This window comes from Natronobacterium texcoconense, from assembly GCF_900104065.1.
GTDB lineage: Archaea > Halobacteriota > Halobacteria > Halobacteriales > Natrialbaceae > Natronobacterium > Natronobacterium texcoconense.
On sequence record NZ_FNLC01000001.1, the window covers coordinates 835,659 to 1,061,793 of the forward strand.

Annotated in this window: 229 protein-coding genes, 1 tRNA gene and 2 pseudogenes (1 of these 232 running past the window's edge); 123 read left to right on the plus strand and 109 right to left on the minus strand. The window is 63.1% G+C overall.

Going from position 1 to position 226,135, the window contains the following annotated elements; translation table 11 throughout:
- Positions 1-437, plus strand: the 3' portion of a protein-coding gene (locus BLR35_RS04260; protein WP_090377841.1) for a vitamin K epoxide reductase family protein. It extends 199 nt beyond the left edge of the window; 437 of the gene's 636 nt are visible here — the last part of the coding sequence; its start codon lies beyond the left edge, outside the window; it ends in the stop codon at positions 435-437.
- A 35-nt stretch (positions 438-472) separates the two neighbouring features.
- Here the strand turns inward: BLR35_RS04260 and BLR35_RS04265 are convergent, their stop codons facing one another.
- The 7 genes from BLR35_RS04265 to BLR35_RS04295 all read right to left on the minus strand — a co-directional run bounded on the left by BLR35_RS04265 (position 473) and on the right by BLR35_RS04295 (position 6,754).
- A complete protein-coding gene (locus BLR35_RS04265) occupies positions 473-1,243 on the minus strand; it encodes a methyltransferase domain-containing protein (RefSeq protein ID WP_090377844.1) in 771 nt (256 codons plus the stop codon).
- Complete coding sequence (locus BLR35_RS04270; protein ID WP_090377847.1) at positions 1,243-1,791, minus strand: OsmC family protein; 549 nt, start codon at positions 1,789-1,791, stop codon at positions 1,243-1,245. Before BLR35_RS04270 ends, BLR35_RS04265 begins: the two co-directional genes overlap by 1 nt.
- 290 nt (positions 1,792-2,081) lie before the next feature.
- Positions 2,082-3,338, minus strand: coding sequence for an RNA-guided endonuclease InsQ/TnpB family protein (locus BLR35_RS04275; protein ID WP_090377850.1), 1,257 nt, complete (start codon positions 3,336-3,338; stop codon positions 2,082-2,084).
- Between the two features lie 251 nt (positions 3,339-3,589).
- On the minus strand, positions 3,590-4,624 hold the full coding sequence (locus BLR35_RS04280; RefSeq protein WP_090377853.1) for an NAD(P)/FAD-dependent oxidoreductase: 1,035 nt from the start codon (positions 4,622-4,624) through the stop codon (positions 3,590-3,592).
- Complete coding sequence (gene trxA, locus BLR35_RS04285; RefSeq protein WP_090377856.1) at positions 4,621-4,974, minus strand: thioredoxin; 354 nt, start codon at positions 4,972-4,974, stop codon at positions 4,621-4,623. The genes BLR35_RS04280 and trxA overlap by 4 nt, the downstream gene beginning before the upstream one ends.
- Positions 4,975-5,093: 119 nt before the next feature.
- On the minus strand, positions 5,094-5,441 hold the full coding sequence (locus tag BLR35_RS04290; protein ID WP_090377859.1) for a hypothetical protein: 348 nt from the start codon (positions 5,439-5,441) through the stop codon (positions 5,094-5,096).
- Positions 5,442-5,629: 188 nt separating this feature from the next.
- The gene (locus BLR35_RS04295; protein ID WP_090377862.1) at positions 5,630-6,754 is read right to left on the minus strand and encodes a polymer-forming cytoskeletal protein; all 1,125 of its coding nucleotides are present in this window, start codon (positions 6,752-6,754) and stop codon (positions 5,630-5,632) included.
- Between the two features lie 290 nt (positions 6,755-7,044).
- On the opposite strand from BLR35_RS04295, the gene BLR35_RS04300 reads away from it, so the two are divergent.
- The 3 genes from BLR35_RS04300 to BLR35_RS04310 all read left to right on the plus strand — a co-directional run bounded on the left by BLR35_RS04300 (position 7,045) and on the right by BLR35_RS04310 (position 9,117).
- Positions 7,045-7,848, plus strand: a complete 804-nt coding sequence (locus BLR35_RS04300; RefSeq protein ID WP_244510184.1) for a helix-turn-helix domain-containing protein — start codon at positions 7,045-7,047, stop codon at positions 7,846-7,848.
- Between the two features lie 298 nt (positions 7,849-8,146).
- Positions 8,147-8,587, plus strand: coding sequence for a calcium-binding protein (locus BLR35_RS04305; RefSeq protein ID WP_090377868.1), 441 nt, complete (start codon positions 8,147-8,149; stop codon positions 8,585-8,587).
- A gap of 2 nt (positions 8,588-8,589) precedes the next feature.
- Positions 8,590-9,117, plus strand: coding sequence for a calcium-binding protein (locus tag BLR35_RS04310; RefSeq protein WP_090377870.1), 528 nt, complete (start codon positions 8,590-8,592; stop codon positions 9,115-9,117).
- A gap of 67 nt (positions 9,118-9,184) precedes the next feature.
- On the opposite strand, the gene BLR35_RS04315 is transcribed toward BLR35_RS04310, so the two are convergent.
- The 5 genes from BLR35_RS04315 to BLR35_RS20535 all read right to left on the minus strand — a co-directional run bounded on the left by BLR35_RS04315 (position 9,185) and on the right by BLR35_RS20535 (position 13,326).
- The gene (locus tag BLR35_RS04315) at positions 9,185-9,607 is read right to left on the minus strand and encodes a CBS domain-containing protein (RefSeq protein ID WP_090377873.1); all 423 of its coding nucleotides are present in this window, start codon (positions 9,605-9,607) and stop codon (positions 9,185-9,187) included.
- A gap of 120 nt (positions 9,608-9,727) precedes the next feature.
- Complete coding sequence (locus BLR35_RS04320) at positions 9,728-10,132, minus strand: helix-turn-helix domain-containing protein (RefSeq protein WP_090377876.1); 405 nt, start codon at positions 10,130-10,132, stop codon at positions 9,728-9,730.
- Between the two features lie 93 nt (positions 10,133-10,225).
- Positions 10,226-12,076, minus strand: coding sequence for a cation:proton antiporter domain-containing protein (locus tag BLR35_RS04325; RefSeq protein WP_090379665.1), 1,851 nt, complete (start codon positions 12,074-12,076; stop codon positions 10,226-10,228).
- 76 nt (positions 12,077-12,152) lie between these two features.
- Positions 12,153-13,178, minus strand: coding sequence for a sulfite exporter TauE/SafE family protein (locus tag BLR35_RS04330; protein WP_090377879.1), 1,026 nt, complete (start codon positions 13,176-13,178; stop codon positions 12,153-12,155).
- Position 13,179: 1 nt separating this feature from the next.
- On the minus strand, positions 13,180-13,326 hold the full coding sequence (locus tag BLR35_RS20535) for a DUF7512 family protein (protein WP_170830960.1): 147 nt from the start codon (positions 13,324-13,326) through the stop codon (positions 13,180-13,182).
- A gap of 360 nt (positions 13,327-13,686) precedes the next feature.
- Between BLR35_RS20535 and BLR35_RS04335 the strand changes: the two genes are divergently transcribed.
- Positions 13,687-14,532 (plus strand): universal stress protein, encoded by an 846-nt coding sequence (locus BLR35_RS04335; protein ID WP_090377882.1) that lies wholly within the window; start codon positions 13,687-13,689, stop codon positions 14,530-14,532.
- Between the two features lie 21 nt (positions 14,533-14,553).
- On the opposite strand, the gene BLR35_RS04340 is transcribed toward BLR35_RS04335, so the two are convergent.
- Positions 14,554-14,907: a DsrE family protein gene (locus BLR35_RS04340; protein ID WP_170830961.1), complete on the minus strand. Its 354-nt coding sequence runs from the start codon at positions 14,905-14,907 to the stop codon at positions 14,554-14,556.
- 371 nt (positions 14,908-15,278) lie between these two features.
- Complete coding sequence (locus BLR35_RS04345) at positions 15,279-15,833, minus strand: class I SAM-dependent methyltransferase (protein WP_090377884.1); 555 nt, start codon at positions 15,831-15,833, stop codon at positions 15,279-15,281.
- A gap of 156 nt (positions 15,834-15,989) precedes the next feature.
- On the opposite strand from BLR35_RS04345, the gene BLR35_RS04350 reads away from it, so the two are divergent.
- The gene (locus BLR35_RS04350) at positions 15,990-16,427 is read left to right on the plus strand and encodes a thioredoxin family protein (RefSeq protein ID WP_090377887.1); all 438 of its coding nucleotides are present in this window, start codon (positions 15,990-15,992) and stop codon (positions 16,425-16,427) included.
- Positions 16,428-16,513: 86 nt separating this feature from the next.
- Here BLR35_RS04350 and BLR35_RS04355 read toward each other — a convergent pair whose 3' ends face one another.
- Genes BLR35_RS04355 through BLR35_RS04365 form a run of 3 tightly spaced genes read right to left on the minus strand, consistent with a single transcriptional unit; the run spans position 16,514 to position 18,745 of the window.
- A complete protein-coding gene (locus BLR35_RS04355; protein WP_090377890.1) occupies positions 16,514-16,975 on the minus strand; it encodes a YeeE/YedE family protein in 462 nt (153 codons plus the stop codon).
- A 1-nt stretch (position 16,976) separates the two neighbouring features.
- Positions 16,977-17,534, minus strand: a complete 558-nt coding sequence (locus tag BLR35_RS04360; RefSeq protein WP_090377893.1) for a YeeE/YedE family protein — start codon at positions 17,532-17,534, stop codon at positions 16,977-16,979.
- Positions 17,535-17,551: 17 nt separating this feature from the next.
- A complete protein-coding gene (locus BLR35_RS04365; RefSeq protein WP_090377896.1) occupies positions 17,552-18,745 on the minus strand; it encodes an MBL fold metallo-hydrolase in 1,194 nt (397 codons plus the stop codon).
- A 250-nt stretch (positions 18,746-18,995) separates the two neighbouring features.
- Here BLR35_RS04365 and BLR35_RS04370 point away from each other — a divergent pair, with 250 nt between their 5' ends.
- Both BLR35_RS04370 and BLR35_RS04375 read left to right on the plus strand, forming a co-directional pair.
- Positions 18,996-19,241 (plus strand): sulfurtransferase TusA family protein, encoded by a 246-nt coding sequence (locus BLR35_RS04370; protein ID WP_090377898.1) that lies wholly within the window; start codon positions 18,996-18,998, stop codon positions 19,239-19,241.
- A gap of 1 nt (position 19,242) precedes the next feature.
- Positions 19,243-19,818: a DsrE/DsrF/DrsH-like family protein gene (locus BLR35_RS04375; RefSeq protein ID WP_090377902.1), complete on the plus strand. Its 576-nt coding sequence runs from the start codon at positions 19,243-19,245 to the stop codon at positions 19,816-19,818.
- Positions 19,819-20,066: 248 nt separating this feature from the next.
- Here the strand turns inward: BLR35_RS04375 and BLR35_RS04380 are convergent, their stop codons facing one another.
- Positions 20,067-20,732 (minus strand): MBL fold metallo-hydrolase, encoded by a 666-nt coding sequence (locus tag BLR35_RS04380; RefSeq protein WP_090377904.1) that lies wholly within the window; start codon positions 20,730-20,732, stop codon positions 20,067-20,069.
- A 127-nt stretch (positions 20,733-20,859) separates the two neighbouring features.
- Here BLR35_RS04380 and BLR35_RS04385 point away from each other — a divergent pair, with 127 nt between their 5' ends.
- Positions 20,860-21,516, plus strand: coding sequence for a DUF2391 family protein (locus BLR35_RS04385; RefSeq protein WP_139169239.1), 657 nt, complete (start codon positions 20,860-20,862; stop codon positions 21,514-21,516).
- Positions 21,517-21,552: 36 nt separating this feature from the next.
- Here BLR35_RS04385 and BLR35_RS04390 read toward each other — a convergent pair whose 3' ends face one another.
- From BLR35_RS04390 to BLR35_RS20540, 4 genes are all read right to left on the minus strand, one after another.
- A complete protein-coding gene (locus BLR35_RS04390) occupies positions 21,553-22,230 on the minus strand; it encodes a MaoC family dehydratase (RefSeq protein WP_090377906.1) in 678 nt (225 codons plus the stop codon).
- A 140-nt stretch (positions 22,231-22,370) separates the two neighbouring features.
- Positions 22,371-23,204: an alpha/beta fold hydrolase gene (locus BLR35_RS04395; RefSeq protein ID WP_090377908.1), complete on the minus strand. Its 834-nt coding sequence runs from the start codon at positions 23,202-23,204 to the stop codon at positions 22,371-22,373.
- Between the two features lie 83 nt (positions 23,205-23,287).
- On the minus strand, positions 23,288-24,940 hold the full coding sequence (locus BLR35_RS04400) for a uracil-xanthine permease family protein (RefSeq protein ID WP_090377911.1): 1,653 nt from the start codon (positions 24,938-24,940) through the stop codon (positions 23,288-23,290).
- A 123-nt stretch (positions 24,941-25,063) separates the two neighbouring features.
- On the minus strand, positions 25,064-25,216 hold the full coding sequence (locus BLR35_RS20540; protein WP_170830962.1) for a hypothetical protein: 153 nt from the start codon (positions 25,214-25,216) through the stop codon (positions 25,064-25,066).
- A 123-nt stretch (positions 25,217-25,339) separates the two neighbouring features.
- Between BLR35_RS20540 and BLR35_RS04405 the strand changes: the two genes are divergently transcribed.
- From BLR35_RS04405 to BLR35_RS04450, 10 genes are all read left to right on the plus strand, one after another.
- Complete coding sequence (locus BLR35_RS04405) at positions 25,340-26,644, plus strand: cobyrinic acid a,c-diamide synthase (RefSeq protein ID WP_090377913.1); 1,305 nt, start codon at positions 25,340-25,342, stop codon at positions 26,642-26,644.
- A 56-nt stretch (positions 26,645-26,700) separates the two neighbouring features.
- Complete coding sequence (locus BLR35_RS04410) at positions 26,701-27,621, plus strand: glycosyltransferase family 2 protein (RefSeq protein ID WP_090377916.1); 921 nt, start codon at positions 26,701-26,703, stop codon at positions 27,619-27,621.
- A 79-nt stretch (positions 27,622-27,700) separates the two neighbouring features.
- The gene (locus BLR35_RS04415; RefSeq protein WP_090377918.1) at positions 27,701-28,750 is read left to right on the plus strand and encodes a hypothetical protein; all 1,050 of its coding nucleotides are present in this window, start codon (positions 27,701-27,703) and stop codon (positions 28,748-28,750) included.
- Positions 28,751-28,752: 2 nt separating this feature from the next.
- Positions 28,753-29,289 carry a hypothetical protein gene (locus BLR35_RS04420; protein ID WP_090377921.1) on the plus strand — a complete coding sequence of 179 codons (537 nt, stop codon included), beginning with the start codon at positions 28,753-28,755 and terminating at the stop codon, positions 29,287-29,289.
- Positions 29,282-30,070 (plus strand): hypothetical protein, encoded by a 789-nt coding sequence (locus BLR35_RS04425; protein ID WP_090377924.1) that lies wholly within the window; start codon positions 29,282-29,284, stop codon positions 30,068-30,070. Before BLR35_RS04420 ends, BLR35_RS04425 begins: the two co-directional genes overlap by 8 nt.
- A gap of 57 nt (positions 30,071-30,127) precedes the next feature.
- The gene (locus BLR35_RS04430; RefSeq protein WP_090377927.1) at positions 30,128-30,946 is read left to right on the plus strand and encodes a hypothetical protein; all 819 of its coding nucleotides are present in this window, start codon (positions 30,128-30,130) and stop codon (positions 30,944-30,946) included.
- A gap of 42 nt (positions 30,947-30,988) precedes the next feature.
- Positions 30,989-31,444 (plus strand): universal stress protein, encoded by a 456-nt coding sequence (locus BLR35_RS04435; protein WP_090377930.1) that lies wholly within the window; start codon positions 30,989-30,991, stop codon positions 31,442-31,444.
- 54 nt (positions 31,445-31,498) lie between these two features.
- The gene (locus tag BLR35_RS04440) at positions 31,499-31,990 is read left to right on the plus strand and encodes a universal stress protein (RefSeq protein ID WP_090377933.1); all 492 of its coding nucleotides are present in this window, start codon (positions 31,499-31,501) and stop codon (positions 31,988-31,990) included.
- 119 nt (positions 31,991-32,109) lie between these two features.
- Positions 32,110-34,089, plus strand: coding sequence for an acetate--CoA ligase (gene acs, locus BLR35_RS04445; RefSeq protein WP_090377936.1), 1,980 nt, complete (start codon positions 32,110-32,112; stop codon positions 34,087-34,089).
- Between the two features lie 127 nt (positions 34,090-34,216).
- The gene (locus BLR35_RS04450) at positions 34,217-36,388 is read left to right on the plus strand and encodes a bacterio-opsin activator domain-containing protein (protein WP_090377939.1); all 2,172 of its coding nucleotides are present in this window, start codon (positions 34,217-34,219) and stop codon (positions 36,386-36,388) included.
- A gap of 15 nt (positions 36,389-36,403) precedes the next feature.
- Here the strand turns inward: BLR35_RS04450 and BLR35_RS04455 are convergent, their stop codons facing one another.
- Complete coding sequence (locus BLR35_RS04455) at positions 36,404-37,243, minus strand: DUF6498-containing protein (RefSeq protein ID WP_090377942.1); 840 nt, start codon at positions 37,241-37,243, stop codon at positions 36,404-36,406.
- 94 nt (positions 37,244-37,337) lie between these two features.
- Positions 37,338-38,186, minus strand: coding sequence for a hypothetical protein (locus tag BLR35_RS04460; protein WP_090377945.1), 849 nt, complete (start codon positions 38,184-38,186; stop codon positions 37,338-37,340).
- A gap of 377 nt (positions 38,187-38,563) precedes the next feature.
- Here BLR35_RS04460 and acs (BLR35_RS04465) point away from each other — a divergent pair, with 377 nt between their 5' ends.
- The 5 genes from acs (BLR35_RS04465) to BLR35_RS04485 all read left to right on the plus strand — a co-directional run bounded on the left by acs (BLR35_RS04465) (position 38,564) and on the right by BLR35_RS04485 (position 43,614).
- Positions 38,564-40,537: an acetate--CoA ligase gene (gene acs / locus BLR35_RS04465; protein ID WP_090377948.1), complete on the plus strand. Its 1,974-nt coding sequence runs from the start codon at positions 38,564-38,566 to the stop codon at positions 40,535-40,537.
- Between the two features lie 57 nt (positions 40,538-40,594).
- A complete protein-coding gene (locus tag BLR35_RS04470) occupies positions 40,595-41,047 on the plus strand; it encodes a DUF4212 domain-containing protein (RefSeq protein WP_090377951.1) in 453 nt (150 codons plus the stop codon).
- Complete coding sequence (locus BLR35_RS04475) at positions 41,044-42,765, plus strand: VC_2705 family sodium/solute symporter (protein WP_090377954.1); 1,722 nt, start codon at positions 41,044-41,046, stop codon at positions 42,763-42,765. The genes BLR35_RS04470 and BLR35_RS04475 overlap by 4 nt, the downstream gene beginning before the upstream one ends.
- Positions 42,766-42,767: 2 nt before the next feature.
- On the plus strand, positions 42,768-43,229 hold the full coding sequence (locus tag BLR35_RS04480) for a universal stress protein (RefSeq protein WP_090377956.1): 462 nt from the start codon (positions 42,768-42,770) through the stop codon (positions 43,227-43,229).
- Positions 43,230-43,386: 157 nt separating this feature from the next.
- Positions 43,387-43,614, plus strand: a complete 228-nt coding sequence (locus tag BLR35_RS04485; protein ID WP_090377962.1) for a DUF8119 family protein — start codon at positions 43,387-43,389, stop codon at positions 43,612-43,614.
- A 57-nt stretch (positions 43,615-43,671) separates the two neighbouring features.
- Here the strand turns inward: BLR35_RS04485 and BLR35_RS04490 are convergent, their stop codons facing one another.
- Entirely contained in the window at positions 43,672-43,887 is a 216-nt protein-coding gene (locus tag BLR35_RS04490; RefSeq protein WP_090377965.1) for a hypothetical protein, read from the minus strand.
- A 249-nt stretch (positions 43,888-44,136) separates the two neighbouring features.
- Between BLR35_RS04490 and BLR35_RS04495 the strand changes: the two genes are divergently transcribed.
- Positions 44,137-44,691: a tRNA (cytidine(56)-2'-O)-methyltransferase gene (locus tag BLR35_RS04495; RefSeq protein ID WP_090377969.1), complete on the plus strand. Its 555-nt coding sequence runs from the start codon at positions 44,137-44,139 to the stop codon at positions 44,689-44,691.
- Positions 44,692-44,751: 60 nt separating this feature from the next.
- Here BLR35_RS04495 and BLR35_RS04500 read toward each other — a convergent pair whose 3' ends face one another.
- Positions 44,752-45,450, minus strand: a complete 699-nt coding sequence (locus BLR35_RS04500; RefSeq protein ID WP_090377971.1) for a hypothetical protein — start codon at positions 45,448-45,450, stop codon at positions 44,752-44,754.
- A 244-nt stretch (positions 45,451-45,694) separates the two neighbouring features.
- Between BLR35_RS04500 and BLR35_RS04505 the strand changes: the two genes are divergently transcribed.
- The 13 genes from BLR35_RS04505 to BLR35_RS04565 all read left to right on the plus strand — a co-directional run bounded on the left by BLR35_RS04505 (position 45,695) and on the right by BLR35_RS04565 (position 58,476).
- A complete protein-coding gene (locus BLR35_RS04505; RefSeq protein WP_090377974.1) occupies positions 45,695-45,949 on the plus strand; it encodes an amphi-Trp domain-containing protein in 255 nt (84 codons plus the stop codon).
- A gap of 101 nt (positions 45,950-46,050) precedes the next feature.
- Complete coding sequence (gene tfe, locus BLR35_RS04510; RefSeq protein WP_090377977.1) at positions 46,051-46,575, plus strand: transcription factor E; 525 nt, start codon at positions 46,051-46,053, stop codon at positions 46,573-46,575.
- Positions 46,576-47,247: a DUF2110 family protein gene (locus BLR35_RS04515; RefSeq protein WP_090377980.1), complete on the plus strand. Its 672-nt coding sequence runs from the start codon at positions 46,576-46,578 to the stop codon at positions 47,245-47,247.
- Between the two features lies 1 nt (position 47,248).
- Positions 47,249-48,022, plus strand: a complete 774-nt coding sequence (locus BLR35_RS04520; RefSeq protein WP_090377983.1) for a DUF5803 family protein — start codon at positions 47,249-47,251, stop codon at positions 48,020-48,022.
- A gap of 74 nt (positions 48,023-48,096) precedes the next feature.
- On the plus strand, positions 48,097-48,861 hold the full coding sequence (locus BLR35_RS04525) for a chemotaxis protein CheW (protein WP_090377986.1): 765 nt from the start codon (positions 48,097-48,099) through the stop codon (positions 48,859-48,861).
- Between the two features lie 122 nt (positions 48,862-48,983).
- Positions 48,984-49,346, plus strand: a complete 363-nt coding sequence (gene cheY, locus BLR35_RS04530; protein WP_090377989.1) for a chemotaxis protein CheY — start codon at positions 48,984-48,986, stop codon at positions 49,344-49,346.
- Entirely contained in the window at positions 49,343-50,485 is a 1,143-nt protein-coding gene (locus BLR35_RS04535) for a chemotaxis protein CheB (protein WP_090377993.1), read from the plus strand. Before cheY ends, BLR35_RS04535 begins: the two co-directional genes overlap by 4 nt.
- Positions 50,478-54,104: a chemotaxis protein CheA gene (locus BLR35_RS04540; RefSeq protein ID WP_090377997.1), complete on the plus strand. Its 3,627-nt coding sequence runs from the start codon at positions 50,478-50,480 to the stop codon at positions 54,102-54,104. The genes BLR35_RS04535 and BLR35_RS04540 overlap by 8 nt, the downstream gene beginning before the upstream one ends.
- Before the next feature lie 28 nt (positions 54,105-54,132).
- Positions 54,133-54,738, plus strand: coding sequence for a chemotaxis protein CheC (locus BLR35_RS04545; protein WP_090378000.1), 606 nt, complete (start codon positions 54,133-54,135; stop codon positions 54,736-54,738).
- Positions 54,735-55,997: a chemotaxis protein CheC gene (locus tag BLR35_RS04550; RefSeq protein ID WP_090378003.1), complete on the plus strand. Its 1,263-nt coding sequence runs from the start codon at positions 54,735-54,737 to the stop codon at positions 55,995-55,997. The genes BLR35_RS04545 and BLR35_RS04550 overlap by 4 nt, the downstream gene beginning before the upstream one ends.
- Positions 55,994-56,515 (plus strand): chemotaxis protein CheD, encoded by a 522-nt coding sequence (locus BLR35_RS04555; protein WP_090378006.1) that lies wholly within the window; start codon positions 55,994-55,996, stop codon positions 56,513-56,515. The genes BLR35_RS04550 and BLR35_RS04555 overlap by 4 nt, the downstream gene beginning before the upstream one ends.
- Positions 56,512-57,324: a CheR family methyltransferase gene (locus BLR35_RS04560; RefSeq protein WP_090378008.1), complete on the plus strand. Its 813-nt coding sequence runs from the start codon at positions 56,512-56,514 to the stop codon at positions 57,322-57,324. The genes BLR35_RS04555 and BLR35_RS04560 overlap by 4 nt, the downstream gene beginning before the upstream one ends.
- A 15-nt stretch (positions 57,325-57,339) precedes the next feature.
- Positions 57,340-58,476: a hypothetical protein gene (locus tag BLR35_RS04565; protein ID WP_090378012.1), complete on the plus strand. Its 1,137-nt coding sequence runs from the start codon at positions 57,340-57,342 to the stop codon at positions 58,474-58,476.
- A gap of 21 nt (positions 58,477-58,497) precedes the next feature.
- Here the strand turns inward: BLR35_RS04565 and BLR35_RS04570 are convergent, their stop codons facing one another.
- From BLR35_RS04570 to BLR35_RS04600, 7 genes are read right to left on the minus strand one after another with little or no spacing between them, the layout of a single operon-like run.
- Positions 58,498-59,307, minus strand: coding sequence for a DUF7289 family protein (locus tag BLR35_RS04570; RefSeq protein ID WP_090378015.1), 810 nt, complete (start codon positions 59,305-59,307; stop codon positions 58,498-58,500).
- The gene (locus tag BLR35_RS04575; protein ID WP_090378018.1) at positions 59,304-59,789 is read right to left on the minus strand and encodes a DUF7266 family protein; all 486 of its coding nucleotides are present in this window, start codon (positions 59,787-59,789) and stop codon (positions 59,304-59,306) included. The genes BLR35_RS04570 and BLR35_RS04575 overlap by 4 nt, the downstream gene beginning before the upstream one ends.
- Positions 59,786-60,226: a hypothetical protein gene (locus tag BLR35_RS04580; RefSeq protein WP_090378021.1), complete on the minus strand. Its 441-nt coding sequence runs from the start codon at positions 60,224-60,226 to the stop codon at positions 59,786-59,788. Before BLR35_RS04580 ends, BLR35_RS04575 begins: the two co-directional genes overlap by 4 nt.
- Positions 60,220-60,867 carry a DUF7288 family protein gene (locus BLR35_RS04585; protein WP_090378024.1) on the minus strand — a complete coding sequence of 216 codons (648 nt, stop codon included), beginning with the start codon at positions 60,865-60,867 and terminating at the stop codon, positions 60,220-60,222. Before BLR35_RS04585 ends, BLR35_RS04580 begins: the two co-directional genes overlap by 7 nt.
- Positions 60,868-60,871: 4 nt before the next feature.
- A complete protein-coding gene (locus BLR35_RS04590) occupies positions 60,872-61,423 on the minus strand; it encodes a DUF7287 family protein (RefSeq protein WP_090378027.1) in 552 nt (183 codons plus the stop codon).
- Between the two features lies 1 nt (position 61,424).
- Positions 61,425-63,491, minus strand: coding sequence for a type II secretion system F family protein (locus BLR35_RS04595; protein WP_090378030.1), 2,067 nt, complete (start codon positions 63,489-63,491; stop codon positions 61,425-61,427).
- Complete coding sequence (locus tag BLR35_RS04600) at positions 63,488-67,270, minus strand: type II/IV secretion system ATPase subunit (protein WP_090378033.1); 3,783 nt, start codon at positions 67,268-67,270, stop codon at positions 63,488-63,490. Before BLR35_RS04600 ends, BLR35_RS04595 begins: the two co-directional genes overlap by 4 nt.
- 387 nt (positions 67,271-67,657) lie before the next feature.
- Here BLR35_RS04600 and BLR35_RS04605 point away from each other — a divergent pair, with 387 nt between their 5' ends.
- Complete coding sequence (locus tag BLR35_RS04605) at positions 67,658-68,890, plus strand: acyl-CoA dehydrogenase family protein (RefSeq protein WP_090378036.1); 1,233 nt, start codon at positions 67,658-67,660, stop codon at positions 68,888-68,890.
- Between the two features lie 188 nt (positions 68,891-69,078).
- Here the strand turns inward: BLR35_RS04605 and BLR35_RS04610 are convergent.
- Both BLR35_RS04610 and tatA read right to left on the minus strand, forming a co-directional pair.
- Positions 69,079-69,151: transfer RNA gene (locus BLR35_RS04610), tRNA-Arg, on the minus strand.
- Between the two features lie 13 nt (positions 69,152-69,164).
- Entirely contained in the window at positions 69,165-69,458 is a 294-nt protein-coding gene (gene tatA, locus BLR35_RS04615) for a twin-arginine translocase TatA/TatE family subunit (protein WP_090378039.1), read from the minus strand.
- Positions 69,459-69,766: 308 nt separating this feature from the next.
- Between tatA and BLR35_RS04620 the strand changes: the two genes are divergently transcribed.
- Together BLR35_RS04620 and BLR35_RS04625 are read left to right on the plus strand one after the other, a co-directional pair.
- The gene (locus tag BLR35_RS04620; RefSeq protein ID WP_090378041.1) at positions 69,767-70,246 is read left to right on the plus strand and encodes a redoxin domain-containing protein; all 480 of its coding nucleotides are present in this window, start codon (positions 69,767-69,769) and stop codon (positions 70,244-70,246) included.
- A gap of 65 nt (positions 70,247-70,311) precedes the next feature.
- Entirely contained in the window at positions 70,312-71,124 is an 813-nt protein-coding gene (locus tag BLR35_RS04625; RefSeq protein WP_090378043.1) for an HD domain-containing protein, read from the plus strand.
- Between the two features lie 101 nt (positions 71,125-71,225).
- Here the strand turns inward: BLR35_RS04625 and tnpA are convergent.
- Positions 71,226-71,683 (minus strand): annotated as a pseudogene (gene tnpA, locus BLR35_RS04630) (IS200/IS605 family transposase).
- 44 nt (positions 71,684-71,727) lie between these two features.
- Here tnpA and BLR35_RS04635 point away from each other — a divergent pair.
- On the plus strand, positions 71,728-73,032 hold the full coding sequence (locus BLR35_RS04635; RefSeq protein WP_090378045.1) for an RNA-guided endonuclease TnpB family protein: 1,305 nt from the start codon (positions 71,728-71,730) through the stop codon (positions 73,030-73,032).
- Positions 73,033-73,080: 48 nt separating this feature from the next.
- On the opposite strand, the gene BLR35_RS04640 is transcribed toward BLR35_RS04635, so the two are convergent.
- Positions 73,081-73,311, minus strand: coding sequence for a helix-turn-helix domain-containing protein (locus tag BLR35_RS04640; protein WP_090378048.1), 231 nt, complete (start codon positions 73,309-73,311; stop codon positions 73,081-73,083).
- A 161-nt stretch (positions 73,312-73,472) separates the two neighbouring features.
- On the opposite strand from BLR35_RS04640, the gene BLR35_RS04645 reads away from it, so the two are divergent.
- Complete coding sequence (locus tag BLR35_RS04645; RefSeq protein WP_090379672.1) at positions 73,473-73,667, plus strand: XapX domain-containing protein; 195 nt, start codon at positions 73,473-73,475, stop codon at positions 73,665-73,667.
- Between the two features lie 31 nt (positions 73,668-73,698).
- On the opposite strand, the gene BLR35_RS04650 is transcribed toward BLR35_RS04645, so the two are convergent.
- The 7 genes from BLR35_RS04650 to BLR35_RS04680 all read right to left on the minus strand — a co-directional run bounded on the left by BLR35_RS04650 (position 73,699) and on the right by BLR35_RS04680 (position 80,154).
- The gene (locus BLR35_RS04650) at positions 73,699-75,003 is read right to left on the minus strand and encodes a 5'-deoxyadenosine deaminase (protein ID WP_090378051.1); all 1,305 of its coding nucleotides are present in this window, start codon (positions 75,001-75,003) and stop codon (positions 73,699-73,701) included.
- Between the two features lie 87 nt (positions 75,004-75,090).
- On the minus strand, positions 75,091-75,297 hold the full coding sequence (locus BLR35_RS04655) for a hypothetical protein (protein WP_090378055.1): 207 nt from the start codon (positions 75,295-75,297) through the stop codon (positions 75,091-75,093).
- A gap of 99 nt (positions 75,298-75,396) precedes the next feature.
- Entirely contained in the window at positions 75,397-77,232 is a 1,836-nt protein-coding gene (locus BLR35_RS04660; RefSeq protein WP_090378058.1) for an FAD-binding protein, read from the minus strand.
- Positions 77,233-77,235: 3 nt separating this feature from the next.
- Positions 77,236-78,111, minus strand: a complete 876-nt coding sequence (locus BLR35_RS04665; RefSeq protein ID WP_090378061.1) for a succinate dehydrogenase/fumarate reductase iron-sulfur subunit — start codon at positions 78,109-78,111, stop codon at positions 77,236-77,238.
- A 1-nt stretch (position 78,112) separates the two neighbouring features.
- A complete protein-coding gene (locus tag BLR35_RS04670; RefSeq protein ID WP_090378064.1) occupies positions 78,113-78,478 on the minus strand; it encodes a succinate dehydrogenase hydrophobic membrane anchor subunit in 366 nt (121 codons plus the stop codon).
- Positions 78,478-78,942, minus strand: coding sequence for a succinate dehydrogenase, cytochrome b556 subunit (sdhC, locus tag BLR35_RS04675; protein WP_090378067.1), 465 nt, complete (start codon positions 78,940-78,942; stop codon positions 78,478-78,480). The genes BLR35_RS04670 and sdhC overlap by 1 nt, the downstream gene beginning before the upstream one ends.
- Before the next feature lie 135 nt (positions 78,943-79,077).
- Entirely contained in the window at positions 79,078-80,154 is a 1,077-nt protein-coding gene (locus tag BLR35_RS04680) for a succinylglutamate desuccinylase/aspartoacylase family protein (RefSeq protein ID WP_090378070.1), read from the minus strand.
- 159 nt (positions 80,155-80,313) lie between these two features.
- Here BLR35_RS04680 and BLR35_RS04685 point away from each other — a divergent pair, with 159 nt between their 5' ends.
- The 6 genes from BLR35_RS04685 to katG all read left to right on the plus strand — a co-directional run bounded on the left by BLR35_RS04685 (position 80,314) and on the right by katG (position 87,551).
- Complete coding sequence (locus BLR35_RS04685) at positions 80,314-81,063, plus strand: GNAT family N-acetyltransferase (RefSeq protein WP_090378073.1); 750 nt, start codon at positions 80,314-80,316, stop codon at positions 81,061-81,063.
- A gap of 35 nt (positions 81,064-81,098) precedes the next feature.
- A complete protein-coding gene (locus BLR35_RS04690) occupies positions 81,099-81,527 on the plus strand; it encodes a VOC family protein (RefSeq protein WP_090378076.1) in 429 nt (142 codons plus the stop codon).
- Positions 81,528-81,758: 231 nt separating this feature from the next.
- Positions 81,759-83,222, plus strand: coding sequence for an oligosaccharide flippase family protein (locus BLR35_RS04695; RefSeq protein WP_090378079.1), 1,464 nt, complete (start codon positions 81,759-81,761; stop codon positions 83,220-83,222).
- Positions 83,223-83,282: 60 nt separating this feature from the next.
- Positions 83,283-84,626: a RimK family alpha-L-glutamate ligase gene (locus BLR35_RS04700; RefSeq protein ID WP_090378082.1), complete on the plus strand. Its 1,344-nt coding sequence runs from the start codon at positions 83,283-83,285 to the stop codon at positions 84,624-84,626.
- Positions 84,627-84,694: 68 nt separating this feature from the next.
- Positions 84,695-84,934, plus strand: a complete 240-nt coding sequence (locus BLR35_RS04705; RefSeq protein ID WP_090378085.1) for a PRC-barrel domain-containing protein — start codon at positions 84,695-84,697, stop codon at positions 84,932-84,934.
- Positions 84,935-85,409: 475 nt separating this feature from the next.
- Positions 85,410-87,551, plus strand: a complete 2,142-nt coding sequence (gene katG, locus BLR35_RS04710; protein WP_090378088.1) for a catalase/peroxidase HPI — start codon at positions 85,410-85,412, stop codon at positions 87,549-87,551.
- A 40-nt stretch (positions 87,552-87,591) separates the two neighbouring features.
- On the opposite strand, the gene BLR35_RS04715 is transcribed toward katG, so the two are convergent.
- The 4 genes from BLR35_RS04715 to BLR35_RS04735 form a co-directional block, all read right to left on the minus strand.
- Entirely contained in the window at positions 87,592-88,887 is a 1,296-nt protein-coding gene (locus BLR35_RS04715) for a hypothetical protein (protein WP_090378091.1), read from the minus strand.
- A 213-nt stretch (positions 88,888-89,100) separates the two neighbouring features.
- On the minus strand, positions 89,101-89,754 hold the full coding sequence (locus BLR35_RS04725; protein WP_211704963.1) for a calcium-binding protein: 654 nt from the start codon (positions 89,752-89,754) through the stop codon (positions 89,101-89,103).
- A 645-nt stretch (positions 89,755-90,399) separates the two neighbouring features.
- Complete coding sequence (locus tag BLR35_RS04730; RefSeq protein ID WP_090378093.1) at positions 90,400-90,993, minus strand: DNA-3-methyladenine glycosylase family protein; 594 nt, start codon at positions 90,991-90,993, stop codon at positions 90,400-90,402.
- 61 nt (positions 90,994-91,054) lie between these two features.
- Positions 91,055-92,911, minus strand: coding sequence for an L-aspartate oxidase (locus BLR35_RS04735; RefSeq protein ID WP_090379676.1), 1,857 nt, complete (start codon positions 92,909-92,911; stop codon positions 91,055-91,057).
- A gap of 136 nt (positions 92,912-93,047) precedes the next feature.
- On the opposite strand from BLR35_RS04735, the gene BLR35_RS21225 reads away from it, so the two are divergent.
- Complete coding sequence (locus tag BLR35_RS21225) at positions 93,048-94,031, plus strand: metal-dependent hydrolase (RefSeq protein ID WP_090378096.1); 984 nt, start codon at positions 93,048-93,050, stop codon at positions 94,029-94,031.
- 133 nt (positions 94,032-94,164) lie between these two features.
- Here the strand turns inward: BLR35_RS21225 and BLR35_RS20545 are convergent, their stop codons facing one another.
- Positions 94,165-94,320, minus strand: coding sequence for a hypothetical protein (locus tag BLR35_RS20545; protein WP_170830963.1), 156 nt, complete (start codon positions 94,318-94,320; stop codon positions 94,165-94,167).
- A gap of 79 nt (positions 94,321-94,399) precedes the next feature.
- On the minus strand, positions 94,400-95,554 hold the full coding sequence (locus BLR35_RS04745; protein ID WP_139169240.1) for a hypothetical protein: 1,155 nt from the start codon (positions 95,552-95,554) through the stop codon (positions 94,400-94,402).
- Between the two features lie 315 nt (positions 95,555-95,869).
- Between BLR35_RS04745 and BLR35_RS04750 the strand changes: the two genes are divergently transcribed.
- Positions 95,870-96,616 (plus strand): 3-oxoacyl-ACP reductase family protein, encoded by a 747-nt coding sequence (locus BLR35_RS04750; protein WP_090378102.1) that lies wholly within the window; start codon positions 95,870-95,872, stop codon positions 96,614-96,616.
- On the opposite strand, the gene BLR35_RS04755 is transcribed toward BLR35_RS04750, so the two are convergent.
- Both BLR35_RS04755 and BLR35_RS04760 read right to left on the minus strand, forming a co-directional pair.
- Positions 96,617-99,148: a heavy metal translocating P-type ATPase gene (locus BLR35_RS04755; RefSeq protein ID WP_090378105.1), complete on the minus strand. Its 2,532-nt coding sequence runs from the start codon at positions 99,146-99,148 to the stop codon at positions 96,617-96,619.
- A gap of 69 nt (positions 99,149-99,217) precedes the next feature.
- Entirely contained in the window at positions 99,218-99,961 is a 744-nt protein-coding gene (locus BLR35_RS04760; RefSeq protein ID WP_090378108.1) for a helix-turn-helix domain-containing protein, read from the minus strand.
- Positions 99,962-100,100: 139 nt separating this feature from the next.
- Between BLR35_RS04760 and BLR35_RS04765 the strand changes: the two genes are divergently transcribed.
- From BLR35_RS04765 to BLR35_RS04775, 3 genes are all read left to right on the plus strand, one after another.
- Positions 100,101-100,481, plus strand: a complete 381-nt coding sequence (locus tag BLR35_RS04765; protein WP_139169241.1) for a hypothetical protein — start codon at positions 100,101-100,103, stop codon at positions 100,479-100,481.
- Positions 100,478-101,452: a hypothetical protein gene (locus BLR35_RS04770; protein ID WP_090378114.1), complete on the plus strand. Its 975-nt coding sequence runs from the start codon at positions 100,478-100,480 to the stop codon at positions 101,450-101,452. The genes BLR35_RS04765 and BLR35_RS04770 overlap by 4 nt, the downstream gene beginning before the upstream one ends.
- 176 nt (positions 101,453-101,628) lie before the next feature.
- Positions 101,629-102,087, plus strand: a complete 459-nt coding sequence (locus tag BLR35_RS04775) for a hypothetical protein (RefSeq protein ID WP_090378117.1) — start codon at positions 101,629-101,631, stop codon at positions 102,085-102,087.
- A gap of 295 nt (positions 102,088-102,382) precedes the next feature.
- Here the strand turns inward: BLR35_RS04775 and BLR35_RS04780 are convergent, their stop codons facing one another.
- A complete protein-coding gene (locus BLR35_RS04780) occupies positions 102,383-103,534 on the minus strand; it encodes an acyl-CoA dehydrogenase family protein (RefSeq protein WP_090378119.1) in 1,152 nt (383 codons plus the stop codon).
- Positions 103,535-103,649: 115 nt separating this feature from the next.
- Between BLR35_RS04780 and BLR35_RS04785 the strand changes: the two genes are divergently transcribed.
- A complete protein-coding gene (locus tag BLR35_RS04785; RefSeq protein WP_090378122.1) occupies positions 103,650-105,623 on the plus strand; it encodes a 3-hydroxyacyl-CoA dehydrogenase/enoyl-CoA hydratase family protein in 1,974 nt (657 codons plus the stop codon).
- A 116-nt stretch (positions 105,624-105,739) separates the two neighbouring features.
- Here BLR35_RS04785 and BLR35_RS04790 read toward each other — a convergent pair whose 3' ends face one another.
- The 7 genes from BLR35_RS04790 to nikR form a co-directional block, all read right to left on the minus strand.
- A complete protein-coding gene (locus tag BLR35_RS04790) occupies positions 105,740-106,513 on the minus strand; it encodes a methyltransferase domain-containing protein (protein ID WP_090378125.1) in 774 nt (257 codons plus the stop codon).
- Positions 106,514-106,525: 12 nt separating this feature from the next.
- Positions 106,526-107,131 (minus strand): OsmC family protein, encoded by a 606-nt coding sequence (locus BLR35_RS04795; protein WP_090378128.1) that lies wholly within the window; start codon positions 107,129-107,131, stop codon positions 106,526-106,528.
- Between the two features lie 229 nt (positions 107,132-107,360).
- Positions 107,361-108,185 carry a helix-turn-helix transcriptional regulator gene (locus BLR35_RS04800; RefSeq protein ID WP_170830964.1) on the minus strand — a complete coding sequence of 275 codons (825 nt, stop codon included), beginning with the start codon at positions 108,183-108,185 and terminating at the stop codon, positions 107,361-107,363.
- Between the two features lie 204 nt (positions 108,186-108,389).
- Positions 108,390-109,541: an acyl-CoA dehydrogenase family protein gene (locus BLR35_RS04805; RefSeq protein WP_090378131.1), complete on the minus strand. Its 1,152-nt coding sequence runs from the start codon at positions 109,539-109,541 to the stop codon at positions 108,390-108,392.
- A 98-nt stretch (positions 109,542-109,639) separates the two neighbouring features.
- Positions 109,640-110,020 carry a hypothetical protein gene (locus BLR35_RS04810; protein ID WP_244510185.1) on the minus strand — a complete coding sequence of 127 codons (381 nt, stop codon included), beginning with the start codon at positions 110,018-110,020 and terminating at the stop codon, positions 109,640-109,642.
- A 161-nt stretch (positions 110,021-110,181) separates the two neighbouring features.
- Positions 110,182-110,556: a cupin domain-containing protein gene (locus BLR35_RS04815; RefSeq protein ID WP_090378137.1), complete on the minus strand. Its 375-nt coding sequence runs from the start codon at positions 110,554-110,556 to the stop codon at positions 110,182-110,184.
- A 72-nt stretch (positions 110,557-110,628) separates the two neighbouring features.
- Entirely contained in the window at positions 110,629-111,057 is a 429-nt protein-coding gene (gene nikR / locus BLR35_RS04820) for a nickel-responsive transcriptional regulator NikR (protein WP_090378140.1), read from the minus strand.
- A 144-nt stretch (positions 111,058-111,201) separates the two neighbouring features.
- Here nikR and BLR35_RS04825 point away from each other — a divergent pair, with 144 nt between their 5' ends.
- The 3 genes from BLR35_RS04825 (at position 111,202) to BLR35_RS04835 (ending at position 115,323) form a co-directional block, all read left to right on the plus strand.
- A complete protein-coding gene (locus tag BLR35_RS04825) occupies positions 111,202-111,987 on the plus strand; it encodes a creatininase family protein (RefSeq protein ID WP_090378144.1) in 786 nt (261 codons plus the stop codon).
- A gap of 99 nt (positions 111,988-112,086) precedes the next feature.
- Positions 112,087-114,786 (plus strand): PAS domain-containing protein, encoded by a 2,700-nt coding sequence (locus BLR35_RS04830; RefSeq protein ID WP_090378147.1) that lies wholly within the window; start codon positions 112,087-112,089, stop codon positions 114,784-114,786.
- A gap of 75 nt (positions 114,787-114,861) precedes the next feature.
- Entirely contained in the window at positions 114,862-115,323 is a 462-nt protein-coding gene (locus BLR35_RS04835) for a hypothetical protein (RefSeq protein ID WP_090378150.1), read from the plus strand.
- Here the strand turns inward: BLR35_RS04835 and BLR35_RS04840 are convergent.
- A complete protein-coding gene (locus BLR35_RS04840) occupies positions 115,308-115,985 on the minus strand; it encodes an O-methyltransferase (protein ID WP_090378153.1) in 678 nt (225 codons plus the stop codon). The genes BLR35_RS04835 and BLR35_RS04840 overlap by 16 nt on opposite strands.
- Positions 115,986-116,129: 144 nt before the next feature.
- Here BLR35_RS04840 and BLR35_RS04845 point away from each other — a divergent pair, with 144 nt between their 5' ends.
- Both BLR35_RS04845 and BLR35_RS04850 read left to right on the plus strand, forming a co-directional pair.
- Positions 116,130-116,585 (plus strand): ArsR/SmtB family transcription factor, encoded by a 456-nt coding sequence (locus BLR35_RS04845; protein ID WP_090379685.1) that lies wholly within the window; start codon positions 116,130-116,132, stop codon positions 116,583-116,585.
- Positions 116,586-116,663: 78 nt separating this feature from the next.
- Positions 116,664-117,539, plus strand: coding sequence for a hypothetical protein (locus tag BLR35_RS04850; RefSeq protein ID WP_090378155.1), 876 nt, complete (start codon positions 116,664-116,666; stop codon positions 117,537-117,539).
- A 27-nt stretch (positions 117,540-117,566) separates the two neighbouring features.
- Here BLR35_RS04850 and BLR35_RS04855 read toward each other — a convergent pair whose 3' ends face one another.
- The 4 genes from BLR35_RS04855 to BLR35_RS04870 form a co-directional block, all read right to left on the minus strand.
- Positions 117,567-118,454, minus strand: a complete 888-nt coding sequence (locus tag BLR35_RS04855; protein WP_090378158.1) for an ABC transporter ATP-binding protein — start codon at positions 118,452-118,454, stop codon at positions 117,567-117,569.
- A gap of 1 nt (position 118,455) precedes the next feature.
- Positions 118,456-119,298 (minus strand): ABC transporter permease, encoded by an 843-nt coding sequence (locus tag BLR35_RS04860; RefSeq protein WP_090378161.1) that lies wholly within the window; start codon positions 119,296-119,298, stop codon positions 118,456-118,458.
- Between the two features lie 91 nt (positions 119,299-119,389).
- Positions 119,390-120,163, minus strand: a complete 774-nt coding sequence (locus BLR35_RS04865; RefSeq protein ID WP_090378164.1) for a CPBP family intramembrane glutamic endopeptidase — start codon at positions 120,161-120,163, stop codon at positions 119,390-119,392.
- Between the two features lie 123 nt (positions 120,164-120,286).
- The gene (locus tag BLR35_RS04870) at positions 120,287-121,576 is read right to left on the minus strand and encodes a M20 family metallo-hydrolase (RefSeq protein WP_090378166.1); all 1,290 of its coding nucleotides are present in this window, start codon (positions 121,574-121,576) and stop codon (positions 120,287-120,289) included.
- Positions 121,577-121,673: 97 nt separating this feature from the next.
- Between BLR35_RS04870 and BLR35_RS04875 the strand changes: the two genes are divergently transcribed.
- From BLR35_RS04875 to BLR35_RS04915, 9 genes are all read left to right on the plus strand, one after another.
- On the plus strand, positions 121,674-122,135 hold the full coding sequence (locus BLR35_RS04875; protein WP_090378169.1) for a dCTP deaminase/dUTPase family protein: 462 nt from the start codon (positions 121,674-121,676) through the stop codon (positions 122,133-122,135).
- A 71-nt stretch (positions 122,136-122,206) separates the two neighbouring features.
- A complete protein-coding gene (locus BLR35_RS04880; protein ID WP_090378173.1) occupies positions 122,207-122,671 on the plus strand; it encodes a universal stress protein in 465 nt (154 codons plus the stop codon).
- 161 nt (positions 122,672-122,832) lie between these two features.
- Positions 122,833-123,810 carry an ROK family protein gene (locus BLR35_RS04885; RefSeq protein ID WP_090378176.1) on the plus strand — a complete coding sequence of 326 codons (978 nt, stop codon included), beginning with the start codon at positions 122,833-122,835 and terminating at the stop codon, positions 123,808-123,810.
- 117 nt (positions 123,811-123,927) lie between these two features.
- A complete protein-coding gene (locus tag BLR35_RS04890) occupies positions 123,928-125,409 on the plus strand; it encodes an LVIVD repeat-containing protein (RefSeq protein WP_090378179.1) in 1,482 nt (493 codons plus the stop codon).
- Between the two features lie 41 nt (positions 125,410-125,450).
- On the plus strand, positions 125,451-128,147 hold the full coding sequence (gene leuS / locus BLR35_RS04895; RefSeq protein WP_394328354.1) for a leucine--tRNA ligase: 2,697 nt from the start codon (positions 125,451-125,453) through the stop codon (positions 128,145-128,147).
- Between the two features lie 84 nt (positions 128,148-128,231).
- Entirely contained in the window at positions 128,232-128,447 is a 216-nt protein-coding gene (locus BLR35_RS04900; RefSeq protein WP_090379692.1) for a hypothetical protein, read from the plus strand.
- 99 nt (positions 128,448-128,546) lie between these two features.
- Complete coding sequence (locus tag BLR35_RS04905; RefSeq protein ID WP_090378182.1) at positions 128,547-129,149, plus strand: DUF420 domain-containing protein; 603 nt, start codon at positions 128,547-128,549, stop codon at positions 129,147-129,149.
- 301 nt (positions 129,150-129,450) lie between these two features.
- Positions 129,451-130,482 carry a Gfo/Idh/MocA family protein gene (locus BLR35_RS04910; RefSeq protein WP_090378185.1) on the plus strand — a complete coding sequence of 344 codons (1,032 nt, stop codon included), beginning with the start codon at positions 129,451-129,453 and terminating at the stop codon, positions 130,480-130,482.
- Between the two features lie 91 nt (positions 130,483-130,573).
- Positions 130,574-131,044, plus strand: a complete 471-nt coding sequence (locus BLR35_RS04915) for a pyridoxamine 5'-phosphate oxidase family protein (RefSeq protein ID WP_090378188.1) — start codon at positions 130,574-130,576, stop codon at positions 131,042-131,044.
- A gap of 52 nt (positions 131,045-131,096) precedes the next feature.
- Here BLR35_RS04915 and BLR35_RS04920 read toward each other — a convergent pair whose 3' ends face one another.
- A complete protein-coding gene (locus tag BLR35_RS04920; protein WP_090378191.1) occupies positions 131,097-131,549 on the minus strand; it encodes a response regulator in 453 nt (150 codons plus the stop codon).
- Between the two features lie 201 nt (positions 131,550-131,750).
- Here BLR35_RS04920 and BLR35_RS04925 point away from each other — a divergent pair, with 201 nt between their 5' ends.
- Complete coding sequence (locus tag BLR35_RS04925; protein WP_090378194.1) at positions 131,751-135,278, plus strand: PAS domain S-box protein; 3,528 nt, start codon at positions 131,751-131,753, stop codon at positions 135,276-135,278.
- An 84-nt stretch (positions 135,279-135,362) separates the two neighbouring features.
- On the opposite strand, the gene BLR35_RS04930 is transcribed toward BLR35_RS04925, so the two are convergent.
- The gene (locus tag BLR35_RS04930; protein ID WP_090378198.1) at positions 135,363-136,136 is read right to left on the minus strand and encodes an ABC transporter permease; all 774 of its coding nucleotides are present in this window, start codon (positions 136,134-136,136) and stop codon (positions 135,363-135,365) included.
- Positions 136,133-137,110 (minus strand): ABC transporter ATP-binding protein, encoded by a 978-nt coding sequence (locus BLR35_RS04935; protein ID WP_090378201.1) that lies wholly within the window; start codon positions 137,108-137,110, stop codon positions 136,133-136,135. Before BLR35_RS04935 ends, BLR35_RS04930 begins: the two co-directional genes overlap by 4 nt.
- Before the next feature lie 103 nt (positions 137,111-137,213).
- Here BLR35_RS04935 and BLR35_RS04940 point away from each other — a divergent pair, with 103 nt between their 5' ends.
- The 7 genes from BLR35_RS04940 to BLR35_RS04970 all read left to right on the plus strand — a co-directional run bounded on the left by BLR35_RS04940 (position 137,214) and on the right by BLR35_RS04970 (position 144,207).
- Entirely contained in the window at positions 137,214-138,170 is a 957-nt protein-coding gene (locus BLR35_RS04940) for a TIGR03557 family F420-dependent LLM class oxidoreductase (RefSeq protein WP_090378205.1), read from the plus strand.
- A 76-nt stretch (positions 138,171-138,246) separates the two neighbouring features.
- Positions 138,247-138,816 carry a GrpB family protein gene (locus tag BLR35_RS04945; protein ID WP_090378207.1) on the plus strand — a complete coding sequence of 190 codons (570 nt, stop codon included), beginning with the start codon at positions 138,247-138,249 and terminating at the stop codon, positions 138,814-138,816.
- An 80-nt stretch (positions 138,817-138,896) separates the two neighbouring features.
- Positions 138,897-139,790, plus strand: a complete 894-nt coding sequence (locus BLR35_RS04950; protein WP_090378210.1) for an ABC transporter ATP-binding protein — start codon at positions 138,897-138,899, stop codon at positions 139,788-139,790.
- Positions 139,787-140,569 (plus strand): ABC transporter permease, encoded by a 783-nt coding sequence (locus BLR35_RS04955; RefSeq protein ID WP_090378213.1) that lies wholly within the window; start codon positions 139,787-139,789, stop codon positions 140,567-140,569. The genes BLR35_RS04950 and BLR35_RS04955 overlap by 4 nt, the downstream gene beginning before the upstream one ends.
- The gene (locus BLR35_RS04960) at positions 140,566-141,348 is read left to right on the plus strand and encodes an ABC transporter permease (protein ID WP_090378216.1); all 783 of its coding nucleotides are present in this window, start codon (positions 140,566-140,568) and stop codon (positions 141,346-141,348) included. Before BLR35_RS04955 ends, BLR35_RS04960 begins: the two co-directional genes overlap by 4 nt.
- Before the next feature lie 70 nt (positions 141,349-141,418).
- On the plus strand, positions 141,419-142,393 hold the full coding sequence (locus BLR35_RS04965; RefSeq protein ID WP_170830965.1) for a hypothetical protein: 975 nt from the start codon (positions 141,419-141,421) through the stop codon (positions 142,391-142,393).
- An 815-nt stretch (positions 142,394-143,208) separates the two neighbouring features.
- Positions 143,209-144,207 carry an aldo/keto reductase gene (locus tag BLR35_RS04970; protein WP_090378220.1) on the plus strand — a complete coding sequence of 333 codons (999 nt, stop codon included), beginning with the start codon at positions 143,209-143,211 and terminating at the stop codon, positions 144,205-144,207.
- An 82-nt stretch (positions 144,208-144,289) separates the two neighbouring features.
- Here BLR35_RS04970 and BLR35_RS04975 read toward each other — a convergent pair whose 3' ends face one another.
- The 4 genes from BLR35_RS04975 to BLR35_RS04990 all read right to left on the minus strand — a co-directional run bounded on the left by BLR35_RS04975 (position 144,290) and on the right by BLR35_RS04990 (position 147,193).
- Positions 144,290-144,484, minus strand: coding sequence for a cold-shock protein (locus tag BLR35_RS04975; protein WP_090378222.1), 195 nt, complete (start codon positions 144,482-144,484; stop codon positions 144,290-144,292).
- Positions 144,485-144,689: 205 nt separating this feature from the next.
- The gene (locus BLR35_RS04980) at positions 144,690-145,337 is read right to left on the minus strand and encodes a thioredoxin domain-containing protein (RefSeq protein WP_090378225.1); all 648 of its coding nucleotides are present in this window, start codon (positions 145,335-145,337) and stop codon (positions 144,690-144,692) included.
- A 46-nt stretch (positions 145,338-145,383) separates the two neighbouring features.
- The gene (locus BLR35_RS04985) at positions 145,384-146,820 is read right to left on the minus strand and encodes a heme o synthase (protein WP_090378227.1); all 1,437 of its coding nucleotides are present in this window, start codon (positions 146,818-146,820) and stop codon (positions 145,384-145,386) included.
- Positions 146,821-146,899: 79 nt separating this feature from the next.
- Entirely contained in the window at positions 146,900-147,193 is a 294-nt protein-coding gene (locus BLR35_RS04990; protein ID WP_090378230.1) for a DUF7111 family protein, read from the minus strand.
- Positions 147,194-147,293: 100 nt separating this feature from the next.
- Here BLR35_RS04990 and BLR35_RS04995 point away from each other — a divergent pair, with 100 nt between their 5' ends.
- Positions 147,294-148,199: a DUF3267 domain-containing protein gene (locus tag BLR35_RS04995; RefSeq protein ID WP_244510186.1), complete on the plus strand. Its 906-nt coding sequence runs from the start codon at positions 147,294-147,296 to the stop codon at positions 148,197-148,199.
- A 32-nt stretch (positions 148,200-148,231) separates the two neighbouring features.
- Positions 148,232-148,534, plus strand: a complete 303-nt coding sequence (locus tag BLR35_RS05000) for a PadR family transcriptional regulator (RefSeq protein WP_090378236.1) — start codon at positions 148,232-148,234, stop codon at positions 148,532-148,534.
- 14 nt (positions 148,535-148,548) lie between these two features.
- Here BLR35_RS05000 and BLR35_RS05005 read toward each other — a convergent pair whose 3' ends face one another.
- Entirely contained in the window at positions 148,549-149,838 is a 1,290-nt protein-coding gene (locus BLR35_RS05005; protein WP_244510187.1) for a methyl-accepting chemotaxis protein, read from the minus strand.
- 349 nt (positions 149,839-150,187) lie between these two features.
- Here BLR35_RS05005 and BLR35_RS05010 point away from each other — a divergent pair, with 349 nt between their 5' ends.
- Positions 150,188-151,234, plus strand: coding sequence for a phytoene/squalene synthase family protein (locus BLR35_RS05010; RefSeq protein ID WP_090378241.1), 1,047 nt, complete (start codon positions 150,188-150,190; stop codon positions 151,232-151,234).
- A 14-nt stretch (positions 151,235-151,248) separates the two neighbouring features.
- Here the strand turns inward: BLR35_RS05010 and BLR35_RS05015 are convergent, their stop codons facing one another.
- On the minus strand, positions 151,249-152,436 hold the full coding sequence (locus BLR35_RS05015) for a sensor histidine kinase (protein ID WP_090378244.1): 1,188 nt from the start codon (positions 152,434-152,436) through the stop codon (positions 151,249-151,251).
- Between the two features lie 39 nt (positions 152,437-152,475).
- A complete protein-coding gene (locus BLR35_RS05020) occupies positions 152,476-153,687 on the minus strand; it encodes a cation:proton antiporter (protein WP_139169242.1) in 1,212 nt (403 codons plus the stop codon).
- A gap of 186 nt (positions 153,688-153,873) precedes the next feature.
- On the opposite strand from BLR35_RS05020, the gene BLR35_RS05025 reads away from it, so the two are divergent.
- From BLR35_RS05025 to BLR35_RS05040, 4 genes are all read left to right on the plus strand, one after another.
- The gene (locus tag BLR35_RS05025; RefSeq protein ID WP_244510188.1) at positions 153,874-154,425 is read left to right on the plus strand and encodes a hypothetical protein; all 552 of its coding nucleotides are present in this window, start codon (positions 153,874-153,876) and stop codon (positions 154,423-154,425) included.
- A 95-nt stretch (positions 154,426-154,520) separates the two neighbouring features.
- The gene (locus tag BLR35_RS05030) at positions 154,521-155,315 is read left to right on the plus strand and encodes a class I fructose-bisphosphate aldolase (protein WP_090378251.1); all 795 of its coding nucleotides are present in this window, start codon (positions 154,521-154,523) and stop codon (positions 155,313-155,315) included.
- Positions 155,316-156,173, plus strand: a complete 858-nt coding sequence (locus BLR35_RS05035) for a class 1 fructose-bisphosphatase (protein WP_090378254.1) — start codon at positions 155,316-155,318, stop codon at positions 156,171-156,173. It abuts the gene before it with no gap.
- Positions 156,174-156,470: 297 nt separating this feature from the next.
- The gene (locus BLR35_RS05040; RefSeq protein ID WP_090378257.1) at positions 156,471-157,844 is read left to right on the plus strand and encodes an ADP-dependent glucokinase/phosphofructokinase; all 1,374 of its coding nucleotides are present in this window, start codon (positions 156,471-156,473) and stop codon (positions 157,842-157,844) included.
- A 27-nt stretch (positions 157,845-157,871) separates the two neighbouring features.
- On the opposite strand, the gene BLR35_RS05045 is transcribed toward BLR35_RS05040, so the two are convergent.
- Both BLR35_RS05045 and BLR35_RS05050 read right to left on the minus strand, forming a co-directional pair.
- The gene (locus BLR35_RS05045) at positions 157,872-158,765 is read right to left on the minus strand and encodes a universal stress protein (protein ID WP_090378259.1); all 894 of its coding nucleotides are present in this window, start codon (positions 158,763-158,765) and stop codon (positions 157,872-157,874) included.
- A 65-nt stretch (positions 158,766-158,830) separates the two neighbouring features.
- Positions 158,831-160,071: pseudogene (locus BLR35_RS05050) on the minus strand (glycosyltransferase).
- Positions 160,072-160,209: 138 nt separating this feature from the next.
- Between BLR35_RS05050 and gap the strand changes: the two are divergent.
- The 3 genes from gap to BLR35_RS05065 are packed head-to-tail and all read left to right on the plus strand — an operon-like array spanning position 160,210 to position 163,497.
- A complete protein-coding gene (gene gap, locus BLR35_RS05055; protein WP_090378262.1) occupies positions 160,210-161,280 on the plus strand; it encodes a type I glyceraldehyde-3-phosphate dehydrogenase in 1,071 nt (356 codons plus the stop codon).
- 16 nt (positions 161,281-161,296) lie between these two features.
- On the plus strand, positions 161,297-162,514 hold the full coding sequence (locus BLR35_RS05060; protein WP_090378265.1) for a phosphoglycerate kinase: 1,218 nt from the start codon (positions 161,297-161,299) through the stop codon (positions 162,512-162,514).
- The gene (locus tag BLR35_RS05065) at positions 162,511-163,497 is read left to right on the plus strand and encodes a nucleotidyltransferase family protein (RefSeq protein WP_139169243.1); all 987 of its coding nucleotides are present in this window, start codon (positions 162,511-162,513) and stop codon (positions 163,495-163,497) included. Before BLR35_RS05060 ends, BLR35_RS05065 begins: the two co-directional genes overlap by 4 nt.
- Here the strand turns inward: BLR35_RS05065 and BLR35_RS05070 are convergent.
- Positions 163,494-163,775 (minus strand): DUF8119 family protein, encoded by a 282-nt coding sequence (locus BLR35_RS05070; protein ID WP_090378269.1) that lies wholly within the window; start codon positions 163,773-163,775, stop codon positions 163,494-163,496. The genes BLR35_RS05065 and BLR35_RS05070 overlap by 4 nt on opposite strands.
- Positions 163,775-164,947 carry a hypothetical protein gene (locus BLR35_RS05075; RefSeq protein WP_090379702.1) on the minus strand — a complete coding sequence of 391 codons (1,173 nt, stop codon included), beginning with the start codon at positions 164,945-164,947 and terminating at the stop codon, positions 163,775-163,777. Before BLR35_RS05075 ends, BLR35_RS05070 begins: the two co-directional genes overlap by 1 nt.
- A gap of 493 nt (positions 164,948-165,440) precedes the next feature.
- On the opposite strand from BLR35_RS05075, the gene BLR35_RS05080 reads away from it, so the two are divergent.
- Complete coding sequence (locus BLR35_RS05080; protein WP_090378272.1) at positions 165,441-167,222, plus strand: acyl-CoA carboxylase subunit beta; 1,782 nt, start codon at positions 165,441-165,443, stop codon at positions 167,220-167,222.
- 355 nt (positions 167,223-167,577) lie between these two features.
- Entirely contained in the window at positions 167,578-167,928 is a 351-nt protein-coding gene (locus tag BLR35_RS05085; RefSeq protein WP_090378275.1) for a DUF5658 family protein, read from the plus strand.
- A 90-nt stretch (positions 167,929-168,018) separates the two neighbouring features.
- Here BLR35_RS05085 and BLR35_RS05090 read toward each other — a convergent pair whose 3' ends face one another.
- On the minus strand, positions 168,019-168,327 hold the full coding sequence (locus tag BLR35_RS05090; RefSeq protein WP_244510189.1) for a DdfA family disk-determining factor: 309 nt from the start codon (positions 168,325-168,327) through the stop codon (positions 168,019-168,021).
- Between the two features lie 170 nt (positions 168,328-168,497).
- The gene (locus BLR35_RS05095; protein WP_090378279.1) at positions 168,498-168,953 is read right to left on the minus strand and encodes a MaoC family dehydratase; all 456 of its coding nucleotides are present in this window, start codon (positions 168,951-168,953) and stop codon (positions 168,498-168,500) included.
- Between the two features lie 222 nt (positions 168,954-169,175).
- Here BLR35_RS05095 and gdhB point away from each other — a divergent pair, with 222 nt between their 5' ends.
- The 5 genes from gdhB to BLR35_RS05120 all read left to right on the plus strand — a co-directional run bounded on the left by gdhB (position 169,176) and on the right by BLR35_RS05120 (position 174,082).
- Positions 169,176-170,453: a glutamate dehydrogenase GdhB gene (gdhB, locus tag BLR35_RS05100; protein WP_090378282.1), complete on the plus strand. Its 1,278-nt coding sequence runs from the start codon at positions 169,176-169,178 to the stop codon at positions 170,451-170,453.
- A 91-nt stretch (positions 170,454-170,544) separates the two neighbouring features.
- Positions 170,545-171,393 carry an HpcH/HpaI aldolase/citrate lyase family protein gene (locus BLR35_RS05105; RefSeq protein ID WP_090378284.1) on the plus strand — a complete coding sequence of 283 codons (849 nt, stop codon included), beginning with the start codon at positions 170,545-170,547 and terminating at the stop codon, positions 171,391-171,393.
- A 126-nt stretch (positions 171,394-171,519) separates the two neighbouring features.
- Positions 171,520-172,776: a Glu/Leu/Phe/Val family dehydrogenase gene (locus tag BLR35_RS05110; RefSeq protein ID WP_090378287.1), complete on the plus strand. Its 1,257-nt coding sequence runs from the start codon at positions 171,520-171,522 to the stop codon at positions 172,774-172,776.
- A 90-nt stretch (positions 172,777-172,866) separates the two neighbouring features.
- Entirely contained in the window at positions 172,867-173,361 is a 495-nt protein-coding gene (locus BLR35_RS05115) for a DUF2062 domain-containing protein (protein ID WP_090378290.1), read from the plus strand.
- A 121-nt stretch (positions 173,362-173,482) separates the two neighbouring features.
- Complete coding sequence (locus BLR35_RS05120; protein WP_139169244.1) at positions 173,483-174,082, plus strand: DUF6517 family protein; 600 nt, start codon at positions 173,483-173,485, stop codon at positions 174,080-174,082.
- Between the two features lie 29 nt (positions 174,083-174,111).
- On the opposite strand, the gene BLR35_RS05125 is transcribed toward BLR35_RS05120, so the two are convergent.
- The 3 genes from BLR35_RS05125 to BLR35_RS05135 form a co-directional block, all read right to left on the minus strand.
- Positions 174,112-174,327 carry a hypothetical protein gene (locus BLR35_RS05125; protein WP_090378296.1) on the minus strand — a complete coding sequence of 72 codons (216 nt, stop codon included), beginning with the start codon at positions 174,325-174,327 and terminating at the stop codon, positions 174,112-174,114.
- Positions 174,328-174,330: 3 nt separating this feature from the next.
- The gene (locus BLR35_RS05130) at positions 174,331-175,473 is read right to left on the minus strand and encodes an acyl-CoA dehydrogenase family protein (protein ID WP_090378299.1); all 1,143 of its coding nucleotides are present in this window, start codon (positions 175,471-175,473) and stop codon (positions 174,331-174,333) included.
- An 80-nt stretch (positions 175,474-175,553) separates the two neighbouring features.
- Positions 175,554-176,726: a DUF7544 domain-containing protein gene (locus BLR35_RS05135; protein ID WP_090378303.1), complete on the minus strand. Its 1,173-nt coding sequence runs from the start codon at positions 176,724-176,726 to the stop codon at positions 175,554-175,556.
- Positions 176,727-176,888: 162 nt separating this feature from the next.
- Here BLR35_RS05135 and BLR35_RS05140 point away from each other — a divergent pair, with 162 nt between their 5' ends.
- Positions 176,889-177,698 (plus strand): RIO1 family regulatory kinase/ATPase domain-containing protein, encoded by an 810-nt coding sequence (locus tag BLR35_RS05140; protein ID WP_090378307.1) that lies wholly within the window; start codon positions 176,889-176,891, stop codon positions 177,696-177,698.
- A 39-nt stretch (positions 177,699-177,737) separates the two neighbouring features.
- On the opposite strand, the gene BLR35_RS05145 is transcribed toward BLR35_RS05140, so the two are convergent.
- A complete protein-coding gene (locus BLR35_RS05145; protein WP_090378310.1) occupies positions 177,738-179,147 on the minus strand; it encodes a sodium:solute symporter family protein in 1,410 nt (469 codons plus the stop codon).
- Between the two features lie 143 nt (positions 179,148-179,290).
- Here BLR35_RS05145 and BLR35_RS05150 point away from each other — a divergent pair, with 143 nt between their 5' ends.
- From BLR35_RS05150 to BLR35_RS05165, 4 genes are all read left to right on the plus strand, one after another.
- Positions 179,291-180,463, plus strand: coding sequence for a M24 family metallopeptidase (locus BLR35_RS05150; RefSeq protein WP_090378312.1), 1,173 nt, complete (start codon positions 179,291-179,293; stop codon positions 180,461-180,463).
- Between the two features lie 134 nt (positions 180,464-180,597).
- On the plus strand, positions 180,598-181,317 hold the full coding sequence (locus tag BLR35_RS05155; protein WP_090378315.1) for a helix-turn-helix domain-containing protein: 720 nt from the start codon (positions 180,598-180,600) through the stop codon (positions 181,315-181,317).
- A 497-nt stretch (positions 181,318-181,814) separates the two neighbouring features.
- Entirely contained in the window at positions 181,815-182,117 is a 303-nt protein-coding gene (locus tag BLR35_RS05160; protein ID WP_090378318.1) for a hypothetical protein, read from the plus strand.
- A complete protein-coding gene (locus BLR35_RS05165; protein WP_090378321.1) occupies positions 182,118-182,630 on the plus strand; it encodes a PIN domain-containing protein in 513 nt (170 codons plus the stop codon). It abuts the gene before it with no gap.
- 111 nt (positions 182,631-182,741) lie between these two features.
- Here BLR35_RS05165 and BLR35_RS05170 read toward each other — a convergent pair whose 3' ends face one another.
- Positions 182,742-183,578 (minus strand): proline dehydrogenase family protein, encoded by an 837-nt coding sequence (locus BLR35_RS05170; RefSeq protein ID WP_090378324.1) that lies wholly within the window; start codon positions 183,576-183,578, stop codon positions 182,742-182,744.
- A 135-nt stretch (positions 183,579-183,713) separates the two neighbouring features.
- Between BLR35_RS05170 and BLR35_RS05175 the strand changes: the two genes are divergently transcribed.
- Entirely contained in the window at positions 183,714-185,249 is a 1,536-nt protein-coding gene (locus tag BLR35_RS05175) for an aldehyde dehydrogenase family protein (protein ID WP_090378328.1), read from the plus strand.
- A gap of 473 nt (positions 185,250-185,722) precedes the next feature.
- Here BLR35_RS05175 and BLR35_RS05180 read toward each other — a convergent pair whose 3' ends face one another.
- From BLR35_RS05180 to BLR35_RS05205, 6 genes are all read right to left on the minus strand, one after another.
- Positions 185,723-186,571, minus strand: coding sequence for a carbon-nitrogen family hydrolase (locus BLR35_RS05180; RefSeq protein ID WP_090378332.1), 849 nt, complete (start codon positions 186,569-186,571; stop codon positions 185,723-185,725).
- 5 nt (positions 186,572-186,576) lie between these two features.
- Entirely contained in the window at positions 186,577-187,011 is a 435-nt protein-coding gene (locus BLR35_RS05185) for an SRPBCC family protein (RefSeq protein WP_090378335.1), read from the minus strand.
- 191 nt (positions 187,012-187,202) lie between these two features.
- Positions 187,203-187,427, minus strand: coding sequence for a DUF7123 family protein (locus tag BLR35_RS05190; protein WP_090378338.1), 225 nt, complete (start codon positions 187,425-187,427; stop codon positions 187,203-187,205).
- A gap of 91 nt (positions 187,428-187,518) precedes the next feature.
- Positions 187,519-187,704, minus strand: coding sequence for a DUF7525 family protein (locus tag BLR35_RS05195; protein ID WP_090378341.1), 186 nt, complete (start codon positions 187,702-187,704; stop codon positions 187,519-187,521).
- A gap of 121 nt (positions 187,705-187,825) precedes the next feature.
- Positions 187,826-188,857: a phosphate signaling complex PhoU family protein gene (locus tag BLR35_RS05200; RefSeq protein WP_090378344.1), complete on the minus strand. Its 1,032-nt coding sequence runs from the start codon at positions 188,855-188,857 to the stop codon at positions 187,826-187,828.
- A 103-nt stretch (positions 188,858-188,960) separates the two neighbouring features.
- On the minus strand, positions 188,961-190,112 hold the full coding sequence (locus BLR35_RS05205; protein WP_090378347.1) for an ATP-NAD kinase family protein: 1,152 nt from the start codon (positions 190,110-190,112) through the stop codon (positions 188,961-188,963).
- Positions 190,113-190,208: 96 nt separating this feature from the next.
- Here BLR35_RS05205 and BLR35_RS21085 point away from each other — a divergent pair, with 96 nt between their 5' ends.
- Positions 190,209-190,334, plus strand: a complete 126-nt coding sequence (locus BLR35_RS21085) for a hypothetical protein (protein WP_280139352.1) — start codon at positions 190,209-190,211, stop codon at positions 190,332-190,334.
- Here BLR35_RS21085 and BLR35_RS05210 read toward each other — a convergent pair whose 3' ends face one another.
- Complete coding sequence (locus BLR35_RS05210; protein WP_090378350.1) at positions 190,335-191,024, minus strand: competence/damage-inducible protein A; 690 nt, start codon at positions 191,022-191,024, stop codon at positions 190,335-190,337.
- A 118-nt stretch (positions 191,025-191,142) separates the two neighbouring features.
- Here BLR35_RS05210 and BLR35_RS05215 point away from each other — a divergent pair, with 118 nt between their 5' ends.
- The 13 genes from BLR35_RS05215 (at position 191,143) to BLR35_RS05275 (ending at position 202,809) form a co-directional block, all read left to right on the plus strand.
- Complete coding sequence (locus tag BLR35_RS05215) at positions 191,143-191,499, plus strand: winged helix-turn-helix domain-containing protein (protein WP_090378353.1); 357 nt, start codon at positions 191,143-191,145, stop codon at positions 191,497-191,499.
- Between the two features lie 183 nt (positions 191,500-191,682).
- On the plus strand, positions 191,683-192,156 hold the full coding sequence (locus BLR35_RS05220; RefSeq protein WP_090378356.1) for a 6-pyruvoyl trahydropterin synthase family protein: 474 nt from the start codon (positions 191,683-191,685) through the stop codon (positions 192,154-192,156).
- A gap of 1 nt (position 192,157) precedes the next feature.
- Complete coding sequence (locus BLR35_RS05225) at positions 192,158-192,991, plus strand: 7-carboxy-7-deazaguanine synthase QueE (protein WP_090378359.1); 834 nt, start codon at positions 192,158-192,160, stop codon at positions 192,989-192,991.
- Between the two features lie 3 nt (positions 192,992-192,994).
- Complete coding sequence (queC, locus tag BLR35_RS05230; RefSeq protein WP_090378361.1) at positions 192,995-193,744, plus strand: 7-cyano-7-deazaguanine synthase QueC; 750 nt, start codon at positions 192,995-192,997, stop codon at positions 193,742-193,744.
- 47 nt (positions 193,745-193,791) lie between these two features.
- Positions 193,792-194,253 carry a hypothetical protein gene (locus tag BLR35_RS05235; RefSeq protein WP_090378364.1) on the plus strand — a complete coding sequence of 154 codons (462 nt, stop codon included), beginning with the start codon at positions 193,792-193,794 and terminating at the stop codon, positions 194,251-194,253.
- 95 nt (positions 194,254-194,348) lie between these two features.
- Positions 194,349-194,732, plus strand: a complete 384-nt coding sequence (locus tag BLR35_RS05240) for a VOC family protein (RefSeq protein ID WP_090378369.1) — start codon at positions 194,349-194,351, stop codon at positions 194,730-194,732.
- Positions 194,733-194,818: 86 nt separating this feature from the next.
- Positions 194,819-196,129 (plus strand): Single-stranded DNA binding protein, encoded by a 1,311-nt coding sequence (locus BLR35_RS05245; RefSeq protein WP_090378372.1) that lies wholly within the window; start codon positions 194,819-194,821, stop codon positions 196,127-196,129.
- The gene (locus tag BLR35_RS05250) at positions 196,126-197,805 is read left to right on the plus strand and encodes a hypothetical protein (protein ID WP_090378375.1); all 1,680 of its coding nucleotides are present in this window, start codon (positions 196,126-196,128) and stop codon (positions 197,803-197,805) included. Before BLR35_RS05245 ends, BLR35_RS05250 begins: the two co-directional genes overlap by 4 nt.
- Positions 197,806-197,814: 9 nt before the next feature.
- Entirely contained in the window at positions 197,815-198,648 is an 834-nt protein-coding gene (locus tag BLR35_RS05255; RefSeq protein ID WP_090378378.1) for a metallophosphoesterase, read from the plus strand.
- Between the two features lie 199 nt (positions 198,649-198,847).
- The gene (locus BLR35_RS05260; protein ID WP_090378381.1) at positions 198,848-199,951 is read left to right on the plus strand and encodes a branched-chain amino acid ABC transporter permease; all 1,104 of its coding nucleotides are present in this window, start codon (positions 198,848-198,850) and stop codon (positions 199,949-199,951) included.
- Positions 199,948-201,279 (plus strand): branched-chain amino acid ABC transporter permease, encoded by a 1,332-nt coding sequence (locus tag BLR35_RS05265; protein WP_090378384.1) that lies wholly within the window; start codon positions 199,948-199,950, stop codon positions 201,277-201,279. The genes BLR35_RS05260 and BLR35_RS05265 overlap by 4 nt, the downstream gene beginning before the upstream one ends.
- Complete coding sequence (locus BLR35_RS05270) at positions 201,272-202,105, plus strand: ABC transporter ATP-binding protein (RefSeq protein ID WP_090378387.1); 834 nt, start codon at positions 201,272-201,274, stop codon at positions 202,103-202,105. The genes BLR35_RS05265 and BLR35_RS05270 overlap by 8 nt, the downstream gene beginning before the upstream one ends.
- A complete protein-coding gene (locus BLR35_RS05275) occupies positions 202,105-202,809 on the plus strand; it encodes an ABC transporter ATP-binding protein (protein ID WP_090378390.1) in 705 nt (234 codons plus the stop codon). The genes BLR35_RS05270 and BLR35_RS05275 overlap by 1 nt, the downstream gene beginning before the upstream one ends.
- 129 nt (positions 202,810-202,938) lie before the next feature.
- Here the strand turns inward: BLR35_RS05275 and BLR35_RS05280 are convergent, their stop codons facing one another.
- The gene (locus BLR35_RS05280; protein ID WP_090378393.1) at positions 202,939-204,180 is read right to left on the minus strand and encodes an ABC transporter substrate-binding protein; all 1,242 of its coding nucleotides are present in this window, start codon (positions 204,178-204,180) and stop codon (positions 202,939-202,941) included.
- A 215-nt stretch (positions 204,181-204,395) separates the two neighbouring features.
- On the opposite strand from BLR35_RS05280, the gene BLR35_RS05285 reads away from it, so the two are divergent.
- The 3 genes from BLR35_RS05285 (at position 204,396) to BLR35_RS05295 (ending at position 208,309) form a co-directional block, all read left to right on the plus strand.
- Positions 204,396-205,940: an acyl-CoA carboxylase subunit beta gene (locus BLR35_RS05285; RefSeq protein WP_090378396.1), complete on the plus strand. Its 1,545-nt coding sequence runs from the start codon at positions 204,396-204,398 to the stop codon at positions 205,938-205,940.
- Position 205,941: 1 nt separating this feature from the next.
- Positions 205,942-206,253 carry a DUF8022 family protein gene (locus tag BLR35_RS05290; RefSeq protein ID WP_090378399.1) on the plus strand — a complete coding sequence of 104 codons (312 nt, stop codon included), beginning with the start codon at positions 205,942-205,944 and terminating at the stop codon, positions 206,251-206,253.
- Positions 206,254-206,473: 220 nt separating this feature from the next.
- Positions 206,474-208,309 (plus strand): acetyl-CoA carboxylase biotin carboxylase subunit, encoded by a 1,836-nt coding sequence (locus BLR35_RS05295; RefSeq protein ID WP_090378401.1) that lies wholly within the window; start codon positions 206,474-206,476, stop codon positions 208,307-208,309.
- A 327-nt stretch (positions 208,310-208,636) separates the two neighbouring features.
- Here the strand turns inward: BLR35_RS05295 and BLR35_RS05300 are convergent, their stop codons facing one another.
- From BLR35_RS05300 to BLR35_RS05315, 3 genes are all read right to left on the minus strand, one after another.
- Positions 208,637-209,785 (minus strand): TIGR04053 family radical SAM/SPASM domain-containing protein, encoded by a 1,149-nt coding sequence (locus BLR35_RS05300; protein ID WP_090378404.1) that lies wholly within the window; start codon positions 209,783-209,785, stop codon positions 208,637-208,639.
- 633 nt (positions 209,786-210,418) lie between these two features.
- Entirely contained in the window at positions 210,419-210,724 is a 306-nt protein-coding gene (locus BLR35_RS05310) for a CGCGG family putative rSAM-modified RiPP protein (RefSeq protein WP_090378410.1), read from the minus strand.
- Between the two features lie 51 nt (positions 210,725-210,775).
- Positions 210,776-211,177, minus strand: a complete 402-nt coding sequence (locus BLR35_RS05315) for a ubiquitin family protein (RefSeq protein ID WP_090378414.1) — start codon at positions 211,175-211,177, stop codon at positions 210,776-210,778.
- An 88-nt stretch (positions 211,178-211,265) separates the two neighbouring features.
- Between BLR35_RS05315 and BLR35_RS05320 the strand changes: the two genes are divergently transcribed.
- Complete coding sequence (locus tag BLR35_RS05320) at positions 211,266-212,636, plus strand: hypothetical protein (RefSeq protein ID WP_090378416.1); 1,371 nt, start codon at positions 211,266-211,268, stop codon at positions 212,634-212,636.
- Positions 212,637-212,643: 7 nt separating this feature from the next.
- Here the strand turns inward: BLR35_RS05320 and BLR35_RS21230 are convergent, their stop codons facing one another.
- Genes BLR35_RS21230 through BLR35_RS05340 form a run of 5 tightly spaced genes read right to left on the minus strand, consistent with a single transcriptional unit; the run spans position 212,644 to position 215,796 of the window.
- Positions 212,644-213,003, minus strand: coding sequence for an NAD(P)H-binding protein (locus BLR35_RS21230; RefSeq protein WP_211704967.1), 360 nt, complete (start codon positions 213,001-213,003; stop codon positions 212,644-212,646).
- Positions 212,907-213,287 carry an NAD(P)H-binding protein gene (locus BLR35_RS20870; protein ID WP_211704964.1) on the minus strand — a complete coding sequence of 127 codons (381 nt, stop codon included), beginning with the start codon at positions 213,285-213,287 and terminating at the stop codon, positions 212,907-212,909. Before BLR35_RS20870 ends, BLR35_RS21230 begins: the two co-directional genes overlap by 97 nt.
- Before the next feature lie 51 nt (positions 213,288-213,338).
- Positions 213,339-214,553, minus strand: a complete 1,215-nt coding sequence (locus tag BLR35_RS05330; RefSeq protein WP_090378419.1) for a hypothetical protein — start codon at positions 214,551-214,553, stop codon at positions 213,339-213,341.
- Positions 214,554-214,556: 3 nt separating this feature from the next.
- Positions 214,557-215,162, minus strand: coding sequence for a DUF7998 family protein (locus BLR35_RS05335; protein WP_090378422.1), 606 nt, complete (start codon positions 215,160-215,162; stop codon positions 214,557-214,559).
- A gap of 16 nt (positions 215,163-215,178) precedes the next feature.
- Complete coding sequence (locus BLR35_RS05340; protein WP_090378425.1) at positions 215,179-215,796, minus strand: universal stress protein; 618 nt, start codon at positions 215,794-215,796, stop codon at positions 215,179-215,181.
- Positions 215,797-215,952: 156 nt separating this feature from the next.
- On the opposite strand from BLR35_RS05340, the gene BLR35_RS05345 reads away from it, so the two are divergent.
- Positions 215,953-217,524, plus strand: coding sequence for a long-chain-fatty-acid--CoA ligase (locus BLR35_RS05345; protein WP_090378428.1), 1,572 nt, complete (start codon positions 215,953-215,955; stop codon positions 217,522-217,524).
- 89 nt (positions 217,525-217,613) lie between these two features.
- Here the strand turns inward: BLR35_RS05345 and BLR35_RS05350 are convergent, their stop codons facing one another.
- Positions 217,614-218,075: a universal stress protein gene (locus BLR35_RS05350; protein WP_090378431.1), complete on the minus strand. Its 462-nt coding sequence runs from the start codon at positions 218,073-218,075 to the stop codon at positions 217,614-217,616.
- Between the two features lie 89 nt (positions 218,076-218,164).
- Here BLR35_RS05350 and BLR35_RS05355 point away from each other — a divergent pair, with 89 nt between their 5' ends.
- Complete coding sequence (locus tag BLR35_RS05355; protein WP_090378434.1) at positions 218,165-218,905, plus strand: SDR family NAD(P)-dependent oxidoreductase; 741 nt, start codon at positions 218,165-218,167, stop codon at positions 218,903-218,905.
- A 122-nt stretch (positions 218,906-219,027) separates the two neighbouring features.
- On the opposite strand, the gene BLR35_RS05360 is transcribed toward BLR35_RS05355, so the two are convergent.
- Together BLR35_RS05360 and BLR35_RS05365 are read right to left on the minus strand one after the other, a co-directional pair.
- Complete coding sequence (locus BLR35_RS05360; protein ID WP_090378436.1) at positions 219,028-219,285, minus strand: DUF7123 family protein; 258 nt, start codon at positions 219,283-219,285, stop codon at positions 219,028-219,030.
- Between the two features lie 2 nt (positions 219,286-219,287).
- On the minus strand, positions 219,288-219,533 hold the full coding sequence (locus BLR35_RS05365; protein ID WP_090378439.1) for a DUF8028 family protein: 246 nt from the start codon (positions 219,531-219,533) through the stop codon (positions 219,288-219,290).
- Between the two features lie 400 nt (positions 219,534-219,933).
- On the opposite strand from BLR35_RS05365, the gene BLR35_RS05370 reads away from it, so the two are divergent.
- Positions 219,934-220,698, plus strand: coding sequence for a geranylgeranylglyceryl/heptaprenylglyceryl phosphate synthase (locus tag BLR35_RS05370; RefSeq protein WP_090378442.1), 765 nt, complete (start codon positions 219,934-219,936; stop codon positions 220,696-220,698).
- A 130-nt stretch (positions 220,699-220,828) separates the two neighbouring features.
- Here the strand turns inward: BLR35_RS05370 and BLR35_RS05375 are convergent, their stop codons facing one another.
- Positions 220,829-221,239 (minus strand): TRAM domain-containing protein, encoded by a 411-nt coding sequence (locus BLR35_RS05375; protein WP_090378446.1) that lies wholly within the window; start codon positions 221,237-221,239, stop codon positions 220,829-220,831.
- Between the two features lie 140 nt (positions 221,240-221,379).
- The gene (locus BLR35_RS05380) at positions 221,380-223,131 is read right to left on the minus strand and encodes a radical SAM protein (RefSeq protein WP_090378449.1); all 1,752 of its coding nucleotides are present in this window, start codon (positions 223,129-223,131) and stop codon (positions 221,380-221,382) included.
- Between the two features lie 101 nt (positions 223,132-223,232).
- On the opposite strand from BLR35_RS05380, the gene BLR35_RS20550 reads away from it, so the two are divergent.
- Positions 223,233-223,391, plus strand: a complete 159-nt coding sequence (locus tag BLR35_RS20550; protein ID WP_170830966.1) for a DUF7559 family protein — start codon at positions 223,233-223,235, stop codon at positions 223,389-223,391.
- Positions 223,392-223,611: 220 nt separating this feature from the next.
- Positions 223,612-224,064: an Hsp20/alpha crystallin family protein gene (locus BLR35_RS05385; RefSeq protein WP_090378452.1), complete on the plus strand. Its 453-nt coding sequence runs from the start codon at positions 223,612-223,614 to the stop codon at positions 224,062-224,064.
- 110 nt (positions 224,065-224,174) lie between these two features.
- Here the strand turns inward: BLR35_RS05385 and BLR35_RS05390 are convergent, their stop codons facing one another.
- Positions 224,175-225,359, minus strand: coding sequence for an NAD(P)/FAD-dependent oxidoreductase (locus tag BLR35_RS05390; RefSeq protein WP_090378455.1), 1,185 nt, complete (start codon positions 225,357-225,359; stop codon positions 224,175-224,177).
- Positions 225,356-226,126, minus strand: a complete 771-nt coding sequence (locus BLR35_RS05395) for a creatininase family protein (protein ID WP_090378458.1) — start codon at positions 226,124-226,126, stop codon at positions 225,356-225,358. The genes BLR35_RS05390 and BLR35_RS05395 overlap by 4 nt, the downstream gene beginning before the upstream one ends.
- Positions 226,127-226,135: the final 9 nt, after the last annotated feature.

Genomic DNA, 226,135 nt, shown 5'->3' on the forward strand with positions numbered 1-226,135 from the left:
CGAGCCAGTGGGCCTACGTCTTCGGCGTTCCGCTCGCGACGTTCGGGGCGTTCTACTATCTGACCACGCTCGGGCTCACGCTCTGGTGGTTCGACACGCGCCACCCGCTGATCGTCAAGATCCTCACGCCGATCACGGCGTCGGGCGTCGTCTTCTCGGCGTTTTTCGTCTGGCTCCAGCTCGTCCCGATCGGCGCGATTTGCCCGTTCTGTATGATGTCCGCAGCCGCGACCGTGATCCTGTTCGGGCTCGAGCTAGCGATCCTCCGACAGAGTAACGCGCCGCCGCTCTCCGAGATGGTCGGCGACTTCGGCCGTCTGCTCGGCCAGACCAACGTCGCCGTCGTCGTCGTCCCGATGCTGATCGGCCTGGTGAGCGTCGGCGGGATGTTCCTGATCCCGCTGCTGCCGCTCCCGGACCCGGTTCCGTTCGCGTAAGCGGTTTCGGTCTCTTTTCGACGCGGACGAATTCCTCACTCCTTCCGAGCGACGAGCGAGATGCTCTTCACGCCGTACCGCTGGCACGCACCCTGTGCTCGTTCCGAGGTGAACTCGTACTGTGGGTTGTCCCTCGAGGCCGTCATCTCGAACCCTGGTAGCTCGAGCAGCGACGCGTAGTCGTCGATCTGTTCGGCGCCGCCGATACACGCCGCCCACAGGTCTGCGTTCTCCTTGATGCTCGCGGGCATCCGCGACTCGCTGATGATGTCCGAAACTGCGAGCCGTCCGCCGGGCCTGAGTACGCGATGGATCTCCTCGAAGACGCGGTCTTTCTCCGCCGAGAGGTTGATCACGCCGTTGGAGACGACGACGTCGAACGACTCGTCCGCGAAGGGGAGTCGCTCGACGTATCCCTGTTCGAAACGGACGTTCTCGAGTCCAGCATCGTCCCGCAACGCTCGAGCCTTCGCCAGTTGTTCGTCGGTCATGTCGAGTCCGATCACGCTCCCGCTATCGCCGACGTGCATCGCGGCGACGAAGGCGTCCATCCCGGAGCCGCTGCCGAGATCGAGCAGGTCCTCACCCACCTGGAGATCGGCGAGATCGAAGTGGTATCCCACTCCTGCGAACGAGTCGACGGCGGCTTCGGGAATCTCGTCGAGTTCGTCGGGTGGATACCCCAGCCGTTCCGCCAGCGGACGCCCCATCTCGAAGTGAAACTCCTCGTCGGGCGTCCGGGCGACGTCGCTGTAGACGGCTTTGACCTCCTGCTCGAGTTTCCGGGTGTCGAGCGAGTGGGACATTAGCTCACCTCGAGGTCGGTCTCGAGCGTGACGCCGTTCGCGACGTTGTCTACCAGTGGCGAGGTGCGTTCCACCCGCTCCTGAAGTTCTGCGACCGCTTCCTCCGTGGCGTCCGTGTCGACGTGGACGGTACACGTCACGGTGTCGTAGCCCGGACGAACCTCCTCCGAGATTCCGAGGAACCCCCGGAGGTCTACGTCGCCTTCCAGTTCGAACCGAAGCTCCTCGAGTTCGATGTCCATGGCCGCGGCGTTCGCTGCGTAGCCGACGGTCAGACACGAACCGATCGCGGCGAGGAGCAGTTCCACCGCGTTCGGTGCCGTTCGTTCGCCGAGGATCTGTTCCGGTTCGTCGCCGCCGATTTCGAACGTCTCGGTGTGAATCCGTTCGCCGCCCTGGTCGAAGTCGTCGATTCTGGTTACGCCCCTGAGTGCTCCGTCCCACTCGGTCTCCGCTCGGAACGTGAACCGGCCGACGTCGGGTTCTTCGGTGATCGCCTCGACCGCCTGGCCGAGTGCTGTTACGTCTACGCCATTTGTTACTGACATCTTCTCTCGTCTCCTTCTGGGTGCTGTTCGGACGTACAATGAACTGTCCGGGCTGTGCAGCTGTCGTCTCCGACGGACGGGCAATGCGCCCAGTATTCAGTTACGACTCCGTATACGATGTGGGTATGTTGTGGTAGTCGACCACCTCGTGACCGCGTTGCAGACGGTGACCGACGGTCACGTGGTGACAGAGGCGCGGTAAACCACGAAAATACGGTTCTCCGATGGATTCCATCACAAATTGACATCCTCCTCCGCCTGAAGGCGGAGGAATCCCAAGCGTTGGGATATTAGGGTTTGCAGTCTCCCCGTTCTCTCGGTGTGAACCGTCCGCTCTCGCGGTCGAACAGGAAGACTCCAGGCTGTGCCAACCAGCCGTTACTCATATCCCCGGTCGGGGGACTCTGAGTTATCTTTCGCCGGATGTTCACCGCACCGTTTACGTCTGCATTCATCGTCGTTTCGCACGACTCACAGACGTACAGACCACGCTCCACGCGGTTGCTGTCTCGAATCTGCCCGCAACACGAACACGTTTTGCTCGTATTCTCCTCGTCTACGCGGTCAACGAGGATCCCGTGTTCCTCAGCCTTGTATTCGAGCAGGTTCGTGAAGCGGTCGAACTCCCATCCGTGGAGTTGCTTGTTCCCCGACGCACCCCAGTTCCGCGAGTCGCCGTTCTCGTCTTCGCGGATGTCGCTGAGGTCGCCAACTGCTATCTTCTCCACGCCTTCTTCGACACACCGTTGTACGATGTGTTTCGAGAGGGTGTGGAGGAAATGGTCTTTGCGCCGAGAGAGTTTCCTGCGGGCTTTCCGCGCACGCTTTGACGGTCCGTTCTCCCCTTCGGTCTGGTACTCGTCGCGGGTGAAGTAGTGCTTGTCCTCTTTCAGTACGTTCCCCGGATACAACTCCGAAGAGCCGTCTTCGTAGTCAATAGCGAGGTAGTTGCTGATACCGAGGTCGATACCCGCCGTGTTGTCACCGGGAGTATCCTCGACTGGAATCTCTTTCTTGCAGACGAGGTGCAGTTCCCACTCGTCGCCGTTCCAGACGGCACGCACTTGCTGGATGTTCTCCACTTCTACGTCGGGCCGAGTTTCGTACTCGGCGAGGATGAAGTCTGACCGTCCGTCTTTCAGATTCCAGCCTTTCGAGAGGCGAAGCTGGCCGTGCTTGTCGTCATGTTTGATGCCTTTCTGTTTCCACGTCACAGTGGAGCGTGGGTGTCGGTCGCCATGTTTCCGATAGCCGGGTGGGTTATTGCCGTCGTCGGAGTTGTACCAGCCGGTGAACGCCTCAGCAAGTTCTTCGAGAACTCGCTGGCTTGACTGAGAATGCAGGTCACTGTAGCGTTCGTGGTCTTTCAACTCCGATTTGAGTTCGGCTTCGTCAGGGATTTCGCCGTTTTCGTCCCACCGTTCTTGGATGTAGTAGCGTCCGACATTCCACAGTTTGGATGCTGCGAACCCGCACTGGTCGAGGTCGTCACGAACCTGACTATGGTTCGTGATGCGTGCGACGTAGGTGCGGGTCGTCTCCAGCATCGGACTGTGTTCATAACCAGTTATGAAATAGAAGATATTAAAGTATGTGTTTGACGTGAAATATCCGGGTCTGTCGGAGTCGGTGGAATGGGGCACTGAGTGACGGCGCGTATCCACGGCCTGAAGGCCGTGGTATTGCGCCTGTTCAGCCTATAAGGGCGTTCTGCCAGTTCGATCGACGGTAAACGGCGGTGATGTACCAAAAAGACAGGCTGCCGAATTTCGTCGTCCCCGACGTCCGCACTCGAGTCCTAGTCGCTCGCTTCCGCGAGCAACTCCTGCGTTCCTTCGTCGACCTGCTTCTCGAGCCACTCCTCGGCGTCGAGTGCGGCCATACTCCCCGTGCCGGCAGAGGTGATCGCCTGCCGGTAGTCGGGGTCCATCACGTCGCCTGCGCCGAAGACGCCCGCGACGGACGTCTCGGTCGTCATGCCCTCGAGCGTCTCGAGGTGGCCGCTGTCGGCCAGTTCGACGGGCGTTCCCTCGAGGAAGTCGGTGTTCGGGACGTGACCGACGCCGTAGAAGATGCCGCCGACGTCGACTCGTTCACGCTCGACGTCCTCGCCGTCGTCTAGTTTCTTCTTCGGAAGGCCGTCGGGATGCGAGATCAGCGTCGCGCCGGTGACGCCGGTCTCCTGACTGCCGTGAATCTCGAGCAGTTCGGTGTTCCACTGGAACTCGACGTCGTCGTGTTCGAGCGCGCGGTTGGCCATCACCTCCGAGGCTCGTAGCTCGTCGCGGCGGTGGACGACGGTGACGCTGTCGGCGAACTTCGTGAGGAAGAGTGCTTCCTCCATCGCGGAGTCGCCGCCACCGATCACGAGCACGTCGTCGCCACGGTGGAAGGCACCGTCACAGGTCGCACACGTCGAGAGGCCGTAGCCCATCAGTTCGTCCTCGTTCTCGGCGCCGACCCAGCGGGCGCTGGCGCCGGTCGCGACGATCAGTGCCCGCGTTCGGAGGACGTCTCCGTTCGCGAGTTCGAGTTCGAACGGCCGACCATCGAGCGTCGCGTCCTCGATAGTTCCGTGGGTGAACTCGGCGCCGAACGACTCGGCTTGCTCTTTCCCGCGCTGGATCAGTTCCATCCCGCCGACGCCCTCGTGGAAGCCGAGGAAGTTCTCGACGTCGGTCGTCAGCGTGAGCTGGCCGCCGGGTTCGGGGCCCTCGAGCACGAGCGGCTCGAGGTCGGCTCGTGCGGCATAGACCGCCGCCGAGAGGCCGGCGACGCCGGATCCAGCGATCACTACGTCTCGAATCTCGGTCACGTCTTTCGCCTCGTTCATTCGGTGTACTCGCTGATCAGGTTCCGCAGTCGTTCTTCGGGCAGTACGCCGACGTGCTGTTCGACCTGTTCCCCGTCGGCGAACAGCAGGATCGTCGGAACGCCACGGACGCCGTACTCTCCTGCCAGTAGCTGGTGTTCGTCGACATCGACCTTCGCGATCGTAGCTTCGGTCTCGTCGGCCAGCGTCTCGAGAACGGGCTCGAGCATCTGGCAGGGGCCACACCAGTCGGCGTAGAAGTCCACGAGCACGACGTCGTGTTCGGCGACGACGTCGTCGAGGTGGTCTTCGCCGTCGACGTGGAGGGGTTCGTTCCGCGAACTCGATCCGCTGTGTGCATCAGTTGCCATCACGCTACAGTAGGAGCCGAGAGTGTTTAAGAGTTTTGTACTCATTGCACAATACAAACACATGGTCTGCTGGAGCGAGTTACCGGTGCCGTCCGCGAGAAAGACGTGATAGAACGCGCTCACTCCTCGTCGACATCCGCAATCGCGACCGGGTCCGGGTACGACTCGAGGTCCCGCACCTCGATCGTCGTCCGTCCGTCGTCCGACTCGCGGTAGTGATGAAGCTGAATCCACTCCCTGTGGCGATTGTACCGGACCGCCACTCGCTCCGTGATCTCCCCGACGTCGGCGTCGATCCGGATCGAGATCGTCTCGTAGGCCCTGATCTCGTAATCGCCGTCCGCATAGCCCGTCACTTCGAGCGTCGTCCGTTCGGGTTCGAGTTCCTCGGCGGCGTGCTCGAGGATGCGATCGGCGAGGTCGTCGAGAACCTCGAGCGAGGGAATGTCGGCGTCGCTGATCGTCATCGCTCGAGTGTGACAAGAAGCGATGGTGGTCCGCTCCGGACAGCGACGGGTTCGAGCACGGTTTTCGCGAGAGCGATCGGGTCGGTCACGCCGTCAGGCTACCACCGCACTCGAGTTAACCGTTCGCCACGATTTCGACGGCTGAGGGCTCGAGGTTCGACACACACGTTGTAACCGATGGCCAGCGGTCACGACGACTCCTCGCCGGAGCCAGCGGTCGCGTCGCCGGGGACTTCGTCGAGCGTGGTCTGTCGTCCTCTCCGACCGGGGCGAGTGTAGCGATCGTAGAGTCCGAGCGTGAGCGCACCCAATCCGAGCAGGAAGGCGATCAACTCGAGTAACCCACCCAAAAACGGGATCAGGCCCAGAAGCGCGAAGCCGACGAGTCCGACCACGAGCGCGAGCCAGCGGTTCTGGACGTCGGCGAGTCCGAGCACCCACGAGCCGACGGCGTACTGCCCGTAGACGACGCCGATCCAGATCGCGAGGGCGAAGACGAACGCGAGGGCGATGGCGAGCGGAATCCCGATGATCGTGACGGCGACGAGCGCGATCACGATCGGCACGCCGATCATCGTCAGGAAGCCAACCCCGCCCGAAACGAGTGGACTGTCGGCCACGCGAGCAGCGACGCCTCGCGAAAACGACGGGAAGACGGCAAGCAAGACGATGCCGAGCAGGAGGTTGGCGAGGAGGCCGTACATCACTGACAGCCAGGTGGGGATGGTAAACGCATCGACGAAGTCGTCGACAGTGTTGCCGATGGTCGAATCCTGGACGACGCCACCCGCGACGGTCGCGTCCGGATCCTCCTCGAAGTTCTCGGCGTCGTATCGGAACTCGCCGCCGACGTCAGCGTTCGGGCCCAGGACGATCGTTTCGGCTCCGACACGAACGTCGCCGTCGACCGCGCCGTCGACGGCGAGAGCGCCCGCACCCGCGTCGAGACCGCCGCCAATACGGGCCGTCTCACTCACTTCGACCTGTCCGGCACCGACGGCGACGCCACCCTCGACGGTGCCGTCGATACGGACGTTTCCGGCAGCACCCTCGAGTGATCCCTCGACGGTGCCACCCTCGGCGACGTGGATGTTTCCGGCGACACCGGCGACGTCACCCGTGACAGTGCCGTAGACGACGACGGAGCCCGCGACTCCTTCGACGCTGTCGTAGGTCTCGTCTTCCTCGACGACCACCGCACCGAAGGTCCCTTCGGCGGACTGGCCAGCGACGATCCCCGTTCCGAGCGAGAGAACGAGGATCCCGACGAGAACGAGGACAGTTAGTCTGGGACTGTCGTGTGAAATAGCCATGGAAGAGCTTCGTCACGATGATGTAAATCTGTTTACTATAGATACTGTAAATTGAGGGTGGGTGATGGTAGGAGCGTGATCGATTCTCGTCGCTCGTAATTTCGAGACTGCATCGTACAGAGACCGAGCGACTCCGTCTTCGGTAGCGTTCGCTTCGACGGCCCCGATTCGATGTGTCACTTGCCGTTTCTGTTAGTGGCGTGTTCGATGCCAACAGTTAACGATTCGTGGGGTGAACGGACCATCAGTATCGCTGTCTCACCACGCTGTGGCGGTCAGGCTGCGACGCTGTGGCGGACTCGGCAGCGAAGTCGCCAGGAGAGACGACGGCGCTTCGAGTTGCTGGCCGCAATACGACGGCCCACGTGAGTCGGCTCCTGACGGACCCACAGACGACTGCTATCATGGTGTTGACTGCCGAAATCACGATCCCTGCCGACACGTTCGCTCTCGGCAGCCTATTCCAGGCGTATCCCGACGCAGTTATCGAATTCGAGCCCGTGGTGCCGCTCCAGAGCGATCGGGGACCGAATCTCCCGCTCGTCTGGATCGGCGGCGTCGAACCCGATGCAGTTCTCACGGTCTTGAGCGAAACCGACGGTATCGAAGTCGTCGAACGGCTCGCGAGCGCCGATGGAGAGACGCTGTTCGAACTCGAGTGGTCGGACGAACTCGACGGGATGGTACAGCCGCTTCTCGACACCGGTGGACGGATTCTCACCTCCAGAGGGACGGTCGAGCACTGGGAGTTTCACCTGCTTTTCGACTCGCACGTGTCGCTCTCGGAGTTCAACATGGCCGTCACGGGAAACGGGATCCCCGTTACCTTGCGCCGACTCTCGAGTTCGATGGTGCAGCGGGAAGTCGGCGACGAGGAGAGTAACCGTTCCCTTCCGCCGAACCATCGAGAGACGCTGTTGCTGGCCTATCGCAGCGGCTACTACGATACGCCTCGGGAGTGCCAGCTCGCCGATCTCGCGGCGAAAGAAGAGGTAAGCGACAGTGCGCTGTCGAAGCGGATTCGTCGGGCTACCGCGAGCCTGATCGAACGCACCCTCATCGTGGACGAGGATTCCGGTACTCCGAGACGGTGAGGCTACAGCCCGCTGTGAGTCAGGAGGGGTCGTGACTGACGACAGTCATTGCGACGCTTTCGGTGTCGAACCCCTGCGCGATTGGGTTTATTATTAGCCGTTCATTTGTGAGCGGTTCCAGTGACCTCACCCGTTCGGGACTGTCTGTGGGGGTTTACGTCCACAGATAGGGTCCGTTCATCTCGTGACACGAATGTTCACAACGATACGTGTGAGGTCGTGACCACTGCAGGTGGGACGCGACGAGAGGGTACGAACGGATGAGCCGAACGAACGACCAGGACGTTATTCGATAGACATGACAGACGAAACTAGCGGACCAGGGAGCGACTCGAGGCGAACGTTCATCAAAAAAGGGGCGCTCGTGGCCGTCGGTCTCACGGCCGGTACTGGAGCGACTGCCACCACTGCAACGGCCAACGACGAAACCGCGGTTCTACAGGGACACGATTACTATCCGGACGTCGATTTCGACGTCCTGACGCAGTTCGGAACGGGGACGCGAAACAACTTCTTCGAACGCTTCGACGAAGAAGAGGTGCTGGGCGACCCGGGCGACTGGGAGGTGTACGTGATACGGATCGATATCGGCGAGAGTGAAGGCGAACTGGGACACCTGCTGATCGATACTGACGACGACGATCTGGACGTCGAACCCGGTGACTCGGGCACGATGGACGAAATCGGTTCGTTCCGCAACCGCGAGCGGAACCTGATCGAAACGGAGGTCGACATCTAACCATGACACCGAACGACCAGGAGTACACGGAGGAGTCGAGGGGGCTCGAGAAGCGAGGAGTTGCTGGGGCTACCGCACTCGCGGCCGGTGCCGGCATCGCGGCCGCCACGGGCAGCGTGACGGCTCAGGAAACCCAGGAGATCGTGATTAAGGCGAACGATTACTACCCGAACGAGGAGTTCGTCGTCCTGACCGATTACGAGGAACGGAACCGGACCGAGTTCTTCGAGGAGTACGACAGTGGCGAAGACGTGTTCGAGGACTCCGACGACTGGGACGTCTACTCGATTCTCGTCGAGGTCGGCGAACCGTCAGGCAGGCTAGCGGTCATGATGATCGACAACGACGTGGATCCGAACCCCGGCGACAGAGGGACGATGGGCGATTCGGCGTCGTTCAAGGACGCCGAGTGGGATCTGATCGAACTCGACGTCGAGTTCGACGACGACGTCGATGACGAAGATGACGATAACGAAGCCGACGACGAAGCTGACGAGGACGAGGCCGACAGCGAGGGGAGCCTCGGCTGACGACACCGTTTTCCAATAGCGTCGTAGTCGGCCCGGACTGACGCGAAAGCGAACTGACGCTGCGGGTTCAGTACGGCGGACGCTGCGCCTGTACGACCGTCGCGAGTTGCTGGTGTTCGTCCGCCAGCAGTTCGTTCAGATCGTCGATCGTGATGATTCCGGTCAACTCGCCGCTCGAGTCGACGACTGGGAGCCGACGAACGGCGTGCTCGCTCATCAGTTCGGTCGCCTGGTAGAATCCGCTATCGTGCTCGACCGTACACAGATCCGTCGACATGACGTCGTCTGCGGTCATCCCATCGGGACTCTCGCCCTGGCCGATCACCTGAAGTGTGAGGTCGCGATCGGTGACGATACCGACCGGCTCGTCGTCGTCGGTGATTACGACGCTGCCGACGCTCTCTTCGTCCATCGTCGTTGCGATATCTTCGATCGGGTCGTCGGTCGTTGCGGTGACGACGTCACTGCGTGCGAGGTTTTCGACTGGCATACGGGTTTCCCTCCCCACGCTCGAGGGTATAATACTGCACCCCGTTTGTTGGCAGTAGAGACAACCACTGCATCGAGAACACTCGTCTTCAGCCGAATGAAAACGAATTCGACAGAGCCGTCAGCTTTCGGCGGGGACCGTGGTCTCTTCGACGCCCTCGTACTTGTCCTCGAACTCCTGGATGAGCTGGCCCATCTTCGCGTACCAGTCGTTGAGCATCCGCTGCATGTCGTCGGCGATCTGATCGGGGTCGGTCGGGTAGTAGACGTGGTAGTAGCCGCCCTGATCGTAGTTGATCTGTTCTTTCTGGATGAAGCCACTCTGGAGGAGGCGCTGGATCGAGCGGTAGGCCGTCGAGCGTTCGCGGTCGACACGCTCGGCGACTTCGTCGATCGTCAGCGGTTCGTCGCTTTCGACCATCGCCCGGAAACACTCCTTGTCGAGTTGCTTGAGACCGTGGATACACTCCAGCAAGCCTTCACACTCCATATCCTGCTGGAGTTGTTCTGCCATCGAGTTAGCCATATCTTATCTCGAGGTAGGCGGTACGGCCGTATAAGTATTGTGTGAATATTGTGCAATGCTGATACTGGCGATTTGAGGGCCGAACGAATCCGTTCAGTCGTGTGGGTGGAATCGCTTGATGGCTCGATCGACCGCGTTCGTCTGCCCGAGGAAGGTGACCCGATCTCCGTCACGGAGTTCGTGGTCACCGGTCGGGACCTCCGTCCGCCCGTCGTCGTGGGTGAGCAGGCCGACGATACAGCCGTCCGGAATCTCAGCGTTGACCTCGGCGATCCGCTTCCCGACGAGATCCGCCGCCGTGACCTCGATTTCCTGGACGTCTCCCGTTCGCCCGAGTTCGTTCATCCACGCCGACAGCGACGGTCGCTCGAGCACGTTCTCGAGCGACCAGGCGGTCGCCATCGAGAGATCGATCGCGCGGACGTCCAGCGATTCGAAGGCGTCGACGTTGTCGGGCTGATTGACTCGCGAGGCGACGTTCTCGACGTCGAACGTCGTCTTCGCGAGCTGACAGACCAGCAGATTGACGTCGTCGTCCGGCGTGGTCGCGATGACCGTCTTCGCGTCGGAGACGCCGGCTTCCGCGAGGGCGTCGGCGTCGGTGCCGTCGCCCTCGAGCGCCCGGAGTCCGCGTTTCCGGGCCTTCTCGACTGCGTCAGGGTCCTCGTCGACGACGAGGACGTTCTCTCCGTCCTGTTCGAGCCGTTCTGCCAGCGAGAGGCCGACTCGACCTCCGCCGACGATGATTGTGCGCATTGGTGAAACCTCGAGGTAGTTCGCGATCTGTCGTGCGAGGCCGGCCTGGAGGACGACCGTCGCGAAGATGATCAGGAAGACGGTACCAGCGAGTAGCTGAGCCTCTTGTGGTCGGCCCAGTGACTGTAGTTCGACGGCGAACAGCGTCGCCACGCTTGCGGGGATGATCCCGCGCGGGCCGACGGCACTGAGGAACAGCCGTTCTCTGCGGGTGTATCGCGCGCCCGTCGTCGCCAGATAGATGACGGCCGGCCGGAGCACGAGCGTGACTGCGACGACGACCGCGAGACCGGCCAGGCCGAGCGTGAGGATGTCCTGGAAGTCGATCAGCGCCGCCAGCACGACGAAGACAAACGAGAGGACGACGACCGAGAGGTCGTCCAGGAAGTCGATGACTTCCTCGTGGTGTGGGAGATCGACGTTGCCGAGGACGAGGCCGGCCATCGCTGCGGCGGCGATGCCGGTCTCGTGGGCGACTAGCTCGGCACCGCCGTAGGCCGCGACGATTCCCGCGAGGACGATCAGTCTGGCGTGAAGCGGCCCGGTGCTCGGGGTGAGGTTCCCATGGCTGAGGGCGTACCACACGATCCCGGCGACGAGTGCCCCCACCGCCAGTCCGACGAACAGCCGAGCGACGAAGTCGACGACCAGCCGTGACAGACCGCCGTTACCGGCGACGAGCACTTCGAAGACGACGACGACCAGTATCGCAGCGGTCACGTCGTTGATTACGCCCTCGCCCTCGAGGAGGGCCGCGACGTGGTCGCGGACGGTGACGACCTGCAGGATGGGACCGATCACCGTCGGACCGGTCGCGATCAACAGCGCCCCGACGAGCAGGCCGACCTCGAGGCTCGTCTCGAGGAAGACGACGACAGCGGCGGCCGTCCCGAGCCAGGTGATCGCTGCGCCGACCGTGACGAGTCTGGTCAGTGCCCGCGGACTCTCCCGGAGTTTCCCGAGGTGGAGGTGGTAGCCGCCCTCGAAGAGGATGATCGCGACGCTGACGCCGACCATCGCCGAGAGGCCGCCGCCGAAGGTGTCTTTCGAGACCAGCCCGAGCACTTCGGGACCGATTGCGATGCCGGCGCCGATCAGAAACAGGACGCTGGGGATCCGGAACCGGTCCGCGAGGACGCGGGAGGCGACGCCGAGCGTCAGGATGAGGGCGACGACGGCGACGAGTATCACGACCGATCACCGACGTCGCGTCCGGATCGAGAGTCTGGTTCGTCGCCCGACACAGTTTCCCCCATTCCCACGATTAATCGTTCCCTCCCGCCGTCGCGGTCGGTCCGACGTCTTTCGTTCGGACGGCCTGTGCACCGTAGTAGAAGATGACGCCCGTGACGAACGCCGACGAGCCGACGAGCAAGATGAAACTCGCCGTATCGAGGATCGGTATCGCGAGCCAGGTAGCGAGTTCGCCGAGAGCGACGGCGAGGCTCGCCAGCAACAGCATGATACCGAAGTAGATGGTGACGTCGTCCTCGTCGACGTAGGCCGTCGCTGCCGAACCGATGCGAGCGCCGAGTGCGCTTCCAGCCAGCAGTCCGGTTACGATCCCGAGGTCGACGACGCCGTCTAATCCGTACGTGAAAGCACCGACTGCCCCGGACATGAGTGCGCCGAAGAGACTCGTCCCGACGGCGGCAGCGAGGGGGACTCCGATGAGGTAGTAGATCGCAGGCATACGGATGAATCCGCCACCGACGCCGAGGAACCCTGAGACGACACCGACGCCACCACCGACGCCCGAGATCGTCCACATCGACGCCTTGCTCCCGTCGGTCAGCGTGACCATCGGTGGGATGTTGTAGGATTTGATCTTCTTCGCGATCTCCGGGATGTCGTCGTCGGCAACGTCGTTTTCACCGTCGGTGTCGGCGGCCTTCTCGAGCGCGCTCCGAACGAACAACACGCCGATCGCCGCGAGCAACAGCACGTACGCAGTCCCGACGACGACTTCGGCCTGCCCGATCGCCTCGAGGCCGTAGACGAGCATCTTTCCGGCCTCGATGCCGACGGCGATACCGACGAACATCAACGCACCGAGTTTGTAGTCTACTTGCCCGACGTCGTGGTGTTTCATCGTCGCGATGACGGCCGTCCCGAAGACGAAGGCCATCGAACTGCCGATCGCGACCGGCGCGGGGTAGCCGAGGATCAACAGCGCGGGCGTCACGAGAAACGATCCACCCATTCCGAAGAAGCCGAAGAAGACCCCGACCATGAAGCCGAAGGCGACGAACAGCGCCAGGAGTCCGACACTCAGTCCGAGTGGCTCCATATTATGCGTTCTCGATCGTTTCGATGAGGGCTGGTGCGACCGCTCGTTCGACGACGCCGTAGCCGACGTAGAGACCGACCGCTTCGACGAGGACGACGGCGACGAGCAACGTGGCCTGTACCGGTGACGAAAGAGCGACGCCGATCATTCGCCGCTCACCCGAACCCCAACCGATTGTGTGCGAATCATGGTTTTCTACTCAATACTCACTAACCGAAGGGTGCGTATAATGCTTTTGGGACTGGTGCACAATATTACTGCAAGATATGTCACGGCTATCCAACGAGAATATTCTCATACGTTTTACGAATATAGACGCTGGAACGGCCACCTGTGTAACCACTGGCGCGCACCGAACCACTACCCCATCCAGGCTCGAGCGCGAGGAGTTTTTCGTCCCTCTCGAGAATCGATGAAATAGATCACGCGACCGTGTCTACACGCCCGGTCGACACTCTCTGTATTGAGGAAACCAAACAATATTATACCGTCGGCTACTACTACCTGTATGAAAGCGGTCTGTGCGACCGACCTCTCGGCTGCCAGTGAAGCGACGATCGAGAGCGAGACCTGCCTCGAGTGTCTCGGACGGATCGGTATCGACGAGATGCATCTGGTGACGGTCATTCCCTCGAACGTCCACGCTGGAATGCCAGGTATGGACTTCGAGGGGCGACGACGACGGGCACTCGAGCGGTATCGCAGCGTCATCGAAGACGCCGGCTTCGAGGTGGAAACCCACGTCGTTCGCGGAACCCCCCACCGGCGGATAACGGGTATCGCCGAGACGATCGGTGCGAGCCTCACCGTCGTCGGCTCCCGCGGGAAGAGCCCACTCGAGAACCGGGTCATCGGGTCGACCGCGCGCAACCTCGCGCGCACGACGGTGACGCCGTTGCTCGTGAATCGGATCGAACGCGAGAGTGACGACCCGGACGTCGTTCGACAGCACCTCTTCCAGCGGATGCTGCACGCGACGGACTTCTCCGAAAACGCCGAACACGCGTTCGACTCGTTCTCGTACCTGCGTCACGCGACCCAGGAAGCGACGCTCGTCCACGTCGAGACGCCGAAAGACCCTGGACCGACTGACGACGACGAACCCGAGCAACGACTGTCGGAGCTGGCCGCCCAACTCGAGGAGTGGGGGATCGAAACGCGGGTCGACGTCCGACAGGGTGATCCTGCCGACGAAATCCTCTCCGCCGAGACCGAGTTCGAGCCGACGACGACGCTGGTCGGTTCGCGCGGCCACAGTCGGCTACGCCGGCTCTTGCTCGGGAGCGTTTCGGAAGATATCGTGGCTCGAGCGACCGGGAACGTGATGCTCGTCCCGCCACGCCGGACGGCCTGAACCGATCTCGGTTCGTCGCTGTTATCCGATCGTTAGAACGCGGTCGGCCGTCGTCACGATCTCGAGTAGGTCGGACATCGTCGACATCGGGCAGTACTCGCTCTCCTCGCTGTTTCGAAGCTCCAGACACGTGCCACAGGCCTGCAGGTCACCGCCGGCGTCGACGAACGCCTCCATGCGGTCGCGGACGTCGAACTGTTCGTCGGTGATCTCCTCGGCTTCGACGCCTTCGCCGAGGAGAAACACCGAGACGTCGTGACCGTCCTCGAGTGCCGTAATACCGAGTCGGAGCGCGTTCCAGGCTCGTTCGGGATCGGCGGTCTCGAGAACGATTCCGATACTGTCGAGCGACGATTCGGGATTCTGTGAACCCATGGTTGTGTTAGGTGTCCCCAATATAATAAACTATTCTTCTCGGTGAGGGAGACACGAACCGCATCCAGCTGTCGACTGGAGAACGCCGAGCGATGGCCTGTTGGATCGATTGATCCGAACCTCGTACGTCAAACGACCGTTCTCGAGACTCGTCTCCAGTTCATCGATGTCGACAGCCGCGACCAACGCGGTAACCTCGACAGCGAGTCACTGACTGTCGCAGAATTCGATACGTAGATACACGAGTGAAACGAGTAATCGTCTCGAGCAGTATGGTTCTCGTCCTGCTGTCGGTCCTGAAACAGTGAGTCGATACGCAATACCGGTCGGTGGGACGAATCAGTCCCCGGAGACGTTGCCGTCTCGGACTGTCACTGCTGGGCGACGACTGCGAGCGTTTCCGGCCGGTCGTGAACGCGCTCGATTTCGAACCCAACGTCCTCGAACTGACTGGTCACCTTCGAGACGCCGAACCGTTCGTCCATCGATGGGCCGTCTTCGCCGGTTCCGTCCGCCGACCAGTCGATGGTGACGATCCGGCCACCGGGACGGACGACGCGGGCGAGTTCCGCCATCGCCTCGTCACTGGCGTACTCGTGGTGGGTCATGATCGAAAACGCGGCGTCGAGTTCGTCGTCGTCGAACGGCAGCGACTCGATACCGGCAGTGATCAGGTCGGTGTTCTCCGGAACCCCGTTCTCACGGTGGAGTTCGTGCATCTCCTCCTGAACGTCGACCGCGTACACCGTCCCGACAAACGGCGCAACGTCGGCTGTGTAGAACCCGGTTCCCGATCCCAGGTCGGCGACGACATCGTCGGCCGCTGCCCCGAGCATCTCGAGTAGTTCCTCGCGCGAACAGAAGCGGTATCGCGACGGGTCTTCCAGCGCGTCAGCCCGGTCGACCGGGAAGGTGTGAAATCCCATACCGAAGCTTGGCAAGTAGATTGTATGAATGTATCTATTCTACCGCCGTCGATCATCCCGAAATTGCCGTTTCGGTCGGATACCGCCACTCACTACGATAGAATATTGCATATTAATCACACAATTGTTATGGCGGTTGAGCGCGTACGAGCCGGTATGAGCGATATCGACGACGAGCGACAGCGCATTCGCGAACGGAAGAAACGGGAACTACAGGAACGGCTCGAGAACGGTGACGAACTCGACACGTCGGAGACCGACGACAGGTCCCGTGCTCCCGGCGAACCGATCAGTATCAGCGGCGAGGGACACCTCGAGGAGGTCGTTGTCGAACACGACGTCGTCCTCGTCGACTGTTACGCCGACTGGTGTGGTCCCTGCCAGATGCTCGAGCCGACGATCGAGGCGCTGGCTGCCGAAACGGACGCTGCAGTCGCGAAAGTCGACGTCGACGCTCACCAGCGACTGGCTCAGCAGCTCGGTGCACAGGGCGTGCCGACGCTGGTCCTCTACGCCGACGGTGAACCCGTCGAGCGCATGGTCGGGGTACAGAATCGGGGAACGCTCGAGGGGCTCATCGAACGCTATAGCTGAGCGAGTGTTACGTCGTCGAAACTGTTCTCCGCCGCGTTGTGATTGTTAGAGCGCAGTATGGTAGACGAACGAGCGAGAAACGGGCGTCAGTCGGCTCCTGCAGGGCTCGTTTCGGTCGTGGCGCGTTGACTTCGCCAGTAGCCCTGGACGTACGCACCGACGAACATGCCGGCCAGCGCCCAGAGGATCGTGACGTTACCGACGCCGAGACTGGCGTAGGCCGCGCCGGGACAGATCCCCGACAGGCCCCAGCCGACGCCGAAGATCGCGCCGCCGATCAGGACGTTGCGGTCGAACGATTTCAGTCGCCGCCCGTAGGTGTCGCCAGTCAGCGGTGCGCGATCGAATAGTCGGGGCACCAGCGCGAACGCGAGACCGGTGACGACCGCAGCCCCGCCCATGACGAACAGCAGTCCGAAGTCCTCGAACTGCAGGAAGTTCAGGACGACTTCGGGGCGGGCCATGTGGCTGAACCCGAGACCGAAGCCGAAGATCAGGCCGCCGACGAAGATCAGCGGCACGAACAGGGGATGACGGTTCTGGCTCATCCTATGGACTCACCCCCAGTGCCATCACGATCTGGGCAGTTCCGATCGCCACGATCAGGAACGTGATCACGCCGACGATCGACGTCTTCGAGCCCGAGCCGACGCCACAGACGCCGTGGCCCGAGGTACAGCCCTTCCCGATCCGGGTGCCGATCCCGACGAGAATCCCGCCGAGGAACAGCCGCCACGGTTGGACGTCCGTCAGCCAGAGTGAGAAACCGCCGACATCGTACAGCTGCCCGGTCGTTCCCGACTCGTAGAGGCCGCTCGAGACGAGCCCCGACTGGAACGTCAGCGCGTAGACGAACGCGCCGGCGACGATACCGAGGGTGAAGACGACGCGCCAGTCCCGGGAACCCACGTACCGCTGGAATCGCGACTGGTCCGAGACGTACGACAGGGACGACTCGAGGAACGTACTCGCTCCGGCGGGAATGCCGGTGCCGAGGTAGATGACGACGGCCCCGAGACCGACGAGCAGTCCACCGACGGCGTAGCGGCTGATGCCGGCGGGGAACAGGGTCTCGTACAGCGCGGGTGCGAGGAGTTCAGTTACCATTCGGCTGGTGAATGTGGTTAGTCACCTGCCAGCGACTCCTGGCTGGCGGCGCAGTTGTTCGGTCCGAGCTCGAGTTCGAACGCCTCGTCGTCGGTCGCCTCCTGCTGGCCGAGGTTCGTCGAGATGATGTCCTCGTAGTTGGCCGGGCGAGGTGGCATGTCCGAGAGAATCAGTTCGACGAAGTCGTCCTCGTCCATCGTCAGGGCGTCCATCTCCTCCTCGAGCTGGCCGACTGGTGCCGTGTAGGTGCCATCCTCGGCGGGTTCGGCTGCGTCGCTGAAGTGAGCGCCGCCGATGAGCGTGTCGTCGGGCATCGTCAGCACGCGCTCTTGCAGCGACTCGTAGAGCATGCTCGCGGCTTCGGGTGCGCCGTCGTCACCCTCCTCGAGGTCTGGGCGTGCCACGCTCTCGACGAACAGGCCGTCGCCGGTGGCAAGCAGCGAGTTGCCGATCAGATACGACGTCATGTCCGTCGTATGGCCAGGCGTGAAGACGGCCTCGATCGTGACGTCGCCGACGGCGAACTCGTCGCCGTCTTCGACCAGCGTCATCTCGTCGGCGTAGGTGGCACCACGGTCCGCGGACGCCTTCGGAATCGCTCCCTCGACGCCTTCGTCGGCGAGCGCGCGAACGCCCGAGATGTGGTCGGCGTGGATGTGCGTATCGATCGCGTACGTCAGGTCGATGTCGAGTTCTGCGGCGTCCTCGAGGTAACGATCGGTGAACGATCGGAGCGGGTCGATCACGGCCGCTTCGCCGTCGTTGTAGACGAAGTAGCCGAGACAGCCCGAGGAGGGACGCTGGTACTGGAGCAGCGTTCCGGGGCCGTCGTAGCGGTCGACCTCGACGGCCTCGTAGATGCGCGCCCAGCCGTTCATACCTTCCTCGAGGTGGTCGACGTCGTAGCCGCGTTCTTTCAGTGCACCCGCGGCGAACTCGCTTGCGCCACCCTTCGCACAAAGAACCGTTATTTCGCGGTCTTCGGGGATCTGCTCGAGGACGTCGTCGTCGATCTCGTCCTCGAGAAATTCGAAGTAGGGAACGTTGATCGACTCGACGTTTTCGCCATCGATGCGCCACTCGTCGTAGTCGGATTCCATGCGCGCGTCGAGGATCGTGACTTCGTCACCCGAATCGATCCGGGCTTTCAGTTCGTCTGGAGTCACTGACTCGACTTCGACGTCCGGTGTCGGAAAGTCCATGTCGTCCATGTGTACGGTTCTCCGTACTGGCCCCTCGCACTTAAGAGTTTGTGTAGTATCCACTATAGAACACAATACTGGTTGCAGTGTTTTCGACTGTATTCCCTCGAAACACACGCGTAAAGTCAAAATATACACGACAGAACGCCAGCTCCAATTCCTCCACAGAATGGCGGCTGTTCATCACAGGTGCAATAATCGATACGCTTTTATGGGTATAGTCGGTATTGTGTGGTAGCTCCAATACAGAGCACAAAATATGAGTTCGGAATACGACACCGCGGAGACGCTCGACGTGAAAGGACAGTCCTGCCCGATGCCCGTCGTCAAGACCAAGCAGGCGATCGACGACCTCGAGGCCGGTGCGGTCCTCGAAGTCGTCGCAACCGACTCGGGCAGCATGAGCGACATTCAGGGATGGGCGAAGGGTACCGACGGCGTCGAACTCCTCGAGCAGGTCGAGGGAGACGACGTCTACACGCACTACGTCGAGAAGACCGAGTAAGATGAGTACGGACAGCCCAACGTCATCGGCCGACGAAATCGACGCCGCGGAGCTACAGGAGCTGCGCGAGCGAGTCGAAGAACTCGAGTCGTCGGTCGCCAAGGCGGACGACGACGGCGGCAAGAAGATGACGATCATCGCCACCAAGGGGACGCTGGATATGGCGTATCCACCCCTGATCCTCGCGAGTACGGCGGCCGCGTTCGACTGGGACGTCGTCGTCTTCCACACGTTCTGGGGGCTGGACATCCTCCACGAGGAGAAATCCAGGAATCTCAAGCTGAGTGCCGTCGGCAACCCGAACATGCCGATGCCGAACGCGCTAGCGGCGCTTCCCGGCATGGACGCGATGGCCACGAAGATGATGGAGAAGAAGATCGACGACAACGATACGGCCACTATCGAGGAACTGATCGACGCCTCGGTCGACCAGGGCGTCGAACTCCAGGCCTGTCAGATGACGATCGAGTTGATGGAGTACGACGAGGACGACTTCTACGACGGCGTCGTCACCGGTGTCGGCGCGGCGACCGCACTCCAGCACATGGCCGAATCGGACGTTCAGCTCTTGATCTAATCCCTTTCGTCTCGCAGCGACCGAGTTTCAGCTGGCGCAAGTGACGCCAACATTGAACTATGATTAGTTAGAAATTCGAGTGGAATGAGCGACGACCAGCCCTCCAGCACAGGCGACGACCGACTCGAGGAGGCGACCGATTCGGAGGTCGCGGACGCGATCGCAGCGGTCGACGAACGAACCGAAGACGACGACTGACCTCGATCGGGCGACTCGCTGCCCACCAGTCCTCGTACAGCGCGGTGGTCTCAGAACAGTTCGACGCGAATCCCCTCGTTCTCGAGGTCCTCCGCGAACGCGTCGGCGTCGGTTTCGATGGGATCGAACGTGTCGTAGTGGATCGGCAACACCAGTTCCGGCCCGACGCTGCGCGCGAAGTCGGCGGCCTCGTGGCGGTCCATCGTGAAGTGGCCGCCGATCGGCGGGAGGAAGACGTCCGCGCTGATATCCTCGTGATGGCCCAGGAAGTCCGTATCCGATGGGACGAAGACGGCCGCCCCCTCGAGTTCCAGGACGAGCCCGATCACCTCGCCATCGGCGTGGAACGGTTCGCCGTCGTCGTCGACGTGGTCGCCGCTGGGGTCGTTGTACGCCGGGACCGACCGGACGTCGATTCCTGCGACTGTCATCTCGCCGTCGTAGGGCAGGTCGACGACCTCCTGATGGAGGTCTGTCGTGTCGACCTCCTCGTAAACGGCGACGGTCGCGTCGTCCGTGGCGACGGCTTCGATGGCGTCGGGATCGTAGTGGTCGAAGTCGTCGTGGGTGACGAACACGACGTCGCCGTCTCCCGGCTCTCCCTCGAGCACGTCGCTCCAGGGATCGACGTAGACGACTGTCCCGTCGTCGGTTTCGATGCGGACGCTCGCGTGGCCGGGTCGCTCGAACGTGAGCGAGTCGTAGTCGACGGACATCACTCGAGGCTGCACCACGTACCGTCTTAATACTGCCCGAATCGCCGATTTCGATGCTCGCTCACTCGCGCGGTCGGTCGCTACCGCGTGAACGAAGGTTTTTGTAACGAGGGTCTCTCCCCCCGATATGACCGAATCGAAGGTCGACGGCACGGACACGGTCGCCGTCGAAGATGTCCTCGAGCAACTGGACGAACTCGAGGAGTCCGTCTCGAGTACGTCGGAACGCGAGGACGTTCGACGGGTGCGACGGATGCTCGAGCGCGTCCCGGGCCGAGAGTCCGTCAGCAACGGCATCCAGCGATACACGACGCGAGACGTCGCGGAAGGATTCGTCGGAGCCGTGCTCCTCTCGCTGCCGTTGCTCGTCGAGGACGGCGTCTTCGAGATTGCAGAGTGGTTTCTCGAGACGACCGTCGCCGGAATTCCGGTGATGCTCGTCGCGAACGTGACGTTCATCCTCCTGTTGACGACCGGGTTACTCTACTGGACCGACTTCCGCGACGTCGGGGTGACGAAACCGCTGTTCGGGATCGTCCCCCGTCGGCTGGTTGGCGTGTTGATGGTCTCGCTTTTCACCGCCGTATTCCTGCTGGTGCTGTGGGGGCGACACGCAGAAGAGGATCCCACCACACTCGAGGCGCTCGGACGCGTGACCGTCATCTGGGCCGCAGCCGCAATCGGCGCGTCGCTCGGCGACATCCTCCCCGGAGAGAGCGAGGGGACCGACGTCACGCTCGAAACCGTCGAGAATCTCGTCGGTTCCGGCGACGAGGACGATTGACCGGCGCAACTGCGTCGACCGATCTCGGACGAGCGACTACTCGTCCGGTGACGACGAAATCGCGACGACAGCCTCACCGTCGACTACCGTCCGTCGCTCGTCTTCATCCTCAGTTCCTGGGGTCGACACCGTCGTCCGGAGCCGATACCGCTCGTCGCCAAGCGCCTCGAGAATCTCGCATTCGGCAGTTACCGTCTCGCCGACCTCGACGGGTGCGAGAAACTCGAGATCCTGTGAGAGGTAGATCGTTACGCCCGGGAAGCGAGCCAGTGCAGCGCTGATCGTACCGGCGACGAGCGTCCCGTGTGCGATCCGTCCACCGAACCGGCTCTCGCCGGCGAACGCTTCGTCGAGATGAAGCCGGTTTGTGTCCCCCGAGGCGGTTGCGAACGCGGAGACGTCGGTCTCCGCGATCGGTTTGGTGAACCGAACGTAGTCGCCGACCTCGAGTTCGTCGGACTCGTCGACGGACCGCTCCATCAGCCACGTCTCGTCGCCGAACGCGAGTTCGGTGACGGGCGGTTCGGCCGCCGTCTCTGACTTTCGTTGTGGCTCCGTCGCGCTCGAGGGGGGTGACATACCCATCGTCGCGAGGAACGCGTTGTTGGCCTCGACGTAGCTGTTGAGGACGTGTTTCGAAATACTCGACCATCGCTCGTTGATCGGCGCGACGCTTGCCGTGTCGTACTTGGGATCCGGACTGTGGCTACTCATAGGTTCTCGAGTTCGAAGGTGGGAATTCACACGGCATTGCAGCGACGCAAAGTAGTTGGTTCTTCGATGACTTGATGCCGTTGCCAAAGATTGTTGTACCGACGTCGATGACCGTCACGCCCCCTGAGAGACCGATCCCCTTACACGGCGCTTAGACTCCGAACGAATTTCCCGCTGACGTCGTTGAACGCCTGCGGCCGGTCCTGATTGACCAGGTGCCCCGACTCCGACAGCACGAGGTGTTGCCCGTCGTCGACCGCCGACGCGATCCGTCTCCCCTGTCGCTCGACCAGCGGCGCCTCCTGTGCGCCGTGTACGACGAGCGTCGGCGTCGTGACGTCGGATAGCTCCGGCGGATCGTACTGCAAGAGTGCGTCGAAGACCTTCCGAAACTCCGCCCGGGGAACCTCGCCGACGGCCTCCATCGCCGCTGCCCGAACCGACGAATCGACAGACAGCCACCGCTGGCCGGTCGTCGCCCGAATCGAGTACAGCAGCGACCGGAACGTCGACTGCGGCCCTGTCATCGACAGCGTCGTCGACAGCGCCGGCATCGGCGAGACGAACGGCTCGAGTCCTGGCGGAAGATTGACTGGAGGCATCGACTGCACCGCGCCGGCGAGGATCGCTCCCGCCGCTCGGTCGGGGTGGCGGTGCAGATACTCCTGGACGACCATCGACCCGAGCGAGAGCCCACAGAGAACCGGTGCGTCGTCGATTGCGAGGTGCGAGAGGAGTGCCTCGAGGTCGTCGGTAAAGAGTTCTATCGAGTACTCGTCGGCGTCGGTTGCCCCCGTATTCCCGTGCCCGCGTACGTCGAGCGTGACGACCCGATAGTCGCCGGCGAAGTGCTCGACCTGTGGCTGCCAGGCCCGGCCGTTCAGCCAGCCGCCGTGGACGAAGATCAGCGGCGTCTCGCCGTCGCCGTGGACCTCGTACCAGAGCGTGCCGTCCTCGAGGGGGAGTCGTGTCATCGTCCCTCTCTCCGGGGCGACGACGTTTAGCTCTCGGGGTGTCCTTCGTGACGTGGAACGGAAAGAAGCAAGAGTAGTAGAAATTAGCGACCGCGGCCCGCGTCGTCTTCACTTGCCCAGCGCTCCCAGAACGACTCGAACTCGCTTTCGTCTTCGGTGAGTCGATCCCACTGTGCGAGGCCGCGTTCTTCCCGCGTGCCGGGGATGGTGTTGTCGAGGAACAGCGCGGCGAGACCGCCGACGGCCATCCCGGTCGAGCCGATGATGAAGACGGTGTCGACGATCGCGATCGCAGCGGCCTCGATCCAGCCCACGAGGACAGTGCCGGCGATCAGTTCGGCACCGACCAGCGGGGCGATGCTCGCTTCGATGCCGATGGCGTCCCGGAACGCGAGCGTGTTCTCGAAGTTGGCCATGTACTCGGGGATCGCCAGCCCGACGAACAGGGCAAAGCCGATGATGAAGACGTTTCTCGAGGAGTCGAGGTCGACGTGCCTGAGGTTGGAAACACCGACGGCGACGATCTGGGCGAACATGGCGATAAAGAGGCCGCCGACGATCGGGTCGGGGATCGTCGCGATCAACTGGCCGAAGTAGCCGATGACGCCGAAGATCAGCATAACGACCGCACCGATCTGGACGACGTATCGCGAGGCGACGCCGGTGAGACCGATCGCGCCGATGTTCTCGGAGTACGACGTCGATCCGCCGGTGCCCATGATCCCGGAGAAGACGTTCATCAGACCTTCCATCCCGATCCCGTGGTTGATGCGTTTCTCGCTCGGTGCCGCCGAGCCCGTCAGATTCGCGACGGCGTAGTAGTCGCCGATGCTCTCGACGATCGATGCGAGCACGCCGGCGAACATCCCGATGACGAACGCGGTCGTGATCTCGGGAGTACCCCACTGGAACGGGTAGATCGGCAGGAGGAGTGACGCGTCGGTGACCTCGCCGAGCGGGACGTAGCCGGGGTGATCTCCGGAGAGGACGCCGTCGATCGTAATCGGGCCGAGTTCGATCGGGCCGATCGAGACAGGGCCGAACGTCCCACGAACGGACAGCATCGCAGCGACGATCCAAGCAAGCGCCATCGCCAGAATGACCGGATACAGCCGGAACGCCTTGTGCTTGATGTCGAGATACTGCGAGAACAGGACGATCAGCACGAGCGTCAGTCCGAGCAGCCACCAGCTCTGGTCAGGCGTGGTGATCTGGGGCGCGTCGAACAGCGCCAGCCCGATCAGTGCGATCGTCGGCGCGATGACGACCGGCGACAGGAACCGCTGGAGTTTGCCGACCAGACCGAGGTACCCCATCAGTACCTGAACCGTGGCGGCGACGATGATTGCCCCCTGTAACTGCAGGAGTGCAGCCTGCCAGTCCGGTTGACCGGAGACGCCCCCGGCGGTCACGACGGCGACGATGGCGAGCGCCGGCGCGAGCATCGAGAACGGCGCCCCCTGGACGATCGGGTACCGGTTCCCGAACGTCGTCTGGGCTAGCGTCGCGATCCCCGAGACGACGAAGAACGTCCCGACGAAATGTGCCGTGATGTCGCCGGGCATCCCCATCGCCTCGGCCAGGATCAGCGGCACCGCGATGTTCGCACCGACCATCGTCAGGTAGTGCTGGATGCCAAGCACCGTCGATTCACCCAGCGGCGGTCGGTCGTCGACCCCGTACTCGATCCCCTCGTCGGCGCTCCGCTCGGCGCCGTCCGTTCGCTCCCCGCTCATACTCGAGTCATTCTCCTGTCGGAGAACGAGCCAGGTGGTTCAAATGAATATTGATACGCAGTTGTCGGAGTCGACGCTACGCGGCTGGCTGCGGGCGCGCTCTCGGTATCCCGAAAAACCCTGCTACTGATCTTCCGTGTACTCCTGCAGGACCGAACCGACAGTGTTCGATACCTGCTCGAGGGCGACGTCGTGGGTCTTCCTGAGGTCTCCCTCTCGAGCGGCCTCGAGATGCTGGAGTGCCTCACGAAGGTGGTGTTCTGTTTCGTCGGTCATCGCGTGGGAACCGCAGTAGGCGATTCGACCGGTTAAGTTCGTCGGTGGTCCGAACGCCGACCGATGGCGGGTTCGTAACGCCCACCGACGGTTTCAAGTCTACTTGTACGAACTCAAATACAAATGCAAGGGTTCGTTCTCGGCGGCGTCAGTTCCGGCGTCGGCAAGACCGTCGCGACGCTCACGATTCTCCAGGCACTCGAGGACGCCGGCTACGACGTCCAGCCTGCGAAGGCGGGGCCGGATTTCATCGATCCGAGCCACCACGAGGCAGTCGCCGGTCGCCCGTCGCGGACGCTCGACCTGTGGCTCGAGGGGGAAACGGGTGTCCGGCGAAACTACGCCCGCGGGGAGGGCGACATTTGTGTTGTCGAGGGCGTGATGGGACTGTACGACGGCGACGGCTCGAGTACGGCGATGGTCGCGGAGGCACTCGGTCTCCCAGTCGTGCTCGTCGTCGACGCCAGCGCGGGAATGGAGAGCATCGGCGCGACCGCGCTCGGATTCGCCGAGTACGCCGACGCGATCGGTCGCGATATCGACGTCGCGGGAATCGTCGCCCAGCGCGCCCACGGCGGCCGCCACGAGGAGGGCATCCGGGAGGCGCTGCCAGATAATCTCGAGTACTTCGGTCGGATTCCTCCCAATCCCGACCTCGAAATTCCGGATCGGCACCTCGGCCTCGAGATGGGCGGCGAAGCGGCGTTGCCACGGGAGGCGCTGCGGGAAGCCGCCGAGACGCTCGAGGCCGAACGACTGGTCGACGCCGCGTCTACACCTCCGGAACCCGCGGCCATGGAACCATCAGAACCCGTCGACGCCACTGTCGCCGTCGCCAGTGACGCGGCCTTCTGCTTTCGGTATCCGGCGACGATCGAACGGTTCCGCGAGCGGGGCGAGGTCGTGACGTTCTCACCGGTCGCGGGCGACGCCGTCCCCGACTGCGACGGCGTCTACCTCCCGGGCGGCTACCCCGAACTCCACGCGGACGCCCTCGAGTCGTCGGATACGCTCGCGGAACTCGGCGACCGAGCAAGCGACGGTCTCCCGGTATTCGGCGAATGTGGCGGCCTGATGGCGATGAGTCGGTCGCTGACGACCACGGCGGGCAACCGCCACGAGATGGCAGCCATTTTGCCCGCGGACGTGACGATGCACGACCGCTACCAGGCGCTCGATCACGTCGAACTCGAGGCCACAGGGTCGACGCTCACTGCGACCGTCGGTGAGACGATTCGGGGCCACGAGTTCCACTACTCGAGCGCCGACGTCGACGGCGACGCTCACTTTGCCTTCGAGACGGTTCGGGGCGACGGCATCGACGGTGACCACGACGGACTGCTCGAGTACGAATCGTTGGGGACCTACGCCCACGTCCATCCCGAAAGCGGCGCGTTCGATCGGTTCCTCGAGGCGCTCGACGACTGACTCTCGTCGTATATCAGCCACTACGTATTTACAACGACCAGTTGACAGGAGTAGGTATGGCCGACTACGTGCCGACGAGTGTCGTTTTGCCCACCACGGGATGGAACGGCGCCTGTGCGGAGGTCGTCGCCCAGCTCCGGGAGGAAGACGAACTCCTCGTGGTCTGTGACGACGAAAACGAAGCGGTTGCAGACCGCGTCGCCGACGTCTCCAACGCCAGGCTCGTCGTCGCCGGCGACCCCGAGGGTTGTTCCGGGAAGGCCAACGCCGTCGCCGCCGGGATGGAGGCCGCGGAACACGACCGGATCGCCTGGAGCGACGACGACTACCACCACCCACCGGACTGGCTCGAGGGGCTTCGACAGGACTACGAGGAACACGGGCCGGTCTCTGAGACGCCAGTCTTCGTCGGACAGGACCCTCTCGGTGCCTTTCTCGAGCCCACGCAGGCACTCAGCGGGACGCTCATGGTCTACGTCGCGGATATTCCCTGGGGTGGCGCAGTCATGTTCGAGCGCGACGACCTCGGAGACGAGGACGCGTTTCTCGAGGAACTCCGTCGAACGGTCAGCGACGACGGCCTCCTCTCGGAGTACGTCGACGTCACGACGCTCGGACGAACCCGTCGCGTCGAAATCGGGGGATCGGCCCGCGAGTCGCTCGAAAACCAGGTCCGGTTTACGCAGATCGTTCGCAACCACGACGTCAGGGGAATCGCGCTCATGACGGGGATTGCGACGGTGTTGACTGCCGTCGCCGTGCTGTTTCCGTTACCCATGCTGGCGCTGACGACGCTTTCGATGGCCGCTATCTACGCTGCGTTCGGGATTCGGCGGTGGACGTTCCTGACCGCGTACCCCGTTTTGCTTGCCTCCGTTCCACTTACCCTGTACGGACTGGCTCGCCACACGTTCGTCTGGGGTGGCCGCCGATACCGGTGGGAGGACAAGTTCGACGTGACGGTCGTCTCCGAGTAACGGCCCGCCGGTCGGGAGAGGTAGTCGCACACGCAAGGGAAATCACCACAACGCTGTCTCACATCCATTTTTCCGGATAATGACAGCGGGACTAGGAGATGACGGGATCGATGAGTGTTCAGGTCCCGTCGAAGTCGACTCTACCTCGAGTCGTCGCGTCGAGAGTGACCGGTCGGGTACTCGAGTACTGACAGACGGCGGGCAGGCCGAGACCGAACCGGCGGACGAAAGCGAGGACGAGGAGGAACAGGCGACCGAGGACGAAGCACAGGACGATCAGGAAGACGAAACGGAAGACGAGAGCGAGGCGGACGAAGGGAACGAGGAAGGTGGCGACGAGAGTGAAGGCGAAGAGGAAGCAGAGAGCGAGCAAGAGGAGGAAGAGCAAGTCGAAAGCGAGCAGGAAGACGAAGCCGAGACCGAAGAGGAAACTGAAACCGAGGACGAGAAAGAGGAGGGCGAACCCGAAGAAGAAGGCGAAGAAGACGAGTACCACGTCGAAGACGCCGACGACGTCTACGAAGGCGACGATGCCTCCGGCGTCCTTCACCTCGATCTCGACGGCCTGTTCCTGGATCTGCTCGGCCTCGAGGTCAACCTCAACGAGGTAACGCTGGACGTGTCGGCGCGACCCGGCCAGAACAACCTGCTCGGGAACCTGCTGTCGGCGGTGACCGGGCTACTGGACGGTCCCAGCGCGCTCCTCGACAAGGTGACGTCACTCCTGAGCAAGCCGAAGGAGTGGGCGAGCGGACTGGCGAGTCGGCTGAAAGACGGCGTGATGAGTATTCTGGGGAAGCCGAAACAGGCTCTCGGTAGCCTCGTCGGTCGCGGCGAGGAGATGGCAGCGGACGCCGGCGAACTCGAGGAGGAAGCCGAGGAGAAAGCGCCCGACGTCGAGGGTGGTCGGCTCTCCGCGGCTGGAAGCTGGATTCGAGGCAAGCTTTCGGCGGCAGGAGGCTGGCTGAAGGAGAAGCTGTCGGGGCTCGTTCCGAGTCTGCCGAGCCTCCCGATCGAGGAGATCGTTGCGACGATCGTTCGCGAGACCCTCCAGGCGTTGATCGACCAGCTCGAGCCCGAGCGTGAGCAAGCAGAAGAGGACACGGAACCAGCGGAAGCGGAGGCCTAACTATGAGTGAAACATCAGCATCAGAGTCAGAAGCGGACGGAGAGGCGGAACAGGAGATGGAATCGGAGTCGGAGTCGTTCGTCCAGCGAATCGACTTCCAGAAAGTCACCGAGAACATCAACGTCAACGAACTCGTCGAGGGGACGCGATGGGAAGACGAGATCAGCGAGGATCAGCCCCTCGGGGAGGCTCTCGGTGGGCTGATCGGCGCGATTCTCGGACGGCAACTCGGCGAGCGAATCGGGCGTGCGCTCGGCGATATGGCGCTCGAGGAACTGATCGGGACGGACGAGGAGGAAGAAGAGGCCGAGGAGGAAGCCGAAGACGCCGACGAAGAGGAGGAAGACGAAGCTGAAGAGGAAGTCGAGGAGAGCGACGACGAATCCGAAGACGAGGCGGAAGAAGAGGAGGCCAAGGGTGACGAAGAAGAGGAGATGGAATCCGAAGAGACCGCCGAGGACGAGAGCGAGGAGTCACAGGAAGAAGCGGCTGAAACGGCGGAAAGCACGGAGGACGACGAGGGCAATACAAATGAGTGAGGAGACGAGTCTGAAACAGGCCGTCACCGACGAGGTCAGCGACCAGGTCGGCGTCTCCGAACTGCTCGGCGAGGGGAGTATCGAAGACGAGATCGACGGCGGCGAGATCGGTGCGTCCGTCGGCCGGCAGTTCGGCGAGCGGATCGGCCGCGAACTCGGCGCGTCGATCGGTCGAGAGATCCACGAAGCCCTCTCACAGGAACTCGAGAGGGAGGGCGAAGACGACGAGACCGATACCGAACTTCGCGAGAGCCTCGGGACGGCGATCCGGTCCGGCGTCAGCGAGGCGTTCGAGGACAGCACGGTTCGTGACTCCCTCGCGTCGATAGCTGGGAGTGTTACGGACGGGGAGGGGCTCGAGGACGTTCTCGAGCGTGAAGACGACGGGGAAAGCGAAGAGCCGGAAGTCGAGGAAGCGGACGAAGATGCTGAGGAGGAGGAAGAGCGCGGCGAAGATGCTGAGGAGGAGGCTGAAGAGACCGAGGAGGAAGCCGTCGAAGAGAGTGGGGAGGAAGAGGCCGACGAAACGGAGGCGGAGGGAGACGAGGAATCCGGCCCATCGCCCGAAGACCTCGAGGATCTCAGGCGGGACACGCTCGAGGACTTCCTCGGGGTCATGTCCTACCAGGACCTCCAGTCCGTCGCGAAAGACGTCGACGTGAAGGCGAATCTCAGCAGAGAGGAGATGACAGCAGAGATCATCGAGACGGTGACGGACGGCGAGGCGGAGGAGGGAGAGAGCGACGAATCGAACAAAGAGCAGACGGCTGACGCCGAATAACGCGCCGGCCGCGTAAGCCGGTCGACTCGAATCACGACTCGACAACGAGGATCGACAATGACTGAAACTGACGAGGTACGCGATCAGGTGACCGAGATACTGAACGAGGCCGATACGGTAGGAGAATCCGTTACCGGGTCGAGCGACGGGTCAGGGGGCGAAGAGTTCGTGGAGGCCGCCGAGCGAGCCAGCGACCTCCTCGAGTCGACGGAACCGGGGACGCTCCTCGAGGCGGTCGGACTCGAGACGCTCCCGGACGGCACCGAACCCGACTCGATCCCCCAGGCGATCGTCGAGGGTGACGCGGACGCAGTCGAGGATCTCGAGCGACTGTTGCGTCTGGGCAACCTCGCAAACCGGGTGGACGAAGGGATGGCCGACGCCGCGATCGGTGGGTTGCGAACGGCCGTCGAAGCCGAGGCCGATAGCGAGTCGAGCGGGGAAGACGAGGTAGGCGACGAACGGTCGGACGAGGGAGCACCGGCAGAGAGCGACGGAGACCGAACGGAAGACGACGAGACCGGAGACGACGGCGGAGAAACGGAGATGGACCTCGGCGAACGGCTTCGCTCGTCGCTTCGCGAGACGGTCACGGAGTTCGGCGACGAAGTCGAGCAGGTACAGCAGCAACTCGAGGGAGTGACCGCCGATGACGACGGGGAAGAGGGAGGGACGGCCGAGAGTGAAGCGGATGAGATCGAAGACGAGACCGAGGGGGAAGCTGCCGAGGACGACTTACTTGAGCCGGATCTCGGTTCGGGCGACGATCGCTCGTCGGGCGGAGCCAGGCGCCACTCGACGATGGCGCCGTCGCCGTCGGAGCGGCCGGACATGAAAGCGGTGTCGCGGTTCTCGACGATGCCGGACAAGGAGTGACGACGGGAACACGCCTTTCTCGCTCGCGGCCGAAGACCATCCATGTACGACTCGATTCTCGTCGCGACCGACGGCAGCGAGTCGGGAACGGCCGCAGCCGATCATGCGATCGAACTCGCGGCACAGTTCGACGCCACGCTGTACGGGCTGACAGTTCTCGAGAGCCGGACCGACTACGACAACGCGATCGTCGATCCCGAGGAAGTCGCCCGTCGGCGAACCGAACGCGCGGAGTCGTTGCTCGCGGACCTCGAGTCGGCCGCGGCCGACGTCGGCGTCGCCGTCGAGACGGCGATGAAGTCGGGTGTCTCTCACGAGGAGATTCTCGCCGCCGCGGGCGAGTACGACGTAGATGCGATCGTCGTCGGCGGTCAGGGCCGGTCGTCGTTCAGGCGTTCGCTGCTGGGGAGTACGGTCGACGCCGTCGTCAGGTTCACCGACCGGCCGGTCGTCGTCGTGACCGGTGACGAAGACGAGACGACGTCTCCACCCCACTGAGGAGCTATCGCCGGAGGCCGAAGGTTTACTTTTGCCGTCGTCTCAATGAGGGATATGTCGTTGCTCGTTCCGTTCGACGGCTCACCGCTCGCGACGAAGGCTCTCGAGAAGGCCTCGACGTTCGGCGACCTCCTCGACGAAGAGGTCGTTGTTCTAACTGTCATTCCCGACGACTCGGAGTACGCCCGGGATCGAGGCTGGATTACGCGGGGTGAGCCGTTCGATCCGGAGGCGATCGCTTCGGGGATGGAGACGCGTGCCCGCGAGGTCGCACCGGAGGCGACGTTCCGCGTCGAAGAGGTCCAGTCCGACGAGCCGACCGCGACCGCGACGATGAACGTCGTCCGCGAGATTCGCCGCGTGGCCGCGAAGGTCGGAGCGAGCGTGGTGTTCATCGGCTCGGAGAACGCTGGCTCGGTGATCTCGCCACAGTCGAGCGTCGGTAGTCCAGTCGCGAACGACCAGCGCTACGACGTCTACGTCGTTCGCCAGCCCGATACCGGCGACAGCGACCCCGTCTCGGACGTCGATTCGACGATCGAGTGACTCGTTCCGGTTTTCGACTCGCGTTTCGATACCCGACAGTCGAGGAGTGACGAACCGCCGCCCACCGTCGCTTTCGGAGGAACGTTTATTCGGCTGACTGACCTCGGTTCGAACGATATATGGCCAACCGGAATGGGTGGGGGCGTGGCCGGTCCGTTCCCACCGGATCGCCCCAGGTCCCTCCCGACTCGTTCGTCGAGCAGGCAAACGTCGCAGACGAGGACGTCTACGCGACGTTCGACGAGGAGTGGCCGGCATGCTGGGAACGCGCTGCCGACCTGCTCTCCTGGGATCGACCGTACGACGCCGTCCTCGAGGACGACGATCCGCCCTTCTATCGCTGGTTTACGGGTGGGCGGCTGAACGCCGCGTACAACTGCGTCGATCGCCACCTCGAGGCGGGACGGAAGACCCACGCGGCGATCCGCTGGGAGGGGAAACACGGTGAGCGAGAGACCTACACCTATCGGGATCTCTACGTCGCGGTCAACGAGTTCGCGGCCGCGCTGCGGGATCTCGGCGTCGAGGAGGACGACGTCGTCACGATCTACCTGCCGATGATCCCCGAGTTGCCGATCGCGATGCTCGCGTGTGCCCGCATCGGCGCACCCCACAGCGTCGTCTTCGCCGGGCTTTCGTCGGACGCGCTCGCGACCCGGATGGACGCCGCCGACAGCGAGTACCTCGTCACCTGTGACGGCTACTACCGTCGCGGCGACGCGTTCAACCAGAAGGGGAAGGTGGACAATGCACGGCTCGCACTCGAGCACGAGGTCGAAACGGTGGTCGTCGATCGTCTCGGCGACGAACTCCCGCACGTACTCGGGGAACGGGAGTGGGATTACCACGACCTCCGCGAGGAGTTCGCAGGCGCGACGGTCGATCCGGTTTCGCGCGACGCGGAGGACATGCTGTTTCTGATGTACACGTCGGGGACGACGGGCGAACCCAAGGGCGTCGTCCACACGACCGGCGGTTATCTGGCACACGTCGCCTGGACGAGCCACGCCGTCCTGGACGTCGAACCCGAGGACACCTACTGGTGTTCGGCGGACATCGGCTGGATCACGGGCCACTCCTACATCGTCTACGGCCCGCTGGCGCTCGGGACGACGACCGTGATGTACGAGGGGACGCCGGACTACCCCGACCGGGATCGACTCTGGGAGATCGTCGACCGCAACGCAGTCGACGTCTTCTACACTGCGCCGACGGCAGTCCGGGCGTTCATGAAGTGGGGTGAGGAGTACCCAGAGCGCCACGACCTCTCGTCGCTTCGCTTGCTCGGCACGGTCGGTGAGCCGATCAGTCCCCGTCCCTGGAACTGGTACCGAGAGCACGTCGGCGACGGGGAGTGTCCGGTCGTCGACACCTGGTGGCAGACCGAGACGGGTGCGATACTGATCTCGACGCTGCCCGGCGTCGACGAGATGAAACCCGGTGCTGCGGGGCCGGGACTGCCGGGTATCGACGTTCAGGTGATCGACGAACGAGGCGAAGCGGTCGACCCTGGACAGATCGGCTACCTGACCGTCGGTCGGCCCTGGCCGGGGATGGCACGAACACTGTACGGCGGCGACGACCAGTACCGTGAGGAGTACTGGAAGCGATTCTCCGACCCCGACGCCGGGGAGTGGCGCTACTTCAGCGGCGACGCAGCGGCCATCGACGAGGATGGCTACGTCACCGTGCTGGGCCGGGTCGACGACGTGATCAACGTCTCCGGTCGCCGACTGAGTACGATGGAGATCGAGAGCGCGATCACCGACGTGGAAGGCGTCGCCGAGGCTGCCGTCGTCGGCCGCTCGAGTGGGACGACCGCGACGGAGATCTACGCCTACGTGAGCACCGAAGGTGGGTTCGGTCCCGGTGACGACGCCGTTCGCGAGACGATCGTGGACAACGTCGAGACGGCGATCGGCCCGATCGCGACGCCGGATACGGTAGTCTTCACGCCGGAACTGCCCAAAACTCGGTCGGGCAAGATTATGCGGCGACTGCTCGAGGACATCGCGAACGGCGACGACCTGGGCGATACGAGTGCGCTTCGGAACCCGGAGATCGTGGGGGAGATCCAGGCGGCGATCGGCGAGGACTGACTGGTTTCGCAGATTCTATAGTTTCGAAACGGATACTGGTCGTCAATGGTCGGCGAATTTTCTACTATTCGAATTCTCGCACCACCAGTCGATACAGTTATGTTCGTCTCTCCAGAAAGCGCGAAGTATGAGTCTGGAGAGGGAGGAGTGGGACGTCCTCTCCCGCCGGCAGTACGAGTCGCTGCTCGATGCCGCCGAAACCTACCGCGAGGCACTCGTCGTCCGGCTCTGTGGGGAGGTCGGGCTCCGGCCGGCTGAACTCGTCCGGTTGCGGATCGACGACGTCGATCAGGCCCGGATCGATCCGCCGCGATACCTCGTTCGCGTGCCGGCGACCGACGACCGGGAGGAGAGACGAACAGCCTACCTGCCGACCCACGTCGAGCGGGAGTTGCGGCGATACGCCCGGAGTAACGGGCTTTCGACCGAGGACCGGATCTTTTCGGTGACGCCGCGACGCCTCCAGATGCTCGTCTCGGACGTCGCCGACCGTGCGAGCGACCGCGTCGATGACCCCGCGCTCGCGGACGTCTCGACTGGCGACCTCAGACACTTCTTCGCGGCCCGGGCGCTCGTCGACCACGGCGTCAACCCACGGGTCGTCAAAGCGGTCGGCGGCTGGCGGAGTTTCGAAGCCCTCGAGCGGTATCTCCCCGAACCGACCGAGAGCGAGATCGTCGACGGCTTCGAGACCGTCGAGCGGCCGTCGGATCCGCGAGGCAGGGAGTCACGCTCGGGTTCCGACGCCGTCGGCGACGACAGCGTCGTTCGGTTACTGCTGGCCGCCAGCGACCAGTACGCCCTCGTCCGCCTCGACGAGGACGGCTACGTCGATCGCTGGAACCGCAGCGGTGCCGCCATGTTCGGCTATCGTGCCGGCGAGATCGTCGGCACGCACGTCTCGGCGTTTTACACCGACGACGCCGTCGAGGACGGCCGACCGGAACGGGTGCTCTCGAGCGCGCTCGAGGAGTCCGGCTACGAGACCGAAGGGTGGCGAGTTCAGTCGGACGGCTCGCAGTTTCGTGCGACGGAGGTGATCTCACCGCTCCGGGACGACCGGGGTCGCCACTGCGGGTTCGCCCTGTTCGTCCGCGATGTCTCCGCGTACTACGAAGAACTCGAGGAGCTACAGGACCGCCGGGCGGAACTCGGTCGCCGATACGCCCTGGCCAAACGGCATCGGGAGTTGACCCGCTCGCTGCTCGAGTCGAACGACCACGAGGAGGTCGAGATCGAGACCTGCGTTACCCTGGCCGACGGTGACGTCTACGAGTTCGCCTGGATCGATCGGACGACGATGGTCGATCGACGCGAGGAGTGGCGAGCGGCAAGCGGCGTCGACCCGGATGCGATCGACGAGGTCGTCCCCGACGGCTGGGATCCGGAGCCAGACGACGGGATCGACGTCGTCGACGTCACCGCAGAGGTCGACGACGAGCCGTTCGAGGGTGCTATCGCACGCGTCCCGCTCGCGTACGGAGAGACGACGTACGGAACCCTCGCCGTCGCGACCGACCGCTCGGTGGCGTTCGACAGGGACGAACGGGACTGGCTCACGACTATCGGTCGTCAAGTCGGGTACGCGATCACGGCCGTCCGCCGACGGAACCTCCTGCTGTCGGATCACGTCGTCGAATTCGAACTCGAGTGTACGGACGATCGGTCGTTTTTCGTCGACGTCTCGGACCGACTCGAGTGTCGGTTCGAACTCGACTCGGTCGTCCCCGTCTCGGAGTCGACGCAACTGTACTACTTCCGACTCGAGGGGGCGTCGCCGGCCGACGTCTTCGACCTCGCTGCGGTCGAGGAGGAGGTCACCGATTACCGGTTGATCGAGACCTACGAGGACGGCTGGCGTGTCGAGTTCGTCGTCGAGGGCTCCTCGACGATGCTGACGCTGTCGGAGTACGGCGTCACCGTCCGCACGGCGACCATCGAGGACGGGGTCGGGACGATCACGGCCGAGTGTGCGGCCGACGCCGACCTCCGGACGATCGTCAACGGTTTCCGGGCCACGTTCCCAGACTCGGAACTGGTCGGGAAACGCGAGAGCGACCGCACTGTCCGGACTGCCCGCGAGTTCAGGGAGGGACTCGAGGATCGGCTGACCGACCGCCAGATATCCTCGCTGCGGGCGGCGTACTTCGGCGGCTACTACGACTGGCCTCGCGAGAGTACGGCCGAAGAGGTAGCCGACGCGATGGGTATCTCCTCGCCGACGCTGCACAACCACCTCCGGAAAGGGCAACACGAACTGCTCCGGACGTTTTTCGACGAGCGAGCCGACGATAACTGAGGGTCCCAGTGTCCGTCACCCGTTTGCGTCGTCCGACTCCGGCAGTGGCGATGGGCGAAACCACGACGTGAGCCCGGCTTTCTCGGTCCATTCCGCACGGAGCCGCATCCGCTCGAGTGCGAGTTTCACCGCGAGAAACGACGCGGCGAGAACGACGACGGCGCCCTGCTGTGCAACCGTCTCGGAAACGATGCTCGTCACCACGAACTCCCCCACTGCGAGAACCAGTACGAGATAGAAGAGGAACGCGAACAGACAGGTGACGTACAGCAGAACGAATCGGATCGTGCTTTCGAGCACCATGTATGCGGATTGGTCTCTGTACTTTCCGGTCCGGAAATACGCTCGATGGATCGTTATAGCGTGCGCTCCGATGATGACGGCTCCCGTTACAACCCCTTCCAGTGTAGCAAAGACTCCGAACGCACCGAGAAATGCGAACGCGTCGCCAGCAACTCTGCGGCCGAGTTCGATATCACCGAAGAACGCCTGTGCGCCGACCGCGAACAGAACGAACAACAGGAACAGTGCTGTCGGAATAATCACGGCCAGATTTCGGGTGTATACCGGCGGGAGCGAGCGAGAGAGGTTGCGTGGCTCGTCACTCCAGTAGTCCAGTCCAACCGTCCCAGGAAGGAGAGATTTCTCCTCGAGTTCGGTGTGACTCCACCGCTGTGCAAACAGCGCGCAGACGCTGTACACGAGAACTAACGACACGACGTCCAGCCAGTACAGCAAGCCCACGAGTATCGGCTCCCAGTCGAACAGTACGAACCCGACCAGCGGAAAGAGGTTGACACCGACGATTATCGTCAGCGCAATCCGATATTCTGGATCGACTGATGATCCGGCCATAACCTTTCGAACGTTTGTCTCGACGTGTACTTGAATTGTGCGTCACCTACTTATATCGACCGTGGAGTTCCTTTCAGTCCAAGTTCGTGACCGGTCACGGGACCTCGAAACCAACCGATCCGACCGAGGTACAGACACCACACGAGACCGCTGGACACGGATCGGCACAGATCTCCGGAGAGGCCGACAGTTCCACGCTGCTCAGTCCGTCGTTGACTGCGATGTTGCCACAGAGTTCTACTTCCAACCCTGGAAGTTGTCCAACGTCGGCACCGACCGGGCCGACACAGTAGCCTGCGTCTTCGTCGGGACCGAGGGAAACGCCGAAACTCACAAGACTTACCGTCCCCGAGGCTGTTCCGACACTCGTTTCGACTTCGAGGAATACGTCGGCGGTGAGCGTGATATCGAGGGTAACTCCCGAACCACCCTCGATCAATAATCCGGCACCGACACCGGCACTGACCGTCTGGCCGAGGAGAGTCCCCGAACCGATATGCTCTTCTAGGTAAAAGAAATCGCTGATTTGTGAACGGGCCGTCCCTTCCAGTGCAACAGGCGCATCACGTTGTTGCCACTCCTCACGCGTTTCGACTGCGAAATGTTTTCCAGACGGCGGTTTGGCGTTTCGGTACTTTCCAGAGTAAATCTCCACGTCGTCGGGAGTCGTCGAGTGGGGAAGGATCTCTTCACGAAGCGTCTCGTCATCGACCCGTGGTTCGATTTTCCCCTCGGTAAACTGCTCGAACTGCTCCGGGTTCGCAACCAGATGCGCTGACTCTGCAAGCGACTGCTTGAGTTTGCGCGCTATCTCCTCGTCGGTCAACTCCTCCTTGTCCGACCCGGATCGAGCCGCTGCGAAACCGGAGGTGACGACGAGCGAACTGGCTCCTGCCGTAGCTGCGAGGGCTGTTCTCCGACTGACTTTCTTTTTATCGGACATCAATACTATTGGTATATGGTCGCACTAATAAAAATTTCTACTAGATATAATTTCCGGTGATCATAAAGCCGAGTAGAGTAGAGAAACAAGTCTACCGGTCGAAAATAACGATACCGGTTAAATCGAACGGGCAGAAGCAACAGGTCGCGAATCCGACACAACAGGTTCGCTGTGATGATGTGCCTATGAAGCTGACTGATTATTCAGCAGGTGGCTCGAATCCCATGTGAGTATCTTGACTGACCTCTTGGGATCGATCCGTTCTCAATCTCCGTCCTGAGGCCGTAATACACCTACAGCGCCCCCATCTACCGCACTGATTTTGCACAACTAGAGCGCCCCTTTAATATCATGGTTAGTCATTGACTGTGTGTATCATGTCACAGGAGGATGCGGAACTCGAGGCACGACTCGAGGAGCAAGATACGTTCGAGCCTCCCGAGTCGTTCGTCGAGCAGGCCAACGTATCGGATCCGGGGATCTACGAGGAGTTCGAGGAGAACTGGCCGGAGTGTTGGGAACGCGCTGCGGAGTTTCTCGACTGGGAGGAGTCCTACGACGAGGTCTTGGACGAGTCGGACGCACCGACCTATCGCTGGTTTACGGACGGGAAGCTAAACGCCTCCCAGAACTGTCTCGACAGACACGTCGAGGACGGCGCGAAGAACCGCGCCGCGATCAAGTGGGAAGGCGAACTGGGTGAAACACGGACGTACACGTACGGGGACCTCCTGAACGAGGTCAACGAGTTCGCGGCCGCGCTGCGGGATCTCGGCGTCGAGGAGGACGACGTCGTCACGATGTACATGCCGATGGTCCCGGAGCTACCGATCGCGATGCTCGCGTGTGCTCGCATCGGCGCACCGCACAGCGTCGTCTTCGCCGGCTTCTCCGCAGACGCACTCGCGACCCGGATGAACGACGCCGACAGCGAGTACCTGATTACCTGTGACGGATACTACCGGCGCGGTGACGCACTCGACCACATCTCGAAGTCGAACGAGGGCCTCGAGGACGTCGACCACGAGACGGAGACGGTCGTCGTCGATCGACTCGGCGACGCACTCGAGCACTCGCTGACCGACGACCAGCACGATTACGGTGAACTGGTCGAGGAACACGCTGGCGAGACGGTCGAGCCGGTTACCCGGGACGCCGAGGACATGCTGTTCCTGATGTACACGTCGGGAACGACGGGCAAGCCCAAAGGCGTCAAGCACACGACGGGTGGCTACCTGGCGTACGCCGCCTGGACGAGCCACTCGGTGCTCGACCTGGAACCCGAGGACACCTACTGGTGTTCGGCGGACATCGGCTGGATTACCGGCCACTCCTACATCCTGTACGGGCCGCTGGCGCTTGGCACCACGACGGTGATGTACGAGGGGACGCCGGATTATCCGGACAAAGACCGGTTCTGGGAGATCATCGAGAAGAACCGCGTCGACGTCTTCTACACCGCGCCGACGGCGATCCGGGCGTTCATGAAGTGGGGCAAGGAGTACCCCGAACGCCACGATCTCTCGTCGCTTCGCCTGCTGGGGACCGTCGGGGAACCGATCAACCCGCGGGCCTGGAAGTGGTACTACGACCACATCGGTGGCGAGGAGTGCCCGATCGTCGACACCTGGTGGCAGACCGAGACCGGCGGCCACATGATTACGACGCTGCCCGGCGTCGGCGAGATGAAACCCGGCTCCGCCGGGCCGGGGCTACCCGGTATCGACGCCAAGATCGTCGACGCCGCCGGCGACGAGATCAGTGCCGGTGAAGCAGGGTATCTCACTGTCCAGAAGCCGTGGCCGGGGATGCTTCGAACCCTCTACCGGAACGACGAGCGGTTCGTCTCCGAGTACTGGGAGGAGTACTCCGACCCCGACGCCGACGAGTGGGTCTACTTCCCCGAGGACGGTGCGAAGATCGACGAAGACGGCTACATCACCGTACTGGGCCGGGTCGACGACGTGATCAACGTCTCCGGCCACCGCCTCGGCACGATGGAGATCGAGTCGGCCGCGGTCGGCGTCGAAGGAGTCGCAGAGGCCGCCGTCGTCGGCGGTGACCACGAGGTCAAAGGCGAAGCGGTGTACGTCTACGCCATCCCCGAAGACGGCTACGAGGGCGGCGACGACCTCGAAGATGCGGTCGTCGACTCGATCGTCGACTCGATCGGGCCGATCGCCAAACCCGAGGACGTGATCTTCACGCACGAACTGCCCAAGACCCGCTCGGGCAAGATCATGCGCCGACTGCTCGAGGACATCGCGAGCGGGAACGAGCTGGGTAACACGTCGACGCTTCGTAATCCCGGGGTCGTCGACGACATCGCAGACCAGGTCCAAACGGACTGAGACGTCCTTTTCTTTCAGAAAGGACGCAGATACTGACGAAATACGATACATCGAACCATGCAAGATAAAAACAATCACGATACGGCGGGCGATTCCCACGAACTGGCGACCGACGGTGGGATGAGTGACGTCAAACGAGAACAGCAAATCGACTACATGGACGTCGAGATCAACCTCCTGAAGCCAGCGACCCCGTTCATGCGGGACCACCTGCGAGTAATCTGGCTCGGCTTCGCCGTCTGGGTTCTGACGACGTTCGCACCGATCACGTTGACGCGTCTTGCGCCCGATGTGATGACGACCCAGATGCCGGTGATCGGCTTCCCGCTTCACTACTTCCTGATAGCGATCGTTGGCCCGTCGGCGGCACTGATCCTCTCGGTGTGGTACGCGAAAAAGCGCGACCAGATCGACGAGAAGTACGGGATCGAGCAGCCGACTGCTGCGACAGAGACGACCGAGACGGTTCCGGACGATGCGGCAGCAACTGATGGAGGTACCGACGAATGATCGATACTACCCCGATGTTCGTCGATCTGGTTGCACAGATCGATACAGTCCCCCTACAGGCAAGCGAGGAGTTACTCCCGGAGGGACTTGACATCTCGTTCAAACCACTCCCGTCGATCATCGTCGTCGCGATGATGCTGTCGTTCCTCGCGGCTGGCGTCCTCTACAAGGTCGCCGACACCGACGACATGTGGGTCGCCGGTCGGTCGATTGGAAACATCGAGAACGGGATGGCGATCGGTGCGAACTGGATGTCCGCCGCGTCGTACCTCGGAATGGCAGCCCTGATCGCGCTTTCGGGCGTGTACGGGCTGGCCTTCGTCGTCGGCTGGACGACCGGATACTTCATCCTGCTGATCTTCATGGCCGCACAGATGCGCCGGTTCGGGAAGTACACGGCACCGGACTTCGTCGGTGACCGCTTCAACTCCGACACCGCCCGCGCAATTGCGGCGATCACGACGTTCCTGATCGGGTTCGTCTACGCGCTCGGTCAGGCTCGCGGGATGGGACTGGTCGGGATGTACATCCTCGGTGACTGGTCGGCGATCACTGGCGGCGTGCTGAGCGCCTACCAGACGATGATGGTGCTATTCATGGTCGTTACCGTCGCGTACCTGACTCTCTCGGGAATGCTCGGTGCGACCAAGAACATGGTCCTGCAGTACGTCATCCTCATCGGTGCGTTCCTGCTGGGCCTGCTGGCCACCGGCTGGACGGCTGGCTTCTCGACGGTGCTTCCCCAGATCGAGTACGGGATGCTGATCGACCAGCTCGGTGCGGAGTTCTCCGATCCGTTCGCTGGCGGTAGTTACTATCTGTGGATCGCGACGTGTTTCAGCCTGGTTTTCGGTACGTGTGGGCTCCCACACGTGCTGGTCAGGTTCTACACAGTGCAAAACGAACGAGTTGCCCGCTGGTCGTGCACTTGGGGGCTGTTCTTCATCGCGCTGCTGTACCTGAGCGCGCCCGCGTTCGCTGCGTTCGGGACGGCGCTATACGGTCAGGAGATCGGTGCCGTCTACGGCGACCCCGGCATGACTGGGGCTGCAGGTGACGTGATCGTCGTGCTCGCAGCACAACTGGCTGGCTTGCCGACGTGGTTCGTCGGTATCGTCGCGGCGGGCGGTATCGCCGCTGCGGTCGCGACGACGGCCGGCCTGTTCATCGCCGCATCGTCGGCGATCTCCCACGACATCTACGCAAACATCATCAACGAAGACGCGACCCAGCGCCAGCAGGTGCTGGTCGGTCGCTTAAGCATCGTCGCGATCGGTGCGCTCTCGACGCTGTTCGCTCTGGACCCGACGGCACCCATCGCCGCGCTGGTGTCGTTCGCGTTCTCGCTGGCCGCGATCGTGCTGTTCCCGATGTTCTTCCTCGGACTCTGGTGGGAGAACACGAACCGCCAGGGCGCACTTGCCGGGATGACGAGCGGATTGATTATCTGGCTCATTCCGATGTTCAACGAGGGACACTTCGGTTCCGGCTGGGGAATCGAGTGGCTCGCAACCTGGATGCCGGCTATCGGTTCGGGACTCGTGGGCGTGCCCATCGTCTTCGCTATCACCATCATCGTCTCGCTGGTCACCGACGAACCACCGCTCGAGACGAAACAGATGGTTCGGCAGTGTCACAGCCCCGATCCGATGCCGAGTGACAAGACTGCGGCGGACGTCGTCGCCGAAAAGAACGGAAACGCACCTGCAGACGACTAACCATGTACAACCGAATACTCGTTCCGACGGATGGGAGCAAAGTCGCACAGACGGCGGTCGATAACGCAATAGACCTCGCCGAGAAGTACGGTGCCGAAGTCCATGCACTGTACGTCGCCGACACCGATGCCATAGCCTTCGGCTTGGGCACCGAACAGGTCGACCGGATCGATCAGGGCGACTTCGCGAGCATGACTGAGTTGCGTGAAGACGCCGAGAACGCCACGGGCTACGTCGTCGAACAAGCGGAGAAAAATGGGCTGACCGCGGTCGAACACCACGCGGGTGGGAAACCCCACGAGAAGATCGCCGGCTACGCCGAAAACAATGGCATCGACCTCATCGTGATCGGCAGTCACGGTCGGTCGGGCGTTCGACGGGCGCTACTCGGGAGCGTCACCGAGCGCGTGCTCCGCTCGACGCATGTCCCTGTCCTGGTCGTCGACTACGAGGGCGACCACTGAGGGGGCAGGCGTCGACTGATGGGGCGAACCCTGTCGTGCGGTCGATTCGACCCATCAGATCAGGCTCGGACCGCCACTAGCGCAAGACTAACGTATACCGAATTCTTTTTTCGTGGCATGACATACAGGCGTCGATACGTCGACAAGAGGGTCCACTATGAGTATCGCTGACCGGTTTCGCGAACACGTCAAAGAACACAGACAGGGAATGCTCTACGACCTGATGTTCGCCGTCGCCTGGGTCGGTCTCGTCAGTCTACTCTTCGATTTCGTCTTCGTCGGAGCGCCGAGGTGGGTCTTCTACATGTTCATGCTCGCCGGCATTCCCGCCTACTTCGGGTTCTTCTTCTCGCTCGAGCTGGCGAAACAGGAGAACGCAGGATAAGACCTGGTCGACGGGCCCACGAAGCGGAGGCGACGTCTGCGGTTCGTCGGTAAAAACTCAGCTCTCCTCGTTCGCGGCGATCGCCCGCTGTCTGAGCCGAAACGCGAGGAGGCTAGCGCCACCGAAGATGATCGGCAGCGCCATATCGCTAGCCGAACCGGACAGAGCCGGCAGTACTGTCATTCCGGCCATCACAGCGAACAGCAGTGCCAGGAGTCCGGTTATCGGAACGACGAACCCGTCCGGAAATGGTGATGCCTTCTCGTTACTCATGAGGCTGGGTTCGTGGTATGTGAACTAATATCTGCGCATACTCGAGCCGGTCGCTCTCGACACGTCAGCGACTTCGTCCGATAGTACCAACTGAAACGGCTCACACTCGATCGTACGACGGTTGTACGATCGGGTGTGTGCTGACTCTCGGCGGCTACTACACCCTCGAACGATTGTCCGCGTCGGCGGCTGCTGAATCTGCAGTCGTCGAATCCGAATTCACATATGCCCGACAGGGATAGATCCCGTATGAACGAGACATCGGACGTCGTCGTCCTTCGGCTCGGCCACCGTCCCGGCCGCGACGACCGCATGACGACTCACGTCGGCCTGACGGCGCGTGCCCTCGGCGCCGACCGCGTGATCTTTCCCGACAACGCCGGCGGCTCTCTCGAGACGGTCGAGGACATCACCGACCGGTTCGGCGGCCCCTTCGAGGCCGAACTGACGGACTCGCCGAAGGCGATCATCCGGAACTGGGAGGGACGGATCGTCCACCTCACGATGTACGGCGAACGAGTTCAGGACGTCGAAGACGACGTTCGAGGCGCCCACCGTGGAGGAGAACCCCTCCTGCTCGTCGTCGGGTCCGAGAAGGTATCCTTCGACGTCTACGAGGAGGCAGACTGGAACGTCGGCGTCACCAACCAGCCACACTCGGAGGTCGCCGGCCTCGCCGTCTTCCTCGACAGGCTGTTCGAGGGCGAGGAACTCGAGGGCGAGTGGGAGGACGCCGACCGTCGCGTGATTCCGATGGAAACGGGGAAACGAGTCGAACCTGCCGACGACGCCGACGACCAGTAGTCACTCGAGGGCGGGGAGGCCGCTCGCCCGGTGACTGCGGTCGGGACGAATGGGCTCGAGTCAATTTCGTCGGGCCGGCCGAAGGACGCGAATCGGCCGCAGAAGGCGTCGTCCGATCGTCCAGACGAGGCCCGTAACGCCCATTTTGCGCTCGTCGAGGACGTACCCGGTCCCGACGCGGTCGATCGGTCCGGAGTCGCCGTGCATCTCGAGGAGGCGGTCGAACTCCTCCGGGGAGAGACTTGCCCGTGTCCGAATTTCGTCTTCGCTCAGTGGCCGATCGGCGATCCGAAGCGTCTCGATCAGTCGACGATTGCGTTCGCCCAGTTCGGTGAGTTCGGAACGCGAAAGGTCGTCCGTGTCGTCGGTTTCGGGTTGTCCAGTGACGTCACGATCCACGCCAGTGTCGTCGGTTCGATCGTCCCGCAGGAAGCGATCGAGTCCCTCGAGACAGAGCCACACGGCGAGCGCGAGCATGAACCAGCCGAGCCAGCCGATGCCGTCCTGGAGGTGACCGATTCCACCCCAGCCGACGATCACTCCCAGTGAGATCACGAGGAGGCCGAAGTCGACCTCGTATCGCTCCACGACGTACCCGAAAATCGGGGCGAGGACCACGACGGCGACGATCGTTCCTACGACGTCTCTTGCGGATAGCTCGAGGCCGAAAAAGGAGAGGATGACGGCGACCACGACGGCGACGACGATGTTCCCGAGATCGATCCGATCCCGAACTCGGCCGACGGCGGCGCGGATCATTTGTCTGCCGTACTACTATTCCGAAGGTAAACGTACCGATCGCTTGTGTCGTAGGCCACCTATCGGACCGACTCGTCGAGCACGAACTGGGGCCGTGTTTCACCCGTCGGCCCTCGAGTGATCGGGAACGACTGATTCCGACTCGCGGTAGTACTCTCCAGGCCGAAACTGCTCGATGCCGATCGTCGCCGTGCCTGACAGTTCCCAGCCAACCTATTTCCGTCCGTCCGTGGCAATCGGCCGTATGAGCGAAAAGACGAAACACAAGGACGAAGTCCCGCGCGAAGAGGCCGCCGACCTGCTACAGGAACTCGCTCGCGAGGTTCGCAGCGAAGGCACTGCAGACGTCCGTGTCGGGAACAAGACGTTGACGCTGACGCCGGGACGGACGGTCGATTACACGATCAAGGTCGAGGAACGGTCGCCGATGCTCGGCGGCGATCACGAGGAAGTCACCGTCTCGCTCGAGTGGGAAGTCGAAGAGGCCGAGACGGACTGACGAGGGAGTCGCTTTCCGGCCCGTATCCACGTCGTTCTCTCCCGGGCTGGTGTCGCGCTCCCTCAAAAGACTTAATGGCCAGATGGCGTTACGCATAGGTAATGGCTTTTGAGGACCTGCTCGAGGATCCGGTCGTCCAGAAGTACTTGCACGAGCTGGTCGGTCCCAAGGGGATGCCCGTCGCCGCGGCACCGCCGGACGGGGAAGTGACCGACGAGGAACTGGCCGAGGAGCTCGATCTCGAGTTGAACGACGTGCGACGCGCGCTGTTTATTCTCTACGAGAACGACCTCGCCAGCTACCGTCGGCTGCGCGACGAGGACTCGGGCTGGCTCACCTACCTCTGGACGTTCGAGTACGAGAACATCCCGGAGAACTTAGAAGAGGAGATGTACCGGCTCTACGACGCCCTCGAACAGCGCGAGGAGTACGAACGCAACCACGAGTTCTACCTCTGTGAGATCTGTTCGATCCGCTTCGAGTTCGGCGAGGCGATGGACTTCGGCTTCGAGTGTCCCGAGTGTGGGTCGCCACTCGAGTCGATGGACAACGACCGACTCATCGGATCGATGCACGACCGCCTCGAATCGCTCGAGGATGAACTCAACATCGACGCGGACGCCTAAATGGTCGTACTCGCAACCAAACTCTACGTCGAGGGTGACGCCCGCGAGCGGTCGCTGGATTCGCTGCGCTCGCTCGTCGACAACGAGATCGGCGATCTGGCCGTCGAGTACGAACTCGGCGTTCGACACGATGACTTCCCCTCGGTGACGATCGAGGGCGACGACGCCACCGTCGCGCGCAACGTCCTCCGCGAGGAGTTCGGCGAGATCGTCCCCGACCTCGAGGACGGCGAGACCTACGTCGGCACCCTGGAGTCGTGGGACGAGGACGGCATCGTGCTCGACGCCGGCCAGCCGGTCCGGATTCCGACCGACGAACTCGGGCTCGGTCCGGGAGCGCCGAGCCAACTGCGCGAGCGATACGGACTGGTCCAGCACATGCCGCTGCAGTTCGTCTACGCCGCCGACGGCGACTCCCGGCTCGCGGACGAGGAACGCGACCGGCTCTACGACTGGACGCGCGGCGACGGCCGGCTCAACGTCAACAGCGCGACGCGAGCCGAGGTCCGCGCGACGCTGAACCGCGCCGGCCACGCCCAAGATTACGTCACGGTCGAACGACTCGGACTGCTCGAGCAGAGCGTCGTCTGTACCGAGGACACCGACCCGCCGGGGCTGCTGGCGAGCGTCGGCGAATACCTCCCCGCAGAACTGCGCTGTGTCGTCCCGTAATATGAACAGACGCCTCGTTCTCGCCTCGATCGCGGTCGTCTTGCTGATCGGGTTAGCGGGCTGTACGACGCTCTTCGGCGGTATCTCGGACGAAGAACTCGATCGTGAGGCCGACTACAGCGACCTGCAGGAAAGCGATGCCGACGTCGCCATCGAGATCGAAAACGGCGGCCTGATCTCGAGCGGCGAGTTCCGTGCCGTCTACGATCTCAACGAAACCGAGGAGCTGTCGCTGTACCGGTCGTCGTTCTACCGCGACGAGCCACTCGACGTCCACAGCGTCAGGTACTGGCATCCGAACGGAACCGAGATGACGGGCTCGGAACTCGAGGTCGACCAGAGCCGCTCGAGTACCGAGATTCGGGTCCCGGACGGGAACGGAACGCTCGCGTTTTCGGGCGGTGCAGGCACCCGGACGTTCCAGCTTCCAGCCTACGTCTCCGGTTCCTACGACGTGACGCTCCCCGAGGGATACCGCACGTCGAACTTCCTGTTCGGCGACGTCAATCCGGGCGGCTACGACCGAGAGATCGTCGACGACCAGGAGCGATTGACCTGGGGCGAGGTCGATAGCACGATCTCGCTCCGGTACTATCTCACCCGCGATATCACGCTGTTTACCGGGTTGATCGTGGTCGTCCTGGTACTCGGCGGAGCCGGGATCGCCTACTACTACTATCAGGTCCAGCGGTTACAGGAGCAACGCGAAGAGCTGGGGTTAGACGTCGAGATGGAGGACGATTCCGACGACGGGCCGCCACCGGGACTCAGGTAGGCGAAGCGACGCCCGCGATCCTATTTTCACTCACTAACGTTTTTATCGTTGGGCTCGGATAGTCGTACGAAACCATGGCGGAGCTCCCCGACAAACTGCTCGGAATCGACATCGACGAGGACCGCGACCGAAAGGGACGGGACTCGAGCGACTCCGATCCCGAAGACGAGGAAGACCACGTGCGAGCCGTCACGTTCCGGGTCGGCGACCACCGTCTCGCCGTGCCGGTCGATGCCGTCCGAACGACGACGGAACTTCACGACGAACTGACGGACGTTCCGCGCACGCCGGCAGCGATCGATGGGGTCGTCGACCTCCGTGGCGAGATCACGGCGGTGATCGACCCCGCCGTTCACTTCCCGCCGGCGACCGTCGACGACGACAGCCGGCGACTCCTCGTTTTCGATCACCCAGACGACCAGCAGGCAGCGGCGATCCGGGTGGACGAAGTTCTCCAGGTCGAGTCCGTCCCGGAATCACAGGTTTACGACGAGGAGAGCGTCGAAGCAAGCGAGTTTTCTGGGGACGTCCTCGAGCATCCGCTCGTCGACGCGCTGCTCGAACGGGAGCGCCGGCCGGAGTCGCGGGGAACCGATCCGGTAGGCGGGCTGGAGACGTCCGAGGGGCGACCGGACGAGTCGGTCAGGTCGATCGAATCGGCGGATAACGAGGCCGACTTCGCCGCTGAGCCGGTTGACACAGCAGGTCATGCCGAGAGTGTTTCGGGAGTCGACGACGCGGTCGACTCTCGGATCGTCGTCGAGGGGATCCCGCTGATCGACGTCGACAACCTCCTGCTGGCGTCGGGGACGAGGGCCAGTCCAGCACCCGTGAGATAGTATTCGCTCGGGAGAGTCTCTTGCCAGCGTTTTCGACATCTATTCGTCGCTTATCACGTCTGATAATCGGGAGACAGCATTTATGGTAATCGTATATCTACAGAAATTTGGTGTACAACTGAATGTCGACAGGGGTGCTCATCGTGGACGACTCACATTTTATGCGGAATCTACTGCGCCAGATTCTGGAGGAGGATTACCGCATCGTCGGTGAGGCGTCCAACGGTGCCGAAGCCGTCAAACTGTACAAAGAACACGATCCCGACATCGTCATGATGGACATCGTGATGCCCAAATGCAACGGCATCAAGGCCACTGCAGCCATCAAGAAGATCGACCCCGGCGCGCAGGTCATCATGTGTACGAGCGTCGGCCAGCGGGAGAAGATGAAACTGGCCGTCAAGGCCGGCGCGGACGGCTACGTGACGAAACCGTTCGAGGAACCGAGCGTCAGAAAGGCGTTAACGGACGTCGCCACTGTATGACGCGCACACTCGTTGTCGACGGCTCGGAGTCCACGCGGACAGTCCTCGGCAACGCGCTCGCCGACGTCGGCTACGAGGTCGAACTCGCGGCGAGCGGACGAGACGCCCTCGAGCGAATCGATACGATCGACCCCGACGTCGTGACGCTAGACGCGACGCTTCCCGATGTCGATGTCGCCGAAGCGATCGAACGGATCATGACGACCAACCCGACGCCAGTTCTCTTGCTCTGTCGCGATACCGAGAACGCTACCACGACCGACGCGGACGCGATCCTCGAGGGAGTTGCACGCGACGTCGTCACCTCCCTCGAGAAGCCGAACGGATCAATGCCGGACGACGCGTTCGTGGCCGACGTCGTCGAGACTGTGGCCGACCTCGCGACGGTCGACGTCCCCTCGCTCGCGCTTGCACAGACGACTGCGACGGCGCGTGCGACGCAGTCGACTGCGACGGGCACCCCTTCTGACGACCGCAACACCGGATCGATCCCGGTCCAGGGTCCGACCCTCCGCGAACCGACCGTCGTCGTCGGGGCTTCGACCGGTGGTCCGAAGATCGCCGAACGGCTGCTCGAGCGACTGCCGATCGATCTCGAGGCGACGGTACTCGTCGTCCAGCACATGCCTGCGACGTTTACCGGGCGGTTCGCGGAGCGCCTCGACGCAGGAAGCGAGTACGCGGTCCGTGAGGCCAGCGGTGCCGAACGGGTTCGTCCCGGCGAGGCCGTCGTCGCACCCGGCGACGCCGACCTCGAGGTCGTGAGTCACGACGACGACGGCGTGTCCGTTCGACTCGAGAAGGGCGACTGTCCCCGTAACGTTCGCCCGTCGATCGACGTCACGATGGAGAGTGCGGCCCAACAGGTGACGGGGCCGCTCTGTGGTGTCGTCCTGTCCGGAATGGGCTGTGACGGTGCCGCGGGAATCGAGGCCATCGCCGACGCCGGCGGCCATACGATCGCCCAGGACGAAGCGACGAGTCCCGTCTTCGGTATCCCCTGTCAGGCGATCGAGACCGGCTGTGTCGACGAGGTCGTCCCTGGCGACGCGCTCGCGGGCGCTATCGTCGACGCCGTCACCGTCGAACCGCCACACGACCAGACAGCCGTAACCATGGACGGTGAGACCGATGACTGACCACTGGGCCGACTTCGTCCGGGAGAGCGAGGACCGAATCACGGAACTGAACAACGCTTTGCTGACTCTCGAGCGCCATCCCGACGACGAGGAGGCGATCACGGACGTCTTCCGGATCGCCCACACGCTCAAGGGCAACTGTAGCGCGGCCGGCCTCGAGCCCGCGAGCGAACTCGCCCACGCGATCGAAGACGTCCTCGACGCGGTCCGTGGCGGCGACGTCGACGTCTCGCTTGCCCTGATGGACGACGTCTTCGAGGCCGTCGACGACCTCGAGCGAATGATCGACGATCTCGATCGATACGGCGAAATCGAGACGAATTCCACGGAGACGATCGCCACGCTCCGTGACCACCTCGAGGGACCGGTCGCGATCGAACGGCCGTCGGACGCGGAGATAGATGCGGTCCTCGCCGGCGTCGAGGCGCCGACCGACGACGATCACGAGATTTACTTCGTCCGCATTTCGACGACGGAGATCGAGGAACACGTCGACGACGGCCGCCTGGTCGTCGAGGCGCTGATCGACGCGTTCGAGTTGCTCGGCACCGCCCCCTCCCGGCAGGCGATCGAGAACGGCGACTACGACGGTCGGTTCGACGCCGTCTTCGCCAGCCCGGTCGGACAGTCGGCGATCGTCTCCGGACTCGAGCCGGTCGACGAGGTCCACGACTTCGAACTCGTCGCCGTCACAGATCGGTTCGAGGCGATTGCGTCGAGTTCCGAAGCGGCCGCCGGCGACGAGGAGATCACGGACCTCGAGCCGGGAACGGCTCCCGGCGACGGGATCGATACCGATCAGGCACGGGAACTCGAGGTCGACGACCTGCTAGACGAGTTCGACGAGTTCGACGACTTAGACGAGATGGCCGAGGATGTCGAAGGCGACGACGACCTCGAGGCGTTCGAGGAGATGGGCGACGCCGGTTCGTTCGACGATCTGTTGGCCGACGTCGACGACGAAAGCGAAACCGAGTCCGAGGAGCCAGTCGACGGCTCGAGCGACCGAGATTCGTCGACAGCGGTCGACGCGGACGCCCACCCAGCCGACGAAGACGGGAACGTCGACGACGCCAGCGAGGTTTTCGCGGAACTCCAGGAGGAAGTCGAGATGGTCGGCTTCGACGAACTGCAGGACGAACTCGAGGAACTCGAGTTCGACGAGTTCGACGACGAAGACGAGGTCGGGATGGACGAACTCCTCGGCGAAGACGCTGCCGACGATTCGTTCCTCGAGGCCGAGGAACCCGAACGCGAAGACGATGCTGAAGCGGTGGACGAAGCCGTGGACGCCGACGCGGACCGCGAACAGGACCCCGACGAGGACGCCCTCGAGTCGGAGATCAGCGACGAAGAGCAGGAAACGGAAGTCGACGACGAAGAGCAGGAAACAGAGGTCGACGAAGAGTGGTTAGATCTCCTTCCAGAGGCCGAAGTGGACGATGAAGCTGTGAGTCCCGAGCACGAAGACGGGGCGAGCGAGGAGGCTGTCGAACCGGAGTCGGAACCGACACCTGTCGAATCGGAGGCGAACGCGGAGACCGACCCCCTCGAGCCGGAATCGGAGCCCGAAACTACGGCAGAGTCGAGCGACGCGGACGTGCCCGGACTCGAGGCAGACGACGCCGCCGACGCAGACACGGCTACGAACGAGACGGTCGACTCCGGGGACGGAGACGCGACGACGGATACTCCAGCACCTGCAACGGCCGACCGCAAAGCCGACTTCCGAGACGAATTCGACCCCGAAGCCGACGACCTGACTCCAGAAGAGTTGGTCGCCGATCTGGAACAGGATCCGACGTCCGAGGACTTCGGCGACGAGCGTCCGGAAGCTACATTCGAGTCCGACCTCGAGACGGACGTCGGATTCGACGACGACCGCGCGGCGTTCGACGACGAGTTCGACGACGTCTCGCTCGAGGACAGGCAGTTCGGTGACGTCTCGCTCGAGGAGGACGGATTCGACGGCAGCCCGACCGATAGCGACGAATTCGGGTCGTTCGATACCGACCTCGACCAGGAAGTCGCTGCCGCGTTCGACGGCGAATCGGAACTGGATACCGACGACGGGTTCGACGATGAACCCGAGATCGCGGAAGGCAACGAGCCGTCCACAACCGCCGAGGGCGCTGAACCGGGAACTGACGACGATGGCGAAACGGGCGGGTTCCACTTCGAATCGAACCTGCAGGAAGTCCCGTCCGACTCGAGCACTGCGAACACCGGAGATGTCGACACGGTCGACGAACCGGACCGCATCGACGAAACCGAGGTCATCGACGAGATAGACCTCGAGTTCGAGAGCGACGATCCGTTCGACTCGAGTCCCCTGGCCGACGACCCGGCGAGCGAGACGGTCGACGCCGGTGAAAAATCGGCAGCGATCGAACCGGAACGAGTCGTCGACGAACCGACCCTCGAGATTCCGGATCTGACGCTTCCGGAGTCGACCGACCGCTCTCGAGACGACGACCAGACGGAGGAGATACAGTCCGTCCGGGTCGACGTCGATCGGATCGACGAACTCCGGACGCTCGTCGAGGGGCTGGTGACGACGCGGGTCCGGCTTCGAAACGCCGCCGAGACCGGCGAGGACCTCTCGGAACTCGACCCGGAACTCGACGACTTATCGGAGCTAACCACCGCCCTCCAGGAGACGGTGATGGACGTCCGACTCGTCCCCCTCGAAACCGTCGTGGATCGACTGCCGCGAGTCGTTCGCGACGTCGCTCGCGACCAGGAGAAAGACGTCTCCCTCGAGATCAGCGGCGAAGACGTCGAACTCGACCGGAGTATCCTCGAGCGAATCCGCGACCCGCTGGTTCACCTGGTCCGGAACGCAGTCGATCACGGGATCGAGCCACCCGAGAAACGAGAGGATGCCGGTAAACCCCGCGAGGGGACCGTCGAAGTAACCGCGACGCGGTCCCGCGACCGGGTGACGATCACGGTCTCGGACGATGGGGCCGGCATCGATCCCGAGACGCTGCGGGCCGAGGCGGTCGAGGACGGTATCCTCGAGGAATCGGAGGCCGCCGAAATGGACGCCGAGACGGTATACGAACTCGCGTTCCATCCGGGATTCTCGACGGCCCGTGAGGTGACGGACGTCAGCGGACGGGGCGTCGGTATGGACGTCGTCAAGCGGACGGTCGAGAACCTCGACGGAAGCATCCGGGTCGACAGCGATCCCGGCGACGGGACGACCGTCACGATGACGCTCCCGGTCTCGATCGCGATCGAGGACGTCCTGTTCGTCGAGTGTGGCGACCGGGAGTTTGGCCTGCCGACGAAGGTCGTCCAGGACATCGAATCGCCCCACGCGATCGAGACGGTCGACGACCGCCCGGTCGTCGTCGCCGGCGACGACGAGTATCCCGTTCGCTGGCTCGACGAGGAGTTCGATGCCGTCGAGTCGACCGAAAGCGAGCGGATGCTCGTCCGGATTCGGGACGACGTCCGGCAGGTCGCGCTCGGCTGTGACCGCGTCCGGGGACAGCAGGAAGTCGTCGTCAAACCCTACGAAGGGTTCATGGGCGGGGTTCCAGGCCTCAGCGGTGCCACGGTCCGTGGCCGCGGAACCGTCGTCAACATACTCGACGTGACGACGCTCTGACGACCAGAACTGATAGATCCTACAATACATGACGATGAAAGTCGACATCCGAAAGCTGAGTTTCGTAAACGAAATGGCGAAAGTCGGGACGAACGGCGTCGCCGACAACATGAGCAAACTGACCGGGCAGGACGCCCGGATGGAGGTGACCAAGACGAACTTCATCGACGTCGCCGACCTCGAGCGACAGCTAGACGCCGAGAAACGCGTCGGCGTCCGCGTCCGACTGCAGGATCCGCCACACGGTCACATCCTCATCCTGTTCCCCGAGGAGAGCGCGAAGAAGATTACGGCGATCATGCTCGACGACGTCGTCGACGACCTCTCGGACGTCTCCGGCAAGATGGCCAGAAGCGCTGTCGAGGAGATGGGGACAATGATGGCAAACGGCTTCATCGACGGCTGGGCGGACGTCCTCGGCCGCGTCATCGACATCGCCGCACCACAGCTGGTTTATGCGCCCGCCGGCGAGGTCGTCACCCGGACGGCCAGTCTCGACGGCGAGGACCTCGCGTTGTTTTTCGACTCGGACCTGACGGTCCCGAGTTACCAGATCGAAGCCGAAATTTACGCGTTCCCCGACATCGAGGCGTTCGTCGAACTGGTCAACGCCATCGACGTCCAGACGACATGAAACTCGACGTCAACGCACTCGGCACGTTCTACCGGATGGCGAGAGAGGGTGCCGGCCTCGCCGCGGGGCGGTTGACACACATGACGGACGTCGAGACCCAGGTCGGCGTAACCAAACTCAACTTCATGCGCGGGGGCGAAATCGCCCGGGAGTTCGACGACTCGACCACGAAGGTCGGCGTTCGGGTCGAACTCGACGGTGCGATCGAGGGACACTCGGTCATCGTCTTCGATCGCGAAGACGCACTCCGGATCGTCGAAACGATCGTCTCCGAGTCCGACGGGGAGGAGTTCGACGAGATGACCCGCAGCGCCACGACCGAGGTCGGCCTCATCATGAACAGCGGCTTCGTCGACGGCTGGGCGGACGTCTTAGAGAGCGTCATCGACGTCTCGACCCCCGAGTTCGTGACCGGTGACTCCGCCGATCGCTTTTTCGAGGACATCGACGAGGCACCCGATCCCGACCACGAGGACGACCTCGCACTCCTCTTCCAGAGCCGGATCGAGGCCGTCGACACCGAAGTGAGCTTCAGCCACTATCTCTTTCCGACTCACGACTCGATGTCGACGCTGTTAGATCGACTCCGAACGAGCGACGGCATCCCCTACGACAAACTCGAGGGGTTCGATCGGATGGCCGAACAGGGCGCCGAGGAAATCGCAAACACCGCGACGACGCTGACGGGAATCGAGACGAGCGTCGAGATCCGTCGATTGAACTTCGTCTCGCTCGAGACGATCCCGCAGTCGGTTCCCGACGAACGGCTCGTCGGCGTCGCCTTCGAGTTCGACGGCGTCCCGAGTGGCTACCTCATCTTCCTGTTCGACGAACGATCGGCACGCGAAATCGTCGACGCGATGGTTCCGATGACGACCGACTCCCGGACCGACGACGACGCCGAAACGTTCGACGAAATGGAGACGAGCGCGATCACGGAACTCGGGAACATCATGGCGAGTGGCTTTCTGGACGGCTGGGCGAACGTCCTCGATACGACGATCGACCACTCGACGCCGGAGTTCATCCACGACATCGGCGCTGCAACGGTCGATCCCATCGTCGTCCAGCTCGGCTCCAGACAGGAGTTCGCGTTCGTGTTCGATACCGTGATTACAGCGGACGGCCGGGACTTTGATTGTGAAGTGTACGCGATTCCCAACGAGGACGACCTCGAGCGCGCCCTGAACGACCTCGACGTCGACCGCATCGAGGATGCACCGACGACGGCAAAATTCCAGGAAGTCGATAACACATGAAAACGTACGGAACAGAACCGGGTATTCCATCACCAGTTCGAGTCGGTATCTCCGAGTTTGCGGTCACGGAGGGGGACGATACGCTCAAGTCCTACGGCCTCGGCTCGTGTCTCGCGATCGCGCTCTACGACCCCGAGACGGAAATCGGCGGGCTCGCACACGCGATGTTACCCGACGGAGACGCCGACGAAAACAGCGATCGCAAGCCCGGAAAGTACGCGGACACCGCGATCCGTACGCTCCTTCGGCGGATGGTCGAAAATGGTGCCAGTTATACGTCCGTCGAAGCAAAGATCGCTGGTGGGAGTGACATGTTCGAGTTCGATAGTTTCGGTGACGGGGTCGGACAGCGAAACGTCGCCGCGGCGAAAGACGAACTCGAGAAACTCGGCGTTCCCCTCGTTGCCGAGGACGTCGGCGGCGAGACGGGCAGGACCGTCGAGTTCACTCCCAGGTCGGGGACGCTCGTCGTCAAATCGGCCGGCGAAAGTGAGGAGAACGAAACAAGAGAACTATGACTGACGATTCTTTCGAGGAACTACTTTCATTCGTCGAAACCGAACTGCAGTTTGCAACGAGTCACTACAACGACAGCTATCTCGACCGCCGCGTCTCCTCGCGGATGCGTCGAACCGGTAGCGACAGCTACGAGGAGTATCTGTCCGTCCTCCGGGACGATCCGGACGAACAGGAGGCGTTGCTCGAGGCGATGAGCATCAACGTCACCGGCTTCTTCCGGAACCCCGACGTCTGGGCGGGGATCGCTGGCGTCCTGGAGACGCTGTCGGACGAGAACCGCAACGTCAACGTCTGGAGCGCAGCGTGTGCGGACGGACGCGAACCGTACTCGCTTTCGATGCTCGCACACGACGTCGACGGGATCGACGAATCCCGCGTCGACGTTCTGGGGACCGACATCAGCGAACCAGCCCTCGAGACGGCTCGCGACGGCGTCTACGAGGAATCACGTACGGTCGACATGGACGACCAGCTTTCCTTTCTCGACGACTACACGCGGTACGTCGATCGGGACGACCGCACTTACCGGATCGAAGACGACATTCAGGATCTCGTCAGTTTCGAGCGCCACGACCTGATCAACGACGATCCGAAATCCGGGTTCGATCTCGTCGTCTGCCGGAACCTCTTTATCTACATCGACAACGAGTACAAGCGATCCATGCTCGAGGTGATCGCCGAGTCGTTGCGTCCTAACGGCTACCTCGTCATCGGGAAGGCGGAGACGATTCCGCCCACCCTCAAGTCCGCGTTTTCGGTACACGACGCACGGCTCCGAATCTACCAGCGCGACGATGGAAGTCGCTGACCGACCGGGTAACCGATGACCGACTCCCGACCCGATCCCGTCGACCTCCGCTCGTTTGTCGCGCGTTCTCGAGCAGTCGTCGACGCCTCCTCGCCAGTGACCGCCGAAGAGACCTGCCGATGGCTCGTCGAACCGCTCCTCGAGGCGCTGGGCTGGGACGTTCGGGACGACTGTACGACCGACGGCTCGGTCGCGCAGACGCGTCTCGAGTACGTCCTTTCGGTCGACGGCGTGCCGGCCGTTTTCGTCGCCGTCGAGTCGACTGACGACTCGCTTGCGGCATCTCGAGCGAACGGGATCCGCGAGGCGATGGCTCGAACGGGTGTCGATCGCGCGATCTATACGAACGGGTTGGACTACCTCTTTCTCGCGGGAACTACAGAGGACGAGGCCGAGCGGCTGGCCTGTCGACTCCCTGCGCTGGCCGAGTACGAATCGGCACTCGCCTACTACTCGCGCCCGGTCCTCGCGGAGCGATTCGAGCGTGCCGACCGGTCGTTCGTCGCCCGTCAACTCGCCGTCGAACGGACGACACTCGCCGACGCGATTACCGACGAACTGAATCGTGTCGTCGATGGAGCGGACGCGTACGCCGACGAGTTCGAATCGGCCACGGATCGATTGCTCACGGAACTGCTCGAGACGGTTTCGAACGGGACGGCGCAGTCGGGAACCACTCTCACGTTCGAGGAAGCGAGTAGTACACCTGACGCGACGCGTGACAGTGAGTCGGAGACTCCTTCCAGCGCGACGTCCCAGGGCAGTGAGGGCGACGAAAACGACAAATACAGCGAGGACGACGAAGACGGCGAATACGTCGTCCGATTCTTCAACGATCGCGGCTCGATCGGTGCGATCGGCCACTCGAGTTCCGAACAGGCACTCGTCGCGACCGCGGAATACCTCTTCGAGCGCGGGCTCTCGGGCGTTTCCCTCCCCTGGAGTCCGGACGACGACGCGCCGACCGTCCTGAACGACGACCCGATCCGTGCCGACGGAACCCCGATGGCCGCCCCACGAGAACTCTCGAACGGCCGCTCCCTCGAGACGGCTGGCGACGTGTCGACCCGTGCAAAACGGGCCAAAGCACTCGCCGCTCGAGCGGGACTCCGGGCGATGCTGACGGGTGACTGGAGCGACGAGGCACAGTAAGAGAGCGTCTCTGGCCGCCGATCAGTACTCGACGTCGACTTCGACGACAGTGACGACGACCTCCTCGGCGTCGGTACAGACGCCGATCACGTCCTCGTCCGGGTCGTAACCGCCGTGTTCGGTGGCCTCCCAGCCACCAGCAGTGAGTGCGCCCTCCCACGCACGCTCGTATTCGGTCTCGTCGACGGCAATCGCGACGGAATCGTCGACGTCCACGAGACGTGTGTGGCGATCGGTTTCGGTCATCGTCACGCCGAGACCGGTGTGGCTCCGGATGGATCGATCCGTCGAGTCAACGACGGCGAGCGTCACGACCGCCGTCTCGCTGTCGGCCCGACACTCGAGAAGTGGTTCCGAAAGGAGGACGCTCCCGCCGTCGCTCGCCCTGACGAGCCCACCGCCCTCGTACGCGACCGTCTCCGACTCGTACTCGTAGGCGAACTCGCCGACGTCGAACCTCCCATTGTCGGCACTGCGGGAGAACGGCTCATCGGCCCCGATCGGATCGCCATCGACCGAGACGTTCACCACGGTCCCGGAACTGCCTGCCGTCATCGTTCCTTCGCGAAGCGTCAGTTCGCCGTATCGCTGGTCGATCCCGTCGTATCGCAGGACGTCGTTGAAATTCTCCGTGAGCGCGTCCATCGCACGCTCGGCGTTTGCCAGCTGTTCGACCTCCTGGTAGTCGTCCATCGCCTGGAAGCCCGTCACCGACAGGAGTGCGACCGACGTGAGAATGATGCCGAAGACGAGGACGAACGCGACGACCTCCGAGACACCCCGATCGTCTTTCCCGAAGGTTCCGACCGATTCGCTCTCCGCTCGAGTCATGGCCGATCACTCTCGATGCTGATCTCGTTCTCTTCGGAGACGATTTCGATCGGTCCGCCGATAGCCGAACTCTCCTCGACGTCCGCGTCGACGACGAGCGGCACGTAGACGGTCGCGTCGTGGTCGTCCGCAGTTAACTGTAGACAGTCAGTCGAGCCATCGAGCAACGGCGCATCGGCGCACTCGGATTCGGGTAACAACTCGACCGTATACCCCGTATTCGCGACCTGTCTCGGGTGGTCGGCAGTCATCGTTACCGAATCGTCCTCTTCGTTTGCGATCCGATCGACGTTCGATATCTCGTCTGCAAGTCGCTCGCCGATCGTCTCGAGTGAGTTCTCCGCGGAGCGTTCCGTCTCGGACTCGAGCATCGTACTGGCCCCCATCAACAGCATCCCGATGAGGATCGTCGTGATACCGATCGTGAGGACGTGCGTGACGGCGACCGAGACGCCGCGGTCGGCGGTGCTGGATCCGATCATGATTCGTCCGGGCAGTTCTCTGCCCCTGGTTCGATTTCTCTCGTCTGGGTGTAACTCAAATCGTGTGAATCGTACGTGATCGTCACGTTTACTGAATCGGGGGGATTCGTCTCTGTGACTTCGATATCCGCCACTGCTGGCGTCGACTGAGCAGTTAGGTTCCGATAGCTATTGCGCAACCGATCGATCTCGGCGTCGAAGTCGTCTTCTAGCGTTCCGTTCTGTTCCATCGCGAGCAGACAGCCGACGCTTTGCTCGATCTCGAGACCGGTCACCTCCTCGTTGCTCGCGCTTTGACTCGTCGAACTCGAGGAGATCGTCTCTGTGTAGAGAACGCCGTTGAACACGACGACGACGCCCAGAATGATGAACGCGAGTGCAATCGCACCGATGAGGATGAGTTGTCCTCGCGTCTGCTCTCGACGACGATCTACCATACGATCACCCGGACTTCGACGACGTTGTACAGGCTGGAGTCGTCATCGTCGTATTTCGACGGAATCGTCGGCGGTTCCGTTTCGTTGATAGGGTCGTCACTCTCGTCGGACGTGACGGTCTGCCCGTTGTACAACGTAACGGTGTAACTCGCAGTAACGGCGTCAGCGGACGGGCTTCCCTGGTAGACGAGTGTCTGATTCTCCCACTCGAGGTCCTCGCTCGGTCCGGTGCTGGCGTTTGCATACTGGAGTTCGACGTTGTAGTTCTGGCCGTCCTCGGTGAATCGATCGTTCAATATCTCGCCCAGGGTGAACTCCTCGGCGAACCGATCGGCGCTGTAGACCTGCTGTCCCGGGCCACGCTGGTCGGTCTCCGCGAACCCACCGTCGTCGTCCCAGTACCGGAGCATGTACGAGAGATCGTCGTCGGCGGCGCTGGAAGCCACGACGAGGGCGTCCTGAGCTTCTTGCTGGACCTGGCTCTGGATTGCTCGATCCGCGGCTCCGCCGGTCGTCGGCGTGATCACCACCGACTGCAACGCGAACAGGACTGCCATCAGGACGATCATCGCACCGATGAAGCCCTCGAGGGTGTAGGCCTGCCCGCGGTCGTCGTCCGAACGTGGAGGTTTCACTGTCATGGTGTCACCAGATCCTCACGACGAGTCGATAGGCGGGTTCCTCGTCGTCGATTTCGTCTCCCGCGACCGAGACGATGCGGGCGGAACTGGCCGCCGGCTGATCCTCGTACTCGACACCGATCGGGTCGTCCATTTCATCGACGGGCGTCCGATCCAGATACTGGAGTTCGACGTTTATTCGGTCGACGAGAACGTCGCCGTCGTCGACCGTTCGGAGACCGAACTTTTCGGCGAACTCGGCGTCGTCCCACTCCGAGTACTCGTTGAGCAACGTGTGGTCGTCTATTTCGTTCGGCCCCCCGGTCGAGAGGTTCTCGACGATTTGGTCCGCGATTCGATCCGCCTGTGCCGTCTCCGCACCACCCGTCGCGGTATCGTACGGCGTCAGGATCGACGGGAGGAACGCGAAGACGAACGCGATCGCGAGGATGAAAATCCCGATTCCGACTGCGAAGTCCTGGGCCGTCTGCGCCCGTTCCTGTCGAACAATCGCCGATCGGGACCGCCTTTCGTCCCCTCGAGCGTGCTCGCCGTCTCGAGTGTGCTTCCGGATCATGTCAGGCCACCAGCGACCAGCCGACGAGTGCGATCGTCGCCAGTGCAACTGCGTATTTCAGGCCGCTCAGAATGTTCGCGTCCCGGATGTAGCCACAGATGAACCCGGAGATGATCCCCTGGAGAGTCACGGCGTGGAAGAACAACACCGACAGCATGTCGACGTCGACGTTGTCGCTGAGATCGGCCTCGGCGAGTTCACCTGCTCCGCCCCCGGAACCGGCTGTATCGGCGGTTCCGCCGGCCTCGAGCCCGGCCATCGTATCGATGAACTGGGTCTTGAGGATCGCGATCACCGCGAGAACGGTCATGAACGTCATGATGATGATGACGACCTGCATCCGGGTTCGCGACTTGCGTTCCCGTTCGATGTCGTCGTGGTTCTCGCTGGCGCGTGCGGCCGTCCGGAGCACGTCGGTGATCTGATTGGACGCTTCCTGAGCTTCGGTGATGAGTCGCGTCGTCCGGGCGAGTCGCGGGATGTGGTACTTGTTGTTGAACTCGATGAGCGCCTCCTTCAGGCTCGTCCCGTAGTTGACCTTCGTGTGCATCATCTCGAACTCGCGGGCGAGCCGGCCGCTCGTCGTGTCCGCGACGGATTTGAGCGACTCGAGCAGCGTCAACCCGGTGTCGTTCGCACTCGAGAGTTTCCGGAGGTCTTCGGAGAGCTGGTTGACGACGGCAGTCCGGTGGCGGACGTTCCACTCCCGGAAGATCGCAAGCGGGATCGCGATCACGTACAGCGGGATGTAGATGTAGACGAACGTCCCCCAGATCGGGTTGGCTATCATGCCGTTCCAGGAGGTCGGGACCGAGCCGGTCATCATTGCGGTCGCGACGATGACCAGCGACACTGGAACCGTGACCGCAAGTGTGAGCAAGGGATGGTCGCGGAAGAAGACGTGTGGCCGCCGCAGGACTTCGACCGTCTCGTGTGTGCCTTCCCGATTTTTGATCCGGGAGAAGACGCTGTACTCGCCCGTGAACTGCTCGACGAGCCCGAGGTCGAGGACCCCACCCTGGTTGTCCGCCTCGGTTCGAGCGTTTCCGTTGCCCATCGAGAGGTAGCCGTCGCCCGGTTCGTCGTGTTTGACCGTCGATACCAGGACGAGAAAGCCGATCCCGGTCAGGGGTATCAGCGCGTAGACGGTCAGATACAGCATCTCGTTGCTCACGGCCGCCTGCGGAATCATCTGCATCACGACCATGATGATAATGAGCAAGAGCGGGAACAGCGACAGCGTCATGTACATCTCGCCGAACAGCTCGAGCGTCTCGAGAGTCAACTCCTGTTCCTGTTTGGTGGTGCGCATGTGTTTTTCCTTCTTGTCCTCGAGGAAATTTTCCATGTCACCGCCGCTGTTGACGATCGAGAGCATGTCCGTCAGAAACTGCGAGAGTTCGTCGCTGGGTGTCTCGAGCGCCTGCTTCCGGATCGCAGTCCGGTAGTCGACGTCGAAGTACTCGGTCTCGTTGACGATGCTCTGGAACTCCCTTGCGACCTCGCCGTAGGTGTCGTCTGCTTCGGCCATCGCCTCGATGATCTCGAGCTGGTTCAGGCCGCCGACCGACAGCGCGTACATAAAGGAGACGGAGTCGCTCAGCAGCATGTTGATCTCGCGTTTGCGGGCCGAGGCACGCGAGTACGGGATCGCGGCGAGCGATCCGAATCCGATCGCGAAGCCGATCGTTCCGAACACGAGCCCGGTGAAAAAGACGAGCGCGGGGACGCGAAGCGTCTCGATGAGTTCGATGACCGTCTGGTTCTGTAGCGGCATCCCGAACGCGTCGACGGTAACGAGGCCGGTCGCGAAGATGCCGTAACCGAGGGTGAGACCGATAAACCACAGCGCCAGTCCGCCGATGAAGCCGACGCCGAGCGCCCGCGAGAGGTAGAGCTCGACGGTGTCGGTCATCCGCGCCTGGGCGAGTTTGGTTTCGAGGTCGGCGACGAACTCGCTGTCCTCGCTGAACAACCGATCGTACAGCGGGTAGAACGCGTCACCGAGCCCGTCCGAGCCGCCGGTTCCGCCGCCAGCAGGTGTCCCGTCGTCGGCTTCGAGACTCATGCGTCGGTATCCTCGTCGTCGGGTTCGTCTGTCTCGTCGTCGGTGTCCTCGCCGGCTCCGAAGATGGACTCGTCGGGCGGGGATGGCCGATCACCGAACACGGAATCGCCGTCCGACCTCGTATCGTGCGTTTCCCGGAAGATCGACGACGTGTCGTCTTCCGTATCGCTGCCGAAGATCGACGTGGCCTCCTCTCTCGAGTCCGACGCATCGGTGTCGGGATCGTCGTCCGATCCCGGTTCGTCGCCACCGAGGTCGATCGTGGGTGGTTCGCGCTCGCCACTGGTTTCCGCTGGCCGATCGCCGGCTTCCGAGCGAGAACCGTCGCCGCTCGAGCCATCCTCGACGGATGCAGCGCCCGGATCGTCGCCATTGGCGGCATCAGCCGTCGGTTCGTCGCCCATCTCGAACGGCTGTGACTCGCTGGCCGAGCCACTACCGTCGTCTTCGTCCGGTTCCGGTGCGGTCGTCTCCGCGTTCGGCGATGCGTCGTCGGTCGACCGGTCGGATTCGGCCGTGGAGTCGGTGCGGGAACTCGAGCTGAATCCGCGCTCGTCGACGGAAAATACCGGCTGTCCGGTGTCACTGGTCGCGTTGGAGGAGTCGTCCACTCCGGTATCGGTCATCTCGTGGATCTCGTCGAGTGTTTCGTCGATGTCGTCGAACAGGCCGGCGAAGTCCTCGTCGTCGGGTTCGTCGGCCGGCTGGTGTGGCGAGTCGTCGTCATTTCTCGCCTCCGGTTCCGTATCCGTCGTGGACTCGTTCGAGGCCTGCTGGACGATTTCCGTCGGGGGCGCACTCTCGAAGGGATCGTCGTCCTCCGACTCCGCGTCTGCCATGTTGAACCCGCCGGCGACGGGTTTCGTCTCGGTCGTCGACTCCGTCTCGGACGCAGCCACGAGATCGGTTCCAGGTTCGTCGTCGCCGCCGGCTGACGCGTCGGCCGTCGGTGCGGCGTCGTCGTCGGCCGCGCCGACGTCGAATCCACTGTCGTCGGTCAGCCACGCCGGGGAATCGTCGACGGCTGTTGTGGCCTCGACGGTGTCGCCGGTGTCGAAGCCGGGCGCGTCCTCCGGTGGCGCCCAGTCGTCCGTGTCGACGCCGTCGTCGGCACCCGGTTCGAACGGGGCCGCCTCGTCCGTTCCGTCTTCGTCGTCGGCTCCGACCTCCACCACGTCTTCTTTCTCGGCGTCGACGTCGCCGAGCGCGCTCGCGAGCCCGCTCGGTATCTTGCCGCGATACTGTTCGAACAGCGACTCCTCGGCGCGCTCGAGGATGTCCGTCGCAGTGCTTTCGACCTCCGGTGTTGCATCGGGACGGGGGACGAGTTCCTCCTTCTCCGGATCGACGTCGATGAGGACGCTCTCCATCTCCCGGAGGTCCTGGAGGCTGTCCTCGAGTTTCTCGTTGGCGATGAGCGTGAGGATCGTATCGGGATCGTTGATGAAGGCCTGGACCGTCGCGGCGACCTCCGCGTAGGTGTTTAGACCGTTCTTGATGAGATAGGCGAGGATGACCTCGCGTTTGAACAGTTCCTGCTCGAGTTTCTCGCGGCTCCAGCCGCGGTCGAACTGGATCTCTTCTAGAGTGTTCGAGTCTCCCATCTTGAGGAACTCGTCGGTCTCGGCCTGCCACTGGTAGACGTCCTGGACGTTGATCTCGTCGTGTTCGGCCTCGTAGTGGTTGATCTCCGTCAGGGACTTGTTGCGACGAACCTTCTGTCCCTGAACCCGGGTCTGGGTCTGGATCGAGACCAGATCCAGCGCGGTGAACATCGTCTTCGAGACGTTGATCGGGTCCGTCGTGAACCGCTTGAGCACCTCGTCGACGGAGTCGGCGTGGAAGGTCGTGTAGGTGGTGTGGCCCGTCGACATGACCTGGAACAGCGTCCGGCCCTCCTCGCCGCGGATCTCACCCATGACGATGTAGTCGGGACGCTGACGCAGCGCGGCCTCGAGCAGGTCGAACTCGTCGACGTCGCCCTGTTCGTCGTCGGAGAACGAGGGACGGGTCACCGAGGCAATCCAGTTTCGCTGTGGCAGTTCGACCTCGCGAGTGTCCTCGATGGAGACGATTTTCGCACTCGAGGGGATGAAAAGCGAGACGGCGTTCAGCGAGGTTGTCTTCCCCGAGGCTGTCCCGCCGGCGAAGATCAGGCTCTTGTGGTTCTCGATGCAGAGCCAGAGGAACGCCATCTCGTCGAGCGAGAAGGTATTCCAGTTGATGAGGTCGATCGGCGTGAAGGGGACGTCCTTGAACTGACGGATCGTGTAGTTGGTCCCGTGGTCGGAGACTTCCTTGCCGAGGGTCAACTGCGCGCGTGAGCCGTCGGGCAGAGTCGCGTCGACCTGCGGGAGGCGTTTGCTGATCCCCTTACCCGACCGCTGGGCGAGTTTGACGACGAAGTCGTCGAGTTCGTCCTCGCCGTGGTAGACGTTCGAGATGATCTGTTCGTACTCCGAGTGGTAGACGAAGACCGGCGAGTTGTAACCGTCACAGGAGATGTCCTCGACGTTGATGTCGTGTTTGATACCGTCGATGCGTTCGTAACCGATGAAGTTCCGTTTGAGCAGATAGAGGAGTTTCTCGACCTGATACTCGTTTAACGTGTCCGGGTCCTCCTCGAGGATGATTGGTTCCGGACGAACCGAAATCCCCTCGAGTGCGTCCGGGTTCGCGTCGATATCGACGTCATCGTCGTCGTTCAACAGGCCTTTTATCTTCTCGAGGAGGCCGCGTTCCGTCGTGTCGATTCCGCTGCTGGTGCCCTCGAAGAGGTCGTACCGCTGCAGTAGCCGTCGGGCCTCGTCTTCGATGACCGTCCGTCGGCCGTCCGCGTCCGCCTGCTCTTTGACCCCGTCGTCGGAGTACTTGATCGTCGTCTTGAGCTTTCCGGAGAGAAACTCCTGTAGTTCCGTCTCTATCTCGTTGAGATACGGCTCGACCACGTAGTACTTCTTCTCGTTTTCCTTCTCGGAGTGGAAGATAACGACGTAGGCGTAGGGTTTGTTCACCCAGTACCGCTCCATCTCGCGGAAGTGGCGTTTCTTCTCGAGCGGCACCGCCTTCTCGAGGTCGTACCGGTTCGCGAGCGTGGTCGCACCGGTCGCGGTCGAGAAGAACTCGTCTTCGTCGACGTCTTCCTGGACGTTGACCGTCCGTTCGTCGACGACGTCCTCGAGTTCCCTCGCGATGTTCCCGGCTTTCGCGAGTCGGTCCTCGGTGTCGTCGGGATCGAACCCGAGCGCGTCCTCCTCGTCGTGGCGGATTATCTCGCCGCTGGCGTCACGGGGTCTGCTGCCGTCGTCCTCGTAGTAGTACTCCCACTTGTAGTGTTCCCACGTCCAGACGTCCTTGACGACCGGCGTCGTCTCCGGATCGGCGTACTCGAGAAACTCCGCCTCGAGCAGGTCGTGGTTGTCGCCGGCGATCGGCAACACGTGGTCTTCGACGTCGTCAGGGTGGTAGCCGAGAAAGGAGCCCGGATCGAACGAAACGGCGTCCCAGTCGTCGCCGCTGGGGACGTCCGGTTCGATGTCCTCGTCGGTCTCGAGACCGAGCTGGTCTCCGGCGTGGGGGTCGTCGGGATAGAGTGTGGGGACTTCGTCGCCGTACCCGTACTCTTCCATGAACTCCGCCCACGTGTACGCCCCAATGCGAGCCGACGACCGCTCCTCCGCGTCGCCTTCGGGGGGTCGTTCCGCCTCCGACGCAGGTTCAGACGCCTCGCCCTCGGAGAATTCCCCGGCGTCCGACCGGTCGGCCTCGTCAATAGCCATTGAATTCAACCAAAAACTCGGCCTTCAAAAAGGTCACGTAACCATTACCACATCTGATAACGAAAATCGGATTCGTGCGTTCCGGTACTGAGCCTGACGATTACGTCATTTCAACGATAAAACCTACAGACATTTCCATCGGATACCTGACCAATAATATAATAATGGCAACAAGAATTCTCGAGATCGTACGAGCTGAATCTCGTGTGAAAAGAATTCACGACGAGTTTGGGCCGTTCTCCGACAGAGATAGTTCCGCGAGCGGCCGAAAACGTAAATTCTGTATCTTATTCTCGCATCTGGTCGCACGATGTTAACTCGTAGTGCCCGTTCACTTTCAGCTGGCAGCAAGAAACTATACCTGTCGCGAACTGAAACGTAGGGCATATGCAGTACGCTGACTCAGACCGGGCACGAGAAGTCGCTGACCGTGCCCAGGCGTTGATGGAAGAGGTCGTCCTCCCACGGGAGCGTGAACGCGCCGGCGGCGTCCCGATCTCGAGTGGCACCGTCGCGGAACTGCGGGAAGCCGCCCGCGAATACGACGTCTACGCGCCACAGATCCCCGAGGAATACGGTGGGATGGGGCTTGGCTTCCGGGACTCGCTTCCGGTGTTCGAGGAAGCCGGCCGGAGCATCCTCGGCCCGGTCGCGATGCGCGTCGACGCCCCCGACGAGGGGAACATGCACCTGCTCGAGATGGCCGGCGACGACCTCCAGAAGGAAACCTATCTCGAGCCGCTGGTCGCCGGCGAGATCAAGTCCGGGTTCTCGATGACCGAGCCGATGCAGGGAGCCGGCTCGGACCCGAAGATGATCCAGACGACCGCCGAAAAGGACGGCGACGAGTGGGTCATAAACGGCCACAAGTGGTGGACGACACAGGGCCTCGACGCCGACGTCCTGATCGTCCTCGCGCGGACCGACGAGGATGCCCACCCCTACCAGGGCTGTTCGCTCTTTCTTGTCCCCGCCGACGCCGACGGCGTCGAAGTCGTCCGCGACGTGCCCCACATGGGCGGCTCGAGCCACGGCATCTCCCACGCCGAGATCCTGTACGATAACGTCCGCGTTCCCGAAGAACACCTGCTCGGCGAACTGAACCAGGGCTTCTCCCACGCGCAGGCGCGCCTCGGGCCCGCGCGTTTGACACACTGTATGCGCTACTCGGGAATGGCAAAGCGTTCACTCGAGATTGCGAAAGCCTACACGAGCGAACGCCAGGGATTCGATTCGTCGCTCTCGGAGAAACAGTCGCTTCGCCACCGCATCGCCGACGCCGAAACCAGACTCCACGTTGCTCGGACGGCGATCCGGGACGCCGCCGATCGGATCGTAGCGGGCAACGAAGCGCGCGTCCCCGTCTCGATGTGCAAGGTGTTCACCGCAAACGCCACCCAGGACGCAATCGACCTCGCAGTCCAATGTTGTGGCGCGAACGGCATCGGCAAGGACCTCCCGCTGTCTGACTTCTACGAGGCAGTCCGCCAGTTCCGCATCGTCGACGGCGCCGACGAAGTCCACCGCCGCGTCATCGCGCGCGCCGCGTTCGAGGACGTCAGCGAGGAAGAACTCGAGCCGCTGACCCGCTTCGGTGAGCCCAGTCGTCCGGACGAGTGAGCTACTGACTCGAGGGACGTGACTGGCCAGTCTGCTCGAGAATTTGAAGAAGGGGGGGTGTAGCCCCCTGTCCGGGCGTGGCGGAATTCGAACTACGCCCGAGAACCTGCTCACTACGTTCGCAGAACCTCGGTCTAGTTCGAATCCGTCAGTGCCGCTTACACGGCTCACTGGCGTTCGCCGGTAAGCGGGCGTGACGGGATTTGAACCCGCGATCAGAAGGTTAGGAACCTCCTGCCCTCTCCGCTAGGCCACACGCCCCGAGAAAAATCCGTTAGTTGGTTTCCGTTTCGGTTTCCTCTTCGTCGGTGGTGACCGGTTCGGTGTCGACGAAGTCCTCGTCGTCCTCGTCGAGTTCGTCGAACTCCCCGGTTTCACGCATTTCTTCGAGTTCCGTTTCGACCTTTTCACGCCCCTTCTGGAATTCGCCCATCGCTTCGCCGGTCGACCGTGCCAGCTTCGGGATCTTGTTGGCCCCGAACAGCAGGATGGCGATGAAAAGGATGATCAGTAGTTCCGGACCCCCGGGTACGCCGGGGATGAACAGCGGTGCGATTTCGACTACCATCTCTATGCGTGGCTTACCCGCTGGCAATTATAACCTTTTTGGACCGCTCAGTTGAACAAGAGTCCACGATACTCCTTTCCGAGCGTGAATTGGGCCCTACCATCGGCCACACTGTTCTCTTCGAGACGATTTTTCCGGATTGATGTATAGTAACAACCGCAACTATTTACACACTGATCGCACGACAGCTGTGCGATCAGGTGTGGATTGACTTGCAGTGGCTACTATAGCTATGCGGCAGTTCTTCCCAATAGCTGACTCATCCGTGAACGAAACTGTCTTTCCTTTCTGACCGAAACTAGCTGACGATGGTAAACACAGGAGACGCTGCACCCGACTTCACTGCACCGCTCGCGAACGGCGACGTCGACTCTTTCACGCTCTCCGAGCGCCTCGAGGACGAAGCACCGATCGTCCTCGCGTTCTTCCCCGGCGCCTTCACGAGCGTCTGCACCGCGGAGATGTGTACGTTCCAGGACCGTCTGTCGGCCTTCGATGACGTCGACGCGACCGTCTACGGCGTCAGCCGCGACTCGCCGTTCACGCTCAACGAGTTCCGCGCACAGAACGAACTCGAGTTCGGTCTCATCAGCGACCTCAACCAGGAGATCGTCGACGACTACGACCTTGCGATGGACTTCGACGACCTGGGCGTCTACGGCGTCGCGAAGCGCTCGGTGTTCGTGATCGACGCCGACGGCGAAGTCGCGTACGCGTGGGTTAGCGACGATCCGGGCGTCGAACCCGAGTACGCCGAAGTCGAGGACGCTGCAGAGGACGCAGCCTGAGAACCGCCCGCTTCTCGTTTCCGTATCCCCGCAGAGTTTTTTTAGACAGCAACCGAGATTCGCCTATGAGCGATTCTGCTGCCAACGACGATGCTCGACGTGTCTACTCTCCCGACGACGACCACGCGTTCCCCGACGAGAAGCTAAACCGCGTCCTCGAGTTCGTCGACGACGACGAAGAGATCCAGACGTACCTCGAGGCACAGAACGTCAACGCGGTCGACCGGATGCAGTACAACGATCACGGCACGAAACACATCGAGATCGTCCGCAACCGCGCGCTGTGTCTCTACGACCTCCTGAAGGCGGGTGGCGTCGAGTTCCACGCCAGCCAGCAGGGACTGGCCGAGGAAGACGAGTCGGTGATCATCGCGCTCGCGGCGACCTTACACGACGTGGGCCACGTCGTCCACCGGGACGAACACGTCTACTACTCCATTCCGCTCGCAGCCGACATCCTCGATCGCGTCCTGCCCGAATTCTACGACGTCGCCGAGACGGTCCGGATGAAAGGCGAGGTGCTGCACGCGATCCTCTGTCATCACACGGCGGAGACGCCGCTGACGACGGAAGCGGGCGTCATCCGCGTCGCCGATGCGCTGGACATGGAGAGCGGTCGCTCGCGCATCCCCTACGAACACGGTGGCCGCGGGATCAACACGCTCTCGAGCCAGGCAATCAAGCGTGTCTCCTTGCACGAGGGCGAAACCCGGCCGGTGATGGTCGAGATCGCGATGACAAACGCCGCCGGCGTCTACCAGGTCGACAACCTGTTAAAAGCGAAACTCGAGGACTCGGGACTCGAGGACGAGATCCGGATCGTCGCGGTCAACACGAACGAGAACCACGAACAACTGGTCGAACGGATCGAACTCTAAATGAAAAGCAGCGCGAGTTCCCCGCCCTTCCGAAAACCTGCGGTTTTCGGCTTTCGCAAATCTTCGATTTGCGTCAACACCGTGGGCGGGGGTGAAGCGTGTCACTCCGGCGCGTGTTCCGTCTCTTCGATATACCGTTCAACCACTTCTTCCGACACTGTTCCCGTCGTCCCAACGTAGTATCCGACCTTCCAGAATCCGCCGCCCCAGAAATACGACTCCCGAATCTCGGGATACCGCTCCAGCAAATGCTTTCCAGAGTACGACTTGAATTGCCGAGCGATGTTCGCAGGGCTGTACTTCGGGTCTGTTTGCACGAACAGGTGAACGTGGTCGTCCGCAATCTCAACGCCAGAATCTCGTGACCGAAGTGATCAGCAGTCTCACCAATCAACTCTTGAACGTCGTCCTCCACTACATCGAGAACCGAGTGTCGATACTGAGCGGGATCGGAGATCCCGCGAGGTACGCAAAGCTTCGCTTTGCTTGACTTCGGACACCACACGAAGTGATACTTGCAGGAACTAACCGAATGTGCGTGACTCCGATACTCTTCCATCCCTAATCCCTGCATTTATGATGTGTTAGAACGATTGTCAAAATATGGGTGAAGAAGCCACGAAGACGATTCAGACGCGCCTTCACATAGCGTCTGGTGAACGGTCGTGGCTTCACGACGCCCGCCTCGCATCACGCGAGATCTTCAACCAAACCATCCGCCTCACACAACAAGGGCACACGCGCACCGAGATACAGCAGGAAGTTGACCGCGACGACTTCTTGCGAAACAACAAGTGCGCGGTCGTCGGCAAAGCCCTCCAAACGTGGGACTCCTACCAGTCACTCCTTGACTGGTGGGAGAACCAAGACGATCCAGATGGAGGCAAGCCGACACCACCGAGTACGGACAAATCTGGTGCGTACCCGCTCGTGATGGCGCACACGGAAGGCTACCGCCTCACCGTGGACGAAGACACGAACCGGGTGGAGTTCCGCATCAGCCCGAAACCCTACAAGAAGGTGACGGGCCATCTACGCGGTGAGCCGGACGCGGTGGACGAACTTCGAGATGTCCTCACGTCGGAGGAGGTGGATGTGGGGCAAGCCGAACTCCTGTACCGCGATGGCGTGTATTACCTACACGTCACGGTCACACGCGAGTTCGACGTGCCCGAACCCGACACCGCTGATACTGTGGTCGGCGTGGACATCAACGAGCGCAACGTCGCTCTCACCGCCCTCGACCGCGAGACAATGCGGACGAAGGGCACACTCGTCCTCGACTACGGACGGGTTAAGCAGGAGCGCCAACGCTACCACACCATCACCACTCGCTGTCAGGATCACGGTAAGACGAGCATCCACCAGAAACTCGGTGACAAGGAAGAACGATTCACCGAATGGACACTCCATCGTCTCTCCCGTGCTGTCGTGGAGTTCGCAGAACAGTTCTCGAACCCGGTTATTGTGTTCGAGGATATGGAAGGTATCCGCGACGAAATCAAGTACGGGACGTACATGAACCGCCGACTGCACAAACTTCCGTTCCACAAGTTCGAGAAGTTCGTGTCGTACAAGGCAACATGGCGAGAGATTCCCACGGACACGGTTGATGCCTATTACAACTCGAAGACGTGTTCGTGCTGTGGCGAGCGTGGGTATCGACAGGGACGGCGGTTCCGCTGTACGAATGATGGGTGTGACGTGGTGCAAGACCACGCCGACCGGAATGCATCGGTGAACATCGCGTGGCGCGAGAAGGCGAAACTCGACGGTAACACGACGAATTACCGGACTCACAAAACCCAGCCGCAAGTGCGGTTGGTGCGTCTGTCCGGGTCGGGGCGTGTAAACCGCCCAACCTCATCCCGCTCGCTTACCGAGCAGGGAGTGCTAGCGTACGGCTGAGAGAATTACAAAAGCCTCGGGCCACCGCGCCCGAGGTTGTTTACCTGTTCAGGCGAGTTCGTACCGCCCGTCGCGTCGCTCGAGGTAACCCCGTTTTCTGAGCGTGCCGGTGATCGATAGCACGGTCCCTTTCGACAGTTCGAGGTCCGTACACAGTCTGTCGGCTGGACAGCTCCCGTGGGCTGCGAGGTAGTGATAGACGAGTTTCGCACGCGGCGACTCGAGGTCGTCTGGTATCGATACGTTTCGTTTCGTCGGAGAGTCCGCGCTCTGTTGCATACGACACGTTCATAGGTTCGACAATAATAAAGTTGAGTGTCGACGATAGTCGAAATTCGTGGGAAGGAACCGGAACGCCGTCGAACGAACGACTCGAGACGGAACGCTGTAGTGGACGCCGAAATCGGAGACTTTTCGTCCGTGCCGTCCCGTGGGTCGATATGAATTATGAACTCGTCTTGCTCGGACTCTTCACCGGTGCCGTGACCGGTGGGTTCTTCGCGCTGTTCGACGTTCCGATCCCTGCACCCCCGGAACTGCCGGGGCTGATGGGTATCGTCGGCATCTATCTCGGCTACAAAATCGTCCAGGCGCTCGACCTGAGCGTCGACCTGGCCGGAACGTTCGGCCTCTGACGGAGAACGTCGATCGTCGAAGAGGGGTTCGTCAGGGCGCGACCTCGAGCGCCCCAGCACACTCCCGGGCGCGCTCTCGGATCGCGTCGGCGTCGGCCACGAGCACGTCGCCGTCGGCCATCAGGACCTCGCCGTCGACCATCGTGAACTGCACGTCGTCCCCGTGGGCCGCAAAGACCAGATGCGAGAGCACGTCGTGGATCGGCGTTGCGCGCGTGAGGTCCGTCTCGAGGCCGACGACGTCGGCTTTCCACCCCTCCCGGAGCTTTCCTACGCCGTCGAACCCTGCCGCTCGAGCGCCGTTTACCGTCGCCATCTCGAAGACGGTCCGGGCAGGCAGTGCCTGGGGCTCGAGTCGGTCGACCTTCTGGAGGAGACTCGCCTGTCGCATCTCGGTGAACGGATCGAGCGTGTTGTTACACGGCGGGCCGTCGTTGCCGAGCGCAACGTTGATTCCCCGATCCAGATAGTCGTGAATCGGTGCGACGCCGCTGGCGAGTTTCATGTTCGACGAGGGGCAGTAGGTGACGTTCGTCCCGGTTTCGGCGAGTAGTTCTCGCTCGCTCTCGTCGGTCCAGACGCAGTGGGCCAGCACGACGTCTTCGCCCGTCAGCCCGACCTCGTGGAGCCAGTGGACGTTTCGCCGGCCGGTTTCGTCCTCGACGGTGGCGACCTCGTCGCGGTTCTCGCTTGCGTGCGTGTGGATGCGGACGCCGTCGTACTCGTCGGCCAGCGCGCGGGTGCCGCGGAGACACTCCTCCGTACAACTGACGGCGAACCGCGGCGTCAGCGCGTACTGAATCCGGCCGTCGTCGACGCCGTGATACCGCTGGATGAGCCGCTCGCTCTCGCCGAGTGCGTCGTCGGTGTCCTCGAGGAGTCCGTCGGGAGCGTCCTTGTCCATCATCACTTTCCCGAGTCGACCGCGAATTCCCATGTCGCGGGCCGCTTCGAAGGCTTCGTCGGCGTGATGGACTGACAGGTGATCGATACAGGTCGTCGTCCCGCTTTCGATCAACTCGAGGTAGCCCAGTTCGGCTGCGACACGCATCTCCTCGGCCGACAGCGAGGCCTCCATCGGGAGGACGTAGTCGAACAGCCACTCGAGTAATGCGGTGTCGTCGGCGATCCCGCGCCCGAGACTCTGGACCGAGTGGACGTGTGCGCCGACCGTTCCGGGTGCGAGCAGATCGTACTCGTCGCGCTCGTGGTCTGGATACCGATCGATACAGTCCGTTCGGTCCCCGACGGCGACGATGCGGTCGTCCTCGACGACGACGGCACCGTCGTCGATTACGGTGTCGGCGTCGACGATTACTGTCCCCGACAGCAACATACCGACCCACGATAGCCGTTCCCGGCCCTTATCTCTGTGGATTCCGCGGGTCGACTCCAGTTCACGCACCGGACCTGCCAGCTGGTCTCACCCGAACAGCCGCGAAAGCACGGATCGAACTGCCGTCGTCAGTCGAGGCATAAACCAGGCAAACGAGAGGAGAGCGACCACCGTGAGGTAGCCGACACCGAGTGGCAGCACGAGTACCGGCAGCGAATCCCAGAAGATGTAGCCGGCCGCGACGAGAAGCGGCGCGAGAACGAGATTCGCGTGGACGAATCGCTCGAGGCTCATTGCTCGATAGTATCGACGACAAACGGATAGCCCTGCTGGTTTTCGACGGAAGGTCGAAATCGCCTACGGGTCAGCGCGACCGAAAACCGAATAAAAACGTCAGTAACTGCGCACTTTCGGCTCGTACTCCTTGTCCTCGCCCTCGAGGATGACCGGGCGGTAGAAGATCGACGGCTCGCCGTCGTTCCAGGAGACGAGCGTGTGTTTGAGCCACTCGTCGTCTTTGCGTTCCTGGTGGGCCTGTCGCCAGTGTGCGCCACGGAACTCGTCACGGACCAGCGCGCCGAGTGCGATCGTCTCGGCGACGTCGATCAGGTTCCGCGTCTCGTAGGTCTGCTGGAGGTCCGTGTTGAACGTGCGCGAGGGGTCGTCGACGTAGACGTTCTGGTACTCCTCGCGGCACTCGCGGATGATCTTCAGCGCCTTCTTGACGCCTTCCTCGGTTCGGAAGACGTTGACGTAGTCGGTCATCGCCTTCTGGAGCTTCTGGCGGATCTCGGAGTGCTGGACGCCGCTGTCGCGGTCCATCAGCCGGTCGACGCGCTCGCGTTCGCGCTCGACGGCACGCTCAAGGAGCCCTTCGGCGTCTGCCGTGACGCCACCGTCCGCGGCGACGCCACTCGAGGTCTCGAGTCCGGCCGCACCGGGCTGGACGGGGAGTTCGGTGTCGTCGTCCTCGACGTCGTCGCCGTAGCCGGTCCGGATCTGGGGCTCGCCGAGGTCCTCGCCGGCGGCGTGACGGCCGGCGCGCTTGCCGAAGACGATCAGTTCTGGCAGGGCGTTACCGCCGAGTCGGTTACCGCCGTGGACGGAGACGCAGGCACACTCGCCGGCCGCGTAGAGGCCGTTGATGTTGGTCTGGCCGTTCTCGTCGGTCTCGATGCCGCCCATCGCGTAGTGCTGGCCGGGCTTGACCGGCATCGGCTCGACGAGGCCGTCGACGCCCTCGAAGTCCTCCGCGAGGTGGAGAATGTTCTCGAGTCGGTCGAGAATGCGTTCCTCGCCGAGGTGGCGCATGTCGAGGTGGACGTACTCGTCGTTGACGCCACGCCCTTCGTCGACCTCGGTGAGTTCGGCGCGGGCGACGACGTCGCGGGAGGCGAGTTCGCCGGAGTTGTTCGCGTAGCCGTACTCGAACATAAACCGTTCGCCGTCGGCGTTGTAGAGAATACCACCTTCCCCGCGGACGCCCTCGGAGATGAGGACACCCGTGGAGGGAAGCGAGGTCGGGTGGAACTGGATGAACTCCATGTCTTCCAGCGGCGCACCCGCGCGGTAGGCCATCGCGTGGCCGTCGCCGGTACAGGAGACGGCGTTGGTGGTGTGGTCGAACGCCTGGCCGGGGCCTCCGGTCGCGAGGACGACCCCCTGATTGGCCTTGAACCCTTCGACGTTGCCGGACTGGACGTCGTAGGCGACGACGCCGTGACACTCGCGGTCGTTGGGATCGTCCTCGTTCGTGGTCGCGAGGTTCATCACGTACCACTCGTCGTAGACCTGGATCCCGCGTTTGACGACCTGCTCGTACATCGTATGCAGCAGGTGGTGTCCGGTCTCGGCACCGGCGTACGTGGTGCGGGGGTAGGAGAGACCGCCGAACGGTCGCTGCGAGACGCGGCCATCGTCCTCGCGGGAGAACGGCATCCCCCAGTGCTCGAGTCGGATGGTCTCTTCGGGGGCGTCCTGTGCAAGGGTCTCGACTGCTGGGGCGTCACCCAGGTAGTCCGAGCCCTTCATCGTGTCGTAGGCGTGGAGTTCCCAGTCGTCGCCGTCCTGGAGCGCGGCGTTGATACCACCCTCTGCTGCACCCGTGTGGCTGCGGACCGGATGGAGCTTCGAGACGAGTGCCGTGTCGGCTCCCGCCTCGTGCGCTGCGATCGCGGCTCGGAGGCCGGCGCCGCCCGCGCCGACCACGATGACGTCGTGTTCGTACATAGTTTACCAGAACTTCAGGTTCTTCTTGACAGCTTCCCGCTTGAGCTCCTGAATGTGCTCGGTCAGCGGGATGTCTTTCGGACACACCTCGGTACAGGAGAACTGAGTCTGGCACCGCCAGACGCCGTGTTCCTGCTCGAGAATGCGGAGTCGGTGCTCTTTGATCTGCTCGCTCTCGCGGTCGTCCATCGCGAACTTGTAGGCCTTGTTGATCGCCGCCGGGCCGAGGTACTCGTTGTCGCCGGCCGCGATGTTACACGAGGACATACACGCGCCACACCAGATACACCGCGTCGACATCTTGACTTTCTCGCGGTTCTCGCGGCTCTGGCGCTGCTCTTCGAGATTGCTCGCGTCGGGCGTATCCTCGTCTTGGAAGTACGGCTCGACCGCGTGCATCTGGTCGTAGAAGTGGCTCATGTCGACGACCAGGTCCTTGACGACCTCCTGATGGGGTAGCGGCTCGATGCGAACCGGCTGCTCGAGATCGGAGATCTGGGTCTTGCAGCCGAGTCGCTGTTTTCCGTTGACGAAGAACGCGTCCGAACCACAGACCGCCTGCCGACAGGAGTGTCGGAACGTAAGCGACGAATCGTACTCGTCGCGGGCGTACATGACCGCGTCGAGGACCGTCATCCCCTTCTCGAAGGGAACGTGGAAGTCGTCGAACCGAGGTTCCTGCTTCCCCTCGACTTCGGGGTCGTACCGGAACACCTTGATGTGAACCGTATCGCCCTCGAGCTGGGCCTTCCGTGCCGGTTCCTCGTCGGTCTTCGCGTCCTTTTTCTCGAGTCGCCGTTCCTGTGGCGACTGTGCCCCCTTCATCTCGGGGTCTTCCGGTGCTTCCTGGGTCTCTGGTTCCTGTTGTTGCGTACTCATATTAGGTCCACCCCGCCATTGCGAGTGCGACGTAGGTTCCCTGCACGATCAACGCGACACCTGCGATAACAAGGACCCAGAACACTACCTTCTTTGGGGTCCCTTCGAGGCCCTGGTTGACCAGGGCGTTGTAGACGCCGTTCAGCCCGTGGAACGCGCCGGCGACCAGGAACAGGAACATCGTCAGGAAGTAGCCGATGTCGCTCATCCGGGCCTGGGTGCCGGCGAACGTCACTTCGGCCGCGTGGTTGACGAAGTGTAGCTGGAAGAAGTGGAAGGCGAGCACGACGACGAGGAACGCCGCCGTGATCCGCTGGAGCAGCCATCCAGTTCCGCCAGGGGTAAACGAAGAGTAGCGTTCGGACATTACAGCCCCACCCCCGCGAGGAACGTCGGAACGCTGGCGACGGTGATGATCCCCGTCAGGATCAGCGACGCGTAGAAACTCTTGTCCTGTGCTTCGAGGCCGATCCCGAGGTCGACCATCAGCAGTCGGAGTCCGTTGAGAATGTGGAACACGGCCACCGCGAGCAGCCCGATCTCGAGGATGCGGATGATGAAAAGCCCCTCGAGGCCGCCGAGTGTCGCCGTGTAGACGTCGACGGCGACCTCGCCCGTTCCATCGACGTTCGGGAGTGCCTCGGCGTTTACCGTTACTTCTTCGCCCTGTGCCGCGCCGATCGCCGTGCTCAGTACCGCGATGTGGGTAAACAGGTAGCCGATCAGCATCCACCCGGTGAATTTGTGGAAAATCCACGCCCACATCCCGGCCGAGAACTCCTTCCAGCGCCCGAAGTCCTCGATGAGGCCGCGATTGTAAGACTGACTCATGCGCTCATGTGGACGGTTTGACCGCGAGGGTATAGAAGTTACTTTTGTCGCGTCCGGTTTCCGCTAGTCAGCGCTGGAGACTGAATCTCGATCGGTCGCACGCACCGAACTCGTTCGGTGTGGATCGGCGACACGTCACTCCCGCAACTGGGACTGCGATCGTTCCTCCTGTGCGGCCCTGTACTCGCGTCGCAGCGCCGTCAGCGTATCCGACGAGAGCCCGACGAGATGACAGAGCGGATTCCCCGGGTAGACGACCGGATTCTCGAGGACGCCGACGACGAGTCCGGTGAAGGGAGCCTCGACGTCGACGATGTCTTCTTCCTCCTTGAACGGGTTCGTGATCGAACAGATCGTGTCGCCTTCCCGAACGAGTTCGCCGCGACCGTGTTTCATGTCGACGATGCCGCCGGCGTCGGCCCGGATCCAGGTCTTCTCGTCGTCGTCGTCGATGACAGTCCGCCAGCCGGGCCAGTGAACCGCTGAATCGGGATGACAGCCGAACTCGGCGAGAACGCTCGCGACGCCGGTCAGCGCACGGTCGATCAACTCCCGCTGGAACCGGTGGGCCTCCCCCATCTCGATCGTGACCGTCGGCACGCCGGCCCCGGTCGCCTCGCGCCGGAGCGTTCCCGATGGGCCCTCGCCTGCGATGATGACGTTCGAACTGAACGCGTTCGCGATGCGAGCGACCGTCGGATCGTCCATGTTCGCCCGGACGTGAAGCATGTTCGTTCGCCCGCGCGTCGACGTATGGAAGTCGATCCCGATATCGCAGGGCTCGATGAAGTTCGTGAAGATGCGGTGGGCCATCCGTCGGGCGCTGGTCGACCCCTCGCGGCCGGGGAACGACCGGTTGAGGTCCCGGTCGTAGATCGGCAGGTACCGTTCCTGTGCGAGAAAGCCGGGGACGTTCATCACTGGCAGACAGACCAGCGTTCCGTGGAGATCCGAGTGGTCCCAGTCGTGGGCGACCTCCCGGACGACCTCGATCCCGTTGAGTTCGTCGCCGTGGGCCGCGGCCGACAGGAAGACCGTCGGTCCCGAATACTCGCCGTTGACGATCGTGACGGGAATCCTGATCGGATCGCCGAGGTACGTCTCACTGATACCGTACCGGATGTTCGCCGACTCGCCGGGATCGACGCGCCCGCCGTTATACGTAAAGGCACCGCCGTCGCCGTCGTCGTCGGTGCTCCCCTCGTCGCTCATACACTCGTCTGGAGAGGGACCGCCGTGAATCTTCCCCTGTGTATCAGATTCCCGATTCCAGTGCCAGAGTTTTAACTGATCGGCGGTTCGATCGAGAAAACTGTGGAAAATCTCTCCTCGTGGGTATACGTTTTGTAGGAGGATGTGGTAGCGCGCGGCATGGAAATTCGTGAAGCAACGAAATCGGACGTCGACGCCATCCGATCGATCGCCGAGACCTCGCTGAGTTCTACCTACACCGACTTCCTCGAGGCAGAGACGATCGACGACGCGGTCGAGCAGTGGTACGGCGACGGGTTCGACGACGAACTCGAGGACGACAACTCGCTCGTGCTCGTCGTCGAACGGGACGGCGACGTCGTCGCCTTCTCACAGAGCGAACTGGTCGGCCAGCCCCACGCCACGGGTCGGCTCCTGTGGCTCCACGTCGATCCGGATCATCGCGGCGACGGCACCGGCGTTCGGTTGCTCGTCCGGACGCGCGAGAAACTGCTCGAGGAGAGTGCCGAACAGGTCCAGGGGTTCGTTCTCGAGGACAACGAGGGAGGCAACGAGTTCTACCGGAGTCACGGTTTCGAACAGGCGGGCCAGCGCGAGGTCGAGATCGGTTCGGAAACGTTCACCGAGAACGTCTACGCCGAGGGCGAAATCGAGGGCGAAGGCTGGGGTGCGATCGACGAGCTGGACGTCGACGGCGAGAGTGTCTACGTCAGCTACGGCGAGGGCGCTCGCGGATCTAAATCACCGTTCTACAGCACCTACCAGACCGAGGACCGCGAGGAACGGTACGCCTGGCTCTGTGGGAACTGCGACTCGCTGGACAACGCGATGGATACGATGGGCCGTATCGAGTGTAACGTCTGTGGCAACCGGCGGAAAGCAACGCGGTGGGACGCCTCCTACCTGTAGGCCACCTTTTTGTAGGACAGGTGACTTGTAGGTGTATGGCTCCCGACCACGCCGATCCGGACAGCCTCGGCCAGTTACATCACGTCGAACTCTCCGTCTCGGATCTCGAGGCGTCGATCGACTTCTGGGAGTGGTGGCTGACGGAACTGGGGTACGAGCCGAAAAACGAGTGGGACGGCGGCCGCTCGTGGATCAACGGTCCGACGTACGTGGGGATCGTGGAAGCGACCGGCGACACGCCGGCGTTCGACGGACGAGCGCCCGGCCTGAACCACCTCGCGTTCCACGCCGACACGCGCGAGCGAGTCGATTACCTCACCGAGTGCGTCCGCACCAGAACGGACTCGACCGTGCTCTACGAGGACCAGCATCCCTACGCCGGCGGCTACTACGCGCTCTACTGTGAGAGTCCTGAGGGAATCAAACTCGAGGCGATCGGACCGGAACCACGGGAGGAGACCTGACCCGATCGGTCTGTCGGCGATCGGGGACGACAACGGACATATCTACGGTACACACTCTCTCGACTCCAGACCGGCCTGTTCGATCGCCGGTTAGCACGTCAGTACCTCCACGTAGGGCACCGTTTCGCCCGCAACCGGGTCGCTTGCCTCCTGTTGTCTCCGCATTACAATTGGCCGATTGGGTCATCCGTCGAGTAGACGGACGGAGCGGCCCGTCGCACGCGATTCTCTATGAGTACACGCGAACACATCGTCCGCGGGTTCAAGGCGACGCTCGTCTCTCGCGCGGTCTACATGCTCTCGAGTGCGCTGTTGATGTTCGTCCTGGCGCGGGTCCTGAACCCGGACGGCTACGGTGCGCTCTACTGGGCGATCGGCATCCTCATGGTCGCCCAGTTGTTCGCCGACCTGGGTCTGGGCAAGTCGACTGCGCGATACATCTCCGAGTACAGCGAGAAAGACGAGGGACAGATCCCGCATCTGCTCCAGTCGGCGATCGTCTACAAACTGGTCGTGCTTACCGTCGTCGCGTACGCGCTGTTGCTCTTTCACGAGCGGATCGCGATCGTGCTGGGTGATCCGGACGCAGCCCCGTTTCTCGCGGCTGGCGTCCTCTTTATCATCGCCAACTCCTTCAGCGGCTTCTCGATGATGGCGTTCCAGGGGTTCAATCGGCTCGGCTACAGCGCCGCGGTCCAGGCGGTCAGCGGCGCCACGCGACTCGTCTTTGCCGTTGCGTTTGTCGTGCTCGGGTTCGGTGCGCTCGGAGCCCTGTTCGGGTACATCGTCGGCTACGCGATCGCAGGCGCGTTCGGCCTCACAGTTCTCTATTTCAAATTCTACCGGACGTACGATCCCGCCGAGGAGTACGAGGAGGGGCTCTCGCGGCGACTCGCGGAGTACAGCATCCCGCTGACGGCAACCCGAAGCGCGAACGTCATCGACAAGCGACTCGACGTCGTCCTCGTCGGCGTCTTCCTTACGCCCGCCGCGGTCGGCTTCTACCAGCTGGGCAAGCAGATCACCGACTTCGTACTCGCACCAGCCGAATCGCTCGGCTTCACCATCTCGCCGAACTTCGGCGAACAGAAGGCGACCGGCCAACTCGAGCAGGCCAGACGGATCTACGAGGAGTCGCTGACCCACACGATGCTGGTCTACATTCCCGCGGCGGTGGGACTCGTTCTCGTCGCCGAGCCGTTTATTACGATGGTGTTTCCGGAGTACGAGGGTGCGATCCCCGTACTGCAGATCCTCGCGGGCTTTATCGTCCTGCAAGCGATCACGAACCTCACCAGCGACAGTCTGGACTATCTCGGCCGCGCACGCCATCGAGCGATCGCGAAAGGCGGAACGTCCGTGGCCAACTTCGGACTGAATATCGTACTCATCCCGACGATGGGCGTCGTCGGTGCTGCAGTCGCGACCGTCGCCACGCACACGGTGTACGTCGCAGTGAACCTCTACATCCTCCACAGCGAACTGGCGCTACGAATCGGCCGCCTCGCACGCTCGGTCGGGACCGTCTGTGCCATCACGCTTGTCATGGCCGTCGCGGTCTCGCTCGTGCGGCCGATGGCCTCGAGTCTCACGATGCTGATCGCCACGATAGCCCTCGGCGCGGCGGTCTGGGCGTTGCTCGCGGTCGCAAGCGGGATGGTCGATCCGCGGGAGGTCCGCTCGGTGCTTGGCTAACCTCGCGGTGATGGTCGAAACCTTGCGAATACTTATCCGCGAGTTCGGTGTCTAGGGGCTATGGCCGTTGCCGATCCCGTCACCGTCGGCGTACTGAGTCTCCACACGAGCAAGGAAACGAAAGCGATCCTGAACGCGGTCGAGGCCCTCGGCCACGATACCGAGTGGCTCCGAGCGGAAAACACCACGATCACTGTCTCCGACGGCAGCGTCACCCTCGAGCCCTCGGTCGACGTGATCGCGAACCGAATGCTGCTGTCGAATACCGAACAGCCCTGCGAGGAACTGGGACTGGCGAACACCTTCTCGCATCTCGTGCCGATGCTCAACGAACCGGCCGCCGTGATGACGGCATTTCACAAGCTCTCGACGGCGACGACGCTCGCAACAAACGAAGTTCGGACGCCGGACGTCACGCTGGCACTCAGCAGCGACGAACTGAACGCGGCCCGCAGTCGGTACGGCGAGGAAGCCGTCTACAAGACCGCCATCGGCACTCACGGTGGCGGTACCTGGAAGGTCGGCCCCGGCGATCCGGTCAACGCCAAGGTCGGGAATCGGTACGCCTTCCTCCAGGAACTCATCGACCGGGATGACGTTCGTCACCGGGACCTCCGTGTGTACATCGTCGACGGCGAGATCGTCGCCGCGATGTATCGCTACGCGCCCGACAACGACTGGCGAACCAACGTCGCACTCGGAGGATCCGTCGAAGACGCAACCGAGGACCTCCCCGAGGAAGCCGCGGCGATGGCCAGGCACGCGTCGGACGCCATCGGACTCGACTACGCCGGCGTCGACCTCGTCGAGGGAACCGACGGCTGGTTCGTCCTCGAGGTCAATCCGACGGCGGGGTTCAAGGGACTCTACGAGGCCACGGGAGTCAGTCCGGCACCGTACATCGCGAAACTCGCGATCGAGCGAGCCGGTGGTCGGGTCGACGACGACCGAGTCGCCGAACTTCGAGGGGTGCTCGACGACTCCCGTCCGACCGCCCAGCCCGCACAGCCGGCACCCGAAGATACGGAGCCAACTGTCATCGGCTACACCGAAGAGGTCGTCCTCTCGGGAACGAGCGGCTCGAAGTCCGTCCTCGCAAAGTCGGACACCGGTGCGACACGGACGAGCATCGACACCGCTCTCGCCGCCGACATCGGCGCGGGACCGATCAAGTCGATCACCCGCATCAGGTCCGGCAGCAGCAAGACCGCCAAGAGCCGCCCCGTCGTCGACGTCGTCGTCGGCGTCGGCGGCAACCGACACACCGTCACCGCGAGCGTCGAGGATCGCAACCACATGGACTACCCCGTCTTGCTCGGCCGGGACATCCTCGAGAACTACCAGGTCGACGTGAGTCGGCGGATCGACGCGGACGAATCCGATACGCCCGAAGAAGAGGAGTGAGTTCCGGTTGGCAGTCCTTTCTTTCTCGTACCCGTTGATTTATTTATTCCTTCGTGGAAGGGGTGAGTATGACGACGATCCTCGCGTCGACGCTCTCCGGCACGCCCGTACTGGGATCGGATGGCTCCGAGATCGGGACGGTCAAAAACACCAGAATGGACGTCGAAACGGGCGAGTTGACCACCGTCCTCGTTACCCCGTCCACGCATCGAACCTACGGATTCGAGACCGAAGCGGACGGATCGTTGCTCGTTCCGATCGGTCGCCTCCGAGGTATCGACGATTACCTCGTGATCGATCACTCGTAGGCACGCCGTAACGGACTCGAGCGGTCGAGAGATAGCCCGGGCACAACGGTAACGCGAAATTAGCTGAACTGAGATCGGAGATTCCACACTTGCAGTCCACTCTCGAACAGAGACGGGAGAACGAGTCAGTGTCCGACACATCGAGTATCTCTTCACGTGCCGACTCTACCACCACACTGTGGCGACGTACACGATCACGTACTGTTTCCGCCTCCCCGACGAGCCAATCGAACGGAGGATTCACGGTGCCGATCCCCGAGACTGGCACTGGTAGTCACGCCTGCCTCCTCGAGAATATTGGGATCTAGTCGCGTTGAAACCGACGATTTTGACTCGTCTTGCCGATTTTCTGTATGCACAGCGTGAGCCCACCGCTGACAAAAATTTATACATCAATAAGATTTGTTCGGCCACACCGAATACATCCTTATCGGATTAGAAAATCTTAATAGGCGAAAGTAGCAACTGTTCGATGATGATAGGCTCTGACCAAGACTGGTGGCCGAACCAGTTGGACCTGGAGATTCTCGACCAGAACGCCGAACAGGTCGATCCCCGGGGCGAAGACTTCGATTACGCCGAGGAGTTCGAGAAACTCGACCTCGAGGAAGTGAAAGCGGACATCGAGGACGTGCTGACGACGTCCCAGGAGTGGTGGCCGGCGGACTACGGCCACTACGGACCGTTGATGATTCGGATGGCGTGGCACAGCGCCGGCACCTACCGAACCAGCGACGGTCGCGGTGGCGCCGACGGCGGCCGACAGCGTCTCCCGCCGCTCAACAGCTGGCCCGACAACGCGAACCTCGACAAGGCACGGCGCCTGCTCTGGCCCGTCAAGCAGAAGTACGGCCAGAAGCTCTCGTGGGCCGACCTGATGATCCTGGCCGGCAACGTCGCGCTGGAATCGATGGGCTTCGAGACGTTCGGCTTCGGTGGCGGACGCGAGGACGACTTCAAGCCCGACAAGTCCGTCTACTGGGGTCCCGAGAAGCAGATGGAAGAGTCCGATCGCTTCAGCGACGAGGGCGAACTCGAGGAGCCTCTCGGCGCGACCGTAATGGGACTCATCTACGTCAACCCCGAGGGTCCGGACGGTGAGCCGGATCCGGAAGCAGCCGCGGAACGAATTCGGGAGTCGTTCGGCCGCATGGCGATGGACGACGAGGAAACGGCCGCGCTCATCGCTGGCGGACACACGTTCGGGAAAGTCCACGGTGCCGACGATCCCGACGAGCACGTCGGTGCCGAGCCCGAAGCGGCTCCCATCGAACAGCAGGGTCTCGGCTGGGAGAGCGACTACGGCGACGGCAAAGGTCCCGACACGATCACCAGCGGGATCGAAGGGCCGTGGACCACCGCGCCGACCCGGTTCGACACCGGCTTCATCGACAACCTGCTGAACTACAAGTGGTGGCCCGAGAAAGGTCCCGGCGGTGCGTGGCAGTGGACCACCCAGAACGGCGAACTCGACGAGGCCGCACCTGGCGTCGAGGACGCCTCGGAGAACGAGGACGTGATGATGCTGACCACGGACGTCGCCCTGAAGCGCGACCCCGACTACCGGGAGATCTTAGAGCGCTTCCAGGACAACCCCAAGGAGTTCCAGGACGCCTTCGCGCGAGCGTGGTACAAGCTGGTCCACCGCGACATGGGGCCGAAGAAACGACTTCTCGGCCCGGAGGTCCCCGAAGAGGACATGCTCTGGCAGGACCCGCTCCCCGACGCCGACTACGACGTAATCGGCGACGCGGAGGTCTCCGAACTGAAAGACGAGATCCTCGCATCGGATCTTTCGGTCTCCCAGCTGGTCAAGACCGCCTGGGCAGCAGCCTCGACCTACCGCGACAGCGACAAGCGCGGCGGCGCGAACGGCGCCCGCATTCGCCTCGAGCCCCAGCGTAGCTGGGAAGTCAACGAGCCCGCCGAACTCGAGACAGTGCTCGAGACCTACGAGGGGATTCAGGAAGAGTTCAACAGCTCGCGCTCGGACGACGTGCGCGTCTCGCTTGCCGACCTGATCGTGCTGGGCGGCAACGCGGCCGTCGAGCAGGCTGCAGCGAACGCCGGCTACGACGTCGACGTCCCGTTCGAACCGGGCCGTACCGACGCCACGCAGGAGCAGACCGACGTCGACTCCTTCGAGGCGCTCGAGCCCGACGCTGACGGATTCCGCAACTACCTCCCGGCCGACCTCGACCGACCGGCGGAGGAGACACTCGTCAACAGAGCCGATCTGCTCGACCTGACGGCCGACGAGATGACGGTGCTGATCGGTGGTCTGCGTACGCTGGGTGCGACCTACCAGGACACGGATCTCGGCGTCTTCACCAACGAGCCGGAGGCGCTGACCAACGACTTCTTCGAGACTGTCCTCGACATGGGCTACGAGTGGGAACAGGCCTCCGAGGACGAAGAGATCTACGAGCTTCGTGACCGCGAGACCGGCGAGGTCGAGTGGAAGGGGAGCCGCGTCGACCTCATCTTCGGCTCGCACTCCCGACTCCGTGCCATCACGGAAGTCTACGCGGCCGAAGACGGCGAGGAGCAGTTCGTCGAGGAGTTCGTCCAGGCGTGGAGTAAAGTAATGCAGGCCGACCGGTTCGACCTCGAGTAACTCGAACCGCTCCCCGGTCGACTCACGTTTTTCAGGGGCGCTACTCGCTCCGGAGAACGATCTCGTCTTCTCTGACTTCTTTTATTTGTGCCGGCTCGACCGGATACTCGTCGTCGTCGTGACCGCCCCAGCCGAGTCTCGCCTTGAGCCGATCGGTTAGACCGGGCTCCGGATCGATGTAGACGGTATCCGATTCGATGGTCGTCGCGACGCCGATCTCCTGGCCCGATTCGTCGACGACGACTTTCCCCTGGTCGTTCGGCGAAATAGCGACGGACTGATCTACTTCGATCGTCGGCTCTTCGTCGGCTTCAGCCGCGGGTTCCGCACTGGCTTCCGGCTGCGCCTCGCTTGCGTCCATCTCGGTTGTCGCTCCCCGCTCTTCCGACGTGATCGTCTCGTACTCCTCGACGTCGATGATCTCGCCCTCGAGGACGTCGCTACCGATGACTTCGGACTCGATCGTCTCGGTCTCCTCGAGCAGGAACTGCATTCGCGTCCGTTCGTGAATCTCGTCTTCGCGCGTTCGGCGTTCGATGAGTTCGCTGCGGACGGTGTCGCCCTCGCCTCGCTTGCTCTCGATGATCTCCCGTTCGATGACGTCGTCAGGCGAGACGTCCGTGTGAACGACGTCGCTTTCCAGGATGGATCGCTGAACGGTCTCGAGTTCGACGTCGGTCTCGATCTCGTCGTGTTCGATCCGTTCGTCGTGTTCCAGGTCGACGTCGACCACCCGGCTCTCGACGGTGTAGCGTTCGATCTCTTCGACGGTGTCGAGACGGGTCTCGTCCGTCGTCACCTCGATCACGTCGGCGGAAACGAACTCGGTGTCGACGATCTCTCTGGTCAGTAGCTCCGAATCGACGACCGTTCGATCCGCTATTTCGGTGTCGACGACCTCGCTCTCTATCGTATCCCGTTCGACGATCTCCCGTTCGACGACCTGCGTCTCGACGATCTCGGTCGTCACCGTCTCCCCCTGTCGGAGTTGCTCCTCGAGTTCGCTCTGGCCGAGGTCGGCGCGGTCGAACGCCGCTTCACGCTCGAGAAGATCGAAACTGCCGAGTCCAGTCCGATCTCCCGGCGGTTCCTCGTCCTCGTAGACGAAGACGAGATCCCGGTTCGTGAACGTCTCGGCGAACTCGTCCCAGGTGTGTTCTTCGTGTTCCTCGCCGATTTCGTCCCGGCGAGCGAACGTGTGGCCGTGTCCTTCGCCGCCGTGTGTCGAGACAGGGACTGCGTCCCGCTGTTTGGCCCACTCCCGGATCCGATTCGGATCCGTGGTCATGCGTCGCTGTGCCGGTCCGTCGGAGTCGTTCGGTGTGTCGTTTCCCATTACTTCTATCGCAGTCGATCCATACGTTAGTCAGCAGGGCCGTCTCTTGCCAGCAGTCTGTGATCTCCAGCGGTGGACGACGGCTTTTGCCGGAACCGACACGGTATCCGGCAAACCAGCCGGCTCTCCGAAAGAATAGCGAAGAGAACGTTACCGAACCCAGTTTCCGACTCTCTCCGTGGTCGCTACAGCAAAAACAAAATAGAGGCTGGATTAGAAGAGTCCGTCGTCGTCTTCTTCGTTGTCCGGTTCCTCGTCGTCAGGCTCTTCGTCGTCCATCTCGTCGTCCGGCTCTTCGTCGTCGACTTCGTCGTCAGGCTCTTCGTCGTCAACCTCGTCGTCTTCTTCATCGTCGACCTCGTCGTCCTCTTCGTCGTCAACCTCGTCGTCCTCTTCGGGTTCGCCCTCTTCGACCGAGACGTCCACCTCGAGCAGGTTCAGTTCCGTGTCGAGGAACGAGGCGTCGCCGGTCATCGTTACCGAGTCGCCTTCGGCGACTTCGGCGTCGTCCTCGTCCACGAAGATGTGTCCGAGAACGGTCCCTGCGCCGACGTCGAACTGAACGATGTAGACGTCCCAGTCGCCGATGTCGTCGAACTGCTCTTCGTTCAGCCCTTCCAGAACAGTGTCCCGAGTGCCAGACTCGAGTTCTGCGATGACGTCGGCGTTCACGTCAGGGTAGTAGTCCTGCCCGGTGACGACGACTTCGCCTTCCTCGCCGTTATCCATGTCGTCGTCTTCCTCGTCGTCCTCCTGAGCGGTTGCAGTAGCGGTAGCGCCAGCACCGGCCGCGAGTGCTGTTGCAGCCAACGTCCCTTTTTTCATAAACGAGCGCCGTGAGTCTCCGTGTAGGTCTTCCTCACTCATATCTCTCATGCCCTCGTGGGCAACGGCGCTTGGCCCATAATTTGCATAAGTAGCTACGTCTGTTTCACTACGTCACACGACCATTTCACAGGTTAATGCCGAGAAGTGTCCGAGACAGCCGTCTCCGCCGCCTTCTATGTCTGGTTTTTTACACTCTCCAAAAGATATGATTGCCACGGAGAGTCATCGGCATCCCGTATCAAATAGATTGTTTATAGGGACGACCTCGGGCGGGAAAGGTGTTTAAATGTCCTGTAGCCGCCTCCCACAGACAGTACGGGTTTCGAACCGAACGCGTGCCCCATCGAACGTTTCGCCGTTCCCATACTCCCATTTCCATGAGGTGCATACAGTTTCGCCTCTGGACCTATTTCAAAAAGCTAACTTAATCGCGTGATCGGTGCGATGAGTCGCCCGTTACGGGAATTGGCAGACGATTACCGTTCGCCGGCCGCGCATGAAGGGTGTACGTTTATCCCGATGGTGACCACGTTTCGGCCTGGCCCTCCAGAACGCCGGAATTTGGCCTCTGGAGGGCCACGGGGTCGTGAAACCACTTCGGGCTCCAGCCAGTCGAACGAGCGGTCGCTGGAGTCCGTCTTTTCCAGCGAATCAGCACGCCTTCGAGGATATATCGCGTCTCCGTCAGGAGTCCGACTCGTACTCGGCCCAGATGTATCTCGTCGCGACCGACCGATACGGCCGCCACCGGTCGCCGATCTCGCGCATCTCCGCTCGCGTCAACTCCTCGCCGTCGGCGTACAGCTGTTCGATGCCGCGACGGACCGCGAGATCACCTAGCGGGAGCACGTCGGGGCGCTCGAGGACGAAAAGGAGGTACATGCGAGCCGTCCACTCCCCGATACCCTTGATCTCGGTGAGGTGGTCGACCACCTCGTCGTTGGAGTAGTCGGCCAGTCCTGCTCGAGAGTAGTCACTCTCCTGGAACGCTCGAGCGGCGTTTCGTAGGTACTCGATTTTGCTCCGGGAGAGGCCGGCGTCGCGGAGCGCGGCGTCGTCGGCGGCCAGAATCCGTTCGGGCGTCACCTCGCCGTCGAGGAGGTCGAACACGCGTTCGCGGACGGCCGTCGCGCTCGCGGTCGATAGCTGCTGGTTGATGATCGAGATACAGAGTCGCTCGTACTCGTTCCAGTCCGGTTCGACGTACGGGTCGTGGCGGTCGACGAGTTCCGCCATCACGGGATCCTCTCGAAGAACGGGATGGGCCTCTTCTAACATTACCGTCTCGGTTATACAGGACCGGGTAGGCATATGCGTCCCGGTCGCAACTGCTTCCGACTCACTCGAGATGGTGGTAATCCAGTTCGTACCCCTCCTCGAGCGCGTCCTGCACGGGCGGGCTAGGTTCGCCGACTCCACGCCGTCGGATCGAAAGTTCGCCGTCTTCGACCGAGACGACGAGGTTGACCCGCCACTCCTCGTCGATCTCGGGGTAGTCGGTCCGGTGGTGTGCGCCGCGGGACTCGGTTCGCTCGAGGGCCATCCGGAGCATCGTCTCGGCGACGGTGAGGCTGAACGAGAGGTCGACGGCGTACTCGAAGGATTTCGATGTACGGTCGTCGTCGACGTCCAGGTCGGCCGTCCGCGCCCGGAGCGCGTCGAGTTTCGCGAGCCCCTCTCGAAGCTCGTCCTCGTTCCGGAGGATGCCGGCGTGGTTCCACAGCAACTCGCGGAGGTCCGCGAGCAGTTCCGTCGGGCCTACGTCGCCGTCTGCGCCAGCCAGCGACTCGAGCGCCTGGAACTCGCGTTCGGCGACGACCCGCTGGTCGTCGGTTACGTCTGGATCGGTGTCGTCGTCCTCGAGAACGTCCGCGACGTGTTTGCCGACGAGTTTCCCGATCGCGACGGTCTCGGCCAGCGAGTTGCCGCCCAGCCGGTTCGCGCCGTGGACGCCCGCGACGGTCTCACCGACGGCGTACAGCCCGTCGACGCCGGTCTCGCCCGTGCGGAAGTCGACGTCGACGCCGCCCATCGTGTAGTGGGCCGTCGGTGCGACCTCGATCGGTTCCTCGGTGATGTCGACGCCCAGCGACTCGAAGCGTTCGACCATCCGTGGGAGCCGATCGCGGACGTAGTTCGGGTCGCGGTGGGAGATATCGAGGTAGACGCCGCCGTTCTCGGTGCCACGTCCCTCCTCGATCTCGCGGGCGATCGCTCGTGCGACGACGTCCCGGGCGTCGAGTTCCATCTGGTCGGGCGAGTACTGCTCCATGAACCGTTCGTCGTCGGTGTTGTACAGCTGACCGCCCTCACCGCGGACCGCCTCGGTGACGAGTCGGCCATCCCACTCCTCGCCGTAGCGTTCGCCGACCATCCCCGTCGGGTGGAACTGGACGAACTCGAGGTCCAGCAGGCCCGCGCCGGCCTCGAGCGCCAGCGCCTGTGCGTCGCCGTTGTTCTCGTCGTCTCGCGAGGAGTGACGATCGAAAACGGCGGAGAACCCGCCGGCCGCGAGGACGACGTGGTTCGACCGAAAGAGGAGCCCCTGACCGGACTCCATGTCGAACCCGACGGCACCCGAGACGCGCTCGCCGTCCGAGAGCAAGCGCGTGATCATGACGTTCTCGCGGTAGGAAACCTCGAGTTCCTGCGCTCGCTCGATCAGCGTCTCGAGCATGGCCTCGCCCGTCCGGTCGCCGACGAAACACGTCCGCCGGTAGGACTGTGCGCCGAAATACCGCTGGTTGATCTTCCCGTCGTCAGTGCGGTCGAACGGCGTGCCCCACTCCTCGAGTTCGCGGATGCGGTCGGGCATGTGTTTCGTCGTGAGTTCGACGGCTGCAGGGTCGTTCAGGTGGTGGCCCTCGTTCAGCGTGTCCGCGGCGTGGATAGTCCAGTCGTCCTCGTCGTCGAGCGAGCCGAGCGCGGCGTTAACTCCGCCTGCGGCCCACGTCGTGTGTGCGTCGCCGTGGCCGCGTTTTCCGATCACCAGTGGCTCGAGGCCCGACTCGGCGAGTTCGATGGCGACGCGGGCACCTGCCGCGCCCGCGCCGATCACGAGTACCGGCGTGGTGACGACGTCGTACTCGAGACTCTCGCGGTCGACGGCGCGCTCGTCGTGTTCGATTCGGTTTTCGGTGCCGGCGTCCGCACCGAACTGGCGGATTTTCGGTTCGGTGGAGGGGCGTTCTGTCATCACGATTACGTAGGTTGCGAGCGCGTATACGTCCCGTCCCAAACCACGTCGATCGGCCGAATATGGCCGTAATGAGCGTCCTACTGGCACCAGTTCCGTCCGGGAATTTACGGTGTTGTCGCCCGTACGGACGACCATGCAGCCGGTGGTCCATCTGGTCGTCGGCTATCTCTGTTATGCGGCCTATGCACGCTGGACGGACGGCGAACCGCCAGCGTCGACCCCGGCAGCGGTGGCGATCGTCGCCGCGGCGATTCCCGACCTGCTGGATAAGCCACTGTACCACGCCGGAATCACGCCCGTCGGTCGAACGATCGGTCACTCCCTGCTGTTCGCTGTCCCCGTCGTCGCCCTCGCGTGGCTCGTCGCCCGACGCCGCGGCCAGGAGCGACTCGGCGTCGCGTTCGCGATTGGCTACGGCTCGCACGTCGCGACTGACATCCCCTGGCACGTTCTGGCCGGTGACTACCACGAACTCGGCTTTCTCCTGTGGCCGATCACCTACATGCCGGAGTACTCCGGCGTCAAACCGCTTGGAACGGTTCCCAGCCTGGGACTCGAGGCGACGACGCTGTGGCTCGAGGCAGTGATCTTCGTCGGCGGAATCGCGCTATGGTGGCGCGACGGCCGGCCGGGTCTCGATTTCCTCCTCAAGGCCGGCGACCTCGCCCGCCGCCGGAACGACGCAATGGTCACTGAGGATCACGTCCGCGAGGCGAAGCAGCTACTCGAGAAACAGCGGATCGAGGAATCGATGAAGGAACTCACGTCCCACGGCCATCTTACGTTGCTGGCGGTGGTGGCGTCGACGGTCGCCAACCCAAGGGAGGTCCCACTTCGGAAACAGATGATCTACGAGCAGTACCAGGATCTTTCGCAGGCGACAGACACCGACCCGCTCGGCGGTCGAGCGTTCCACAACCACCTCGCCGAACTATCCATGCTCGGCATCCTTGATCGATCGAGACGGAACGAGGGGCGCGCCGGCGGCATCTACTACGAGTACGAGGTCGACGTCTCACTCGACGCCGCACTATCCACTCTCGAAAACCAGCACATGAGCGGCGAACTCGACCTCGAGTCGCTGCGGGAGACCGCCCGCGAGAAAGGACTAATATAGCGTTTTTGGCGGGTCCTCGATTTCTTTGTCTTCACTGTAGACCGTCGGGCTCGAGTTCGTCCCGGAGGAATTGCTGGCCAAACTTATTCAACACCCAGTTGTTCCAAAGAGGGTCAAACTCGAGTGCCCGTACTCAAAACGCCGCTTTTAGGTTCAAAAAGGTGACGTACCCACCGATAACTGCGATAATCACAGCGATAGTCACGACGCTGGGATAGCGGAGGTACGCGACGATACTCAAGAGGCCGAGAACGAACAACACAGCTAATTCGATCGATATCTCGGTCATATGCTTGCTTTTACGGTAACTGAATTAATAAATTCGATTCTGGTCTCACCAGATCTAATCGTCAGAAAAGGTTCTTTAGCTAACTTTTGTCTGCTCCGTCATCTTCAGAAGTGGGACAGGGTTCGTTCGGTCCGCAACTCGGCGGATCGCTGGGAATGTCCGGAATGCTTGGGGGATCGGACCGAGCTTCGCTTGCATTGCCATAACCTGGGATAAGAATAGTCCATTCGTCATCATCGCCTGCGTCACCGATCCAGCTGTGTGGTTGGTCGTACGGCACGGGGCGGCCCCCTGAGTTCTGAATGTGAGAGTAGAAGGTGACTGATGCGTTCTCGCCATGGTCAACCGGAACTCGGACGAGGACGTTGTGCATGAATGCTCCGCATTCCGTAACCAATGTCCCTGAAGTCTCCTTAAGCTCGTACGTCCATTCGTCACTCGTCTGATTTTCGGTATCATATTCGTCCCCGAGGGATGCTGCCATTCCTCCAACTCCCAGAGCGGCGCTCGTTCCCGTCAAGATAGCTGCGGCGCCCGCTCCGACTGGCGGTGCCGCAGCGGCGAGGCCGAAGACGATACTCGCGCCGCCTAGCACTAACGGAAGGTCGTTATTTCCAACATCTATATCGGCTTCTTCCAGGTCCTCTAGATCCGTCGTCCACTCGTCGTCATCAACGTTCGGTATGTTATCCTCGAGGACGTCCTCGCCCATCTCTGCACCGATTCGCGGCGCGTTCGTGGTGACGTTGCTAACGTCGATATCAGTAGACGTAACGCCCAACTCGTGGTCGCGACCAAAGATGTTCATAGGGTGAATTCCGTTGGGGAGGTCCGATTCGTTGAAATCGTCTCGAAGGGCTAGGCCAAAGGATGAAAGCCCAAATTCGAAGATGTTACGCGACCGCCCTTCGTAGACTTCGTTCAAGAATAGTGTCCGGCGAATAGTTACGGAGCCATCGCCGGGATTCGTACCGCTGATTTCACCCTCCCAGTGTCGTTCGTTAATACCAAACTCCAACGGATCAAAATCATCTTCCACGGAGAACGTCTCGTAATCCTTTGGGGCAAAATCGTCGTCCAGCGGATCATAATCGTCGTCTGTGCCGCTGACCGAAGCGCTTCCCAATAGTGGCACTGCAGCGGCTATGCCTGCTGTGCGTAGAAACGTTCGGCGACCGCTGTCGATAGAACCATTCATCGAGCTTGACTTTCCAAGATTGCGATCGTCATGCATGCAAATTATCCAACCATTCTAATAATAATAAATCTATGGAACTATTCGAATTTTGTAATATGTGGTTCTATTTAGTAGTTGTTTATAATTTATTCTGGCTTCACAATCTGTAAGAGCTAATAGACATTGTCTAGTTTAGCGCCCCACTAGTATCCATTTATTGAGGTGTTGGGGGGGGAGGTGGTCGTGTGTTATAGGCTGTGGTGGCGCGACGGCCAGCCGGGTCTCGATCCCCTCCGAAGGCGCTTTTCCTCCCGGTGAGACGCTGACATCGCCGGCTGGGCCTTGACGGGCATTCGACCGGATAGAGCAGGTATGGGCTCTCTCGAGGACAGATCGGCACTAGTTACCGGCGCATCGAAAAGTATCGGACGAGGAATCGCGGAGGCGTTCGCCCGCGAGGGTGCCGACGTGGTGGTGAACTACCACTCGGACGAAGAAGCGGCCGAGGAGACGGTCGAGACGATTGAGGACGACGGCGGGACTGCGATCGCCGTCCAGGCGGACGTGAGCGACGAGGACGAGGCCCGGCAACTCGTCGAGCGGACCACGGCGGAGTTCGGCGGCGTCGACGTACTCGTGAACAACGCGGGCATCCTGGAACCGGCGACGATCGACGAGATGGACGTCGAGACCTGGGACAGGACGATCTCGGTCGATCTCCGTGGAACATTCCTGGTGACGCGGTTCGCTATCGAGGGGATGCTCGAGCGGGGGAGTGGCCGCATTATCAACGTCGCGTCGCAACTGGGAATCAAGGGGGCCGAAGAGCTCACCCACTACTCGGCTGCCAAAGGCGGCGTCATCGCGTTCACCCGTGCGCTCGCTCGAGAGGTCGCGCCCGATATACAGGTCAACGCCATCGCGCCGGGCCCCATCGAGACGGACATGCTCGACGATACGACCGAGGAGTGGCGCGAGAACAAGAAGGCGGAGGTGCCGCTCGATCGGATCGGGACCGTCGACGACGTCGTGCCGACGGCGGTGCTGCTCGCCGGGGACGGCGGCGATTACTACACGGGGCAGACGCTCAGTCCCGACGGCGGGGACGCGATGCACTGATTATCGATCCCGGCTCTCGAGTTCGGGCGTCTCCGGTTCGACGTTCGCGAGTCGCATCGCGTTACCCGTCACGCCGAGACTCATTCCCATGTCGCCGATGACGACCGCGTGGATCACCGTGACGATGCCGAACGGCGCGCCCGCGGCGAGCACCGCCTTCACCGCGAGGCTCGACCAGATGTTCTGCCGGATGACGCCGTTTGCCTTCCCCGAGAGTTCGTAGAGGTACGGAAGGCGGGTGAGGTCGTCGCCTATCAACGCCACGTCCGCCGTCTCGAGTGCCGTGTCGGTCCCCGCAGCCCCCATCGCGACGCCGACAGTGGCAGTCGCGAGGGCGGGCGCGTCGTTGATACCGTCGCCGACCATGGCGACGTGGGCTGGCTCGTCACCCTCTCCGTACTCTTCCTCGAGTCGATCGATCCACTCGAGTTTCTCCTCGGGGAGCAGTTCGGCGTGGTACTCGTTGATTCCGACCTCGTTCGCGATCGCTCGCGCGGTTCCCTCGTTGTCGCCGGTGAGCATCACGACGCGGACGCCCTGGTCTTGCAGTTCCGAGACAGCCCACTTCGCCTCGGGTCGGACGCGGTCCGCGACGCCGACGACGCCCAGCAGTCGGTCCGCAGTGCCGACGATCACGACCGTCTTCCCCTCGGCCTCGAGTTTCGGGACGACCTCCGCGAGCACGTCGAGACAGCCCGGCCGGTCGCACTTCGACGAGGTCTCGTACCCCATCGACTCGAGGCCAGTCCCGCCGTCGGTCGTCGCGTGGACGTGCTCGAGGTCCGCGAGTCCCTCGAACAGGTCCGGCTTGCCGACGTAGTGGGTCTCGCCGTCGATCTCCGCCCGGACGCCCTTACCCGCGAGCGCCTCGAACTCCGAGACCTCGAGGTCGAAATCGACCTCCTGCTCGTCGGCATAACCGACGATGGCCTGGCCGATCGGGTGTTCGCTCCGTCGCTCCGCGGCACTCGCGCGCTGGAGGACGTCTTCCTCGTCTGCGCCCTCGAGCGGGATCACGTCGGTCACCGAGAGGTCGCCCTCGGTCAGCGTTCCCGTCTTGTCCACCGCGAGGACGTCGCTGTCGCCGACCGCCTCGAGGTGTTTGCCGCCCTTGATCAGGACGCCGTTGCGTGCGGCGCTCGTGATCCCCGAGACGACGCTGACCGGCGTCGAGATGACCAGCGCACAGGGACATGAGATCACGAGCAGCGTCAGGCCGACGACGAACCAGTAGCTCCAGGACGCACCGAAGGCAAGCGGAGGGACGACTGCGGCCGCGACCGCGATCACGACCACGATCGGCGTGTAGACGCTCGCGAAGCGATCGATGAACTGCTCTCGCTCGGTCTTCTCGCGCTCGGCGTCCTCGACCATTCGGATGATCCGGGCGAGCGTCGAGTCGTCGGCCGCGCGTTCGACCTCGACCTCGAGATAGCCCGACTCGGAAATCGTTCCGGCGTAGACCTCGTCGCCGTCACTCTTGTCCTCGGGGACGCTCTCGCCCGTGATCGGCGACTGGTCGACTGCACTCTGGCCCTCGCGGACGGCGCCGTCGGCGGGAATCTTCTCCCCCGGTCGGACGACGACGGTGTCACCGATCGAGAGATCGTCCGCAGGGATCGTTTCCTCGCTGCCGTCCTCGCGCTTGACGGTCGCGGTGTCCGGCGAGAGGTCCATCAATTCCCGGAGGGAATCGCGGGCGCGGTCCATCGAGAACCGCTCGAGCAGTTCCGCGACCGAGAACAGCACGGCGAGCAACGCCCCCTCGAAGGGGTGGTGAGCCGCGACGGAGGCGACGATGCCGACGCTCATCAGGAAGTCGATGTCGAGGCTCCGGTTTCGCGCCGAGTAGTAGCCGTTGCGCAGGATCGGCGTCCCGGCGACCGCGACTGCCGCGATAAAGAGGAGATGCGAGAGTGCGTACTCCCGGCCCACGATCGTTCCCACCAGCGGGTTGGATTCGGGGACGACGAACGCGAGGGCCATCCCGACCGTCACGAGGACGGCACCGACCGCAGTACCGATAGCCCGGCGACTCCGCCAGACGGCTTGTTTCTCGGAGAGCGGGTCGGTGTCGTCCGACAGCGGCGTCGCCTCGTAGCCTGCGCTTTCGATGGCCTCGACGACCGTCTCCGCGTCGGTTCCGTCGGCAACCGCTACCGTCACGCGACCGGACGTCGGCCGAGTCTCGATCCCGGCGACGCCCTCGAGGTCGCCGAGCGCGTTCTCGACCTTGCCGGCACAGGAGGGACAGTCCATCTCGGGGACCGACAGCGTAAGTTCGCCGCTCGCGTCCTCGATCCCGTAGCCCGCGGCTCGAACGCGCTCGCGGATCTCCTCGGGGGCTGTGACCGTCGAATCGTACTCGACGATCAGCCGACCGCTCGTTACCCGCGGCTCTATCTCGCCGATGCCCTCGAGCGTCTCGACGCTCTTTCGTACCTTGCCAGCACAGGACGGACAATCCATATCGGGTACCAGAAGCTCGAGTTGGCGACTCGAGTCCGGCGATTCGGAAGGCGACTCGCTCATCACTCTCCGGTAGTCACCGCGGAACCATACCGGTTGTTTGGCGCACGCCAAACGAGGTGTCGGTCCGCGCTAGAGTCGCGCCAGTTGCTCGAGCGAGTCGTCGGTCGCGGCAAACGCCGTCGCGAGTTCGGCCTCGGCGCGTCGGAGTCGGTAGGAGAGCGTCGACCGGGGAATTCCGAGTTCCTCGGCCAGTTCCGAGAGTTCGACCTTTCGGGGCGTCTCGTAGTAGCCGCGTTCGACGGCCGCGTGCAGTGCCTCGCGCTGTTCGTCCGGAAGCGACTGCTCTACGTCCGGGGTGGTACGTTCGGGATCGAGTTCCGTCAGTCGAAGCATCTCCATCCCAGTACAGTCGCCGACCTCGTCGCCCAGTCCATCGAAGAAGTCGTGAATCGGCGCGTCGTTTCCGAGGACGATCCGCCACCGGTAACGGCGACCCTCGCGATAAGTCTCGAACAGCAAACCTTCGCCGAGTTCCTCGAGCGCGACGTGTGGAACCGACGTGCAGACGTCGGTCCGATCCCAGTAGGTGTAGACCACGAGCGTCCCGTTCGACCGGTCGAGTATCTGGACCTCACACTCGGCACCGCAATCGTCCTTGACAAGACAGTCCGCGAAGAAATCGGCGTCCTCGTAGGCGTGCTCGAGTTCCGCGAGCGCCTCGTCGGGCCCCTCAGCGTGGTCGACACGCCAGAGACTGTCTTCCGTGACGTGACACGACAGCGACCGGATCGAAGCATCGGGATACGCCGCGAGTACGTCCGCGACGGGATTCGTCCCGGCTTCGTACTCGAGGGCGAAGACGAATTCTCTCATTGACTCGTCGTACGGTTCGGCGAGACAAAACGCTCCCGGCGTCGCGGCGGGGCGACGTGGACGACGAGCAGTGCAGTGGCGGCTTTCGTTATCGTTCAGTCCACAAACTGTTTATATTTTATCTTGGAATGGTCGTTAAATGAATCGTCGAGCGTTCCTCGCAACCCTGCCAGCTGTCCTCGCTGGCTGCAATGCTGTCCAGCGAGCGCCAGATCGCCGTCCCGACGCACCGGAGGTGAAAGCGATCGCCAGCGCAGACCACGACACGGACGTCGTCACGTTCACCGTCGAGCAGGCCACCGGTTTTCGTCCGACCGTCGTCGACACGGTGTACGTGGAATCGCCCGGCGAACAGCGACACGTGTGGATCGACGCCGGAGACGCCGAAGGAGACGAGTCCCTCGTCGACGATGGGGACTCGTTCGCCGTCGACGCCGAGGACGCCGGTCAGTACCGCCTCACCGTCGACTACGTGGACGGCAGGACGATCTCACTCGCACAACTCGAGGTGGAGCCGTGACGGAACGCGGTCTCGACCGTCGTCGTCTCGTCCTCGTCGCCGTCGTACTGGTCTTGCTCGTCGGCGTCGCCATCGTGGGTGTGCGACTCGCGGATCAGCGCGTGATGCTCGACCGCGGCGAACCCGCTGTCGACACTGACGGCGATCCCGAGGCGATGGTTGTCGACGCGGCCCAGCGATTCCACACGACGGAATTCACCGCCGAGCGTACCACGACTGTCCGCGACGTAGAGACGACGAACTCGACCCACGAACTTCCCGCTGACCCTGAATCGACGCTCCCCGACGACGGCGTCGTACTCGACCAGGAACTGACGGTTCACCACGAGACGCGCCAGGTCCGCGTTGACTACCGGACCGACCACGAGCGGAACGTCGACGACACCCTCGTCCACGTCGGGCCTCCAGGTGGCTCCTTCTGGGAGCTCATGGAGTTGCTCCTGGGAGCGGGCCTGGACACCACCGGCGAGGCGACGCTGTACGCCGACGACGCGGGTATCGTTGTCGACGGACCGCTATACACCGATCCGGTTCGCGAAGCGGCCGACGACGGCATCACCTACGAAGAGAACTACGACGACGTGGTCTACCAGTTCCACGACCCGCGCCAGCCGTGGGAGGTCACCGACCGTGCCGACGGTGCCGTCGTCCTCGAACTGACCGATCCCGACGACTACTACGACGCAGTGCGGATGTCCCCACTAGAACGACACGTCGAGATCCACGACGAGAGCGCTGTCCGCGTGCACATCGACGAGGACAGCGGATACATCACGACGGTCGAAGAGGACCGCGTCGTCACTCAGGAGGACGCTGACCGCATTCGCGGGGAGGACGACCACGAACTCGAGCAGCGAATCCACTACCGTATCGTCACCGAGTACGAGTACGGCGTCGATTCGCCGTCACCACCCGCAGACGCCCCGAGCAGGTCGTGGGCGGAGTGGCTGCTGGACCTCGTGCGCTACTAGTCGACTCTGCCCGTCCCGGGATCGCGGCTTCGCCAGTTCTCATCGTTCGAACGGGCCAGGATCGGGACGCTGCCAGTATCCGGTACCTCGACCAGTAGCCACAGGATAGATGGTTGTCTCTCGAGTGGACTGGTGGGGCGACAGATGGTTTTCGCTCGGCCTCGTACACGGTAGCGATGGCACGCCCGGAAGTCGTCCGGTGGCTCCGCGGCCTGTGGTCGTTCTACCGGAGCTACACGAACACGGCCGTCCACACGGCAGCGACCGCTGCACTCGCAATCTTCGGCATTCTCGTCTTCGTCGACCCCTGGTTCGCGGTGGTCGCGATCGCCTGTTACGTCCTGCCGCCCGTCGTGCTGTACGTCCGTATTGGTGAGCGCTCGTCTCTCGAGGACGAACACCAGTCGACGCAGGCCGATCAGGATACCGAATCCGATCCGCTCGAGTCGACGGACGATGGCTCGAGGGAAAGAGATCACTCGAGGACGATACCGGACACGGCTGTCGGCAACGGCGACACCGACAGTGATGCTGGCGATGGTGACACAGATTCGGACAGCGATTTTGATGACGGAGACACTGATTCGGATAGCGACGGTAACGATGGTGACACCGACTCGGACAGTGACAGTTGAAGGAGTTGAACCCGAGCGTCACAGAAAATTGGCCGGGAGCGCATCCGAACGAAAGTGAGGGTGCGCGACCCGGGGAAGGGCAGGCTATTCGCCGAGAAGTCACCGCGAGCGACTGTAAGGAGTGAGCGAAGCGAGGCGGTAACGCCGCCTCGGAACCGCGAACGGCGAAGCCGTGAGCGGGCCGACGACTGACCCGGAAGCCGCGTTCACGCGGCTGGAGGGGAAGGAGGAGTGCTTTTCATCAAAGTTTTGCCGAGTGTGGTCGCTTTGCGACCACACGCAGAGCAAAAGTTTGTTAGAAGCCCTTACCGAGCATTTCGCGGGCGATGACGTTCTTCTGGATCTCGCTGGTGCCCTCGTAGATCTGGGTGATCTTGGCGTCGCGGTAGAACCGTTCGACGGGGAAGTCGTCGACGTAGCCGGCGCCGCCGTGGATCTGGACGGCTTCGTTGGCGACGTCGACGGCGACGCGGGAGGCGTACTCTTTGGCCATCGACGCGAGCTTGGTGATGTCTTCGCCCTGGTCGACGTTCCAGGCGGCCTTGTACGTCAGGTTGCGGGCGGCCTCGGTGTCGGTCGCCATCTCCGCGAGCTTGTGCTGGATGGCCTGGAACTCCGAGATCGACTGGCCGAACTGTTCGCGGTCCTGTGCGTACTCGAGGGCGGCGCGCGTGGCACCTTTCGCGATACCGACGCCCTGTGCGGCGACGGCGGTTCGGGTTTCGTCGAAGAACTGCATCTGCTGCATGAACGCGGCGTCTTTGGTTCCGACGAGGTTCTCCTCGGGGACGCGGACGTTGTCGAAGATGACCTCGGCGGTGTCGGACGAGCGGATACCCAGTTTGCCGGTGATCTTCTCGGTTTTGACGCCGTCGCGGTCGGTTTCGACGACGATCTGGCTGAAGCCGTTGTAGCGGCCCTCGGCGTCGGGGTTGGTCTTTGCGAGGACGACGAGGAAGTCGGCGACGGTGCCGTTGGTGATCCACATCTTGTTGCCGTTGAGCACCCACTCGTCGCCGTCTTTCTCGGCGCGCGTCGAGACCGAGGAGACGTCCGAGCCGGTGTCGGGTTCGGAGATCGCGGCACCCGAGATCTTCTCGCCCAGTGCGACGGGCTCGAGGAAGCGTTCCTTCTGGTCTTCGGTACCGAAGTTCATGATCGCCTCACAGCCGAAGGAGGTGGAGACGATCGACAGCGCGATACCGGGGTCGTAGGAGAACAGTTCCTCGGTGATGATCGCGGTGTCGAGGATCGAGTAGCCAGCACCGCCGTACTCCATCGGGATGTACGACCCGGTCAGACCCATCTCGGCGGCCTTGTCGATGACGTCGTGGGGATATTTCTCTTCCTCGTCGTACTCGCCGGCGACGGGGACGATTTCGTTCTCCGCGAATCGCTGTACTTCTTCGCGAATCTGTTGCTGTTCTTCGGTGAGTCCGAATTCCATAGACATTACTTACCGAGCGATCGATAAAGACCTTTGTAACCAGATATAAACTGAATTGTAGTTTGGTTTACGAAATAGGGAAACGTTCAAACCGGTGCCCATCGCATGTTTGCCCATGGAGCTCGAAGACATCAACACCGTCGCAGTTCTCGGTGCTGGAAACATGGGCCACGGTATCGCGGAAGTCGCCGCGATGGCTGGCTACGACGTGAACATGCGCGACATCAAAGAGGAGTTCGTCCAGGACGGCTACGACCAGATCGAGTGGTCGCTGGGCAAACTCGCCGAAAACGACCAGCTCAGCGAGGACGAAGCTGACGCCGCTCTCGAGCGCGTCACGCCGCTGGTCGACATGGAGGAAGCGGTCTCGGACGCCGACGTCATCATCGAGGCCGTCCCCGAGAAGATGGAGATCAAGAAGGACGTCTACGGCGACGTCGAGGAGCACGCCCCCGACCGCGCCATCTTCGCGACGAACACTTCGAGCCTCTCGATCACGGAACTCGCGGACGTCACGGACCGCCCCGAGCAGTTCTGTGGTATGCACTTCTTTAACCCGCCGGTCCGGATGCCGCTCGTCGAGGTCATCTCCGGTGCCGAAAGCGCCGAGGAGACCCTCGACGTGATCGAGGATCTCGCCGATGACTTCGGCAAGTCGCCGGTTCGCGTCCACAAGGACGCGCCCGGTTTCATCGTCAACCGCATCCTCGTTCCCCTGATGAACGAGGCCTCCTGGCTCGTCTCCGAGGACGAGGCGACCATCGCCGAGGTCGACTCGACCACGAAGTACGGCATGGGACTGCCGATGGGGAGCTTCGAACTCGGTGACCAGGTCGGCAACGACGTCAGCTACCACGTCCTCGAGTACATGCACGAGGTACTCGGCGACGCCTACGAGCCCGCGCCCCTGCTCGAGGAGAAAGTCGAGAACGAGGAACTCGGCAAGAAGACCGGCAAGGGCTTCTACGACTACGAGGACGGCGAGGGCGTCGACATCCCGACCGACGAGCAGTCCGAACTCGTCGAGGAGCGTCTGCTGGCTTCGATGGCAAACGAGGTCGCCAAGCTGATCGGCGGCGATGTCGCCCCGCCCGAATCGATCGACGAGGCCGTCCAGCTCGGTGCCGGCTTCCCCGACGGTCCCGTCAAGCAGGTCGACGAGTACGGCCTCGACGACTTGCTCTCCGTGCTCGAGGAGGCCTACGAGGAGACGGGCCACGAGCGCTACGAGCCCGCCGACTTCCTCGCGGAACGCGCCGACGAGGGTGGCTTCTACGAGAGCGACGAAGGCGACGACGGCGTCGACTTCGAGGCAATCCGCATCGAGTACCCCGGTGACATGGTGGGCCACATCGTCCTCGACCGCCCACACCGCATGAACACCATCAGCGACGAACTGCTCGAGGAGCTCTCGGCTGCGGTCGACCTGCTCGAGGAGGACGACGAGATTCGCTCGATCCTCGTCACCGGCGAGGGCGACAAGGCCTTCTCCGCTGGCGCTGACGTCCAGAGCATGGCCGGCAGCGGCGCCGACCCGATCGAGGGCCAGGAGCTCTCCCGTGCGGGCCAGCAGGCCTTCGGCGAACTCGAGTCCTGTGAGATGCCCGTCGTCGCCGGGATCGACGGCTACTGTCTCGGTGGCGGGATGGAACTGGCGACCTGTGCGGACATGCGCGTCGCCAGCGAGCGGTCGGAGTTCGGCCAGCCCGAACTCGACCTCGGCCTGATTCCGGGCTGGGGCGGCACCCAGCGACTCAAGCACATCGTCGGTGAAGGCCGCGCGAAGGAGATCATCCTCACCGCGGAGCGCTACGAGGCCGAGACGATGGCAGACTACGGCTTCGTCAACGAAATCGTCGACAACGACGACCTCGAGGACCGCGCGCTCGAACTGGCGACCGACCTCGCCGGCGGCCCGCCGATCGCCCAGAAGTTCACCAAGCGCGCCTTCCTCGCCGGCCGCGACGACACCGACGCCGGCCTCGAGTACGAGGCTTCCGCGTTCGGTCACCTGATGGCGACCGACGACCTCATGGAGGGTATCACGGCCTTCATGGGTGACGGCGAGCCGAACTTCGAGGGGAAGTGAGGCGAGCGTCGAAAGACGAGCGCAGCGAGTCTTTCGGAAGGGAGCCGGAGTTCGAAGGCAAGTAAGCGACTCGACCGAGGATCGGACAGTCGCTCAATTTCCCGTTTTGTTCCCTTTCAGTCGCGTTTTCGGGCACTTAGCGAGATGCTTTTCACGCCGTACTTCTGACAGGCGTTCGCCGCTCGCTCGGAGGTGAACTCGTAGTCTGTGTTTTCCTGGACCATGGAGACGTCGAAGCTGGCCGTCTCGACCATGTCGGTGTAGCGATCGACCTGTTCGGCACCACCGATGCAGGCCGCCCACAGGTCCGCATCGCTCTTGATGCTCTCCGGCAACTGTTCGGCGCTGATGATATCCGAAACGGCGAGTCGGCCTCCGGGACGCAGCACTCGAGCGGCCTCCTCGAAGACTCGCTCTTTCTCGGCGGAGAGGTTGATCACGCCGTTCGAGATCACGACGTCGAACGATTCGTCTTCGAACGGGAGGTCTTCGATGTATCCCTGGCGGAACTCGACGTTGTGAAATCCGTTCTCCGCCGCGAGGGTTCTGGCCTTCTCGACCTGTTCTGGAGTCATGTCCACGCCGGTGACCGTTCCGGTCTCGGTTACGTGCAGGCCCGCGACGAACGCGTCCATCCCCGATCCGCTCCCGAGGTCGAGCACCGTCTCGCGCGGTTCGAGGCTCGCCAGTTCGAAGGGATAGCCGACGCCCGCGAACGACTCGATCGCCGCGTCCGGAACGTAGTACAGGTCGTCGGGGTCGTAGCCGAGGCGTTCGGCGAGTTTCCGACCGGTCTCGAAGTGAAACTCCGCGTCGGCGGTTTCTGCGACGTCGCGATACATCGACTTGACCTCGTGTTCGAGTTTCTCCGTGTCGAGTGATTCGTTCATCGAACTCACCGGTTAGTCGTCGCCCGTCACCTGAGCGGGCGTATTGATGGTCATTTCGACGTCTTGATCGAACGAGAGGAGTGTGTAGACGGGTGCTCGGCGCGCCCACTCGTCGATCAGTTCTTCGTCGAGGTCCGCACCGTCGATCTCGATTTCGGCAGTCAGATTCTCGAAGACCGAGTCGGACGCTTCGAGCCCTTCGAGACTGAACAGCACCGCCGGATCGAAATCAGTCCGGACGCGCGTTCGGAGGTCGTCGATCTCGACGTTGTTGGCGGCGGCGTTGATGCTGATACCGACGTTGATACAGGCAGCGAGGGCCGACAGCGCGACTTCGATCGGTTCCATCCGGTCTGTCGCGCCGATCCATCCGCCAGCGTCCAGTACTTCCTTCCAGCCGCCGTATAGAAGCGTGTACTCGCGGGTTTCGCGACTGATCGTCTCGCCACCGAGGTCGTAGCTGTCGATCTTTGCCAGGCTGTGTGCGGCCGTCCCCTCGTAGGTTGCGGACGCTCCGAGGCCAAACTGGACCGCTTCTGGCTCGTTCGCTGCATGTTCGGCGAACCCCTCGAGCGTTTCGAGGTCGATACCGTGTGCAGTTTGTTGATCGTTAGTCATTCTCGTATCACTTCCCGGCGAAAGAAGCTACGAATCCGACAGTGTTGTAGCTATTTTGTGACGTTTCGGCAGTCACTGCCGATCTTGCACCCCCTGCAACCGAATCGACGGTTTCCAGTCGATACACCGAACTCCCTTCTCGTGGACTCGTCCGGTCTGCTGTACCGATTTTCCGGAGAACTGCGACTCGTTCTGCGGTTGCGCCGTCGGTGACTGACAGCAGTCCGTACTACTCGACGATCTGTTGTGGGTCGACCGGCCGAGCGTCGGACGTGTAGCTCTCGTATACCGACTCCGCCCACTCGCGGACCACCGGTACGTCGGTATCGATCACTGCCTGAACCGTGCCGCTGTCCTGCTCGTAACAGCTGATAGCGACGCGCTCGTCGAGGAGACCGGTTCCGTACTGTGGCAGTTTGTCGTGCTCCAGAACCGTGAAATTGTCCTGTTGCAGCATCTCCGAACTGCGATCCGGGTACGTCGAGAGAAAGTACGTATGGCAGTTCGGCCGGTCGATCAACGTGACGTCCACGCCGTCGTCGATCAGTCGATACAGGAGGTCGAGACAGGGCTCCATCAGCGCGACCTCTGGTCGAAGAAATCGTAACGTGGTCGTCGTCCGGAGAAGCGACTCGAATCGGTTCACCGGACGATACGGAGCATCGGGCTCGGCAGTGGTTACGGTTAGATCCGCCCACGCCTCGGTCGAAAGCTCGCTGATCTCGTCGGGGAGCCAGTCCCAGACGTCACGCAACTTGCGCTCGGTCTCGACCCGTTCGATCAGGTCCTCCATTCCGGCCGCGATAGCCTCTCCCAGCCGAGTCGCCAGATACTGGTAGCCGTCCTTGCGGATCCAGACACGATCATCGAACTCGTCCAGCGTCCGACGCATCGTCGACGAGGAGACGCCAGTCAACTCGCAGAGCTCGGAGCGACTCCGGGGCCGTTCCGTCAGTGCGACGAGCGCCGGGATGCGGTGTTCGGACCGTGCGAGATACGCGATATCACCGGTTGGCGAGTCGCTAGGATAGTGGCGTGCGTTATCAACGCCCATGTTACTCGTACGCGGAGAAGTACGAAAACTATTGGGCTAACTCTTGTGGCGGTCGATGGATAAAGCCGTGAAACCGGTCGATGGAATCCAGCGAGCGACGTATCGTACGGACCGCTGTCAGTCATCGTCGATGCAACCGCAGGACTGTTCGCGGTTGCATCCGCAAATCGCTACAGCAATCCGTCTCAGCACGCCCGACACGTGCTACGGCGCCTGCCCGTAGATCAGGTTCCGCTGGATCTCGTTTGCCCCTTCGTAGATGACCGGAATGCGGGCGTCGCGATAGGTGCGAGCGATCCGTCGCTCGTCGAGAACGGAGCGGCCACCGTGGAACTGCATCCCTTGCTCGGAGACGCCGACGGCAGTCTCGGTCGCCTTCGTCTTCGCCATCGCAGCCCAGTAGCCGGCGTTCTCGCCCTCCTGAACTTTCTCGCAGGCACGCCAGGCCAGCGCTCGAGCGCTCTCGAACTCGAGTAACATATCGGCGAGACCGTGCTGGACGGCCTGGAACTCGTTTATCGTCCGGCCGAACTCCTCGCGGTCGTGGGTGAACTCCCAGGCTTCCTCGAGGGCGGCCGCGGCGATGCCGAGTCCGTGGCCGGCGACGACGACTCGGCCGTGGTTGAAAAACTCCGCGAGCATCCAGAACCCCGCGCCCTCGGTGCCGATCAGGTTCTCCTCGGGGATCCGGCAGTCGTCGAACTCGACGTGGGCCTGCTTCGAGGCGCGCATCGCCATCTTCTCGGGGATGTGTTCGGCCTCGTAGCCGTCGGCGTCGGTCGGGACGATGAACATCGAGTGGTTGCCGTACCGGTTCTCCTCGTCGTCGCCCGTGCGGGCGTAGAGGGTGATCCAGTCGGCCTCGACGCCGTTGCCGATCCAGTACTTCTCGCCGTTGATGACCCACTCGTCTCCCTCCTTTTCGGCGCGCGTTTGCATCCCCGCGAGGTCGCTTCCGGTGTCGGGTTCCGAGACGGCCAGTCCCGAGAGCTGGTCGCCCTCTGCGACCGGCCGGAGGTACTCCTCGCACTGCTCGTCGCTGCCGTACTCGTAGGTGATCTCACAGCCGAAACTCGCGAGTTGCAGCGTCAGCGCGATACCGGCGTCGGCCCGGTAGAACTCTTCGGTGATTGCGAGCAACTGGGGGAGGTCGAGCCCGCGGCCGCCCCATTTCTCGGGGATGTCCTGGGCGACGAGGTTCGCCTCCTGGCCGGCTTCGAGGATCTCGTGGGGGTACTCACCCGAACTGAAATACTCCTCGGCGTTCGGACGGATGTGCTCGTCGGCGAATTCGCGGGCTTCGGCCTTTATCTCGTGTGCGTTCTCCGGGACGATGCTGTCGTCGAGTGGCTCCATACCTCTCGGACCACGTCCAGCCGAAAATAGTCGGGGCCGTCATTGAAAGCCGTGAGAATCGGGACACTCGAGTTGACTCTTCGATGTACGAATCGACGTCACCGGAGCAACTGGATTAGTTCCTCTTCGTCGGCGGACGCGTCGATCTGTCGGTCGAGTCGATGAATGTCCCAGGCGACGTCGCTGACGAGATGGACGTAGAGAACGACACCGGTAAGGATCGCGAGGGAGACGCTCGCGACGGCGAGGAAGGCAACGAAGACGCCAGCGATCAGGAGGTGGCTCAACAGCCTCGAGAGGACGCCGACGTCGCCCCGGCCGAAGATTCGACTCTGGTCCGCGACGGCGGCGGTCGGGTTCTGGAGACAGAATCGGACCGCGTCCCAGCGACCGGTCTTGTAGCGTGCGATCAGGAAGTGATCGAGGTCGATCAGGACGCCGACTGCAATGCCGTAGCCGACGAGAACGACGGTCGGCACGGTGTAGCCCAGGACGGTAATCGGCGACAGAACGACGGCGAGCGCGGCCGCGACGACGAGGGACGCGACTGCGTGGTGTTTCGAATAGATCGGTACTCACCTGTGCTCGAGGTCGACGTCGACGTACTAAATCGTCCCGCCGTCTCTCACGGCAGTTCCCCTCACCCTGCAAAGCCCGAGAGCAACCACTCGTCGCCCTCCTCGTCGTCCGCGATACTCGGTGCGCTGACGAGGACGAACGCGCTCTCTTCGTCGCCGTTGCGGATCTGTCGGGTCGACTCCGGCGGAATCGAGAGCGCGTCGCCGGTCTCCATCTCGACGGGTTCGTCGTCGACGACGACCGTCGCCTCGCCCTCGATGAGGACGTAGACCTCCTCGTGGTCGTTGTCGGTGTGGTCGTGCGGTTTGCTCTTCCAGCCCGGGTCACAGCGAGCGACGGTCACGCCGACCTGATCGGTCTCGAGTGGGTCCGACAGGAAGTGCATCGCGCTCGAGACCTGGTCGACGTCCTCGTAGTTGACCTTTCGATAGCTCATACCACTACTTCGGCAGGAGGGCAGTAAAACTAGGCTCTCGCGTCAGACGTTACCGAGGGTTCGACGAACGGATTATCGGCCCTGTGCGATCGGATCGAACTCGTCGACCGGGATGACCGAGTAGTCGACCGTCAGCGCGTCCTGGGTCGCGCGGATCTTGCCGACGAACGTCGAGATGTCCTCGAGTTCACCCTCGAGCACGAACAGTTCCATACAGTAGTGGTCGCCGACGTGGCTGTGGAAGTTCGAGGCGACGAGGTCCTCGTGTTCGTGGCGCAGGTGCATCATGCGCTCTTCGACGCTGGTGGTCTCGTAGTCGAACAGGACCGTGACGATCCCCATCAGTTCTCGATCCTCGAGTCGGGTGTCCTCGAACTCGCCGAGCAGGTTCCGGGAGGCCTCGCGGACGACCTCGCTGCGGCCGGTGTAGCCGTGTTCGTCGGCGAACTGGTCGAGTCGCTCGAGGAGTTCGTCGGGCATCGAGACGCTTACGACTGCCATATAATAACTCGGCCGCCATCGACTATTAACCTTTACTATCTTTTTCGTCTTCGCAGGGTGAACGGTCCGGGAACCGGGCCGAGAACGGCTTCGACGAGCGATCGGAGCACACAACGTTTTGCGGCTTCATCGAGAGATGGGAGTATGTACCTGGCAGATCGGACCTGGCCGGAACTCGCGGAGACGTCCGAGCAGTCACTCGCCGTCGTTCCGCTGGGATCGACTGAACAACACGGTCCACACCTCCCGGAGGGGACCGACCACATGATCGCCGAGGCGCTCGCACGCGAAGCGACCGACAGGGCCGGCGTCCTCTGTACCCCGCCGATCCCGATCGGCGTCAGTTCCCACCATCGGCAGTTCCACGGCACGCTGTGGGTCGACGCACCAGTCTTCCGGGACTACGTCGAGAGCCTCTCGCGGAACCTCACCTACCACGGAATCGACCGCATCGTCTACGTCAACGCCCATGGTGGCAACGTCGCCCACCTCCGCGAGGTCGGCCGCAGGCTGCACGAGGACCGGACGGCCTACGCGGTCGAGTGGATGTGGAACGAGTCGATCCCCGACCTGATCGACGAGGTCTTCGAGACCCCCGGCCCCCACGGCGGCCCCAAGGAGACCGCGATGATCATGCACATCGCCCGCGAACTCGTCCGCGAGGACCGCCTCGAGGACGCTCGCGACGGTGGCGTCGTCTTCGACTACGACGCCGAGCGTGTTCACGGCGCAACCACGTTCTACGACGCCATCGAGAACAGTCCAAACGGCGTCTTCGGCGACCAGACAGAAGCGACGCCCGAGATCGGAAAGCGGCTGTTCGAGGCCGCGACCGACCAACTGGTAGCCCTGCTCGAGTGGCTCGAGGCCCAGCCGCTCGAGGACCTCCTGCCGGAGCCACACGTCGAGTCGCGGGCCGGGAAGCGATAGGGCGGCCGTCAGTTCGAAACTCCGTAAATTCTCGTCGATTCCTGTAAATTACTGCCGTCCGACGGTGGACTTATCCGCTCGAGAGCCGTGATACGGCCAATGAGCGAACGGACGGAGCCGTCCGATACGGAGTCGGGATTCTGGACGGCCGGGGACGAGGAGACCGTACTCCAGTCGTTCCGGACGCTCGTCGAGACGATCGACGGTGGTGTCTTCCAGCTAGACGAAACCGACCGACTCGTTGCAGTCGACGATACCCTTCTCGAGGCGACGGCCTACGCCCGCGAGGAGTTACTCGGGGAGCACGTTTCGACGCTGCTGACGGAGCCGAAACGACTCGAGCAAGTGCCGGCAGCGGGAGTCAACGAGGCCGCGTCACTCGAGGTCACGATACTGACCGCTGCGGGGGAGCCGATCTCCGCGACGCTTCGGTTGAAGGATCTGGACGGCGAAGGGGTCGACGGCGCTATCGGCGTGGTGCGAGACCTCGCGGAGTCTAACGAGCGAGCGGGATCGATCCCCCCGATCGAAGCCGCGACGACGGTACTGGACGAGGCGGACGTCGGCGTCTTCGTTCTCGACGCGTCGTTCGACGTCGCGTGGATCAACGAGCCGACCGAACGGTACTTCGGTCTCGAGCGATCGGCCGTACTCGGCCGGGACAAGCGTCGGCTGATCGAGGAGACGATACAGGAGCGGGTCGCGGAGCCGGACGCGTTCGCCGAGACCGTCACGGCCACCTACGACGACAACAGCTACGTCGAACGCTTCGAGTGTCGCGTCACACCCGACGAGGACCGCGAGGAACGATGGCTCGAGCACTGGAGCAAGCCGATCGAGCACGGCCGCTATGCCGGCGGCCGGATCGAACTCTACTACGACGTCACCGACCAGCACGAACGGTTCGTCCAGTTACGACGGCTGAACGAGGCCATCCGTACGTGGCTGGACCGGGATTCCCGGGAGGCAGTCGCGGACGTCGCGAGCCGACACGTGCGAAATATCCTCGGACTTGAGATCAACGCGATCTACCTCTACGACGAGGAGACGGCGACACTCGAACCGGCGGGCTGGTCGGATCCGGCCGAGGAACTGATCGGCGACCATCCGAGGTTTTCAGAAGGTGAGGGGATTGCCTGGCGCGTCTTCGAGTCCGGCGAGTCACGGATTTACGACGACGTCACGGCCGACGCTAGCGTGTTCAACCCCGAGACGGTGATTCGAAGCGAGATCTGTCTCCCAATCGGAGAGCAGGGGGTCCTCCTCGCCGGATCGCCGGAACCGGCCGTGTTCGACGAGGGCGACCTCTCGCTTGCGAACCTCGCCGCCTCGACCCTCGAGGCGATTTTCGATCGGATTCGGAACGAACGCATGCTCGAATACGAACGCGACCGGGTGGAGGAACTGCTCGAGACCGAGGTGAGCGAGGTGTTCGGCCGCATTTCGGACGGTTTCTACGCGCTCGACGAGGACTGGCGATTTACCTACGTCAACGAGCGCGCCGAGGAGTTGCTCGGCCACTCGAGCGAGGAACTCGTCGGGAACGTCATCTGGGACGTCTTCCCGGGTGCAACCCGGTCCGATCTCATGGGGCGATACCACGAGGCGATGGCGAGCCAGGAACCCGTCTCCTGGGAACGCTACTCGCAGACTCTCGACATCTGGATGGAGATCCAGGCGTACCCCTCCGAGAGCGGACTGTCGGTGTACTTCCGTGATATAACCGAACGCAAGGAGAATCGGCGCAGACTCGAGGCCAGCGAGGAGCGCTACCGGACGCTCGTCGAGAACTTCCCCGACGGCGTCGTCACCCTGTTCGACGACGAGTTGCGGTATACGGCCGCGGGCGGCGAACTCCTCGACGAACTCCAAATCGGCGACGGGGTGACGGTCGGCCAGACGATCTACGAACAGTACCCCGACGAGTTCGCCGCGGAGATCGAACCACAGTTCAGGGCCGCACTCGAGGGCGAGGAACGGTCGTTCGAGGTCAACTATCGCGGCCGGGTGCTGTCGGCCCACACGCTTCCGATCACGATCGGCGGATCGGTCGACGCGGGCATGCTCGTCGTCCAGGACGTCACCGAGCGCCACGACTACCACCGACAGCTCGAGGCGTCCAACGAACGACTCGAGCAGTTCGCCTACGCCGCCTCCCACGACCTCCAGGAGCCCCTGCGGATGGTCTCGAGCTACCTCCAGTTGATCGAGCGCCGATACGAGAACGACCTCGACGACGATGGACAGGAGTTCCTCGAGTACGCCGTCGACGGCGCCGAGCGCATGAAAGAGATGATCGACGGCCTGCTCGAATACTCCCGGGTCGAGAGTCGCGGTAAGCCACTCGAGCCGGTCGATCTCGAGTGTGTTCTCGAAGATATCCGGGAAGACCTCGCGTTACAGATCGAGGACGCGGACGCCGACGTGACGGTCGAGTCGTTGCCCCGGGTGCTCGGTGACGCCGGTCAGCTCCGGCGACTGTTCCAGAACCTGTTGTCGAACGCGATCGTTTACAGCGGTGACGAACCGCCAGTGATCCAGGTCTCGGCCGAACGGGTTGGCGACGACTGGGCAATTACAGTCCGCGACGAGGGGATCGGTATCGACCTCGACCAGCAAGAACGGATCTTCGAGGTGTTCCAGCGACTCCACAGTCAGGAAGAGCAGCCGGGAACTGGAATCGGGCTGGCGCTGTGTCGACGGATCGTCGAGCGTCACGGCGGCGAGATCCGCGTCGACTCCGAACCCGGCGAGGGATCGGCGTTCGTGGTGACGTTGCCCGCGGTAGATGGGGTGTAGCGTGCCCTCCTCTTTCACACCTGTTCGCTGTGCCGACAAGTATATACCCGATCGCCTATATGTCCCGCCAAGGCGGTGCACGTCGTGATCCAGGCCACACACAGTTCGGATCGACTCCCGCTCGCCGTATCGTTCGCCTGCTTCGTCGTCGCGGGCGGTACGACCGCAACTACCGATGCGACCGTTCCGACCCTCGGAGCGACGGCGGTCGCGATCGGGGCGGTCTACGCGCTCGCGCTGTACGCGAAAGCGGTCACCCGGCGAACGCTCGCACAGCTATCGATCGCGTTCTGGATCGCGTTCATCGCGGTTGCGGGGCTTCACGCAGTCGGCCTCGGGACCGTCGGCGCGACCGTTCCCGGCCCAGCCGAGACGATCGCGTTCTCGCTGTCTGCGATCACGTGGGGAACGTTCCTGACGGCCTGTGGCTCGACCGCGTTCCTCGCGGCCCGCGAGTACGGTGCCTCGGCCGGATCCCACGTCGAGGCCGACGAACAGGTTCTCGAGGGTGAAACCTCCGACTACTCCACGCGGTAACTGACTGCGATCCCTTCTCCGAGCGGTAACAGGACAGTCTCGAACGCCGGATCCGTCGTGACGTGTTCGAGGTAGTCGGCGATCCCTTCCGTATGTTCGTTGGCGTCGATTTCTGCTGCCGTGGCGTCGGTCTCGATCAGTTCCTGCAGTTTGTCGAACTCGATGATCCCCGCAGCGATAGCGTTGTCCGCGACGACGACGCCACCCGTCGGAACCTTCTCCCGGACGGCCTCGAACGCTTCGACGTACCGGTGTTTCTGGTGGTCGATCAACGTCACGTCGAACGGACCGTCGTATCGATCGATCGCCTCGAGCGCGTCGCCGAGTTCGTACTGCGCGAGGTCGTCGTAGCCGCCCTGGGCCATGTAGTCGCGGGCCATCTCGAGTTCGTCCTCGTCGACTTCGGTGAGGACGATCTCGCCGTTTTCGGGCAACGCCTCGGCGAACCAGTACGCGGAGTAGCCGTAGCCGGAACCGAACTCGAAGATCCGCTCGGCGTCGGTCAGCCGGGCCAGCAGTCGGAGGACGCCGCCAACTTCGGGCCCGACGTGGGGGAATCCCTCCTCGCGAGCGTACTCGTCCATCTCGGCGAGCGTCTCGTCGGGGTCGGGTCCGACGGTCCGTACGAACTGCTCGATCTCGTCGCTGAGGACGTCGACCATACGTGAGGATAGACGGGGCGGCGTATCAAGTTCCGGGACGAGAACGACTCGAGGGGATGGCCTCCCGTCCGACGTTGGTCGGTCAAAACTCGTTTTGACCGTCACGACCCTCTAAGTTCGATCGGGTATAAAGCCATGCCAGAGATGGGACGTCTCCTGCCGACGACACCCGACGCGACGATCGAGCGCAGCGAGGAGCCACGGTTGCTGTGTATCGACGACGAGCAATCGACGCAGGTTCTCCAGGCGCTTTCCTCGGATACCAGCCAGCGGATATTCCGAACGCTCAACGAGGAACCCATGACGCCGCGGGACGTCGCCGACGAACTCGACAGTTCACTGCAAAGCGTCGGCTACCACCTCGAGAACCTGGAGGAAGCAGGACTCATCACGGTACTTGACACCTGTTACTCGGAGAAAGGCCAGGAGATGAAGGTGTACGGCCCACCCAGGGAGCCACTGGTGCTCTTTTTCGGTCCGTCGGACGATCAGCCAGGACTGACTGCGGCGTTCGAGCGGTTTGCTGGCGCGATCGGACTTACGGCTGTCCCGCTGGCCATCGGTCAGGCGCTCGCGCGGCTGTTCGGTGCCGACGAGTGAGTTCGAACCAGTCGATCACTCGACGCACGGATCGGTAGAAACAGTGAACTGAATTGACGCCGGAGCTACAGGTATTCCGTGCAGCCAGTCAAATGCGCCGAGGACGTCGACGGGTGCGATTGTCTCCGGTGTCGAGACCTCGAGGGGGACGTCGTCCGTCGATCGGTCGGCGACGACGCTCTCTGGGGGAGCAGACTCCTTCGTTCGTATCCATCGCTCGTCGCGTTCGCCGCTGTCCTCGCGGCCGCAGAGAGCGCCCGACAGCTGTTCGATCTCACACTCTCGGTCCCCGTCGTCGGAGAGTTGTTCGAAATCCCGCTCTTGCTCGTCGGCCCGTTCCTGGTGTTCCGTGGCTACATCGTGGCGGTAACGGTCAGCGCACTGAGAGGGGAGTCGTCGCCGGCGAGCGGGTCGATTCTAGGGTATACGGTCTACCGACTCCCGGCACTCGTCGGTGCGACGCTGATTCAGGCCGCTATCGCACTCGTCGCGGTCGCCGTGGCGGTACTCGGTGTGATCGTTCTCGGCTCGATCGCCATCGGCATCAGCGAAGCGTTCGCCCTCGATTTCGTCGACGGGACCGTGTTCGGGCCCCTGTTCTCGGGTGTCTCGGGCACTCTTCTCTTCGGTTCCGTCGGGTCCGCGTTCCTGTTCAAGTTCTGGCTCGCACCGGACATCTGCGTCGCCGGCGGCTACGGTCCGGAGCGGGCGCTCCGACTGAGCTGGGCGATCACCGCTAGCCACACCCGTCGGCTCCTGCTCGTCGTCGCCGGGTTCGCACTGACCATCTTCATCCCGCTCGTGATCGGGCGAGGACTCACGACACTCACCAGTCAGCACCTCCTCGAGACGCCGGGAATAAGCGGCCTCGGGCTGTTCGCACAGTCGATCCTGTACGTTCTCTGGTTCTCGATCGGAACCCAGATTTACGTTCGTAGCGTCCTCGAGCGGTGATTCGGACGGTCCGAAACGAGGTTCGAACTACTGGGTTCGCTCGGATCGGTTCTCGCTCCGGACGTGAGCGTAATAGTTGAACAGGTCGGTGTAGGTCGACCGATCGCGCTCTCCGAGCGCTCCATCACCGATCTCGAGGTCGTCGACGCTGGTCTCCGGCGGCAGGAACGCACGCTGTTCGTCGCCGTTTCCGAACGTCTGTCCCTCGAGGAGCCGCTCTGTCGGGAGCGACGTTCCACGCGCCCGAACGACCGTCGGAAGCGTCGACAGCAGTTCGTCGGGCGGGCCGCTGGCGACGACGCTGCCGTCGGTGAGAAAGACGAGTCGGTCGGCGACGTCGGCGTCGAGCGGTGCGTGACTCGAGAGGACGACGGTCCGCCCCTCGTCGGTCAGTTCTCGAATCGTCTCGTGGATCGTCTGGACGACGGAGAGGTCGAGTTCAGCGGTCGGTTCGTCCAGCAGGTACAGCGGGACGTCGGCCGAGAGCGCGATCGTCGCCTCCAGTCGCCGTACCATCCCGCCGGAGTACTCCTGAACCGGTCGATCGAGGTCGTCCGCGATCCCGAACCGATCCGCGAGTTCTCGCCATCGGTTCCCGGCCGACGGGTGGAGATCCCGGTAGAACGCGATGTTTTCGCGACCGGTGAGACCCGGATCGGCGATTCCACCCTGTAACGTGACGCTCGTCCGCCCCTTCGCCGCGGGATCGGTGGGTCCACAGCCGTCGAACAGGCTGATCGTTCCATCGTCGGGAGTTGCGCTCCCTGCGAGACACGACAGCAGTACCGACTTCCCTGCCCCATTGGGCCCCATGAGTACGACGAGTTCGCCGGCCTCGACGGCGAGATCGACGCCCTCGAGGACGCGCCGGTCGTCGAAGCGTTTCCGAACGTCGCTGGTCTCGAGCAGGCTCATCTCACTCACCTCCGTACGCGACGCGACTGACGAGCGCGACCGAGACGGCGACGAGTCCAACTCCGTATCCCGCCAGCAACGCGACGTGTTCCGGCAGGGACGGGGGATCGGGCGGCGTCATGAACCCGACGTTCTCGGGGCCAGCCCAGGCGACGAGCTGGAGTCGGGTCGCGAGCGAATTGGGTGCGAAATTCACGATCTCGGGCGAACCGGCGATCATGTGGGGGACGATCCCATTCTGGCCGGTGAGATAGAACGCGACCAGGACGGTGACGACGGCGATCGTCGTCATGTACTCCGGTTTCGGAACTGCGACGGCCAGCAACAGTGCGAGTGCCATCGCGATCAGGCAGAACGTCACCAGCGTCAGCACGAGAACCACTATCGTCGTCGGCGTGATCGCTTCGAATCGAGCGCCGGTGGCGACGGCAGCGACGATCGTCGCGACGTACGAACCGGTTCCGATCGCCACCCCTGCGGTGAACCGACCGGCGAGATCGGCCGTCGGCGAGATCGGCATCGCCCTGAGTTTTCGGTACCGATCGGTCTCCAGATCGCGCGCGAACTCCCCGGCGAAGACCGCGACGGTGACGGTGAACGCACCGAAGAGGCCGAACGTCATCCCGAGTGCCGCTCTCGTGAGCGCGTCCGCGTCGTCGACGAACAGGACCAGCGTCAGCGCGTACCAACAGATCGGCCACGCGATCGTCAGGGCTGCGATCGTCTTTCGCCGGACGAGTTGCTGCAGGTGCCTGCGCGCGAACGCCCAGGCCTGTCGCGTCCAGGGAACGGTTCCTGTCTCCCGGCGAAGGGAGACGCCGTCCGCATGCGTCGCATCCGTCATCGTCGAAGCCTTCGGGAAGGTGTGAAAAAGGATCGAGGTACGGTCAAAATCAGTTTTTAGCGCACCGGGACGAGTGGCCGGAAGCGGAGCGTCACCAGAGCACGGGAACGACGCCGACCGTGACGAGAAGCCCCCAGACGTTGATCGAGAGGTGCATCAGCCACGCACCGACGAGGTTGTCGTACCACAGCCGCAGCACCGTCAGCAGGGCACCGAGCAGTCCGGTGACGACGATGCTCACCACGCCAGCCATGAATACGTGGACGAGCGCGAACAGCAGTACCGAGAGGATGCTCGCGGCCACGATTCCGTATCCGCGAGCAACGAGGTGACCGAGAACCAGTCCCCGGAAGAGGATCTCCTCGGCGATCGGGGCGACGACGACGGTGCCGAAAACCAGCGCCGCGATCCCTGCGCCACTCGTCACCAGCCCACGATCGTGCGGTGCGAGTCCGACCGTCTCCGCGGCGTTGTTCCCGACGACGACGATCGCGATTCCGACGAGTGTCGCGAGGAGCGCAGCACCGATCTCGTCCGTCGAGGGCTTACGAACGACTACGGCGGCCCGCCACGTCGCGCGATCCCACTCCCGGTACAGCCAGTAGACGATGGCGGCGTACGCGACGCCGAGCGGAACGATCAGGGCCCACTGTGGCCACCCCGGATCAGCACCCTGGTTGGCGGTTATCCCCGCCGTCATCACGAATGCCGTGAACGCGATCGGGACGAACGGCAGTGCGAGTACCCACTCGAGCGAGCAGTCGACGAGCGGTTCGACCGTCCGCTCGAGTCGCCGTCGCCGTCTCGCCCACGAACCGGCGGAACCCGGTTCGACTCGGTCGGTCGTTGGTGTATCGGGAGCCATAGCTGGCCGTACGGGGAGAGTCACAAAACCGATCGGGTACGGTTAAAACGGCTTTTTACCGTTCGAAAGCCGTAACGGTTGAAATCCTGTGACCGCACGACCAGATCGAAGCCGTCCGTCCGTTCACTCACTCGCGAGACGTCGGATCGCTTCCGCCAGGACTCGAGCACCGGTCGCGCAGTCTTCCCAGTCAGTCCATTCGCGGGGCGTGTGCGAGAGCCCGTCCCGCGACGGTGCAAAGAGCATGCCGGCGTCGGTCACCCGCGAGACGTACATCGCGTCGTGGGCCGCACCCGAGTGAAGCGAGAGCGACTCGACACCTGCGTCCGCGACACTCTGCTGGAGAGCGTTCCGACACCGGTCGGTCATCGGTGCCGGCTCAACCTCGAGTTCGATCTCGAGTTCCGTTTCGACGCCGCGGTCGGCCTCGAGGGCGTCGAGGCAGTCCCGCGCCCGCTCGAGGAGCCGATCCATCGTCTCGGCCTCGACGTCCCTGATATCGACGCCGAGTTCGACCTCGCCGGGGACGACGTTGGTTGCGTTCGGCCGGACGTGACTCTTTCCGACGGTCGCGACGGCGGTTCCTGGACCGTCTTCGCCGACGCCTGCGAACTCCCGGCCCGCCCGCTCGAGTTCGAGGACGAACTCGCTGGCGGCTACCAGGGCGTCCGTCCGGTCCTTCATTCCGGTGGTCCCCGCGTGATCTGCCTCGCCGACGAACCGAGCGTTCGCGTGGACGATACCCGTGATCGTCGTGACGACGCCGGCCGGGACCGCACGCTCCTCGAGGCGCGTGTCCTGCTCGACGTGCAACTCGAGGAAGGCGTCCCAGTCGGCCGGCTCGAGACGCCCCTCGCCGCGGTAGCCGATCGACTCGAGTGCCGCCTCGAGGGTCGTCCCTTCGTCGTCGGTCAGTGCGAGCGCGTCCTCGACCGTGCGGTGGCCCGTGGCGACGCTGGATCCGAGCAGGCCGCCGCCAAAACGGGTCCCTTCCTCCTCGGTGAACGAGACGACGGCGATCGGTCGTGCCGGTTCCACGCCGGCTTCCTGCAGGGCGCGGACGGCCTCGAGCGCCGCGTAGACGCCCAGCGGCCCGTCGAAGATACCGCCCTCGGGAACCGAATCGAGGTGGCTCCCGGCGACGACCGGCGCAGCGTCGGGGTCGGCTGAGGCTGGCGTCCACGTCCCGAAGATGTTGCCGACGGTGTCTATCGCGACCGAGAGGCCGGCGTCCTCGAGTCGTTCGACGAGGTAGTCGCGAGCACGACGGTTCGCCTCGGTTCCGGACAGGACCGTTCGACCGTGTCCTTGTGCCTTCAGTGCCTCGGTCGCGCCGAACTCGGCGTTTCGCTCGATGTCGGACCGAAGCCGGTCCCGGTCGATCAGGACGTTTCCGTTCGCGTTCGCACTCATACGGACTCGTTCGTAAGCCGGCCGGATACGGTTTCGTCTCGCGGCAGTGGTGACGTCAGTACGTTTTTTGTCGTCTCGAACCGTCAGTTCACACCGAATGTCAGCCGATCATCCGCTCGCCGACTACGTCGACAACCTGGTGTACGAACCCGCACAGGCACACGACCACGGAATCGATCTGACGGCGAGTGCGATCTACGAAGTCGCCGGTCCCGGCCGCATCGACTTCGGCGGCGACGAACTCGAGGACGCCGACCTCGAGCCAGTCGAGACCGAACTCCGCGATCCCGACGACGAGTTCGGCTGGTGGCACCTCGAGGGCGGCCAGTACGTCCTCCAGCACAACGAGTTCCTGACCGACCTCGAGGAACCGCTCTATCTCCAGCCACGCACCGAGTTGCTCGCTCGCGGCGTCTCCCATCCGTCGATGCAGGTGGTCTCGCATCTGCCGCTGATCCCGCTTACCGTCGCCGACGGCGGCGTTCGGATCAAGGAGAACGCTCGTGTCTCGACGCTGCTGCCGGTCGGCGCTCGAAAGACAGCGGCCGACCCCCGATAGACGGCCTCCTCGCTTCCGAAATACTGCGCCGACGTGAATACTTAAGCGGCTAGCAGTATCTATGTTGATTAATGGCGATAGATACGATTTTGCTGGCCGTCGGCCCGATGGACACCGTTCGTGCGGACGGACTCGCAGAGACCGTCCTCGAGATCGCGGAGCCACTCGACGCGACGGTCGTAATCGGTCACGCGTTTACCAAGCGGGAATACGAGGAGTTCCGGGACGAGCTCGGACTCGAGGAGCGCGTGGAGAACGTCGATCCAGACGCGGTCGCCGAAAAGCGGCCGCCGGTCGGTGATCTCGCGGAGATGTTCGAGGAGGAAGGTGTCGATCACGAGGTTCGGGGCTCGCTTGGCGACGTCGGCGACGAGGTCGTCGACATGGCCAGAGACGTCGACGCCGACCGCATGGTCCTGGGTGGCCGTCGTCGCTCGCCGGCCGAAAAAGCCGTTCTCGGCTCGGTTTCTCAGGACATCATCCTGCAGGCACCCTGTCCCGTCACCTACTACCGGGATCTGGACGTCATGGAGTGACGGGTGATCGCCGGGGTGTTTCCGTGCTGTCGCCGAACTTGCTCTCGAGCGGATAGCCGACGTCGACGACCCGGGAGACGACGTAATTGTTGTGGAAAGCTACTCGCTCCCGAGTCGTATCTTGGTAGTTAAGTACGCAGGCGGTCTGTCCTCAAGACAGGATGGTCTACTACGCCGGCGTCGACCTCGGCGCGACCAACGTACGGGCCGCCGTCGCCGACGACGATGGCACGACGATCGGTGTCAGCCGCAACGGAACTCCTCGCGGGCCGACGGGAATCGACGTGACGGAAGGCGTCCTGCGAACGCTCCGCCAGGCCTGTGACGCCGCCGGGATCGATTCGGACGAAATCGACGCTGCGGGGATCGGCTCGATCGGCCCTTTCGACCTCGCGGAGGGTGCCGTGATCGACCCGGCGAACCTGCCGGACTCGATCGACCGGATTCCGCTCACCGGCCCCATCGAGAAACTGATCGACAGCGAGGAAGTCTATCTCCACAACGACACGAACGCGGGCGTCATCGGCGAACGGTTCCACGCCGACCGCAACCCCGACGACATGGTCTACATCACCATCTCCTCGGGGATCGGCGCTGGCGTCTGCTGTGACGGCAAGATCCTCGACGGCTGGGACGGTAACGCGGGCGAGGTCGGCCACACCGTCGTCGACCCGCGGGGTCGGTTGACCTGTGGCTGTGGACACGACGGTCACTGGGAAGCCTACTGTTCGGGGAACGGTATCCCCGAGTACACGCGACTGCTCGCCGAGGACGACCCGACGATCGAGACCGTACTGCCGCTCGAGGATCCCGACTTCACGGCGAAAGACGTCTTCGACCTCGCCGGCGAGGACGAACTGGCCGACTACACGATTGAGCAACTCACTCACTGGAACGTGATCGGTGTCACCAACATCGTCCAGTCGTTCGCGCCGCTCGTCGTCTCCTTCGGGGGTGCCGTTGCGCTCCACAACGAGGAACTGGTCGTCGACCCGATCCGCGAACGCGTCTCCGAGATGTTGCTGAACAACGTTCCCGAATTCCGGGTTACTGATCACGGCGACGACGTCGTCCTCGAGGGCGCACTGGCAAGCGCTATGACCGGCGGGACCGGCGACCGACGCCAGTTCGAGAACTGATACTGACGGACGAAACGAGACACAGACCGATCGCACTCGAGAGTTCCCTGCTTTTGTCGGTACTCTGATCTGGGAACTGCCCGACCCTATTTGGTCGTCCATCTCGTGGGGGGCAGTATGCAGCGGAGAACGCTCCTTCGTCGGAGTGGCACCCTCGCGTTTGCCCTCCCCGTTTCCGGTTCGACGGCCGCAGGTGCGGCATCGGTCACGGGTTCCTCTGTCGCGACAGCCGTCAGTGACGAACCGTACGAACCGCTCGGCCGAATCGCAGTCGACGGAACCGCCGAAGCCGTCGTGGGCGACGACGGCGAGACTGCCTATCTCGCTACCACGACCGGATTCGCTATCGTCGACGTCAGCGATCCGTTCGACCCCTCCCTTCTCTTCGAGGAGACCAGTCTCGAGGTCGACGGCGACCCGCTACTCGAGATTCTCGACATCAAAGTCGACGGCGACCGACTGGTCGTTCCCGGCCCGGCAAACGCGAGTTCGAGCTATCCCTTCCACGGGTTCATCTGCTACGACGTGAGCGATCCCAGCGATCCAGCAGTGATCGACGAACCCTACGAGACCGGCTTTCACATCCACAACTGCTATCTCGAGGGCGAACACCTCTACGTCGTCGCGAACAGCGAGGCCGAGAATCCGCTGGTCGTCTACGACGTCGCCGACGGAATCGAGGAGATCGGCCGCTGGTCGCTCATGGAGCGCGAACCCGGCTGGGAGGAGGTCGGCTGGCTCACCCGATACCTCCACGACGTCTACGTCCACGACGATATCGCCTATCTCGCCCACTGGAACGCCGGCACCTACCTGCTGGACGTCTCCGACCCCGCGTCACCGGAGTACCTCTCACACGTTTCGGAGACGTCCCTCGAGGAGACCCGCGAACTCGAGGCGGTCGACGATACTAGCCTCGGACTGCCCGGCAACGACCACTACTCGGCGGTCGACGAGACGGGGGATCTCCTCGCGGTCGGCCGGGAGGCGTGGGAGACAGGCGGCGAGGAACCGGACGGTCCGGGTGGGATCGACCTCTACGACGTGAGCGACCCGACTGATCCCGTTCCTCGTGGCTCGATCGATGCCCCGCTCGCAGCCGACGAGAGCTACCAGGCTGGGTTGTGGACGACGGCACACAACTTCGAACTCCGCGACGAGATGCTGTTCTCGTCGTGGTACCGTGGTGGAGTAAAGATCCACGACGTGAGCGATCCCGAATCGCCCGAGCAACTCGCGTGGTGGCGCGACCCCGATGAGGCAGGGTTCTGGACCGCCCGCGTCGCCGAACCGGGCGAAACGTTCGTCGCGAGCAGTACGCCCGTGATCCCCAACGCGCCGACCGAAGGGGCGCTGTACACGTTCCGAATCAGGGCCGGCGACCAGTCCGATCCGCCGTCGCTCACCGATCCCACGGCGGTCAGATCCGACGACAGGGACGAAGACGGACCGCCGAACGGAACCAAGGGTACCGGCACCGGCATGACCGACAGGTCTGGAGACGAAGACGATGATCCGACACCAGGGTTTACCACGACTGCCGTCGGCATCGGGGCTGGCGGCGTAGCCACACTCGAGTGGGTCCGTCGGCGCCAGTAGCGGTGATAGGGCCGAAATCCTGCACGTGACCGAACAATGATATGGCCGGCACGCCCAGTGAGAACAACGACCGTACCGCAATGACACACTACGATCACGCGCAGGTACAGGAGTTCTGGCAGTACGTCTGGGAGCGCGAGGACGTCTACGAACTATCGGACGACGCGACGGACCCGACCTACGTCCTCGGAATGTTTCCCTACACGTCGGGGACGCTCCACATGGGACACGTCCGAAACTACGCAATCACGGACGCCTACGCCCGCTATCGGCGCATGCAGGGTGACGACGTTCTCCACCCGATGGGGTGGGACGCGTTCGGCCTCCCGGCAGAAAACGCCGCCTACGAACGGGCGAGCGATCCGAACTCCTGGACCCAGGCGTGTATCCGCCGGATGCGGGAGGAACTCGAGACGATGGGCTTTGGCTACGACTGGTCCCGCGAGATCACCACTTGCGAACCGGCGTACTACCGCTGGAACCAGTGGCTGTTCGCACGCCTCTACGAGGCCGGTCTCGTCGAGTACGAGGCTGCGACCGTCAACTGGTGTCCGGACTGCGAGACGGTGCTTGCCGACGCACAGGTGACAGAGCGCGAGGGCGAACGCAGTGAGCCCTCGGAAGAAACGAGCGCCGAACGCGTCTGCTGGCGCTGCGAGACGCCCGTCGGCCGGCGGGAACTCGACCAGTGGTTCTTCACCATCACCGACTACGCCGACCAACTCCACGAGGGACTCGACGACCTCGAGGGGTGGCCCGACGGCGTCCGGGAGATCCAGCGCAACTGGATCGGTCGCCAGGAGGGAACGAGGATCGAGTTCGACCTCGAGGATCACGGAGGCGTCGACGTCTTCAGCACGCGCTCCGATACGATCTACGGGGCGACCTATCTCGCGGTCTCGCCCGGTCACGACCTGACGCGGACGCTGGCCGAAAGCGACGATGCCGTGGCCAAGTACGTCGACGACGTCCGCGAACGCGGCCCCGACGAGGTCGGTTTCTCGGGGATCGAGACCGACGCGGTCGCCGTCCACCCGTTGACTGGAGAGGAACTGCCAGTTTACGTCGCCGGCTACGTCCTCGAGGACGTCGGCACCGGTGCGGTGATGGGCGTTCCCGCACACAACGAACGCGACCACGCGTTCGCTCGAGAGCACGACCTGCCGGTCGAACGCGTGATCGAATCGGAAGACGGCGACGCGGACGAACCCTACACCGGTGAGGGAACGCTAGTCGAAAGCGGCGAGTACGATGGGCTCGAGACCGCCGAGGCACGCCAGCGACTCGTCGACGACCACGACGCACTCGAGGAGGACGTCACCTACCGCCTGCGGGACTGGCTGATCTCCCGGCAGCGCTACTGGGGGACGCCGATTCCGATCGTTCACTGTGACGACTGTGGTCCCGTTCTCGTTCCCGAGGACGACCTTCCGGTCGAACTCCCCGAGTTCGTCCGGACGACGGGGAACCCGCTCGAGGAACACGAGACGTTCCGCGAGACGACGTGTCCGGAGTGTGGCGGCCCAGCCGAGCGCGAGACGGACACGATGGACACGTTCGTCGACTCCTCGTGGTACTTCCTGCGATTCCTCTCGCCGAACCTCGAGGACGCTCCCTTCGACACCGAACGCGCCGAGGAGTGGCTACCGGTCGACGTCTACGTCGGCGGCGACGAACACGCCACGCTACACCTGCTTTACACGCGCTTTTTCACGCGGGCGCTGGCCGACCTCGGACTGCTGGATCGGCGCGAACCGATTCGGGAACTCAGAAGTCAGGGGACGGTGCTGTACGACGGCGAAAAGATGTCCAGTTCGAAGGGGAACGTCGTCGAGCCCCACGAGTACGGCGCGGAGACGACCCGGCTGTTCGTCCTCTCGGCCGCTCACCCCGAACAGGACTTCGAGTGGACCGCGAACGACGTCCGTGGTGCCTACGAACTCCAGCAGACGCTGTACGAGATGGCGACGTCGTTCGTCGAGGAGACCGACACCCGCGTGCGACGTCGTGCTCACGACGAGTACGTCGCCCGCGAGATCGACCGGACGCTCGCCGCGGCCACCGAGGAGTACGAACGGTTCCGGTTCCACCGCGCCGCCACAGAGATCCAGGAGCTCACCCAGCTACTGCGGCGCTACCGCGAGTTCGACCGGATCAACGAGACCGTCTACCGCCGCGGCCTGCTAACGCTCGCGGCACTGATCGCGCCGATGGCACCCCATCTCGGCGAGGAACTGTGGAACAAACTCCGCGGCGAAGGACTGGTCGTCGACGCCGACTGGCCCACACCCGAATCCGAGGTCTCCGACTACCGCCTCGAGCGCCGACTCGTCGAGACCACCCTCGAGGACGTCCGCGACATCGTCGAGACCGCGTCGATCGACGACCCCGAACGGATCGAACTGGTCGTCGCCGAGGACTGGAAGTACCGGACCGTCGAGTCGCTGCGAGCGGGCGAGGAGTCGGTCGTCGATCGAGTGCTCGAGGGCGACGTCGACGCGCCGGACCGGGAAACCGTCGGTGCGTTCGTCGGCGACGTCGCCTCGCGCGGGGAACAATCGGGGATCGACCGCGCCCTCGATCCCGAACGGGAACGCGAGGTGCTCGAGCGGGCGGGCTGGCTGATAACCGACGAGTTCGACGCCGAGGTAGGGGTTCGGAGAGCGACCGATGACGACGATCTGGGGGAGAAAGCCCGTCCCGGGAAGCCGGCGATCCGGATCGATCGAGACGGCTAACTGTTCGTCGGAGTGAACTCGAGGTTCGAGCGCTCGTCGAGGACGAGAAAGCCTATGTGTTCGTACTCGACAGCCGGAATCGTAATGGACGAAAATCGGACCGTCGCCGACATCCTCGAGCGGGTACGGGAATCCCGGCGTCGCAAACGCTGTCCCGACTGTGACGACGTCGTGGCGATCCGTGGGTTCAGGGGCGAGTACCAGTGGAAGTGTGTCGACTGTGACGCGGTCGGGTTCGGGTACACGAGCCGGTCGGCTGCGCTCGAGGCGCTCCAGCGGCGGCGTCATCGATCGGAATAAAAACAGCACATCACCGATCGCAGCAGATCGCCGATCGCTGCCCGCTCGAAACTACCCGGAACAGCAAGACAGATACATCCACTCTCCTAACGGTCGACAATGGCAACTGCGGACGCGAAACGTCGGCTCCGGGAGCGACCGATCGGTGCGACGATCCTCCTGACGATCGTCGGCTACGTACTGGTTATCGGGACGTTCCTTCTCGACGTGCCGATCTATCCCGACCTGACGAACGCACAGGTAACCATGTTCACGCACGCAATCGCCGTCATCAACGCGGCCACGACGGTCCTGCTGGTCGCCGGCTGGTACTGGATCCGTGTGGGCGAGGTCGAGAAACACCGGTTCGCGATGGTCGGTGCGTTCGCGCTGATCCTGCTGTTCCTGGTGGTCTACCTGATCCGGGTCGGCGGTGGCGGCGAGAAGCTATTTGACGGGCCCCAGACGGTCTACTACGCCTATCTGCTCATGCTGGCGATCCACATCGTGCTCTCGATCGTGGCGGTGCCGGTCGTGCTCTACGCGCTGTTGCTCGGGTTGACACACACCCCGACGGAACTGCGCGAGACCGCACACGCACGGGTCGGGCGCATCGCCGCCGCGTCGTGGATCCTGAGTCTCGTCCTCGGCGTCGTCACGTACGTGATGTTGAATCACTGGTACGGCTACGAGTTCGCGGCGATACTCGTCCCGCTGTTGTAACCTACCGTTCTCGTTTTCGTATCTGGTCGACGAGTCGTTCGTTCCAACGGGATTCCTGCTCCGGCCGGTCGCTCCAGACCCACTTGCAGTATCGCAAGTGCTCGAGACAGTTTTCGTGGGATAGCTGCTGTCTGCAGCCCGGACAGGTTGGCATAGCGAAACGGACGCTAGCCAGGAGAGAGTAGCTTCCGGTGGCGGCCATCGGCCGTCGTTCGGAAAGAAAGAACGTCTCGTCGTGGTAACGGTCATCGTAACCGACCGTCGGGAAAGCGCTTTTCGGGCCTGACATGGCGGCTAGCGTATGCAATTCGGTGCAGCCGCGATCGGGCTCGGTGGGCTCGGCCAGCTATCGCTCGAGGTGCTCGCGGCCCTCGAGGACGTCGAGATCGTCGCAGGAGCCGACGTTTCCGCCGACGCGAGGGAGGTCTTCGAACGTACGTTCGATGCGCCGGCCTACGCGGAATACGAGCGGATGCTCGCGGACCGTTGCGAGGAGATCGACCTCGCGTTGATCGTCACGCCACACACGCTCCACTACGAGCAGGCGCTTGCGTGTCTCGAGTCCGGCGTCCACGTTTACCTCGAGAAACCGATGGTGACCGACGTCGGCGACGCGGTCGACCTGCTCGAGGCGGCCGACCGGAACGACTGCGAGTTACAGGTCGGCTACCAGCGACACTTCCATCCCGGCTTTCTCGAGATCAAGCGACTGGTCGACACCGGACGGATCGGCGACCTCCACACCGCGGACGCCTATCTCGGGCAGAACTGGATCGACCTCCACGAGGGGACCTGGCGGGTCGATCCGTCGCTCTCAGGCGGTGGTCAGCTGTACGACACCGGCTCGCACCTGCTCGACGCGCTGCTGTGGATGACCGGGGCGAAACCGGTCACCGTCTCGGCTCACGTGAGCTACGCGTCCCCGAGAGTCGACGTCAACAGCGCGCTTTCGCTGCGTCTCGAGCGCGAGGCTGACGATCGATCTATACTGGCGAGCGTTACGATCAGCGGCGACGGCGTCAACCTGTCCCCGTCGGAAGGGTACGCGATCTGGGGGAGCGACGGCCGGGTCGCGTTCGACGGCGAGGTGATCCGACTCGAAGAACGCGGTGGGACGGTCTACGAGAGCACGATCGACGCGTCGACGGACTTCTCGACGCTGACAGCGGCGAAGTTGACGAACTTTCTCGAGTCGATCGAGGGGGAAGTAGATCCGGCGGTCCCGGGCGAGGTCGGTCTCCAGGTGACTGCACTGACCGAGGCGACCTACCTGGCGGACGAAGAGGAGCGTCGAGTCGACGTTCAGTCGGTGATCGGCGACGCTCGCGAGTGACCGTCGGCAGTGAGACCGGGTGTGACGACGCTTGCGAGCGTTCGTCTGCAATGGGACCGGGTGTTATGACGCTCGCGAGCGTCGAGGTCGTATGAACGTTCGCGGTTCACTCACCGAGGAACAGGTCGTCGAGTTCCTCGAGAGCCAGACGGTTCCGATCAGAGTCGCCTGCCGGACGCCGTCCGGCCACCTCTGGATGCTGTCGCTGTGGTACCGCCGTCGGGACGAAGCCGACAGCTGGACGCTCGCGTGTGCTACGTCGGCGAACGCGACCGTCGTCGACTACCTGACCCACGACGCGAAACCGGCGGTTGCCTTCGAGGTTTCGACGAACCATCCGCCCTACCGTGGCGTTCGCGGTCGTGGTACGGCATCCGTCGCGCCCGACCCGGAGAAAGAGACGCTCCGTGCGCTCCTCGAGCGATACCTCGATGGGACGGAGTCGGAACTGGCACGGACGTTGCTACGGGAGGAGCGTGAGGAAGTGACGATCACGATCGACCCTGTTACCGTGTACGGCTGGGATTTCTCGGAGCGAATGCGCGAGCGGAAAGAGCAGTGACTGGTGTTCGAAGTCGCGGGTGTCGTGTTCTCCCGTAATCGAGCCACTCTCCTCACGCAGGCATCGGTGGGTGCTGTACCGAATCGATCCAGAACCGTTCGATCGCTTTCGCCATCGACGAGAACTCGTCGGGGCTGTTAGGTTTGGTGAGATACGCGTTTGCAGCGCGCTCGTAACTTCTGGCGACGTCCGATTCGTCTCGCGAACTCGAGAGGACGAGTACTGGCGGTGGCGGGTACTCGAGATCGTTGTTGATCGTCTCGAGGATCGTGAACCCGTCGACGCGGGGGAGATTGAGATCCAGAAGTATCACGTCGGGAGTCGTTTCCGATCCGTCTACCCCACAGTGCTCGAGGTACTCGAGTGCCTCGTTACCGTCGGTGGCGGTGTGAAATCGTATCTCGGCGTCGGTCGTCCTGAACGCCTCCTGGGTGAGCCGAACGTCACCTGGGTTGTCTTCGACGAGGAGTACGTCGATGGGTTCGTCGGGAGAGTGATCGGTCATAGATACTCCTACTTGATCGCCGAGGTGCCTAAGGCTGCTACCAAAGTACGTGGGTATCGGCGTCTTCGTGTCGATTTCGAGCGTCTCGGAACGGTCCGATCACGTATCGACTGTAACAGTGCCCGGTCGTCGGAACAGACGGACTGCCGATGGTCGGCGCGACAGTGCCTTTACGGTCTACCGGCACCTACTGGATCCGAAATGGATCCGTCCCCCTCCAGCCCCGAGACGGAACGCGGCCACTGCGTCCGCCAGCAGCGCGTCCTCGCCGACCTCGGTGACCGCGCACTCGAGAGCGACGGTCTCGACGACCTGTTTCGTGACGTGACGCGGACGGTAGCCGAGACGCTGGACGCGGATTCGTGCAAGCTGTTAGAGCTATCGTCGGACGAGAGCCGATTTCGCTTGCGTGCTGGGGTTGGCTGGGACGACGGCCACGTCGGGAACGCGACGGTCCCTGCCGATCACGATTCACAGGCGGGATACACGCTGGCCGCGAGCGAACCTGTGATTGTCGAGGATCTCCGAACCGAAGACCGGTTCGAGGGCCCTGAACTCCTTCGCGAACACGACATCGTGAGCGGGATCAGCGTCGTTATCGGGACGAAAGCGAAGCCGTGGGGTGTTCTCGGCGCCCACGCGACGACTGTCGGCGCGTTCACTGACGGGGACCTGCTCTTCCTCAGGGGCGTGGCGAACGTCCTCGCGTCGGCGATCGAACGCGACCGTGCGGAACGGCGCCGGAACGTCGAACGGACGCTCAAGGAAGGTATCGTCGAGACGAGTCCGATCGGTATCACGATCGTCGGCATAGACGGAGAGATGCGGTTCGCAAACGATCGTGCCGAGGAGATATTCGGCCGGAGCAAAGAACAGATCGACGAACTCCGGTTCGACGATCCGGAGTGGGACGAGATCGGCGTCGACGGCGAGCCACTCGAGCGCGAGGAACTGCCCTTCCCGCGGATCGTCGACGCCGAAGAACCACTGTACGATCAGGTCAGTGGCGTGTTGCGATCAGACGGGGAACGAATCTGGATCTCGGTCAACGGCGCACCGCTCTACGACGCCCGTGGTGAGCTAGACGGCGTCGTCTTCGCGATCGAAGACGTTACGGAGCGGTTTCACCGGGACCGCGAACTCGAGCGCTACGAAACCGCCGTCGAGACGGCTCAAGACGGTATTTACGTACTCGACGACGAACGGCGATTCGAACTGGTTAACGACTCGTTCGCCGAGTTGACGGGGTTTTCCCGCGAGGAACTTCGGGGCAGAGAGGCCACGGACGTGTTCGGGAAGGACTTCGATGCCGTCGAAGCCGAGATACGGGCGGCCACCGACGACGACAGGAGCCCGATGTTCGAGGAGACGATCCAGGCAGGGACGGACGAGTTCCGGACGATCGAGAGCCGGTTTACCATCCTGACCGGCGAAGACGGCCGCGAAAAACGTGTTGGCGTCGCCCGGGACGTCACCGAGCGCAACCGTCTCGAAGAACAGCTACGTGCCGAACGAGACCTGAAAAACGAGATTCTCGCGACGAGTCCGGTCGGTATCACGCTGCTCGACGCCGACGGCATGAACGTGTACGCGAACGATCGTGCCGAGGAGTTGTTCGGCCGACCGCTCGAGGAAGTACAGGACTACGTCCACGGCGACGATCGCTGGAACCTCGTCGACGAAGACGGCGAACCGCTGTCCGGCGAGGAACTACCGTTCAGTACCGTCCGGGAGACCGGTGAACCGGTCTACGATGAAGTGCTCGGAATCGACCAGCCGGACGGAACCCGGGTGTGGCTCTCCGCACACTGTGCACCGCTTACCGACGCCGACGGCGAGTTCGACGGCGCAGTGTACGCGTTGCGAGATATCACCGAACGCAGACGACTCGAGAGCGAGCTCGAGGAGATGTTCGGGCGCATCACGGACGCATTCTACGCGCTCGACGAGGACTGGCGGTTCACCCACGTCAACGGCCGCGCCGAGGAACTGATCGACTTCACCGGTGAGGGGCTGGTCGGGGAACACATCTGGGAGACCTTCGAGTGGGCTGCCGACTCGAAACTCCGCAAGGAGTACGAGCAGGCGATGGAGACTCAGGGGTCTACCTCGTTCGAGTTCTACTACCCCGAACCCCTCGAGACGTGGTTCGAGATCAATGCCTACCCATCCGAGACCGGACTGTCGGTGTACTTCCACGACGTGACCGAGCGCAAGGAGATGGAGACCGAACTCCGCGAGCGCGAACAGGTCCTGCGCGACGCCAAGGAACGACTCGAGGCGGCGACCGAAGCCGGGACGGTCGGCACCTGGGAGTGGAACCTTCCAGAAGACGAGTTCGTCACCGGGCCGGCCTTCGCCAAGACGTTCGGAGTCGATCCGGCCGACGCACGCGAGGGGATCTCGGCCGAACGACTGCTCTCGTCCGTCTACGAAGCCGACCGCGAGCACGTCAGAGCCAAAATAAAAAACGCTGTCGACAGCTGCGGCGAGTACGAGGCCGAGTACCGCGTCTGGGACGCAGACGAGGAGCTTCGGTGGGTGATCGCCCGCGGTCACGTCGAGTGCGACGAGGAAGGGAATCCCCAGACGTTCCCCGGCGCGTTGACCGACATCACCGAACGCAAGCAGGCCGAACTCGAGGCCGAGCAACAGCGAACCCAGCTCGAGACGCTGTTCGACGTGTTACCTGTCGGCGTCATCGTCGCGGACGCCGACGGCGCGATACTGCGGGCGAACGATACGGCACGGGAGATCTGGGGTGGTGACGTCTTCGACGACGAAAGCGTCGCGGAGTACGAAAAGTACGACGCGGTCTGGGCCGACTCGGGCGACCCCGTCGAACCCGGGGAGTGGACGATATCGAAGGTGGTCCGTGGCGACGCAGTCGTCGACCCCGATATTTACGAAATCACGTCGTTCGACGGCAGCCAGCGGATCATCATGGAACACGGAATGCCCGTCAGGGACGAGCAGGGGGACGTGACCCGGGCCGTCGTCGTCCTGACCGACATCACCGAGCGCCGGGAGTACCAGCGCCGACTCGAAGAGTCGAACGAACGACTCGAGCAGTTCGCATACGCTGCCAGTCACGACCTCCAGGAACCGCTGCGGATGGTCTCGAGCTACCTCCAGTTGCTCGAGAGCCGGTACGCCGACGAACTGGACGACGACGCGGTGGAGTTCATCGACTACGCCGTCGACGGCGCCGAGCGCATGAAAGAGATGATCGACGGCCTGCTCGAGTACTCGCGGGTCGACACGGGGGGTGAGCCGCTCGAGCCGCTGGCCCTCGAGGACGTGTTCGCGGACGCCTGCAGGGACCTCGAGGTCCGGATCGAGGAGGCCAACGCCGAGATTCGCGCCGAATCGTTGCCGCGCGTCGAGGGCGATGGCAATCAGCTCCGGCAGGTGTTCCAGAACCTGATCTCGAACGCGATCGAGTACAGCGACGGCGAGTCGACACGGGTCGATATCTCGGCCGAGCGTGCGGGCGACGAGTGGGTGATCGCCGTCGAAGACGAGGGGATCGGAATCGATCCCGACGACGCCGAGCGGGTCTTCGGGCTGTTCGAACGGCTGCACGCTGTGGACGACCATGCCGGCAGCGGCATCGGGCTCGCACTCTGTGAGCGCATCGTCGAACGTCACGACGGCGAGATATGGGTCGAGTCCGAACCCGGAGAAGGATCGACGTTCTACTTCACGCTACCGGCAGCGGACGAGTGATACGGATTGCTGTAACGATGTACCGGCACAACCGCCGCCCGGGTCGCGGTTGCGGCGGAAATGACTTGCAGTAAACCGTACGAGTCAGTCAGTCCGAGGGATCGACCGCGCACCGAGCGCGAACGCGACGACCGCCAGGACGGTCAAGATTCCGAGGTTCGCGATCGTCGGATCGACGCCGGCCACGGCGGGCGTTCCGGCGTCGGGATAGGTCGCTGCCCGGACACCACGGGCGAAGTACGTCAGCGGCGAGAGATTGACGAGCGGTTCGAACCAGCCGGGCAGTTGCTCGAGCGTGACGAACGTGTCCGAGAGGAAGAGAAGCGGGAGCGCGATCGTGTTGCTGGCCGCGACAGCACCGTCACGCGAGTCGGTGTAACTGCCGAGCATCGCGCCGATCCCACAGAAACAGATCACGCCCACGAGGACGTACGGCACCAGCATCGCTGAGAAGACGATCTCTGCACCGGTCAGTGCGAGCACGAGCACGAGAATCAGCAGGCTCGCGATACTGATGATGACCGCGTTGACGACGGTCTGGGCCAGGAGCCACTCGCGTCTGGACAGCGGCGTCGTCGCGAGTTTCTCGAAGCGGTTCCCCTCGCGGTGGCGTGCGACCTCGCTTCCCATCCGGGACAGTGGCGTAAAGAGGACGACAGTAGCCAGGTAGCCCGGGACGTAGTAGGCTGCCGGCTCTGCGAACAACCCGCCACCCGTCGGATCCGTCCGAACGAGCGCGCCGAAGATGACGATCAGGATGACGGGGAAGAAGAACGTAAAGAAGACTGCCGTCCGCCGGCGGACGAACGACCGCCAGCCGGCGTCGGCTTCCGCTCGGACGCGTCCGAGCGTGCTCACGCCGTCTCACCCGCGGTCGCGGTCTCGGTAGGTGTTCGATCGTCGGCGCTTGTCGTCCGCTCCCGTTCCGCATCGTCGGCCAGTGCGAGGTAGACGTCCTCGAGGTCGGGTTCCGCCCACGTCAGTCCCGTATACTCGAGGTCACGGGCCTCGAGGTAGTCGACGACGGTACCGATCTCTGCGGGCGTGACGTCCCGGACGATGACGGCGTCCGTGTTCGTCGACCGGCGGCGCGTCGCTGCACGTTCGACGGGGTACTCGAGGTCCGCGAAGGCGTCGGGATCAGCGGTCGTCTCGATGGTGAGTCGGCTCGAGCCGCCGTGGGTGGCGACGAGTTCCTCGGGCGAGCCCTGGGCGACGATCTGTCCGTCCGCGAGCAGGCCGACGCGGTCGGCGAGGTGTTCGGCCTCGGCCATGTCGTGGGTGGTGAGGACGACCGTCGTCCCCTCGGCGGCGAGATCCTCGACGAGAGTCCAGATAGTCCGTCGACCGGCAGGATCGATGCCCGTCGTCGGCTCGTCCAGGAAGAGGACGTCGGGATCGTTGACCAGGATCGAGCCGACGCAGGCCCGTCGCTGCTGGCCGCCCGAAAGGTTCTCGTACCACGTATCGTCCGCGTCGGCGAGACCGACCGCGGCGAGGACGTCGTCGGGGTCGCGGGCGTCGTCGTACAGCCCCGCGTAGTAGTCGATCAGTTCGCGGGCGGTGAGTCTGTCCGGTGGCGAGAAGTCCTGTGGGAGTACACCGAGTCGATCTCGGTCGACCGCGCTCGGCTCCGTCCCGAGGACGCGTGCCGACCCCGCGTCGGGTTCGGTCGTCCCCGTCAGCGCACGGACGAGAGTCGTCTTCCCGGCACCGTTCGGACCGATCAGTCCGAACACCTCGCCCCGCTCGACGGTCAGTGACGCCCTCGCCAGTGCGACGGTCTCCCCGTAGGTCCGTTCGAGATCCGTCGCCTCGACCACGGCTTCCATACTGGCCGGTATCGGCCGACCGGGGGTAAGGGGTTCGGTTTCTGGCCAGTTCTTGCCCTCGCAGGCTCAACCGTTACCCCCCTGATCGTGATAGCTCTCCCGGATGACGAAACTCGGTTACACCCTCTCGAGCGAGGAACACGGCCCGAACCGACTGGTCGAGATCGCACAGCGTGCCGAGGAAGCAGGGTTCGACTTTCTCTCGATTTCGGATCACTTCCACCCGTGGGTGCCGGAACAGGGGGAGTCGCCGTTCGTCTGGTCGACCCTGGGGGCAATCGCACAGGCAACGGACGAAATCGAGGTCGGCGTCGGCGTCACCTGCCCGACGATCCGGATCCACCCGGTCAACGTCGCCCACGCCGTCGCGACCGTCGACGAGATGTTCGGCGACCGCTTCACGTTCGGCGTCGGCACCGGCGAGAACCTGAACGAACACGTCACTGGCGAACGCTGGCCGGAACACGACGTTCGACTCGAGATGCTAGACGAAGCGATGGAAGTCATGCGGGACCTGTGGACGGGTGAGACGGTCAGTCACCACGGCGAGCACTACACGGTCGAGAACGCACGCCTGTACACCTGTCCCGACGAACAGCCGACGACGATCGGCAGCGCCTTCGGGCCGCAGACGGCTGGGTGGGTCGCCGAGCGAACGGAGGGGCTGTGGTGTTCCGGGCCGAAGGAAGAGCCCGTCGAGGCCTACGAGGACGCCGGCGGCGACGGGCCCAGGTACACTCAGCTTCACGGCTGCTATGCCGAGACCGAAGAGGAAGCGGTCGAGACGGTCTACGAGATCTGGCCGAACGGCTCGGTCCCCGGCGAACTCGGCCAGGAGCTTCCAATGCCCGCTCACTTCAAGCAGGCCGCCCAGATGGTCGAAAAAGAGGACGTCGCCGAGTCCTCGACTTTGACCGCTTCCGATCCACAGGCCCACATCGACAGTTTCGAGCAGGCGATCGACGCTGGTTACGACCACGTCTACTTCCACCAGATCGGCGACGAGCAGGAACTGGCGATCGAGTTCTACGAGGAGGAAGTGTTGCCGTCGTTCCGGTAACCGAACTCGAGATACCGACGTACACCGTCTTTTCGCGGACAAAACTATCAAGTATTCGACGACCGTCCGCGAAACAATGGACATCGCGAACGACGATCCGATCGAACTCGTTCCGTCCAGATACGACGCGTGGCGCGAGCGGTTCGCCGCCGAACGCGATCGCGTGGAGACTGCGCTCGCCGATGCCGGCCTCGAGACCGCCGTCGAACGGATCGAACACGTCGGCTCGACCGCCGTTCCCGACCTCGCGGCGAAAGACATCGTCGACCTCGATATCGTGGTCCGAGACGACGCTGTCGCGGACATCTCGAGGGCGCTGGAGGCCGAACTCGGCGGCGAGCGCATCGAGAACTCCGAGGAGTGGCATCCCGTCTTTCGCCGCGAGAACGGCCAACGGTTCAACGACCACGTCTTCGCGGCCTCGAGCGACGGCTGGAAGGTGAGCGTCGTCACCCGCGACGTCCTCGCGAACTCGCCCGCGCTCCGCCGGGAGTACGAATCGCTGAAACGCGAACTGGCCGCCGACCACGACGATATCGTCGCCTACTCAGAGGGGAAGACGGCGTTTCTCGAGCGAGTGCTCGAGAGTGCGCACTCGGACGAGGATCTCTCGTTCGAATTCACGGTTCCGGTTCTGGAGCCGTAGCTCGAACGGGCCGTTAGGGTAGCGTTGACCGGTGTGACGACGACCTTGATTTTTGGGCCTCGCCGTGGTGGAGTGGATTCATGTCGACGATCAGGATAGCCGGTCTCACCAAGCGTTACGGTGACGTCGTCGCGAACGACGAGGTCACCTTCGACGTCGAATCTGGCGAGATATTCGGCTATCTCGGTCCGAACGGCGCAGGAAAGACGACCACCATCCGGCTGTTGCTCGGACTCATCAAACCGACCTCGGGCACTGCTGAACTGCTCGGCGCGGACGTTCGTGATCGACGGGCGCTCACCGAGGCGAAAGCGAACGTCGGCTACCTGCCGGACACGCTGGGATTCGAGGAGCGACTCACCGGCCGGCGGGCCCTCGACTACTTCGCCCGGATGCGCGGCGACGAACGCCGGGAAGAACTGCTGGAGCTGTTTACCCCGCCACTCGAGAAACCAATCGAGACGTACTCGGCGGGGAATCGACGGATGCTCGGCATCGTCCAGGCGTTCATGCACGACCCGGACCTCGTCATCCTGGACGAACCGACGTCCGGGCTGGATCCGCTCAAGCAGGACCGAATGCACGCCTTTCTCGAGGCAGAACGCGACGCCGGCAAGACGATCTTCTTCTCGTCACACGTCCTCAGCGAGGTCCAGCGCGTCTGCGATCGCGTGGGGATCATCCGGGAGGGGAAACTGGTCGCCTTAGAAGAGATCGACGACTTGCTGCAACGCGGCGGGAAGCAGGTCCGGGTGCAACTGGTGGAGTCGGTAGAAGCGGACGGGTTCGTTACACCGGAGATGATCGACGTCGAGACAGTCGACACGACGGTACGGTTCACCTACACCGGCGAGTCGGCCGAACTGCTCGAGCATCTCGTCCGGTACGAGGTCGAAGACGTCGACATCGGGGATCCCCAACTCGACGACATCTTCAAACACTACTACGGGGACGAGCCCGTGGAGGCAGGATGACGGCTATCTTGCGCGTCGAGTCGCGGAAACTGGTTCGGGGAACGGCACTCCTGACCGGGTTGCTCGTCGTGCTCTCGGCGTTTTTCTTCGTCGTCTTCCCGAGTATCCAGGAGGAGGCAGAGCTGTTCGAGGAGGTGTATCCGGAGTACTTGCTCAACCTCCTGGGAATCGAGGAACTCCATACGATCGAGGGGTTCGTCGGCGGCTACATCTTCCCGTTCATCTGGATCCTGCTGGCCGGGATCTACTTCGCCTACGTCAGTGCGGGCATGATCTCGCGTGACGTCCGTACCCGACGGATGGATCTCCTGCTCTCGAACCCGGTCTCTCGCGAGTCGGTCGTCCTCCAGAAGGTCGCCGCCCTCTGGGTCCCCCTGGTCGCGTTGACCGGCGGGATGGTAGCCGTGTTACTCGCCGGTGCAACCGTCCTCGGGGAACCGATCGATCCGATCGCACTCGCGATGGTCCACCTGCTCGGGATTCCCTACCTGCTGGTCTGTGCCGGGATCGGGATCCTCCTCTCGGTCGTCGTCGACCGCGTCGAAACTGCACAGGCCACGGCGCTGGTACTGGTGTTCGCGCTCTGGCTGGTCGACGGCCTCTCCCAGATGAACCCCGACTTCGAGTGGGTCGGCGAACTCACCCCGAGTCGGTACTACGATCCATCGGCGATCCTCGTCCACGAGGAGTACGCGCTCCTCGACGCCGCGATCCTCCTCGTGGCGTTTCTCGTCCTGCTGGGCGTCGCCGTCCTCGTCTTCGTACGGAGGGACATATGACGGCCATCCTCCGACTCGAGTCGAGAAAGCGCGTCCGAGGTTCGGTCCTCCTGGTCGTCGTGTTCGGCGTGCTGTCGGCGCTGTACTTCTCGATGTTTCCCGGCATCCAGGAGGAGATGGACGTCTTCGAGGAGGCGTTTCCGGACTACATGTTCGACATATTCGGGATCGAGGAACTTCACACGATCGAGGGGTTCATCGCCGCCGAGATCCACTCGTTCTTCTGGAGCCTCCTGCTCGCCATCTACTTCGCCTACGTCGGGGCCGGACTGATCGCGAGCGACGTCCAGGACCGGACGATGGACCTCACGCTCTCGAACCCGGTCTCTCGCGAGTCGGTCGTCCTCCAGAAGGTCGCCGCCCTCTGGGTCCCCCTGGTCGCGTTGAACGTCGGCGTTCCGATCATCGTCTACGTCGGCGCGCTCGGTATCGGCGAGTCGTTCGATCCCATCGCGCTCGCGATGGTCCACCTGCTCTCGATCCCCTACCTGCTGGTCTGTGCCGGAATCGGACTCGTGCTGTCCGTCGTCGTCGATCACGTGAGACGCGCCAGGGCGACGGCGCTGACCCTGGTGTTCGTCCTCTGGCTGGTCGACGGCGTCTCCCGGGTCGACCCGGACTACGAGTGGATCGGCGCGTTCACCCCGAGCCGGTACTACGAGGAGACGGACATCCTCGTCCACCAGGAGTACGCGTTCGCCGACGCCGCGCTCCTTCTGGTGGTCTTTCTCCTCTTGTTCGCCGTCGCGGTCGTCGTCTTCGTCCGCCGGGATATCTGACTGCCGAACGTTCACTGCGAGGTGAACGAAGGCAGGGGCTATTTCGGCGCCGGAAGCGTGCTACGGACGAATGACTCCGAGTCGACGGGAACTGCTCGCGATCGCAGGAACGACGGCGACGATGACGGCGGTCGGCGGCTGGCAGACCGTCGCTGCACAGGAGACAGACGACCTCCCGGAATACAGCCAGTGGCTCACCATCGACGACGACGGCCTCGAGTTCGTCTACGTCGACTGGGCGAACATCGGCGACGAGGTGATCACCGACCTCGAGGAGGCAGAACCGGACGAGGAGGTGCCGGAAGAGTACGAGGAGGATCCGATGGTCGCACCTGCCTCGGAAGGGCTGCTCGAGGCGTACTTCTTTCTCGGCGTCGACCTCGCTCAGTACAGGCTCGGCAGACTCCTCGACGCCGAGGGCGACTTCGAATCGACGGTCGAGGGACTGCTCCGGACGACCGACGCGTTCGTCGTCACCGGCGATATCCAGCCCGAGGAGATCGACGACCAGCTAACTGCCGAGGCGGAGATCGAGTTCTTCAGGCAACTCGAGCGGACCGACGAGATCGGCGAGTTCGACGTCTACACGCCGGTCGAAGGCAACGACGCCGCGGTCGCCGTCAGTACCGACGCACTCGTCGTCGCCAACGGGGAGGACGACGCACCGGAGGCGACCCTCGAGACGCTCGTGGACGCGTGGGAGGGCGACCTCGAGCAGGCGACCGAGGAGTCGGAGTCGTTCGCGTGGCTGCTCGAGACCGCCGGCGACGGCGACGTCGTGGTTGGCCAGTACGGGGACCGCGTCGCCGCCACCGACGACGCGCTGGTCGACATGGCGTTCGCCGAACTCGAGGACGCCGAAGGGATCGTCTCCTCGATTACTGCCGAGAACGAGGACACTGCGAGTGGGGAGTTCGCGGCGATAATAGACGGCCCGGACGAGGACGCACTCGGCGAACGACTCGGCGCGTCGGCCGACCAGCGGTCGATCACGATCGTGAACGATCAGGTCGTCGCGGCGGGAACCTGGCGCGAAGTGGAGTAACGGGTTCTGTTGAAACCCTCAGAATGTGATCGAAAAAGCCTGCTGAATCCAGAGAAAGGGCGCAGCACGGTCGTCTACTTTATGCCGCCCAGCCGACGTGCCGTACTATTGCCCCTGTTGTTCGCGTGCTCTGGTTCTTCCTTTCTCTCCGCCCTTCGCCTGGTCATCTGCCCTGCTTATGCCTTTGTCGCCCGGAATCGGATCTGGCTCCTGAGTGGGTTCAACGACCGTTACTGTTCCTCTAAGGGTTTCCCGTTGTGTTCCCCAAGGACACTTTTCGTAGACAACTACGCCTACCGTATATGTTCCCGCAGCAGTATACGTGTGTGTTGCCGTATCTCCTGCCCAAACCATGGGGGTAGAATCGCCCCAGTAGTACTCCTTGTCCGAATGTATGAAGCACTCGCGTGACGCTTCCGCGGTTACAGACGCCATCACTGGCTCACCGACGTTTGCTGTCTCGGGAGTGAGGGTCAGTGTCCCAGTCAATGCAGCAGCGCGCCCTGTAGTCAACGGGAGTCCGATTGCACTCCCCGCGACCACGAGGGTTCCTGCCCGCAAGACGTCTCGTCGTAAAACTCCCTGCTCTCTCACTGTAATCCCCGTACTCTTATACGATCTACAAACGGTTAAAGTGGGTGTAATTTTATATGATCGGTCGGTGATTGGACCGTACAGTTTGCGGACCTGTGGCGACGAAAACCGGAATTACGAACGCTGGCACCGAGCAAAGGCTTCGACCGAGCCGACGACAGCACCGTCGATCGATCACCGGTTCCCCATCCGTTTTGACGCTCGCAGGTGAACCCACGGCTATGGAGTACACGACACTTGGAAACACTGGCACGACCGTCTCGAGGCTCTGTTTCGGCACCTGGCGGTTCGGCAAGCGACACGGCGACACGGTCGAGACCGACCGCGAGGAGGCCCACGAGTTGCTCGACGCCTGCTGGGAGCAGGGGGTCAACTTCATCGACACCGCCAACGTCTACGGCGACCCCGACGGCACCAGCGAGGAGTGGATCGGCGAGTGGCTCGAGGATCACGACCGCGAGGACTTCGTCATCGCCTCGAAGGTCTACTTCCCGTTCGACGGCTGGGGCGAACCCGGGCCGAACGACTCCGGCCTCGGACGCAAGCACATTCGGGCACAGATCGAGGGCACGCTCGAGCGACTGGGGACGGACTACCTCGATCTCTACTACATCCATCGCTGGGACGACGACACGCCGATCCGCGAGACGATGTCCGTGCTGACGGAACTCGTCCGCGAGGGGAAGGTCAACTACCTCGGTGCGAGTACGATGGCCGCCTGGAAACTCACGAAGGCGCTGTGGACCAGCGACGTGGAGGGCCTCGAGCGGTTCGACGTCACTCAGCCGATGGTCAACGCCGCTCACTACGACGCGGTCGGCGACTATCTCGACGTCTGCGCCGATCAGGATCTGGCGGTCTGTCCGTACTCGCCGCTCGCGGGCGGCTTCCTGACCGGGAAATACGACCGCGCAGAGGACGGCACCGTCGAGGCACCCGACGGGTCCCGGGGGACACTCACCGAAACGTTCGGCGACCGCTACGCGACCGATCGGGCGTGGGACGTCCTCGAGGCCGTCGAGGGGGTCGCCGACGAGGTCGACGCGACGCCAGCCCAGGTGTCGCTGCGGTGGCTGATGGAACAGGATCGCTTTACCTGCGTCCCGATCGTCGGTGCGCGGTCGACCGATCAACTCGAGGAGAACGTCGGTGCGGTAGAGATCGATCTCACGGACGGGCAGTTCGAGCGGATCGACGAGGCTCGCGCTGGCGAACAGTAGAACGTCGATAGAACTGCGCCATCGCTCTCGAGTCGCGTAGTTACACTCGCAAGAAACGAAAACCGGTCAGTCGTTCAGCCGTCTACAGACGGGTGACGTTGGTTGCCCGGGGGCCCTTGGGGGCCTGTTCGATGTCGAATTCGATGTCTGTGCCTTCTTCGAGGTCCGGACCGCCAACGTCTTCCATGTGGAAGAAAACGTCATCGTCCGCGTCGTCCGTCGAAATGAAACCGTAACCGCCTGTGTCGTTGAAGAAATCAACGTTGCCTTCTGCCATTGCTTCTGAACACAGACGAGCCACCCATATAACAGTGGCGATATAATTATCCAGTCGGCACCGTTACACACGATTAGAGAATAAGGACCTTAGACGTGTATAGGGCGTATCTAAAGAAATCTATGAGTAGACATCTATCTGAGAAATCGATTCTCGGCACGGCGAGAATTCGGAATCGGCGCCGTCGGGCTACAACGTTGCCTGCCTATGCTGACTCGATACTCGAGACCACCGCGTCGGAATCGAGCGGATCATCGACGATCGTCCCGTCGACGATGACCGTCGGTGTCCCTTCGACACCGGCTTCCTCGCCACGTTCGCGGTCGGCGACGATCGTCGGGTAGTAGGTCTCGTCTTCGAGTGCGCTCGAGACGACGTCGGGATCGACGTCGACGACGCCGGCCAACTCCGCGAGCGCGTCGTCGCTCCAGTCGTCGCTGGCGATCACTGCAGACTTGTAGCCGAAGAACTGGCCGTTCGGGTCGTCCTCGCCGTCGTGGGTTTCGGACTGGACTGCTCGAGCGGCGTTTGCCATCCCGACCGACTCGTCGGCCGCGCCGACGGGGAAGTCGTAGTGGCGATACGAAATCTCGTCCGACTCGATATACTCCTCCGCGAGCACGGGGAAGACTTCGGCCTGGAACTGGTGACAGGCGGGACAGCCCAGGTCCTCGTAGACGTCGACCGTGACGTCGCCGTCGCCGAGCGTCGGGACGGGGAGCTGGCGGTCCGGTTGGACTTCGTCGAGATCCTCGAGAGCGGACGATTGCAGGGCGTTACAGCCGGCGAGAGAGACGGTTAGAGCGGTTCCAGTTCCGGCAGCGACGGTCGTCAGGAACGAACGGCGGTTCATGCCCGGACGTAGTCGCTGGTCGCGGTTAGGCGTTCGGAACAACAGTCTACAGTACCAGCGCGTCGACGACGACGGCCACGAGGACGGCCCCGAGGAAGGCGTTCGACGCGTGGAACGACCGGAACGCTGCGCGCTCGGTCTGCTCGAAGTGGAGGGAAACGGCGGTCCAGAGGAAGATGCCGCCGAAGATCACGACTGCGGCTGCGTACAGCGCGCCGAGGCCGGTAATCCAGGCGAGTACGACCGTCGAGACCAGCGTCGCGGCGATGTAGTAGACGATGTGTTTCCGGGTGACGGTCTCGCCGCGGACGACCGGCATCATCGGGAAGCCGCCGCGAGCGTAGTCGTCGCGGTAAGCCAGCGCGAGGTTGTAGAAGTGTGCCGGCGTCCACAGGAAGATGACGCCCGCGAGCGCGAGCGCCGGTAGGCCGATCTCGTTCGTGACGGCAGCCCAGCCGATCAGCGCCGGGAGCGCACCTGCGGCGCCGCCGATGACCGTGTTCTGGACCGTGTTGGGCTTGAGCAACAGCGTGTAGACGACGCTGTAAAACAGGATCGCGGCCAGCCCGAGCGCGGCCGCGAGCGCGTTGATCGTCAGGAAGACGGCGATCGACGCGACCGTCAGGAGGCCGCCGAACGCGAGCGCGTTCCGGACCGGAATCAGATCCGTCGCAAGCGGTCGGTCGGACGTCCGGGACATCCGCCGGTCGACGTCGCGCTCTAAGACGTGGTTGAACGTTCCGGAGGCACCGATCGCGAGGACGCCGCCGCCGAGCGTGGCGACGATCGTGTAGGCGTCGAGTGCGGGGCCGGCAGCCAGTGCCATCCCCGCGGCGGCGACGAGACAGAGCAGCCACATCAGGCGTGGCTTCATCATCTTGAAGTAGGCGAAGGCGGTGAGCCGTACGCGAGCGAGCCGACTCGAGGGGAGCGTCCGTTCGACTCCAGCGGTCGGCTCCGCCGGTTCCGGTGCGGGTTCGGGTGCCTCGATGGTGTCGTCGTCGGTGCCCGTCGCGGCCTCGAGATCCCAGGCCAGTGCGAGGACGATCGTCGAGAAGACGAGGACGCCGAGCGCGAGGTGCAGTCCCGGCACGATCGCAGCGGATCCGAGCGTCGCGACGGCTGCGCCGACGCCGACCTGAACGAGGTAAAGGGCAGCGGCGACGAGGAGCGTCGCTCGAACGCGTCCCGGCAGTTCACCGAGGACGGCGGCGACTGTGGTCGCAGCGACCAGTAGGCCGACGAGGACGGCGGCGATGCGGTGGCCCCAGGCGATCACCAGTTCGGTCTGACTCAGCGGATCCGTCGGTGCGTGACAGCCCGGCCACGTCGAACACGCTGCGGCCGCGTCCGTCAGCGACGTCGTCGCGCCGACGATAAGCAGGAGGTAGACGCCGAGCGCGGTCGCTGCGAGCAGTGCCGAAAAGCGTCGTCTGGTTCCGATCGGGCGAGGAAAGGCCCCGGATTCGGTTGCTGTCACCACGGCTATTCTCGTCTGAACCTTCGACTCCGCGTATTTATGATTCCCGCTTTTTCCCGTTAGCGTCGGCGAACGATACGGTTCACATTCCCATATCGTCGGCGGCCGACGGCACCGGAAGCGCGGTCGGCGAGACGCCCAGCAGTTCCCCGGCGTGATCCAGCGCCATGTCGAACCCGTAGTAACGCTCGAGTTCGTCGCCCTCCGGTGTCGACCGAACCTTCAACATTGCGTATCCCTCGCGGTTCTGGGCGATGGTGGCGGTTCCGCCGTGTCCGTCCGCGCGCTCGAACGTGAGCAGCCGTTCGCTCTCGGTTTCGTCGTAGGTCGCGACGACGTCGTCCGTCGTCGCCGTGCGTTCGTCACCCTCGGTCATGGGAGACACTCCCGGCGCGACGACCGGGAAACTATCGGTTCCGGTCGGCGACCTGTCGCGAACCGATACCGATTTTTCACCTCGGTCGGGAGTAGGTGTCGTGACCGAGACGACGGCAACGACGTCGCGTCGGCCGCTCGCGACGTTCCGACTGACTCGGCAGGTCGCACTCGCCTGGATCGTCGTCGCCGTCGTCGGCTTCTTCGCGTTCGCCTACGCCTTCGGGCACGTACTCGCGGCGTTCCGGGGCGTCCCGCTCGAGCCGATCGTCCTGGGCCCGTCGCCGCCACCGGCCGCAGCCGCGTGGGGTCTCGTCTCGCTGGCACTGGTCGCACTGGTCGTCGTCGCCCACGAGTGGCTTCACGGGCTCTTCATGGCCCGATACGGCGGTTCGCCGACGTTCGGCGTCGGCAGTTCGTACTTCCTCTTTCCGTACGCCTACGCCGAAACCGAGGTGACGAGCTACACCCGTACCGAGATGCTGGTCGTCCTGCTTGCCCCCTTCGTCGGGATCACGTCGGGAGGGCTGGTTTTGCTTGCAGTCTACCCGTCGCCGATACTCGTCGTGGCACTGGCTGCGAACGCCGCAGGGTCGATCGGCGACCTCTGGATGGCCGCGGCGCTGTTGCAGTATCCGCGAGACGTCCGCGTGGCCGGCCTCCCGGACGAGGCCGCCCAGGGGTTTGCGGTCTACGGACCAGCGACGAGCGAGACACCTCGAGTGGAGCGTCCCGGACAGCCAGTCCTTTCGAGCGTCGTCGTCGGCACAGTCGGGACGTTCGCGCTGCTCGCGAGCGGACTGCTCGTCGGCGTCCTCGGTTCGCTCGCGTTTGGTTCCGGAACGGTTTTCGTCGGTGAGGGGAGCTGGTTGCTCTTCCGTCACGAGCGACAGTCCGACGGCAGCGTCCACCTCGAGCTCGGGGCCACGCTCGTGCTCGTGCTGTCGATGGCTGGCGGCGTCCTCTGGGCTGGTCTGCAGCGCGTCCGCGGGACGCTCGAACCGTAACGTTCGAGCGACCGCCCGCCCGAAACCGACGCATGAGCAAGTGGTTACAGAGCGGCCGCCGCCGCGACGTCTGCTTCCTCCTCGCTGCCGAGGGCGAAGACGGTCACCTACGCGGCCAGCAACTCAAGTCTCGCCTCGAGTCACACTACGACGAGCGCCTCGAGCCGAAGGCGTTCTACGGCTCGCTGTCGGCGCTGGTCGAGGCGGGGTTCGTCGAGAAACGGACCGAAGGGATACACGACGTCTACGCGCTGACCGAGGGCGGACGGCGGCGAGTTCGCGAGCACTACGAGTGGGTTAGCGAGTGTTGTGAGGGTGGTGATTCGGCGGAGTAGGCGTCTGAGACGTTTCAGTCCTCGAGAACGGCCGAAATATCTCGCTCGAGTTCTTCGATCCGGTCGTCGATCGTCTCGACTTTCGAGGACTGTTCCTCGGCTGCAGCGGCGACGTCGGCGACTGATTCCGACACCTCTTCGCTCTGGTCGACGATCGCGTCGACCGTGCTCGCGATCTCTTCGGCGCTCGAGGCCTGATCGTCGGTCGCACTCGCGATTTCGTCGATGCCGCTCGAGACGTCGGCGGTTGCTGCCGCGATCGCTTCCTGATCGTCGACGACGGTCTCGACGCGGTCGACGGCGGCTTTCGTCCGGTCGTTCGCGGTTTCGACGGCATCGGCCGTATCGTCGACGTTGTCGAGGAGCTGGTCGACGATCGCTTCGATCTCCGCGACTTCGTTCTGGGCTCGCTCGGCGAGCGATTTGACTTCGCTGGCCACGACTGCGAACCCCTCGCCGTCACCGCCGGCACGTGCGGCCTCGATCGAGGCGTTCAGCGCGAGCAGGTTCGTCTGGTCGGCGACGTCGTTTATCACGTCGACGACCTCCTCGATCTCGTCGACGTGATCGCGCAGTTCCTCGCTGCGTTCGCCGACCGTCCGCCCAGCAGTTGCGACCTCGTCCATGATCTCGTAGAGTTCCTTCCCGGACTCGCGGGAGCGTTCGGCCAGTCGCTCGGCTTCCTGGCTCCGGTTGCTGATCTCGTCGGCACTCGAGGCGATCTCCTCGATCGTCGCGCTGAACGACGATACCTCCGACTGGATCTCGCTGACGCTGTCGGTCTGGTCCTGGGCGTAATCGCTGATCGTACTCGAGCGGTCGGCGACGTCTGCGGTCGTCGTCCGGAGGTCTTCGACTGCGCTCTCGACGTCTTCGGACATCTGCTGTTGGAGGTTCCGGATCGCCTCGCGCTGTTCGACGAGTTCGGTAACCGAGACGAGGATTTCGACCCCACCGGCGACGTCGCCGTCTCGATCGGTGATCGGGACGGCCATCGCCCGGGCGTGGATCGTCTCGCCGTCCGCGTTGGCCGCCGTCCGGATCGACTCCTCGCGAATGACCTCGCCGGTCCGGATCGACGTCTCGACGAGCGTCTCCGACTCGCCTTCGGTCTGGAAAATTTCGTACGCTGGCGTGCCGACGGCCGAACTGCGTTCGTAGCCGGTAAGCGCTTCGGCGCCCTCGTTCCACAGCGTGACCGTGCCGTCGACGTCGACGGCGAACGCTGGCTCCGGAAACAGTTCGATGAAGGCGGCAAACGACTCCCGCCAGAACGCAGCGTGATCCGTCTCGCCTTCGGGCACAGTCGAATCAGCAAATCTAGATTTCTGGGCTCCCATTATCCGTTAGGTGCCCGTACAGACGAACACGAAATAGCAGTTTTGGCCTACGTATAGCTTCACGTAACCTTTTTCTGTCGTTACAATCCTGGTTTCCTGCTACTATATTTCTGTTTCATATCTGAACTTATTATGGATTTTTGACTCTATTCTGTGGCGCCTGTTACGGCGAGAGAGTGGTTATTTTCGATACCAGTATGTCTGGTCGGAAGGTGTTCCGAGAGTCTGTGAGAGAAGGGTGTGTCACTGCCGGTCCGAAACCGGCCGGGACCGCGGCGTTTTTCCGGGATGCGCTCAAAACTACTCCGAGTAGATGACCTCCGGCCAGCCCGAATACGAAACTGACGCCGATCTAGAGTGGTGTTACGACGCGGTACACGGCGTTTCGCGGACTTTTTCGATCACTATCGATCGACTCGAGGAACCGATGGCGAGACACATCTGTCTCGGTTACTTACTCTGTAGGGTCGCAGACACGATCGAAGATGCGGGACATATCCCGCCGGAGACCCAGACCGAGTTACTCGTCGAGTACGATCGACTGCTCGATCCGGAGACCGACGCGTCGGTCTCGGCGTTCATGGACGAGGTCGAACCCTGGATCCCCGACGACCCTAACGACGACTGGAAGGTCGTCGCTGAGACGCCTCGCGTGTTGCGAACGTTCGAATCTCTGGACGAAGAACCCCGCGAGATCATGCGCGAACCCGTCCGGGAACTCGTCGACGGGATGGCCATGTTCACCGACCGGTACGCCGACGAAGGCGGCCTTCGACTGCAGACCCTCGAGGAACTCGAGGAGTACTGCTGGTACGCTGCCGGAACGGTCGGCACTCTCATCACCGGGCTGGTCGCACGCGGTGCTTCGGAGGAGCGAGCGCGGGAGATGCGGGACAACGCCCGATCGTTCGCGCTCCTGTTGCAACTGGTCAACATCGCCAAGGACGTCGAGAACGATTACCACGAGGAGAACAACGTCTACCTGCCCGCCGAGTGGCTCGAGGAGGAAAACGTCCCCGTCGATGCGGTCACCGACGAGGAAAACCACGGCGCCGTCACGAACGTCATCCAGCGGGTCACCAGCCGTGCCGAGACCTACGTCGACGACGCACACCGCTATCTCGAGGTCGTCCCGGAACGACACGGGAACCGGCTTTCGGCGTGGGCGATCCCGTACCTGCTCGCGGTCGGAACGATGCGCGAACTGCGGGAACGGCCCGAAGACGTCGTCCAGGAGGGCGACGTGAAGGTGCCCCGTGCGGAAGTGTACGCGCTGATCCAGCAGTTCGAGGACGACATCTCGCGCTCCCGGCTGGAGGATCTCCGCCAGAAGATGGCCGAAGAGCCGCTTCACCGGTAATCTCTCTTCTATACTCACTCTGCCGGCGGCCCGATTCGGCCCGTCCGAGCGAGCGAATCGTCACTCGCGGCCGGCAACGAGACCGAAAACGTCGACCCCTCGCCGGGATCGGAGTCGACCCATATCTCGCCGCCGTGACGTTCGGCGATCCGATCACAGAGTGCGAGCCCAATTCCAGTCCCTGGCCGCTCTTCGTGGCTGTGTAGCCGCCGGAACACCTCGAAGATCCGTTCCTGCTGGTCGGGGTCGATACCGATCCCCTCGTCCTCGACCGAGATCACCCACTCCGTGCCGTCCCGTTCGGCCGAGACCGCGATTCGTGCCGGTTCGTCGCCGCTGTACTCGACCGCGTTCGAGACGAGGTTCTGGAACAGCTGTCGGAGCTGGTTCGGATCACCCTCGACGCGTGGCAGGTCGCCGACCTCGAGTTCGGTGTCCGTTTCCTCGATCCGAATTTCGAGGTTCTTCCGGACGTCGTCGAGAACACACTCGAGGTCGACGGCTTCGAACTGGTCTCCCTGTGTTTCGACGCGAGAGTACTCGAGCAGTGCGTCGATCATCGCTTTCATCCGTTCGGCGCCGTCGATCGCGTACTCGAGGAACTCCTCGCCGTCCTCGTCGAAGTCGTCGCCGTACTCCTGGTCGATCAGCTGGAGGTAACTCGAGACCATCCGTAACGGCTCCTGGAGGTCGTGGGAGGCAGCGGAGGCGAACTGCTCGAGTCGTTCGTTCGACTCCTCGAGTTGTCGCTGGGTTCGCTCGAGCAGTTCGTTCTGTCGTTCCAGCCGGTGGGCGTGGGTTTTCGCCTGTGCGTCGTAGACGCCGACGCCGAAGCCGGCGACCGAACTGAATCCGGTGAGGATCGCGATCGAACGCACCGGTTCAGAAAGACCGGTGTCCGGCTGGAGGTGATAGAGCCCGAGAATGACGAGCATCGCCGCGATTCCGGTGAGACACCACACCGAGATAACGGGGTGGAACTGGGAGTCGATGTCCGTGTGAGGAAGCCGATAACCGCCGATCAGGAGTACGAGCCCGGAGCCACTGATAAAGCTCAGGACGACGAGAACGGTGATGAGCGACTCGTTGTGAGAGGTTGGCACGAGCGCCGTTCCAAAACCGAGAGCAAGATAGAGAGCACCGAGAGCAACGACTGTGTCTCTCCCGCCGACGAGGGGTAGCAGTCGGTTCTGACGCTCCATCGTTTCTTCTGGGAGAGACAGCCCAATAGTTGTTTGGCATCAAGTGTCGTGTTGGGCGACAGTTCTCCCGACGCGTCGACCGACCAGCGAGAGAACGTATCCGCCGAGGCAGGCACCGACCGCCCACGGCACGAAGAGGAGGCCGGCGACGAGTGGGCCGAATCCGAGTACGTAGTATGGCGCGAAGGCAGTCGTCGCGACGAACGGTACGGTCACGGCCAGGAGGCCGACCGGCCACGTCGAACTACCCGACTCGAGTCCGTGACCCAGCAGGAGAAACGACGTCCCGGCGACGCCAAACGTCCCCAACAGGATCGCAGGCCCCGTGCCGAAGAGGAGCCAGCCACCGACCCCGAGCAGGATCGACATTCCGACGACGATGCCGAGGAGCGTGCGGCGTTCGAGCGGCAAGCCGGACCGGGAACAGACACGCTCGAGGACGTTTTCGCCGCGTTCGCCGATAGCTCGCCTGCGAGTGCTCTGTCGATCGAACCGGCCGACTACGATGGCTGCGACACCGATGGTGGCGGCCGGGACGAGACCCGCGACGACCCCGTGTGACAGCAGGAGCGGACCGAAGACGACTCCCACGGAGGCCCACGAAGCCAGCGAACCGGCGATTCCGTCCGGGCCGTAGGCGACGTACGTCCGGGACGAGAACCCATCGTCGGCCGTCCACGTGAGGGAACCGTCCTCCTGGTCGGCGTTCGGAGGGTCGTTCGCTACCTGCATTTCCTCGGGAAGGTGGATCGTGACGCGTTCGGCCCGAACGTCGTACCGGTACTGGGTTCCGCCGGCGTAGAAGTAGTCGAGAACCCGGCCGTCGCCGACGGCGGAGTCGGCGACCTCGGGGACGTCGTACTCGACGGTGACGACGCCGTCGTCGATCGAGGACTCGATATTTCGTGCGTCGTCGATCGCGACGTCATGTCGATACCAGCCGTCGTCGACGGCGGCCTCGAGTGCGGCGGAATCGCTCCCGTAGCGTTCGGCGGTGCTTTCGTTGACGGGGACGCGGGCAACCCAGCGGGAGTCGCCGTCCTCGTCGACGTGGACGTCGAGCGTTCCGGGATCGGTCGCGCCGTCGACCGAATCACAGACGCCACAGATCGACAGCGGGGGATGGGCGGCGACGACGAGTCCGGAACTCGCGGCGACGACCGCAACGACTGCCACGAGCGAGAGGAGGCCAAAAATGACGAACTTCCGGGGACGGTTGAACTGTCGGCGTGGAGAGGAGGTACAGGGCACGTCTCGCCCAACTGTTGGAAGGTAAATAAATGTACGTCTACAACTCGAGCGGTGATCGGTCCGTAGAACGCCCTGAACGCCGTCGTCAGACTCGAGAAGAGCCACTCACGACGGTGGAAGATGTCGGCTGTGCTGGGGTAAAATTCAAGGCCAAACAGTGTGAGCTACTGATGACTGGTGAATCGCGTGGAAGAGGAATACGTCGACGACGTGGCGGAAGGGGAGAGCCTCACCGACGAGGAACGGGACGCACTCGAGGCCGCGGACCTCGATCCCGAGGGCGTGCCGGAGAAACAGTACTCCTACCGGGCGCTGCTGGACGAGGACATCGACGAGTCTCTCGCGGACGAGCTCCGGCGTCGGTTCTCGCTTCCCTGGTCGTACGAGAGCGACGGCGACCTCGATCGACGCTCGAGCGAGGTACGCGGTCTCGCCGATAGCGAACGGGAGTGGATCGCCGTCAGCGGGGACGAGGACTGGCAATCGTTCGACTACGAGACCGAGGACGTCGACGTCGTCCCACGGGAGAAGCCGGACGAACGACCGTACCCGAAGCCGACACCCGTGACGGCCGTGACTGGTGTCGGTCCCGACGACGCGGAGAAGTTGGCCGAAGCTGGAATACTCTCGGCCGAACGGCTGGCGACTGTCAACGCGTTCGAGGTCGCCAGCGCGCTCGATCTGGACGTTCTCCACGTTCGGACGTGGCGCCACAACGCGCGGGAACTGCTCCCCTAACTGACCGTAATCGGCCGCCAATTACTACAGAAGTACGTAATTTAGATAATTAGGACCATCAGAGATATATACCGCACTGTAGGACCATCTACCAGATGATTCCGATCGACGACTCTCCGATCGTCCGCGATGGCAAGTCACTGATTCTCGCGATGGACCACGGCCTCGAGCACGGTCCGGTCGACTTCGAGGAGGTACCGGAAAAGCTGGACCCATCGACGGTGTTCGAGACGGCGACCCACGACGCCGTCACCTGTATGGCGGTCCAGAAGGGGATCGCCGAGGGGTACTACCCCAGCTACGAGGACGACGTCAACCTCCTGTTGAAGATAAACGGCACCTCGAACCTCTGGATGGGCGAGTACGATTCGGCGGTCAACTGTTCGGTCGACTACGCGGCCGAAATCGGTGCCGACGCCGTTGGCTTTACGCTCTACGGTGGCTCGAACCACGAGGTCGAGATGGCAGAGGAGTTCCGCGACGTCCAGGAAGACGCCCGCGAGCACGACCTCCCCGTCGTCATGTGGTCGTACCCCCGCGGCCAGGGACTCAAGAACGACACCAAGCCGGAGGTTATCTCCTACGCGACCCGGCTCGGCCTCGAGCTGGGTGCCGACATCGCGAAGGTCAAGTACCCCGGCAGCCCCGAAGCGATGGAACACGCCTGCAAGTGCGCCGGTGACATGAAGGTCGTCATGAGCGGCGGCTCGAAGACGTCGGACTACGAGTTCCTCTCGACCGTCGAAGCCGCCGTCAGCGCCGGCGCGAAAGGACTGGCCGTCGGCCGCAACGTCTGGCAGCGCGAGGATCCGACTCGCATTCTGGACGCCCTCGAGAAAGTAATCTACGAGGAAGAGACCGCAGACGCCGCACTCGAGGCTACCGAGTAGATGACCGTGTCCGATCCAGTCGACGAAGTCGTCGCCACGATCGCCCGCTCCGCAGCAGAGGTACGCCAGGGGCTGGTCGGCCGCCGAGGGAAAGCCGACGAGGAGAATCCGAGCGGCGAAACCCAGGCCGAGGCGGACGTGTGGGCAGACGAGTTGCTCGCCGACCGGTTGACGTCGATCGACGGCGTCGGTCAGTACGCGAGCGAGGAGCGCTCGGAGATCATCGACGGCGGAGACGAGAAGGTGTACGTCGCCGTCGACCCGCTCGATGGCTCGTCGAACCTGAAGTCGAACAACACGATGGGGACGGTGTTTGGCATCTACGAGGAGCCGCTTCCTGCTCCCGGATCCGCGCTGGTCGCCTCCGGCTGGATCCTCTACGGCCCGATCACGACCATGGCGTGTGCTCGCGACGGAACGGTCACGAAGTACGAACTCACCGGTGGCGAACGGACCGTCGTCGAGCGCGACGTCACCCTACCTGACGATCCGCTCGTCTACGGCTTCGGCGGCCGCGTCCCCCACTGGCTCGACGAGTTCAGGGAGTACGCCCGCGAGATCGAGTCCGACCCGAGCAACAAACTCCGCTACGGCGGCGCGATGATCGGCGACGTCAACCAGGTGCTGACCTACGGCGGGATCTTCGCCTACCCCGCCCTCGAGGACAGCCCCCGCGGAAAGCTCCGTCTGCAGTTCGAGGGGAACCCGATCGCGTACCTCGTCGAGGCCGCCGGCGGCCGCTCCTCCGACGGGACCCAGTCGATCCTCGAGGTGGAACCGAACGACCTCCACGACCGGGTTCCGCTGCACGTCGGCAATACTGAGCTGATCGAGCGCCTCGAGGACGCGCTCGCCTAGGGATTCCCCACTGTCGGGGCGTCTCCGACCGTCGGCGAGACCAAAACTGAGGCGGCGTCCGCCCCGGGACCGCCACCGACTTCTTCAGCGGCGTCCGTGTCGCCGTCGACCCGCTGGTCACCGGACGAACGCATCTCGAGACGTTGGTCTGTCTCAGACGACGGGCTATAGTAACTCCTGCAACTATTCACACACTGATCGCACGCTGTCGTGCGATCAGGTATGCAATGACTTGCAGTGGCTACTATACACGGAAACCCCAGGATTATCCCACTGCGTCTGGGAGGGAGCCCTGCCATGCAGGACGCCCACGCCCAACTGGAGGCGGACATCGCCGAACTCGAGGACCTGCCGGTGTTCGTCGCCTACAACGCGAACGTCGACGCGATCGTTCGGGTCGACGGGGAACTCGAGTCGTTCCTCGAGCGGCCTTCCGATCCCGGCTCCGAACTGCCGTCGAGTCCGCTGGAGTCGAAACGGGAACTCGCGGCGGCGATCGCACACACGATGGCCGCCGGCCGGGGCGACGAGATCGCGATGGCCGACGAGTTCGCCGCGACACTCGAGTCCGAACTGGCGCCCGATAGCCAGCAGATGGGCGGCCAGGCGGGGATCATGACGAACCTGCTCACCGCACTGGGAACCGCACCGATCACGTACACGTACCTGGTTTCGGAGCGACAGCTCTCGATGTTCGACCACCCCGGCGAGGTGCGGTATCCGACCGTCGAGGACGGTCAGGTGAGCTACGTGCCCCTCCCCGAAGCGGTCAACACGGATCGGACGAAGATCAACTGGGTATTCGAGTTCAGAGAAGGCGACGAGTTCTTCGGCGTGACCGCACCCGAAGACACTCGGTTCATCGCGGCCTCGAGGCCGCCGGAGTTCGACCTCTCTGCGGGGGAACTCGACGAGGCGATCGATCAGGTGGGCGAAGCCGTCGACGGAGCCCTCCTCGCAGGGTATCACAACCTCACGCCCGACCACGTCGAGGAGGGGTACGAGGAGACTCACAAACACGCACGCGACGTTCTCCGTCGACTCCGGTCGGAAAGCGACGTCGACGTCCACGTCGAGTACGCCGTCACCCACGACGACGATCTCAGAGACAGCATGTACGAGTGGATTCTGCCGGAGGCGAACGTCGTGGGGGCGGATACGCACGAGCTGACGATGTTGCACGACGACGCGGGTATCGACGCCGTCGAGGAGCCACCGTCGGAGGCGACTCCGTTCGAACCCGGGGAGATCCTCGACCACTACCGGATGCTCGAGGCGGTCCGCGAGGAACTCGGCGTCGACTGTCTGCAGTTACACGCCATGGAGTATCACCTCGCCGTGATGGAGTCGTACCACTCGCCGGAGGCGCTTCGACGGGGCCTCGAGTTCTCCGCCGTCAACGCCGCGACGAAGGCGGCGCTGGGACACATCTCCGAGCCCGGGGACCTCGAGACCGGGCTGGAGTACGAGCCCTCGGAGATGGGGCGAGAAGCGATCGAACTGCTGGCCGATCACCTCGGCGAGTCGGCCGAGGATGGCGTCCTCGCCACGCCCTCGGTCGCTGCCTGCCCCAATCGCGTCGTCGACGAGCCGGCTGGGACGGTCGGCATCGGCGACATCGTCTCCTCCTCGAGTTTCGTCCTGGAACTCGCGGTAGCCAACGATCAGTAAGCGGGAGCACGGTATCGGCGAGTGTCGTCACGGATGCTCGGCACTGACCGGCACGCAAAACACCGGCACCTCGGCCTGGCGGACGACGTTTTCGGTGACGCTTCCGAGAAACCACTGTCCGATCCCCGTCCGGCCGTGCGTTCCCATGACGATCAGGTCGACGTCGTTCTCGGTCGCGTACGTGGGAACCTCCCTCACCGGAGAGCCGGTCACGGTCGATCCCGAGACGTCCACTCCGGCGTCTTCACCGTGTTCCCGGACCGCGTCGAGTGCCGCTTCGCCCCTGTTCTCGAGCACCTCGAGGAGATCGTCACTCGCTCTATCGGCGTCGAACGGACTCGTGTCGATCGAGTAGAGCGCATGCAGTGATGACTCGAGCCGACTCGCGAGTTCGATTCCCCACTCGGTCGCGATCGTCGCACCGTCGCTGCCGTCCGTCGGAAGGAGGAGTCGCTCGAACGGGACGTCGGCGATTGCGGGTTCGTCGGCGTTCGGTGGAACCGCGAGTACGGGAGTCCGTGCCGTTCGAAGGACGTTTTCGGTCACGCTGCCGAGGAGAACCCTGTCGAGTCCCGTTCGGCCTTTCGTTCCCATGACGATGACGTCGATCTCGCGTCGACTGGCGTACTCTCTGATCGACTGGAACGGAGTGCCCTTTCTGACCGCGGTCGTAACGTCTCTCTCCTCGTCGTGGTCCGTGGCCAGCCGTGCGATTTCCTCGACTGCTTCCTCGGCGTTCTCTTCGAACGACTGAATATCCCGTTCGTCGAAGTCCGCCGCCTGGAACCGGGATTCGACGATCGACAGGACGTGGACGTCCGCGTCGATCCGAGACGCGAGCGCGATCCCGCGTCTGGCTCCTGCGAGTGCCCCGTCGCTGCCGTCGGTCGGTATCAGTATCGATTCGATAAACCGGCTCATGGGAGCGGTCCTGGATTGCTTCACCGCCTCGGTGGATAACTGTGTGGGGGTGGCTGTCGTCGCCGTCAGGTATCGAGTCCCAGCGAGTCGACGAAAATTTCGAGGAGGTCCACGAGCTGTCGGGGAAGCAAGAACTGTTCTCGGACGTGTTCCCGGGCGTTGTCGCCGAAGGATCGCCGACGGTCGTCGTCCTCGAGAAGATCCACGACTCGGTCGCCGGCACCCACGACGTCGTCCGGCTCGACGAGATACCCGTTCCGACCGTCCTCGACCTGGAGTGGAATCCCGCCGACCGTCGAGCCGACGACCGGCGTACGCTTCCAGAGTGCCTCCGCGACGACGAGGCCGAACCCCTCACGCAGGGACTTCTGGACGACGACGTCCGACAGCTGCTGGAGGGCGTTTATCGTCGCGTCCGGGAGGTCGGTCAGGACGTGGACGTCCGGATCGTCGACCGCTTCGTCGGCGACCTGTTCGTACAGCTCCAGTCCCTCCGGATCGTCGCCGGCCATCCCACCGGCCAGCACCAGCTGGAGCTCTGCCACCTCCGCTTTGGCGGTTCGATACGCCTCGAGCGTCCCGAACTGGTCTTTCCACGGGTCGAAGCGGGAGACCTGCGTCATCACGGGTGCGTCGAACGAGAGTGGGTCCAGGTGGTCGCGTTCGGCCGCCAGTTCGTCGTCCTCGAGCGATCGGTTCTTCTCCGTCACCGGATCGATCGAGGGGTAGACGATGCTCGTTGCCGGAGCGTCGATTGCTGCGTACGCCGAGCGACTGAAAATCGCGTGATCGATCGGATCGGTGTACGCGGAGACGAACGCGAGATACTCCTCGACCGGGTCGGTGAGATCGACGTGACACCGCCAGACGATCGATGCGTCCGGGAATCGTTCGTCGAGTCGCTCGAGCATGCCGAGCGGCTGTGGATCGTGAGCAGCACGAGGTCGTACTCGTCTTCGATCTCGGTAGCGTTCTGCTTGGTCACCTCGCGATACGTCGCTTTCATCTCGTCGGTCAGCGGTTCGCTGTCCCCCTGAAGTCCGTTGTGGACTGCCTTCGTAACCTCGAAGAAGTCGTCGTCGGCGTCCATGACGAGCCAGTCGGTGTCGATGCCGAGGTCGTTACAGACCGGTACGATCGACCGAAGCAGCTCCGCAACCCCACCTCCCGTGGCAGTCGAGTTGACGTGGAGGATCCGGACGTCCGCAAGCGCCTCGGCGAGTTCGCGAAGTCGCTCGAGGCGATCGCTCTCGATGACGGGAGCGTAGGCCTCGATCGATCTGTCCGGGAGTGAGGGGGGATGCATCGTCTACGCGCCACCACCACCACGACGCTCGTATCAGTTGGGGTCAGTCACCCAGGAAAACGGATTAGACGGTCTGTATATCCAGATATACGACGGATCGGGCCAACAAATTTACTTGCCGGAGGTGCAGTCCCTGCCATGAACGAGGACACGAACGACGGCTCCGGAACCGACGAAACGCTTCGTATCGGACTCAACGGCTTTGGGCGGGTCGGACGCTGTCTCCTCCGTGCGTCGCTGACTCACGACGACGTCGATATCGTGGCGATCAACGACGTGATGGACGACGACGATATGGAGTACCTGCTCACGTACGATTCGGTTCACGGCCGACTCGACGGGATTTCCCGCGACGGAGACACTCTCTTCGTTGACGACCAGGAGTTCCAGTTGCTCTCGGAGCGCGAGCCGTCGGACCTCCCGTGGGACGAACTGGACGTCGACATTGCCTTCGAAGCGACGGGGCTGTTCCGGACCCACGACGAGGCTGCCCAGCACCTCGAGGCCGGTGCGGACAAGGTGATCATCTCGGCGCCGCCGAAAGGCGAAACTGAGGTGCCGATGTTCGTCTACGGCGTCAACCACGAGGAGTACGAGGGTGACGACGTCCTCTCGAATGCCTCCTGTACGACGAACTCGGTTGCGCCAGTCCTGCAGGCTCTCGACGAGGAGTTCGAGGTTGTCTCTGGGCTCCTGACGACCGTCCACGCGTACACCGGCAGTCAGGCGCTCGTAGACGGCCCCATGGAGAAACGACGCCGCGGCCGCGCCGCCGCCGAGAACATCGTTCCGACGACGACCGGTGCGGCCGATTCGACCAGCGAAGTACTCCCCGAGTTCGAGGGCAAACTCGAGGGGATGGCGATGCGGGTACCGGTCCCGAACGGGTCGGTCACCGACATCACTGTCAACATCGAGGAAGACATCGAACGCGAGGAAGTGACCGACGCGATCCGGACCGCGGCCGACGACAGGATGGCTGGCGTCCTCGGCTACACCGACGACAAGATCGTCTCCCGGGACATCGTCGGGCTACCGTTCGCCTCGTACGTCGATCTCGAGTCCATGATGGTCGCAGCCAACGACACGGTGAAAGTACTCGCCTGGTACGACAACGAGTACGGCTTCTCGAATCAGCTGATCAAACTCGCAAAACACGTCGCGAACGAGTCAGAGAGCATCGACGCCGGACGGACCGTTGCCCACTGACAAGACCACCCCCACCATGACTACGTTTCGAACGATCGACGACCTCGAGCCTGGCCAGCGACTGCTCGTCCGGATCGACGTCAACGCCGCCGTCGAGGACGGGACCGTCAAGGATAGTCGGCGGTTCGCCCGTCACGCCGAAACTATCCGGGAACTGCTCGCGGACGATCACGCGGTCGCCCTGCTTGCCCATCAGGGTCGGCCGGGCCGGGACACGTTCGTCTCGCTCGAGCAACACGCCGACATCCTCGCCGACCACCTCGATCACCCCGTCGAATTCGTCGCCGACACGTACGGCGAGGACGCGCTCGCGGCCATCGACGACCTCGAGTCGGGCGACGTGCTCCTGCTCGAGAACGTCCGGATGTGCGACGAGGAACTCCCCGAGGAACCACCGGACGCGAAAGCCGAGACGGACCTCGTCCGGACGCTCGCCCCGGCGTTCGATGCCTACGTCGGGGACGCGTACTCGGCCGCGCATCGCTCTCACGCCTCGATCGTCGGCTTTCCGCGCGTCATGGATGCCTGCGCGGGCCGAGTGATGGAACGGGAGTACACGGCGATCACGGCCGTCAGGGACCGAGAGTTCGACGGGCCGGTCACGATGATTCTCGGCGGGACGAAAGCCGAGGACGTCATCCCGATCATCGAGCGACTCGACGACGTCGTCGATCGGTTCTGTCTCGGTGGCGTCGTCGGCGAACTCTTCTTGCGGGCCGACGGCCACGATGTCGGGTACGACGTCGGCGAGACGTCGCTTTTCGACCATCAGTGGGACGACCACCGGGACCGCCTCGAGCGTAGTCTCAACGCGTACCGCGACCGGTTACGTCTCCCGTCGGATCTCGCCTACGAGGACGACGACGGCGAGCGCGCGGAGGTTGTGGTCGAGGGGCTCGAGAAGGATCGACCGTTTCTCGACGTCGGCTCCGAGACGGCCGACCGCTACGTCGACGTCGTCGAGGACTCCGCGGCGGCGTTCGTCAAGGGTTCGCTCGGCGTCTTCGAGGACGAACGGTTCGCCAAGGGGACCGTCGCGGTCGTCTCGGCGATGGCCGACTCCGACTGCTTTACGGTCGTCGGCGGCGGTGACACCGCCCGCGTCGTCGAACTGTACGATTTCGACGACGACGACTTTTCACGCGTCACGGTCGCCGGCGGTGCGTACGTTCGCGCCCTCACCGGCGACTCGCTCGTCGGCGTCGAGGTACTCGAAGAGGGGAGTCTGAAATGACTGGCACCACAGCCGTCGTTCTGGCCGGCGGCTACGCGACCCGACTGTGGCCGATCACGAGGCACCGCCCCAAGATGTTTCTCCCGCTCGGGGAGACGACCGTCATCGAGCGAATCTACGCGGAACTCGAGTCCATCGACCGGATCGACGAGGTCTACGTGAGTACGAACGAACGGTTCGCGCCCGACTTCGAGGCCCACCTCGAGGAAAGCCCCTACGAGAAACCCCGGCTCTCCGTCGAGGAGACCGAGCACGAAGACGAGAAACTCGGCGTCGTCGGCGCACTCGCCCAGCTACTCGATCGCGAAGGACTCGACGACGATCTGCTGGTGATCGCTGGCGACAACCTCTTCGATTTCGCCGTCAGCGACTTTCTCGAGTACTTCGACCGACGCGAGGGGCCGGTGATCGCCGCCTACGACGTCGGCGACCGAGAGAAGGCCACGTCCTACGGCGTGGTCGAACTGGACGACGAGCGCGTCGTCGATTTCCAGGAAAAACCGGACGAACCGGAGACTTCACTCGTCTCGATCGGCTGCTACGCGTTCCCCGGAGAGACGCTGTCGCTTTTCACCTCGTACCTCGAGGAAGGGAACAACCCGGACGAGCCCGGCTGGTTCGTCCAGTGGCTTCAGGACCGCGAACCGACCTACGCCTATCCGTTCGAGGGCGTGTGGTTCGACATCGGCACCAGGGAGAGTTACCTCGACGCAGTCTCCTGGTACCTCGACGGCGAGTCGCACGTCGCGGAATCGGCGATCGTTCGGGACACGACCGTCGATGACAGTACCCTCGTGATGCCGGGCGCGACCCTCGTCGACGCCGCCGTCGAACGGTCGGTGATCTTCCCTGACGTCGACCTCGAGTCGACGACGGTGCGGGGATCGATCGTCGACGACGGAGCCAGCATCAGCGGGTTCGACCTCGAGCGTGCACTGATCGGGGCCTATAGCCGGATTCCGGACGAACGGCAACAGTCCTAGTTGTGGCGTCCTGGGTTGCTCACCTCGTCGCCGGCGGCCGTCGCGTTCCACCAGCCGGCCGTAATAGAGACGTAGACGCCGACGCCGCCGAGAAGCAGGGCGTAAAACGCCCATCGTGGCCAGGCGAACGCGAGGAACGTGAGCGTGAGCAACAGGACCCACAGCGTGAGGATCACCAGGTCGGCGAGGACGCGGACACCCGTGCTCGTAGCGGCACCGAGTCGCCCTCGCTGCGTTCGTTCGTCGTCGGTCGTCGGTCGTGTCTGTTCGTCGGTCATCAGAAGTGATAGCCGTGTCTCGCCGTCAGTTCGTAGGCGCTGACTCCCCAGACGTAGCTCTGTCCGGGCCACCACGTCCGGGCGTTGTTGAACCCCGCGACGAGGACGTCCTCGTCCTCGCCGTCCGAATCGGGGTAGTAGCTCACCGATCCGCTGTCGCCGTCGGTCAGGTCCATCTCACCGCCCCAGCGGATCTGGCCGCGCCGACAGAAGTCGTCGGTGAAGCAGGTGACCGCATCGACGCCCTGTACCCGGCCGCTGGTGTGACCCGTCAGCGCGCCGACCTTCTCGAGTTCCTCGCCGCGAGCGACGAGATCCGCCAGGCCGAACCTGGTGAGCTGTCCGCGCACCCGAACCGGCTCTGGCGCGTCGATCCAGTTCGAGGGGGCGACCGTCGCTTCCGGTTCGATGGCGGCGACGTCTTCGATGGGATGGGCCCGGGCGACCGTTCCAAGCGTCGCCCGTTCCGCGGCCTGGAGCGGCAGCGTCAGCGTCTCCCCGATCGCATCGTCCGCTCCCTCGAAGGCGTGTTCTGCCGTGACGAAAAACGACTGCTCCGTCTCGGGATCGTACAGCGCCGGCCCGAGCGTCGCCAGACTCGAGGGCGTTTCACAGGCGATACCGCTCGGTGCCCGTCCCCCCGGCATCGTCTCGAGAATCCGTGGTTCGGCGAACTCGAACTCCTCGCTCCCGCCGTCGATTTCGAGAATCGTCTCGGTGCTGATCGAGATGCCGTCCGCGAACTCCCTGATCGCCTCCGGAACCGTCGACGCCTCGCTCGAGACGCCGATCGAGACCGACGCGGTGCCGCTCTCGTAGTCGCCCGGGACGACCGCGCTGCCAAGGTAGCCGGTGAAGGCGTATCTGGCCAGCAACTCGTTTAACTCGAAGGCCTTCTCGACGGCGGCGTACCAGTCGGCTGGGACGTATCGAATTCGCTCCTCGAGAGAGAACGGATCGTTCGGATCCGAACGGACCAACGCGGTGACGACGGGGACCTCGTCGTCGTCGGCACCGAGGAAGTCCTCGACGCCGAGGTAGTGAGCCACCCCGACGGCGTAGCCGCCGCCGGCGAGGGTTCGAAGGAACTCGCGACGATCGATCCCCGTTTCGATCCGATCGCGCAGCGTCGCAGGACGCCGACCGGATCGGTCACTACGTTCGTCGTACATGTCGTCGATACCGATAGCGTTCACTCGTCCACCCCGTTCGGGCAAAGCTAATGTTCACGTACACGGGGCGATTCGTCCGTACCCAAACCGTAGGACGAAATGGGGAATAGCGATTGTGCCTGCAGATGCGCCGAGTGAGTGTCCTACCCTGTTTTAATAGGTGGATGGATGAACGCAAGCGTTCGTGGTTCCACCCCAGATACCAACAATTGTCTCCGTGCTGGTGACCGCGGAGACGACCACACCAACACACCTGGCGATTCGCGTTGACTCCCCGACGCAACTCCCTCGTTCGTCCCCCGACGAACGGAAGCGGCAGCGGTGCGCTGACCGCGCATCCTCTCTCCTCTCTTCGACCCCCCACTCGAGCGTCGGGAGTCGAGGTGTAGAATTCGGTTACTCGGGCGGGCAGTTCGTTCGGGAACCGGCCACCGATACGATCGATCACGAAAAATACGCTGGATTTTTTAGATATCCCCGCACAGACGTCGACATGAAAGTCCGTATCGCGCCAGGGGCGACCGACGAGGAAGCCTCGGCGATCGCGACCGCGATGGCCGAACACGTCGGAGACACCGTCGAAGTGTACGTCGGAGACGACGACGAGCCGAAAGCCGTCCACGAACTCGCAAGCGCCGCCGGCTCCGGGCGGGGCGCGCCCGCTCCCGTGGCAGCCGCCGACGGCGCAGCCCAGGACGACCTCGGTCCAACCGAGCGCGAACGGAAACTGCGCGAGGAGATCGGGGACATCCTCGAGGGTGGTCCCGAAAAGTACCGCGAGGGCCTCGAGGACAAACTGTTCGTCCGGGATCGGCTCGAACTCTGGTTCGGCGGCGAGGGCAACGACTTCCTCTTCGAGGACGGCAAGTTCGCGGCGTTCGACGACTGGCACGAGAGCGGCGTCGGCGAGGAGACCGACGACCGCCTGCCGGCCGACGGGATGATCACTGGCGCTGCCGAGTTCGAGGGCCGTGACGTCCACTTCATGGCCAACGACTACACCGTCAAGCGCGGGAGTATGGCCGCGAAAGGCGTCGAGAAGTTCCTGCGGATGCAACAGCGAGCCCTGAAGACGGGCCAGCCAGTGCTGTACCTGATGGACTCCTCGGGCGGCCGGATCGACCAGCAGACCGGCTTCTTCGCCAACCGCGAGGGGATCGGGAAGTACTACTACAACCACTCGATGCTCTCCGGCCGCGTTCCCCAGATCTGCGTACTCTACGGCCCCTGTATCGCGGGTGCAGCCTACACGCCGGTCTTCGCCGACTTCACGATTATGGTCGAGGGCGTCTCGTCGATGGCGATCGCCTCCCCGCGGATGGTCCAGATGGTTACCGGTGAGGAGATCGACCTCGAGGAACTCGGCGGGCCGAAAGTCCACACGCGAGAGTCCGGGTCGGCCGACCTCGTCGCGAGAGACGAGGAACACGCCCGCGAACTCGTTGCTCAACTGATCACGTACCTGCCGGACAACGCCGACGAGAAGCCACCCCAGAAAGAGACGCGCTCGCCGGTCCGTTCGCCCGCGGGAATCGATTCCGTCGTTCCCGAACACCCCAACGAAGTGTACGACATGAAAGACCTCATCGACCGACTGGTCGACGAGGGCTCGTTCTTCGAACTCCGTCCCGACTACGGGAAGGAGATCATCACGGCCTACGCACGGATCGGCGGCCGTCCGGTCGGTATCGTCGCGAACCAGCCCGCCCATCGTGCCGGCGCGATCTTCCCCGACGCAGCCGAGAAAGCCGCCGAGTTCATCTGGAAGTCCGACGCGTTCAACATCCCGATCCTCTATCTCTGTGATACGCCCGGCTTCATGGCCGGTTCGCAGGTCGAGAAGGAAGGCATTCTCGAGCAGGGCAAGAAGTTCATCTACGCGACCTCGGCGGCGACGGTCCCCCAGCAAACCGTCGTCGTCCGCAAGGCCTACGGCGCGGGGATCTACGCGATGGGCGGCCCGGCCTACGACCCCGAGAGCGTCCTCGGCCTCCCCAGCGGGGAAATCGCGATTATGGGTCCCGAAGCGGCGATCAACGCCGTCTACGCGCGCAAACTCTCCGAAATCGACGATCCCGAGGAACGCGAACGCAAGGAACAGGAACTCCGCGAGGAGTACCGCGAGGACATCGACGTCCACCGGATGGCCAGCGAAGTCGTCATCGACGAAATCGTTCCGCCGAGCACGCTCCGTGAGGAACTGGCCGCCCGCTTTGCCTTCTACGAGGACCTCGAGAAGTCCGTCCCCGACAAGAAACACGGCACGATCCTCTGATACGGTCTGCTGTACCGATTTACCGGTGCAACCGCAAGGCGGTTCGCGATTGCACCGTCGATGACGTACAGCAGTCCGTCCGAACGCCGCTCGAGAGTCGCCCGTTTTACAGTCCTTACCGCGGAGTAGTCGTCGGTTAGCGAACGCTACGCTTTCCATAACAATACCGAATCCGCTGGAATCGCCGCGTGCGGTCTCCCGCACGCTCCCGATGGCGGATGGTCCGTCGGTTCGAGCCAGCCCTGCGATGAGCGACCGAAGCGAGCGAAGAACAGGGCTGGCTCGAATCCTGCAAGACGCAGCGTGAACAACGTAAACGCCCGTCTTGCTCCGGTTCGACTCCGGCGGGGACTCTATGAGTTCCGAAGGCGCGGACGTCTATCTGCGCCACGCGATCGACGTCGATCCCGTACGCCTCGAGCGACTGCTCTGGATCGTGGTCGCTCTCTCGCTCGTCGGCGACGTCGTCACGACGTTCGCCGGCCTCCACCTCGGTCTCGCGGAGTCGAACCCGGTCGCACGCAGTGCGATTTCGGGATACGGCCTCGCTGGAATGCTCGCACTGAAGGCCGTTGCGGTGGCACTCGGGGTCGCCTGTCGGCCGTTACTCCCGCGACCGTACCGCGTGGTCATCCCTGCAGGGCTCGCGCTCCCGTGGACGATCGCGACGCTCAGCAATCTCGTCCTGATCTCGACGGTCGTTTGACACCCCCGGACAAAATCGGTCGCCAGTTGTGGCTGCCTCGAGCTGTGGCACGACCGAGTTTCGAATCAGCCAACGTTCGGACGCGACCTACTATCCGGATGCGTGGAGTTCGACCTCGCCGTTGCCCCGGACGGCGACGGTGTAACCGGAATACTGGAACTGTACCGTCGTTTCTTCCGTCACCGAATTCGACGTGAACAGCGCGTTCAACGCGTCGGGATCGATCTCTCGAGCGAGCGGCGGTAGCTCGCACGGATCCTCGCCGGTCGCATCTGCGACTGCCGATACGACGGTGTACACTGGCGTGTCCTCTGCGTTTTGTTCCCACATCGTTTCGGTTCGACGTCCTGACTCGGCCGTTAGTACCGACTTGCCGGTCTGCACGTCTTCCACTGTCATTGGATTTCGTGCAACGAACTGTTATAAAGGAGTTTCCAAACAGCCAGGAGTTCACTACGAATTTATTCAATATTTCCACGAATATTACGATCGGAGCAGTGAACGGTCGTGGAACTGGCGTTACTGGCCGCGATTCGGCTCCACCGTGAGACGTCGAAAAACGGCTCGCGTTACGCCGCGTGTTCGCGTTTCAACGACAGCACCGTTCGATCGAACTCGCAGACCAGTTCGCCGTCCTGGTTGAAGACCTCGACGTGCATGGTGACGATGCCGCGTTCGCCATCGCTGGTCTCCCGTTTGTCCGTGACCGTCGACTGGACGCTGATCGTATCGCCGTGAAACACGGGCTGAGGGTGTTCGACGTTGTCGTACGAGAGGTTCGCGACGATCGTTCCGTCGGTCGTCTCGGGGATCGAGATGCCGACCGCAAGCGACATCGTGTAGAGGCCGTTGACGAGTCGCTCGTCGAACTGCGTCTCGCCCGCGAACTCCTCGTCCAGATGTAGCGGCTGCTGGTTCATCGTCATGTCACAGAACCGCTGGTTGTCGCTCTCGCTTATCGTTCGACTCCGTTCGTGCTCGATCGTTTCACCGACCTCGAACTCTTCGTAGTAAAGTCCAGTCATACGTTCAAAATCGGCCGATCGTTACAAAAACGTGACGTCTGTGTCCGTCGACGATCGTCCACGATTACTGACCGATCGCGGGTGCAAATATTGCATGTACCTGGGCGCATTGACAAGGGTTAAGACGGGGCGTCGGAAACCTCCAGCAACAGGGTACCAGTTTGGCGACGTCGGGGCACGTTCCGACAGTCGCGTCGCTTCGAAACGAACCCGGAACTCACCATGACTGAATCCAATACGTCTTCCGAGCCGACTGCAGAGGAAAGCGCCGTCGAAACAGCCCGTCGTCAACTCGAGCGGGCCGCTGCACATCTAGACGTCGACGAGGGGACCGTCGAACGGCTGCGACACCCGAAAGACGTCTACCGGGTGACGATCCCGGTCGAGCGAGACGACGGAACGACGGAAATCTTCACGGGCTATCGCGCCCACCACGACAGCGTTCGTGGTCCGTTCAAGGGCGGCCTTCGATACCACCCCGACGTCAACGAAGACGAGTGCGTCGGCCTCGCGATGTGGATGACCTGGAAGTGTGCCGTGATGGACCTCCCCTTCGGCGGCGCGAAAGGTGGCGTCGTCGTCAACCCCAAAGAGCTCAGCGACGACGAAAAGGAGCGGCTCACCCGCCGGTTCGCCGAGGAGCTTCGACCCGTCATCGGCCCGATGAAGGACATCCCCGCGCCGGACATGGGAACGGACCCCGAGACGATGGCGTGGTTCATGGACGCCTACTCGATGCAGGAAGGCCAGACGGAACCCGGCGTCGTCACCGGCAAACCGCCGGTCGTCGGGGGTTCCTACGGCCGTGAAGGAGCACCGGGTCGCAGCGTCGGGATCATCACGATGGAAGCACTCGACTACTACGACTGGGACGTCGAGGAGACGACCGTCGCCGTCCAGGGATTCGGGAGCGTCGGTGCCAACGCAGCCCGCTACCTCGACGACCGCGGCGCCTCGATCGTCGCAGTTTCGGACGTCGACGGCGCGATCTACGACCCCGACGGGTTCGACACCAACGACGTCGAAGACCACGACGAGACGCCCGGGATGGTCTCGGGCTACGACGCACCCGAGACGCTGTCGAACGACGAACTGCTCGAGGTCGACGTCGACGTGCTCATCCCGGCCGCTATCGGGAACGTCCTCACCGGCGAGAACGCCCGTGACGTTCAGGCCGACATGATCGTCGAGGGTGCGAACGGTCCGACGACCTCGACGGCCGACCAGATCTTCGAGGAACGCGACATTCCCGTCATCCCCGACATCCTCGCGAACGCCGGCGGAGTCACCGTCTCCTACTTCGAGTGGCTCCAGGACATCAACCGGCGCTCGTGGCGTCTCGAGCGGGTCAACGAGGAACTCCAGACGGAGATGCTCCGGGCCTGGAACGCAGTCCGGAAAGAGTACGAGAACCGCGACGTCACCTGGCGTGACGCGACCTACATCGTCGCGCTCTCGCGGATCGCGGAGGCCCACGACGCCCGCGGACTCTGGCCGTAGTCTACTCGACGGCCGTCTTTTCTTCACCGTCGACCGTCCGGCGGCCGCCCGTCGACGTGTATTTCTTGGTGGTGGCCCGTTCACACGACGTATGGTTCGCAGAAGCGTCCTGTTTACGCCAGGTGACCGTCCAGAAATGATGCGGAAGGCTCCCGGTTCGGGGGCCGACGTGATCGTATTCGACCTCGAGGATGCCGTCTCGCTCGCCCGGAAGGACGAGGCCCGCGAGGCAGTCCGAGCGGTCCTCACGGAGCCCGAGTTCGACCCCGACTCCGAGGTCTGTGTCAGGGTCAACGCCGACGCCGACCGGATCGACGCCGACCTCGAGGGACTGTTCGCCGAGGGAACGAATCTCCGCCTCGACAGTCTGATGCTCCCCAAGGCCGGGTCGCCGAGCGACGTTCGCGACCTCGTCTCGACGCTCGAGTCCCACGACGTCTCTCTGCCGGTGATCGCACTGATCGAGAGCGGCGCGGGCGTTCTCGCGGCGCCGGAGATTGCTGCTGTCCCCGAAACCGATGCGCTGGCCTTCGGTGCTGAGGACCTCTCGGCCGACGTCGGTGCGACCGTCTCCGCGGACGGCTCGGAACTCGCCTACGCACGTCAGCGTGTCGTCCTCGCTGCTGCGGCCCACGACTGTACGGCGATCGATACGCTCGTCACCGACTTCGAGGACGACGAGCAACTCCGAGAGGACGCCGCGCGGTCCGTTCGACTCGGCTACGACGGAAAACTCGCCATCCACCCCGCACAGGTCGATCCGATAAACGAGGCGTTCACCCCGAGCGACGAGGAACTCGACTGGGCCCAGCGCGTTCTCGAGGGCAAGCGAGAGGCCGACGCCGAGGGTCGTGGCGTCTTCGAGGTCGACGGAGAGATGATCGACGCGCCGCTGATCGCCCAGGCGGAACGACTCCTCGAGCGTGCCGGCGACCGCTGACCGCGGCCGGTGGAGCGATAGGCGCTTGCGAAAAATATAATCATATTCGAATTCCTAATATTGTATTTTATTTACTATGGTGGGGTTCCGCCATGCTTATTTTGCTAACCTCTGAATTTACGTTCAATGTCCGAACGAGCGAACCCGTTCGAAACACTCCAGTCGCAGATCGACGATGCCGCAGCGCATCTCGACGTCAGCGACGACGTGATCGAACGGCTCAAACACCCGGAACGGGTCCTCGAGACGAATCTCACGGTCGAACTCGACGACGGGGGTCTCGAGCGGTTCAAGGCGTTTCGATCGCAGTTCAACGGTGACCGCGGCCCCTACAAGGGAGGGATCAGGTACCATCCTGGCGTCACCCGCGACGAGGTCAAGGCGCTGTCGGGGTGGATGGTCTACAAGTGTGCGACCGTCGACATCCCCTACGGCGGCGGCAAAGGTGGTATCGTCGTCGATCCATCCGACTACTCCGAAAGCGAGATCGAACGACTCACCCGTGCGTTCGCGAAGGAGCTCCGACCCTTGATCGGCGAGGACCGCGACATTCCCGCACCGGACGTCAACACCGGCCAGCGGGAGATGAACTGGATCAAAGACACCTACGAGACCCTCGAGAATACCACAGAGCCCGGCGTCATCACCGGCAAAAACATCGCCAGCGGCGGCAGTAAGGGTCGCGTCGAGGCGACCGGTCGATCGACCGTGATCGCCGCACGCGAGGCGTTCGACTACCTCGACAAGGACCTCGAGGGTGCGACCGTCGCCGTCCAGGGCTACGGCAACGCCGGCTGGATCGCCGCGAAACTCATCGACGAGATGGGCGCGACCGTCGTCGCGGCTACCGACTCGAGTGGCGGCATCTACAACCCCGACGGCTTCGATCCGGTCGCGGCGAAAGACCACAAGACCGAGACCGGCAGCATCGTCGGCTACGAGGAGGCCGACGATGAGATCACCAACGAGGACGTGCTCACGATGGACGTCGACCTCCTCATTCCCGCCGCACTCGAGAACGCCATCGACGGCGACCTCGCCGAGGAGGTCCAGGCAGACGTCATCTCCGAGGCCGCGAACGGCCCGCTGACGCCGGAAGCCGACGCCGTCCTCGAGGACGAAGACGTCTTCGTCATCCCGGACATCCTCGCCAACGCCGGCGGGGTCACGGTCTCGTACTTCGAGTGGGTCCAGAACCGCCAGCGGTTCTACTGGACCGAGGAGAAGGTCAATCAGGAACTCGAGGCGCTCATCGTAGAGGCGTTCGACTCGCTCGTCGACACACTCGAGGAGTACGACCTCGATAATCCACGAACTGCCGCGTACGTGGTGGCGATCCAGCGCGTCGCGGACGCGTTCGAGGAAGCCGGAACGTTCCCGTAATCGCGGGACGCGACGTTATACTTGTTTGACGTATGTTCTCTCGTCTCGATATCTTTTTCTCGTTTGGAGCGCACCGACGGATAGAGTCGAATGCTTCGGGAACGGCTGCGGACGTATCGTGACCGGGCTCGTCGCGAACTGCTAGCGGCGTTTCGGGAGAGACACACCGAACATCAGGTCGCGAGCAGCTTTGCGATCGGCGTCTTCATCACGGCCCTACCCACGGGTGGGCTCGGAATCGGCCTGTTTTTCGTCTTCGTCTCGATGTGGTCGTGGATCAGCAAACCGGCGATTTTCGCGTCCGTCGCCGTCCTCAACCCCTTCGTCAAGCCAGTCGTCTACGTCGCGAGCTTCCAGGTCGGCGGCACCGTACTCGGAACGCGGCCGCTGCGCTCGAGCGAGGTTTCGCCCGAAACGGCCCGCGTCGCGGTCGAACAGCTGCTCGTCGGCAACCTCCTCGTGGCACTCGCCCTCTCCGGGATGGGCTATCTCATCCTGTTGCACCTGACTCGCGTCCACCGACAGCGGCCGGGGTTTTTCTTCGGAGGGTCGGACTCGAGACTTTGGGACCGCTTCCGGCGATGAGTGCTGCTCTCGAGACTGTCATCCCAATCTCGAGAAATGAACAAACACTTGTGAACCGAATTTCGATTGCCATCCGATGAAACGTCGTACATTCGTCGCCGGGGCAAGTGTAAGTGGACTGATGGCTCTGTCTGGATGTCTGGGAGTGATCGGGATGGACGAACACACCTCGACGCCTGCCGGCGTCGCCGCCACCGCCCGCGAGGAGACAGGCTACGAGCAGACCAACGTCGACGAAGTCGTCGTCGAAGAGACGGTCGGCACCGACGCCCTCTCGGAGGAGGTCGTCGTCATCAACCACCTGACCGAACACGAGAAAGCAGTCGGCGTCGGACCGCTCGAGCAGGAAGCAGCCGTCTTCGTGGTGCTCTCGACACCCCAGATCGGACTGGCTGGCCAGCAGTTCAATCCGGTCGAGGAGATGTCGGCGTCCGAACTCGTCGACCTGCTCGAGGACGATTACGACGACATCAGCAACGTCTCGCTCGAGGAGGAGTCGTCGATCACCATCCTCGAGCAGTCGACGACCGTCTCGCGGTTCAGTGCCGACGCCGTGTTCAGTGGATTCGATCTCGAGGTCGACCTTCACGTCAGCGAAGCTGTCGAGACCGACGACGACCTGGTCGTCACGATCGGCGTCTATCCGCAGGAAGTCCGGGCACAAGAGGAAGAGAACGTCCACGCGCTCATGGAGAACGTGACGGCGAGTATCGAGGAGTAGACGACGAAAACGCTTCCCGCGATTGGGCTCTATATCATCGTTCCGTATGCGAGGATACCGATACCGACGAGTGTGATGACGGCACCCGTCGCTTTCGTCACCGCGATTCGGTCGTCGTATTCGATGGTCTCGTCCTCGAGCGGCGTCATCCCCTGTCGGCGCTGGGCGTCGACGATCGCCGGCGCGTAGCGGACGCCGCCGATCCCGAGTGCGATCAGGACGAGGCCGGCGACGACCGCGAACACGGCTTACAGGCCGAGCTCTCGGCCGATGACGAGGTGCTGGATCTCGCTCGTCCCCTCGCCGATCTCCATCAGTTTGGCGTCGCGGTAGAACCGCTGTGGGGCGAAGTCCGTCGTGTACCCGTAGCCGCCCAGCACCTGGACGGCGTCCTCCGCGACCTCGCGTGCGGCCTCGCTCGCATCGAGCTTTGCGAGTGCCGACTCTCGCGTCACGGGTTCGCCGTCGTCGTAGGTCGTCGCGGCCTTGTGCGTCAGCAGGCGTGCGCGTTCGGTCTTCCGGTGCATGTCGACGATCTTGTCCCGGATCGCGTCGAACTCCGAGATCGGCTGGCCGAACTGCTCGCGTTCCTGGCTGTAGGCCTTTGCATGCTCGTAGGCACCCTGGGCCAGGCCCGTCGAGAGGGCGGCGATCGAGATTCGGCCGCCATCCAGAGTCTTTTTCGTCTGCTCCCACCCGTCGCCTTCCTCACCGAGCAGACGGTCTTCGGAGACGCGGACGTTCTCGAGTTGAATCTCGCAGGTCGGCGAAGCGTTCAGCCCCATCTTGTCCCAGACCGTCGTCACCTCGAAGCCGTCGTCTTCCTCGGGGTCGACGATGAACGTCGAGATGCCGTCGTAGCCGGCACCGGGTTCGGTGACGGCTTTGACGAGCACGGAACCTGCCTCGCTCGCGTTCGTGATGAACTGCTTGGTGCCGTTGATCACCCACTCGTCGCCGTCCTTCTCCGCGGTGGTGTTCATGTCGGAGGCGTCGGAGCCGCTGCCCGGTTCGGTCAGTGCCCAGCCGCCGAGGTACTCGCCTTCCGCGAGCGGACGCAGCCAGCGTTCTTTCTGTTCGTCGGTGCCGAACAGTTCGATCGGCTTCGACGCGAGCGACGTGTGTGCCACGTAGGAGAGCCCGATCGATCCGGAGACGCGACCGAGTTCCTCGGCGACCAGCGAGTACATCAACGTGTCACCGCCGAGCCCGCCGTACTCCTCGGAGATGGGGACGCCCATCATATCCAGCTCCGCGAGCTGGTCGAAGATCTCCTCGGGGAATCGGTGTTCCTCTTCGATCTCCTGGGCGATCGGTTCGATCTCGTTTTCACAGAAGTCCCGGACGGTCTCCTGGATCATCCGGTGTTCGTCGGACACGTCGAAGTCCATACGCAATACTTGCCGGGGTAATGAATAAACGCACCGACACCGATCGACACGGTTGACAACACCAACCGCGTCGCAAGAGGTTACCAGCCGCGGCCGTCGTCTTCGTCCTCGTCGTCTCGCTCGGTGGTTTCGTCCCAGAGCGAGGACTCGCCGGTCTCCTCCTCGTCGCGGCCGTCAGCACCCCAGCGCCCGTCGGGTGCGGAGGGGCCTTCGTCCCGGTCGGTCGGTTCGACAGGTTCGTCACGATCCTCACGGACAGCCGCTCGCTGGTCAGGAATCAGGTCGAGGTCGGGGTTGGTGTCGCCGAGCAACAACAGCGCGTAGTACTGGAAGTAAGTACGGAACGGCATCTGGACGAGCCCGACCACCAGCAGGAACGCGAGCACGCCGAGGATCGCGACGGGTATCGCGAGCAACGCGCCGATCTCGCCGAGGAAGAAGAGCACGACCACGAGAATCACGAACGGGATCGCGACCACCAGCCCGGCAATCGCCAGCAGGAAGGAGACGGCGATGCTGACGACGAGCTGGAGAATCCAGACGAGGATCAGGTAGACGCCGTACTCGGCGAGGTCCGACGTAACTGTTCCCCAGAAGCGACTCCAGCCGGAGAGGATATTTCGCCCCTCGAGGAGCATGATCGGTGCGACGAACTCGGACGTAAAGCGCATCACGATGGCGTAGGGAGCGTAGAGGGCGACAGCCAGTACGAAGAGGAGGAACGCTGCTGCGGTGGACGAGAAGTCCTCGAGGATCGGGCCACCGACCGTCAGAAACAGCGCGATTCCGAGCCCACCGACGAGAAGTAACGTGAAGAGTCGGAACAGGACCAGCTGGAGGCCACGGACGAGGTTCTGCCACCCGAATCGCAGAATGCGCACCTCCTTCGATCGCAGCGACTCGACGAAGACGAACTCCATGATCGCGCTGATCACGGCAAAGAGTAGCCACAGGAAGAGCAAGACGACCAGCACGAGCGCCGCTATCGCGAGCAGGTCACCGGGGTCGACCCCCTCGGGCAACTCGTCAGCGACCGGTTCCTCGACGGCCGGCTCGTCGACGGCAGGGTCGTCGATTTCCGGTTCCTCTAGCAGCGGTTCGATCTCGCCCGGCGTAACGACACCGCCGCCCAGCCCCATTCCGCCGACGAAGAGAACGACGATAGCGAGTTTGAGCCACAGTCCGGCCCGGATCGGCAACAGGAGATTCCGCGTGGTATCGATCGCATCTCCGAGGTCGTCGATAGCGTCCATTTGCACGCCAGTAGCGTCCCATCAGTGAAAATAATACTGTTCTGACGTTCTCGGTCGGCTCGAGCGCCGATCTGCCGATCGATCAGGGTAGCCGCTCCGGTGACACATCCGGTTGGCGATACTTCGGGACGCATTTAACTTGGAAGCCCCAGTGTCTTCCGTATGGATATCCGCCAGCTCGTCCGCGGCAGCGTCGAGTGGGACCGCATCGAGCGCGTCATCCACACGCTGGCGGACCGACACGACCGCGAAATCGTTCGCGTCGAGTTTCTCGAGGCCGACAACTGGCTGTCGACGCCCTGTGTCATCGACGACGAGTGGTTCGTCAAGATCGTTTCGCGACAGAACGCACTCGTCCACGCTGTCCTCACGACCGGGCGAAACGTTGGCGCCGTCTCCGCGGGCACCGGTGGCTTCTTCGACCGGTTCGATACGCCTCGCGAGATGGTCGAACACGAACACGAGGCGACCCAGCGGATGCGAGAAATCGGCATCAACGCCCCTCGACCGATCGAGGCGTTCGAAGTGAACGGCCTGGGAGTGCTCGTCCTCGAGTATCTCCCCGACTTCGAATCGCTGGGAACGGTCTCGAACGAGGTCGTCGCCGAACGCGCACCGGAGCTGTTCGAGATGCTCGCGACGTTACACGATCACGGCCTCGCCCACGGCGATCTTCGGGCCGAAAACATCCTCATCTGTGACGGAAACCTCTACTTCATCGACGCCACGAACGTCCACGAGGACCGCGTCGCGGAGACGACGGCCTACGACCTCGCCTGTGCACTCGCCGTCCTCGAGCCCCGAATCGGTGCGCGACGGTCGGTCGAGGCGGCAGCGAGCATCTACGACCCTGACGACCTGCTCGCAGCCCGCCGGTTTCTGGATTTCGTCCGACTGCGTCCGGATCACGAGTTCGACTCGACGCAACTGCGCAGCGAACTCGAGAAAGCAGCGGAACTGAGCCGATACTGATCGTCTCGAGCGAGAAAAAAAGTCGAACGCGACGTCCGATCAGGCGCTGGTCGGCGTCGGCGTCGCCGAATCGCTCGTGAGGTAGCTAACGACGACGATGAGCACCGCGGCAACCGGCGCTGCGACGATCACCGCGTCGAGCCCGTACGGGCTGGCGAGTACCGTGTCCCACGTGATCGCGAGCACGGCACCGGCGATCATCCCGGTGAGGCCGCCGACCTTCGTCAGGCGGTCACGCATCAGGAAGATCGCCAGCAGTGGCGGCGTGATCGCCGCACCGTAGGCGGTGTAGGAGTACATCTGGACCTCGAGGATCGTCGGGAAGTACTGTCCGAGGACGAACGCGAAGACCCCGAGGACGATCACGCAAATTCGAGTCAGCCAGAAGACCTGTCGGTCGGAGGCGTCGGGGTTGATCAGCCCCTTGTAGAGGTCCTGGGAGATGTTGGTACAGGCCGACAGCAGGTAGGAGCTACCGGTCGTGATGATGAACGCTGCGGCGGCGGCGAGCAAGATACCGCCGATCCAGACCGGAATCTCCGTCGTCGTCGCGATCAGCGCCATCCCGGGGTCGAGTTCGGGGAACATCGCACGGGAGGCGAAGGCGATCACGGGGACGAGCGTCATCGCCGCCGCGACGCCGACGAACCAGGCGATCAGTCCCGTATTGGTTCCCTCGTCGGTTTCACCGGCGATGATTCGCTGGTACATGTTCTGGTCCGCGAGGATCAGGAGCAGCGGCGGTGCCCACAGCGCGAAGAACTGCAGGAAGGTGAGGTCCCCGAGCGCGTCGAAGTGGGTTTCGGGGACGTTGGCGGCGATTCCTTCCATGCCGCCGGCGTTGAGAATCACGAACGGGACGGCGACGATGAGACCGATGAGCATCAGGAACGCGCTGATCGCGTCCGTGTACGCGACGGACATGAGTCCGCCCATCGCCGCGAGCGCGATGATGATACCGGTTCCGATCAGCGTCCCCTGGGTGACCGAGATACCGGTAGTGACGTTCAGCACGAACCCGAGTCCGATGAACTGGTAGGAGACGATTCCCACGTAAGCGAAGGCGATGACGAGCAGGCTGATGACCTTGCCTTCCTTCCCCAGTTCCTCCTCGATCATCTCGGGGATGGTCAGTTTATCGAACGCACGGATTCGTGGCGCGAGCAGGAACAGAACGCCGATACCGATGAGCGCAGCCGTCCCGAACAGCAACGCCGGCCAGAACCCGTTATCGTACGCGATCGAGTTCGCGCCGCCGGTAACCGTTCCCGACCCCATCCAGGTGGCCATCAGCGTCCCGGCGATGATCACCGCGCCGAGACTCCGGCCGGCGACCATGAAGTCCTCCGCTGTGTTCGTCTTTCCGTACGCCCAGACACCGACGCCGAGCATGACGACCAGATACCCGGCGACGATGTACAGTAACGTTACGTCGGATTCGACTGCCATGTCGTGGGAATGCAAGACACACCACTTAAAAACACCCCCGACCGAAAGTTACTCACAGATAGTTATACGTAGTAAACAGGACGAAACTAGCCGACCGTTGGTCGGGTCCGGTTTTAATACCGACAGTCGTCTGGTGTCACCCGATGACAGACCTCACGATTTCTCGAGCGGAACACCGCGAACGGAAACGAGAGTTACTCGAATACGCCGCCGAGGACGGGTACGATGGCGTCGTCCTGTTCGGATCGTTGAACATCCACTACGTCAGCGGGATGTATCACCTCCCGACGGAGCGGCCGGTCGCGCTGGGAATCACCGACGAGCGGGTCGAGGCAGTCGTCCCGCGACTCGAGCAGGAACACGCCTCGCGAGACGACTTCCTGATCGACGAGGTGACGACCTACTTCGAATACCCACAGGACGATCCGATGGAACAGGTTGCGGAGATGTGCGAGCGCCTCGGACTGGCGAACGGCTCGATCGCGGTCGACTCCGATGGGAGTCCCGCCCGCAACGGCTACACAGGCCCTTCGCTCTCTGACCTACTCTCCGGCGACGTCGGCGTCGAAGACTACATCACCGACATGCGTGAGACGAAAAGCGACGCCGAGATCGAACTCATCCGGGAGGCAAGCGTCTGGGCGAACCTCGGTCACCGGCTCCTGCAGGAACGGATCGAGGTCGGCCGCCGCCCGATCGAGGTTCGTGCGGAGGTCGAGGCCGAAGCAGTCAAGTCGATGCTCGACACGCTCGGCGACCGCTACGAGATGCGCTCGTGGGCCAATCCGATGCAGTGTCTGTTCACGACCGGTGACGTGACCGGACTCCCCCACAGCATGGACCAGACGACGCGGATCGAACGCGGCGACAACATCGTCACCATCGTCAAGCCGAACGTCGGCGGCTACACGACCGAACTCGAGCGGACGATGTTCGTCGGCGAGGTCTCCGACGAGAAGCGGGATTACTTCGAGATCATGAAAGAATCCCAGGACATCGCGATCGAAGCGATCGAACCCGGGGTCGAGTACGCCACTGTCGAGGAGGTCGTCGTCGACTACTACGAGGAACAGGGCGTCGCGGAGTACACCCAACACCACGTCGGCCACAATATCGGTCTGGAGGGCCACGAGCGGCCGTTCCTCGACGTCGACCAGGACGGCGAAATCCGACCGGGCGAACTGTTCACCGTCGAACCCGGCTTCTACGTTCCCGGCCTGGGCGGATTCAGACACTCCGACACGGTGCTCGTGACCGAGGAAGGGACGGAGACGCTGACGTACTATCCACGAGACCTCGAGAGTCTGATCGTTTGATCGACGCGCCGAACGGTACTCGAGGTGTCACGTCCTCGGCCGTTCGCTGTACGAATAACCACTGATCATAGTATTTTCCGGACATCCGTTCCGAAAACACAACATAGAAAGCGTCCCTCGAGACAGGTATACACATGAGTCTGAAGGGAGAGGTATCGAGCGTTCGGCTGACCCTCGATCTGTGGCACCCGAACTGCTGGGCGATCGAGTCGACCGATCGAACGGGCGGCGGCGTGCTTGCTCACGCGGTGTACAACTCGCCGATGACCGACGAAAGCCCGGAGACGGTCCGGGGGCTGTTTACGGCGTTCGGCGACACGTCGGACGAAGTCGAACAACTCCTCGACGCGATCCGGGAGTCCGAGCACTCGGGCGAAGTGTTCGAACTGCAGGAACGGTTCGGCCGCGCTCGCAACGCACCGGGCAACGTCGTCCGCGAGTTCTTCCTCGAGTACGATCCGAACGAGATGGTCTGTCCGACCTTGCTGAAAAACGGGTTCGTCCACAGCGCACCGGTCCGGATCGAGGACGGCAGCGAGGAGTGGAACCTCTGTTTCGCCGGCGATCGCTCCGAGATCGAGGAGTCGTTAGACGAGGTTCGCGAACAGAGCGGTGCCGAAGTGACGGTGACGTCGATCACGACGTCGGATACGCCCGAGCGTTCGACCCGCGACGAACGGCTCGATACGCTGACGACGGCCCAGCGAGAGGTGTTCGAACACGCCCGCGAAGCCGGCTACTACGAGTGGCCAAGAGAGATCACGACTCGCGAACTGGCCGCCGACATGGACCTCGCGAAGTCGACGCTGCTCGAGCACTTGCGACGAGCGGAGTCGAAACTGCTCGACCCCTGAATCGTTCTTGTTTTGCAGACAGTCGCAAACTAGGTCGGTAATCGGTTGACGACGCACTTGTCGCAGTCATCAATAGTGGCTGACTGTACGCTCTGTATGCTACATGTCGTTACACGGTAACAGCGCGAAAGCCCACGAGTTTACTCGTGGGATGAAGCACGTAAGCTTTAACCAGACTTTGTACAATACTACCACGTGCCGAGGTCGAGGTAAGGATACGCACCCATACGGGGTAGATGAAGCCCGCTATCTCGACCGGGGGTCGTACTGACCCGACCCAGAACGCAAGTCGTTCGAGGACTCGAACGGACTTGCGAACCTCCCCAACTTGTGGGACCCCCGTCCGTGACGGGAACCCCACGACTTCAGTCGTGGGAGGAGGTCAGTACCAGCTATAGCTTCGCTCGCCACTGCACGGATACGGATACTCCAGTCCGAGACCACTCAAAGCGTCCACACGATAAGGGCTAAGTAAGCTGGCTCACATTGTACACATAATGAGTAGCGACAAGAAGCGCGTCCAGTTTCGAGCACCGTATCGGCTCATCGACCGTACCGATGCCCTCGCTGACGTTCTCGGAGAGGATCGAACGGACATCCTCGTAACTGCGCTCCGGGAATACCTCCAGGAGGCCGCTCACGATGACGCGCTTACTCAAGAAATCGCGGCCGCCTACTACGACGACGAGATAACCTTCGAGCAACTCAAAGCACTCGTCCGCGCTGAAGAGGCAGCGAACCTCCGGGTGTTGAAACAGCAACTGGATGAGGACTTCATCGACGAGGTCGCCGACGCATAGATGTCGCGGCTCGTCGCAGACTCCTCCGCCCTCGTTAGCCTCGGGATCGTTGCTGACGACGATCCTAGTCCACTCTCGATCTGTCTGTCCCAATACGAGGTCGCCGTCCCAGCAGCGGTCATCGGAGAACTCCAGGAGATCGGCTCGTACGACGACGCGCACGGTCGTGCCGCAACCACCGTGCTCGACCGAACTGATACGCTCGAGATCCAGTCGGTCGACCTCGACGCCGAGTTTCCACTCGATGACGGCGAGAACGCTGCCGTCACCCTCGCAAACGAACTCGATGCCGCACTGTTTCTCTGTGATGAGTTCAACCAGCTCGGCCTGATTCACGCGTCGCTCGCTGATACTCGGCTCGTGACGACCCCGACTGTACTCTCAGTCCTCGTTCGGACCGAACAGCTGTCAGCTGCCGACGCTCAGATACTCCTCGACGAGATCAGCGACGCCCGCAGCTGGAACGCAAACAGCTACGTGCAGCGGGCTCGCTCGCTGCTCGAGGAGCCTTGAAAAGTATTCCTCGCGCTGTGTCTGTGCCTCGTCATCACAATCACCAACTACGAACGCGGAGACAATCCGCAAAACGGGACAGGATCGATTCCGATTTCGTTTCCACCCCGGTCAGTTCAGGATCGCCCGTAGCGCGAACAGCGCGTTCTCCTTTCGTTCTCGGACCCGCCGATAGAAGTAGGAGAACCACTTGCCGCCGTAGGGAATGTACTGGTAGACGTCCACGCCGTCGGCGGCCAGTTCGTACTGGGCATCGGTCCGGACCCCCATCAGCATCTGGATTTCGTAGGGCGTGCCGTGTTCTTCGTGTAACTCGCGAGCGAGCGAGACGAACTCCGGATCGTGGCTGCCGACCGCGACGCCGTCGTCGAACGACTCGAACATGTACTCGATGAGTTCCCGGTAGACCTCGTCGACGCGTTCCTTGTCGGTGTAGGCGACCGATTCGGGTTCGTCGTACGCTCCCTTAACGATCCGGACTTTCCCTGGAGCGTCCGCAAGCCGCTCGAGGTCCTCGCGTGTGCGTTTCAGGTTCGCCTGGAGACAGACGCCCATCCCGCCTTCGTGGCGTCGGACGAGGTCCTCGTAGGCGTCGAGGGTAGCGTCGGTCGTCGTGTAATCTTCCATGTCGACCCAGACGAACACGTCCTGCTCTGCCCCGCGGTCGGCGATTTCGGTGAGGTTGTCCTCGAAGACGTCCTCGCCGACGTCGAGACCGATCTGTGACGGCTTCACGGAGATACAGGCGTCGACGTCGGAGCCGCCGATGTCGTCGATCAACGCGAGGTAGGCGTCGGTATCCGCCGCTGCGCCGGCGGGATCGTCGTAGTGCTCACCCAGCAGGTTCAGAATAGCTGTGACGTCGCGATCGTTGAGCGTCCGAGCGTGTTCGAGGGCTTCGGCGGACGTCTCACCCGCGACGAATTTGCTCGCGATAGGGGGGATCATTCGTTCGTATTCCTCGAGACGGAGACCATAAGCCACCACCCGACCAATGCGTTAGGTTCCGAACGTTACGAAATAAATTCAGGGGGCGACCATGACCGGTGGTGCTTACATGGAACCAGCGAGTAACTATCGACTATGTCGCAACAAACCGGGACGCAAACGAACAAACACTACATCGCCGGCGAGTGGACCGAGGGCAGTGGCTCCGAGACGTTCACCAGTGAGAACCCCGCGACGGGCGAGACGCTCGCGGAGTTCCACCGGGGAACAGAGGACGACGTAGACGCCGCGCTCGAGGCCGCGGAAGACGCCTTCGAGGAGTGGCGCGAACTGTCCTACATCGACCGTGCGGAGTACCTGTGGGACATCTACCACGAACTCCGGGAGCGACACGAGGAACTCGGCGAGATCGTCTCCAAGGAGTGTGGCAAGGAGATCAGCGAAGGGAAAGCCGACGTCACCGAGGCCTGGCACATGGTCGAGTGGGCCGCAGGCAACGCCCGCCATCCCCACGGCGACGTGGTCCCGAGCGAGGTCGGCAGCAAGGACGCCTACATGCGCCGCAAGCCACGGGGCGTCATCGGTTGTATCACGCCGTGGAACTTCCCGGTCGCCATCCCGTTCTGGCACATGGCCATCGCGCTGGTCGAGGGGAACACGGTCGTCTGGAAGCCCGCCGAGCAGACGCCGTGGTGTGGCCAGATCATCGCCGAGATGATGGAAGACGCCGGGATTCCGGACGGCGTCTTCAACATGATTCAGGGCTTCGGCGACGCCGGTGCCGCGATCAGCGACGACAGCCGCGTCGACACCGTCCTCTTTACGGGCTCCGCCGAGGTCGGCCACGAGATCGCAAGCAAGGTCGGTGGCGAACCCGGCAAGCTCGCGGCCTGCGAGATGGGTGGCAAGAACGGCATCGTCATCACCGAAGAAGCCGACCTCGACATCGCCGTCCACTCGGCGATCATGTCGAGTTTCAAGACGACCGGCCAGCGCTGTGTCTCGAGCGAGCGCCTGATCGTCCACGAGGACCTCTACGACGAGTTCAAGGAACGGTTCGTCGACATCGCGGAAGACATCGCCGTCGGTGACCCGCTCGAGGAGGACACGTTCATGGGGCCGGCCATCGAGGCCGACCACGTCGAGAAGATCCGCAAACACAACGAACTCGCCCGGAAGGAGGGTGCGAACGTGCTGGTCGACCGCTTCGAACTCGCAGACGACGAGATTCCCGACGGCCACGACGACGGCCACTGGGTCGGCCCGTTCGTCTACGAGATCGACTACGACACCGACCTGCGCTGTCTCAAAGAGGAGTGTTTCGGTCCGCACGTCGCCCTGCTCGAGTACTCGGGTGACATCGAGGACGCCGTCGAAATCCACAACGACACGCCCTACGGACTCGCTGGCGCGGTCATCTCCGAGGACTACCGCCAGATCAACTACTTCCGCGACCACGCCGACATCGGCCTCGCGTACGCGAACCTGCCGTGTATCGGTGCCGAGGTCCAGCTCCCGTTCGGCGGCGTCAAGAAGTCCGGCAACGGCTACCCGAGCGCCCGCGAAGCGATCGAGGCCGTCACCGAACGCACCGCCTGGACGATGAACAACTCGAAGGAAATCGAGATGGCACAGGGGCTGTCGGCGGACATCGTGACTCGAGACGACTAAGCAGTCCCCTGATTTGATCTCTCGGCCGACCGTTTCAGAGCTGTTTTTTCTCGGATAGCGTTCGTCCGGTCCAGTTTCACCTGTCTCTCTGACGAGTACTGTAGCCGTTCGAATCGCTACTGTTCGTATGTCACCCTCAAACTGTAACGGTTCTCCCACTGCTCTGATGACGCTCACCGTTCGGGCGTCTGCTACGCTCGTGGCACGATCGAGCTCTCGAGCGGATCGACGACGGTGAGCGGTCGAGCGTCGGAAAGTGAAAGGGGCGAAAGGAGTGGACGAGGCCGAGGTGAGGTGCCGGACGCGGACGTGGATGCTCGTTCCCGGGAACGAGCGTGCGACGGGCCGGAGCGACGCGCTTGCCGGGTAGACGTGAAAAGCGCCTGTACCGGCACTCCGACTAAGGGTGCGGGGAGACAAAAAGTCAGCGGTCAGAACGTGCTATTCGTACACACGTCTGGCACTCTCGGTCCTCAGAGTCGCCGATCGCGAAGCGCCGGGAACTCGTCGCGAACGGTCGCGATCGTTTCGGGATCGACGTCGGCTCTGACCGTCGTCGGCGCGTCGCCGCTCGAGGCGACGGTGACGCCCCACGGGTCGTAGACGGTCGATCGGCCGAGCAGCGTGGCCTCGCCGTCGCCGGTGTCGAACGACCCGGAGCCGTTGATCGTTGCGACGTAACACTGATTCTCGATCGCTCGCGCCCGCGAGAGCGTCTCCCAGTGTTCGATCCGAGGGTAAGGCCACGCGCTCGGGGCGAGCAGGAGTTCCGTTCCCGCATCGACCAGTTCCCGGTAGAGTTCGGGAAACCGGAGGTCGTAACAGGTCGTCACGCCGACGGTGACGCCGCCGATGGTCGCCGTCTCGAGTCGCTCGCCGGGGACGAGCAGTTCGGATTCGGCGGATTCGTAGCCGAAGAGGTGGTGTTTCCGGTAGATCAGTTGCAGGTCGCCCTCGGCGTCGAACAGCGCGGCGGTGTTGGCCAGTCCCTCGTCGGCCGGCGTCGGGACGCTCTCGGTCTCTGCGAGGTCCTCGACGATCGTTCCCGCGAGGACGGCAACCTCGTGGTCGGCCGCGGCCTCGCGCAGTCGGGAGAACGTCTCGCCCTCGACGGATTCGGCGTAGCGGTCGTAGAGATCGAACGCGAAGTAGCCGACGTTGAACAGCTCCGGCAGGGCGACGAGGTCCGCGCCGCGATCGGCGGCGTCCTCGATCGCCTCGAGCGCACGGTCGACGTTCCGGTCGATCGCGCCTGCCTCGACCTGGATCTGTGCGAGTTCGATCGTCAGTGGACGGTCGGGGTCGTGGGTATCGGCGTTCATGGGTATCAGGTCTCCGTCGCGAGCCAGCGCTCGAGTGCGCGTCGCAGGTTTTCGATCTCACCGTCGAGGTTTCGCCTGAAGAACTTCTCGACGCCGGGGAGTTTGCCGTCGACGACGAACCGGTTCTCGAGGCGAGTGCCCTCGTCGGTCTCGACAATGTGGTGCTCGCCGGTGACTTTCATCACCTTGGATTTGCCGACGAACTCGACGTACTCGGGGGGACGACGGGTGAGATCCTCGGTCTCGACGGCGACCGTTCGCCGCACGAGCGGGATCGGCAACTCGACGTGCCAGGTCACCTCGCGACCGCTCGGATCGTCGGCGGTGTACTCGCGCACGACGCTGATCGCCCGGGCGCGGTTCTCGGGGTCAGCGATGAACTCCCATACCTGTTCGGGCGACGCCGACAGCTCGAACGCCCGCTCGATCCGTACAGTCATGCCTCCACGTGAGCGGTTCTCGGGTAAAAAGACAGTGGAGTGGGGCAGTCGACGGCAGGTTCTGCCGATCGAGTATCGGCGGTCGACTGATACGGTTTACTGTAAGTCATTTCGGGCGCAACCGCCGCACGGGTCGCGGTTGCGCCGGTACATCGGTACAGCAATCCGTATGACGGCTCGGTTCGACTGGATCAGCTAAGGGTGACTTTCCAGGTGGTCGAGCGGGCGCGTCCCCACTTTTCGATGTCGACTTCGTCGGACTTCTCGGCGAGATGGGGTAGTCGTGCACCTACCTGTTTCGACGAGAGGCCGATCGCATCCGCGATGTTCTTTGCCCGAAAGTACTGCTCACCTCGGGCGGCGCTCTCGCGGAGATACGAGAGGATCCGCTGCTCTTCGTCGGAGTAGTCGGTCATCGTCCGTACCGATACTAGGCCGGCGTCGGCCTTAACTCTTAACAGCCAGCGCCGGCGTCACACAAGTCAATCTCGAGCGGGTGACTCGAGTCTACTCCCAGACGTGGATGCCGACGACTGCGAGCGAGGCGAAGAGAACTGCAGCAGCAAAGCCCCACGCTGCCTCGATATCGGGTGCACCGGTAAACATCACGAGCGCACCGATGGTCGCGAGCGCACCGAGTGCAAGCGCTATTCCAAGGCCTTTGTCCGTCGACGACTCCGTTTCCGTAGCCATGCTCGAGGGTTGTGAGTGGGGTCTCTTAATTGCACTTGTTTCCGGCGGCGTGAACGAGTGCCACGCGCGACGATACTGACCGTCGATTCCGGTCTCGAGTGGCGTCGGTGACGACCGACGGTCAGTTGATGGTCGTGTGCTCTGACTCCTCGTTCAGCGCGAGGTTCGCGGCGATTTCGGCGTTTCGCATCGCGTACTCGGCGGTTTGCTGGAGGCTAACGAGTACTTCACGCACCCGCAGCAGTTCCTCGTTGGACATCTCGGGGAGTTCCTCGAGGATTTCGTCTTCGCGGTCGGCGATGTCGTGAAACAGCGTTCGGACCTCGTTGGACATGTCGTAATCGCGTTCGACCGCCGCCTCGACCGCGAGGGAGGTGATATCGCCGACGAGATCGTTCAGTTCGCGGATGTCGCGCATGACCGAACTGTCGACGTCCAGCGAGTGCCCTTCCGTCTCCATGACGATGTCGGCGATGTCCTCGGCGTTGTCCGCAGTGAGTTCGAGGTTCTTCGCGATCGATCGGTAGCCGATCAGCGGGAAGCCGCTGTTGAGTCCGACCGCACGCGCGAGGTTCGGGTTCTGGTAGGCAGTGAAGATCAATCGCAGGAGGAGGACGAAGATTTTGTTCGCCTGGCGCTCCCGGTTCAGGGCCCGCTGTGCCAGGTCGGGGTTGCCGTGGGCGAGCGCCTTGATCGCCTCGCCACGCATCGTCTGGCCGGTTCGCTCCAGGCGCTCGAGCAGGTTATCGAGCGTAAAGTCCTCCGGGTCGACCGAACAGCGAATGGAGATGCTCTCGGGGGTCTCCTCGATGACACCGAGTCCCATTAGCTGGGTTTCGGCCTGGTAGACGGCGTTGATGTGATCGGACTCGAGAGCGCCGTCCTCGCGTTCGATGCGGATGACGCGTCGGCCGAGGACGTACTGGGCGACGATTGCGCGTTCGACCGCGGCGGCGGTGAGGTCGTCGGCGTGGATGATCGCTTCCGTCTCCTCGGAACTGGCCGATTCGGGCATTACCGTCAGCGTGCCCTTTCCGCTGGTTCGAAGCGACACCTCGTCGCCTTTCTCGACGTCGTGTTCGGAGGCCCACTCTGCGGGGAGGGTCATCGCCAGCGTCGACGGCCCGAGCCGTTGCACTTTCCGCGTTTCCATACACACTTGTACAGATGGCTGTGACCTTAATCTTGACTATACATGCCTTATATCTGAGGTGGAAATTATATCATGACTCGTCGGAGGTCGACGAGTACCGTCCTTAGACGACCTTGACCAGCCGCGTCGTGAACCGGCCCGTCCGGACCCTGAGCCAGCCACGGAGCTCCTCGTCGACCGTGTCGTCGTCGGTGTCGACCCGCAGCGAGTCGAGGCCGTCGAGTTTCTCCTCCGAGGCGACGACGTCGATCTCGTCGGCGCGCTCGATGACGGCGGGCGAGATCTGGTGGTTGCCCCGGCCGAAGATAAAGCCCTGGCCGCCGATCGGCGAGACGACGATCGTCGTCGGCTCCTCGAGGACCTCGAGGATGCCCTCTTCGGCGGCGTCACGGGCGAGGAGGTCACCGCCTGCCGCTGGCTCGTCAGTGTCGGGACCGGCCCGCCAGGCGTCGACGCCAAGCGGGGAGGGGTCGATGCCCAGTTCTTCCTCGATCGTACCGACGGTGCTTCCGGGACCGAAGACGTACGTGCGGCCGGACTCGACTTCGCGGGCGAAGCCGGACGCGAGCGCGTCGACGCTCCCGCTCGCGAGTTGCTTGCTCGACTGCAGATCGGGAGCGACCGGAACCGGAACGATCGCGCGGAGTTCGGCCCGCACCTCGCCCTCGCGGTAGGCCTCTTCGTCGATATCGTTGACCTCGCGGGACTCGATTCGGTCGAACTCGGCGGCGATCCGGCCCGCATCCCTCGGTGTCACGGCGAACACCGACGAGTAGACCTTGACGCCCGCCGGAACGCCGAGCATCGGCGTCGGTTCGGCGTCTTCTGGCGATGCTTCGCCTTCGTCCTCGAGGACTTCCGCCACGTCGACGGCCGTCCCGTCGCCGCCGACGAACAGGACGAGATCGACGCCCTCCTCGAGAAACGCCCGGACCGCCCGTCGCGTGTCGTCTGCGGTCGTTTCCGCGTCGGCGGGGTCGTCAGTTCGACCGTCGTCCGTCGCTGGCTCGTACACGACGACCGGATCGAATCCCGCGTCTCGAGTCGCGTGCTCGCCCATGACGTCTGCGGCCGTATAGACAGTACAGTCCGGGTCACGGTCGTACAGCGATCGGAGGGCCTTGCGAGCGCGATCCGGTGCTCGTGGCTCTGCACCACGCTGGCGTGCTTCCTCGAGTTTCCCATCGGTACCCTTCAGCCCGACGCGACCGCCCATGCCCGCGATCGGGTTGACTACGACGCCGAGAGACTCCATACGTGGCTACTGTCGGGCGCGAGTCATTGAAGAGTTTCGACCGCCCCCTCGCCCCGTTTCTGAAAGATTAAGAGGGATCGGTACGGATCGCCGACTATGACCGAACTACCCTACGGAATTCTCGCAGCGGAATCACCGCTTCCGATCGAACTCGTCGGCTGGGGGACCCTGATCCTCGGTCTCCTCGTTACGATCGTCTGGCTGGCCTACCTGTACCGCTAACTAGTTCGCGGGCGTCTCGACGCGCTCTCGAAGCCAGGACGCAGCCTCCGTTACTGTCGTCTCGTCGGTGCTCTCGAGAGCGATGCGGACGGAGTCTCCGGGGTAGCTCCCGACGGACACGTCGAACTGCTCGCGTAGCGCCGCGATTCGATCGAGCAATGCGCTCTCGGGTTCGTCGGCGACGACGACCTCGCGATACGTCTCGGTCCCCGAAAACTCCGGTTCGATCGACGCGAACATCGCACGCATCTCCGCGGGAACGCCGGGCAGAACGTAGACACCCTCGAGTGCTGCGCCCGGCGCGACGCCAACCTCGTTGTGAAGCGGCCGTGCACCCGCCGGCAGGTCCGCCGTCCCCTCCGTTAGATCCGATCGTGAGTAGCCTTCCTCCTCGAGCCAGGCCAGGGCAGTCTCGTGTTCCTCGAGCGAGCGGCCGAGCGCGGCAGCCACGCCGTCCATGGTGACGTCGTCGTGCGTCGGCCCGACGCCGCCCGTGACGATCACTGCGTCGTACTCGGCGCGGTACTCGTTGACGACGCGGGCGATGTCTCCGATCCGGTCCGGGACCGTCGTGACGCGTTCGACGTCGACGCCGCGCTCGGCGAGGCGTTCACAGAGCCAGGTAGCGTTCGTGTTCGTCGTCTGCCCGGCGAGCAGTTCGTCTCCGACCGTGACGACCGCGACGTTCATACCGGGAGGTTCGGGCTGGGGGGCCAAATGCGTCTCGTCGCTAACTCGCAATCGAAGAATGACAAAATCATATCACGTACCACAAGATTCAATCTTGATAATTGGCTACGAATAGACAATGTCACGTAGTCGGACGGATAGAAACGACGGCGACTCGACCGCGGTGCTGTCGGCACTCGGCAACAAGTACAGCGCCGAAATTCTCTGTGCCGCGGACACACCGAAGTCGGCACAGGCACTGAGCGAGGACGTCGAGATACCGATCGCCACCTGCTACCGACGGATCGAAGAACTCGTCGATGCAGGCCTGCTGACCTGTGAGGGGCGACAGCTCTCGGACAACGGCCGGCGGACGAACATCTACCGGCGAACCCTGGACGAGATCGAGGTCGACTTCTCGGACGAGACGCCCGACTTCTCGCGCAAACGCCGCACCGAAGCCAAAAACAGACTGCAGGACCAGCTCGGCGACTGACTTCCGACCGACCGGTCTCGAACTCCTGTCGACACTCTTTTACTAGTTTCGAGTTGACACTACTGTGTTCGCAGCTACGATTCAGGCTGGTTCTCGAACTCGACTCACCCGATTCAGGACGGGATCGGAGAGCGTGTCGCGCCGTACGATCATCCTTAAGTATTCTCGAGAGAATACTGGAGTATGACCACTGGAACAGGATCGCTCGAGCAGACGGCAGCGAACGACGAGTCCATCGTCGGCACCAGCCGAACGCTCGAGGTCGGTCACGACCGCCCGATCAGGATCAGCGCCGGTCACCGACTCCTGCACCACGACGGGAAGTGTTCGCGGCCGCACGGCCACAACTACGAGGTCGCCGTCACGATCGAAGGCGAACTCACCGAGGAGGGATGGGTCGCCGACAAGGGCGACGTCACTGCGGTTATCGAGGAGTGGGACCACATGTTCCTCGTGGAGGAAGGCGACCCGCTCGTCGAGGCCTTCGAAGCCGCCGGCGACGACGACGCTCTCGTGGTGCTCGAGCACCCGCCGACGGCCGAGGTGATGAGCGTGCTTCTGGAGGGGAAACTCGAGGAAGCCCTCCCCGATACCGTCTCCGACGTGGCGGTCCGGGTCAACGAGACGAGCGAACTCTGTGCGGGAAGCGGGTTCTGAGATGCCGGTTTCCGATTCGATCGACGAACGGCCGGATTCGGACGCGACTGCCGGCCCTTCGCTACCGATCAACGAACTGTTCTACTCCCTGCAGGGCGAGGGCACGCTGGCCGGCGTCCCCTCCGTCTTCGTCCGGACGAGCGGCTGTAACCTCCGGTGCTGGTTCTGTGACTCCTATCACACCTCCTGGGAGCCGACTCACGCGTGGATGAGTCTCGAAGAGATTATCGCCGAAATCGAAGGCCACGACGCCGACCACGTCGTCCTCACGGGTGGCGAACCCCTGCTCCACGAGGAGAGCGTCGACCTGCTCGAGGCACTCGACGCGCGTGGCTATCACACGACCGTCGAGACCAACGGGACGATCCACCGCGAGGCGCCGATCGACCTTGCGTCGATCAGCCCGAAACTCGCGAGCAGTACGCCGACGCCCGAGCGCGATCCGAGCGGCGAGATGCCGGAAGAATCTCGAGACGATGAACGACGATCGTCGGGAGCCATGAACCGGGAAGACGGCGAGTGGGCCGAACGACACGAGAGCGAGCGCATCGACATGGAGGCGCTCGCAGCTCTCGTCGAGACCTACGAATTCCAGTTGAAGTTCGTCGTCACGGACGAGGGAGACATGCCCGAGATCCTCGAGTTACTCGCCGACCTTCGCGAGGTCGCCGACATCCCCGTTCGCGACGAGGACGTCCTGTTGATGCCCGAAGGAGCCACCCGCGACCGCCTCGCCGAGACTCGCGAACGGGTCGCCAACCTCGCGATGGAGTACGGATTCCGGTACACGCCGCGATTGCACGTTGACCTCTGGAACGACGCACCCGAGACGTAGATCATGACTGACGACACTTCCGATCGGAACGACGAAGCCGAATCGACCGACGAAAAACGCGCCGTCGTCTTGCTGTCCGGCGGCATGGACAGCGCCACGGCCGCATACGAAGCCCGCGACAGGGGGTACGAAATCTACGCCCTGCACACCTCCTACGGCCAGCAGACCGCGGACCGCGAACTCGAGTGTGCCCGCCGCGTCGCCGAGGAAGTCGGCGCTGCAGATTTCCTGTGGGTCGAGACCGGCCACCTCGCGTCGATCGGTGCCTCGAGTCTCACCGACGACGAACTGGAAGTCGCGGACGCGGACACGGAAAGCGACGAAATTCCGACCTCCTACGTTCCCTTCCGCAACGCCAACCTGCTCTCGATGGCCGTCTCCTACGCGGAGGCCAACGACTGCGAGGCCGTCTTCATCGGCGCTCACAGTGAGGACTTCTCGGGGTATCCCGACTGCCGACCAGAGTTCTTCGAGGCCTTCGAACAGGTGGTCGACGTCGGTACGAAACCCGAAACCGAGATCGGGATCGAAGCGCCGTTCGTCGACTGGTCGAAGACCGACATCGCCGAGCGCGGAGTGGAACTCGAGGTGCCCTACGAACACACCTGGAGCTGTTACCGCGAGAACGAACCGGCCTGTGGCACCTGTGACGCCTGTGCGTTCCGGCTGCAGGCGTTCCAGCGACTCGGCGTCTGCGATCCGATCGAGTACGCCGAGCGGCCGTCCTACGTCGATGGCGTAGCGGACGTGTAAGCGATCGTCAGTAATATTGAACAGCCAACAACTAGTATCGGTAATCGATGACTCTCCACCTCCTCGAGTGGTTCCGCGACGAGGACGGCGACTGGACCGTCCCGGACGGCCGGGAAGGTGAGTTGCTCGTTCTTCTCGTCTTCCTCCCTGTCGTCGGCGCGTACGCTCACCTGCGCTTCGACTTCGGGTGGCCACAGGGAACGGCCCAGTGGATCGTAGCCACGCTCGGCCTCTTCGGGGGGTACCTCTATGCCATCCACGTCCGCGAGTACGTCCTTCGGTACGTCTCGACCGACTACTCCTGGTTGACGCCGTTTCTCCTGTTCGGTAGCGGGATTGCGGGACTCGGCGAATACGTACTCCGCAGACCGTCGATACTGTTGCCGTGTCTCGTCGCCGGTGGAACGGTCCTCGTCGTCTACTCGCTGTGGTTGCTGTCGCCGTTTCAGGACGGCCTCGAGCCGGCACGACGCGGCGTCGAGCCACCGTCCGCCGTAGAGCTCGACTGACCCGACTCCGTCGTCTCGAGCCAACGCTTTGTACTGCGTCCACGAACGGCGTCTATGGAACCGAGAGACCAGTCGACGACTCGAGGGAGCCACCGATGAAGTTCACCGGCATCGACCACTTCGTCCTCACCGTCTCCGACGTGGCGGCCAGCTGTGCGTTCTACGAGAAACTCGGAGCCGAAATCGTAACGTTCGGCGACGATCGGAAGGCGATCCGCTTCGGCGACCAGAAGATCAACCTCCACCCGGTCGACAACGACGTCGAACCCGTCGCTGCGGACCCGACACCCGGCGCTGGAGACGTCTGTCTCCTGACGACGACGTCGCTCGAGGCGGTCCAGCGCCAGCTCGAGGAACACGACGTCGACGTCGTCATGGGGCCGATCGATCGCACGGGCGCGGTCGGCCCAATCAGGTCGGTGTACGTCCGGGATCCGGACGACAACCTCGTCGAGATCGGAACGTACGACGTTCCCTGAACGTCGTCAGTGAGCCTGCAGTTGCCGGCTCCTTTTCACCGGTGGCGAGGAACGCTTTTAAATTTCCCTCGCAAAGTGGAGAACGAATGGAACTCGACAATCATGCCGAGGATCTCGCCTCCGACCTCGGTGTCGACAAAGAGGAGGTCAAAGCCGACCTGCAGAACCTGATAGAGTACAGCGTTCCCATCGACGAAGCCAAACAGAGCCTCCGCCGGAAGTACGGCGACGGCTCGAGCGGCGGTAGCAGTGCGCCCTCGTCGAAGGACATCGCCGACATCGCGCCCGAAGACAGCAACGTCACCGTTACCGGCGTCGTCCTCACCGCCGGCAAACGCTCGATTCGGTACCAGGGAGACGATCACGTCATCGTCGAAGGCCGACTGGCCGACGACACCGGCGTCATCGACTACACGTCCTGGGAGGACTTCGGCCTCTCGCCGGGCGATACGATCACCGCGGGCAACGCCTCCGTCCGAGAGTGGGACGGCGAACCCGAACTCAATCTCGGCGAGAGCACGTCGCTTTCCTTCGAGGAGGAATCGCTCGAGACTCCCTACGAGATCGGTGGCGAATCCGACCTCGCCGACCTCCAGACCGGTGACCGTGCGGCCGACGTCGAGGTGACCGTCCTCGAGTGTGAGCGCCGGACGATCGACGGACGTGACGGCGAGACCGAGATTCTGAGTGGCGTCTTCGGCGACGAGAGCGGCCGCCTGCCGTTTACGAACTGGGATCCCGCTCCGGAGATCGAGGAAGGAAACGCGGTCCGCATCGAGAACGCCTACGTTCAGGAGTTCCGCGGCGTCCCCGAGGTCAACGTCTCGGAGTTCTCGACCGTGACCGACCTCGAGCGCGAGATAGACGTCGGGGCCGATACGACGACGATGGACGTCGGTGAAGCCGTCCGAACCGGCGGCATCTACGACGTCGAGGTAGTCGGAAACGTCATCGCGGTGCGGGACGGCTCGGGGCTCATCCAGCGCTGCCCCGAGTGCTACCGCGTCATCCAGAAGGGGCAGTGCCGGACCCACGGCGACGTCGACGGGATCGACGACCTCCGCGTGAAAGCGATCGTCGACGACGGCACCGGGACGCTGACCGCCGTCCTCGACGACGAGTTGACCGAAGATGTCTACGGCGGCAGCCTCGAGGACGCCCTCGAACAAGCTCGCGAGGCGATGGACCAGGAGGTCGTCGCCGACCGGATCCGCGAGCGGATCGTCGGCCGCGAGTACCGCGTCCGCGGACATCTCTCGGTCGACGAGTACGGCGCGAATCTCGATGCCGAGACGTTCGAGGAGAGCGACGACGACCCCGAACAACGCGCACGAGCGTTCCTCGAGTCACTCGGGACCGGTGGTGCTGACGAACGCGAGACGGAGGTGAACGCATGAGCGCCAACGACGAGGAGATTCCCGGACGGGAAATCGCCTATCGGCTGTTCGCGACGGAGTACGACGACGCCTCGATGTCCTACGCCGAGAGCGACGAGGAACGCGCGCCAAACTACGTCATCTCACCGACGGGTGCCCGGATCAACCGCCTGTTCGTCGTCGGGACGCTCACCGAGGTGACGGCCGTCAACGACGAGATGGTCCGCGCCCGTATCGTCGATCCGACCGGCGCGTTCGTCGTCTACGCCGGCCAGTACCAGCCCGACGAACTCGCGACCTTAGAGAGCCTCGAGCCCCCGGCGTTCGTCGCGGTCACTGGCAAGGCACGGACCTTCCAGCCAGACGACTCGGATCAGGTCTACACCTCGATCCGTCCCGAGAGTATCGCGACCGTCGACGCCGACACCCGCGACCGCTGGGTCGTCAGCGCCGCCAAGGAGACGCTCGAGCGGATCGGCACGTACGCTGCCGCCGCGAATCTGGACGGAAGCGGCGACGAACTGACCGAGACGCTCCACGAGGCCGGCGTCGAGAACGGACTGGCCGCCGGCGTCCCGCTCGCACGCGACCACTACGGGACGACCTCAGCCTACCTCGCGGCCCTGCGCGACCGTGCAATCGAGGCCGTCGAGGGCGTCGCTGGTGAGCGCGATCAGGTCGAACCGCTCGAGGTAGCACCCGGCGAGTCACGCGCTGCCGATTCGAGTTTCGAGTCGCTGGCCGACCTCGGAACGGATCTCGAGTTGCCCGTCGGAGCCGCCGATACCGAACAGTCCGACGAACCGATCGCGGCGGCAACCGGGGAGGACGACGCCGAAGCGACCACGGACGCAGTCGCCAGCGGGTCCGCGACCGGAACGGCGACCGCCAGCGACTCGAGTCCGAGCGACGACGCCGAGGTTGAAGCGGACGAACCAGCCGAACTCGAGGAGACCGACGAGGCAACGCCGTCGGCGGAGACGGCGACCGACGGCGTGGACACCGAATCCGAAGAAGTGGACGACGGATCCGACGACGTTGACACTGAACACGAAGAAGTGGACGACGAACCCGTCGACGAAGACGACGCGCCCGAAGAGCCGACATCCCAACCGGACGACGAGTCCGGCGAACCTGCCGACGAACCCGCAGACGTCGACGCGGAATCCATGGACGCCGGCATGTACGAGATGGACGAGGAGGAGCGCCAACAGATCGAAGAGGAGTTCGGAACCGAATTCTCGACGGGTGCAGAGGTCGAAAGCCCGGGTGAAGCGGACATCGACGTTCCGGAACCCGACCCCGAAGCAGAATCGGACGCCGATGCCGACGACGACATTGGCGCCGCACCGACGTCGGGACTCGAGGACAACGAACCGGCTACCGAAGACGCTGACGACGAACCGGCTACTGAGGACGATGACGCCGAACCGGCTACCGAGGACGATGACGCCGAACCGGAGGCCGACGCCGACGACAGCGAGGACGACACTGACGATGACGTCGACCTCGAGACGTACGTCGTCGAGACGATGACTGAACTCGACGACGGCGACGGGGCCGATCGCGCCGAACTCGTCGATACCGTCACGGACGACCTCGAGGTCGACGAGAGCGAGGTCGAGGACGCGATCCAGGACGCGCTGATGGGTGGCCAGTGTTACGAACCCAACGAGCAGACCCTGAAGCCGATCTGAGACGCTGCAATGTCCCAGGATACGACCGGTAGCGACGAGATTCGCGTCGAACCGGTCCCCGGCGAACCCGCCGCGACCGCGACGGCTGGCGGAGACCGCCTGCTGCTCGTCGCCGACTACCACGCCGGCTACGAGGCTGGCCTGCGGTACGAACGCGGCGTCGACGTCCCGAGTCGCGCCCCGGACCGCCGCGAACGCTTGCTCTCGCTGCTCGAGCGCACTGATCCCGACCACCTCGTCGTCCTCGGTGATCTCATGCACTCGATCGGCGACCCCGGCGGTGCCGAACGCGGCGAACTCGAGGTGCTGTTCGAGTCGTTCCCTCCGACGCTTTCGGTGACGGTCGTGAAGGGTAACCACGACGGGAAGATCGAGACGTGGCTCGTCGACGATAGCGAGTACGGCGACGGCCCCGCCGACGTAACTGTCGTTCCAGGCGACGGGATCGCTATCGACGGCATCGGCGTCTGTCACGGCCACACCTGGCCCGCACGCGAGGTGCTCGAGAGCGAAGTGATCTGTCTGGGACACGAACACCCCTGCGTTCGCCTCGAGGACGAGGTCGGCGGCAGCCGCGTCGAACGGGTGTGGCTCCGCGGACGGGCTGATCCGGCGGCGTTTCGAGAGCACTACGATACGAACGGTGAGGGTCCGGGGGTCGCAGGCGACGGCCGGCCGCCATCCGGTCTGATCGTACTGCCGGCGTTCAACGACCTCGTCGGCGGGACCTGGGTGAATCTCCCGGACCAGTCGTTTCTCGCACCGTTTCTGCCGGACGGCCTCTCGGACGGGGAGGCCTACCTACTCGACGGAACGCGACTCGGACCGTACGACGCCATCTGAGCGGTGCGGTAGGGTGGCGGGGCTGCTCGCATTCGAACGCGGTCCTCACTGTTAATGGGGAACACGAAACAGAGTTCGTCGTCAGGAGTACCGAAAGCCCAGTAACATCCGTTATGCTGACTGTTTTCGAATGAGTCAAAATCCGCCGACCCCTACGCTGTCGTGAACTATTTGAACCCCCGGTGTAACACTCTGACGTATGAGTACAAGTAACGTGAGGGGGCGACTCTCTGAGCTTTCGCCACAGGAAGCTGTCGGTGGGATCCTGTTGCTCGGAATCGTTCTGCTCGCTCTAGATCTGATACGTCTGGTGATAACTGGGGAACTGCCGCTCGGACGGCTCTGGGCCTATACGTGGAACGGAATCGTCGACTCGCTGTACATCGGCCTGGCTGCGATCGGATTGTCGATGACCTACAGCATCCTTCGGTTCGCGAACTTCTCGCACGGGGATCTCCTCACGACGGGTGCCTTCTCCGGTTGGACGGTCGCCTACCTCGTTGGCGGACTCGGCCTCGCGGATCTGGGTAGCCGACTCCTCCTCCGGGCGGACGGGGGTGCAGCGCCCGGAATCGTAGGAATGGACGTCCTCGCGTCGCCGCTTGCGATCGTGCTCGGCCTCGTTTTCGCCGCCGTCGTCACGGTGCTCGTCGCGCTTGCGATCGATCGACTCGTCTACAGGCGGATGCGTGATGCAGGCGGCATTCCGCTGTTGATCGCGAGCGTCGGCGTCGCGCTGGCGCTCCGGTATCTCATCGCGCTGTTCTACACGACGGACACGCGAGGTGTGGTCGCCTCGGCACCGGAGGTCTCGGTCCCCGTTCTGCCGATCGAGACGATCGATCTTCACGAGGCGACGCTCGTCGTCTCCGCCCTCACGCTGATACTCGGCGTTCACCTGCTCTTGCAGTACACCAAACTCGGGAAGTCGATGCGTGCGATGGCCGACAACAAGGACCTCGCGCTCATCACGGGTATTCCGACCGAGCGCGTGATCTTCGCGACCTGGGTGATCGGCTCCGGACTCGCAGGCGTCGCTGGCTACCTGATCGTCCTCGATCGCGGCCAGATCACGATCAACCTCGGCTGGTTCCTACTCCTGTTGATCTTCGCCGCGGTCATCCTCGGCGGGATCGGTTCGATCTACGGTGCGCTGGCGGGATCGCTCATCATCGGGCTTACGATCAATCTCTCGCTGATCTGGATTCCCGCCGACCTGAACGAAATCGCGGCGTTCACGCTGATGATCGTCGTGTTAATTTTCCGGCCGCAGGGCCTCTTCGGAGGGGTGGAGACAGCATGAGCGAGACCGACTCCGACATCGCCGACGGAATCGTACCCGACGACCTGCCACAGTGGGCGAGCGACCTGCTGTTGATTGCCGGGATCGTCGTCGCAACCTACGTCGGGTTCGCCGTTGTCGGTCTGCTTGCCGGCGTTTCGGTCAACGAGATCGTCGGTTTCCTCCAGCAGGTCACGTTCTTCGCGGCCGTCTACGCGCTGGTCGCTCTCGCACTCAACCTTCACTGGGGGTACACCGGTCTGTTCAATATCGGTGTTGCCGGCTTCATGGCGGTCGGTGTTTACACGATGGCGATTCTGACCGCGTCGCCGGACGGGTCGCCCGCCGGTCTGGGACTTCCGATTCCGGTCGGGATCATCGGCGGCATGATCGCTGCCGGTCTGGTCGGACTCATCGCCGCACTACCGGCCTTGCGCGTCCGTGCCGACTACTTCGCAATCGTGACCCTCGGGCTTTCCGAAATCATCCGGCTCGCGCTGTTGTCCGGATCGCTTCGATCGGTCGAGATCGGCGGCACCGAGTACGGAACCGGCGGTGGCGGTGGCATCCGGTACACGCCGGTCGACAGCATCGTTCCGTGGTTGCTGGACCTACCCGTCCTCGGCATGCTGGGAGAGCAACTTATCCTGTTCGGCAGGCTGTTCGGCGTCCAGCCATCGGTTATCGAGAGCGGACTCTACACCGGCATACTGCTTGCGTTCGTCGTCCTCTTTTACCTGCTGTTGACGCGAATCGCGTACTCGCCGTTCGGACGACTCCTGAAGGCGATCCGCGAGGACGAACTCGCAGCACGTTCGCTCGGCAAAAACACTGACCGCGTGAAGGTGATCGTTTTCGTCGTCGGCTGTTCGCTAATGGGGCTCGCGGGCATCCTCTGGATGGGAAGCCGAACCCTGGTGAGTCCGAGCAGCTTCATGCCGATCATCACGTTCTACATCTTCGTTGCACTGATCGTCGGGGGTGCCGGGTCGAACACCGGTAGTGTCGTCGGCGGATTCGTTTTCGCCGCGTTCCTCTGGGAAGGACCACGATTCATTCGGGCAATCGTGCGTGCAAATCTGGATACCCGTTCACCACCGACGATCTACGACGCGTTCGTCGCGCTCGGCAACGGCGATCCGCTGGCGCTCGTCGGGTACACCGTCGGAACGCTCGACGAGATTCGATTCATCCTCGTCGGCGTCGTCCTGATCGTGCTGATGATCTGGCGACCCGACGGTCTGCTCGGCCACCGGAAAGAAATCGCGGCGGCGACGGACCTTTCCCAGCGACCGACGACGGGCGGCGACTCGAGCGTGCGATCCGACGGAGGTGAGACCGATGAGTAATCTCGAGACCGAGGACGAAACGGCCGTATCGACTGCAACCAGTAGCGACCCAACCGATACGTCGATCCTGCGAGTCGAGAACATGATCAAGCGGTTCGGCGGAATTACAGCGATCGACGGTGCAAGTTTCGAGGTCGAACGCGGAACGATCACTGGCCTGATCGGTCCGAACGGTGCCGGGAAGTCGACCACGTTCAACTGCATCACGGGCGTCCACGAACCCGACGACGGTGCGGTCGTCTTCGACGGGACCGAGATCACGGGCCGAGACCCACACCAGGTCGCGAACCAGGGACTGGTCCGGACGTTCCAGATTGCCCGAGAACTCCCCGAGATGACGGTTCTCGAGAACATGATGCTTGCCCCCAAAGACCAGCTGGGTGAGTCGATGTGGCACTCGGTGATGCCGATCGCCCGCCAGGAGGTCGTCGAACAGGAACGAGAGCTCCGGGAGCGAGCCTGGGAAACCCTCGAGTTCTTCGAGATCGACCACCTCGCCGAGGAGTACGCCGGCAACCTTTCGGGTGGCCAGCGCAAACTGCTCGAGTTGGCGCGAGCGCTGTTGACCGATCCCGAGATGCTCCTGTTAGACGAGCCGATGGCCGGCGTCAACCCGTCGCTCGAGAAGAAGTTGCTTTCTCACATCCACGAACTGCAGGATCAGGGCTACACGTTCCTGCTGGTCGAACACGACATGGACGTCATCATGAACCACTGCGAACACGTTATCGTCATGCATCAGGGTCAGGTACTCGCGGAAGGGGAACCGGCAGCGGTCAAGGACAACGAGGAAGTCATCGAGGCCTACCTCGGAGGTGACGTCTGATGGCACTGCTGGACGTCTCGGATCTCGACGCGGGGTACGGCGACCTGCAGATTCTCGAGAACGTCGACCTGAACGTCGAGGACGGAGAGTACGTCACCATCGTCGGCCCGAACGGGGCCGGCAAGTCGACTGTGATGAAATCGATCTTCGGTCTGACGAACTACATGGGCGGTTCGGTGACGTTCGACGACGAGGGGATCCACGGCTACCGTCCGGAGGACATCATCCAGACCGGTATCGGCTACGTCCCACAGAACGACAACGTCTTTCCGTCGATGTCGGTCCTCGAGAACCTCGAGATGGGCGCGTACATTCTCGAAGAAGTCCCGGAGGACCGCCTCCAGCGGATCTTCGATCGGTTCCCGATTCTCGAGGAGCGGAAAGACCAGAAGGCCGGCACGATGAGCGGCGGACAACAGCAGATGCTCGCGATGGGGCGTGCGCTGATGCTCGAACCCGACCTGCTGATGCTGGACGAGCCAAGCGCCGGGCTCGCACCGGACCTGGTCGATGACATGTTCGACCGGATCGACGAGATCAACGACGACGGAACAGCAATTTTGCTCGTCGAGCAGAACGCAAAAGAGGCGCTCCGGCGCTGTGACCGCGGCTACGTCCTCGTCCAGGGACAGAATCGGTACGTCGACAGCGGGGATGCGCTTCTTGCGGACGAACAGGTCCGCCAGGACTTCCTCGGCGGCTAAGGGCAGCCAGACCGAACGCTTCTCTTCGCGATCGAACGGCCAACTCACTGTTTCGAAGACGGACACGACGAGTTACGCTACAAAAAACGGCTTCGAACGTCGTTCGGCGAAAAACGGACGAGCGACCGATTAGAAGTCGTGCTGATCGGTGACGTCGTAGCCGTCCATGTGGTACTCGAAGATGTCGTACGTCGCTGCTTCGAGGTCACCGTTTTCGTCGAAGACGACCTCACCAGAGGCGCCCTGATACTCGATCTCGTCGCCGTCTGCTGCCATCACGAGCCCTTCTGCGAGGTTTTCAGGGGTGACGAGTTCGCCGCCAGGGTCTGTCACTTCGCGGACCTGTTCACTGATAGCGGGGCCGCTGAGTTCGCCGGCACGGAGCTGTGCGAGAATGTGGATCGCCGTCGCGTCGTAGGCCTGAGCGGTGAACACGCCGGGTTCGCTGCCGTACTCGCTCTCGAACAGGTCCGTGAACGTCTCGGCGCCAGGGCCGGCGGCTGCCGGTGCCGTCCCGAAGACGTTTTCCATCGGATTGTCGACACCGGCGGGCAGGCTCTCGTCCTGTAGGCCGTCCGGGACGATGATCGGCGTTTCGCCGTCGGTATCCGAGTAGAAGTCACGGAAGATCTGTTCACCGCTGTCTGGATAGCCGACGACCAACAGAATGTCTGGATCGTCGGCCAGCGTCGACTCGAGTTCGGAGCTGTAGGACGGCTGTTCGGGCTCGAACGCAACTTCTTCGAGGACTTCGCCGCCGAGTGATTCGAACTCCTCGACGAACGCGTCGTTCAGCCCCTGGCCGTAGTCCTGGTTCAGGTAGAGCGTCGAGGCGGTCTCGTACCCCTCCTCTTCGAAGGCAATCTCGGCCATGACCGGCCCCTGCAGGGCGTCGGTCGGACAGGTCCGGAGCAGGTAATCGCCTTCCATGTCGGTGATATCCGGCGAGGTACTTGCCGGCGAGATGGCGACGGCCTCGTTCGGGAAGAACACGTCCTCGGCGGCAGCGATCGTCACTGGCGAAGCCGCTGCACCCGTGATCGACGGATATCCGGCGTCGACCAGCGACTGTGCCCCACTGATTCCCGGTTCGGGCTCGGATTCGGTGTCTTCCTCGCGAATGTCGATCTCGAAGTCGACGCCCTCGTCCTCGAGTTGTTGTGCAGGAAGGATCGCAGCGTCCCGGATCGGAGCACCGAGGTTGCCGAGGTCACCAGTTACCGGCTGTAGTACGCCGACCATTGCGTCTGGGCTGTCTTCGTCGCCCGTGCCAGCTTCGACGTCCTCTTCGTCGAGACAGCCGGCGACTGAAAGCGCAGTCCCAGCTCCTATTCCAGCAAGCACCCTTCGTCTGCTAACGTTGTATGCCATCAAGGAACAATGATAACCGCCAATATAAAGAGTTTATTGTGGGAAACGAGTCTAATATTGCGCGAATCGTAACAGAAAAGAAGGTGAAAGGACCATCGTCCGCCGACGGAACCATCGGACGGCGGTGAGCTTTCGGTTTGAATTGCAGAACGTTTTTGCTCCCCCTAATCGTTCTTTCGCCCGATGGACGGATTCGTGAGGGAACGATCATGACAATGGAGGAGCGAATCGGCGAGCTGGAGGATCTCCGCGAGGAGGCCCGTCTCGGCGGGGGAGAGGATCGAATCGAGAAACAACACGACAAGGGGAAGATGACCGCCCGGGAGCGGATCGACTACTTCCTCGACGACGGCACCTTCACCGAATTCGACCAGCTCCGGACTCACCAGACGAGTCAGTTCGGGATGGAGGAAAAGAAGATTCCCGGCGACGGTGTCGTCACCGGATACGGCGAGGTCAACGGTCGAACGGTCTTCGTCTTCGCCCACGACTTTACCGTCTTCGGCGGTTCGCTCGGGGAAGTGTTCGCCGAGAAGGTCTGCAAGGTCATGGACATGGCGATGGAAGTCGGCGCTCCCATCGTTGGGCTCAACGACTCCGCCGGCGCGCGTATCCAGGAGGGCGTCAAGAGCCTGGCCGGTTTCACTGAAATCTTCCGCCGGAACCAGGAAGCAAGCGGTGTCGTCCCACAGATATCCGGGATCATGGGTCCGTGTGCCGGCGGTGCGGTCTACTCGCCGTCGATCACGGACTTCATCTTCATGGTGAAGGATACGAGCCACATGTACATCACCGGTCCCGGTGTCACCGAGACCGTCACCGGCGAGGAGGTCACCCACGAGGAACTCGGCGGTGCGATGACCCACGCCGACAAGACCGGCGTCGCCCAGTTCGCCTGCGAGAGCGAAGAGCAGGCGCTTGACGACATCAAACGGCTCCTCTCCTATCTCCCACAGAACAACGTCGAGGACCCACCACGCGTCGACCCCTGGGACGATCCGGACCGGCGCGACGAAAAGCTCAAAGACATCGTTCCGCCGAGCCCACAGAAGCCCTACGACATGACAAACGTCATCGACTCGGTCGTCGACGAGGGCTCGTTCTTCGAGGTAGCCGAGAACTTCGCCCAGAACATCGTCGTCGGCTTCGGTCGACTCGACGGCCGCTCGGTCGGCATCGTCGCCAACCAGCCACGGGTCAACGCCGGCACGCTCACCGTCGACGCCTCGATGAAGGGGTCGCGGTTCGTCCGCTTCTGTGACTCCTTTAACATCCCTATCGTCACCTTCGTCGACGTCCCCGGCTACATGCCCGGCACCGATCAGGAACACCGTGGCATCATCCGCCACGGGGCGAAACTCCTCTACGCGTACGCGGAAGCGACCGTCCCGCTGCTGACCGTCATCACGCGGAAAGCCTACGGCGGCGCGTACTGCGTCATGGCCTCGAAAAACCTCGGTGCCGACGTCAACTACGCCTGGCCGACCGCCGAAATCGCCGTCATGGGACCACAGGGTGCAGTCAACATCCTCTACCGCCAGGAACTCGCAGAGGCCGACGACCCCGACGCCCTGCGAGACGAACTCATCGAGGAGTACCGGGAAGAGTTCGCAAACCCCTATACGGCGACCGACAAGGGCTTCCTCGACGACGTCATCGTCCCCACCGAGACCCGGCCGCGCCTGATCGACGACCTCGAGATGCTCGAGACGAAACGCGAGGAGAACCCGGACAAGAAACACGGCAACATCCCGCTGTAACATGAGTTCAGGACAGACAGAGTCGGACGAGAGTCCCGCTCTCGAGGCCGTCCTTCCGTCGGACGTCTCCCTCGAACTTCCGGAGGACGCCGACGACGAGGAGGCGGCGGCGATCGCGGTCGCGATCGGTGCGCACCTCCACGATCACGCGCTGGCCGTCGCTGCCGCTGCAGCCGACGGCGACGAAACGTGGGACGGCAAACGTTGGGCCTTCGCCGGCCGAATCCGGTCCCAGCAACGTCACAGCATTCGTGTGCCACGTAACGCGCCGACTGACGCCTGGTCAGCCGCGGGACGGACGGACCGGTTCTGAGGTCGGTTCACCGGTCCGGTACGAAACTGCTTCATACGGACTGCTGGAGGTCATTGTCAGGGCAACCGTGAGCCGTCCTGCGGTCGCTCCGGGAAATCGGTACAGCAGAACACATCAGTGGACGATCACCGAATTCCGGTGGTATCTGTGTGGTAATTGCTGATCTCTTCGTCACGTTGCGAAAAAGTAAGGTAGTGGCCCGACGACGGTTCCCACAGGAATGTTCAGGAAGGTCTTGGTGGCGAATCGCGGAGAGATCGCCGTCAGAGTGATGCGAGCGTGTGAAGAGCTGAACATCAGCACCGTCGCGATATACTCGGAAGCGGACAAGAACTCGGGGCACGTCCGGTACGCCGACGAAGCGTACAACGTCGGGCCGGCACGCGCGGCGGATTCGTACCTCGACCACGAAGCCGTCATCGAGGCCGCGCGCAAGGCCGACGCCGACGCGATCCACCCCGGCTACGGCTTCCTCGCGGAGAACGCCGAGTTCGCGGGCAAGGTCGAAGAAACCGACGGCATCACCTGGATCGGCCCCTCGAGTTCGGCGATGGAGTCGCTCGGCGAGAAGACCAAGGCCCGGACGATCATGGACGAGGCCGACGTGCCGATCGTTCCCGGGACCACCGACCCCGTCACCGAATCCGAGGAGGTCAAGGAGTTCGGCGAGGAGTACGGCTATCCCATCGCGATCAAGGCCGAAGGCGGCGGTGGCGGTCGCGGGATGAAGGTCGTTCGCTCCGAGGACGAGGTCGAAGACCAACTCGAGAGCGCCAAACGCGAGGGCGAAGCCTACTTCGACAACGACTCGGTCTACCTCGAACGCTACCTCGAGCAACCCCGCCACATCGAGGTGCAGATCGTCGCGGACGAACACGGCAACGTCCGCCACCTCGGGGAGCGGGACTGTTCGCTCCAGCGCCGCCACCAGAAGGTCATCGAGGAAGGCCCCTCGGCCGCACTGACGGACGAACTCCGCGAGAAGATCGGCGAGGCCGCACGCCGGGGCGTCGCCGCCGCCGACTACACCAACGCTGGCACCGTCGAGTTCCTCGTCGAGGAGGAACCCGGACGGGACGGCCCGCTCGGTCCGGACGCGAACTTCTACTTCCTCGAGGTCAACACTCGAATTCAGGTCGAACACACCGTTACCGAGGAGATCACGGGCTACGACATCGTCAAGCGCCAGATTCAGATTGCGGCGGGCGAAGAGATCGACTTCGAGCAGGACGACGTCACCTTCGACGGCCACGCGATGGAGTTCCGGATCAACGCCGAGAACGCCGCCGAGGACTTCGCGCCCGCGACCGGTGGCACCCTCGAGACGTACGACCCGCCGGGCGGGATCGGCGTCCGGATGGACGACGCCCTGCGGCAGGGCGACGAACTCGTCACCGACTACGACTCGATGATCGCCAAACTCGTCGTCTGGGGCGAGGACCGCGACGAGTGTATCGAGCGCTCGCTGCGTGCCCTCCGCGAGTACGACATCGAAGGCATCCCGACGATCATCCCGTTCCACCGGCTGATGCTCACCGACGAGGAGTTCGTTGCGAGTACGCACACGACGAAGTACTTAGACGAGGAGATGGACCAGAGCCGGATCGAAGAAGCCCAGGAACAGTGGGGCGGCGACACCGAAAGCAGCAGTGACGACGACGACGAGACCGTCGAACGCGAGTTCACCGTCGAGGTCAACGGCAAACGGTTCGAAGTCGAACTCGAGGAACACGGCGCGCCGGCGATTCCGGCCGGCGACGTCGACGCGAGCGGCGGTGGCCAGGCCAGTCCGCCACAGCCTGCCGGCGGCGACAGCGACAGTAGTGCCGACGTCGCCGGTGACGGCGAGACCGTCGACGCCGAGATGCAGGGGACGATCCTGGACATCGAGGTCGAGGAAGGCGACGAGGTCGCGGCCGGCGACGTGCTGGTCGTCCTCGAGGCGATGAAGATGGAAAACGACATCGTCGCCTCTAGAGGCGGCACCGTCACCGAAATCGCCGTCGAGGAAGATCAGAGCGTCGACATGGGCGACGTGCTGGTCGTCCTCGAGTAACGAACTCAGCGTTCGACTGCGTTTCTCTCTCGGTGGAAGGCGAACGTCTTCGGCCAAAGTTCGACACTGGTCCAGTACGAACTCCGGAATGCACGCGGACTCAGCCACATCCGTCTCGGGCGTGGTCTCGACCCTCTCGAAACACGTACCCCTTACCGCGTGCGAATCCGGGCGTTCGATGCCGCTGGGCATCGACGTCTGTACCCCATCAGGTTGTCGTCTTCCGGCGATCGGTCGTTCCAGTGGGCCGCGTCACTCACGTAACAGTCGTTCGGGCAGCCATAGACCGGTCGCCGATTGCTTTTTCCGCGACGATCCGATCAGTCGTCAGTCCCCCAGTGAAACGCCCTCTGGAGGAGCGCCCGTTAGCTCGTCGTCGTCCCACGGGAGCGGCCCGTCGTACCCCTCCGGAACGTACGGACAGAGCGGATCGCTCTCGAGTGGGTTCCCGGTGGTAGCATAGGCACGCGACCGACTCCCACCACAGACGTGGCGGTACGGACAGGACCCGCACTTCCCCTCTAGCTGGTCGCGATCACGCAGCGACTGGAACAGTGGAGCGTTCCGGTAGATGTCGTACACCGGCCGTTCGCGGACGTTCCCCGCCGACTCGGGGAGGAATCCGGAGGGGTAGACCTCACCGATGTGGCTCACGAACGCGAAGCCGTCGCCGGCGATGATCCCCGTCCGACGCTGGATGCCGTCGTTGCCGGCCGCCTCACGCTCTGACTGCCCACCGTCGGCGTTTTCCCGATCCCGCTGGATCGACACGCGCCGGTAGTGGGGCGCTTCGGTGGTCTTGACCCCGAACGGCTCCTCGCTACTTACCTCGTCGAGCCAGGCCATCACCGCGTCGGCTTCGTCGGGGTCGATCGGCTCGAGGATGCGCCCGCGACCGACGGGCACGAGGAAGAAGACGCTCCACAGCACGGCACCGATCTCCCGGAGCAAGTCTCGGATTTCGGGGAGATCACCGATAGTCTGGCGGCAGACAGTCGTATTCACCTGGACGGGGAGGCCGGCCTCCCGTGCCTGTTCGACGGCGCGGATCGTCTCCGCGAAACTGCCGTCCTCGCCACGGAAGTCGTCGTGACTCGCTGGCGTCGCACCGTCGAGACTGACGGCCATCCGTTTGAGGCCGGCGTCGGCCAACCCCTCGATGCGTTCTCTGGTCAGCGAGTGCGTGCCGCTGGGCGTGATCGTCATCCGGAGTCCGAGGTCGTCACCGTAGGCGACGAGTTCCTCGACGTCGTCGCGGACGAGCGGGTCGCCACCCGAGAGGACGACTAACTGTCCGTCGCCGAACTCCGCGGCGTCCTCGAGCAGCCGCTTCCCTTCCTCGGTCGTGAGTTCGTCCGGGTGACGCCGGGACTGAGCGTCGGCCCGGCAGTGGTCACACGCCAGCTCACAGGCCTGAGAGAGTTCCCAGATGAGTACGAACGGTCGCTCCGCGGTGTCGAGGTGGCGGGGATGCATTACTCGAGAGTACCGATTACGGGAAGGAAAGGCCCGCTACCGTTCCCAGCGGTCGGGAAGACGGTGACATGTTCGTCGGGAGAGTGAAGTAGTGGGTGCTGTTGAAATCCTAAAGAAGTGATGTATTTAGGGTGATACAAAGCACGAATGCACCGGGCGGTGAGACTCAATCGACGCGGGTGGTGAAGATGGGCAACGACCATCGGCAGACACTGCTCACGTGCTAGGTCGAGGAGGAGAATCTGATGAATCTCCTCAAGTTTATTCGAACGTGTGATAGATCAATAGTTACTGATGTCTTCGAAAACGGAGGCCGACCAAACCCGATTTGTGTCGATTTTCAGGGAACCTGAGGGATGGCCGGAGAATGCTCTGTTCTTCTTATTAGCAGGAGTTTGTTTCACGATACCATACGTTCGCGGCTACTCAGGCTGGGTGACAGTAGGATGGATTCTTAGTGTAATCGCTATCGCTGAATCCGTACCGCAGCATCGAACAGTGCTCGCAGGAACCATTCGGATCGGGGGTCTTGGCCTCGTTTTTCTTACTGCCGTTGTGATCGATTCTGGAATACTTACATAGTTGAATTCGTGGTTTGAAACACTGGGAATCGTAACGAGGTCAAGGAGTCGACTACTCATCGACGTGTACTCGAGTCACGTGCCCGCCACACCCACACTGGTCGACGTACTCGAGACTAACCCCTTCACCGAACACATCCTCGAGTTCCTCCCAGAGGTACGTCTCGGGGTGGCCGTGCTCCCCGTGGGTGACCAGGTTGACGTGGTAGCCCGCCTCAGTCGCCACCACCGCGTCCTTGGCTTGCTCGACGACGAGGTCGCGATCCGCAGCGTGTTTCGGTTTCTCGAGGTTCGCAGACCAGGAACAGTCGTGGGTCTGCCGCGTCACCGGCTCGACGTCGCTGACGTCTTCGCTCATGGCCGTGAGTTCCCGCCCGAATGGGGTAAGGACTGAGACGAATCCGTTCGGCTAGCAGCAGAACATGAACGGGTAGATCAGTGCGACCCGGTCGCCGGCCACGAGTTCGGTCTCGAATCCGTCGTAGTGTTCGTTGAACCGGCCGTTGATACAGACCCGTGCGTACGGCCGCGTCTGCTCTCCCTCGGGGTTCTTGCGCCAGGTGCCCGGCAACTCCTCGGGTGGCTCCGCCCAGCCGTGGGCCGTCGCCTCCTCCTCCGTCTCGGCGATGAGCATGTCCTCGACGTCGTACTCCGCGAAGAAGGCCTCGAGGAAGTCTCGTAGTCGGTCGCCCTCGAACGTGTACTCGAGTTCGTGGGTGCCGACGGCGTCGCGGACGTGGCCGGTACAGCGGACCTCGACTGTGGTCTCTCCGTCGGCGGATCGCTCTTGCTGGGTGGCTTCGGTGGACATACCCATCGATACGGCGGCAAGCGGCGAAAGCTCCGTTCCGAACACGTTCGGACACAACGGGACGGCACTGGGGTGCTAACGAGCGAGTATGAACCAGATACCGGGTGGGCTCCGGACCGACCAGCAGCCACCGATGGCGATCCCACTGCGGCACTTCGTGCTGGCGCTTGTCTTCCTCGTCGTCGGTGTCGGCGGTGGCACCGTGATGGCCGTCGGAACGCTGCCCGGGTTGGCCGAAATCGCCCACGTTCACGTCCTCCTGCTCGGCTGGATCGGCCTGACGATCATGGGTGCGATGACGCAGTTCGTCCCCGTCTGGTCCGGCGTGACGATCCACTCGAGACGCCTCGCGGTCGCACAGTTGTGGCTCGTGGTCGTCGGGCTGGCCGCCTTCGTTCCTCTCTTGCTCGTCGGCGACCTCGCCTGGCTCCCGCTGGCTGCGCTCCCCCTGCTCGCAGGGGTCTGGCTGTTCGTCTACAACGTCGGGCGCACTCTCGCGCGAGCGCGCCCGCTCGAGTTCACGGAACGTCACTTCGCGTTCGCACTCGCCTGTTTCGCCGCCCTCGCACCGCTTGGCTACCTGCTCGCCGTCGACTTCACGACGCCGGTGCTCGACGGGACGCCGTTCGCGAGAGGCGACGTCCTGCTCGTCCACACGACGCTTGCGCTGTACGGGGCCGTCCTCGCGACGATCGTCGGCGCGCTCGTACAACTGGGCCAGATGTTCGCCCAGTACGAACTCGACAAGGTGGACGATCGGCTGCTCGAGGCCGAGCAGCTCCTGTTTCCTGCGGGTATCCTCGCGTTCGCGACAGGACGAGGGCTGGGGATCGAACCGCTTGCAGGGATCGGCGGCGTCGCCGTGCTCGTCGGACTGGCCGCCGCCACGGTCGTTATCGTCCGTATCCTCGGCGGGGCGACCGCCGACCGATCGCCGATGACCGACCGGTACTGGGTCGTCGCCGTCTCGCTTCTCACGTGGATCGTCTTGACCCTTCCTGCCTGGTGGGTCGACCCGCTCGGCTACGGCGGGCTGTTCGGCCACCCGGACGCGACGAACCTGCTCGTCTTCGGCGTCTTCGGCTTCGTCGTCGTCGGCTCGCTGTACCACATCGTCCCCTTCATCATCTGGATCGAGCAGTACAGCGACCGGCTCGGCTTCGAACAGGTGCCGATGATCGACGACCTCTATGACGACCGGCTCGAGCGGGCCGACTTTGCCCTGACAGTGGTCGGCTTCGCCGGGATGTCGGCGGCCCCGCTGCTCGACCTTCCAGCGGTGGTTCCAGCCGTCAGCGGAATCGTCGCGACCGTCGGCTTCTGTCTGTTCGTCGCGAACGTTCTCCTGACGATCCATCGGCACGGGCCTCGCGGCCTCCCCGGCGTGTTCGTCTCGGACGACGACGGAGACGACGAGAGTCCGGCGAGCGAGGTCGGTGAGGTCGCCGACGGTCCCTGATCGCCGCTTAGCCGTCGGAACGAATCGCCTCCTCGACGGGCGTCTCGCCGCCGAAGAGCCCGATCGTTTCGCCGATCGTCTCCTCGTTCTCCAGGCAGGCGACGGCCGCCTGGGCGACGTCGGCCCGCGGAATCTCATCTCCGTCTTCTCCGCGGGATTCGAAGGTCGACGAAACCTGTCCGGTTCCCTCATCGTCGGTGAGCGCCGTCGGCCGAAGAATCGTAGCCTCGAGCGGCGACCGCTCGAGGTAGTCGTCGGCACATCGTTTCGCTACCAGTACGGCCGCATCGCGTCCGGTCCGGTCATCGGATCGTCCGTGCCCTGCGAACTTATCATCACGTACCGGTCGATTCCGTGTTCGACGCAGGCGTCGATCGTCCGTTTCGCTCCCCAGAGGTCGATCAGCAGCGTCTTCCCCCAGTCCGTGTCCCCACCTGCTCCAGCCGTGAACACGAGGGCGTCGGCCCCTTCGATTGCCGACTCGAACTCTCCCTCGAGGTCGCCGAGCCGCGGTTCACCGCCACGGTCGCGGATCTCGTCGAACTGTGATTCGTCGCGGACGACTCCGATCGGTTCGTGGCCGGCGTCCTCGAGTCGTGGGAGTAGCTCGCGACCGATCCCGCCGTTTGCGCCGATGACTGCGACTTGCATCGTGGTTCCTCCCGACACCGGCGTGGGTCAAATAGGTGCAGTGGCCGACTACTACGTGAACCCGCGCTCGAGAAAGATCGTCCCCAGGACGACGGCGTAGAGCACGGCGCCGAGCACCGAGAACGTGCGCCCGACGACCTCGAGCGCGGAGGCATCCACGACGAGCACCGTCGCCTCGAGTGCCAGCCCGACCGCGAGCGCAGCGGCCGCCACGCCAGCGGTTCGGTCGTCGACGAATCGCTGGCTGGCGATCGCTGGCGGATAGAAGTGGTACGTAACTCCGACGATCGTCAATCCGAGGAAGCCACCGACGGCGAGTCGGTAGTGGACGTCGAACGCGGTGGACGAGCCGATCTCGAGCCCGGCCGCAAAGGAGAGTCCGAGTACCGCCGCGAGCGCGCCGAAGCCGACGCCTGCGAGGATCGTCCAGCCGCCGACGCGACGCCGTTCGCTCCGTCGGTACATGTCGGCGTAGGCGACGGCGAACGCGACGAGTGCGATCGCCTGCAGCGACGCACCGACCTGGAACAGCCAGCCGCCGTGGAGGTCGATCGCGAGCAGTGCCGGTCCGATCGCGCCCGCCGGAAGAACCACTGCGACGAGCGGTATCCGCGGGTCGACCACGAGCAATCGGGGGAGGAGCCGGAATCCGATCGCGAACACGAGCAATCCTGCCGTTCCCGCGGCCAGCAGGTGCGTCGTCGCGGGGCCCGCAGAGAGGAGTGGCGACTCGAGGCCGATCCCCTCGAAAAACGCGAGCAGCGAACCCACTAACAGGTACGCGATCACGAGCGGGACCACAGCGTTGGCAGCGCGGTCGACGCGCTCGCGGTGGCCGTCGACGTTTCCGGTACCCGTCTCCGCGCCGGTGAGGTTGTCCCGGACGGTCAGCCCGAGGCTCCCGACGAAGACGAGACAGCCCGCGGTCCAGAGAGCGAGTCCCACGGGTTCGGCGGCGGCCAGTCCGATCTCTGCTCTTCCAAGGAAAGTACCGACCGTTCCGAGTGCAGCGAACGGGAGGTGGACCGCCGGTGCCCACGGAACGGCGAGTTCGCGAGCGAAGTAGGAAGGAACCAGCCCGTAGGCCTTCCCGAAGACGACGTGAAAGACGAACCCGAACACTCCGAGGACGACCGTCGACGAACGGGGATACCCCGCGAGGACGGCGACTTGCCAGGCGACGAAGAAGCCGACGCCAACGACTACGAGTGCGCGCGACCAGCGAGTAACTGTCGCCGATCCCGAGCCACGACCAGTCGCACCCATCGATCAGAACGGCGATTCAGTTCGAGTCCCTGTTTCACCGTTGCTTTCGTTCTCGCCGGGAATCTCTCCCGTCTCTACGTACTCGGACTCGAGTCGCTCGAGGGAGTCGTTGACTGCCTCGGCCTGGTGGTGGTTCGGCCGGACGCGAACGCGGACGAGGTCGTACTCGTGGCGGTCGGAGAGCCCGTTCCAGGCCCGAAACGATCCTTTCGTGAGGGCGTCGGCCTGCGGGCAGAACTCGGTGGTCGGCGTGAACTCCGCCCGCAGGACGGTCGGATCGTCGGCCTCGACCGCATAGCGGTAGCCAGCCTCGGGATGGCGGTGGTCGAGGTTGAGCCTCACCAGGTTGTAGCCGAACGTCGCGTCGTAGACGCCACGCTCCTCGAACAGGTCTCGAGTGAGTTCGTGGAAGTCGACGTGATCCTCGTCGACGAGGATCTCGTGGCCCTCGAGGAACGATCCGGGATCGGGGAGGTGTTCGGGGACGAACTCGGAGATGTCGTCGAAACCGGCGTCTCCATCGGCCGTGGAGCCTCTCGCGAACGGATTCATATCGATTTCACCTAGGCTCCGGACGGTCCAGTAGCTCCCCCCGAACGTGTTCCCCATTTCCGGTGAAAAGCGATTATTCGTCGACGGGCCCGAACGAGACCGCTCCCGTGACGCCGTCGATGCGGGCGTCGACTGGGCCATCCTCAGTCTCGAGTGGAACCACCCAGGTGCCGCTGATTCGGTGGACGTCGCCCGCGAGCGGAACTCCCCGATCGTCTCCCCGTTCCTCGAGGGCGTCGCGAGCGAGGCGTTCGGCCTCGTCCTCGTCGTCGATCCGAATCTCGTCGGCCAGTCGGACCGTCACGATGGGAACCTCGGCCATGCGAACGATCCGTTCCGTGACGCTCCCGACCAGGACGCGGTCGATGCCGGTTCGTCCCTGCGTCCCCATCACGATCGCGTCGATCCCGTGCTCGTCGGTGTACTCGAGGATCACCTCGTGTGGAACGCCCTGTTCGACCGCCGTGACGACGTCGACGCCTCGCTGCCGGGCTTCGAACGCGACGTGGTCGGCCGCTCGCTGGGCCGCCGGCGTCGCCGTCTCGTTCTCGAGGGTGCCAAGCGGCCCCTCCGGGACGACCGACAGCGCGTGAACCGTCGCGTCGAACTGCGCTGCGAGTGCCAGACCGTGTTCGATCGAGCGACGCGTATCGTCGCTGCCGTCCGTCGGAATGAGAACGTCGTCGTACATTGACGAGTATCTAGGGACGGTCGTCTTAAATACCCTCGAGTTGCCGTTCGGCGATCACGGATCGTCCGTGGGTCGTTAACTCCGATAGCGCCAACGGAGCGGATTGTGAACGATGTAAACACTTTTCGTGGCTCGTGTGGGGCCATCGCATGGAGCATGACGAACATCGTCACCAACATCGCGGAGACGGTCGAGTCTCACGGGAACAACGCTGCGATCGGCTTCCAGGGCGAGGAGACGAGTTACGAAGAGTTCTGGGCACAGAGCGGTGCGTTCGCCGCCGCACTCGAGGAGCACGGACTCGGGGAGGACGATCGGGTTGCAATCTATCTGCCGAACGTCCCGCCGTTCCCCATCGCGTTCCACGGGACGCTCCGGGCCGGTGGGGTCGTCGTCCCGATGAATCCACAGTACAAGGCTCGCGAGATCGGCCATCTCCTCGCGGATAGCGAGGCGAAGGTCGTCGTCACGCTCGCCGACCTCGTCCCGTTCGTCGAGGAGGTTCGGGACGACACCGACGTCGAACACGTCGTCAGCGTCGGTGGCGATGCCGACGGCGCGACGCCGTTCGAGGAGTTTCTCGTTCACGCGGATCCCGAAATTACGGATCGAGCGGACGACGACGTCGCGGTCCAGCCCTACACCAGCGGGACGACGGGCCAGCCGAAAGGCGTCCAGCTAACGCACGAGAACCTCACGTCGAACGCGACGGCGGCGAGCGAACTCATCCCCGACGGAATTCGCCCCGACGACAAACAGCTCGGCGTCCTCCCGCTCTTTCACATCTACGGGATGACGGTGGTGATGAACGCGACGCTGTTCAACGGCGGCACCTACTACGCGGTGCCCGAGTGGGACGCCCAGAACGCCGTCTCGATCATCGAAGACGAGGAACTGACGATCATGCACGGCGTCCCGGCGATGTACAACGACGTCATCAACCAGCCCGACGCCGAGTCGTTCGACCTCTCCTCGCTTCGACTCTGTGGCGTCGGTGGCTCGGGAATTCCGACCGAAGTCCTCCGGACGTTCGAGGACCTGTACGACGTCGAGATCTACGAGGGGTACGGCCTGACCGAAACCAGCCCCATCACCCACTTCAACAGTCCCATCGACGGACGACGCGTCGGTAGCATCGGCAAGACGGTTCCGGGCGTCGACTCGAAGGTCGTCGACGAAAACTTCGAGGAGGTGACGGCGGTCGAGAGTGGCCCCATCGATGAAGACGAGGCCGATCTCGACGGGATCACCGGCGAAATCGTCGTCTCCGGACCGAACGTGATGAACGGCTACTACAGACTCCCCGAGGCCAACGAGGAGGCGTTCACCGAAGCGGACGGCACCCGATGGTTCCACACCGGCGACGTCGGCTACCACGACGAGGACGGCTTCTTCTACGTCGTCGACCGCGAGAAACACGTGATCGTCACTGGCGGCTACAACGTCTACCCTCGAGAGGTCGAGGAACTGCTCTTCGAACACGACGCCGTCGCCGACGCTGCCGTCGTCGGAATCGAAGACGAACGGCGCGGCGAAACCGTCAAAGCGTACGTCGTCCCGACGCCAGAGGCCGACGTTTCGCCCGAGGAGATCAAAGAGTACTGTCTCGAGAATCTCGCCGAGTACAAACACCCCCGTGAGGTCGAGTTCGTCGAGGAACTGCCGCGAACGACGACCGGGAAGGTCCAGAAGTTCAAACTCGAGGAACGCGAAGTAGCGGCCGAATAGCCGGCTATCAGACGGGCCGCTGTAAGTCGTTTCCGGCGCGACCGCGTCCCGTATGCGGTCGCATCGATAAATCGTTACAGCGGTCCGTCTCAGTCGCTGCCGCGGACGAACGTCACCGGACACGGCGAGGACAGCAGGACTTCCTGTGCCGTCGATCCGAACACTGCCTTTCCGGTCGGCGACCGCCGACGCCCGCCCACGAGGACGCGGTCTGCGTCGACCTCCTCCGCGAGATCGATGATCGACGGTCCGTGATCGCCGACCATGCCGCGAATTTCGTAGTCGATATCGTGCTCTTCGAGCGGCGACTGGAGGTCCCTGATCGTCGAGTGGCGGCCGGCGACGACGTCCGGTTCGACCGCTTCGCCAGTCTCGTCGAACTCGAGTCGGTCGAGCACTTCGTCGTACTCGCTGTCCGTGAAGACGTGCCCGAGGACGACGGTCGCGTTGGCTGGTTCGGCGACCTCGAGGACGGCGTCGCTGAGTTCGTCGATACGGTCTGTATCGCCGGGACCGACGGCGAGGAGTATCGTTTCCAGTGCTACTGTCATGCCTCCAGTAATACAGCGCGGCGACGTAAAACCTCGTGCTACTGTAATCTTCCGGGCGACTTTTCCACCCCGTAGTCGACTACCCGGACATGGACGAACCCGATCTCTCGAGTCAGACCGTCCTCGTCACGGGGAGTGCGAGAGGCGTCGGCCGCGAACTCCTGCTGGCGACGGCCGACTGTGGGGCGAAGACGGCCGTTCACTACCACACGAGTGCCGATGCCGCTCGCGAAGTTGCCGACGAAGCGTCCGAGCGTGGGGCGGAGAACGTGATGACGGTCCAGGGTGACGTGACTGATCCCGAAAGCGTCGAAGGAGTTTTCGGCGCGATCGAGTCGGAACTCGGTACCGTCGACGTGCTCGTCAACAACGTCGGCGACTTCGCGCCGACTCACTGGGCAGACCTCGCGTTCGAGGACTGGAAACGCGTCTTCGAGACGAATCTCGACGGAACCTACCTCTGCTCGAGACGGGCGTTGCCGGCGATGCGAGAGAACGGCTACGGACGGATCGTCAACGTCGGCTACGCTTCGTCGGAGAAAGGGCTGGTGAGTCCGAAGAACTTCCCCTACTTCGCCGCGAAAGCCGGCGTCCTGATGTTCACGCGGATGCTCGCGGCCGACACGCAGGACGACGCCATTACCGTCAACGCCATCTCGCCGTACGTGGTCGAAAACTCCGACGAGTTCCCCGACGAACTCCCGCAGGACCGGCCCGCGCGATACGAAGACCTGATCCAGCCGCTGTACTTCTTCCTCGATCCCGATACCGAATACGTAAGCGGTGAAAACGTCGAAGTCGACGGCGGCTGGTTACCCGAATCCGTCTGAAAACTACCGCGTTGTGTCGTCGGACTCGTCTCGCGTCGATTGCGACTCGAGCGTCGCAGCTACCTGTCTAGCTGCTCGATCGGCGGCTCGAGACCGCTCTTCGGGAGTGAGCATGGCGACGGTCAGGTGTCTTTCGCGACGCGCCAGGTGGTCGCGGACGTGTACGACCACTTCTCGATCTCCAGTTCGTCGGCCGAGTCCTGAAGCTGGACCATCAACGCGCCGATCTCTTTCGGAGAGAGATCGACGTCGTCGGCGATGAATTTGCCTTTGACGTAGAGATCACCCGACTGACGCTCGAGTTCCTCTTTGAAGTACTCGATCAATCGCTGTGCCTTCGACGATTGCTGCGGAGTCGTGGGGGTTGCGCTCGTACTCATGATTACTGGGGGGTGTGGTTGTGACCGGCGATTGCACACGCACTGTACACGGCGAGGAAACCGATCGCGGTCGGCAGTGTGACCGACGCGACGCCTACCGCCAGCATCACGAGTGCGCATACTGGAAGCAGAATCGTCGTCCAGAAGGCGATCGCACGAATCGGGAAGACGACGGACTCGCTCACGACGGAGGCGACGCGTCGTACGGCAGGCCCGGTGTGAGTGTCCGTGTCTGAGATCAACGGCATGGTTTACCTCTCACTTCTCCCTTGCACCTCCGACCCCATATAAAGGACATATCATTAGACGTGATTCACCTATTTTCACGAATATACGTTTTTGCGCCACGTTTCACCTCGTTTTACGAACAGATGAAACGGCCTTAGAATCCGCTAGAAATTTTAGAACCGAACCTAATCGATTTATCCGTTCTCTAGATTACACCTCCAAAATTCGCCGGTCGAACACGATTTCACGAGGTCGAATCGCCGTTTCGATTTGAGTCCGGTCGCTCCTCGAGAAAAACGAATCGACGTCACTCTCGAGGAAAATGTCGGATGGTATCACCCCTGATACCGAACCCGATCGGCGGTGGCCTCCATCCTGTGAAACCGATACAAAATTCACAACGGGATACGAACGGCCGCCATGAACGTCGACTGGAGCCGGATCACACACGTTACGAAGGTCGATCCAGCGAAATCACTCCCGGACGACCTCGAGGTTCTCGACGGAACCGATCTGATCATCGTCGGCGGATCGGACGGCGTGACGGCCGAGAACACGCTGGAAGCGGTCAGTGCGATCACCGAGTCCTTTCCCAGCCTCCCGGTCTGGCAGGAGCCGTACAGTTCCGATCACGTCTCGAGGGATACCATCGAGGCCGTCGACTACGTCTCCGTTCCTGCGGTCTACAACGGCGATCGAGAACACTTCGTCGGCAAGCACGTCGACCTCTTCACCGAGGTCGGGAAGAAACCGGAGGAACTGCTCGGCTCGAGTCTACCGGTCGTCGGTAGCCTCGTCGCATCGAAAGGCGAGAAGGCGGTCTCGAAGCTCACGGAAAAGTTGATCGGCGAGGGGTACGTCGTTCAGCACCTCGACTCCGCGGCCGCGGACGTCTCCGGAGTCGAGACGCAGTACACGCCGGAGCAAGTCGCAGGCGCGGCGCTTGCAACCGAGTCGTTCTACGGCTTCCCCGTCTTCTACGTCGAGTACTCGGGAACGTACGGCGGGCCGGCGGACGTCGAGGCCGCCTCGACGTACCTCTCGGAGACGACGCTCCTGTACGGCGGCGGGATCGATAGTCGCGAGAAGGCAACGGAGATCCTGAAAGCCGGCGCGGACGCGATCGTCGTCGGCGACTGTTTCCACGACGATCCAGACCGGTTCCGAGAGACGATTCCAGCCTGACGATCGGTCGGCCGGAGAAATGCGACCGAAGAATCGGTTCGGCGGTCGCTACGCGTAGATTTCGGTCCTCGAGTACTGCGACACTCGAGGAGAGCGATTGGCTGGCTTCACGAACCGAACGTGGAAGCCGTTAGAACGTTTCCTCGATGATCTCGCCGACCGCAAAGTTCGACTTGACTTCGGTGACTTCGATCTTGACACGGTCGCCGACGTCGGCACCGGGAACGATGATGACGTAGCCGCGTTCGACGCGGGCAATTCCATCGCCCTGTTTGCCGATGTCTTCGATCTCGACGTAACGCGTTTCGCCGACGTCGACCGGTGGCTGTGGTTCCGATGGCGCACTCTGTGGCTGTGTCGAGGCTGACTCCCCGTCGGTGTCAGTTGCCTCGTCGCGCGAGATGAGTGCGACGCGGTACACTTCCTCCGGATCGATGTCGCCGGTCTCCACTTCCTGGCGTGGTACTTCGATGACGTATCGGTCCTCCTCTGCCGATACTTCGGTACTGAACAGACACAGGAGTTTTTCAGATATCTCCACAGGTAGACCCTCATCACTCTCTCTACGCCGCCTGCATAATAGAACTACCGACCGACTGTCTCCGAATCCGGCTGAACGGCAGTGACCGGCGCTCGAGTCGGCGTGAAACCAGTGGTTACGGCAACCAATGACGCTCGGTATCAGTCGCCGTCGGCCCGTTCGACAGCCCCGGCCGTCACGAACTGTGAGAGGTCGACTCCGGCCTCCGTCTCGGCCTCGATCCCCGGACTCGCATCCGTGATGGAATCGTACGGCCGATTGACGACGATGTCGCCCGCAGTCCGGTCGCCGACGCCTGGAATCGCGGTGAGTTCGTCCATCGACGCCTGGTTGACGTCGAGCGGGTACGGAACGCCGGTGACCGAGCGGTAGCCGTGGTCGACGACCGCCACGTCGATCGTCTTGCCGAGTTCGCGTTCACCCGGAATCCCCACGAGAAGCGGGTACGTACCGAGTTGCCGGCCGAACGTCTTCCCATCCTGATGGTACTCGAGGTGGACGTCAGGGAGGACGGTTCCGGGCGGGGCGACCCGCTCGAGCATCGGGTTGTCGATCTCCTCGCGGACCTGCCGTTTGTAACGTTTGAACAGCTTCTTGTGCTCTTTCGCGATTTGCGCGCCCGTCTCGGACATCTCGGTGCCGTCGAACGACATCACCTGGCGGATGTTGACCCGCCGGAGCATGTACCCCTCGTCGTAGACCCGCTGGAGGAACTCGCGGTTGAGCTCGTAGGTCTCCTCCCGTTCACCCTTCAGGCCGTGCAGGAGGTTGATGCCGGGAAGCAGTTTGGGAAGTCGGCGTGGCGCGTCGTCGCCGAAGGTAGGTGCGTCCTCGCGGTCTTCACCGGGACGCCAACCAGCCTCTTCGTTGACGATTTTGACCGCCTCGAAACACTCTTCGGCGGTGACGTTGAGGTTGTTCTCCTCCTGGACCACGGGGTCGGCAGACTCGAGACCGAACGCGGCCGTGTCGCCGGGGGTGTTGTGCTCGGCGATGATCCGGATCCCCTCGCGGGACTTTTCGGGCCACTCGACGATCGTGATGGGGTTCATGTTGTCGAGGTGGAGCGTCTCGAGGTCGGGTGCGACCTCGCGAATCCCGCTGTAGAGCTGTCGCAGCGCGTCCGGGTTCGGCGCTTCGCCGTCGCCGCCGTAGGCGAGGATGTCGGCCTGGCGGCCGAGCCGGAAGTGTTTCACGCCGTAATCGGAGAGTGCGTCGACCTCGCCGACCACAGTGGGGGCGGGCCGGAAGTCTGGATTGCCGTACAGCGGTTCCGTACAGAACGAACACCGGTATGCACAGCCACGCGAGGTCTCGAGTTCGGCGATCAGGTAGTCGGGATGGTTGGGGTGTTGCTCGACGACGAACGCGCCGTCCTGGGCCCACCGCGAGACCTCGTCGATATCGCGCATCCGGTTGTTAAAGCCCTCGAGACCGCTCTCGACGAGGTCGTGGACGGCGGCCTCGACGTCGCCTTTGGCGACGAAGTCGAAGTCCAGGTCCTGGCGTTCCGTTTCGGTCGCGCCGGCGTTTTCCTCGCCGACGCCGAACTTGACGGGGCCTCCCATCAGGCTCGTGCCGCTTGCCGTCCAGGCAAGCTTTCGGACCTCGTCGGGTTCGGCAGGCGTGCCGCCGACGTACTTCCCGGGGACGGTCATCCCACCCAGGTAGATCAGCAGATCGGCCTCGTCGACGTCGCGCCAGCGGTTGGTTTCGTCGCGCAGGCCGTCGATCGTGTGATAGGTGATCTGCTCGCGGGGAACCCCCGCGTCGACGAGTGCTCCCGCGGTGTATCGCGGGTACGTCGAGATGTACGGCGGCACCCCGAAGTGTGCGGGCTCGTCGACGTAGCCGTCGACGATGGTCACCGACAGCTGTTCGGGGTCAGTCATACCGACCGATAGCGTCTCGAGTGGTAAAACGGTGACTACACGCGGGAGAGTCGACACGAGAGCCAAATGTTGATTAGTTCGGGACTCGGTTACGCAACCGTATGCCACCGACGGAAGAGATCGTGTGTACCGCGGAGGACTGCTTTCTCGATATGTTCGAGAACCACTACACGTACGACGTCCCGGACGAGTTCGACGTCTCCGAACTCTCCTGTCCCGTCTGTGGCGGAACGGAGTGTCTGGAGCCGGTCGAACTCTAATATTCAGAACGTATGACAATATTTTCTCGTTCGGCTACTGGATCACAATCGATAACAACGGTGACGTCGTACGGTCCAATCCGGTTATGACCAGGGTGTACTGTCACCGCTTCGCTACCGATCTCGCCGCCACTCCAGCCGTTTCTCTGTGGTCGTCTCCGACTCCGGTCTCCGACTCGAACCCGACGGGTACGCCGGACGCAGTCGGAGGTGAGACGCCGTGAACCTGAAAGGCGTCGGCAAGTCGATCGGCAAGACGATCTATCGTGGAATCGGACGCGCGAACAGCCGAATACAGAGCCATCGGTCGCTCCCCGTCGACATTCTCGAGGACGAAACCTCGTATCTCGTCGTCTTCGACGCACCCGGCGCAGAACCCGACGACGTCCAGGTGCGATACCTCGAGGGGAACGTCAGAATCCAGATCGACCGCTTCCGCCAGTTTCGTGACCGCTACGAGATGCGGTTTCCGGGCCGCGGGATGACCCTCGGCGGCGAGGCTGAACTCCCGTCCGACGCGATCGTCGATCCCGATGCGGGGACGGCGACGATCACCGAGACGGGGACGCTGAACGTCGAAATCCCGAAAGATCCCTCCGCTGACGAAATCGAATCACCAGCGACGGAATTACACGACGAACAGAAAACGGACGTTCCTGCAGGCGACGATTGAGACGGATTGCAGTAACTGTTTACGCACAACCGCGACCCGTCCGGCGGTTATGCCGGCAATAATTTACCGTAGTCCGTATGGCCAGTCGTGGGCCCGACGAGGCCGCGTGATCACTCTCTATCGCCAATCTGCATCCCTTCTGTCACCTCGAACTCCTCGTCGCCGTCGAACCGCGTCGGATCGAAGGCGTCGATCCCGTCGCCCCCGAGAATCTCCGTCGCGATCCGCTCGCCGATCGCCGGCGCGCGCATGAACCCGTGACCCTGGAACCCGGTCGCGACGTACAGTCCGTCTTCGATCTCGCCGACCAGCGGGTCCCCGTCGGGTGTCGACGTACAGAGGCCGGCCCAGGCGCGCTCGAGTTCTGGCTCTGCCTCGGGGAGCCGATGCCGGACGCGCTCGAGCAGGTCCTCGGCGAACCCGTCGTTTGCCTCGCGGTCGTACTCGTCAGGATCGGCCTCCCAGAGTTCGGTGCCGTCACCGGCCAGGATCCCTTCCGGGTGGGGACGGACGTAGAATCCAGCGGTTGCGTCGAAGCAGGTCGGCTCCGCGAGATCACAGTTCGCGACGAGCGCCTGGACGCGGTAGGGCTTCATCGGGATCGGTACGCCCGCGTCGGCGAGCACCTGCTTCGTATGAGCGCCCGCAGTGACGAGGACGGCGTCGACCTCGCGGGCCTCGCCGTTTTCGGGGACGACGCGTGGCGGATCTGTCCGAGCTTCGACGGGGTTCTCGGGCTCGAGGTCGGCTCCAGCACCGTTGGCCGCTGCCGCGAGCGCAGCCGTGTACTTCGCCGGGTCGGTGTAGCCCGCCGCACCCGCGATGCCGGCGACTGCGACGTCGTCGGTTCGGAGCCCGTCGAACCGGTCGGCCAGCGCGTCGGCGTCCATCTCGAGGGCGACGACGCCGTTTTCCTGCATCCGAGTGACCTGCTCGCGGACGAGGTCGGCGCGTTCTTCGTCGCCGTCCTGGGCGAGCCAGACGTACGGGCACTCGACGAACGGGAAGGTTTCGTCGCCCGAGAGCGCACGGAACCGCTCGATCGCGTCGCTCGCGATTTCGGCGTCCAGCCGGTCGGCGTAGGCGTCGTAGCAAACACCCGCCGCACGGCCGCTCGCGCCGCTTGCGATGCCGTCGCGGTCGTATAGCGTCACGTCCGCACCCGCACGAGCGAGGTCGTACGCAGCGGTCGCGCCGACCGCGCCAGCGCCGACGACAGCGACCTCGAGGTCGACCGACTCGTCGGTGAAGGCGTCGGCACCGACGGCGAGTTCGGGTTCCGAGTCGCCGCTCATTTGTGATCACGCGGCCAGCAGTCCTCGAGCGGTCGCTCGGCGAGCCAGTCGATCAGCGCGGAGAGTCGATCGCGGCCCGTCTCGAACAGTTCCCGGCCCGCGTCGGGATCCGCTTGCGTCGGCCGTCCGACCGCGCCGCTCTCAGAGAAGTCGATCGTGTCGAACCCGATGTTCGCTCCGTTGACGGACTTCCCCCAGCTCTCGCTGGCGCCGTCCTCGGCGGCCTCGAGTTCGTCGGGGTCGACGAGTTCCTCGTGGAGGTGCCACAGCAGGCTGGACTCCATCGCGTCGGCGTGGCCGCCTTCCTCGTCGAACAGGTCGTCGGCGAGGTCGTCGACGGCGTCCCACCAGTTCCACGGCGGGGCAAAGGCCGTCCGCTCGTTCCGCAGCGTCCGTGCGGCGCGTCCCAGCGCGGCGCTGTTCCCGCCGTGGCCGTTGACGACGACGGCCTTACGGACGCCGTGTTCGGCGAGGCTCGAGAGCGTCTCCGTGACGTAGCGTTCGAAGGTCCGGTCGGAGACGTACAGCGTTCCGTCGAACTGGCGGTGATGTTCGCTGACGCCGACGGGAACCGTCGGGAGGACGACGGCATCACCGCCCTCGCGGTCGACCGCTGTCCGGGCGAACGCCTCGGCTGCCAGGTGGTCCATTCCCAGAGCCAGTGCGGGGCCGTGCTGTTCGGTACTACCGGTCGGGAGCACCGCGACGTCGGCCGCCTCGAGTACGTCTGCGGCCTCGCTCGTCGTCTGTTCGGCAAGCAGCGTCATACCTACTTC

Coding starts and splice junctions, on each gene's coding strand:
- BLR35_RS04635 (WP_090378045.1), top strand. CDS start 71,728: ATGGGTGAAGAAGCCACGAAGACGATTCAGACGCGCCTTCACATAGCG.
- BLR35_RS04570 (WP_090378015.1), bottom strand. CDS start 59,307: ATGACTCGAGCGGAGAGCGAATCGGTCGGAACCTTCGGGAAAGACGAT.
- BLR35_RS04350 (WP_090377887.1), top strand. CDS start 15,990: ATGAGCGATATCGACGACGAGCGACAGCGCATTCGCGAACGGAAGAAA.
- BLR35_RS04410 (WP_090377916.1), top strand. CDS start 26,701: ATGGCCGACTACGTGCCGACGAGTGTCGTTTTGCCCACCACGGGATGG.
- BLR35_RS05205 (WP_090378347.1), bottom strand. CDS start 190,112: ATGGAGTCTCTCGGCGTCGTAGTCAACCCGATCGCGGGCATGGGCGGT.
- BLR35_RS05010 (WP_090378241.1), top strand. CDS start 150,188: ATGACCTCCGGCCAGCCCGAATACGAAACTGACGCCGATCTAGAGTGG.
- cheY (WP_090377989.1), top strand. CDS start 48,984: ATGTCGACAGGGGTGCTCATCGTGGACGACTCACATTTTATGCGGAAT.
- BLR35_RS04310 (WP_090377870.1), top strand. CDS start 8,590: ATGACACCGAACGACCAGGAGTACACGGAGGAGTCGAGGGGGCTCGAG.
- BLR35_RS05095 (WP_090378279.1), bottom strand. CDS start 168,953: ATGACTGGACTTTACTACGAAGAGTTCGAGGTCGGTGAAACGATCGAG.
- BLR35_RS04500 (WP_090377971.1), bottom strand. CDS start 45,450: ATGATCCGCGCCGCCGTCGGCCGAGTTCGGGATCGGATCGATCTCGGG.
- BLR35_RS04305 (WP_090377868.1), top strand. CDS start 8,147: ATGACAGACGAAACTAGCGGACCAGGGAGCGACTCGAGGCGAACGTTC.
- BLR35_RS04455 (WP_090377942.1), bottom strand. CDS start 37,243: ATGGCCGGATCATCAGTCGATCCAGAATATCGGATTGCGCTGACGATA.
- BLR35_RS04535 (WP_090377993.1), top strand. CDS start 49,343: ATGACGCGCACACTCGTTGTCGACGGCTCGGAGTCCACGCGGACAGTC.
- BLR35_RS04295 (WP_090377862.1), bottom strand. CDS start 6,754: ATGGCTATTTCACACGACAGTCCCAGACTAACTGTCCTCGTTCTCGTC.
- BLR35_RS05380 (WP_090378449.1), bottom strand. CDS start 223,131: ATGACTGACCCCGAACAGCTGTCGGTGACCATCGTCGACGGCTACGTC.
- BLR35_RS05280 (WP_090378393.1), bottom strand. CDS start 204,180: ATGGCATACAACGTTAGCAGACGAAGGGTGCTTGCTGGAATAGGAGCT.
- BLR35_RS05265 (WP_090378384.1), top strand. CDS start 199,948: ATGAGCGAGACCGACTCCGACATCGCCGACGGAATCGTACCCGACGAC.
- BLR35_RS04790 (WP_090378125.1), bottom strand. CDS start 106,513: ATGAACGAATCACTCGACACGGAGAAACTCGAACACGAGGTCAAGTCG.
- BLR35_RS04695 (WP_090378079.1), top strand. CDS start 81,759: ATGAGTACACGCGAACACATCGTCCGCGGGTTCAAGGCGACGCTCGTC.
- tfe (WP_090377977.1), top strand. CDS start 46,051: ATGGCTTTTGAGGACCTGCTCGAGGATCCGGTCGTCCAGAAGTACTTG.
- BLR35_RS04520 (WP_090377983.1), top strand. CDS start 47,249: ATGAACAGACGCCTCGTTCTCGCCTCGATCGCGGTCGTCTTGCTGATC.
- BLR35_RS04970 (WP_090378220.1), top strand. CDS start 143,209: ATGGAGTACACGACACTTGGAAACACTGGCACGACCGTCTCGAGGCTC.
- BLR35_RS04990 (WP_090378230.1), bottom strand. CDS start 147,193: ATGACCGAGGGTGACGAACGCACGGCGACGACGGACGACGTCGTCGCG.
- BLR35_RS04700 (WP_090378082.1), top strand. CDS start 83,283: ATGGCCGTTGCCGATCCCGTCACCGTCGGCGTACTGAGTCTCCACACG.
- BLR35_RS04370 (WP_090377898.1), top strand. CDS start 18,996: ATGAGTTCGGAATACGACACCGCGGAGACGCTCGACGTGAAAGGACAG.
- BLR35_RS04420 (WP_090377921.1), top strand. CDS start 28,753: ATGAGTGAAACATCAGCATCAGAGTCAGAAGCGGACGGAGAGGCGGAA.
- BLR35_RS04785 (WP_090378122.1), top strand. CDS start 103,650: ATGGAGCTCGAAGACATCAACACCGTCGCAGTTCTCGGTGCTGGAAAC.
- BLR35_RS21225 (WP_090378096.1), top strand. CDS start 93,048: ATGCAGCCGGTGGTCCATCTGGTCGTCGGCTATCTCTGTTATGCGGCC.
- BLR35_RS05260 (WP_090378381.1), top strand. CDS start 198,848: ATGAGTACAAGTAACGTGAGGGGGCGACTCTCTGAGCTTTCGCCACAG.
- BLR35_RS05330 (WP_090378419.1), bottom strand. CDS start 214,553: ATGGGTGCGACTGGTCGTGGCTCGGGATCGGCGACAGTTACTCGCTGG.
- BLR35_RS04920 (WP_090378191.1), bottom strand. CDS start 131,549: ATGACCGATCACTCTCCCGACGAACCCATCGACGTACTCCTCGTCGAA.
- BLR35_RS05340 (WP_090378425.1), bottom strand. CDS start 215,796: ATGTACGACGACGTTCTCATTCCGACGGACGGCAGCGACGATACGCGT.
- BLR35_RS05220 (WP_090378356.1), top strand. CDS start 191,683: ATGACCACTGGAACAGGATCGCTCGAGCAGACGGCAGCGAACGACGAG.
- BLR35_RS05115 (WP_090378290.1), top strand. CDS start 172,867: ATGCTTCGGGAACGGCTGCGGACGTATCGTGACCGGGCTCGTCGCGAA.
- BLR35_RS04525 (WP_090377986.1), top strand. CDS start 48,097: ATGGCGGAGCTCCCCGACAAACTGCTCGGAATCGACATCGACGAGGAC.
- BLR35_RS04755 (WP_090378105.1), bottom strand. CDS start 99,148: ATGAGCGAGTCGCCTTCCGAATCGCCGGACTCGAGTCGCCAACTCGAG.
- BLR35_RS05215 (WP_090378353.1), top strand. CDS start 191,143: ATGTCACGTAGTCGGACGGATAGAAACGACGGCGACTCGACCGCGGTG.
- BLR35_RS04925 (WP_090378194.1), top strand. CDS start 131,751: ATGGATCCGTCCCCCTCCAGCCCCGAGACGGAACGCGGCCACTGCGTC.
- BLR35_RS05300 (WP_090378404.1), bottom strand. CDS start 209,785: ATGCATCCCCGCCACCTCGACACCGCGGAGCGACCGTTCGTACTCATC.
- BLR35_RS05000 (WP_090378236.1), top strand. CDS start 148,232: ATGAGCAAGTGGTTACAGAGCGGCCGCCGCCGCGACGTCTGCTTCCTC.
- BLR35_RS20870 (WP_211704964.1), bottom strand. CDS start 213,287: ATGCAAGTCGCAGTCATCGGCGCAAACGGCGGGATCGGTCGCGAGCTA.
- BLR35_RS04415 (WP_090377918.1), top strand. CDS start 27,701: ATGACAGCGGGACTAGGAGATGACGGGATCGATGAGTGTTCAGGTCCC.
- BLR35_RS04365 (WP_090377896.1), bottom strand. CDS start 18,745: ATGGACGACATGGACTTTCCGACACCGGACGTCGAAGTCGAGTCAGTG.
- BLR35_RS04470 (WP_090377951.1), top strand. CDS start 40,595: ATGCAAGATAAAAACAATCACGATACGGCGGGCGATTCCCACGAACTG.
- BLR35_RS05270 (WP_090378387.1), top strand. CDS start 201,272: ATGAGTAATCTCGAGACCGAGGACGAAACGGCCGTATCGACTGCAACC.
- BLR35_RS04280 (WP_090377853.1), bottom strand. CDS start 4,624: ATGAACGAGGCGAAAGACGTGACCGAGATTCGAGACGTAGTGATCGCT.
- BLR35_RS04590 (WP_090378027.1), bottom strand. CDS start 61,423: ATGATCCGGAAGCACACTCGAGACGGCGAGCACGCTCGAGGGGACGAA.
- BLR35_RS04905 (WP_090378182.1), top strand. CDS start 128,547: ATGGCAACTGCGGACGCGAAACGTCGGCTCCGGGAGCGACCGATCGGT.
- BLR35_RS04815 (WP_090378137.1), bottom strand. CDS start 110,556: ATGAGCTATCGAAAGGTCAACTACGAGGACGTCGACCAGGTCTCGAGC.
- BLR35_RS04975 (WP_090378222.1), bottom strand. CDS start 144,484: ATGGCAGAAGGCAACGTTGATTTCTTCAACGACACAGGCGGTTACGGT.
- BLR35_RS05040 (WP_090378257.1), top strand. CDS start 156,471: ATGCAGGACGCCCACGCCCAACTGGAGGCGGACATCGCCGAACTCGAG.
- BLR35_RS05060 (WP_090378265.1), top strand. CDS start 161,297: ATGACTACGTTTCGAACGATCGACGACCTCGAGCCTGGCCAGCGACTG.
- BLR35_RS04545 (WP_090378000.1), top strand. CDS start 54,133: ATGACGATGAAAGTCGACATCCGAAAGCTGAGTTTCGTAAACGAAATG.
- BLR35_RS04910 (WP_090378185.1), top strand. CDS start 129,451: ATGCAATTCGGTGCAGCCGCGATCGGGCTCGGTGGGCTCGGCCAGCTA.
- BLR35_RS04965 (WP_170830965.1), top strand. CDS start 141,419: ATGACTCCGAGTCGACGGGAACTGCTCGCGATCGCAGGAACGACGGCG.
- BLR35_RS05110 (WP_090378287.1), top strand. CDS start 171,520: ATGTCCGAACGAGCGAACCCGTTCGAAACACTCCAGTCGCAGATCGAC.
- BLR35_RS04645 (WP_090379672.1), top strand. CDS start 73,473: ATGAATTATGAACTCGTCTTGCTCGGACTCTTCACCGGTGCCGTGACC.
- BLR35_RS04830 (WP_090378147.1), top strand. CDS start 112,087: ATGAGCGAACGGACGGAGCCGTCCGATACGGAGTCGGGATTCTGGACG.
- BLR35_RS04825 (WP_090378144.1), top strand. CDS start 111,202: ATGTACCTGGCAGATCGGACCTGGCCGGAACTCGCGGAGACGTCCGAG.
- BLR35_RS05310 (WP_090378410.1), bottom strand. CDS start 210,724: ATGAGCGAAGACGTCAGCGACGTCGAGCCGGTGACGCGGCAGACCCAC.
- BLR35_RS04405 (WP_090377913.1), top strand. CDS start 25,340: ATGCAAGGGTTCGTTCTCGGCGGCGTCAGTTCCGGCGTCGGCAAGACC.
- BLR35_RS05075 (WP_090379702.1), bottom strand. CDS start 164,947: ATGTACGACGAACGTAGTGACCGATCCGGTCGGCGTCCTGCGACGCTG.
- BLR35_RS04540 (WP_090377997.1), top strand. CDS start 50,478: ATGACTGACCACTGGGCCGACTTCGTCCGGGAGAGCGAGGACCGAATC.
- katG (WP_090378088.1), top strand. CDS start 85,410: ATGATAGGCTCTGACCAAGACTGGTGGCCGAACCAGTTGGACCTGGAG.
- BLR35_RS04690 (WP_090378076.1), top strand. CDS start 81,099: ATGGCTCCCGACCACGCCGATCCGGACAGCCTCGGCCAGTTACATCAC.
- BLR35_RS04940 (WP_090378205.1), top strand. CDS start 137,214: ATGACGAAACTCGGTTACACCCTCTCGAGCGAGGAACACGGCCCGAAC.
- BLR35_RS04580 (WP_090378021.1), bottom strand. CDS start 60,226: ATGGTAGATCGTCGTCGAGAGCAGACGCGAGGACAACTCATCCTCATC.
- BLR35_RS05180 (WP_090378332.1), bottom strand. CDS start 186,571: ATGAACGCCGATACCCACGACCCCGACCGTCCACTGACGATCGAACTC.
- BLR35_RS05080 (WP_090378272.1), top strand. CDS start 165,441: ATGAAAGTCCGTATCGCGCCAGGGGCGACCGACGAGGAAGCCTCGGCG.
- trxA (WP_090377856.1), bottom strand. CDS start 4,974: ATGGCAACTGATGCACACAGCGGATCGAGTTCGCGGAACGAACCCCTC.
- BLR35_RS05285 (WP_090378396.1), top strand. CDS start 204,396: ATGGAGGAGCGAATCGGCGAGCTGGAGGATCTCCGCGAGGAGGCCCGT.
- BLR35_RS04870 (WP_090378166.1), bottom strand. CDS start 121,576: ATGAGTGCGAACGCGAACGGAAACGTCCTGATCGACCGGGACCGGCTT.
- BLR35_RS05200 (WP_090378344.1), bottom strand. CDS start 188,857: ATGGAAACGCGGAAAGTGCAACGGCTCGGGCCGTCGACGCTGGCGATG.
- BLR35_RS05345 (WP_090378428.1), top strand. CDS start 215,953: ATGACGAACATCGTCACCAACATCGCGGAGACGGTCGAGTCTCACGGG.
- BLR35_RS04435 (WP_090377930.1), top strand. CDS start 30,989: ATGTACGACTCGATTCTCGTCGCGACCGACGGCAGCGAGTCGGGAACG.
- BLR35_RS04660 (WP_090378058.1), bottom strand. CDS start 77,232: ATGTACGAACACGACGTCATCGTGGTCGGCGCGGGCGGCGCCGGCCTC.
- BLR35_RS05170 (WP_090378324.1), bottom strand. CDS start 183,578: ATGATCCCCCCTATCGCGAGCAAATTCGTCGCGGGTGAGACGTCCGCC.
- tatA (WP_090378039.1), bottom strand. CDS start 69,458: ATGGTAGTCGAAATCGCACCGCTGTTCATCCCCGGCGTACCCGGGGGT.
- BLR35_RS04640 (WP_090378048.1), bottom strand. CDS start 73,311: ATGCAACAGAGCGCGGACTCTCCGACGAAACGAAACGTATCGATACCA.
- BLR35_RS04805 (WP_090378131.1), bottom strand. CDS start 109,541: ATGGAGCCACTCGACGACAGCATCGTCCCGGAGAACGCACACGAGATA.
- BLR35_RS04650 (WP_090378051.1), bottom strand. CDS start 75,003: ATGTTGCTGTCGGGGACAGTAATCGTCGACGCCGACACCGTAATCGAC.
- BLR35_RS05255 (WP_090378378.1), top strand. CDS start 197,815: ATGTCCCAGGATACGACCGGTAGCGACGAGATTCGCGTCGAACCGGTC.
- BLR35_RS04840 (WP_090378153.1), bottom strand. CDS start 115,985: ATGGTCGACGTCCTCAGCGACGAGATCGAGCAGTTCGTACGGACCGTC.
- BLR35_RS05045 (WP_090378259.1), bottom strand. CDS start 158,765: ATGAGCCGGTTTATCGAATCGATACTGATACCGACCGACGGCAGCGAC.
- BLR35_RS05370 (WP_090378442.1), top strand. CDS start 219,934: ATGAACGTCGACTGGAGCCGGATCACACACGTTACGAAGGTCGATCCA.
- BLR35_RS04960 (WP_090378216.1), top strand. CDS start 140,566: ATGACGGCCATCCTCCGACTCGAGTCGAGAAAGCGCGTCCGAGGTTCG.
- BLR35_RS04380 (WP_090377904.1), bottom strand. CDS start 20,732: ATGTCCGTCGACTACGACTCGCTCACGTTCGAGCGACCCGGCCACGCG.
- BLR35_RS20550 (WP_170830966.1), top strand. CDS start 223,233: ATGCCACCGACGGAAGAGATCGTGTGTACCGCGGAGGACTGCTTTCTC.
- BLR35_RS05130 (WP_090378299.1), bottom strand. CDS start 175,473: ATGGACTTCGACGTGTCCGACGAACACCGGATGATCCAGGAGACCGTC.
- BLR35_RS04865 (WP_090378164.1), bottom strand. CDS start 120,163: ATGGCTCCCGATACACCAACGACCGACCGAGTCGAACCGGGTTCCGCC.
- BLR35_RS04565 (WP_090378012.1), top strand. CDS start 57,340: ATGACCGACTCCCGACCCGATCCCGTCGACCTCCGCTCGTTTGTCGCG.
- leuS (WP_394328354.1), top strand. CDS start 125,451: ATGGCCGGCACGCCCAGTGAGAACAACGACCGTACCGCAATGACACAC.
- BLR35_RS04950 (WP_090378210.1), top strand. CDS start 138,897: ATGTCGACGATCAGGATAGCCGGTCTCACCAAGCGTTACGGTGACGTC.
- BLR35_RS04945 (WP_090378207.1), top strand. CDS start 138,247: ATGGACATCGCGAACGACGATCCGATCGAACTCGTTCCGTCCAGATAC.
- BLR35_RS05155 (WP_090378315.1), top strand. CDS start 180,598: ATGAGTCTGAAGGGAGAGGTATCGAGCGTTCGGCTGACCCTCGATCTG.
- BLR35_RS04685 (WP_090378073.1), top strand. CDS start 80,314: ATGGAAATTCGTGAAGCAACGAAATCGGACGTCGACGCCATCCGATCG.
- BLR35_RS05290 (WP_090378399.1), top strand. CDS start 205,942: ATGAGTTCAGGACAGACAGAGTCGGACGAGAGTCCCGCTCTCGAGGCC.
- BLR35_RS04385 (WP_139169239.1), top strand. CDS start 20,860: ATGACCGAATCGAAGGTCGACGGCACGGACACGGTCGCCGTCGAAGAT.
- BLR35_RS04890 (WP_090378179.1), top strand. CDS start 123,928: ATGCAGCGGAGAACGCTCCTTCGTCGGAGTGGCACCCTCGCGTTTGCC.
- BLR35_RS05360 (WP_090378436.1), bottom strand. CDS start 219,285: ATGAGTACGAGCGCAACCCCCACGACTCCGCAGCAATCGTCGAAGGCA.
- BLR35_RS05225 (WP_090378359.1), top strand. CDS start 192,158: ATGCCGGTTTCCGATTCGATCGACGAACGGCCGGATTCGGACGCGACT.
- BLR35_RS05250 (WP_090378375.1), top strand. CDS start 196,126: ATGAGCGCCAACGACGAGGAGATTCCCGGACGGGAAATCGCCTATCGG.
- acs (WP_090377936.1), top strand. CDS start 32,110: ATGGCCAACCGGAATGGGTGGGGGCGTGGCCGGTCCGTTCCCACCGGA.
- BLR35_RS04750 (WP_090378102.1), top strand. CDS start 95,870: ATGGGCTCTCTCGAGGACAGATCGGCACTAGTTACCGGCGCATCGAAA.
- BLR35_RS04270 (WP_090377847.1), bottom strand. CDS start 1,791: ATGTCAGTAACAAATGGCGTAGACGTAACAGCACTCGGCCAGGCGGTC.
- BLR35_RS04555 (WP_090378006.1), top strand. CDS start 55,994: ATGAAAACGTACGGAACAGAACCGGGTATTCCATCACCAGTTCGAGTC.
- BLR35_RS04705 (WP_090378085.1), top strand. CDS start 84,695: ATGACGACGATCCTCGCGTCGACGCTCTCCGGCACGCCCGTACTGGGA.
- BLR35_RS05035 (WP_090378254.1), top strand. CDS start 155,316: ATGACCGTGTCCGATCCAGTCGACGAAGTCGTCGCCACGATCGCCCGC.
- BLR35_RS05365 (WP_090378439.1), bottom strand. CDS start 219,533: ATGCCGTTGATCTCAGACACGGACACTCACACCGGGCCTGCCGTACGA.
- BLR35_RS04765 (WP_139169241.1), top strand. CDS start 100,101: ATGAATCGTCGAGCGTTCCTCGCAACCCTGCCAGCTGTCCTCGCTGGC.
- BLR35_RS05335 (WP_090378422.1), bottom strand. CDS start 215,162: ATGGGGAACACGTTCGGGGGGAGCTACTGGACCGTCCGGAGCCTAGGT.
- gap (WP_090378262.1), top strand. CDS start 160,210: ATGAACGAGGACACGAACGACGGCTCCGGAACCGACGAAACGCTTCGT.
- BLR35_RS05195 (WP_090378341.1), bottom strand. CDS start 187,704: ATGGCTACGGAAACGGAGTCGTCGACGGACAAAGGCCTTGGAATAGCG.
- BLR35_RS05145 (WP_090378310.1), bottom strand. CDS start 179,147: ATGGCAGTCGAATCCGACGTAACGTTACTGTACATCGTCGCCGGGTAT.
- BLR35_RS04330 (WP_090377879.1), bottom strand. CDS start 13,178: ATGGAGCCACTCGGACTGAGTGTCGGACTCCTGGCGCTGTTCGTCGCC.
- BLR35_RS04290 (WP_090377859.1), bottom strand. CDS start 5,441: ATGACGATCAGCGACGCCGACATTCCCTCGCTCGAGGTTCTCGACGAC.
- BLR35_RS05315 (WP_090378414.1), bottom strand. CDS start 211,177: ATGTCCACCGAAGCCACCCAGCAAGAGCGATCCGCCGACGGAGAGACC.
- BLR35_RS05165 (WP_090378321.1), top strand. CDS start 182,118: ATGTCGCGGCTCGTCGCAGACTCCTCCGCCCTCGTTAGCCTCGGGATC.
- BLR35_RS04440 (WP_090377933.1), top strand. CDS start 31,499: ATGTCGTTGCTCGTTCCGTTCGACGGCTCACCGCTCGCGACGAAGGCT.
- BLR35_RS05390 (WP_090378455.1), bottom strand. CDS start 225,359: ATGAGCGGCGACTCGGAACCCGAACTCGCCGTCGGTGCCGACGCCTTC.
- BLR35_RS04670 (WP_090378064.1), bottom strand. CDS start 78,478: ATGTCCGAACGCTACTCTTCGTTTACCCCTGGCGGAACTGGATGGCTG.
- BLR35_RS04480 (WP_090377956.1), top strand. CDS start 42,768: ATGTACAACCGAATACTCGTTCCGACGGATGGGAGCAAAGTCGCACAG.
- queC (WP_090378361.1), top strand. CDS start 192,995: ATGACTGACGACACTTCCGATCGGAACGACGAAGCCGAATCGACCGAC.
- sdhC (WP_090378067.1), bottom strand. CDS start 78,942: ATGAGTCAGTCTTACAATCGCGGCCTCATCGAGGACTTCGGGCGCTGG.
- BLR35_RS04265 (WP_090377844.1), bottom strand. CDS start 1,243: ATGTCCCACTCGCTCGACACCCGGAAACTCGAGCAGGAGGTCAAAGCC.
- BLR35_RS05150 (WP_090378312.1), top strand. CDS start 179,291: ATGACAGACCTCACGATTTCTCGAGCGGAACACCGCGAACGGAAACGA.
- BLR35_RS04575 (WP_090378018.1), bottom strand. CDS start 59,789: ATGATCGGATCCAGCACCGCCGACCGCGGCGTCTCGGTCGCCGTCACG.
- BLR35_RS04725 (WP_211704963.1), bottom strand. CDS start 89,754: ATGAGTGAGGAAGACCTACACGGAGACTCACGGCGCTCGTTTATGAAA.
- BLR35_RS05245 (WP_090378372.1), top strand. CDS start 194,819: ATGGAACTCGACAATCATGCCGAGGATCTCGCCTCCGACCTCGGTGTC.
- BLR35_RS04730 (WP_090378093.1), bottom strand. CDS start 90,993: ATGTTAGAAGAGGCCCATCCCGTTCTTCGAGAGGATCCCGTGATGGCG.
- acs (WP_090377948.1), top strand. CDS start 38,564: ATGTCACAGGAGGATGCGGAACTCGAGGCACGACTCGAGGAGCAAGAT.
- BLR35_RS04320 (WP_090377876.1), bottom strand. CDS start 10,132: ATGGCTAACTCGATGGCAGAACAACTCCAGCAGGATATGGAGTGTGAA.
- BLR35_RS04800 (WP_170830964.1), bottom strand. CDS start 108,185: ATGGGCGTTGATAACGCACGCCACTATCCTAGCGACTCGCCAACCGGT.
- BLR35_RS05320 (WP_090378416.1), top strand. CDS start 211,266: ATGAACCAGATACCGGGTGGGCTCCGGACCGACCAGCAGCCACCGATG.
- BLR35_RS04475 (WP_090377954.1), top strand. CDS start 41,044: ATGATCGATACTACCCCGATGTTCGTCGATCTGGTTGCACAGATCGAT.
- BLR35_RS04980 (WP_090378225.1), bottom strand. CDS start 145,337: ATGAACCGCCGTTCGTTCCTGACGACCGTCGCTGCCGGAACTGGAACC.
- BLR35_RS05185 (WP_090378335.1), bottom strand. CDS start 187,011: ATGACTGTACGGATCGAGCGGGCGTTCGAGCTGTCGGCGTCGCCCGAA.
- BLR35_RS05395 (WP_090378458.1), bottom strand. CDS start 226,126: ATGACGCTGCTTGCCGAACAGACGACGAGCGAGGCCGCAGACGTACTC.
- BLR35_RS04955 (WP_090378213.1), top strand. CDS start 139,787: ATGACGGCTATCTTGCGCGTCGAGTCGCGGAAACTGGTTCGGGGAACG.
- BLR35_RS04340 (WP_170830961.1), bottom strand. CDS start 14,907: ATGGGTTCACAGAATCCCGAATCGTCGCTCGACAGTATCGGAATCGTT.
- BLR35_RS04665 (WP_090378061.1), bottom strand. CDS start 78,111: ATGAGTACGCAACAACAGGAACCAGAGACCCAGGAAGCACCGGAAGAC.
- BLR35_RS04390 (WP_090377906.1), bottom strand. CDS start 22,230: ATGAGTAGCCACAGTCCGGATCCCAAGTACGACACGGCAAGCGTCGCG.
- BLR35_RS04795 (WP_090378128.1), bottom strand. CDS start 107,131: ATGACTAACGATCAACAAACTGCACACGGTATCGACCTCGAAACGCTC.
- BLR35_RS05015 (WP_090378244.1), bottom strand. CDS start 152,436: ATGGAGCGTCAGAACCGACTGCTACCCCTCGTCGGCGGGAGAGACACA.
- BLR35_RS04585 (WP_090378024.1), bottom strand. CDS start 60,867: ATGACAGTGAAACCTCCACGTTCGGACGACGACCGCGGGCAGGCCTAC.
- BLR35_RS04935 (WP_090378201.1), bottom strand. CDS start 137,110: ATGGAAGCCGTGGTCGAGGCGACGGATCTCGAACGGACCTACGGGGAG.
- BLR35_RS04495 (WP_090377969.1), top strand. CDS start 44,137: ATGAACGAGACATCGGACGTCGTCGTCCTTCGGCTCGGCCACCGTCCC.
- BLR35_RS04735 (WP_090379676.1), bottom strand. CDS start 92,911: ATGACAGAACGCCCCTCCACCGAACCGAAAATCCGCCAGTTCGGTGCG.
- BLR35_RS05030 (WP_090378251.1), top strand. CDS start 154,521: ATGATTCCGATCGACGACTCTCCGATCGTCCGCGATGGCAAGTCACTG.
- BLR35_RS04875 (WP_090378169.1), top strand. CDS start 121,674: ATGTCAGCCGATCATCCGCTCGCCGACTACGTCGACAACCTGGTGTAC.
- BLR35_RS04560 (WP_090378008.1), top strand. CDS start 56,512: ATGACTGACGATTCTTTCGAGGAACTACTTTCATTCGTCGAAACCGAA.
- BLR35_RS04460 (WP_090377945.1), bottom strand. CDS start 38,186: ATGTCCGATAAAAAGAAAGTCAGTCGGAGAACAGCCCTCGCAGCTACG.
- BLR35_RS04780 (WP_090378119.1), bottom strand. CDS start 103,534: ATGGAATTCGGACTCACCGAAGAACAGCAACAGATTCGCGAAGAAGTA.
- BLR35_RS05065 (WP_139169243.1), top strand. CDS start 162,511: ATGACTGGCACCACAGCCGTCGTTCTGGCCGGCGGCTACGCGACCCGA.
- BLR35_RS05275 (WP_090378390.1), top strand. CDS start 202,105: ATGGCACTGCTGGACGTCTCGGATCTCGACGCGGGGTACGGCGACCTG.
- BLR35_RS05295 (WP_090378401.1), top strand. CDS start 206,474: ATGTTCAGGAAGGTCTTGGTGGCGAATCGCGGAGAGATCGCCGTCAGA.
- BLR35_RS20540 (WP_170830962.1), bottom strand. CDS start 25,216: ATGACCGACGAAACAGAACACCACCTTCGTGAGGCACTCCAGCATCTC.
- BLR35_RS04505 (WP_090377974.1), top strand. CDS start 45,695: ATGAGCGAAAAGACGAAACACAAGGACGAAGTCCCGCGCGAAGAGGCC.
- BLR35_RS04395 (WP_090377908.1), bottom strand. CDS start 23,204: ATGACACGACTCCCCCTCGAGGACGGCACGCTCTGGTACGAGGTCCAC.
- BLR35_RS04275 (WP_090377850.1), bottom strand. CDS start 3,338: ATGCTGGAGACGACCCGCACCTACGTCGCACGCATCACGAACCATAGT.
- BLR35_RS05175 (WP_090378328.1), top strand. CDS start 183,714: ATGTCGCAACAAACCGGGACGCAAACGAACAAACACTACATCGCCGGC.
- BLR35_RS05210 (WP_090378350.1), bottom strand. CDS start 191,024: ATGAACGTCGCGGTCGTCACGGTCGGAGACGAACTGCTCGCCGGGCAG.
- BLR35_RS04550 (WP_090378003.1), top strand. CDS start 54,735: ATGAAACTCGACGTCAACGCACTCGGCACGTTCTACCGGATGGCGAGA.
- BLR35_RS21085 (WP_280139352.1), top strand. CDS start 190,209: ATGACCGAACTACCCTACGGAATTCTCGCAGCGGAATCACCGCTTCCG.
- nikR (WP_090378140.1), bottom strand. CDS start 111,057: ATGGCAGTCGTAAGCGTCTCGATGCCCGACGAACTCCTCGAGCGACTC.
- BLR35_RS05350 (WP_090378431.1), bottom strand. CDS start 218,075: ATGACAGTAGCACTGGAAACGATACTCCTCGCCGTCGGTCCCGGCGAT.
- BLR35_RS04360 (WP_090377893.1), bottom strand. CDS start 17,534: ATGGTAACTGAACTCCTCGCACCCGCGCTGTACGAGACCCTGTTCCCC.
- BLR35_RS05090 (WP_244510189.1), bottom strand. CDS start 168,327: ATGACAGTGGAAGACGTGCAGACCGGCAAGTCGGTACTAACGGCCGAG.
- BLR35_RS04595 (WP_090378030.1), bottom strand. CDS start 63,491: ATGAGTCTCGAAGCCGACGACGGGACACCTGCTGGCGGCGGAACCGGC.
- BLR35_RS05235 (WP_090378364.1), top strand. CDS start 193,792: ATGACTCTCCACCTCCTCGAGTGGTTCCGCGACGAGGACGGCGACTGG.
- BLR35_RS05355 (WP_090378434.1), top strand. CDS start 218,165: ATGGACGAACCCGATCTCTCGAGTCAGACCGTCCTCGTCACGGGGAGT.
- BLR35_RS04450 (WP_090377939.1), top strand. CDS start 34,217: ATGAGTCTGGAGAGGGAGGAGTGGGACGTCCTCTCCCGCCGGCAGTAC.
- BLR35_RS04315 (WP_090377873.1), bottom strand. CDS start 9,607: ATGCCAGTCGAAAACCTCGCACGCAGTGACGTCGTCACCGCAACGACC.
- BLR35_RS04490 (WP_090377965.1), bottom strand. CDS start 43,887: ATGAGTAACGAGAAGGCATCACCATTTCCGGACGGGTTCGTCGTTCCG.
- BLR35_RS04430 (WP_090377927.1), top strand. CDS start 30,128: ATGACTGAAACTGACGAGGTACGCGATCAGGTGACCGAGATACTGAAC.
- BLR35_RS04760 (WP_090378108.1), bottom strand. CDS start 99,961: ATGAGAGAATTCGTCTTCGCCCTCGAGTACGAAGCCGGGACGAATCCC.
- BLR35_RS04900 (WP_090379692.1), top strand. CDS start 128,232: ATGGACGAAAATCGGACCGTCGCCGACATCCTCGAGCGGGTACGGGAA.
- BLR35_RS04375 (WP_090377902.1), top strand. CDS start 19,243: ATGAGTACGGACAGCCCAACGTCATCGGCCGACGAAATCGACGCCGCG.
- BLR35_RS05190 (WP_090378338.1), bottom strand. CDS start 187,427: ATGACCGACTACTCCGACGAAGAGCAGCGGATCCTCTCGTATCTCCGC.
- BLR35_RS04845 (WP_090379685.1), top strand. CDS start 116,130: ATGGGACGTCTCCTGCCGACGACACCCGACGCGACGATCGAGCGCAGC.
- BLR35_RS05120 (WP_139169244.1), top strand. CDS start 173,483: ATGGCTCTGTCTGGATGTCTGGGAGTGATCGGGATGGACGAACACACC.
- BLR35_RS04485 (WP_090377962.1), top strand. CDS start 43,387: ATGAGTATCGCTGACCGGTTTCGCGAACACGTCAAAGAACACAGACAG.
- BLR35_RS20535 (WP_170830960.1), bottom strand. CDS start 13,326: ATGATCGGCGTCGCTCTTTCGTCACCGGTACAGGCCACGTTGCTCGTC.
- BLR35_RS05070 (WP_090378269.1), bottom strand. CDS start 163,775: ATGACCGACGAACAGACACGACCGACGACCGACGACGAACGAACGCAG.
- BLR35_RS04880 (WP_090378173.1), top strand. CDS start 122,207: ATGGCGATAGATACGATTTTGCTGGCCGTCGGCCCGATGGACACCGTT.
- BLR35_RS04915 (WP_090378188.1), top strand. CDS start 130,574: ATGAACGTTCGCGGTTCACTCACCGAGGAACAGGTCGTCGAGTTCCTC.
- BLR35_RS20545 (WP_170830963.1), bottom strand. CDS start 94,320: ATGACCGAGATATCGATCGAATTAGCTGTGTTGTTCGTTCTCGGCCTC.
- BLR35_RS04855 (WP_090378158.1), bottom strand. CDS start 118,454: ATGAGCCTGCTCGAGACCAGCGACGTTCGGAAACGCTTCGACGACCGG.
- BLR35_RS05160 (WP_090378318.1), top strand. CDS start 181,815: ATGAGTAGCGACAAGAAGCGCGTCCAGTTTCGAGCACCGTATCGGCTC.
- BLR35_RS04625 (WP_090378043.1), top strand. CDS start 70,312: ATGAGCGATTCTGCTGCCAACGACGATGCTCGACGTGTCTACTCTCCC.
- BLR35_RS04600 (WP_090378033.1), bottom strand. CDS start 67,270: ATGGCTATTGACGAGGCCGACCGGTCGGACGCCGGGGAATTCTCCGAG.
- BLR35_RS05140 (WP_090378307.1), top strand. CDS start 176,889: ATGGATATCCGCCAGCTCGTCCGCGGCAGCGTCGAGTGGGACCGCATC.
- BLR35_RS05135 (WP_090378303.1), bottom strand. CDS start 176,726: ATGGACGCTATCGACGACCTCGGAGATGCGATCGATACCACGCGGAAT.
- BLR35_RS04745 (WP_139169240.1), bottom strand. CDS start 95,554: ATGCATGACGATCGCAATCTTGGAAAGTCAAGCTCGATGAATGGTTCT.
- BLR35_RS04860 (WP_090378161.1), bottom strand. CDS start 119,298: ATGACGGATGCGACGCATGCGGACGGCGTCTCCCTTCGCCGGGAGACA.
- BLR35_RS04655 (WP_090378055.1), bottom strand. CDS start 75,297: ATGAGCCTCGAGCGATTCGTCCACGCGAATCTCGTTCTCGCGCCGCTT.
- BLR35_RS04775 (WP_090378117.1), top strand. CDS start 101,629: ATGGCACGCCCGGAAGTCGTCCGGTGGCTCCGCGGCCTGTGGTCGTTC.
- BLR35_RS04345 (WP_090377884.1), bottom strand. CDS start 15,833: ATGGGATTTCACACCTTCCCGGTCGACCGGGCTGACGCGCTGGAAGAC.
- BLR35_RS04620 (WP_090378041.1), top strand. CDS start 69,767: ATGGTAAACACAGGAGACGCTGCACCCGACTTCACTGCACCGCTCGCG.
- BLR35_RS04515 (WP_090377980.1), top strand. CDS start 46,576: ATGGTCGTACTCGCAACCAAACTCTACGTCGAGGGTGACGCCCGCGAG.
- BLR35_RS04680 (WP_090378070.1), bottom strand. CDS start 80,154: ATGAGCGACGAGGGGAGCACCGACGACGACGGCGACGGCGGTGCCTTT.
- BLR35_RS04425 (WP_090377924.1), top strand. CDS start 29,282: ATGAGTGAGGAGACGAGTCTGAAACAGGCCGTCACCGACGAGGTCAGC.
- BLR35_RS04355 (WP_090377890.1), bottom strand. CDS start 16,975: ATGAGCCAGAACCGTCATCCCCTGTTCGTGCCGCTGATCTTCGTCGGC.
- BLR35_RS04400 (WP_090377911.1), bottom strand. CDS start 24,940: ATGAGCGGGGAGCGAACGGACGGCGCCGAGCGGAGCGCCGACGAGGGG.
- BLR35_RS04335 (WP_090377882.1), top strand. CDS start 13,687: ATGAAAGCGGTCTGTGCGACCGACCTCTCGGCTGCCAGTGAAGCGACG.
- BLR35_RS04885 (WP_090378176.1), top strand. CDS start 122,833: ATGGTCTACTACGCCGGCGTCGACCTCGGCGCGACCAACGTACGGGCC.
- BLR35_RS05085 (WP_090378275.1), top strand. CDS start 167,578: ATGAGTTCCGAAGGCGCGGACGTCTATCTGCGCCACGCGATCGACGTC.
- BLR35_RS05240 (WP_090378369.1), top strand. CDS start 194,349: ATGAAGTTCACCGGCATCGACCACTTCGTCCTCACCGTCTCCGACGTG.
- BLR35_RS04605 (WP_090378036.1), top strand. CDS start 67,658: ATGCAGTACGCTGACTCAGACCGGGCACGAGAAGTCGCTGACCGTGCC.
- BLR35_RS04715 (WP_090378091.1), bottom strand. CDS start 88,887: ATGGGAAACGACACACCGAACGACTCCGACGGACCGGCACAGCGACGC.
- gdhB (WP_090378282.1), top strand. CDS start 169,176: ATGACTGAATCCAATACGTCTTCCGAGCCGACTGCAGAGGAAAGCGCC.
- BLR35_RS05105 (WP_090378284.1), top strand. CDS start 170,545: ATGGTTCGCAGAAGCGTCCTGTTTACGCCAGGTGACCGTCCAGAAATG.